Raw genomic sequence first — 230686 nt, 5'->3', positions numbered from 1 at the left:
GTATATTTTGATAAGAAGCTATATGATTTAGCTATCTCTGACTTTAATTCTGCTATTCAAATAAATCCTGAATATGTGACTGCTTATTATAATCTAGGTGTTAATTATGAAGCAAAGGGTGAGCTATATACGGCTATATCGTATTTTGATAAGACTATACAATTAGACACTAAATACACAGATGCTTATCTTAAAAAAGCATTAATATATATGAAACTAAGACGGAGCAAGGCAGAAGTTGTTCAGTTATTCAAACTATTTTTACAATACACTTCTGCTAGTGACCATGACCCTAAAGTACAAGCTAAAGTACAAGCTGTTAATAACTTGTTAAGAAGCTGGGGAAACCGTTAGCGCTTTTAGAAATTACATATTTTAATGAGACTCGACAAGCATATAAAATGTTTTTGCAGATATACTCGATCTACTGACCCTAATATAGAAAAAGTTAAGCGTCATATTCGAGAGGTTGGAGGTGTTATATAGTTTAATTAGATTAGTTTTTTAGAAAATTAATTATTTTAATCGAATTGGAGTGATCTGGGTGATAAAAGAGTATAGAATTATAAAAATTATTTTTATAGGTATAATTTTTTCATTGTTTTTTTTGAACCAAAGTGAACAGGTTTATGCTTTTCCTAACGAACCAGATGGGTTTAGGGAAATTAAATGGGGTACAGATCTTGAAAAAGTTAAGGATATAATGAAATACCAATACACTGATAAAAGTCTCGGCGGAATTCAAGTGTATAAACGAGATCAAGATGATCTTCATTTAGATGATGCAAAGGTTCAGAATATTTTCTATGGCTTTTGGAAAGGAAAACTAATTTCGGTAAATGCTCGTTATAATAAATATGATACTTGGTTAATTTTGCGGGACAATGCTGAGCTAAAATTTGGTACTCCTCAAAATAAGACTTATAATGAATATAGTTATGCTTGGCGTGGTACTAAGAGCAGAATATTACTTTATTATGATGAGAAAAAAGATAGTGGAGAATTACATATGTTTTCTGAAGAATTAGTAGAATTAGTGACTCAAACTCGAAGCCAGCAATAAAATAGTTTGTACTATATTGATTGCAACACTATCTGTAGACGTGATTCGCGACACATGAAGATACCACGTTATAGTTTTTTTATGTCTGTTGTGCGCAGCATGCTTCAATTCGCCCTCACTCACACAAACCAAGGAGGTCATTATTGATGTTATTCAGAAAACTACTGTCGAAAATCTCCCAAAGCCTTTTGGCAGGACTAATGATACTCATTCTGTTCGCACCGTCCGCCTTGGCAGAAACCAGGACCGTAATCGCGACCGGTGAATATACTATGGGAGAAGGAGAAACCATGCTGACTGCCAAGGGACGTGCCCTTGAGCAAGCCCAGCGGTCTGCTGTCGAACAAGCAGGCGTCTACCTAGAAAGCTATACACAGACAAACAAATTAGCCGTAACCAGAGACGAAATCACTGTCCTGGCCAGCGGGATGGTGTCCATAGCGGACAAGCATTATGACGATCCCAAGTTCGTTTCTGCCGGTGGAATTCTATTCCGCGTCACCATTACGGCCAAAGTGGATCCAACAGAAATCACGGACACCCGCATCGCCGAACTGCGCCGCCACAATCAGGAGCAAGCAGTCATTGACGACTACAAAAAACTCCGCCAGGATTATGACCGAATTAATCAGGAAAATGAAAAATTGAAAAGTGAACTAATTGCGGCCAAAAACGATCCAGACAAAAAACGGGTCGTAAGCCAAATCGCCGCCAACGAAAGCCAGTTCACTGCCCGCCAGTGGTTTGAGAAGGCGATGACGATGAAAGAGAATGACTATGACGGCAAAATTGAAGCCTATACCCAGGCTATTGCTTTCGAACCCCAGTATTCAGGAGCCTACGTAGCTCGCGGTATTGCCTACTGGTTTAAAGGACAGATTGACCGTGCTATCGCAGATTATAACCAAGCAATTGCTATTACTCCCCAATATGCTACCACCTATTCTTTTCGTGGGCTTGCTTACGCCTCAAAACGTCAGTTCGATCTGGCTATTCTTGACCTTACTAAAGCTATTACTATAAATCCTCAAGAAATCGATGCATATAATCGCCGTGGAGTTGTATATGAAAACATAGGTAATTTAGACCTTGCCATTAACGATTATAATCAATCACTTTCTATTAAGCCGCAAGGCAGCACTTACTTCAATAGGGGGCAGGCTTATAGAAAAAAAGGCTTACTCAACCTTGCCATAGAGGATTACAATCGCGCCATTTCTATTGATCCTCAACATTACTTTCTATATTATCACCGAGGTACTGCCTACCAAGAACAAACCAAACTAGAACTTGCTGTTACTGACTTTAGCCGTGCTATATTCCTCAACCCGGAGTACGCCGAAGCCTACTATTCACGCGGCACTGCTTATTTAAATCAAAGGCAATTTTATCTCGCCATTGCTGACTTTGACAAGACTTGCGTTCTCATGCCCCAGTTTGCGTATGCTTATTTTGCTAAAGCTTATACTTACGAAAAAGCAGGTTATAAACAAGAAGCTATTAATACTTATCGCCAACTTCTCTCTCTTTCTCCAACTCCCGATATCCAACTAATTCAGGAGGCCAAAAAACGCCTCGCCGCTCTGGGCGGCTGAGAAAGTGAGCACTGTTAAAAAATGTTTTTGTCAACTGAAAAATCCGCCACAATAATAATTAAAAACTCCCCCATTTGAAGGTAAAAAAATATTAGGTATGCATCTAAGCTTCCGTTCGAAGAAATCCAAGACGATAAGCCATTGAACAGTGGTTCAAACAAGGTTATGAATGGGAACCTAAGTTGAGCTATGACGTTCTTTCTTTGCAAAACATGGAATTGCCTAACAGGGGAGACCCCTATGGTAACGGAGTCTTCATCTGCAGGAACGATTTTGCCATTTTCTCTGGGTCCTTAACAAAATCTCCAGTTGTCATATTTGCATACTGTGGTGGCAATTCGTTGATTGCTACAGAAAATTCAGGTTTCTCCACTTTTTCAGAAGGAAAAAAGTGGCAGTCTACATTGCGCCAATTTCTGTTTGCAGAGTATTCTCCCGCACTGTCCAGTTATCAAGATAAGTCAGGGTAAAACTCTGTTTATTATTTTTGTAGGCAGCAGCGTTACGGTCTTGTCTGCCATAACTCCCGTCAGTACCGCCACGCTTATCAGCAAAATAACGGTTTTTTTATGATTGTCATACCTACACCATCCTCGCCTTTATATTCCGTCCTTTATTCTGTTCAACGCTAACCAGCTGTTCCTGCAGCGTTTTTTCTACGACTCTGGCATTTCTGCCAGGGTTTTATTTTTTTATTGCACCCTTGGTTAAGCGCTTACGATCAAGATGCATATCTTTGCCGTTAAATTTACTGGCATCCAACAGAACCTGCTTTGGATTTGATGAAACATATCGATCAAACATGTGAATTGTTTCATAATAAAAGTCTAATCACTTGAGATAGAAATAAACTCTCACCCTCATGAATACCTCCTTAAAAAGACAAAACTGCCAAATTACTATCTCCACCCTACAGTCATAAACTCTTCCGTTAATTAGATCCATGGCTTTGTGCTCCTATCTTTCAAAATTTTTCCTAAGTTATCTTTCCTATTTGCACACTCTGAGAAGAAGCAACAACATATGCAGCTTTAGGCTGTTAATAGTTGAAAAATCACCATTTAGTCATTTTAAAAAACAGTTTGGATTGGATGGAGATAACCCATTTCAAACCTGCCAAGACTAACTTATTACTACTACCCTGGCATAGTCACTGATGACATATAATCAAATTGTAATAGTCCTATAATATTATACCGCCGCGGAATTTTCTATAATGATTTTAGTAACCATAGCGCTACTAAATGTTTCATAGTTTCACCCCAATAATGTTTTGCTGGTGCCTACTTAATGGGCTATGGTTTGTGAAAACATCTCTTAGCAGCAAGGTGGTGGTAGATACTTATTAGAAATTGATTGAACCCTGAAACATTAAAATTTAAGATTATTGGCGTTATTAACTACTCAGATACTTGTGCAAGGAGTGTTTAAGAATGAAAACTCGAACTATTTTGTGCTATTTACTCAGTTTATGTTGTCTTGGATTTACCCAGTCGGGTTGGGCGGCACCAGACGCCTCACCGGATAAAGCAAAAAGTAAGTCTTTTTTGGATAATCCAGCGTGGAAAGACAAACTAACATTTAACTGGGAAAACAACTACTATTACTGGAAAGATGATATGGGTAACAGTGGTTTTCAATTCATACAACCATATACTTTTACCTTTAAGGAGAACAATGTCGAGTACGGTTTGCGGACAGCGTACATAATATCGGAAAACAAGTCAGCAAACGCCAGTGGCAGAGTAGCTGCGTGGAGCGATACTGCATTGAGCATTGCTCATGTAAATAACAATGAGCAATGGCCGGTTCGGTATAATCTGGATATGAATTTGCCAACAGGCAAAGCTACACTGTCTGGCAACCAGAAAAACGCGATTATGGATAATGCCTTAGTTCATCAAACACGTTTTGGCGAAGGTTTTAATATTACGCCCGGTATCAATATAAGCCGTCAAGTCGGGCCAAATGATATTATTGGTTTTGGTACCAGCTATGTAGCGCGTGGTAAGTATGACCCTAATGGAGATATGAAGCATGATGAAATTAAACCAGGTGACGAGTGGATCAACAGTCTGCAATGGCAACACACAGAGCAAAAGTGGCTACTCATGTGCGGCTTGACTCATACTGGTTATGGTATTACTAAACGTGATGGCTCTGACTATTACCAAAAGGGTAAACTCATGGATTACAATCTGACATATCTAACTGAGCTGCCTAAAGACCAGTCGCTGATGCTAAACTACCGTTATTCCAAAGAAAAACCGGATAAATACATGTCGATATTCGGGGGGCTTGCCGAAGAGCCAGGAAACAGCAATGGAGATAGTCAATACGCAAGTATAACTTGGAGTAAGACGTGGGATCAAAAGAGAACCTTGCGACTTATGCTTGATATTCTTAAAACAGATGCCAATAGCTATGACCCGATTGATGACTTTTATAACGCAGGTCGGACAAAGCATGGCGGTGGGATTGGGTATGATGTGAAATTCACGCCTCAGAGTAGGTTGTCTTTTGATGTAAGGAAGTACAATATGTTGGATAAGGCTACTTTGTATACTGGACGTGATACCCGGTATGATGGGTGGATTTTTTATACGAGATATACGTATGATTTTTAACTAAGGAAATGAATCTGAATATAATTCATTGAAGGGGAGTAAGCAATGAGAATATCTATGTTAGTAATAGTCTTATTTCAGTTGTTATTCTTTGGGGGAGGTATATTAGCTGTAAGTGCATCACCAGCTGTTATAGATTGTGCTTATTTATCTTATGCATCATATACAAAACACGACCAAGCTCTAACAGATAGTATGCTAGAGATGTCAAATAAGTGGAAGTTAATTGACTGGGTTGACAACATGTTCAGCGGACTAAATATGGGTGTGTATAAAAATACTACTACAAACGAAATCGTAATCGCTTTTGGCGGTTCAGGAGCTGCTTCTAAATCTAACCTTTTCGATTCGTCGATTGAGATAATAAAGGATTGGCATACTAATTTAGCGCAGACTCCAGATGTGGATGTTCGCCCTCTACAATATACTGATGTTGCATATAAAGTTAAGAATGTAATCAGGCACATAGAAGACGGAAAAGGCGAGTATAAAGGAACGAGTACAAAAAGCATTTCAGTAACAGGCCACTCACTAGGTGGAGGTATAGCCCAATATATTGCTGTTACACAAAATATTCCTGCAGTAACTTTTGATCCAGCCCCGATACCCATGTCTAATTCTATAAGACAAGAAATGAAAGATGGAAACCAGAATGTTCCTATATACAATTACCGAGCATCCAACGATCCTTTGACAGAGCTTATGCTTTCTATGGAAGAAGTTTTGAAAGTATTACATAAAATGGAACAGAACTTGGAGAAAAAAAACAAATCTAGAGATAAAATCGTCGAATCTTTGTACTATGCCTTAGATGTACTTACAAAACCAGGTAAAGAAAAAGTAATGGTTTCAACGATAAAAACAATATATAATGATCGTCCAGATGATTTTCTCAATTTTGTAAAGAATGCACAAAAGTTGTACTGGGGTAGTAGTTTTACTGAGTTAGGTGAAGTCAAAGGGCAATTCGGGCACGACATAAAAGATTTATACAAAAACTTAGAACGTCAAAACGGTTCACTTCTTGTTCAACAAGGTTATATTAATCCTCCTGATAGAGCACCGTCTGGAAGTTTTATACTTATGCAACAGCAATTATCTAATATCACCAACAGCGGTACGTCACATATAGGTACTGCTCAATATTTCATGGGCAATAAAAATGCCAATAAATTTGTAATGGACGCTGGTAAAAAAATAGATCTTCACAATCAAACAGTAGTAGAAAGAAGCCACTATGTTAATAATGGGCAAATCGTTGAAACTCCAGTTGATATTAAATTAGGCTGGACTGCCTATCGCGATATTGACCTTCATTTGACTGGACCTACAGGAAATAGCGAACAACGCTTCAATATTTATTTTGATGCCAAAGGCAGTTTAGAGAGTTCACCGTATGCATATTTATATCATGATAATATTTCCGGTGGTCCCGGAGCCTCGGAGCAAGTTCGAATAAATCAATTGCAAAATGGCATCTATCGGGTATACGTGCATGATTATACCGGCAGGTTGGCTACCGGGGACAACTTTGGACTTAGAGATTCAGGATCAGTCGTAAGCTTCCATATTGCCGGAAGCAATGATCCTCGTGGTGAAGGATATAATCTTGGCAGAGAAATAGGGCGTGTTATAGTGCCTGCGGGTTTGGCTAGAAATACCTGGCTTGCGTTAGAATATGATTCGCGGACAAAGATTTTAAGACTTGCCGACCCTAACAACATTCAAAGTGCCAATATTGCCACGGCCAGTCAAGTGCCTTTTAAGCAGTAGCTTCTTCATGGTTCGTTGTAAAACGTGCATTTTAAACAATATATCGGTCATCATCACCCGTAACAAAACTTTTTGCTATTGATTCTGGCCCGCTACTTAATGAACAACCAAGTATCAAGCTTTCTTCGGTAGCTGCCGCTGTCGCTCGCAACTTCGGTGGTATTAGAGAATATTAATACGACAAAGGACTGAACTCATTATTTTGAGTTCAGTCCTTTGTAATGAAAAATATTATCCAATAACCTTGCTGGCCACTGCTAGCAATTCTCTGTGGAGACGCTCGTCTTCGGCAATAATGCCAGCTACTTTTGCCTGAATATCCTGTTGAATGGGTTGGTCTTTTATACTGCTTAGATTAATTTTGACATTATATAGCGCACCATGTAGTCCGGCATGAGCCATCAGTCCGGCAACAGAGGCGTCGCTGGCGGCATTGCTGTTGCCAATGGCTAATACCCGTACCGCCAGGGACAATACCGTTAAGCAGCTGCCAGCAACGCCCAGCGGCAGTCTGGCGGCAGCTATCATGGCCTGTTGAATGGCTTCACTGCGCACAATTTTTTCACTTTCTGTTGCTTTAGGAAGCTTATAAGCCGCCATTACCTTGTTAAAGGCTTCCGTATCAGCATCAACACAGTCAGCAAGCTCACTGGTTAATTGATCCGCTTGAGACAGAATACCGGCTATCTCACCTTGTACTTCCATATATTTGCTATTGCCGACTGTCAGCCGGCAGACCATGGCCGCCAAAGCTCCGCCAAGCGCCCCAGCCAGCGCCGCAATACTGCCGCCTGGGGCCGGAGAATTTGACCCCAGCTCTTCTAAAAACTCGGTCAGTTTCATTTGCATTAACATAGTATCCGGCCTCCTTTATCCAAGGTTTTCTTCCAGCACCTGTTTACGCTCAAAGCCCTCCAGCCGCAGGTAGAAATCGGCTGTATCAATAATGGCCTGCAATGGTACCATACCAACAATTTCACTGCCAATGATGTTCACACCATACCGCGCTGCTTCGGATTTAACAGTCTCAAACACCCGGTGCAGCGGTGTACCGGTATAATCCACCATATTGATGGTAACCTGAGCCATATTCCGTTCTTCGATCATGCCCCCCATAGCCCGGCAGTACTTAGCGGTGTTGCCAACTTAGCAAGATATACCGGGCAAAGACAATTGTAGTATGGCTTACCAACATATCATAGGAACGTCCTTGAAACTCTTTTTGCAGCCTAAGCAAGGATTTTGTGCATTTGAAAAATGTCTCAATATCCCAACGCATACCATAGATGCGAATGATTTCTTATTCGCTCGCCAACTACTTTATTCGCCAATTTAACAAAGTCTATGGCAAACAAATAACCCAGCTTTCGCCTGATTTAGAAAACAGCCTCCTTAAGCACAAATGGCCTGGTAATGTTCGCGAATTATGCCATAAGCTTTTCCGATAATGAAGCCACCTTAACTTCAGCCTTTCTTCCCGATTATTTTCATCGACAGTCCCTTGCCCCTATGCGCTCCGAAACGCTGGACAGTAACAAAAACCAATCGTTGCCCCATACACTTGACGAATTAGAACGCAAGCTGATTATACATGCGCTCACCGCAAATAACGGCAACATTACCCGAGCCGCTTTGTCTCTTGGCATACACCGGCAAAATTTGCAGGCTCGCATAAAAAAATTAAATATTAGCAAAAATATACATTTTTGTTGATAACAGTAAAAAAACAAAAAGGATTAACTAGATCTTTTTTTGCAGGCAATATGAATTTGTTTTGAATCCGCGAAACTTAACTCAATTGCTGTCATTCACATACGATCTAACATGTATGCTACAACCTACACCAATAAAAAGGGCAGCCTCCGGTTGGAAGCTGCTCTTTTATTAAAATTTCATTTTCATTGAAAGTTCAGTAGTTGCACGATCTTTGCTATCAGTTTTTTGCTCGCCCCATTCATGAGACAATTCGAGGGCAGTATTGCCGGAAAGCTTGTAGCCAACAGATACACCCATTCCTTTAAATCCTTTGCTTGCTTTATAGTTGTCATCCCAATCGGTAAAATCATTGCTGGTAAAGAGGTCGGCGTCCATATCACGATAGGAGATACCGTATTCAAACTCGCCTTCTTTTTTAGCCTTACCAAATTCCGCTTCAATTACATAACCATTTTTCTTATCAGTACTGTTTTTTATCCATTCAGTGCTAATAACAGTTTGGGGAGCAACCTGTGTTTCTGTATATAACCCGTAAAACTTTTTATCAGCTTGTTTACCAGTATAAATACCGGCATCAGTTTTGTCGAACTGATGCTTAAGATCAAAAATTGTGATTTTTTGAACATCGCCAACTAATGTTCCCTCTTCATCATCCAATATCAAATCCTGGCTATCCTGGCCATGGTAGATATTTAATTCAGTTTTACCCTGTTCAAATTCAATGTTAGCTCCAGTAAAGCCATCAATATCCATCCATAGGCCTTTACCGATCTCCAAAGGCTGCGCACCAAGCTTTAAGCCTATTGGTTCGGTAAACTTATGTTTAAGGTATATGTTTTGCACTTCGATTTCATTGACTTCTTGTTTATCAGCATTATTAAGTTCGTTTTTGAATTCAAATGAGGCATAAGCGGTAGATTTGTCATCGACTTTAGTTTTCAGGTGCAATTCCAGGCTAATTTCATGGGATCCTTCAGACTTGTCGCCTTCTTTCTCTACTTCATACTCATATTCCACTTCGCCGGACCAGATAATAGGAGCGGCCAAAGTGGGGGCTGTGGGCAGAGTTAAGGCTACCACTACAGCGGCGGTAAGGGCATGTTTTTTCATAAAATTGTTTCCTCCTTAAAATGTAAAAATTATCGCAGGTAATTACTGCCGGTGTGAGGATTTTTGCTTCTTGAGATTGCGGGGATTATAAGTGCTATCCATTATAAGATTGGGTTTGATAGCCTTAGCAATCTTATCCCAAGAAACAACCTTAAAGTTTTGATTTAACCTGGTTTTGTCATCTGTGTTTGCTCCGTCTTGAGCGACAAATAACCCGTTGGGAAAATCTTTACCCAAACCAAAGCTAATTACATCAATGCCATCTGTATCAAAAGTGCCGTCAATTGTCCCATCCGAAATTAAGAAGCTGCCAAGATACTCGTTTTTACCGACCCGCTCATACACAGCATAGCTATTGTTTCCTTGACTGGAAGCAATCAGATAGCCCTTACCTTTTGCAGCGTAGAAAATTGTTAAACCCTCCACATCAGCTGTTAAATGACCGCTAGTTATATCATCAACCTTTGTACGGATATTTCCGGTTTCCGGTTCTGCTCCGTATTTCCAAATACCAATGTCTTCTTCACCCACATAGAGATAACCCAATTCATCGTCGGCCACCAGTCCTTCCGCCTGAGATCCCACCGCTACCGAGCGCACCAATTTTGCGTCAATTTTGCCAGAACCATTATCAAATAATTCCCATTGCTCCAGTTCACCATTTTTACCTACCACAAAGGCATAGTACTTGTCCGTTACCAAGCTATGATATAAGCAAAAACCGTAAACCTCGGGCATAGCGGATACGATATCACGCGCATGGATTTCCTCCAGCGCACGAGTGACAGGGTCTATTTTATAGAGGATCAAAGAGTTTTTCGTTCTGTCACTGGCACCGGCAATGTCAACTTTTTCACCACCAAGAGGAAAGTTGTACCGAACGTCAATGTTGTTAGGCTTACCTACTTTGTAGGAATACAGCTCCTTACCCTTAAGATCATAAACTAGAATGCCACCGCCTTTATTGGTAGCAATAAAGCTGCTTTTAGAAGGGTCGGTTGGATGTACCCATATGGCCGGGTCGTCTGCCGCATCTTTGCCACTAGGTACAACATCAGTCTCTACGTCAGCATAAACAGCAACAGCGGTATAAGGCTTTCCTCCAGCCTTTGCTGCAAAGCTACTGTCCACACCAGAGACCAGCACCAAAGCCGCCAGTGACAATAAGCATAATGTTTGTTTGTTCTTCATAGCTCGACCTACTTTCCATTTTTCATAAATTTACTAGAATCAGTATACAAGAAGCCTTACCACTCAATTGTTAACCTCCTGTTAAGTTAAGGTAGTTTTTTGTTAAGTTACGGTAAATATTGCAAGCATATATGTATATTACAAGGAGAGTAATAAGGTGGTAGAAAAAAAAATTCACAAATACGAAACTATTTTTTTACAATTTACATAAAATTAACATTTAATCAATATTCACTTTACTTCAACCCGGTATAATGTTGGTAGTAATGACTCATGAATTTATTAAGGGAGGTAAAACGTGAAATTTACAAGAAATGCTTTGTCTGTTGTTCTTTTACTTTTCATGCTGTTTAGCACCGTTGTTATGCAAGGCCATGTGGCTGCCGCTGATAGCAACAACATGATTCTGTCCAAAGACGCCGAGTGGAAATACTTAGATAATGGTGTTGACCTCGGTACTGCTTGGCGTGCGTTGGACTTCAACGATTCTGCTTGGAAGAAAGGGAAAGCCCCGCTTGGATTCGGTGATGATTTCTCTGAAACAGACCCTGCGATTGCCCTTGCTACGCCCGTCAATTTTGGTGATCCTAACAACAAACACCTGACTACCTACTTCCGTACCATCATTAACGCTGATAACCTCAGCAATTATTCAGCTCTAGAAGTTTATGTTCATGTTGATGATGGAGCTGTTGTTTATATTAATGGCACCGAGGCTTTCCGCCGCGGAATCGCCACCGGGATAGCTGTTGACTACAACACAAGCGCTAAATTCAAGTCTAAAGAAGAGACCTTCCAAATTCCCGTAACTGCACTAAAAAAAGGCTTAAATACCATCGCGGCTGAGGTCCATCAGGACAATGGCACAAGCTCTGATCTTTGGTTTGAAATGTCCATAAAAGGAATCACAAACCAATCGCCCGCACAGCCTACCGCAACCAGTTCTATCGTTATTCCTGCTACTGCAGCTCCTAAAGCCACCGTTAGCAAGGTAACGGTCACATTCACCGGAGATTCTACTACTACAAAAGGATTTACCTGGTACACCAGCCTGGCTTCCACTAACAGTGACCTGCAGGTTATTAAAAAGACGGGGTCCACTCCTGATTTCAGCAAAACTGCAAAGTTCACCGGTAAATGTTCTGTTTCCACAAATTCGCCTTCAGAGCTTGTTCATAAAACTGAGGCTATAGGTTTAAAGGCCAACACAGCGTATTTCTTCCGTGTTGGCGATGCGGCACGGGGCATTTGGAGTGACGTTGGTACCTTTCAAACAGCCTCCCCCAAAGGTGCCTTTACCTTTATCGACCTAGCAGATACTCAGGCCAAGAGTGAAGATGAAGCAATTCTTGCATCTCAAACAATCGCGAAGGCCCTCGCTACTGTCAGTAATGCAGAATTTTTGGCAATCAATGGTGACATAGTTGATGTCGGATCAAACGAAAATGAATGGAACTGGCTGCTGGGCCATTCTCAGCAAAGTCTGCTTAACACTACACTTCTTCCTTGTGCCGGCAACCACGAAGAGGAGAAAAATTCTTTCATAGAGCATTTTAACGTCAGACCGGCCGTCAATTCGGCTACCACTACTGGCGCTTACTATTCAGTTAATTTCCGAAATGCTCACTTCATCGTACTTAATAACAACGAAGATTCTCCCGAATATGCCGATTTCACTCCGGCTCAAATCCAATGGCTAAAGGATGACGTGAAAATAGCAAAATCGGCTGGCGCCAAGTGGATCATCGTAAATATGCATAAGGGTCCTTACACCACCTCCAATCACGCAACCGATAACAACATAATGGGATCAAATGGCGTAAGAACTAAAGTTGCTCCTCTACTGGCTGAGTTGGGAATTGACCTTGTACTCCAAGGCCATGATCACATCTATGCACGTACCAAACCGATAAAAGCCGGCACAGCAACCTCTGCCACTAAGATTACAGAAACGCTTAATGGCAAAACAATCGAATATACCGTGAAACCTGATGGCACCATCTATTTAATTCCTAGTACTGCCGGACCCAAAGTTTACTTCAGGAATAAGAAGATCGACCCCCACTACTATGACCTCTTCGAGGTTGCTGATGAACACCATGCTGCTGCTTACGGTCCTGACAAAAAAGATGCCGGCAGGCCAGTACGTGGTCAAATACAGAACTTCGTTGGTATCACGATAGACGGCAGCAAGCTGACCGCTGTATCCTATGAGATAGACCAAAGCAAGAATAATGCCGAGCCATATATCATTGATCAGTTCGGTATTTCAAAGTAGTATTATCCTAACGTCTGTTTCTGTATAAAATTGCATCGCATTCTGACTCAGACTAAAATAGTTCTCAAAATTAAAGAAAACACGGCTTGCACCGAGCCTCTGGCGAGAGCGGAAGTCGATGTTGCCCTTATCCCCAAAAAGTTATACTTTTCTATTTGGAAAATAAAGACTAAAAGACCGGCTATGCTTTGGCTAGTCGGTCTTTTAGTCCGCTAAATTCAGGTTTACCAGAGCCCACAAGTCTTGAACGTTTTCTTTGCCGGAAAACAACGTTGATAATTGCCTGGATTGCTCCACATATTTTGAGATGATATAGGATCAGTCGGTTTCATCAGCATTACCTTCTAGCCCTCAGATGAATACGCAGTCCGGCAACCTAATTACCAGATATCTGGAATGGTTGGAAACAAAAAGTAAATGCAGTATATCGACACGTAATCAACGGCTTGCGGCTATTCGTTCCTTCTTCTGCCGCTCGCCAAATTCAATGGTATTAGATATGTTAAAGGACTGAACTCATTATTTTGAGTTCAGTCCTTTGTAATGAAAAATATTATCCAATAACCTTGCTTGCTACTACTAGCAATTCTCTGTGGAGACGCTCGTCTTCGGCAATAATACCGGCTACTTTTGCCTGCATATCCTGTTGGGTGGTTTGGTCTTTTATACTGCTTAGATTAATTTTGACATTATATAGCGCACCATGTAGTCCGGCATGAGCCATCAGTCCGGCAACAGAGGCGTCGCTGGCGGCATTGCTGTTGCCAATGGCTAATACCCGCACCGCCAGGGACAATACCTGTAAGCAGTTGCCAGCAACGCCCAGCGGCAGCCTGGCGGCTGCTACCATGGCCTGTTGAATGGCTTCACTGCGCGCGCTTTTTTCACTTTCTGTTGCTTTCGGGAGCTTATAAGCCGCCATTACCTTATTAAAGGCTTCCGTATCAGCATCAACACAGCCAGCAAGCTCACTGGCTAATTGATCAGCTTGAGACAGAATCCCGGCTATCTCACTCTGTACTTCCGTATATTTGCTATTGCCGACTGTCAGCCGGCAGACCATGGCCGCCAAAGCGCCGCCAAGTGCCCCAGCCAGCGCCGCAATGCTGCCGCCACCTGGTGCCGGAGAATTTGAACCCAGCTCTTCTAAAAACTCGGTCAGTTTCATTTGCATTAACATAATATCCGGCCTCCTTTATCCAAGGTTTTCTTCCAACACCTGTTTACGCTCAAAGCCCTCCAGCCGCAGGTAGAAATCGGCTGTGTCAATAAGCGCCTGCAATGGTACCATACCAACAATTTCACTGCCAATGATGTTCACACCATACCGCGCTGCTTCAGATTTAACAGTCTCAAATACCCGGTGCAGCGGTGTTCCGGTATAATCCACCATATTGATGGTAACCTGAGCCATATTCCGTTCTTCGATCATGACCCCCATAGCCCGGCAGTACTTATAACCGCCTTTGGCCTCGCGGATGCTGGTGGCAATTTTTTTTGCTATCTCGACATCACTGGTGCTTAAGTTAATGTTATAGGCGATTAAAAACTGTCTGGCACCAACGACTGTAGCACCTGCTGCCGGATGCATACGGGCAGGGCCGTAGTCAGGCTGACGCTCAGGGGTGGTGATTGCTGTTTTTAGCCCTTCATACTCGCCTTTACGGACATCAGGCAGTTTGACACGGGCAGGGGTTTTGGCAGCTGCTTCATACAAATATACCGGGATATTCAGTTTTTCACCAATCTCCTGACCCAGTTCATTGGCAAGCTGGACACATTCTTCCATAGAGATGTCACTTACAGGAATGAAAGGAATAACATCAGTGGCACCAACGCGGGGATGAGCTCCCTGATGCTGTTCCATATCGATAAGCTCGGCTGCTTTCGCACAAGTATTAAAGGCAGCCAGCTTGGCAGCCTGGGGATCACCGACAAAGGTAACCACTGTACGGTTATGGCTGGCATCAGAATTAACATTCAGCAGTGTAACACCTTGTACCTTCTTTACTTCATTAACAATTGCCGCAATAACCTCCGGCCGCCGTCCCTCACTAAAATTTGGTACACATTCTACAAGTTTTCCCACAATATCTTAACTCCCTTTATCTATTTTTTGTCTGTCTTATTCCAAACAAGCTGTCCCTGTTTAATTACTTTATCTACAATATTCATTCCGGCATGATACACCAAAAACAAATGTGACGGATATCCCAAAATAGCAATGTCTGCCTGTTTGCCGATTTCCAGACTGCCTATCCGGTCTGCCCGGTTTACCGCGGCTGCCCCATTAATGGTCAACGCTGTTACAATCTCGGCCGGTTTCAGTTGTAATTGAATCGCAGCAAGCGCCGCTACCAGCGGAATAGAATGACTAAAACAACTGCCGGGATTGTAGTCTGTCGCCAGGGCCACCGCTGCCCCGCTGTCAATCATAGTTCTGGCACGTGCATACGATTCGCGCAGACAAAAGGCCGTCATAGGTAATACCGTAGCGACCGTATGGGCTTTTCCAAGAGCCGCAATACCTGTATCTGAGGCCTGCAGCAGATGGTCAGCTGAACAGGCGTTCAGTTCGGCAGCCAGTTCAGCGCCGCCCAAAGCAACAATCTCATCAGCATGCAGTTTTGCTTTCAGACCCATAGCTTGAGCCGCTTCAAGAAGCCGCCGGGACTGCGCCAGCGAGAATACCCCCTGCTCGCAGAATACATCACAGAATTCAGCAATTCCCTGTTGGACTACGGCAGGCAATACCTCTTTTATTATGTAATCAACATAGTCATCTGTCCGGCCTTTATATTCAGGCGGCACCGCATGCGCCCCCATAAAGGTCGGCACAATTTCAACCGGCTGTTCCCGGTTGAGTTCAGCCATTACGGCCAGTTGCCGCAATTCTGTTTCTTTATCCAAGCCATAGCCGCTTTTACCCTCAACAGTAGTGACACCCATTGCCAGCATACTGTCCAGCCGCCCAAGAGCCATTGCCTTTAGTTCTGCCAGACTAGCTGAGCGGGTTGCCTGAACCGTATTCAGGATGCCGCCGCCGCGCTCTAAGATCTCCAGATAGGGAGTCCCCCCCAGACGCCAGAAAAACTCCTCAGCCCGGTAGCCGCCAAAAACCATATGGGTGTGAGAATCAACAAAGCCTGGCATAACACATTGCCCGACAGCGTCAATGACCTCCCACTCTGTCTCGCTGTGTACCGGCAGTTCTGCGGTAGGTCCTACCCAACAAATTTTCCCATTTTCCGCAAGTAATGCACCATCCGGAATAATGCCGATATCAGCCATTGCCGCCCCCATTTTGGGGGCGACTCCGGCGCAGGTAACCAATTCAGCCGCATGCTTTATAAGCAATTTTTTCCCTGCCATCGTTTCGCTCCTTCCTCTGCGATGCTATCGCTACTTAGCGGCAAATACGTTATCAACAATGCTGTCAATCAGGCTTTCTGACGGAATATAAGGCAGGGTTGCGTGCCCCTTACCGGCGTACTGCTGGTTAAATTCCACAATGGTTTCAATTGAATGTTCGTTTCTGGCCCAGGCCCGGCGGGCCACACCGCCAATAACATCCCACAGCATTGCCTGACGCAAAATGTTATCAACCCGTTCACTGCCGTCAAGCACCATGCCAAAGCCGCCATTGATCGATTTACCAATACCAACACCACCGCCGTTATGCAGCGCAATAAGACTCATACCTCTTGCCGCATTGCCGGCAAAACACTGTACCGCCATGTCAGCCATAACGTTACTGCCATCCTTAATATTAGCCGTCTCTCTAAACGGTGAATCGGTACCGCTAACATCATGATGATCGCGTCCCAGCATAACTGTCCCAATTTCCTTATTGCGAACCATCTCATTAAATTTCAGCGCAATCTTGAGACGACCTTCCGCATCCTGATACAAAATCCGGGCTTGTGTCCCTACAACCAGTTTGTTTTTCTCGGCATCACGAATCCAGATATAGTTATCCCGGTCTTGTCCGCGCCGGTTGGGATCAATGCATTCCATAGCCGCCTTGTCGGTCTTGTGCAAATCTTCAGGCTTGCCGCTCAGGCAGACCCAACGGAACGGGCCATAACCATAATCAAACAACTCCGGTCCCATAATATCCTCAACATAAGACGGGAAAATAAAACCGTCACGCTCGTCATAGCCGTTCCGGGAAACTTCTTTAACCCCTGCGTCATACACCGCTTTCAAGAAAGCATTGCCGTAGTCAAAGAAATAAGTTCCTCGCTCTGTCAGTATTTTAATCAGCTCAAAATGCCGCCGTAAGCTCTTATTCACCAATTCATGGAACTGTGGCCGATCTGTTGCCAGAAGTTTTGTCCGTTCGTCAAAACTCAGACCCTGCGGGCAATAACCGCCATCATAGGCGACATGGCAGGAAGTCTGGTCAGAAAGCAGGGGAATGTGCTTATTATTTTTAACTGCATATTCCAGCAAATCCACCACATTGCCATGATAGGCGATGGAAACTGCTTCTTTTTTCAGGCAATACTCCTCGGCCCAGGCAAATACTTCATCCAAATTCGCCGACACCTTGCTAACCCAGCCTTGGTCATAGCGGGTTTTAATCCGGGAATAGTCCACCTCGGCCACAATTCCCACACCGCCGGCAATCTCAATGGCCTTAGGCTGTGCGCCGCTCATGCCGCCTAAACCGGAAGAAACAAACAAATGACCGCGCAAATCGCCATCAGCCGGTATACCGAGCCGCTGACGGCCTGCGTTCAGCAACGTATTGAAGGTACCATGAACAATTCCCTGCGGTCCAATATACATCCAGCCGCCGGCCGTCATTTGTCCATAATTTGCTACACCCATTTGTTCGGCAATTTCCCAGTCTTCCTGGTTGTCAAACATCCCGATCATCAGCGCATTGGTGATAATGACCCGGGGCGCTTCCGGCCGGGATGGAAATAAACCCAGCGGATGGCCGGATTCCACAACAAGCGTCTGGTGGTCAGTCATAACTTCAAGATACTTTTTAATCAGCTGATACTGTAGCCAGTTTTGACATACACTGCCTGTTTCCCCATAGGTAACCAGCTCATACGGGTAGAGAGCAACCGCCGGGTCTAAGTTGTTGTCAATCATAACCTGAAATGCTTTTCCCTCTACACAGTTGCCTTGATAGTCATCAATTGACTTACCCTGGATTTTTCCCTTCGGCATATACCGGTAGGCGTAAATCCGTCCACGAGTACGCAGCTCTTCCATAAACTCCGGTGCCAATACTTCATGAAGTTCTGCTGGTACATAACGCAACGCATTTTTCAAAGCCACCTTGGTCTGAGCTTGCGTCAAGCGAAATCCCCTGTTGGGCGCACGCCGGATTCCCGCTTGAAATACTGTCACTTCCGGTAACACATTATCCAGTTTAATTGTCATAGCATTTGCAACTTTGCTGTTATTCAAAGACATCATTATCCCTCCAAATTACCTTTTGCAATTACTATAGCATGCTTGCGTCTACGAAACGTCAAAACCATCAATAGCGCAATTTATAGACCTCTTACTGCATATTAGTCAAAAAACCAAAACCATCTCCCCTGGTTTTGGTCATTTGACATATCCTTATTGCTTATTCGCTGCTGCATAAATACTGTCCAGCATGTTTTGTTCAGCTGTATTTCCGGTTTTACCAAAAAGTTCTTTCCCTTGCCGGTAATATTCGTCACAGGATAAGTTTATATAGTCTGCAAATGCTTCTTGTACCCGGGTATCTTGCTGCATCTGGATACTAACCTCCAATTTTGCCCTGATGATAATCCCGGCCTGGTAAGCATCTTGGTATTTCTCCGAAAAATCAGCAGCCTTTTCCAAATAACGACATCCCTGTTGCAGGCAGTTGTCTCTAATGGCTAATAAGGCCAGAATACAATGTAACGTACAATAGCTTCTAAGGCACCAATAACCCTGATACTCACCAAGCTGTCCTTCAATAGCCCGCGCCTCTTCCAAATAAGCAGCCGCCTTGCTATATTCCCGCAAATCGTAGGCTGTATACCCGGCATTAACCAGAAAAATAGCAACCCCGGCATTGCCAATTCCCCGTCCGGCCACCCTTATTGCCTGTTCATAGTAATAGAGCGCTTCAGACAAATTATCTGCCATGCGCCGTAAATCACCAATATAGTTATAACCGGCAGCAATATGCAGGCTAAACTCATCTGGCCGTTCACTTAGACGCTTATACTGAGAAATTGATTGGCGGTAATACTGTTCTGCCAGATCTTTTTCCTGGCGCAAGGCATAGGCTATGCCCATAAACCGCTGCATCACAGCTTTTTTTTCTTCCAGGTTGGCTTCGTTTGCCGTATTGAGCAGTTTATTGGCAAAAAGCTCAATAAGTCTGGGTCTGCGAATCTGAATGGCACAATACACAACTTGCTGACAACCTTTGATAAAGTAATCGGCAAATCCTTTCTTAGCTGCAAGGCGTAGCAGCTGGTGAATCGCTTTTAAACCGCTTAGGTGATCCCCACGCCAAATATGATAGCGTCCCAACATCTCCAGGTAAGCCGCCCGAAATTGGTTCAACCGCTCCCAAGGCATTTGTTCGGCTGCTAAAGCCGCCAGCAAATCCTTGATTTTATCCAGATAGCCCATAATCTGCAATTTGTTTTCAAAAACAAACCCACTATATGTTCTGCTCAAATCAGGAAATAATTCATACTGCGGACAACAGTATTTTTCCGCAAGCTTAATAGTATATTCAAGCACCTTACTCTTTTCGTTGATCTGCGAGTAATGATAAAGAATTTCAGAATACACATCCCGCCCCAAGGAATCCTTATCCATCAGTTCTTCCAAATAACTGCCTGCCCGTTTATGGATCAATGTTTTCCTTGACGATGACAGTTGCTCATAAACATAACTTCTAATGCGAATATGGCTGTATTTATATACCGGCGCTCGTAGTCCCAGGCGTGAATCAGTGATTTCCTGAATCAAGCGCTTGTGCTGCAACTCCTCAATAGCTTCCACAATTTCAAATTCATTCATCCCGCATACAGCTAGCAGCTCATTATAGCCAACATTACTAAAAAAGGCGGAAATGACATCAAGCACCTTTCTGGCGTTGTCTGAAAGTACATTAACCCGTTCCTGCAAAACACTGCGCAGCCGCGGCGATAAACAGTTCACATTTTGCCCCATTTTGATCAGCTTACAGCTTTCTACCAAGAACAAGGCGTTGCCCTCAGTATACTCATATAGTTTTTGCTGCAGTCCTGTCGTAATTTTATCTGCCGGCAGCATTAGCTCAGAAAATCGTATTACTTCCGACCTACTGAAATTTTCAACAGTAAGCTGCTCTACCAAATCATTCTGGCTAAAATACCCGGCTAACAAATCTACCTGGTCCTGATATTCACTCCGGCAGGTTGCGATACACAAAATATCTTGCCTTGCTGTCCGCAATAGCTGCCGCAGTACTGACCGCCCCTGATGATCCAGCCACTGAATATCATCCACAAATAGCAACACTTTTCTCTGAGTGGCAGCCTTTTCCAGGATGCCACATATAACCTCTTCAATTATGCCGGAATGAATAGCATAACCACTCACAGCCTGATTCCGGTCAGCCAGCGCAGGATTCCTAAGAACTGCCGGAAAAACGTACGAAATCACCTGATACCAGATAGCAGGCAGTAGTTCACCGCGCTGAGTAAGCAGCTCCCTAACCTGGCATATAATGGAGTTCCAGGCTTTATAGGGATAATCCAGCTCCGCTTGATAGCACTGAGTCCGTAACACCGTTACATCGTCAGCAACCAGCTCCTGCATTCGCTGAACAATCATGGTTTTCCCCACACCCTGCTCACCGCTCAAAATAACGCACGCACAGGGAGAGCGTTCTGCACAGAAATCGGCTACCCTATTTCGCAGCCAGGTTAGTTCCCGTTCCCGGCCAAAAAAGCTCTCAGCCAACTGCTCTGCAGGTACTACTGCCAACCGGCTGACCATTTTCGACCTTACACGTTCATAGACTTCCTGCGTCTTACCTTGGGGGCTGATTCCCAATTCACTGCTAAGCTTGCCTGCAAAACAATCATAGAACTCGATCGCTTTGGCAAAAGCGCCAGAGCGTTCATACAGCTTCATCAAGGTTCGGCACGCACTCTCATTATACTCATCCAAAAGCAGTAACTGTTTGAGATAACGTTCCGCCGCACTATAATCCTTACTATTTAACCGGCTGACAATAACCTTGGTAAGCCGGGCAATTATATTCTCTTTAAAACTGTCTCGCTCTCTGTTTACCCAGTCTTCGAACGGATCGGCATCCTTGCAAGCAAAACCAGCCAGGAAATCCCCCCTGTATAGCACCAGCGATTCTTCCTGCGAGACCTCACTAAATTCCTGAATATCGGTAGTAATACTGACAGCATCAGTATTTAGCAGCACCTTCGCCCGCGAGGGTGTTACTACCAATTCCTCTGCTGTCAGCTTTCTCAGCAAATAGAGGGTATTGCGCAAATTTTTTCTGGCTGCCGCCTCCTCCTTATCCTGCCATAGCAAAGCTGCCAATTCTTCGCGCGTCGAATGCTTTCTCACCAATAAATAATACAACAAGGCTTCGGCCTTAGAAAAAGGGAAAAACAATCGTTTGCCATTCCAGTAAACTTCGGGACTTCCCAATAAAACCGCATATAACTCGTTCATTTCAGCAATCCTCTTACCCCACAGTGCATTTATCACAGATTTTTTCGACAAACACAGTAATAAATCCTGTTGGACACTAAAAGCGGTAACGGAAATGCAATCTTATCTAGCCAAATTACAGCAAGCTGCCAATCTTTTCTTCAACCAATGCCACAATCTTTTGCGTATGAATCAGGTGTCTTAGGTTATTAATATGGGGATATAAGTAGATATCCTTGCTCATGGCAGGTACAGTACAGGCGATTTCCTTCAAAATAGCCTGAACAGGTGTCGCGGGCGCTTTGTCAGCCTCAATAAATTGGTGTGCCTGATAAACAGACAGCAGCTCAATGGCCAAAATAAACTCCAACTTCTGGGCAACCTGCCTGGCTTTTTTTGCAGCATTATAGCCCATCGCCACGTAGTCTTCCTGATTACCACAGGTAGGTATCCCATCAACAGTTGCCGGATGTGACAATATCTTCATATCATTCAGTAAGCCTGCCTGTGTATATTGCGGTATCATTAGCCCCGAATTAAGCCCAGGGTTTTTAATAAGAAAACTGGGATATCCCGAAAGCTGTCCATCAACCAAGCGATTATTCCGGCGCTCTGACATTTTAGCGAGCGCAGTAGCCGCAATACAGGCAGAGTCCATCTCAATCCCTACATATGAGGAATCAGCGTTGCAGCCGGAAATAGCCTCACCATCGTCACCTTCTGGCCACAAAATCGGGTTGTCACAGCAAGAGTTCATTTCTATTTCAATGGTTTTCATTGCATCCCTCAGTGTTTTCTTGGCAGCACCGTGGAGTTGGGGTATACAGCGAAGTGACAGCGCATCCTGCAAGCGATAATTGCAAAAGTGCGCCGCAATCTCTGAATCGTTTAATATACTTCTTACATTGGCAGCTGTACAGCGTTGCTCTTCATGAGGCCGGACACTCATCAGTCGCTCATCAAAGGCACGCGTAGTCCCTTTTAGCACCTCTAGTGTCATAGCGCCAATAATGTCAGCACACTTTGCCGCATTTAACATATCGTAGAGCGCCAGCGCCCCTAGCGCAGTCACACTGGTAGTTCCGGAAACCAGGATTAGCCCTTCCTTGGCTGCCAGCTCTGTCGGCAAAAGTCCCACTTGCCGCAACGCTTCTCCAGCAGGCAGCAACGCACCATTCACATAGGCTTGTCCCTCACCAATCAACACCAACGCCATATGCGCTTCCGGACTAAGATAGCCCACCGAACCTTCCCTGGGAGCGAACGGTGTAAGGCCGCGATTAAGAAACTGCCGATACAGTTCTACCGTTTCCAGTCGGGCGCCGCAAAAGCCCTGACCCACATTTTGCAGCACCATAAATAGCGTCGCCCGTACTTCTTCAATTGATAAGGGCTCCCCTACAGAAGTAGCGTGTGATAACACGATATTGCGTTGCAGCTGCGCCGTTTCCGCTGGTGAAATTACCTGAGTGCATAGCGAACCAAAGCCAGTAGTAATGCCGTACATCACCCTGCCTTCACCAACCCATTTCTCCACAAGTCTCCGGGATTTGTTCACCCGCTCGCAATATTCCTCAGAAAACTCCACTTGAGCTCCCTGCCGGGCCACTGCCACCAAGTCCTCCATTGTCACTTGTCGATCCAATATCACCGATGGCTTATTGTCTACGTTTTTCTGTTCCATAACAGCTGCCTCCTAGAGAAGGGGAAAACCACTCGCCTTTCCCCTTCATAATGCTAATTCTATTGCTCAATCTTATCAATGAAAAATACTTTAATGGCAGAAAACACTTGCAATACAAAAATAAACAGCACCATAAATCCGCCTGCGGCCGCCAGAAACTTAACCCCGTCAACACCTTGAGCACCACCGGCATAGGCTACCATAAAAAAGGAAATTGCGCCAATGGAGATGCCCCACAGACATTTCTGCCATAGCGGCGGCTCTTCGTCATGTTTGGAATTCTTCATACATATCGACGCGATGGTAGTAGTCATTGCGTCGGCGGCAGTAGCAAAGGAGATAATAAGAGTAATCATAACTACCGGTATAATCACAAAGCTTAATGGTAAATTGGCCAGAAACGACCATAGTCCGGCTACGGCACCACTGGCTTTGATGGTGGCGATCAGATCCACGGCTCCTGTCATCTGCCAGGCAACTGCAGTCGACCCCCAGACGCCGAACCAAACAAGGCCAAAGACAGAGGGAAGTACCCAGTTGATAATCATGAATTCACGAATGGTCCGGCCATAGGAAATCATAGCAAGAAAGATACCCATAAGCGGCGCATAAGCAATCCAAATGGCCCAATCATATAATGTCCACCACATAACTAAGGCTTCACCGCCGATATCAGCGGGATCAAGACCCCATTGCCAAAAATTCTGCAGCCAATAGGCCATACCGGCTACCGAGTTTCGGCAAATATACAAAGTAGGTCCAACAACAAATAGGAATATCAATATGATATAAAATATTTTAGAGTTGAAATCGGCCAGCCACTTAATTCCTTTATCCACGCCTAGTACGGAGGCAATGGTAAAGGTCGCCGTCGTCAGCGCCGCCAACGCCAGCCAAACTACCGGACCCTGTTTAATTCCGTACGAAAGCTCAAAGCCGGAAGCTACTAACGCGATTCCCGCACCGAGGGAGGACGCCAGACCCAACGCTATAGCCAGCAAGGACAGGGTATCAATCACGTTTGGCCAAATTCCTTTAGTCACTTTTTCGCCAAACAAAGGCTCCAAGGTGGCTGTTACCGACAACGGTTTTTTCTTATTAAAGTACATATAGGCAACAAGTAAACCACAGAGAGAATACATCGCGTACGGTATAAAAGTCCAGTTATAAAAACACCGGGCAATCGCATAAATCGCTGCCGTCGACGACCCTGGCGCCACTCCGGTTTGTGCCATTTCTCCGTAGATATTGCCAAAGTAAATGATCGGCTCATTGGCACCGTAGGTAATTACACCGGTAGCAATCCCGCCGGTCAGCGCCATAGCAAACCAGGTCATAAAAGAATACTTCGGCTTCGCCTCTTTCCCGCCCAGGCGAATACCGCCAAATTTGGAAAACGTAACAACAATTACAACAATCAATGCCACAATGGCAATAACCTGGTATAACCAACCGAACGTCCGCAGTGACCAGAGAAACGAATTCGTAGCCACCTCTGTCAGCAGTTTATTATTTACAATGCCTAATAATGCGGCTCCTCCCACGACCAGAAAAGATGGCCAAAAAACGCCCTTACGTATCTTGCTTGTTTCTACCGACATTTACTTTTCCTCCTTTCTTTTCTACACAATCCGTGTAAAACAGTACAGTTCTACTTAGGTTTCACCTCCACTTTGCATTTTTAAGGAATATTCCATTATATTTCTAACGCAAGAATTGTGCCAAGCAAGCCAACGTCTTTATTTAGTAGACACTTTGTTGAAATATACTGAATAAAGCTACTTTTTTTACTATTTTCATAGCTTGCTAAAAAAATATTTGCCATTTGACTAACTGATGCTCTCATTTTCTGTAAGCTCATCATGAATTTTCTATTAATAACGTAAATAAATTATTATTTCTTTGCTTTACTCAAAATACAGTGCCAAATTTTTCTGCACTATTTTTTTAGTTTTCTCCAAATGCTTACGATTACAACTAAAATATGACGCCAAATTATTTGGCGTCACGTTAAGAAAAATTTTGCGTTACGAACCACAAAGCTTGAATTTCTTCATCCGGTACTGCAGGCTCTGTCTACTCATTCCCAGTTGCTGGGCGCTATGAGTAATGTTTCCATCGTTCGCTGTCAGCGTCTGGCAGATTAATTCATATTCAAAACGCTCCATACGTTCACCAAAAGTCCCGGCAGCTTCTGTCGCATACACTTTTGCCACCGATCCCTGCCGGGTAATGCAGCTTTCTTTTTCCAGCGACCGTAAATAACTGGGAAGACAATCAATCGTTAGTATACCTGCATCATCGGCTACGCGATTAAAGGCATATTCAATTACATGGTGAAGTTCTCTTACGTTTCCTGGCCACTCATATTGCTGAAACACAGCAAACACTTCTTCCGCAATCGTTAGCTGCTCCCGATTGTACTGTTTACACAATTCATGCAAAAAATTTCGCGCCAGCAAAAGGCTATCCTGGTTACGCTCCTTCAATGCAGGAATATCAATTTTGATGGTCGATATCCGGTAATAGAAATCCATACGTATTTTTTGCTGCTGCATAAGCGCATTGAGGTCTTCATTTGCTGCCGAAATGATTCGCACATCACATTGTATATATTTGCTGCCACCAATACGTTGAAACCGTTTTTCCTGCAATACCCGCAAAAGCTTAACCTGTATCTCCGGACTAATGGAATTAACCTCGTCCAGAAAAATAGTCCCGCCATTGGCTGTTTCAAAAAGCCCCGGTTTGCTGACGCTGCCTGTAAAAGCTCCTTTTTCCGTGCCAAAAAATATGCTTTCAAACAAATTACCAGGCACTGCACTGCAATTAACATCAATAAAGGGCTTATATCTTCTGGAGCTAAACGAATGTATGCCTTGTGCCACAAGCTCTTTTCCCGTTCCAGTGGCTCCCACAATTAGGACTGCCGAATCAGTAAGCGAGACTTTTTTGGCAAAATGAATAAGTTCTCTCATGTTTTCAGCTTGGTGCACAATATCATCAAAAGTATATCTCGTTGCCATACCACCAGGTTCTGCACTGCCAATATACGCTTCCAGATTGAACGCGCGTTTTTCCAACCCTTTTAATACCGACAAATCACTTTCGAATACAACCGCTCCATATAGATTGTTATCAACAAACAATGGATATCCAAAATTAATAGTTGTCAAGGTTGTGCCATTCTTAGTCTTAAAGCGGTCACACCGGTTGGCAACCGGCTTTCTTGTCCTGAGAATTGTCAAAACTGTACTATATTCTTCATTGACATCGTAAATATCAAGCAGGTGCTTTCCCTGATAGGCCCGGCTGTCATACCCCTCCAGGAGTTCACTGGCGGGATTGGCAAATAAAAAATACCCATTACGATCATATATCTGAACCCCTTCGGACATATGATCAAAAATTTGCTTATAAAAATCAAGAAGTATTCCATCACTAATGATCAGATCAAGCATTTTTCCATTCATCCTCCATCTTTATCGCTTGATACCTGAATGATTCAAGGAATTACGCTGTCTATTCTTGTTTTAGTTAACTGGTTCATAATGAATCTCCCACGTAAGTGTGCCTTTGCGGCTAGCATCCCTAAAAATGGGCCGTTCATGCATACTGTACCCTATTACCAAAATTTTCACAGCTCTCCTCGCTGGTGAAAACTTTTTATTTTTTGTACCAGGATATACTTTTTCGACCTCACCGTTCTCCCACACAATCATAATTACCGATTTATCGGCATGCTCGCCGGTCGCTTGGAAGTTGACAATAGTTATGTCCTGGGCAGCTTGGCCGGCAATGGCTTGCCGTAATTCTATTTTCCCTTCAAAAGGTACCTCTGTTCCCCGGACAATCCGCAATGATGGCAGCGGTGTAATCGTAACTTTATCAGCAAAGTCCTCGGTATCTTCTACGCCTTTTTCAGGAATAGCGGCGCGCTTTTCCGTTCCTGAAAATAGCATATAGGCAACTATTATGATTACCAACATAGCAAGAGCACCTATTGCAAAACTTTTCCACGACTGTACCATAAGCCCCACCCACCTCATAATAAACCTTTTGATTACTGACATCTTGAGTATATCATCAAAATGTCAAAGAAGGAATGTCCCCTTTTAGAGGAGCATTCCTTCTTTTTACCATAACACCTTCGGCGCATCCAATTAAACTAGCACACTACCTATATCCATTGCCTTTATCATGCTTATGCTCATAATGTTCAGCATGATTTCTACCGTTGTCACGGGCATGCTCGTGATAGTAACCAGGATATTGGTCATATTCGTCTATGTAATTTATATCTATCCTATAGAAGTGCGCCTCATCGACAAATAAATTATACCTGTGTTTTAGTTCCTGAACTTTAAGTCCGTGCAATTTAGCGATCTCACCCCAGCCCAAGTGTTTCTTACGGAGAACAACAATATCATCGACAGGTACATCCGCGTAGTCAGCAACGACATACATCATTGATATATCATCAAAACTAAAATCAAAATTAGCTGTTAGTCGAACTATTTCAGACGTTAGAATTGGACGATCATAATAGGACGACAGTGCGTGGGCCAATCTCATGCTATCAGAATAAGTTTCGGACTTAAAAAAACTGGCATCACCAACATAAATGCCTGTTGTTGACGTCGTAACACTGGCCGCAGCGGCACCTGTCGGAACGATAAATGTCAAGGCCGTAGCAACCGCCAAAACAGTAGTATAGCGTTTTAATATCATAACTAATCCCCCTTTTTTATAATTTTATCACTTTGACTGATCAGTCATATATAGGTCTAAAGTCCTATATATCGGTTCATAACAATTCTCCCCTGCAATCGTAATGATTGAGGCAACGCCCAAGCTTCCCGGCTTGGGCGTTGCCAGGTAGCGGCGTGCAGGTCGGTCATGCCCCATGGCAACAGCAAAAACAATGTGCTTTATAAAAACATTCCTTCTTTGCTGCTACAGTGCCTATCATCTCGCAAACCAATGCTACTTATGCTTAGCTTCATTAGTGTCAGCTGGCTTTTGCGCGCGGGGTAATTTAGTCTCAGTACTTAACTCTTCTGCGGTTTCAAACTGCATATCTGCTACGCGCAGCCCCCGGTTGGTCCAACTCTTTTTAGCGGTTTCCCCTGTTATAAATTTCTTACTGACAAAGTAAATTATCGAATATAACGCTACAAAACCCAGCCCTGCGAACAACCCTGCCCCCTGTCCGGGAATTAACGGCATGCTGGCAATGATAGCTCCGATACTTATCAAGGCCACCCAGGAGGTAACAGGAAACCCGGGAAGCTGGCACTTTCCCCGGGGCGGGCACCCTTGTCGCTGCCTGAATTTATAATGTGTTGCCAGAATAACCATATAGGAAAAAAGCAAGGCAAACCCACCAGAACTAACTAAGAAAAGATATACCTGCGCCGGCAGGAAAAGTCCCAGGCCAAGCCCGCCAAGCATTGCCCCACCCGAAAAAATAATACCGCGATAGGGAATATCACCTTTGTCTCTCACCCAGGATGGTGCATGACCTTCATCCGCCAAGGATCGCAGCATTCGTCCTAAACCAAACATAGCAGCCAGCATTGTTGATAGAATGGCCGTCACTAGTACAATACTAATTGCATTGCCAGCCCATTGCAAGTTCCAGGCTGTTAGTGCAGTCACTAAGGGACTTTGATCTGTTGTTAGTGCCGTAGTCGGCACAAGCAGCAATAGCGCTGTGATTGCAGTTACATATAGACCAACCAGGGCAAAAACAGTATAGGTAATTGCTTGAGGTACTGTTTTATCCGGCTTGGCTGTTTCCGAAGCAGCCAACCCAATAATCTCAAAGCCTGCATAAGAAAACATGACAATTAGCATACTCCCGGCAACACCTCCCAGTCCTGCCGGAAATACCGGTTCTGTTGCCAATGCTCCTGCTTGCACTTGCGCTGCCCCTGGCATAAACCCACTAACAATGGCTACACTCAAAACCACAAAGCCGATAATAGCAATCAATTTTACAGCCGCAAGGCCCCCTTCCAGCTTACTTAACTGATCTGCGCCAAACAGATTGAGAATAGTAACAACGATAATAACAGCCGCACCGAGCAAAGGAACAGAAACTCCCTGTAACCACGTCTGCACCAATGCCGACACGGCTATTGCCTCACTCGACATCGCCAGCACCATTCCTGTCCAGTATACCCACCCTACAACAAAACCGATAGCAGGACCGTATGCCTTTTCAGCAAACGTGCGAAAAGATCCTGGCGCCGGATCAGCTACCGTCATTTCTGATAAAGCATACAGAATGGCATATACGAGGGCACCGCCCATTACAAAAGACAGTACAATTGCCGGTCCCGCTGCGCGAATAGCAACAGCCGACCCTAAAAAAAAGGAACCTCCAATTACCGTTCCTAGCGCCATCATGGTTAACTGCCAAGCGGATAAACCTTCACCATGCTTTTTCAACCCAACCCCTCCTTAGTCGACCTACATATCTTCATTTACAAGTATCTACCAAGGAAGGGTATGTTATTACTCTATTTTTTCATCGCGAAAAAAGCTCCCCGAAACGCCAATGAATTTTTAATTAGATTACTACTCAGCCCAATTTCTTTTTTAACCGATTCAACCTAGTCGAGGAACAACTCGGGGGCAGGCTTGCGCTATTATTATGAGCTTAGTTAAATTCCGCAATAACGCAACCCCTAACAAACAGGTGACAAAAAAAGACCGTCCCTACGTGTCTACTTTGGACTATTTACCCCTATGTCGCGGGGATAAGTTATCTATTAACTTAAAATTAATATTTTGTTAACTAAGTGTAAAAAAATGAGGAATATAATATAAATAATAATTTTCGACAGAAATAGAGGAGGATATAATTGAAAGCATTAATTGTCGACGATTCAAGTTTTGCCAGACGAACATTAGAAGGTTTTCTCAAAAAAAATTTTCTTAGTGTGGAAATTACTTCAGCTTGTAATGGTAGGGCAGGTTATGCTGCCTTTGTTCGCGAAAAGCCAGATGTTATATTTACTGATCTCTTAATGCCTGAAATGGTAGGGCAGGAGATGATCAAACAAATACGAGAAGTTGATGGTCAGGTTCCGATTTTTGTTTTAACAGCCGACATACAGAAGGCTACCAAATTTGAGCTGATTCCGTACGTTATTATGGCATTTATTAATAAACCGTTGACCAGCGAAAATGGTGAAATTATTAAGCAAAAGATAGGAGGGCTGATTTGATGCTTGGTGAAATGCAAAAAGACGTACTGACGGAGGTAGTGAATATAGCGATTGGCCAAAGTGCGGCTCTCTTGTCTGAGATGACAGGACGAAAAGTCGAATTATCCGTTCCCTATATTGACTTTCTAACGATTCAGGATGTAGAACCTTCAATTTTTTCGCAAATTGCTGTTGATAAGGGGCATGTTATTTCTTCGTCAATCAAATTTGGAACTGAGTTTAAGGGGAAAGCGTTTTTGCTATTTCCAGCCCGTCAAGCTAAGCTTTTAGTTGGTCTGTGTTTGGGTGATAGTGCTGACGACACTGTTATAAATGACAAGGATTTATTAGATACTGATTTTGATGTTTTAATGGAGATTAGTAATGTTATTCTGAACGCAATTATGGGAGGATTGGGGAATTTTCTCGAATCCAAGCTAATATACTCGTTGCCAGAGATAGAAATGCTGTTCGTTTCTGCAGAAGGGCAAAGGGTATTGCTGCAGGAGCAATTGTATGTGTTAGTATTGCAAGCAAAACTTAGTTTAGCGGATAAGCAGTTTGAAGGCACTATTTTGATTGCCTTAAGCTTGGATTCAGCGGCACAATTAATCCGCCGAATTGATCGATTGGTGGGGAATTTGAATGAATCAGTTTTTTAATCGCATTTTGGATCATCTGAATTTGGGAGTTATGCTTGTTGACAAAAACCATAATGTGATGGTCTGGAATCGTTGGTTGGAAGGAGTCAGTGGTATCCCTAAAGACGAAGCCATTGGTAAAACACTTGCTGATATATGTCCTTGCTTTCAAAAGAATCGCTTTAAAGAAATGCTGGACAATGCTATCGTCAATGGAGAACATCGATTTTGTTCGGGCATGTTACATAGCGCATTTGTTTATCCAAAGGACAGCAGTGATATCACTGAAAGAGGTCGGCAAAACATGCAGATTGAGGCATTTTATCAAGATGGGGAAGCTTTTGTATTGATCCAAATCAGCGATATCACCAGTCAATACCAACGCGTACATTTGTTGCAACACTTGGTCAAAGAACTTGAGGGAGATTATGAATCTGTCAAGGAATCAGAAGAGCATGCCAAACGTAATGCTTTATATGATCCCTTGACAGGGCTCTGTAATCGGAGTTTGTTTTACGACCGCCTCGGCTATACCTTTGATCAAGCACGCAGAAGTGGTCAACTTGTGGCTTTACTGTTTTTAGATTTGGATGGTTTTAAATCAGTGAATGATTTGATGGGACATTTTAGCGGTGATTTATTACTCAAAGAAGTGGCGGTCCGCTTAAATACGGTTGTACGAAAAACTGATACCGTTTGCCGATTAGGTGGCGATGAGTACACAATTATCCTCCCGAATATAAAATCAAAAAAAAACATTGAAACGATAGCTAAAAATATCCTTAGTTTATTATCGGTTGAATTTAATCTGGATGGAAAAAGTATATTTATTACTGCCAGTATTGGAATTAGCCTGTTTCCTGTAGATGGAGATGATTTGGAAACTATGGTAAAGCATGCTGATAGTGCTATGTATTCAGTAAAGGCCACAGGTAAAAATGGGTATCAATTTTATTCAATCACGCGAGAAGCACTCTGATTACCAGGAAACAAGTATACATCACCCTATTCATGGTTTTCTTAGGGTTGCTTTTCAGGCGAAGAACAATAGCCGCTAGTTAACTTATTGCCCAGTATCTATGCCCAAAGTGTGAGTACATGTCATTTATTTGGACCCAGCTTGAAAGATATATCACCAGTAGATTTGTTATATGGATAAATCAGAGGAGGACACGGGGACTGAGGAGGACACGGGGACGGTGGTTGTGTCCAGCATGCAGTATAAAGACAGTTCCACCGTCCCTATGTCTTCTGTCGATCGGCAAGGGAAACTACAGGATCAACGATAGACGTATTCTTGATAGCTTCAGTAAGCTCTTGGATCTTCGTTTCCTGCTGTTTAATTACCGTGCTAAAATCACTATTTTTGCCGGTATCTTCAGGCATGACAAAACCAGGAGACTCGTAATTCCAGGCCCCGTAAGTCTGCATAAACCAAACACCAAGTTTATAGGTAAATTGTTATCAATACCTCGCTAATTTTAGAGTTCTTCCCTGTTTTTATTACCAACTATCATAACTTATTCCCATTAACTTGTGTTTGACACTAAAACTATATTGTATACATTATTTTACCCATTGTGTAAAGCCCAACATTCTTCTATAATGTAATTCAGTGAGTATCAAGTAAAAAAAGGAAAATCTTGATCCACTACTACTTGCAAATGGAGGTCTATACCGATGCTAAAACGTGTACTCATTGCCAACCGCGGCGAAATTGCGGTACGTATCATCCGGGCCTGCCATGAGCTGGGAATTGAAGCAATTGCTGTTTATTCTGACGTAGATGCCGACGCGCTGCATGTTCAATTAGCAGATCGTGCTTATTTGATTGGCTCGGCTGATGCCACCCAAAGTTATCTGAACACAGAAGCAATAATCACTGCGGCAAAAGTATCGCAAGCTGATGCTATCCATCCCGGCTATGGCTTTTTATCAGAAAGTGCCGACTTCGCCGAAAAAGTAACTAATGCTGGTCTTGTATTCGTTGGCCCCCGCGCCGAAACCATTCAGAAAGTAGGCAATAAGGATGCAGCCCGCGAAGCCATGAAACATGCTGGCTTACCCATGGCACTTGGCAGCGATCCCATACACGATGCAACCGATGCCTGCCGTGTTGCCAAAGAAATTGGCTATCCGGTAATTCTGAAACCAGTAGCCGGCGGTGGTGGCAAAAGTATGTTTATTGCCAATAATGCAGCTGAACTATTAAGTGCCGTAAATAAAGTAGATCTTACAACTACCGTTTTTTATTTAGAAAAATATATTGCCGATGCCCGCCATATTGAAGTGCAAATTGTTGCTGATAATTATGGTCATGTCATCCATCTGGGAGAACGCGAATGTTCATTGCAGCGGCGCAATCAAAAGATTTTGGAAGAAGCACCGTCAAGTGCTCTTTCTCCGGAAATGCGCCAAAAAGTCGGTGCCTTAGCCATCCGTGCTGCCAAGAGTGTCCACTATACTAATGTGGGAACAGTAGAATTTCTCATGGACAAAAATACCGGCGATTTTTATTTCATGGAAATCAATCCGCGCATTCAGGTAGAACATGCCATCACCGAAATGATTACAGGGATTGATCTGGTAAGAAAGCAACTGCGTATTGCCTCTGGCGAACCACTCAATATTAATCAAGAAGATGTAACCTTCACTGGGCATGCGATCGAATGCCGCATTAATGCTGAAGATCCAACCCAAAACTTTTTACCTTCTCCAGGGCAAATTACTTACTATTATCAGCCAGGTGGTCCCAAGGTGCGTATTGATAGCGGCGTGTGTGCTGGTTCGATTGTTCAGCCTTACTATGATTCCTTGATTGCCAAAGTAATTGCGCGCGGCCGAACCCGTGGTGAAGCCATCAAGGTTATGCAATGCGCTTTGAGCGAATTCCGCATTGATGGTATCAAAACTATCATTGACTTCCATCTGGATGTACTAAAAGATCCGTATTTCTGTAGCGGGGATATTGATACCCAATTCATTTACAAACGTATGATTTCGTGATGATCTGCTATCGTTCTTCTAATCCCGTAGTAATAGAAAAAATCCGCCGTTATTCCAATCATCGGAATAACGCGCGGATTTTTTTGACCTATGGTCACTTTTTCGTTCAATCCATACCAGGACGAAATCAACTAAAAAGTCAACGATAGGGAGGTCTTGGTCTATTATATTTCTATATTCTCTAACCTAATCCCCAAAGACTTTTTGGTTAACAATGCATGTATTAACGTGTAGTATTCAGGTAAACTATTTTTTGACCATTTTAAATCAATTTGCAGTAACTCGGAGGTAATTGCTGTAAGGTCAAATCCAAAAGAATCCAAAGAATACCGCATTTTTTCAGGCTGCCTGCAAGGCAAATTATCACGCCTTTGACAACGTTCACATAAATAACAACCACCAGACGCTAAACTAATACTATCAGGAATTTCACTTTCTAAGGTGAGCATTTTATCTGAAAGCTTGTTTTTTACTTCACGTAAAGAGCGTGTAGTAATTTCTTTCATTTTTTCAGCTGTATCGGCTAACTTGATGGTTTCCGCATCATAAATCACCTTAACACCTATAATGTAGATATAATTAAAGGTTTGTAGAAACTGAGTAGCATCTATTAAGAGCGGCGGACAAGACCAGAGGTTATTATAATTAGGACACTCTTTGCAAAAAGCCATAAATTTTTCTTGGTTTTGATATTTCTTGATAAACTCAGGTACCTGTAGAGAATTAATTCTTGTGAGAGTATAATACATGTCAATTACCTCATTTCATAGTAATACACGTTATACCTTTTCAGTAAAACTACCCAGCTTAATCGCTGGAAACTTGCCAGTAATGGCTTTGAGAAACCTCCTTACGCCACCGGGCTGGCCGCCTGGGGGCATAGCCGCCAAAAAAGCGTCAGGATCAAAATTAAGGTTCCGAAGCTGAATCATATCTACGCCTGTTTCGCTTAAGAATTCAAGCCAGGCAGCCTGTTCCTCGCTCCGGTCATTGAGCCCGGGAAATAGCAACATATTTAACGAAACATACACCCCTTGCCGTTTGGCATAAGCAATAGAGTGTTTAACGTCATCCAGACTGTACTTAGCTTGGTAATAAGCTTGGTAGGTGGCTGGCATAGCACTGATAATGCTTACCCTCATACTATTTAACCCGGCATCCACGATGGTTTTGATTCCCTGGGTAAACCCGGCATTAGTGTTAATATTGATTTGGCCGCGGACTGTTGACTCACGTATTTTTTTTATGCTGGCAGCAAGGGTCTCGGCAGCCAGTGAGGGCTCACCCTCACAGCCTTGCCCAAAGCTGATGATAGGCTCCGGTGCCTGAGTTAGGTGATATACTCCAATAGCGGCAACTTCTGCCGCTGTAGGGGCAAAGGTTATCCGGCTTTGCGGGGCCGGACAACACTCAGCCGGCTGGAGCGAGATACAGCCCAGACAATTGGCGTTGCAAGCCGGGCTAACCGGAATACCTGCTTCCCAGCGCCGGTAAAATAGATTCTGGGCCGTACAGCAATGCCAGGTAAGTGAGCAGTTTGCCAAATGCTCGACAAGTCGATTATCTGGCAAATCACGTTTTACCCGTGCAACCCGTTTCTTTAAATCCGGCGTATTGTAACGGTAGGGATGCCATTTGGCGTTATCTGCTGTCTTGACTGCTGCCACATAAATTTCATCTCTATATAGAGCAGCCGCAGTATAACCATAAAGCGGCAGCAGAGGCGCATTCTCCTGGCGTTCATAGGCTGGCAGGAGCGTGCGAGTATAGCCTACCGGCAACATGACGGCCACAGCTAAGCGTCCTTTCAGCATTTGAGGCGTATCGTCTTTCATCTGTAATGCATTACGTCCTGGCAGGAACATTAGTTCCGCGCCTTCCGGCAGAGGAATCATATCTTGTGATCGTAAAGGGAGATAGTCTTGTCCCTGGCGGCCGACAGCATGGCAGCCGGGAGCATCAAATATCTCGCCATTTCTATCTGCATAAAGCGTTGTAATCATACTTTTTACCCTTTGTTAAATTTATTCATAGCCTTATTGAAGCCCTCTTTTATAATGCATTCCACTGCATCAGCCGCCTGGCTGATGGCCTGGTTCATAGCAGAGGCTTCCTCCGGCGAAAACCGGCCCAGTACATAGTTGGCTGTTTCCCAGCCCTCAGGCGGCCGGCCAATCCCGATGCGAATCCGGGCAAAATCATCTTTCCCTGATTCAAAAAGCAAGGATTCAATACCGCGATGACCGCCTGAGCCGCCTTTGAGTCTAAGCCGCAGACGCCCTGTCGGCAAATCCAGATCATCATAGATAACAATAATATCTTCATAAGGAACCTTATAGAAAGCCGCCAACGGCACTATCGCCCTGCCGCTTAGATTCATAAAAGTTTGAGGCTTTACCAATAACACGGTTTCCTCACCCCGGTATTCAGCCACCGCAGCATTATAGCGTTCCCGCCAAGCTGTTACTGCCCACCGTCCGGCCAGTTTGTCTATCGCCATAAAGCCGGTATTGTGGCGGGTGGCACTGTATTCCTGCCCGGGATTACCCAGGCCAACTACAATTTTCATTTACTCCTCCGACACTTTGAGAATTTCATCAACAGTAACAAATTTGTAGCCCTGCGCTACCAGCTTGTCAATGATTATGCGCGTAGCAGCCACCGTCTGCTCTCTCGGCAAAGCGGCAGCAATACCATCGCCATCATGGAGCAGAATGACTGAACCATTTTGTACCTTACCCAGTATCCGCTCAGCAATAACCTCGGCTCCAGGGTTCACCCAGTCGCGACTAGCCACTGACCATTCGACCACCTTTAGCTGATACTCGGCCATAGCATCCATAACAACGGCATCACGAAAACCATGCGGCGGTCGCACCACATGGGGTGCATAGCCTACAACATCAGCAATCACTTTATTGGTCTGTGCTATCTCTGTTATAATAGCTTGGCGGTCCAATTTTAGCAAGTCGACGTGATTATAGGTGTGATTGCCCAATTGATGGCCTTCGGCGGCAATCCGCCGGATTATGTCAGGGTATTTGGCGGCATTTTGACCAATGACAAAGAACGTAGCCGGTACTTGCTGCTCTTTTAGAATATCCAGAATTTGGCCGGTATACGGCGGATAGGGGCCATCATCAAAGGTAAGCGCCACCAATTTCAGACTTGTCCTGCTTTCCGAAAATACCGGACCGTAAAAATGATTAGTCGGCAGTACGGCATTTAAGGTTAAAATAAAACCAATAATAATACCCAGAATAGCTACACTAAGTCCAAGTCGTACTGGTCGTCTGAGTATCCGCAGATAGTCCAAAAGCAAGCTAATAATCACTACTATCGTAAGCAATCCCAGCATGCTAATAAGACGGATATTGGCTTCAAACATGGTACAGCAACCCCGTTTCAGGAAATTTCCTTAAACATGATAAGCCAGGGTCCCTGAGAATCATAGGTAGTCCCCCCCGGATAGTAACCTGATTTTTCATAAACCCGGATAGCCGGCTGATTATCTGGCCGCACTTCCAGCCGTACTCTTTGTACTTTATTATCCTTAAAATACTTATCAGCTTCAGCCATCAGCGCACTGGCAATACCTCTGCCCCGGGCAGCTGGCGTGACCGCAATAGATAAAATTCGGGCGTTAGCAACCTTCCCTGGAGTCGCCGCAGAACGAAGAAAAGCCACTTTGTTAAGCACAATGATTTTGACAGGGTACAAACCAAAGCCATACTGACCTGTAAGCCAGCGCCAAGCCCATTTAATTAGGTGCCCGCCGGTAAGAGCCTGCCACCAAAGTTGGCTTAAGCCCACCGGGGCAAAACAATAACCAAGCACCTGTCCTGTTTGCTCTTTAGCAAGTAATGCCGCTGCCGGCTCTGCCTGATAAACCAATGTAAACACATCCTGCATAGCCTGCGGATTAGGCAGGCGGCCACCACAATGATGCAATACACTATCCATAAAGCTTTCGGTAAACAGGCTGGCAATATCCGGCACATCGGTCAGCCGGGCGCGCATAATTACATACTTACTCATATCATAGTTTATTTGCAAATAGGGCGCGATATTCGCGCCCTATTTGCGTACCTCCCATTATAGCCGGTCATTGCTGCCCTATGCTCACAAGGCCGAAGTGGAGTAAATTAATTGTCAAACAGTTTGCTAACCGACAATTCGCCAAAAATTCGAATAATCGCTTCACCAAGAAGCGGAGCTACTGACAACACCTTAATCTTAGGAGAATTCTGCCCTTCTGCCCTCGGAATAGTATTTGTAACAATAAGTTCAGTAATATTAGACTTCTCAATGCGTTCTACCGCAGGGTTGCTTAATACAGCATGGGTACAGCAGGCATATACGGCTTTAGCACCCATTCTAGTCAAAGCATTTGCCCCCTCTGTGAGCGAGCCGGCGGTATCGACAATATCATCGACGATGACAGCGGTTTTTCCCTCAACATTACCAATCAGGTTCATAACTTCGGCTACACCAGGAGCCGGACGCCGTTTTTCAATAATGGCAATAGGCGCATGCATCCGGTCGGCAAACAGCCGTGCTCTCGATACACCGCCAAGGTCAGGTGATACAATAACAAGATCTTCCAACTGCAATGACATAATATATTCAGCCAGGGTAGGAACACCTGGCAAATTATCCACAGGAATATCAAAGAAACCCTGAATCTGTCCGGCGTGCAAATCCATAGTAACAACCCGGGTAGCACCGGCTACTGTCAGGAGGTTGGCCATTAGCTTAGCCGAAATGGGTTCACGGCCGCGCGTTTTTCTGTCCTGGCGGGCGTAAGCATAGTAAGGAATGACTGCGGTGATATTTTTGGCCGAAGCCCGTTTTACAGCATCAATCATAATTAGCAGTTCCATCATATTATCATTGACCGGATAGCTTGTCGGCTGAACAATAAACACATCTGTCCCGCGCACACTTTCGTCGATCATTACCTGAATTTCGCCATTGTTAAACTTACCAACAAAAGCATCGCCTACTGTCAATCCAAGATAGGCAGCAATCTCTTTGGCCAGTACCGGATTAGCGTTGCCGCTAAATATTCGTAATCTCTTTGTATCTTCCATTTATCTTACCTCCGCTGTTTTTCCGCCCAGCCCTCAATATTGTTTTGACGGGCGCGTGCTACTCCCAGAGAACCGGGGGGAACGTTTTTGGTAATGGTCGAACCGGCAGCTACATAAGAGCCGCTGCCAACCGTCACTGGCGCTACCAAATTAGTATTGCAGCCAATAAATGCATCATCTTCAATTGTCGTACGATGTTTATGTTTACCGTCATAGTTCACGGTAATAGTACCTGACCCGATGTTAACGCCAGCACCCATATCAGTATCACCGATATAGCTAAGATGTGGCAGCTTACTTTTCTCGCCAACAACACTATTTTTTACTTCAACAAAATTGCCCACCTTTACCCCGTCTTTAAGCCAGGTGTCAGGCCGCAGGTGTACATATGGACCAAGAATCACATGATTACCTACAGTACAGTCATGGGTATAGCTAAAATGAATAGTAGTCTCATCCCCTACCGTGGTATTGGTTACCCGGGTATTGGGACCGATTAAACAATTAGCACCAATTTTACTTTGGCCCTCAATCCAGGTAAATGGATAAATAATGGTATCAGCGCCGATCTCAACCTGAGTATCAATAAAAGTACTGCCCGGATCCATAATAGTAACACCATTTTCCATCAGGTTATCAAGTTTGCGCCGCCTAATAATGCTTTCGGCTTCTGCCAGCTGCAAGCGGGAATTTATCCCCAGCGTCTCGCGGTAGTCGGCAGCTTGTACAGCTCCTACTTTTTGGCCTTGTTTGTTTAAAATTGCAATCACATCTGTCAGGTAATACTCCTCTTGCGCATTATTGCAGGTTAAACCATCAAGTGCCGCAAGCAATTCCCTCGCCGCAAAACAGTAAATACCGGTATTAATCTCACATACCGAAAGTTCTGACGGACTGGCATCTTTTTGTTCAACAATTTTTTCTACTTGTCCAGCCGAATTACGAATAACCCGTCCATATCCGGCCGGGTCAGGCATGACTGCCGTGAGTACAGTAGCAGCGGCTTGCGCTTGACTATGCTCAGCGTACAGCTTGGTCAACAGTTCTCCGGTCAAAAGCGGCGTATCGCCACATAAGACCATAACTGTGCCATCAAAATCTGTTAGTTCGCGCTTAGCCTGCATGATTGCATGCCCTGTCCCAAGTTGCTCAGTCTGAACAACAAATTCAGCCTGACCAGCTAACGCATCAGCTACACTTTGCGCACCAAAGCCTATAACGACAACATTCTTGTCTGCCCCAGCAAACACAGCTGCATCTAGTACCTGCTGAACCATAGGTTTACCGCCTACCTGGTGGAGAACCTTAGGTAAGGCTGATTTCATCCTGGTGCCTTTACCAGCTGCCAGGATGATAGCCATCAAATTTGACATCGATATACCTCCATTCCTGACTGCGAGCACAGCTCAGGCTCGGTCTATTGAGGAACTATTCTCCTTTCGACACAAAAACGCAAAATCCTCCAGGTGATAAAATTAAAGCCGAAAACGCAGCAAATCTATATCCCTTCGCTAGTCTGAGGTTAACACTGGTCTGATGTCTGTTATTTTAGTATGTTCATCAACATCATGTAAAATAAGCAGCGACAAATAGTCTGCCACTAATTTATGCTCAGGTTCGGCGGTCGCTACCAGTACCCCGATACCAACAACCTTAGCCCCAACCTCATTTGTTAAATCAACCATGCCTCGCGCCGTAGCACCTGCTTTCATAAAATCATCAATAATCAACACCCTGGCTCCGCTTGGCACCGCCCGCTTAGGGAGCGACATGGTTTGAATACGTTTTGAAGAACCGGAAACATAATTTATACTGACAGCTGATCCTTCGGTTACCTTACTGCCATGTCTTACAGTAATAAGTGGCAGATCAAAAGCCCGCGCGGTCATAAAGGCCAGGGGAATACCCTTGGTCTCCACAGTTAAAATGTAATTAGGCTCTAAATGTGCCAGCCGCTGCATAAAAATTTCTCCCACTTTTACCATCAGATGGGGAGTAAATAACAAATCTGACATATATAAAAAACCACCAGGGATAATACGGTTAGGTTCAGCCAGTCTAAAAGCCAGTTCATGCAAGATCTTATCCGTATCTGTGTCCGATACTTTGGGAATAAACCGGACACCTCCTGCAGCTCCGGCTACTGTCTCAATTATCCCTAACCCGAAATGTCCCATGGTTTCTTTTATGGTTGTAATATCTTCACATATGGTTGACTTAGCAGCCCCGAACAGTTCACTAAACTGACTAAGTGAAAATAGATACCGCGGCCGATCTGTCATAATCTTAGTCAATGCAGCTACTCGCTCCATTTTCCGTACTTTATCCATGCTTACTTCCTCCACAATCATGGAAATACCGAATATTATCTCCTAAATATATTTTTTTATTCACATTCTCTACAGAATCGACAATTCCTGCCACTCATAAAAATTTTGCAATATAAGACTTGGCTTGTGCCAAGTCCTTTAGGACGCCGGCAGAAACGGATAAATAAAAAACGCGGAAGATATTCCGCGTTCAATCAGCAGGTTTGAGACAAACAAATTCTTACTAACTCCAAATCACTTGGTTTATCGACATCAATGCCAAGTTCCGCATACGGGGAGCGAATCACCGCACCTTTAATTCTCAGAATATCACTTACCCGGGCTTCTACCTGGGTAAGCTTCAGTGAGCCTAAAATAAATTTCACAACAAAAATCCAGCCTAACAGAAAGCACAGCCTAACAGGATTTTTCCGATTAGCAATAATACGCTCGGCGACTTGTACACATTGCGGAACAATCCGGGGGTTGACAAGAAAGATGTTGCCCCCGGTAAATGTTCCTTCCTTCAAGCGCACATAGGTCCGTTTATTACCTGGAAAACGGCGTTCATGATCACATTGGGCAATAACAGGATAATATACATCAGCATTCACGCTGGCACATTGTCTGAGAAAATCATCAATAGCAGCCGATGTCAGTAGCGGAATATCCGCTGTTACCACCAAAGTCAGGTTTTCATGTCCTAATGCCTTCATTCCCAAGCTGATGGTTTCCATAATTGTCTGACCGCCATTTAGGATGACGGCCTTTTCGGGGAACGAGCATTTGCCCAGTTCTTCGGCTGGACCAGCAACAAAAATGCGGGAAACATGGCTACTGGTCGCAAGCGCCTCGGCCACATACTCCACCATTGGTTTGCCGGCAATATCAATCAGGGCCTCATAGGGCTGCGCTGTATAGCGATTTAAATGCTCATTATTTTCTCCACCAGCCAGGATTATGGCATCATACATTAAGTTACACTCCTTTTGAGATGTTAGGCCTGACGGCGTTCGTTCAAATCCTGCAGCAATGTCTGTTCTGAATTCTCCATATGCTCGCGGGCAATTTGCTGAGCCAGTTCAGTGTTGCGGCAGGCAATAGCCTCAACCAAGTGGCAATGTTCTTCTATAGATACTTTCATCCGCCCCGGATACTGAATGGAGATTGCCCGGAAGCGGGTAAACTGTTCTCTGAGATTGCTAATAATACCAACTAAGCGTTCGTTACGGCTGGCCCTGTATAAAACATCATGAAATTGGCTGTCAACTTCGACTATTCTATCAATATCGTCTCCCTCAATTAATTCACCAATTTCCACCAGCAGTCGTTCCAATTGTTCCAATTCATCTTCAGTAATACGCTCGACCGCAAGGCCGGCAGCCAACACATCAAGTGCGGTACGTATTTCAAAAACCTCATTAATGTCTTTAATTGACAGATCAGCCACATAGGTTCCCCGACGGGGAATCATTACAACAAAGCCTTCCAGTTCCAACTTGCGGATGGCTTCCCGCACCGGCGTACGACTTACACCCAATTCCTCCGCCAGTTGAATTTCCATCAACCGCTCGCCGGGTTTTAATGTTCCACTAACAATAGCTTCTCTTAATGTTTCTGCTACCACTTCTCTGAGTGGTTTATAGCTGTCTAATCGAATCGGTATTAATCGTCTCTCCACAATCACTCCACCTTTGAAACTGTTTCTGCTACAAATATTTCAGGCACGCCCTCAGCCTTTAGCCGGCAGGCAATCGCCTCTGCCTGCTCCTGGCAATGAGCAAGACCAAATACAGTTGGCCCACTACCAGACATCAGCGCCGCCATAGCTCCATATCTAAGCATAGACTCTTTAATTTTGGCAATTTCCGGGTATGCGGGAATCGTTACACTCTCCAGTACATTAACCAAATTTCGGGCCACTCCTGTCAAACTGCCAGCTGCAAGGCAGTTACGCATAACTGCAATATCCGGGCGTCGCGAAACTTTGTCGGCCTTGAATTGTTGGTACACCCAGGAAGTAGGCACTTCAATCGCTGGCTTGGCAAGTACAACATAACAGGATTTGAGCGGCGGCAGCGGTTCCAGCAGTTCTCCCCGCCCTGTTGCCAGCATGGTAGAATTATATAGACAAAATGGCACATCAGAACCAAGCTGGGCAGCAAATTTACTAAGCGCATCCAAGCTCAGATTGAGTTCCCATAGGCTGTTTAATCCCTTAAGCACAGCGGCGGCATCCGCGCTGCCACCGGCTAAACCTGCAGCGAGCGGAATCTGCTTGTCCAATCGGATATGAACCCCCTGCTGCGGGAAGGCGTATGGTTTGAGCAAGGCAGCCGCCCGATAAGCCAAGTTGCTGTCATCTGCCGGTAAACCGGAAATATTAATACTCAGCGCAATATCGTTAGGCTGACTTGTTAACGTAACCGTATCTGCAAGTCGGATAGCTTGCATAACCATAGCTACTTCATGGTAACCATCAGGGCGTTTATAGAGGACATCAAGCGCCAAATTAATCTTTGCATAGGCGTTAAGTATTAGCATATCCTATCCTTGCAAAGTAAGCTGTTTCAAATTAATGGTTTCTTGCGAACTCAAAATTTGATCAATCTCAAGCAAGATAAGTAACCGATCCTCTAGTTTACCTATCCCCTGGATATATTTCGCATCAAGAACAAATGACGGGGGCGGCGGCTCAACACTGACAGCAGCTATCCGAACTACCTCAGCAACGGCATCAACTATAACACCGACCGTTTCGCCACTAACTTCAACAATAATAATTCGGCTCTCTTCCGTGTATTCAGAAACGACAATTCCAAAACGCTTTCTTAGATCTATTACCGGAATAATCCGGCTCCGTAAGTTTATAATGCCTTCCATAAACGGGGGCATTTGTGGTAATTTGGTGATCGACACCAGACGATTTATTTCCTTTACCTTGGTAATGGGTAACCCATACTCTTCCTGAGCCAGTTTAAAAATTACTAGTTGAAGCTCCTGGTCAACAATTATATCATTCTTTTCCATCCATGACACCCCCACAGGCAGTCTATATCATATATATTCTACCTGTTCGGATAGTTGCCTGCAACTACCAACTTACTTTCCATATTTTTTTCATTATCCTTTGATTCGCATTCCGGCGACCACTAATTTTGGGAAATCTGTTCCACACAAGCAGCCGGATTTTTGCCTCTGTTCAAACCCGGTTATCGCCGACATGACAACATCATAATTTTCGTAAAAAATGGCAATTAAGTCGTCTGCTGCGGCCTGGTTCAGAGCAGTAGTCACGGCCTCGTATTCATCAAGGATGGTGGTTACCTGCGCAGCGGCAATCCCGGCTTCCAAAGCACCTTGCAGCAGCAGGGCCGCTGTCTCACCCGGCTGCCGCCCCCGCAAATCACAATCTTCCTTAATATAGATACTGTCAAATCCCTGGCCAGCAGTTCGACCAAGGCTGATGATAACATCATCCCTCCGGTCACCAGGTGCCGCAATGACTCCAATTAATTTTTTTGGCTTGAGGCGCCTTAAAGTACTCGCCAACGCCTGACAACCAGCCGGATTGTGAGCGTAATCAACGCAAACCTGAAAGCCTGCCATCGCCATCAGCATAAGTCTCCCCGGGTTTTGGTTAAAGCTGGTCACGCCTTTATGAATAGCCTCTAAGGATACCTTCTGCGACCAACAAGCCGCAACAGCAATAACTGTGTTTTGAATATTATGACACGCAAACCCCTGCAAGGTAAGAGGGACATCAACAATTGTTATCAGAACTTGCTCTTTTTTTCCCTCTGCCAAATAAATGGCATCATTTTTGACAAAACAGGCCCTGCCCCCTTCACCGAGATGGCGACGAACAATGATATTGTCAGGCTGAGTACTAAAATAAATAATTTCGCTCTTTACCCGTACCTTGAGCTCTGCCACCCGGCTATCATCTGCATTTAAAAGCACAAAGCCATCTGGCCGTACGCGTTCAATAACCAAGGACTTAATATAGGCCAAATCCTCAAGATCCTCAATACCATCCTGCCCAATATGATCTTCAGTAATATTCGTAATTATACCTACATCAGCAAAATCATAGCCCAATCCACCTCGAAGGATACCGCCACGAGCAACTTCCAATACAGCCACTTCTACCGCAGGATCTGACAATATCATGGCCGTACTGGCCGGACCAGTTGTGTCGCCTTGCACAATACACTCCTGATCTACATAGATGCCGCTTGAGGTGGTCATACCTGTTTTATAACCAGCTTGCCGAAAGATATGCCCAATAAGCCTGGTAACCGTGGTTTTGCCATTTGTGCCGGTGACGGCAATTATCGGTATCCGGCCATCGGCCCCATCAGGAAATAGATAATCAACAATTACTGCACCTAAATCACGGGGGATCCCGAAACTTGGATATAAGTGCATTCTTAGACCAGGCGCAGCATTAATTTCGATAATGGCCCCTTGCCCGGCAACCAGCGGTTGGCAAATATCAGGCATAACCAAGTCAACCCCCGCCACATCCAGGCCAGTAAGCCGCACTGCCCGCTCCACCAGTTGGATGATCTCCGGATGAATACTGGCAGTTACATCTTTGGCTGTTGCACCTGCACTTAGATTTGCATTATCACGGATATCTACCACCTGCCCGGCAACAGGAATAGACGCTGTTGATAGATTTTGCCTAGACAGTGTCATGATGGCCGCGGTATCTATATGCAAACAGGTTAGCGGACGACTATGTCCACTGCCACGCGCGGGGTCCAGATTAACCAATTCAACCAGTTCAGCAATTGTGTGGATACCATCACCAACAACATGAGCCGGTATCCTTTCAGCCCCTGCCGCCAGTTTACCATTAACAACGCACAGTCGATACTGGCGTCCTGCTACATATTCTTCTACCAACACCCGCTTATCATACTCAGCAGCCAATTGATAGGCCCGTTCCGCCTCGGCTTTATTCCATATATTTAGAGTAACCCCATTTCCGTGGTTACCATTGACAGGTTTAATAACAACCGGCGCACCGATCCTATCAAGAGCAGCGACAGCCTCTGCCAAGCTTGTAACAATATATCCCTCTGGTACAGGAACAGCATTTTGCCGCAACAACGTATTGGTAAGAAATTTATCTCCCACCAAATCAACAGCCAGGGAACTTGTTTGTCCGGTAATACTGGCCCAAACCCGCTGTTGCTTATTACCATAGCCGAGAATAAGAAAATTAGCTTCATAATCCGGACGCAAAACAGGAATACCCCGCCTTCGCGCCGCTTCAAAAATAGCTGCTGTACTTGGTCCCAACCGGCCCTCTTCTCCAATTCTTTTTAGCTTCGCAACTACCTCCGGCACATTAAAAGCTTGTCCATTAAGCACCGCCACAAGCAAGCGGTAGGCACCGTCAGCGGCGGCTAACCCTACCTGACCTGATTTACAACCAAATACAACCTGATAAACGCCCCGACGCCCCGACCCGCGGGTCTTGCCAAAAGCAGAGGCATATTCGTCACCACTCAGCGACTGTAGTTCAAGCGCTACATGCTCAAAAATGTGTGCCAGATACGTTCCCTCGTGCAAACGTTCTACAAAACCACCAGGATAACCCCGTGAGCAGCTATGTTTGTGTAACCCTGGCAATAGTGCTAATAAGCACGCGACAAAATCAACCATTCCACTGCTGTCTATATCCTCATAGCTGCCAATATCAATAGTCGCTTTAATAACCGGACGATAACTGTAGATGTTAGGTCCGGCAATAAAGCGTGTAGATAATAAATTCATGTTGCAATCCCCTTTAGCTAGTTAGTAGCAAGCTGCAGTGGCAGCCTTAGATTTAAATCAAAACCAAATCCTGCAGGCAAAATGTGTAATAGTACATTAGATATGGCTAGTGGCTGATAGCGATTGGATTCAGAAATGTTGGAATAGATAATACTCTTACCGTCAATAATGGTCACCGTCTGTGAGCCAATTACCTTACAAAGCCGGTCAGGTCCAACAACAAGGGCTGTATCTTCGTCAATGCCGATTCCCAAAACATGCGGATTTTGGGCGACTGCTTCCAGCAAACGGTTAATACGTCCACGTTGGGCAAAATGCTGATCAACTACCCCTTCTGCTAAAAACCCCATACCCTGAGCCATGATTAAGGAAGACTTCTTAGGCGTATCATTAGAGTTACCGGCTACAATCATAGTCTCACTCATAACAGCTGCCCCTGCACTTGTCCCGGCAATGACGGCTCCTTGCCTGAAAGCAGCCCGAATGGCAGCGTCAACTGCTGACCCTCCAAGAATACTGGTAAAACGCAGTTGGTCACCGCCTGTAAAAAATATGCCAGTAGCCTGCTTTATAATCTCAGCCTGTTCCTGTTGGTTTGCCGCCTCCCGGTCGGCAACAGCCATAATGGTGACTGCCGCCACTCCGAGAGAGGAAAATAGTTGTCGGTATTCATTACCCACAAGGCGGGGCTGGCCGGTGGCAGTAGCAATTACTACAATCCGGCTATTTCTGCCGCCAGCCATATCAATAAACTGATGCAATATCAAGCACTCGCCTACTTTATCTTCATGACCACCAATGATAAGTAAACTACCGCACGGTTTGTCTTTATTTGCTGTTGTTGTGTCATTCATCCTAATAAATTCTCCTGTTTACCCTTTGCTCCTATTTTTACCAATATTGTATAAAATTTATTCAATAGGTTTTTATTAACCAAACTGACTGGTATTGAATATAATGAAGCAGAAAAACGGGTGCAAACGGAGGTCGAAACATATTGAACATTAGAAAGATTTATTTGCCCGAATCTTTAAAAAACATTACGCTGGCAGCAGGTGAAAATTATATCTCCTACTGTCAAAACCTGACTGCTACCACTGAGGAAGTAATACCAATCTCCCCTATCAGAACTAGCCACATGCTGCCCAGAGCTAATATTCTCCTGGTTAAATCCCAGCGCCAAATAACCTTATTTGATGGTAATAACCCAGTCCGGCAATACCCAGTTGCCATCGGCAAACCATCAACCCCGACACCTACCGGCAATTTTGCCATTGCCACAAAAATTACCAACCCGGGCGGAGTGCTCGGCACACGCTGGATGGGCCTCAATTATGATGCCTATGGTCTTCATGGTACAAATGCCCCCTGGCTAATTGGTAAAATGGTATCTAACGGCTGTATCCGGATGCATAACGCGCATGCTGAAGAAATATTTGCCTTAATAAATGTCGGTACCCCGATGTATATTCGGGATTAGCCGGCTTAATTGTTCTGCTACCCAGCAGGCTTTGTCACGCCTGCTAACAAGAAACTCAAGCAAAGCCTGCCGCTCCGCCTTATCAGGCAGCCACTCCTCAGGAATACTATCCATAAACTGAGCAAATTTCGCATCCTCAATATTCTTAACAGCTGCAGCATACTTAAATAATTGTGCCGGCCTTAGATAATATTTCAAAAGTACACCATAGGAACGGCGATGATTTACTGTAATCGTATCAGCTAACTCTTCCAGCATACCGGTTGTCCATTTGCCGCGACGAAACAAATGTGAATTATCAATCGCATACAGCTTATAGCCATCCCGTTCTTTGCGGATTAACAGATTTTTTCTATTTTCCGTCCGGTCAGGATTATGGAACAAGTGGTCAAACAGCATAACGCCAGCCATTTGATCTTTATTTACTGCCTGATGCAGATTGTATTTGTTTACATAGCCAACTCCTTGCAAATACTCACACCCAAAGTGCCAACCGGACAGTACGGCAGCAGCCGTCAAGCGCCGGCTACCGGCCAATACCTTTGGAGAAATGTCAATAAGTCCCCCTGGCGGAAAGCAAAGCTTTAGCCAATCGCCAAAATGAGCGGCTAGCAACTCGTTTACGAGAACCTTGGATCCAAGACGATTGGATGATAACTTAACAACACATACCTTTACTTCTCCACAGTCATTTTCGGCGCGAAATAGTTGTGGAGATGTGGCTCCCAGCCCCACCGGACCGATATATTTTAACGCCCGATACATTAGACCATCTCCTCTCACCGCTGATAACGATTTAACCTTTCCATCCGGACCAAAAATCCCGGCTGCTTAGCGCCTCCGGGATTTTGGTGTAAGCAAATGAAAACAATACCCAGGGATGATTACTATCCCTGGGTCGCTACTCTCAACCTTTTGCATTAACCGTAGTGCTATTTACCAGCCAACTAGCTATCCAGCCAGTAGTAGTACCATCAGTAAGCACTACTTTGTACCAACCAAAAGCCTGTTCCTTAACAGTTAATGTCGTGCCTTTGTTAACCTTTGTTACAACAGGGAAATTTGTGCCAGGTCCACTTCTGATATTAACTGTACTGCCAGTTACTGTTACCGTACCGGTAGCACTAGTGGATGTACCGGCGGTCGGTGTCATCGGACCGGTGACGATAACATTTTGTTCGCCAAACCCTGCTATGTTTCCACCACCAGTTTCTGCAGCTGATACATTTTCATCAGTAAACTGACTGGCACTGACTTTATCTGTAGCTGTAGTACTTTCGACAATACCGATTTCATCAATCGGACTTAACGCAAATACATCCATCTCGGTGGTAGTAACTACCCGGGCCCAGACCTTAAGTACAATAGTAATATGCACCTTACGCCTGTCATGATGACAATGGAAATCATAGTCAACAAATTCCACAGTTGCATCGGCAGTTGCCTTCATATCAGGTTCAGCACCATAAATCACAATATCCCGCGTCCAACGAATGTGCCTTTTTTCAAACGCATGTACCGGCTGATCAGGTAAATCAGCAACATACATTACCTTTACCTCTAATTCACCACGCACAATGACCTTGTCTGGAATAACATCAACTTTGTTAATTTCCAGCTCTTTCACATATACGTCAACTACTTGTTCAATATCTGGTTTCTGCGCCGGAACAAACAAATCAAGTTCCACAACCCGTTGGGCCATTTCAGCACCCAGGACTTGTTCTACCTCAATTGTCTCCGGACCTGGTTCCGGGCAGCCGCATTCCAATTCAGCACTATCAACAGTAGTTACACCGGCAACTGTTTTGACAGTCATGCCTGAAGTATTACTTGAACCAGAAGCTGCTCTCGTTTTATCATCCATGGTTTCCCCCCCTCTCCGTTGATACCTAAAAAATCTAACCTTTGGGTGTAGTTGGCAACGTTCCGGTTCCAATAGTAACTTCCCGGTCAGTCATAACTTTGGCGGTAACTTTTAAAATAACTGATACGTCAAATTCCCGGCAGTTGCGGTGGTGATGATGTCCATGGTGGTCGCAATCATGGTCATGATCATGGTCGTGATCATGGTCGTGACAGTCATTGTCATTGTCATGGTCATGGTTATGGTCATCATCATCGTCGTCCTCGTCGTCATCACACTCAATAGGCTCAAAATTTTTGTATTTATAAGCACGATGATGGTCTTCAACATCATAATCCACAAACTCAACAACAACGCTAGCCTCAGCATCCATCCCCCGGCGTGCACCAGGAATATCAATATCAAGAGTCCACCGATAATGCTTAACTTCTACAGCATGAACAGGCTGCTCAGGCAGAGCGGCTACATAAATGGCTTTAATCTCGAACTCACCCCGAACGATAACTTTATCGGTAATTACGTCAACACTATTTACTTCTACTTCTTTAACAAATACATCAACAATTTGCTCAATGGAAGGTTTTCTTTCCGGAACAACTACGTGAATATCCAGTGCTTTTTGTTTTTCCTTTTCTCCCACTATTTGACGCACGATAATAGTTCCGGTTTCAATGCCAAGAGTACACTCTTTATAGGCTCTATCGTTCATGCAGATTCCCCCCTTTGTATATTCTAATTATATATATGCCTGCACTAATTTTTATGTGACAAAAAATGTATTACTGCAGGCAAATCTCTAAGCTATAACTATGACTAATGTCCGGAAAACATACCCCGAAAATTCCACTGTGTAACGACAAAAAAGCATCTGTAGTCAATAGAACTACAGATGCTTTTTCCTGCCTTATGCTTGTTTGGTTTACCACTTAGGGCACAATAATTGTTTTTTCCCCATTTTTCCTTTTTCCTTACTTTCATATATTTCTATCTCAAGGAAAAATCGTTCTACAATTATCTTATTAATCATCTCTTGTACTTGCTTGGCGGTTTCATCAACACCTGTTTCAATGGAAACCCAAAGTGCTTTCCTTTCTTCCAGGGTTAACGTTGATGGTACAACTAAGTTGAACGCAGGCTCAAACCATTTATTGGCATAATTATTGATAAAACTCATCATCCGCGAAGCCACAGTCTCAATGAAATCCTGATCTTCCGACACATTGAACAGCCATTCCCGAATGAGCTTCTCTATTTCCGTTAAGTTGGGTTCAGATTTAGCAGGAAACAAAATCACCTGTGCTGCCAAAGTATATCCCTCCTATAGCCGCTAAAAATTGTCAAAATCGATTATATATGTATTTTTATTATCGCATGTAATTATTTAAAATATATTTGTCTGTAACCCAATTATGTCTTACATTATTTTCTAAAGGAATTCTAAAATTATTTGGTTATACTGATACCTACAATGTGTAGTAAAAAAATCACGGAAGATGTATGGTGCCTTCCTCCACAAGCTTGATCCGTACATCTTCCGTTAATATAAAAAAATACCTTTACTTAACTACTTTTTTTAAAGAGGCTGAAATTCTTGGTTTTATAAAGATTTCAGCTTCTTTTCTTTACTATATATAGCTCATTATACTTTGACTTTACACAACCTGCCTGCGCCTGTAAACTTTTCTACTGCTGATATATAAACTCTCTCCCGGAAAACAACATAACATTTTCTCCATGTTGTTCATAGTATATATCAGATGCTCTTCCCCCTAGGGGAGAAAGTATGTCATCAAAATAATAAGGAGGTAATACAGTTAATGAAGGCTTACAAAAAATATCCCTACTGGAAGTGTGATGATGACTACGACAAATGTAATGACAAATATGACATGAATGATGACTGCCACGATATGGATATGTCTTGCTGCACTCCCAAAATGAAATGCCAGCCTACCAAAGAATGTGTCAAAACCTTTAAATGTTACTATAAGCTTTATAAAATTTGCACCTATCGTTTGTATAAAATATGTCCTTATTGCGGTTGTGAATTCGATTACCACGAGCATCGTGGCAGCTGCCCGAAGTGTATGTAATTGGAATAGTAAATCCGCGCCATTTGGCGCGGATTTACTATTCCAATAAAACTGTTCCTATTTTTTGATAAACTCTTGCACTACATACACAGACCCTGCAGCGTTAGTACGAACGCCAATACCTACCTCCGTATAGTTAGAATTCAAAATATTGGCACGATGACCGGAGCTGTTCATAAAGGCTTTTTCAGCTGCCGTCACACTGCTGTTGATGGCCAGATTTTCACCGGCCGCGCTATAACTAATACCCGCTTGCCGCATACGGTCGAAAGGAGATTGTCCTTCCGGATTGTAGTGTGAAAAATAGTTGCGATTAATCATATCCTGTCCATAGTTTTCCGCTAAACGAACCAAACTCATGTTGAGTTTGAGAGCAGGCAAGCCATTAGCTGCCCTGTCTGCGTTCAATAGTTGAAACGCTTTGGCTTCATCAGCCGTAAGCCCCGAGGTAGTTGTAGTTGTTGCTTGCTGGGATGTTGAACCCGTGGTAGAAGCAGTAGACGTAGTCGGAGTAGTCGGAGTAGTCGGAGTTGCTGAATCACTACTACCACTCTTTTTCCCACTAGCAACCATCGCCAGTAAACCAAGCGCTACTAAACCGGTAATAACAGCCTTGTCGTCCCCATTTTGAACAGATTCTTCTTCTCCTACCTCTGCCGCATAAGCAGTTATCGCCCCTGCACCACCAAATGAGGTAGTAAGTATCGACATTATCACCAACCCGAAAATCGTTTTAGTTACCCATTTTTTAACCTTCATAAACTTTACATAACCAACCTTCTAGTGTCTGTTTTAATGATATAGTGTCATTTTTATTGACATTTAATCGGTTTCAAACTAATTAATCAGTTTGATGTTATGTAAATATTCGACTCATTTTCTTAAATTCCTGTCCCTAAACGCTAGCAATTTATGTATGGTGAAGGAGGACACCACCCGCCCACCTTTCACTGGCGCTTTTTTCGCATCTTTGCCTGCTCACCCTTGCTAATGCTCTGCTCAATATACAGGCTATCGCTTACAGATAACCCATATATCTCATAGACTACTTTATTCAGTTCATTATAGATACCATTATCTTCAATTCCACAGCCACCCTGCCCGGCCAACTGTCTTGCTAACTGAGCTAACGAACCGGCACGCTGCTTGTCAATGATTAGCGGCAGCTTTTCCACCATTTCAATGTCCACTTGCGCCATAGATCGCCCTTTTTCCAAAGTGACAGTCTGGTAATAAAAATTCATTAAACGGGAATTAAGAATAGCCACCAAATATTCTAAACTAAGTTCACCTTTATCTACCACCAGAGAATGAATATTATTTAGATGGTAGTACCCCGATTTGTCTACAGCAGCGATTAGACTATCGCCTGTCTGTCTGAGGAAAATCTTGGGTCCGGCCATGACCTCCCCATCCCAACCGCCTTTATTTAGTTTGGTCGGATCAACGTCCAGCCAGTCACCCTGATAGGAAAGCACAAAAGGCAATACCTGTGCTGAGGATACCAGCCCTGGTCGCCAGGTACTGCCCTGCTTCATCTTACTTTTTATATCTGCCTGCACAGTAAGCGAGCGCATGCCTGTCCTGATTTTTGTTATATCACCAAACCGACAGGGGGCTTGATCCAGCTTATCAACAATATCTTTATCCCTTGCCAAGAAAAACATCCGAAACCGTTTATAGACCTGCTCAGAGAAATACGCCTGCAAGTATTGATAAACAGCAGGCTCGATCTCTGTTTCATTAATTTTCTTGACCGTTACTATGGCCGTTGATTTGGCTTCCTCACTACTTTCTTTTTGCAAAATGGTAATAGCCGGAATTCCCACTACCACGCCGCCAAATACCTTCGTACTGACCAATGCCAGTTCCTGTACCCTACAATTATCAAGAATAAATTCGCGAATTTTGGAATAGTAGCGGCCTAGCAGATAGCTGTCAGGCGTAATATAGCCGAGATAGCCCCCCGGCTTTAGCGCCAAAATACCGCGTTCTAAAAACAGCGCATAATAGCTAAGTTTATACTGTGCCGAATGGGGATAGTTCAGCCGCAAATACTGCGCCTGCCCGGCAGTCACTTTACCTACCCGGTTTAATCCAAAACTGATATAGGGGGGATTACCAATAACATAATCATATTTTCGCGTCCAAAAATCGGCTAGCCGCAAACGGTCATTGTCGGTATAACCGTCCACCTCGATCAGATTATCTTCCCATTTGATTAGACTGTCACAGCTAACCAAATTCATAATATCCGAATCCAGTGACACTGCTGCTTGCTTTTCCGTCAAGCGCATTTGCGCCTGATTTACTGCAGCTTCATCCATATCAGCTCCATATAAACAATAGTGGACAATGTGGTAATGTAAGTTCTCGCTCCGCCAGTAGGATCTGCCATCAAGATAATATTCGGTCATAGCCGTTTGGATCATGTAGCGCTCCTCCGCATACCTGACTTGCAATACAGGTAGTTTCTCAGCAAATTTAGCTAGCAGCAAATCATAAGCCGCCACCAAAAAGTTGCCTGACCCGCAAGCTGGGTCAAGAACTCGCGGTACCGGATTGGCCACTATATCATGATGCGCCAGCGTGCATGCCAGAATATATTTTACAATATGTACTGGCGTATAAAAAACACCGCCAGCCTTACGGACATTCCTAGTGCCTTGCGGCTCTCCTGTTACTACCACCTTAGACCTCCACATATATTTAGTATTTCAACAAGATAATAGTTCGTCGAAATAGTATCTTTCCCTTTAATACTATAGGTCTATATGTTATTTAATTGGCGTTTTCGGCATACCTAACCGGAATTTTCCTCTGGTCTCCAGACCTCCTACGCCATCAACCCCGGTTACTGATGCCGTAATAGCGTCACCTACATCGACGATCCGGTTTATCGGTGTAAAAGCTACCTTTTCCGCAATAAAAACCGGGTCATACGCATGAATAAAAATTCGGTTAGGTGAGCTGGCGAAGTTGGCGCCCACAGATAAAATAGCTTCAAAATGTGATTGGCAAGCCCCAGCAAATATAACCAATTCATCGCGGGAAGGCTCAACCATGCGGGCTTTTTTTACAGCTGCCACAAAGTGTTTCGAGTTGCGGTAGTTATTGATATCATTTATATCCTTTTTACCATTGCCAATTAAGGCATCATGACCTGTAAATACCAGAATATCCGGCCGGATTTCTTCTAATAAGTTGATAATAACGTCCGCTTGTTTACTTTCTTCCACCCAACGGCCCTCTGCCTGAAGATTAAGTTGATTGTAGGTTTTCAAACACATTTTAAGGTATTCTTCATCACCATCAAGATGCAATACCCGGCCAGGCAAATCAAAAAAAGTAAATTTCTTGGTGGCCTCAGACCGCCTTAATTCAATTTGTTCCCGTTCGCGGCTGCGGCGTATCAGAACCTGCCGCAGAGTATTGTTATGCATATTCTCCATGCGAACAATTTCATTGCGTAAATGTTCTGCTTCAATCGGCTCTAAATCATCGATAGGCGAATCAGCCATTAGCCGTAAATGTAGTCCCTTTAGCACGCAGTGTGTTTGTTGGGTATCGTCAACAAATATGTCTGTTACCTTAAAAACAATATCGCCGCCATGAGATTTTCTAATAACCAGGTCGCCTACTTGAATGTCCACCTTAATCCCCCCTTAACCAGTAGCTATAACTATTACATCCTATGTAGCGCCTAACTAAAGTGCCACAAAATTACTGGCTGCACCTGGTGGCAAATGCCTTCTTTCCGCTATATACTATAGCGAGCCCTCATAAGGCTGCTTTCAGCATACATTTTCTACACGCATCCTTACTCCGAGGTGATGGACGTGATTTGCGTGGTCGTTCCGGCCAAAAATGAGGGAGGGCGTATTAGCACTGTATTGCAAAATCTGGGAACATTGCCGATTGACCACATTATCTTAGTGTCCAATGGTTCCAAAGACAGTACAATGCGCGAAGTTTTACAAATGCGTCTTCCAAAACTCCAAATTATCTATTTCCATGAATGTTTAGGCATTGACACGCCCCGCGCAATTGGCGCTAAAGTGGCTTTAGCACTGGGCAGCGACGTTGTCGCTTTTGTTGATGGCGACATGGTAGGTACTTTTAATGAGAATTTGATGGAGCTGATTGATGGCGTATTGTTGAAACACCTGGATATGGCCTTAACCAATTGTTATCCTTCTCCACCACGCCATATCGAACGCTATAACCCTACTTTTCAATGGCGTCTCAATCTTAATAAAGAGTTGGGGCTTGATAAAAAAATTAATTTAGCCAGCCCGGCCCATGGCCCCCACGCCGTCTCCCGCCGCCTCCTGGAAACAGTGCCCTTGCGTGAGCTGGCTATTCCCCCTGTTACCATGGCGCTTGCGCGCATGCACAAGCTGAAAATTGACGTAGCTACTACCATTCCCCACTACCGCCTAGGCTCATCTGTAAAAAATCAAATTCATACCAACAAAATCATTGATACCATTGTCGGCGATTGCCTGGAAGCCATTGCTGCCTTCCATAGCCAAAGTCGCAACCGTCAGTGGCAGAACAAAACCTACCTGGGTTATCATATTGACCGTCGCTTAGATTTGTTAGATATGTTTCTTAACGAAAAGCCCTGCTCAAAATGAGCAGGGCTTTGAGGTTTTTTAATTCACTTAGCTATCACTTACTAATTTTGACCAGGCGTTAGCAATAGCGGCAAACTCGGCCAGCGATAATTGCTCGCCACGACGCCCGCCATCTATTTGGGCCTGCGTCAATACTTGCTCCAGCTCTTCTTTACTAAGGCCGGCCGACTTAAGGCCATTAGCCAGGGTTTTCCGTCGCTGAGCAAAAGCGGCCTTAACAACCCGGAAAAACATTTTTTCACTAACAATCTCAACTGGCGGCACCGTACGCACAGTACAACGGATAACGGCCGATTCTACAGCAGGTTTCGGAATAAAAGCCTGCGGCGGCACAATAAACATGATTTCCGGCTCTGTATAATACTGAACAGCTACTGATAGTGACCCATAATCTTTGCCGCCAGGCTTGGCCACCATACGCTGCGCCACTTCTTTTTGCACCATAGTGACAAGCAGTTCGACAGGCATTCTCTCTTCCAGAAATTTCATGATAATTGGAGTCGTAATATAGTAGGGTAAATTAGCGACAACTTTGTATTTTTCTTTGTTTATTTCCCGGGAAATGTCAATTTTTAAAATATCACCATGAATAACCCTGACATTATTATACCCTTCCAGTGTCTTACCAAGGATCTCCAGCAGGCGACGGTCAAGCTCAACTGCAATAACCTCGGCCCCCGCTTCGGCTAGTCCCTGGGTCAACGTGCCAATCCCCGGTCCAATTTCAAGTACAGGTTCACCTTCACAAACGTTAGCAGCCGACACAATTCCTGCCACGACATTGTTGTCAATCAGGAAATTTTGCCCTAATTTCTTGCTCATATGAATTCCAAAGGTTTTTAATATATGTAAAGTTACCTCTTTTTGTGCAATACACGGCTTAATCGCCATAGTTTGGTTCCTCCACACCGCTGCATAGATTAGCAGCATTATCCAACTTATTTAACGCCCCGGCAAACTCGGCCCGGGTAACGCCATAATGATTGAGCCGATAAAAAAAACCCTTAGCATTAGCATAGCCGATACCCAGACTTTCACCAACCGCCGCCCGGCGGATAGTGGCGTCCGGCACACCAGTCAATCTGTTTATTATAATATCCTGCCAGCTAAATTCACTTGATGGCTGCCACTCATGCAGCCGCACTTTACTAAGCGCATCGCGAATGGCCTCCGACGAGGCCTGTTCAATGCCAATATCATCATTCGCATAGGCTTGTTCTCTTGGTACAAACGCATGCTTGGCTTCGGCAAAGCGCTGGGCTAAGTATTTACGAATACGCTCACCCGCACTGTCCGGATCAGTCAGAATAATAATCCCCCGCCGTTTATAGGCATCCTCAATCCGGCTTATGGTGCGTGGCAATAGGTTAAACCCATCTGTAGCAATACATTCCGCATCCACTGCCCGCTTAACGGCAGCAATGTCCTGCTTGCCCTCAACTACTATTACTTCTTTAATCATTTCGCTCTCCATCTTTTTAACGTAACACACACTATGAATATAGTATCACATTTAACGCTTTTTTATCTATCATGTTATAACGTAAGCATACTCCAACGCCCGGCTCCGTCCAGGGTCAATTTCTTTTTGTGATAGCTGTTTAGAGTCCCCCGGTGACCAACGCTGATCATAGCCGTATTAGGCAGATGTTCACATAGTAGTTTATACAATACGCGCTCTGTGGGTTCATCAAGAGCTGATGTTGCCTCATCCATAAACAGCCAATCAGGCTTATGAATAAGAGCCCGCACAAAAGCAATCCGCTGCTGCTCACCCAGCGACAACACATGCGACCATTCTTCCACCCTATCAAGCTGATCCTTCAGCCCCTCCAGTTTGCACAGCGACATAGCAGTATAAATGTCTTCATCATTAACCGGCTGCCGGGGGCCCGGGTAGAGCAAAACCTCCCGCAACGTACCAAGCGGCAGGTAGGCTTTTTGCGGCAGAAACAGGGAACTTTGGCCTTCAGGCACAGTTATATCTCCCTGTGCATAAGGCCATAAGCCGGCAAGCGTCCGCAATAGCGTACTTTTACCGCTGCCGGAAGGACCAGCCACCAGCAAAGAATCGCCTGCTGTCAATGACAAATTGAGTTCGGACAACAACCGCCGCCCATCCGGCAAATCAATATTCAGGTCAGACACCATCAATGCCGGCGCAGCCGTCTGGTGAATCGCTGCAGCGGTATCAGTTAACGCATTTACTTTCTCCATATTACCAACAAAGCCGGTTAGCCGGTCAACGACTGACCTCCACTCAGCCAGCAAGGGATAGCTTTCAACAAAAAAGGATAGCGCTTCTTGCACCTTGCCAAAGGCCTCTGCCGTCTGGAGCAAGCCGCCAAGCTGAATCTCTTTGGCAAAAAGCCGGGGAGCGGCTACTAGAATCGGAAAAATAAGGGCAATTTGCCCATAGCCTGAGGTAAACCAAGTCAGTTGTTTCTGGCGTTTCATAATCTGCCAGAAATTATCCAAGACGCTGCCGAATCTGCCCATAAACGACTGACCTTCCCGGGCTTCGCCACCGTAAAAGGCAATACTCTCACTATTTTCTCTCAGCCGGACAAGACTAAAACGAAAATCAGCTTCATAACGCTGCTGATCAAAATTGAGCTTGGTTAACGGTTTACCAATTTTGTGAGCCAGCCAAGTTCCGGCAATCGCATACAATATGGCAACCCATACCATATACCCGGAAATCGTCACTTCTGTCCCGCCTACAGGAATTGTAAGTGTACCTGACAACTGCCACAAGATAGCGATAAAGGATACTAGTGTAACTACTGCTTTTAACAGACCTAGCGACAAACGCAGACTGTAATTGGTAAACAGCCGCAGATCCTCACTAATACGCTGATCAGGGTTATCGGTGCTATTCTCGATAAGCTGCAGCCGGTAATAGGTCTGTTTTGCCAGCCAACTGTCCAAATATTGCTGCGTCATCCACCGCCGCCATTTTATCTCCAGCATCTGCTGCAGGTACAGCTGATACACGGCTACAATAATGTAAATAGCAGCCAGCCCACTAAACTCAAGCAAGGCACTGAAAAATTCCTCACTGTCAAGATTTTGCAAAGCGTTATAAAACCGATTATACCATTTATTAAATAATACCAACATATAGACATACGCTAGATTCAGCGTCACAATTACCGCTGTTAGTCCCCAGACCCGCCACTTCTCTTCTGAAAACCAATAGCCGCGGGCCAATTGCCAACAAGCTTTTACAAGACCGGGGTTAATGCCTGTCAATAACACCATTCCTTTCACCACAAATGTAATTGTTTCTATTTCGTTACCAGGGTTAGCTACTCCTTCTAAGAGCTGGAAAAAATATAATTCAAAAGGAAATGGCAGAGTACAAGACTCTGCCATTTCCTTACTCATCTAAGATATAGACCTTCACTGTCCGGCGGCCAAACCGATAGGCTTCACTGGCACTTTCCATACACAAATCAATTTTGTCGCCAACAATGGCCCCGCCAGTATCGGCTGCCAGCCCCATCCCATAGCCTGGAACATAGACCTGGGTACCTAATGGGATCACTTCCGGATCAACAGCAACAATACCATGTCCGGCGGCAATTCCGGTGGCTGTCAATCCCTGGGATGAACCATCTGTGGGTAAATAGGCGCTGGCTTCCATATAGCGGACACCCCTAAACCGCATTGCCCCCCGCGAAGTATCTACCATATCCCGGGTCCCAACCCGGATGATTTGCGGTTTAGCACTTACTGCCACAACCTCGGACAGCACATCGGCAGAAACTTTAACACCATCTTCAAACTTTACACGAACCGTAGCTTTCTTAAGACCATTCTCTCCGGCCTGCACAGTTTCCTCCACCCCTTTTTCCAGGGTAGGATCAGGTTGGCGAATAATCTGGTACAATTCAGGAATTTCCTGCTCTTCAATCTTCTCACTTAATGTAATGGCCCTAATGTTCATACCGGCAACCGGCTTAGTGTCATCTCCCGGCACCAACCTTACCTTTTCTTGCGGTATTCCCACCTGATTGGCAATATCGCGCACCGTAGGCTTAGCTGCAAGTAAATTAATATTTTTCCCTTGATATATAACTGTTACAGGTACGGCACGAAATACCTCAATGACTGTTCCGGTAGTCACACTGGTTGTCGACAACCTGATTTCATCTTCGGGACTAAGTGTAATTCCAGCTTGTTGCAAGATTTTATAAGGACTTGAGTACAAGGTACTGACAGTATAGCTCTGATTATCAGTAACAATATGTACCTGTTTATGTGCCCAAACAAATCCGGTTGCCACCAGTGATGCCAGCAATAGCGCAAGAATCAACACTACTTTTCGCTGACCATACTTTGCTAGTATAGACCTTTCATCACTCATGAAATACCCCCTTTCTGCGAGCCATAAAATTATATCATAACCTGGTTAATAAGTCAATTAATTAACCATAATTATCCAGATGTTGCTCGTATTATTCCCATTTATTTTGAATTATATTCTCCTAACTTATATTCCGCATGTCCAATCAAAATAAAAGAGGACATATGGAATGTGAGTCATAAAAATAAAGAAATTCAGCGATATTCTATTACTGTAAAATATTCGCTGAACTTCCATTTTATTCCTGCCTGTATAATTTTTTTATTTTTCCCTTTGATAACACTGACTTACGCAATGCCAAAAAGCCGCTTAGTATTTATTGTTGCCGCCTCCGCCAGAGCAGCAAACTCCATATTCCTGACGCAAGCCACTTCTTCAGCAGTAAATTTGACATACGCAGGCTCATTGCGCCGGCCCCGATAGGGCTTAGGTGTCAAATAGGGGCAATCTGTCTCTACCAGCAGGCGCTCAAGGGGTACGTTTGCCGCCACCTCTTTGAGCTTGCCATCTTTGGCGAAAGTAACCGGTCCGGCAAAGGAGATGTAAAAACCCAGCTTGATAACTTCCCTGGCCATCTCTAAGCTGCCGGAATAACAATGCAGCACACCTGTTAAACCCTTGGCTTCTTTTTTTATAATCGCCATCAAATCACCATGGGCATCCCGGTCATGGATAATAACCGGCTTATTGCATTGACGCGCCACATCAAGCTGGCGAATAAACACCTGCTGCTGAAGTTCGCGTGGTGATAAGTCATAATAATAATCAAGTCCAATTTCGCCAATGGCCATTACCTTGGGTTTACGGGTCCAATCAGCTAACTGTTCATAATCACTCTCTTTAGCCTCTTTGGCATCATGGGGATGAATACCCACAGCGGCATAAATAAACGCATGTTCTTCTGCTAATGCTATGGAACGGGCCGAGGACTCCATACAGGCACCAGCGTTCAATATCCCCACAAGGCCGGCTTCCCGGGCCCGTGCAATAACTGCAGCCCGATCCTCGTCAAACCGGTTATCATCAATATGGGCATGTGAGTCAAATAGCATCTTACTTCACCCTGCTGCCAGGCGGCATATCGGCAGTCACAAGCTGCAATTTTTCATCACAGGAGGCGGCCAATACCATGCCGCGGGATTCTATGCCCCGAATTTTAGCCGGCTTCAGATTGACTACCATAACAACATTTTGCCCCACGAGTTGCTCAGGTTCATAATGTTTGGCTATCCCTGAAATAATAGTTCGTTGTTCTGTTCCCAGATCTACCGTTAACAGCAATAACTTATCGGCTTTTTTAACCTTCTCGGCTGCCAGCACCCTGACTACCCGCAAATCAATTTTGGCGAATTCTTCAATGGTAATTTCCGGTATACCTGGTGCGGTCGGGATCTCAGTTTGGGGTGCAGGCACAGTTGCCGTTTGCGCCGGTTGTGCTTCAGCCGCACTAGCTGGTTGCTCCTCAATGCGCGGGAAAATCGGCTCAGCTTTCGCCACAACAGTGCCAGCCGGCAAGCGTCCCCAGGCTTGAGCCTCATTAAATTGTACACTGGCAAAGTCAGTTTTTAGACCAAGCTGGCGCCAAATTTTGGGAGATGTTTGCGGCATAAACGGTGAAATCAAGATCGCCACAATTCGTAGAACCTCAGCTAAATTGTACAGTACAGTATTAAGACGGCCTTTTTGGGCAGGGTCTTTAGCCAGCGCCCAAGGTCCGGTCTCATCAATATATTTATTGGTACGCCCAATAAGTGCCCATACTTCTTTAAGAGCAGCATTAATATCCTGCTGCTCCATGAATTGTTCATACCGAACGGTCGTAGTGCGTGCTAACTCAATAAGTCCCTGGTCAATAGCCTCACTCTCACCTGGTGCTTCGATAACGCCGCCATTAAAGCGGCCAATCATACTCAGACTGCGATGCAGCAGATTTCCCAAATCATTAGCTAAGTCGGCATTAATCCGGTTAATGAGTGCCTCACGCGAAAAATTGCCGTCAAGCCCCAGAGTAATTTCCCGCAGCAGAAAATAGCGGATAGCATCGGCACCAAATTCATCAATCAAGGCCAACGGATCAATTACATTGCCCTTAGACTTAGACATCTTGTCACCCTCGACTACCAGCCAACCATGACCATATACCTTTTTCGGCAATTCTATCCCCAGTGCCATCAAAATCACCGGCCAGATAATGCTATGGAAGCGCACAATTTCCTTACCAACCAAGTGGATATCAGCAGGCCAATATTTAGCGAATTTTTCCTTATCATTTAAGTAACCGGCTGCTGTAATATAGTTAGTCAGCGCATCAAACCATACATAAACTACATGCTTGGTATCAAAGGGAACCGGGATTCCCCAGTCAAAGGTTGTCCGGGACACGCATAAGTCTTCCAAACCACCCTTGATAAAATTAAGCATCTCATTACGACGCGATGTCGGCTGGATAAAATCCGGATTTTCATCAATATATTTCAGCAACCGGTCCTGATACTTAGCCATCCGGAAAAAGTAGCTTTCTTCTTTAACAATTTCAACTGGGCGGCCGCAATCCGGGCATTTGCCGTCAGTTAACTGACGTTCCATCCAGAAGGTCTCGCAAGGTGTACAGTACCAGCCCTCATATTCGGCTTTATAAATATCACCTTGATCATAGATTTTTTGAAAGACTGCCTGTACCAACTCGTGGTGCCGCTTTTCAGTCGTACGAATAAAATCATCATTGGATATATCCAATTTTTCCCACAGCTGCTGAAATGACGCCACAATCTTATCCACATATGCCAGCGGCGTAGTATTCGTCTCCTCAGCCTTACGCTGAATCTTTTGTCCATGTTCGTCAGAACCAGTCAAAAAGAATACATCAAAACCAGCTAACCGCTTATAACGGGCAATACTGTCTGCAATGGTCGTACAGTATGCATGTCCAATATGTAATCGGTCACTAGGATAATAAATAGGTGTGGTAATATAAAAGGGTTTCTTTGACATAATGTCCTCCTTCAGTAAACGCACTACTTTTATTTTCCAATTATAGGCATTGGAAATATGGTTGTCAATAGTTGTATTTTTCGACAGAATGTAGTAGTATATGACAATGAATAGAAATATTATTCCTTTCAAATGACACATTTGAAAAAAAATTTTTTATTTTGTAAAAAATTGGGTTGACACGCTTTGTAATATTTGGTATTATTTAGTTGAGCGATTTTTGTCGAATATTGTTATTCGATGTTCCTTAAAAATTAATTGTCGATTGAAGGGAGACAGGAAAATGAAATCAACTGGCATTGTACGTAAAGTAGACGAACTAGGTAGGGTGGTTATTCCTATCGAATTGCGCCGCACTCTTGATATCGCAGAAAAAGATGCTCTCGAGATTTATGTCGATAGCGACCGCATCATTCTCCGCAAATATGAACCAGCCTGTGTGTTCTGTGGTAATGCAGCTGACGTAACCAACTTCAAAGGTAAAAACGTTTGTAAAGATTGCCTCGAATCTATGGGACAAGCAGCTGTTTAATTCGGTTTTTTAGAAAGCAGCCTTTCGGTTAGGTATCTAATGAATCTGCAAGAACAGCTTGGTATACCTGCCGTTTCGGCAGACCATTTTGCGACGCCACCTCACGGATGGCGTCTTTTTTATTTACACCCTGCCGGATTAACACTTGCACAGCTTGCACTATATCAGGTATTGACAATGCCGCCGCAGGCTGATTCTGCGTTTCATTGTCAGGATTACCCTCTACAATAAGAGTAAATTCTCCTCGCGGCTGATTTTGACTAAAATGTTGCCTCAGCGTATACAGACTGCCCCGGACAAATTCCTCAAATTTTTTAGTAAGTTCTCTGGCCGCTACCGCCTGGCGATCACCAAATGAAGTTATCAATTCCTCCAGTGTTGCCCGCACCCGGTGCGGGGCTTCATAAAACACCAATGTATACGGACAGCCAGCTAATTTCTCAAGCAGTTGCCGACGGTGTTTGTTGGTTTTTGGTAAAAAACCAACAAACGTGAATAACGTAGTGTCCATCCCTGATGCAATCAAGGCCGTCAATGCCGCGTTAGGTCCAGGCAACGGTACAACAGGTATATCATTAGCTATCGCCAACCGAACCAAGTCCACACCAGGATCAGAGATCCCAGGCATACCCGCATCACTGACTAACGCAATACTCTCGCCGAGCAGTAACCGGTCAATAATCTCCGGCCCCCGCTCGGCTTTATTATGTTCGTGATAACTAATAAGTTGAACATGAATGTCAAAATGGTTTAGTAAGTTACGTGTGTGTCTGGTATCTTCAGCCGCAATAGCAGCCGCTTCTTTCAAGACCCGTACAGCCCGAAAGGTCATGTCTTCCAGATTTCCCAGGGGAGTTGGACATAAATAGAGCGTGCCCGCTTCGGTCACTCGAGTTCACCTGTCCTGCTCATAGAGCTTCATAATATTCTCAGAATAGTTTCCATCGGTAGTATATACAACTAACGGCGGCAATACGTCTATTCCCGGTTTTGCCCCCCGTATACCCTCAACAAGCACCATGTTAGGCTTCTTATCCACCCGTGGATAAACAAACTGCAGTCGTTTGGGTTCAATACCGGCCTGGCACATTGTTAGCATAATCTCTGCCAGTCGTTCAGGCAAATGTACCATTGCAAACCGGCCGCGGTATTTTACAAGATGCCGGGCAGCAGCTACAATGTCGCTTAAGCTGGCTGTCAATTCATGCCGGGCCATAGCGACCCGGTCATTGGGGCTTATATACCCACCCCCGACCGGACGGTAGGGAGGGTTAGAAACGACCAATTCAAAGTTACCACCTGGCAGCAAATCATGAACAAGACGAAGGTCACTGTTTAGAATCAGCAGTCTGTCCTCCAGCCCGTTAAGCTTGGCACTGCGGCTCGCCATGTCTGCCAGGTCCGGATTGAGCTCAATACCGGTAACCGCTGCCGCTCCACGTGCTAGTAATAATAAACCAATAACACCAGTACCTGCGCCTAGGTCTGCTGCTACGCCATTTTGCCGCATACTGGCAAAGTGAGCCAACAGGACCGCATCAAGCGAAAAACAAAATTCTTCCGGGTGTTGAATAAGCTTTAAGTTGTTAATAATCAGATCATCCACCCGTTCGCCGGGTTTCAGACCTACTTTGGCAGGTGCCATTATTCCTTTTCCACCACTTCGTCCCAGGGAATAATCATGGTTTTCCCTTCAGCTAAACCAATGGTGGCTGTCCGTTTCTGACGATTGAGAGATATGACCTTGCCTTCGCCATCAATAGTAATTACTTCCTTACCAACTGCTGGCGGCATAACCTTTTTCGGGCAGCTACAGCCGCTATAGCAATCATTTTCGTATTTTAAACAACACATCAACCGACCGCAAATCCCTGAAATCTTGGCTGGATTGAGTGATAAATTCTGTTCTTTGGCCATCCGAATAGAGACCGGTTCAAAATCTCCCAAAAAGGTAGCACAACACAGCGACCGGCCACAACAACCAATCCCATTCATCAATTTAGCCTCATCCCGTACGCCAATTTGCCTAAGCTCAATCCGAGTACGAAAGACACTAGCCAAGTCTTTTACCAGTTCACGAAAATCAATCCGGCCTTCGGCAGTAAAGTAAAATATGATCTTATTGACATCAAAAGTATATTCCACATCCACCAGGTTCATAGGCAAACTATGAGCCTCTATTTTTTGCTCGCAAACTTTAAACGCTTCTTTTTCCTTTTTTCGATTATCTTTAACTTTTTCTTCATCCTCAGCAGTCGCCTTACGCAATACAGGTTTTAACGGAGCAACAACCTGTTCTTCGTCCACCTGCCGCGGCCCAATAACAACATCACCAAACTCTAGTCCTCTTGCGGTTTCGACAATTACATAATCGCCTTCATGAATTTCAATGGCGTCTGGGTCAAAATAGTATATTTTACCCGCTTTTTTAAAGCGGACACCCACTACTGTCAGCATGTTACTCTCCTTTTTCTGGCCAATCCTTCAGATTTATTAATAACTCCTCAAGAGCCAAACGGGTGTTGGCGTTGCTCTCGATGGCACGAATGGTATTTTTAACAGCAGTTATAGCTACCATGCTGCGGCATTCAGGCCAAGCAGATACTAAACCGGCAAGTTCCTGCACAAGATCAATATTATATAGCAGTTGCTCGCCATACTGACCTGCCAGCATTAGTAGATCACGCAACAAATACAAAAAAAATCCCAGCACTGTCACTATATCCTTGGTGTCGAGACCAGCAAGCTTGGTCGTTTGCTCCCAAATGGCGGTCATGCCTTCCTGCCCGATACTGGCAAGCAATTGCAGTGCCATATCCCTGGGTACCAAACCATCCGGCACCAGCAAGGTAAGTGCCTTTCCCATCCTGCCACCGCTTAAACGGGCGGCAATAGCCGCAGCAGCCGGTTCATATCCTTTATGTACCAACGCTTGTTCCAGCACAGAGGCAGGCAAAGGGTAAAAAGAAACCTTCCGGCAACGAGATAATATTGTCGACAATAGTGGTTTACTGGTTCCGGCAATGAGAATAAAAACAAGACCAGGAGGCGGCTCTTCTAACAACTTGAGCAAACTGTTAGCAGCTTGTACAGTCATCAACTCCGCATCCTCAATCAGGCAAACCCGCCCTGAACCAACAGCCGGGGTTAACGCAGCAACGTTTTTAAGTAAGCGAATCTGGTCAATTTTGATCGTAGCACCGTCAGGTGCAACCTGAATAAAGTCAGGATGCTCACTACGGCCGAACAACACGCAGGAATGGCAATGTCCACAAGGTTTTTCACGATCAGTGCTACAAAGAATGCCGGCAGCTACCAGTTTAGCCAGTAAGCTTTTACCAATACCTGCCGATCCGGTAAACAATAACGCATGTGGCATTTTTCCGGTAGACAACATGGCTTTAACTATGGTCACTGCATCCTGATGGCCGATTACTTCATTCCAATTCATCGTCATTAGGTAAACAAATCCACCAGCATGCCCCGCACTGCGTCATGTTTGGCCATGATGGATAATTGTCGTTCTTGGCCGACACGCACATCTTCTGTCATTTCGGCAAGTTTTTCGTCAACCTTTTTAATGGTTGTATACAATTTCTGGCGACCATGACGATCCCAACCAGCGCGGGCTTCAAGGCTGTAAGATCGCGAAACAGCCTCACCGATAAACTTACGAACCAGCTCCCGGTATGACTTGAGCTCGCTATAGGTTGGCATCTGCGATAAACGGCGTCCACTTTCATCAATCTGGGTCATAAGTGACTGTAGACGTTCCGTTGACTGTGCTTCCTGCGATTTTAAGAGATCCGCAGCGAAATAGTCCCCTGACTTTTCGGCCTTATTCGCTATCTCGCGGTCAGTCACCTTTGGCTGATTGCTTACCCCAAATGTATTTACTTTCATGCCCATTTGATTTTACCCTCCTGCCCCAAAATACCTGGCAGACCACATTCTTATTATCTTTTAAATTATAAATGTTTTTCGAAAAATAATCAAATATTTGCCAGAAATACACCAAAAATCAAAAGCAGAGCCTTGTATTATGCCCTGCCGATAATTTCATTAACAATTGGATAGATTTCACTATAGATTTGTTTAATTACAATCTGCTTGGCAATCACCGTATCATCCAATTAAAAATGCAAGGACTGTCCCTGCCGTTGAACACCATTTTACAGCTTCTTTTAATGTACCAGAATATAGGGGTCGTAATCAAAGTTTACCACCGTAAATACGTTTTCCCGTACTACGGGATTCAGTCCTTGATCCTCCTGGCAAATAACCGGCGCCCACCGGAATACAACCGCAGGCGGATCCGCTGCGCCCTCCGCCCGGGCGGACCACAGGCCGAGCAGACATAAAAGTATGACCAACATGCGTTTCATCTCAGTTTCCTTCCTCTATATGTCCATCATTTTCGGCGTAATCAGAATAACCAGTTCCGTTTCCTTTCGCTCCCTGTTGGTCGAGCGAAACAACTGCCCAACCAGCGGCATATCGCCCAACAGCGGGACCTTCAACACATCCCTGGTTTCCTCACGCTGAATTAAACCGCCCAGTACAATGGTTTCGCCGTTTTTTACCCGCAGCATTGTTTCGGCCTGGCGTGTGCGGATATTCGGATTTCCATTCGGCGTAGTGTCCGTTTTGTTGCTGACTTCCGATTTGATACGGGTCGTTATAGTACCATCCGCGTGAACGGTGGGTGTTACTTCCAGTTTTATTCCAACGTCAATGTAGTTTACGGTGGTCAGTCTACTGCCATCGACAATTTGCGTACTTTCCACCGCCAGCTTGTCACCGATCATAATTTGGGCGGTTTGTCCATCCAGCGCTGCAATACGCGGACTGGCCAGCAAACGGCCTTTTTTGTTTTCCACCAGATGATTGACGGTAGCCTGGATATTAACACCGTATTCGGACTTGCCAAGGCGGATACGGAAAGCGCTGCCATCTGTCTTCTCCACACTAGGTAGCGCCAACGCCGTATTAGAGTCCACGTCGAGACCCACTTTCTTTAGATCCTCACGGGATATTTCTACGACTTCCGCTTCAAACATTACCTGACGCGGCGGGCTATCAAGCTGTACCAGTATGTCTTTAACCTGTTCTAGATCCTCCTCATTCCCCATGACAATCAGCATGTTGTTCATGGCTTCCACCTTGATTTGGTTACTTGGTATGAGCGCGGCAAACATGGTTTTCGCCTGGTCTGCTTTGATATATTTCAGTTGTATGACCACATGGGAACGAAAAACAACTCCCGTATCGCCAACCGGTTCTGGCGACAACTCGGCGGGCGTCCCTTCCGCAGGGACCGCCTGTGGATTGTTGGTATCCGTAGAAGGAAGATTACTGGAGGGGATTGTAGACGACCCGTCATTCGCCGACTCCGCTAAAGCACTAAATGGCAAAGTAAAAAGCAACAAAAAAAAACAAGTATAACGTAGATTGTCCTGCGATACTGTTGCAAAAACAACTTCCTCACCTGCGGTGTACTAAAATCCGTAGCTTGGAATTTAGCTTTTTTCATGAATACAGAGCGTCCCCCTCTAATGTGCCATACCTTGTAGCACATCAGACTTCCTGCTGCCTGATACCGGAAAAACCGGGGCAGACTAGATCGCCCCGGTATGTACCGGTTTACAGGTTTATTTTATTTCGAGCTTTTTCCCTGCCTTCATTGCTTGTGCAGGAGACATAGCCGGTTCCTGGTAGCCTGTAAGAGTAGCTGTTTGTCCGAGTATAGTGAGAGAGTTGAGGTTAGGATAGGTAGAGCTACCCAGTATAGTATTTTCATACATATTAAGTCTGATAGCACCATAAGTGGTTCCTGTACGAAGATCTATCCGGCCACCTTTAGCGAACCAGAGCCGGTTTGTAGAGTTTTCATAAAGCAACGCCCAGTAATAACCGGGAATATTAGCATAATTTTCTACAACAGTACCGATATTATTCGAGTCAATATTTGCAGCAGTAGTTTTGTACACTTTACCAGTCATTTTCCATTTAGGGATGTCATTTGTATAATTACCAACCAAGATATAAGCAGTGCCTGTGCTGCTTATAGTAATATCCCGGAAATCATACGGAATTGCCGTTCCTGACGTAAAGCGGGTGGTTTTTGTCATCGTGGCAAGATTAACAACATCTAATTTTGATTCCCCGCTGTTGCAAGTTCCGTCATCTTTCTGTTTGCCGCCAATTGAGGCAACATAGAGCTTGTTATTATAGTGCTTGAGGGTGAAAGCGTTTTTACCGACTTGAACAGGAGTACCGACAGCAGTAAGAGTGCTGCTATTCAGTTTAACCACCTTGCTTGTCAAATAATTAGCAGTTCCCCAAGGATCTTGCACTTCTGTAAAGAGACCATAGATGTTATTACCCACTGCAGTGATGGCCACACCATGCTTTTCATAGCCTGTCGTCCCTGGGAAGGTGTATATTGTTCCAGTTTGGCTATAGTTTGTCATGTTGATTTGGACAACCTTTGCGTTGTCATAGTCAATTGCGTAAAGGTAGCTCCCTATTTTAGTAATACCATACAAGTTGGCAATATCGGCCCAATTCGCAGTGGCCACTTGCGTCCACGGGGTTGTATTGGGATTGTAGATTACGGCTTCAGGGTTGGGATTGCCACTATACAAGTACTTATAGACAAGCACCCGGGAGTTCCCATTGGCATCAGTGAAATAATGAACAGCTGGCGCACCTGCCACTACCGACGAGACAGCATTTTGATTAACAGCACCCGCGGCGCTGCCGATAGTCCCCACTTTACCGTTAGCATAGTTGGCATCAGTCACCGTATACGCTGTGTTGGCCAAGGCGGTTGTCGTAAAGGCCATCACGAGCGCTAAGACTAACCCTGCTTTTTTAAATATCTTCATACAAAAAACCTCCCCTATTTTTTAAAAATTTTCCCTGCTACTAGCCTTACGTTTCCATGCATTATCACCCCATTTCCTGTCTGTTACTCAATCTCCCGGTTTCACATCGGCCTCACCCTCCCTTACTACCAAATCTTTGTCCTTCACTCGCCCAAGAAACCTAGATCTATCTCTTGAAGTATGCTGTCTCATAGTGAAAGCCTAAAAATCATAATTGATAGTTGCATAATAGGTCCGCCCCTGCAATGGATAATAGTATCCGGCATATACGCCAGTATCAACGACACTGTACTTATATTCCAGCTCCGGTCCTTTATTAAAGAGATCATTGACACCAAAAACAAGCTGGGAATTTGTATTCAGCTTAACCCGGCAACCTGTACCCACGGTAGTAAATGCTGGCAGAAAAACATCATATAGCTCACTGACATACTGCTTATCTGTATAGTTAACTTCGGCAAATAAGGCGGTTCTATCATTAGGTCGATATGTCAAACGCAGTTTTCCTTCCCATTCCGGTGTATAGGTCATAGGAGGGTAAGTCCAGAAACCAGAGTGCGTGATATCCTTGACAGCTCTTTTGGTGTTTATATAGGTAGCAGCCAAATTTAGATCCCATTTGTCCCAGGTCAAATTGCTTTGTAATTCCACTCCTTTGGCTTGCCCGTTGATCGCGTTGGCATAAGACCAGCAGCCAATACCAGACTGGTAAAGCTGCAGCAAATTATCAGACCGGCGGCTGAAATAGGTCAGTGAAAGGTCGGCATCCTTGGTATTAAGCCATTTTCCCTTCCAGACAGCGCCAGCATCCCATTGCATTCCTTCTTCCGGACGTGGATATACAGAATTAAATTCACCATTGGTGCCGTAAATCGCACGGGGAATGATGCTGGCCCCGTCGCCGGCAATTTCATAGAGATTCAACAGCCGGTAGTAAGACCCATACGAAGAACGCAAGGTCAAACTGTCGTTTACCTTCTTCTTTAAGGCTAACTGCCAGGTTGTCTTGCTGTCTCGCTGCCCATCTGTCGTTTTCACTCCCCGACTATGAGGATCGATATATTTGGCTTGGCCTACTACATCAGACGAGTTGTAGCGGATACTAGGAGTAAACCAGAGATCGCCGGTCGAATTAAGCGTTAGGGTATCTTGCAATTGAATATTATAGAGTGTTTGTTGATATTTGGTTTTAAAGCGATTGCACTGCGAACTATCCAGAACGTCCATTCTCCAGCCATCTACATCCATATCTTCCCGGGATATGTTCACTAAGAAATCCAGCAGGTGGTTGCTGGCTTTATACGTTCCATCCAAAGAGGCGCCGAGCTTTTGGGATTTATAAGCGCTCCAGCGGCTGAGCGGTCTTACATAGGTATAACTACCTGTTCCATACTGTTCATTATTGCGGTAGCTTTTATCCTGATCCAGATAATTGACATTCCAGCCCCATTCCAGGTTGCCGCTGGTATCCCTCCTGCCGAGGAGGATGTCTTTTGCGGTAAGTATCTGTTTTTTTCGGCAATTAGGATACTCAAACGCTGGATTTTCTAACTCACTTGCAGAAAAATAAGGATTAGGAACATCTATATATTCCCACTTACCGGCATTGGGCAAAAACCTGTCAATTTTCTTCCAGCTGGCTTTGACAAGCCAGTGTTCATCCTGCCATTTGAGCAGAGCATCGGTATTTTTATAACTGTTATTCATGCGATAGCGTGTTGCCGAAAGTTGTTTGTAATAAGCCAATCTGTTTTTCTCGGCGATATACGTTTTATTGTCTGCAGACATCGAACCTTGTGCAATATCATTTTCATACCATGCGACGAGTTGTTCCTGCTCAGCAATTCGGGTCGAGATTTTATTCTGGCACTCAGCATTGGTATAGCGGAAATCCCCGGTGCTTTGGTCTCTGTTTAGACCCACCATCAGGGTGCCTGCCCCCAGTGGCTCCTCTACCTGCAGGCTGCCGGTGTAGCCGCCCCAGGAGCGTTGTCCATAGGAAGCCGAAATATTAGCTTTCTCCGGCTTTTTGGTGACAATATTGATTACGCCGCCCATATAGGTACCGCCGAAACGGGCCGGGATATAGCCTCTGTATACCTCAATCCGCGCTACATTTTTGACAGGGATTGTCGATATGTCGACCGCCGCATCGCCTCCGAGGTTTGTCAATACCCCGTCGACAAACACACCTACCTGTGACGCTGTGCTGCCGCGGACAGAGACTGTCGTGTATTGGCCAGGACCGCCGCCCACATACCGGACATGAATACCAGGCACTTCCTTGAGAAGATCGGGCAGTGTTTTTTGTTCGCCTTTGTATTTATCTGGTTCAATGACAGTCACAGTGCCTGGCGAGAGCTTATCTTCCCATGCAGGCCGCGGCGCTTCAACCACTACGGTTTCCAAAACATAGCCCGGATCAACCGTGGTTGTTGTATTTTCCACACTGGAATTGTCTTTAGAGTCGTTGGCTTGTTCTGCCGTTGCTTTTGGGGAGGCTTGTTGTTTTTCCTGGTCATTTAGTCGCAATGCTTGGTTAGCGTCCGGTATTTTCCCGCCGCCTGCCTGGACACTGCCTTCAGACTGCACGTTAGACACAGCCGCCCGTGTTGTTTCGGGTGCAAAAGCGACTGAAGCTACCGTTGTTGGCTGCGAAATATCCGTAATGGCATTGTATCTAGCGGTGCCAAAATGCTCTGCCGCCATTTCTTTATTTGGAGCTTGTTGTTTTTCCTGATCGTTTTGTAGCTGTGTTTGGTCAACGCCTTTCCCGGCTGCTTTCTGAAAACCGGTTTTAGCTTGTACCTTGAGTATAGACCCTTGCCCGATCTCGCCAGACGCTGCTCCAGTCGAAGCAGACAGAATTATAGCTGTTGGCTTGCCAGTCTTGAGCTCTTCTTGTGCTTTTTGGTGCGAACCAAAGCCGTTCCAGCGCCAGTTGACGCCCCCGTTTACCTGCCAGTTGGCCTTTGCATCACCGCCAAAGGTCTGCAGCAGACTCAAATTGAAATTACCGGTTGGCGAGATTTTGCTATCAACGCCTAATACCAGTTCACACCAGGTATCTTTGTTGGCGCCGGTTTTAATGGCCTGTGTTTCGTCATAATAGCTGCCCAGCATGGATCCGCCATCTAAGAAATCATGGTTAACCGTCACCTTAGCGTAGACTTTCCCGTTGTTTTCTGGCAGAGACCGACCCACCAACGCACCTGCCTGTCCTGTTAGCACATTGACCTTGCTTTGTGCTATTTTTAAGCCGTTGCTTGTTGTGTAATCAGCCTTGTCAATCCGGCCAAGAGCCAGTCCGACTTGCGGTTCCCAGAACCAGCCGTTCGCGAGTTCTTTACGCAGGCCATACCGCGCATTAAGCCCGACAGCCCAGACCTGGTTGTTACCGTCAACTTTACCGCTCCTAGTAGTAAAATAGTAATCGCTGGTTTGTTTTGAGCCGCGCAGCATCACATCAAGGTAATGGCCGTTATGGCCCACCCAGGTGGCATAAGTGCCGAAGCCGTTACTCTCTGAGTTGCCGCTGCCACTAGCAAGACCGGTGTCTGCTTTGGTTTGCTGGAAGAACAATCCGGTATACAGCTTACCATCGTAGAAATCGCCGGAGCGTTCTTTATCATAGCCGACCTGTAAACCATGGTAGTGTTCACTGATGCTGCGCCCATAGCTGCCCTGATTGGTAAACTTGCCACCATAAACATTTGCCCAGCTGCCTTCGCGGCGCTTATCCCCCGGGGCGTGCAGTTCATCTTGGTGGTTAAAGGCATTACTATTTTCCACCCGCCACAGATTGCGCTGCGCTAGCTGCATATCGCCGGCTGTTTTGGCTGATTCTGATAAAAGTTTAGTATTATCAAGGGTATAGTCTGTTAAAAAGGAGTTCAGGACAACATACTCACCGTTGACAACAAATTCACCAGTTACCGGATCCTCTACATACGTAGGGACGCTAATTTCTGTAGTACGAACAATCGGTGTCACTTTATAGACAGTCAGGGGAGCATCCAAATACGATGCTTGTCCTACTACCTTGAATTGCCCGGCTTTTTGTTCAAAAATACGTAAAAATTCTTGTCCACCACTTCCGAAGATAATCGAATCCTTACTGACCTTTAGCGGGTTAAAACGGATAATATTTCCAAGCTGCGTATATAACGTGCCACTGCCTGCTACTAGGTTTGTTTCGTTTCCTAGCGTGATTAAATTTGTCGACGGAGTAGATGTCATTACTATATTTGACCAAACGGCAGTTGCCCCGCTGATCCGAAAAATCGTACCATCTGCCAGTGTGGCATTTGTTACTGTCAAATTACGAAAATAATTCTCTCCCCACTCAGACACCACTGGATTCGGCGTTTCCTGCCAGGATAAATCGATAATGCCGCCAGACTTTACGTTTAATTTATCGATATTGATATATTTGTTCCAATCATATGTATCGCTATTAAATGTTATGGCATCCATCGGCCGCCAGCGGCCGCCGTTTTGGATGGTTACACCGGTATAGGTGGTTCCGAAGTAATCATTTGTTAATTGACCTGACGAATCTGCTGTCGTTTCTTTTATGGTATCAGCCTCTACCGTCACCGACGGCCCGACTTCTGCCGCCTGAGCCATCCCCCAAAGCTGCGGCGCAAAACCAAGCGCCAGCGCACAGCAAATTCTTGCCGCCAGGTATTTATTCGTTGCTTTGCGTTGCTTCACTGTCAAAAACTTGTCCCCCTCAACCATATGAAAAATGACAAAATCCCGAACCCCACACCACCTTTCAAGCGTATTTGATATCAACCCTCCCTTTACATTAAAAATAGCCCTCCCTTAGGCTATATAGGGAGGGCTATTTTAAGAAACAATCTAAAATATAAATCCCGGCCATAATTAAATAGCCGGGAAGGTTAGATTACTCCACTAATCCCCTCCCCATACCTCGTGGGTGAAAAACGGTGATTGACAGATAGGCAGTTCTCCTGGCTCTAGATCATCGCTCATCCAAACCTTCCCAAGACTTTCGTCTCAGTGGCATTCCTTGGATTCGCTCCCTATTACAGTGGCGGGACCGCGCCGGCATCACACCGGTCTTCCCTATTAAGCCCTTTCGGGCACCTATCCCAACATTATTTTGTTTTTTAACATTTTCAGTTAGATTATACCATTATTTATATCATTTGTAAATTTTTTCTTTAATAATTTGTAATGTATTTGTTTATTCTGCTTATATTTCGTGCGCCACGATTCAGAATTCTACAAACGGTTAAATGGTTGGGTACATCAGACTGTGCGAAAACAGAAATTACTAAATTTCATTCTCCACTTTAGTATCAAAAATTGCCTAGTTCGAGGCGCTGTATTTACTAGACGTAGCAGAAAAGAATCTATTTGAGCCATAGCTGGAATTAGCAATAATTCCATTATATTTTATAAAATACTAATATTACAGGATATGTACGGAGAAGAAGAACATGATTTATTGCCTTCGGGCATCCTATTGTCATAGGATTAAACTAGATGATTTCTTTTAAAATATCAGTTTTGATACTTACAATACAGGCCTGTAAGTCTTCATTAGTATAACTCACAGTTATCCCAAGAGCCGTAAGTTTTTCAGAGCTAAAGTCAATATTGTCTGCTAAAAACCTCCTACAAAGTTCCTCATAATTAGGATGGGTTTGCTTTTTTTCCCGGTCCAATGCGCGTTGCAATCTTACCCCATCTTCTACATAGACATAAACTGGAATAACATTGGCAGACCCAAAATAATTTTGTAAATTTTCATAAGCTTCCAAGGTTGTAATTATTAAATAATTAGCTTCGTGTAATTTAATTTGACCATCATCAATTGTGCAGTAGGACCAAATACCATTTACAGTGTTATACTTCCGTTGTTCAATAATCTTTCCCTTTGACCTGTAGGATTCTAAAGTGACTTCATCAACAAAATAATACTCCCTACCTTGTTTTTCATTGTGTCGAATAGGTCGAGTAGTATAGGGTATTATTGGATATAGGTTTAGCTCGCAATCATGTAGAATAGATTTTAAAATAGTATCTTTTCCTGAACTACTCTTTCCCATTAAGCAAAATATCTTACCCACTATATTCCGTCCTTTGCTATTTATCATTGAATTCTATCACTTTTTTAGCATCTCTTGCTATTCTTTTTCTAACAACTCTATCTTTTCGATAAGCATTTTATTTTTCTAACCACATCCTAACATCACCTGGACATTTCCACAAGTAATCTTTTGGTTTGATTTTAAGCCAAAAAGATACCTACACCTTCCGGGTAGGTATCTTTTTGGACATATCTCTAAGTAATCATTATCTTTCAATAACTATTAATTTACCGTGCATTTAATCCACTACCTTTATCGTGTTAAGCAAATAATCTTCCGGACCGGAAATATGCAAGCCAGCATTTTGCAAGGTATGACAATAATCAACAATCTCCTGCGTAATCCGTTCACCCGGACAGAGCATCGGAATACCAGGCGGATAGAAAGTAACAATTTCGGCACAAATCATGCCAACCGCATCACCAAAAGGCACCATACAGGTATTGCCAAATAATGCCTCCCTTGGCGATATAACCTGTTCAGGTGCTACCGGATGTTTTCCCTCCCGGGTTATTTCATTAATCGCTGAAAAATCGCGCGTACCATTATGCGTGACTGCCATATCCTTTAACGCTGCCACCATCGCCGCCACCTCAGTCATACTATCGCCTAAGGTAATAAGAAACAAAACATTATATACATCTGATAATTCTACCTGAATTTTATATGTATGCCGCAAAATCCGCTCGGCTTCCGCGCCGGTTAGCCCCAAGCCTTTGACAGTCACTGTCACCTTTGTTGGATCTATACTATAAACACCCGGATTGCCTACTTTCTCATTACCAAAACAGTATAGCCCCGGAATCTTGTTTATCTCTTGTCTAGCCTGATTAGCCAAATCAACGGCGCGTTCAATCAACCCACGCCCCTCTGTTGCCATCTGCATACGGGCAATATCTAAAGATGCCATTAATATATAGTTAGGGCTGGTTGACTGCACTAACTGCAGCATAGCTTTCAGGCGAGGCACCCGGATAAGACCCTGGCGGCAATGAACAATAGAGCATTGGGTCATGGCCCCGATAATTTTGTGCGAGCTTTGGGCCACAATATCAGCACCGGCATCTAGCGCCTGAATCGGTAATCGTGACGAAAATTTAAGATGTGGTCCATGGGCCTCATCAACGACAACCGGAATATTGTAGCCATGGACTATCTCCACAATTTTTTTCAGGTCGGTAGCTACACCATAGTATGTGGGATTAATGATCAGTACCCCTTTGGCGTCAGGATGCTGTCTGAGAGCCTCCAAAACTGTCTCTGGTGTAACTCCCATCGTCAGTCCCAACTCGATATCTACCTCTGGTTGCATAAATACAGGAATAGCTCCACTCAAGATAATGCCCCCAATAATAGAGCGGTGGGCATTACGCGGTATAATGATCTTATCACCAGGCCCCGCAATGGTAAGAATCATGGCATAAATACCGCCGGTTGTCCCATTTACCATAAAATAACTGTAGTCAGCTCCATACAGCTGGGCAGCTAAATCCTGCGCTGCTTTGATTGGTCCGTGTGGTTCGTGCAAATCGTCCAGTTCAGCCATATTTGCCAAATCAAGCTGCAGTGCTTTTCGCTGTACAACCTCGTTAAAGAGGGGATGCATCCCTTTGCCCATTTTATGCCCTGGAGTATGAAAGGGAATTGTTCCGTCGTCTATATAGATGTTCATCGCTTTCAATAATGGTACTTCTGTCTGATCAAGCACGCCGCCACCACCTTCTACTTCATTCCACTATTATACCCTTGCAGTTTGTAAATATTTTAGCACACAGCCTTATATGGTACAAGCTAAAAGCAAGCCAAAACCTGAGTCAATGATCTTTTGCTTCTTGCAATTCCAATTGATCGCCTTTTTGGGTATAGGTAGCCGCAATTGTTCCTGCCGGCAACTCAATGACATAGTCCGCTCCCCACTGACTCGCAAAGCGGCTAGGTTTTAAACCCATCACAACCTTAACTACCCTATCAGAATCATCCACAAATATCACATCAATAGGATATCGCATACCCATGGTATGGACACTGCTGCATGGTTTGATCATAAGACCCGCACCATGTGACAGACTAGGTGTAGCCAAAAGTCCGACCAACCGCAAAAAAAAGGTAGCCGCTACCTTGATATTATTGCCTAATACCTGCTGCTTAGTTACGTTAATAATTCGCATCGTTCCCCCGACTGTTCTTATCTGTTCTCTGTTTAAGTGGATACGGGCAATTACTTGCGGAAGAAAAACTTACTTAATCTAATATTACCTTTACGCCAGATGTAGATTGCCAACAGACAGCCAATGATTGTTGTTAGTAACTGATATTGCTTAATTGTTTCAAACGTTGCTAAGATATAGAGCATTATAACAATCGTGGCCACAGCAACTGTCCCATACACCTTTCTCCAAACCACAGTTCGATCAACCATGTTTTTCCTGGGACCTGCCTCCTGGCGCCTACTAGTCAACATACCTTCATTGATAACCGGCACTGGCATAGTATCATCCAGGCAGCTTCTTAGCATTCGACCGCAATGCCGGCAGTACTTTACATTACCGGCAAGTCGCTTTCCACAGAAATCACAATACATGACTATTCATCTCACCAATTCCTTTTTTCTATAGTGTTCCCAAATATTCACTGCATTTTCTCATCGACAAAGCGTTTCCTATTTTACTAAACATGCTACAATACACTATAATACAATTATAAATTTTTTTATCAGGAGGCTTCGTCATTATGGAACAATTTGAAAAGGTATCTATTGTTAAAAAAGCTAATGTATATTTCAAAGGAAAAGTAACCAGCCGTACGGTGATTTTTGCCGATGGCAGTAGAAAGACTCTAGGAATCATGCTCCCAGGTGAATATGAATTTGGTACAGCGGCAGCCGAGATTATGGAAATTTTAGCAGGTGAACTGCTGGTATTGTTACCAGGACAGAGCGACTGGCTTACATATAAAACCGGAGATAGCTTCCAGGTCCCGGCTGAATCACGCTTCAAACTCAAAGTACTACTAGTAGCAGATTACTGCTGTTCCTATATTGAGAACTAGCAAACTATACCCGGCTTGCATGTTGTTATAAAGTGGGGGCTGTGGAAAACTTATTTCTAAGTTTTCCACAGCCCTATGTTGCTAACTTAAATACAATACGTTAATGAATCAGACTCTGGCAAAATTCCTTTTTGATCTCCGCCAGCAAGCCGGCTTTCGTAATTAGGTCATAACCAGTTAACGCCATAGCTTTAGCTGCGCGCAATAGAGCCTGATGCGCAGCAGGCGTAAAAGTAGCTGCCGCCATTTTCGCAGTATGGCCTACTAAGGTTTCATCGCCAATACCTATATAAGGGTGAATAGCCGGTACAACACTACTCACATTGCCCATATCAATAGAACCAAAGGTCTCTGCCGGCGGATTAATATTGGTTTCTCCCACCGCCCGCAGATTTGAATTAAAAGCTTCAGACAATTTCTGATTCGTATTCATATCATCATAGGAAAGTTGATAGTTGCTGATGATTAATTCCGCACCAGTAGCCAGTGCGGCTGCCTGCGCACAATTTTTCACCTTTTTCACAACTTCATCCAAGGCCTTTCGTCTTCTCGCCCGCACATAAAATTGGGCAATAGCATGGTCTGGCACAACATTAGCCGCTACCCCGCCTTTAGTTATAATCCCGTGAATCCGCACATCAGATGCAACATGCTGGCGCAGAGCATTCGTAGCATTAAAGGTTTGAATAACGGCATCTAAAGCATTAATGCCTTTTTCCGGCGCAGAAGCGGCATGGCTAGTCTGTCCCTTAAACTCAAACTGCAAAGCATCCATTGCCAGTGATACGCCGCTGGCATAAGTTTTATTATGAGGATGAACAAGTATTGCCGCATCAACCTCAGCCAAAACTCCATCGCGGGCCATAGCCACCTTAGCGCCCATTGTTTCCTCTGCCGGTGTTCCCCAAACGGTTACCCGTCCGGCGGCAAGCACCTTACTCAGACCAATTCCGGCGCCGACAGCCATAACGCCTATCATATTATGACCACAACCATGCCCAATCTCCGGCAAGGCATCATATTCGGCAAAAAAAGCAATCGTCGGACCGGTTTTCCCTGAGTCATAGACTGCCTTAAATGCCGTTTCATAACCGCAAATATTCATTTCAACCGTAAAACCATGTTCTCGTAACAATCCGGTGAGTTTGGCAGCAGATTGAAATTCCTGCATGCCTATCTCAGGATTGTGACCGATAGAATCGCTAAGGGAAAACAAGACATCTTGCAGATGATCAATTTCTTGAATGATTTGAGTCTTCATTCATGTCAGCTCCTAGTATATTTTAGAACAGACCCTATTTCATTAATGGTGTTTCTATTATACTAAATAACACGATATATTTCATAACATAAAAATTTTTAAATCCTGCAAAGCTTGCTACTTTGCAGGATTTTTACGGTAACTATAGCTTGACATTATTGCCAAAACCAGTAATTCATTTCGGATAATATTAGTTACAACAAGGCTCACTTTAGCAGACTATTGAACATCAAAATAGCAGCCGGCCCTAAGAGAACCACAAATAAAGAGGGAAAAATAAACAACACCAGTGGCAACAGCATTTTGATCGGCGCCTTCATAGCTTGCTCTTCGGCTCGCTGTCGGCGTTTTTGCCGCATGGATGCTGACTGTACTCTGAGAACATTGCCAATGCTAACCCCTAACTGGTCGGCTTGCACTAACGAAGTGGTAAACAGCGAGAGATCGGGAACTTCACAGCGTGTACCCATAGCAACCAGCGCCTCGCGTCTTGCTATACCCATACGGATTTCCTGTAATACCCGGTTGAACTCATCCACAAGTGCACCTTTCATTTTTTCCGCCAGTTTGGCCAGTGCCCCGTCAAACCCTAACCCCGCTTCCACACTGACTGTTAAGAGGTCTAATACATCTGGCAAATCCTTTTGAATGCTTACTTTGCGTTTGGCAATTTTATAGTTTAAAAGCAAAAACGGCAGTAATTGACTGACCAAGAAAGCCATGAGCATAACGCCAATTACCTTGCTGCCGGCTATGCCGGCAAGTACCCCCAGTGTACCGGCAATGACAGGCAAAGCCAAAGCCAAAAAGCCCATCACCAGGAGAAACTCATCACTGGTCAATTTGGCAAAACCACCGGCCCTAATCAGTTTTTGCTCAATGTTGGCGCGCACTGCCTTGGGTGTAAGCTTTGTCAGGACTGTTGCCATATCGCCGCTTAGCGGGGCCAGAATACGCTGCCTAAATGGTTTTGCCAGTTCGTCATCAATGTCAGTTCGTCCTGATACCATGCTGTCTAGCGCCTTAAGTCGCATCTCAACCGGGCCGGTAAGCGGTATAAAGGTGTGAAGCACCAGATATAGGAATACAAATGCCGTTATGAAGGTTAATGCTATGATTGCAATAAACATAGTTCGTTCCTCCTTTATATGATGCGTTACTATCTTGCGCTACACTATCAACCTGTGCCTGCAGACTACTTTAATACCGCTTCTTTACTTGGGCCAGAAGGTCTCATTCGGCAGCTGGATGCCATTCGCCGCTAGTTTTTCTAAGAATTTTGGCCGAATTCCTGTTGGTTTGAAATGCCCGGTAATTTTCCCCTTCTCATCCCGGCCTGTTTGTTCAAATATAAAAATATCCTGCAACGTAATGACATCACCCTCCATGCCTTGTACTTCGGTCAAATGAGTAATTCGCCGGCTGCCGTCCTGCAGGCGCGACTGTTGAAGAACAAGGTCTACGGCTGACGCAATCTGTTCTCTAATGGCTCTGACCGGCAAATCCATACCGGCCATGAGCACCATAGTTTCCAAGCGGCTGAGCATATCACGCGGTGAATTAGCATGACCGGTAGTTAACGAACCGTCATGACCGGTATTCATAGCCTGCAGCATATCAAGCGCTTCCCCACTCCGGACTTCGCCAACAACAATGCGGTCAGGACGCATCCTGAGACTGTTGCGAACAAGATCGCGCATAGTAATGGCACCTTTTCCCTCGACATTGGCCGGTCGGGTTTCCAGGGTAACGACATGCTCCTGCCGCAGTTGTAGTTCAGCAGCATCCTCAATCGTGACAATCCGTTCATCATGGGGAATAAAGGATGAAAGGATGTTTAGAGTAGTTGTTTTGCCTGAGCCGGTACCGCCTGATACTACAATGTTAAGTTTACCCTCAACACACGCCCGCAGAAATTCGCCCATTTCCTGGTTCAGCGTACCGAAGCCGATAAGGTCATTGATCATTAACGGATTTTTGGCAAACTTTCGGATCGTAAGACATGGCCCCTTTAAGGCCAGTGGCGGAATAATGGCATTAACCCGCGAGCCGTCCGGCAGCCGGGCATCCACCATTGGTGAGCTCTCATCAATGCGGCGGCCGATTGGCGCCACAATTTTTTCGATAATATGCATAACATGAACGTCATCGCGAAACCGTACATCGCTAAGCATTAGTTTTCCTTTGCGTTCAACATAGACTTGGGTAGGACTATTGACCATAACTTCCGAGATTGAATCATCTTTTAGCAGCGGATCGATCGGCCCATAACCTAAAACCTCATCAACAATTTCCGCAATGATCCGCGAGCGCTCGCTTCTGGGTACCGGTACCGTTTCTTCATCCATCGCCACAGTAGCAATACGGGCGACCACCTCTTCAAGCATTTTGCGATCAGCATTTTTATCAACAAGAACCTTACTTTCTTCCTGACTCATTTCCTCAACTATTTTTTGGTGAATCTTGCCTTTTAGGCTTTGATAGGGATCGGTTTTTAGTGGTGCTGCCATTTTGGGCTTTTCCACGCCTTTGGATGGCTGCTCCTGTTTTATCTGAGCTTCTTCCAAGCGTTTTAATAGCGACATCTTGTTCCTCCCTGCCTTATGGCTGATAACGTAATTCGACAACAATATGAGCCATGAATCGTGGTTGCCGCGTCAGTTGGTGCCTTGTTCGCTGCGCCGCTAGTTGGCCGCTACTGACTCATAAGGAACAAGTGCCGCACTATACACGCCGTAATCGGTCGCAGTACCAGACGTTTCACCGGCGATTACAGTCTGCATGAACTTGCCGCTTACAAGATTTTCATTTCCTGATCCAGCTACTCCCTCCAGGAAAAAACCGGCAAAACCAACAATCTTAACATCATGCCGGCCTGTATCGTTGGTAATTGATTCAATCAATGGCACAATTACTATCCGTGGCGAGCCTGCCTCTACCGTATTAAAGGTGGCATAAGGATCAAGACCTATGCGGTAGTTGACGCCTTCACTGGTACCACCTGACATATTACCGGTTTCGGTTGATACCCATTGGCCTATTGACAATTTGGCATCATAGCCAAATTTAATATTATCGGTATAAGTACGTGAACCGGTACCACCCAGAGCCAACGCATCGTAGTTGCCGGCGTAGCCATCACCAGCACCGACTTTCAGAGCATAAGTCGTGCCGTAAACAAACTCCTGCCAAACTACCCCGAATGGCACCACTCCAATAACACCACTGATGGGTCTCAAAACGGCGGCAGATTTGGCCCGGACATCGACTGAGTTCAGACCAATTACTTTGGCAAATGTCATGTTGACTGTCCGTTTGACGGTAACAGCAACCGCCTTGTTTGTAGGAACAGCGACCTCGACCACATCGCTGGATTGACCGTTTTGGACGGCGTATTCTCTGCCACTGGCCTCGGCCTGAGCAGTATCACCCGGCAGATCCTGGACCCCGGCTAAAGCAGCAGCATCAGCCATGTTAACAAGTTCAGCCCTATTTACATATAAAAATCCGACATCCACAACAAGGGCGGCAAAACCAAGCAGGACAGTAATCGCCAAAACAGTCAATACTGTTATCGAGCCTTTTTGATTAGTAACAAATATCCTCATGGCAGCTCCACCCGCATCACCGATCGCCCGGTAAGTACCGGAGCGTCCGGAGCAAAAGCACTAACAATAATGTTCTTAATTACAGGTGTCGTTACTTCAATCGGTTTACTGACAGTCACAGTGACTGATTTACCCTGCTCGCGTTTGTCACCTGGATAGGTAATGTTGACTTGCAGACCAACATTACTAATGCTGGCAACAGCCTCAGCAACGGCAATTCGTGCGGCAGTATCATCACTTACCGCCGCAGTTCGCGCACCTTCCCGGGCGGCTGCCGTCAGTACCAGATACTGATTCAATACCATTCCAAACTCTAAGATGGCAAATAGAATTAGCAAGATAACCGGTAAAATAAGGGCGGTCTCGACCATGGCCTGACCATGGTTTTGTTTTAAATGACGGGCAGTATTCATATTTATCACCCCTGACAAATGTAAAGAATTAACCTCCGACCAAGGAAGTCAGGAGGTTAATGAATCGATAGGCCCTATACTGTATTTACTATAATTATAAAATTCGGCTTGCTAACTACTGGTTAAACAATGTTATTTGTTGAGTTCGGTAGTAGCGTCAGTAAGCTTACCACCAATCGCGGTACCCAGATTAGTAAAGGCCAATATACATCCTACAGCAACCAACGCCAGAATAAGTCCATACTCTACCATACCTTGACCTTTCTCATTCAAGTAACGGGCCGCAAACATTTTCCAATACATTCTCAACATTTTCCATACCTCCTACTTTTTATTTATTTCATTAAAGTAGTCTCTTCGGTTCTGATTTCATTATATCAGTAAGAAGATATGACAACATCGTCCGCTAGTCTCATTTTCATTAGGTATCACGGCTTATTCCGGCTGGGCTTTTGGTAGGCAGTAAGTCCCGGACAAATCAACGTGAAAAGTCCTAGCCCAGGCCGTTATTCCTATTTCGTAAGTGGTACTGTAACAAAAACCAAGGTGCCTTTACCGATCTCCGATTTTATCGTAAGTTCGCCGCCTAATAGATTAATCCGCTCCCGCATCCCCATCAGGCCAAAGCTCTCATTGCCGCTGGCACTGGCCGTGTCAAACCCCTGCCCGTCATCTTCAACTACTGCTGAAACCACACTTGGCCGAAAGTCAATACGTACCCAGACGTTGGTAGCTTTAGAATGCTTTTCGACGTTGTTGAGGGCCTCCTGGATAATGCGGAACAGGCCAATCTCAACATGGGTATCCAAACGCTTCTCCTCACCCAGTACCTTAACTTCAAAAAAAATACCGCAGCGCTCTTTTATTGTTTCCAGTACCCGCCTGATGGTTGGCACTAATCCTAAATCATCAAGTGTCATGGGTCTGAGGTCAAAAATAATGGTCCGGGTCTCCCGCAAAGCCACACGTACTTGCTCGCGTAGATCCTTAAGCTCATTTTTAGCCCGGTCCAGATCCACATCTACCAGACGTTCGCATACTTCTGCCCGAAAAACAATATTGGCCATAGCCTGAGCCGGGCCATCATGGATTTCCCGGGCCACCCGCCGCCGTTCTTCTTCCTGGGCACGAATAATTTTGGCCCCAAAAATCTGACTGGCCTGGAGCGTCTCAATCTGGGTCACAACCGACCCCATTTGATTGCCTAAATATCCCAAAACGGCACCAACCTGAGAAACCAAACTTTCGGCCTTTTCTACTGTATTTTTTAGTGCTTTAAGCCGCAGTTCCAAGTCGTCGCGCTGACGGCGCAAATTTTGCTCCTGCAACTTGGCCATAGCCAGTTCAAGCTGAACATTGCTGGTATCCTCATAGGCTGCTTTGATATCCGCCTCCGCATATTTCCGGAAATTGCGGCTAACCTCCATCAATCTGAGGCGGGAGCGACGTTCTTTTTTTTCAAACTCGTCTACTTTAAAGATAGCATCTGCTGTTTCCGTTTTTATGCGCTCAACATCCCGCCTGACCTTCTCCATTTCAACTTTTGCCGCTTCATATATATCAAATATTTGGGTTTTACTTTTTTCAACAGTTGCAATAGTCGTTTTGACAATCTTGTCGAGAATTTTTACATCAAGGTTTTTCATTCATTCACCACTCTTGCTTTCAAATGCTATAAAGCAAAATTCGCCATAGTAACCGCATATCCTGCTAAAAATAAACACCAACAGAGGGTGGAAATATCCCCCTCTGTTTCAGATATCAATATTGACGATTTTTTGAATGGTCACCATACCCAGCACCTGCCCTAAAACAGCTACCCCAAGCATGACTTGACCGGTCGGGTGAGTAAACAGCAGATCAACATAGCCGGGATTAACCATTTTAAGAGCCACCAGTAAGGCTACCGGCAGCAGACTAACAATAATCCCTGACATCCGCCCCTGAGCTGTCAGCGTCTTAATTTCACCTTTAATACGTATCCGCTCGCGGATAGTACCGGCAATATTATCAAGCACTTCTGCCAAATTTCCACCTACTTGCCGCTGAATTAATATTACGGTAATAACTAAATCAAGGTCATCACTGTTCACCCTTCTCGCCATATTGGTCATTGCTTCTTCCGTAGGTACACCTAAATTCATTTCCTTCAGGGTCCGGCCGAACTCAACCGAAATTGGCGGCAGCATCTCACGGGCTATCATCTCAATAGCCTGCATAAAGCTGTAACCTGTCCGAAGTGCATTGGCAATCAGAATTAGCGCATCACCGAGCTGATCGTTAAAGGCTGTGGCCCGCCGTTTAATTTTTATTTTTAAAAACAGGAACGGCAGGCCATAGCCGCAAATACCACCAAATACCACCCCCGGCAAACCGCCTATCAACATAAACAACAGGGCGCTAGCTACGGCGGTTCCCAGGCAGATAACTAAAAATTCCTGACCCTTTAATGGCAAGCCAGCCTGAACAAGCCGATGTTCCATTCGCCTTGTCCAAGAACCGTCAGATGATGCAAGCTGCTGCCCCACCCCTCTGATGATTGCCCGCCAGCCGCTAAGCTGACATGTGGTGCCCGCCTTATCTTCAACCGTTTTTATCAGAGTAGCCGGCACAAGATATTGTTCCATTCGTTGGCCGATAGCCATCTTATTATGGCTCTGCCAACGAAAAAAAATCAGACAAATAACCAATAGGTTAAGAAACAGCACAAACCCGATTATAAGCAGCATGTCTCTATCCCCTCTCTAGCCAAATAGACGTTTAAAGCGCCCTACAACCCCTGTTGCAGGCTGTTCTTGCCTTTTCTTTTGCCAGTCACCGCCAGTAACCAATTGGGCTAATTCAAAGATGCTCTGCGCTACTGGTATTCCGGGATGACTAACAACAAAAGGGACACCTCTATTTACTGAAGAAACCACTACTTTGCCATCACTGGGAATTAACGCCGAAAACTTATAATGCAAACTGGCTTCCACTTCATCAATGCTAATATCAGCATTCGTATCGGCTCTGTTTAGCACCACCTTGACTTTATCTTGCCCATAGTTCAGGGACTCCATAATTTCTAAACACAACTTAACATTTTTTATTGTGGGTAAGTCCATCGCAGCCACTACTAAAACAATATCTGAGGCATCAAGCACAGCGAGCATACTATCAGAAAAAGTAGGGGCGGTATCAATTATCGTATATTTGAAATTGGAACGCATGGTCTTAAGAATAGGTGACAAGTGACTGCCTGTCACCGTTTCTCCCTGTTCGGGGCGTACCGGTGCCGGCAATAGCTTGACATTGTCGCTATAGTGCGTCAGATAGCCTGATAGCACATGATTATCCAGGTTGTCGATATCACGCACCAAATCAGCAATAGTTGCACAAGGTACAAGATTTAAAAATAATGCCACATCACCAAACTGCAAATCAGCATCAACGATCCCCACATTGGTTTCTGTTATTTCTGCCAGGGCTACCGCCAGGTTTGTCGCAATCGTTGTCTTGCCAATACCACCTTTGGTGCTAAATACTGTGATAATTTTACCCTGAACCTGTGGTTTTGGCTCAAATTTAAGTACGTTGCGGCGTTTTTTTTCATTGACAACCCCCTGCTTAATAGCCTGGAGAAGTTCATCGCCACTAAAGGGCTTAACCAGATAGTCTTTGGCACCAGCCACCATAGCCCGCCGCAGATATTCCTGTTCACCCTGCACACTCATAATTAGAATGCAGGCATTAGGCACCTCAGCGGCAATTTGCTCAGTAGCTGTTATGCCATCCATACCTGGCATATTAATATCCATGAGAATAACATCAGGCTGCATAATCTTTACCTTTTCCACAGCCTCAGCACCAGATTCAGCCTGACCAACAACCACCAGGTCAGGCTCAAACTCTAGCAGTTTGCAAATATTTTCCCTTGTAGCCGCAATATCGTCAGCAATAAAAATTGTTATTTTTTCACTCATCAAACTTACCCCCTAAATGGGTTTTCTTTAGCAAATGCTTGCATTTCCGAAGTTTGTGCCGGGATGTATTCGTCAGGATTCACAATCGTTGGCGTAATAAATATGATTACTTCCGTCTCCCCCCGGCTAAATGAGGTACTCTTAAAAAGATTACCAAGAATCGGAATATCACCCAAGAGCGGCAGCTTATACACATCTTTGGTAACCTCACTGGAAATCAGGCCACCAATAGCCATGGTTTGTCCGGAGGACATGGCAATGGCGGTTTCGGCCTTACGCAGTTTTATCGGCGGAATCTTCATACCTAAACCAAGTTCAATTTTATGTTCGTCCGTCCAGTCAAGCGTGCTCACTTCTGCTTTTATCTTACTTTGTATAAGTTTATCAGCATTTACCTCAGGCGCAATGTCAAGTTTAATACCGTACTCCTTCCACTCTATCGAAATCCGTCCATCATTGAGGCCAATAGGTACGGGGATTTGACCCCCGACCATAATATTGGCCTTATCACCACTCAAGGTGATCATATTAGGCTGAGATAATATCTTGGCCACGCCATTTTTGACAAGAGCGTCTAGCTGAGCATTGACAGGGCTGTAGGTACCTAAGTTACCAAAAGCCTTTGGTGCCAGGGAGTTTATGGAAGACTGTCCAAAGGAAAAGTTGCCTGATGTTCCTGCATCGTTCCCCGACCATTTAATTCCTAAGCTTTTCGCCGATTCCCGGTTAATCTCCACTACCCTGGCCTCAATTCGCACCTGCACCGGATGGGTTATTTCTAAGAGGTTGACTACCTTATCCGCATAGGCTGATGCCACTTTTTCAGCCCGGTTTTTCTGATATTGGTCATTGACTGTTCCCTCAAGAATAATTGTCTTATTCACTTTGCTTACAGTAATATCAGACAACCCCAAAATATTCTTAATGTCATTGGCAATAGTAATATCAGCTGCCCCGACTTCGACCAGATAACTATAACGACCCCCACCAGCCCAAATGTGAAGGGTTGTTAAACCCGGAGCCTTGCCAACAAGTAATACCTCTATCCCAGACACAACCACTACGTCGGCAATCTCAGGGTTGGCAACCGCTACCCGTTCAACGGCATTAAAGCGCAAGACCCGGGACTGGTTAACAGCTACCGGCATTTTCTCCTCGGCAGCTACCATCATGCCATTGGCCAAGATACTAGCAATTACAATAACAACAGCAACAAATAGCTTCAGCTTATTCATCAAAATTCCTGCCTTTCTGCCAGTCCTGCGTTCCCGGTACTTTAACAGCTAATGAATGGCTATAACCTCAGTTTTCGTTCCCCGAATCATTTGAATACCGCCGGCCTGCTTATCTGTTGACGGTGGAGCCGGCGCTTGTGCTGTCGGTTCCTGACGGGGAACTGATAAGTTATTATGTATACCGACAATGTCTTGGGGCGTAACCGGGCCGGTAATACTAACACCGGCATTTTGCATGAATGGCCTAAGCGTCAAGCGCACTTTGCCCTTATCTTCTGACAGAGTAAGTTTTGCTGCCTCGTCAGGCGTTACCGCCAACGTAACAGTAGCTGTTTTGATGACCTCTTTTTTATCCTTGGAAGTAGTATTGTTTGTCTCAACAGTTCCCCCCTCGATTTCGCGGTTAGCAGCTAATACCAGTACATTCTGCAGCATCATGTGGCTGACATTGTCACCAACCGTACTTTTTTCAAAAGTGACAACCACATCCACATAATCGCCTGCTTTAACAAATCCGGCCACACCAGTTACTTCATTAACACCGATAGTTATCGCTCGTTTATCCACGGGAATCAACCCGGTAAACCCAGCTGCCTTACCTTCACCAAGTAGCCGACGTGCTGTTATTTGCTCACCAGCTATAATCGGTTCCCTGGACAACATACCAATGACCTCTTTCGACTCTTGTACAATACCCGGCTGCAAGTAGGCTATAGGAACCTTAGTTACCTGTACCATCTCAGGAGTAATTCTGGTCTTAGCACCAATATCCATCTTAGCTACGACCACGGCTGCGGTATCGGCTGGGAGATTACCACTCGTTTTCTTCAGATAGCTATACACAAGCCCGGTTGTCAGCATACTTAAAACTACTGCAATCACTAAAAGTCCTTTATTAGAATACTTGAGCATATCATCCCTCCTGCCATGTACAATGCTGGAAAATTAAGTACTCATACAAGAGTTACCACCTGCAAATTAGTAATGCAAACTAGCTAGCGTGTTTACTCTGTACTTAAATTTTAAACCCAAATCAACGCAAAAACCAGCGAGGAGATTCTCCTATCTTTTTTTAGGACTTAGGTCAAGCAGCTCTTACCAGCCGGGACTTTTATCCCACTATAACCACTGCTTTTTGCGAAAGTAACGCACCATCAGCAAGCTTATACCCAGCATAATGGATACAATCATTGGATAACCATACTCCCACTCCAGTTCCGGCATATGCGTAAAGTTCATTCCATAAACTCCGGCAATAAAGGTAAGTGGAATAAAAATAGTTGAAATAATTGTCAGCATTTTCATAACCTCACTCATACGGTTGCTGACACTGGATAGGTAAATATCAAGCATACCTGATAGCATATCCCGGTAAATCTCCACTGTTTCGATGACCTGAATCACATGGTCATATATATCGCGCATATAAACAACCGTCGATTCCTTGATATGAGACGTCTCTCCCCGCTCCAGTACACTCACCAACTCTCTAACAGGCCATACCGATTTCCGCAAAAATAGCATGTCATGCTTAAGTTCATGCAGTTCCTGCAATAGTTCGGGACGTGGCTGGTTAGCAATCTGGTTTTCCAGCAACTCGATTTTCTCTCCCAAAAGTTCCAACACTAAAAAATAATGATCTACAATACTATCAAGTAAGGCATAAAACAGATAATCGGCTCCCAGCCGACAAATCTTACCCCGCCCGCCCCTGACACGCTCATAAACACTAGCTAATACATCCTTGTCGTCAAACAGGCTTTCCACAAAGGATATTACATAGTTTGGCCCCAGAATCAGGCTGACCTGTTCGGCCTCATAGTCATCTGTTTCAGCTTTTACTGTCAACGACTTAACAATTACACATAAATAATCTCCATAGTCCGCCACCTTAGGCCGCTGATTCGTGTGCAGTATATCTTCCAATACCAGCGGATGGATAGTAAACTGCTGGCCAATTCCCTCAACAGCTTTAGCAGTAAGCCCCTGCACCTGTATCCAGGTAACGCCCTGCATATCGGCTAACTTCTTCAAATCACCCAGCAAAGCATCCTTTGTTTCGGTAAAACCAATACCATCATAATTCGCCACACTAATATAAGCCTTATCAGCGCGCGTATCACCGACGTGCAGCAATGTACCTGGCGGCAAGCCAACCTTAGAGGACAAATTTCTTGTAAATTTCGGCATAATGCCCACCTCGCAAAAAAATATGTAAGGAAAGACGTTCTCCTTCCTTACATATTTTCCCTTCTTGCTACGATTTCAGCACTTGGAATTGTTTAGTTGTTTTTTTATAACCAAAATGATATAATTTATTTTAGTAAAAAATTAAATTATTACTGTTTAAAAGGCAGCTAAATAGCAAAGGAGCTTATAACCAATAGACTTAGGGGATTATTGGTTATAAGCTCCTTTTGTCCCGCGTCTAACTTACGGGGTATCTTTATTTTATTTTCCAAGGAGTGGTAGCATGTATTATTGGTCTTCCATTGGTTTAATTGTAATCTCAAATATTGTTTATAACATTTGTCAAAAAGAAATTAATCCTGATGTTAATCCGTTTGCCTCCTTATTTATTACTTACGTCATAGCAGGCACAGTAACTCTAGTAAGTATTCCATTTTACGGCGATGACTCTTTCGGGTTCGTCAAAGCCTTCAGTGGCATAAATTGGGCGACAATCGTACTCGCACTAGGGGTGCTCGGCATTGAAATAGGTTACCTCTTGGCCTTTCGCGCCGGGTGGGATATCAGCACCTGTTCTGTAATAGCTAATATTTTGTTAGCTCTAGCCTTAATACCAATAGGTATGGTTATTTATGGCGAACAAATAAATTGGCTGAAAATTTCCGGGTTTATTGTTTGTATTATTGGCTTAGTAATGATTAATAAGAATTAATACTTGCTATAAGTAGATTGAGCTACAGTTTCTTCTGCAAACAGACCAGTTTTGTCTCCAGCCAGCCTAACCGTTGATAAAAATCCAGCGCCCTGTTATTACGCCGGTCGGCCAGCAAATCAACGCGTTTCGCCCCCTGGCGGGCGGCCCACTGCTTAATTGCCATTAGCAGTTGTGTACCCACTCCCTGTCTCCGGCAGCTTTCAGCAACTACTACATCTTCAATTAGTGCTTTTATTCCGCCTTCCGCTGTAGACACAAGCAACTGCGCCGTGCACATGCCCACAACGTGCTGCCCACGTTCCGCCACCACCATACAGCCAGTATTTTCCGCCTGCAGTAAGAGCGTTAACCCTAAACGCTGCCTATCGCTATCAAACGCAAAGTCCGTCTCAATAGCGAATAGTAGTCTGAGTAATTCAAGCATGGCGTCAATATCGGCAGCTACTGCTTTTCTAATTAGTACCTCTGAAGTCATTATCATTTCATCTTCCTTTAGTTTAAAGACATCTCTACCTCAAAGCTCTTGTCCCAATTCATGTAAATCTCTTGTAAGGCTGGCAGCCCCTGGCCTGAAATAATAACTAATTCTGATACAGTCCGAGTTATATCTGTTGGCTTAATATCTATTTGACTACCAACCATATCAACTTGCATCCAGCCATCGTTTAGCAGGAAAAACCCTTTTATTCGCAGCGTCCAAGGCACTAAAGACTGTAAAAAACCCATAAATTTTTCTCTGTCAAAGCTGCCTGCAACACTGAGAATATGCGCAACAGGTCTGTTTGCAGGAGTATTACAACACTGCTCACTGCCGGCACCTGATACATTCTTTAATTTTCGCTGTAAAAAATCTAAACCACCCTCACAATGTTTAGTTTTCAAGAGTTCGGCCTCAGAATTAATACTACGTATTTTTTGCTCTACCTCTGACAAAACCTGGTTATCTATCAAGTCAACTTTGTTGAGCATAATAAAACTACTTGCGGCAATTTGTCTTTCAATCGGCAACAATACATCAACCTGATCTAAAAAATTTAGAGCATCCACCACGCAGATGGCTCCCTGATAGTCATACTTTTGCCCCTTTACTTTACCAATAATGGAATTGAGTATGTGCTCAATACTTGACGGATCAGCCATACCCGAGGCCTCCACAAATAAGTACTCAATTGGCAATTCTGAATAGGTAATTAACGCGTCAATAAAAGCCCCTTTCAAACAACTGCAAAACACAGAACCGTTATTAATCTCCAAAATATCAACCCCGTTTTGTTGGAGCAAAACACCATCAACACTGATTTTGCCAAATTCGTTCATTAAAATGCCAATTTTATTATTGACAAGACTGGCAATAATTTGTTTTAAAAAAGTGGTCTTGCCTGCCCCTAAAAAGCCAGTGAGTAAATAAAGTTTTATCGGTTTCCTGTTCATAACTGCGCCTCCTAATTATATTGCGGTTTTAACACAGTGGCCTAGAGCAAGCTCTAGGCCACTGTAGAAACTATCCAATAATTAGCCAATCCGTTTTTCAATGGCTTCAATTAATTCATTATCTGATGGAATAATATTATCAAACACTACTTCATTATTAATCAGCATTGCAGGCAAATTCTTAACTCCCAAGGTAGCCATGCGTTTGATACCGGCCCGGGTTTTCACAAGCGATTCGCGCCAAGTCAGCCGGCCTTCATAACGAGGCAATACCTTCTTCACCGATTCGCACATGTACTGGCATGGCGGACAGCCTTCCGAATCCAGGGTTACAATCTCAATAAACACCTGGCCGGGCTTTATTTCAACATCTTCAAACACGGCTTCGTCTTCTTCATGGAACTGTTGCTCCGATTCCAGCAATTCCAATGAAGATGGTTTGCCATTTATAAAGTTGGAGATAGCCACCAAGTTGTTTATCGGCGTATCAAACGGAATGTCACAACCCGGGGAGAGAATATAGCCCACGCCCTGGCCAAGCTCTATTTCTTTGCGAGCCTCCTCTACATTTTCCAGTGGCGAACCAAACATCATTACAGTCGTTAAGGGTAGATTACCGCCATACGATACTTTATATTTAGTGGCAATCTCTTTCGCATAGGCCAAACTGACGTTTTCGTCAAAAGCAATGCCATCAGTCTCGGTTTGGCACATAAGTTCAATATTCTTGGTAGCATTACCACAGCAGAAGCTTGTTACCTTAAGGCCCAGCGATTTTACATAGCGGTTTAATTCGATCGTAGAAGACTTGACGAAACGGTCGAATTGCTTGGGCGCAATCTGCGAAGTCATGGGATCAACAACGGCAATGATATCAACGCCGGTTGCAGCATACATCCGAGACAGGTCTTTACATACAGTAGTACAAAACTGCATTACCTCATCGACCTTTTCATGCCGCTTGATCATATCGGAAAAAAGGTCGGTTCCCTTTAAATGCAGCGCCAGGGTAAATGGTCCACAAATAAGTGCATAAAGTGCAACCTTATCACCAAGTTCAGCTACCAGGCGGCGCGAGGCCTCTAACGCAATCGGATAACGGCCATCTTGCTCGGTAGGTAATGTTAGTTCCGACAATTCCTTATGTTCCAACACATGAACATCTACGGCTGGCGGATTATCTTTTGACCATTTCAGTTTACACCCTAAGGCTTCAGCCTCCATTTGCACATCAAATACAATTGGCAACCCATCTGGCTGGTACAATTCATATGCCTTCATGATACCTTTTACAATGTTATCAGCATCCTTTAAATAGGTTTCGGCATCAACGCCTATCAAATTGGCGGTCTGGACACCAGCATAGGGAACCCACGGCGTTCTATCAACAGGTTCAAAACTCAGGGTTTTTAATACTCGCTCTTTGCCATTCATTATTTCATCCTCCAAAAATTAATATTTATCCTATAACATCATGACCTTTGTTTATAGATTAGAGCCCCATTTTTGCGTCATCATGGTGCTTGTGTACTTTTCAATCTTCCAAGTCGGAATCTTGCATTTTTTGCAGGCACAGACACACCATTTATTGCGCAGCCACCTGGCCGCCCTGCTGGTACGCGAATTCCAAACAATAAATTTTTCGTCACAATGGGTAATGATTTCCGCAATCTCCCCGGTAATCTTAATGGATTTAATGCCATGGAGCATACCTGTTCGCGACGGCCATAGCTTGATCTTCTCAATAAGCTTGAAAAATTCGACATTCTTCCGATAGTATTTTTTCTTTTTATTGGCCGTTTCCGGTGAATTATTTTTAACAAGCATAACCCCACTCTTGGCCATAGCTACTCCCTCCTTTTAGCATTACTCTGTTAACGCCGTAAACAGCATAGTCGCTACTCCGATCTCTAAAACATCGTGAACTAAATGTTCAGCCAGCAGCTCGCGGCACTTTGGGTTTAACCCCAGCGGTATCCCCGGCGCGGCAACACGGGTAGCACCAGTAATGTATTGTTGAATAATAGTATCCTCAGCCGGTGAAGCCTCAAGCACTAAATTGCACTCAGCTAATGCCGTGTCCAGTTTGGGAGCTACATGAATACCTGGTATAAGTTCCCTTAGTTGGCTTATCTTTTCAGAATCCGGATCATGTACTACTACTTGAGCCCCCTGCTGTGCCAGATAGAATGCCGCCCCGCTACCCACCGGACCTGCACCAATAACCAGCACCTTGTTACCTTGCACACTACCGGCCATCAAGGCCAGTGCCGCCGCGTATCCCCGCCCGGTGGCCTCACCATTGTCGCTGACCTTACCACTGGCTATATTGAGCGCAACAAATTTATCATCATCTGCCAGAAAAATAATTTTAGCCCCACGACTTATGGCTTCGCCCAAACCACTAATATTGGGTGATTCGGTAACAAAAGCAAAAAATCCCAAAAATTCAATAATATCCTGGAGTGTTTCAGAAAATCCATTGATTATGCCCTGCCCATAGGCAATCGGAACAATCCCTACGGAAATACCCTGTCGCACAGCGGCAAAATCCTCAGGAACTTTTCCCAAAGCATGGGCAGCAATACCTGCCAACCCCTTCCCCGTACGCTGGAATAACTGCAAATCATAATTCTCTAAACGCTGACCAACATAATAAATATCTTCTTCCCGCAGCCTTGTCAAAACCTCACCTCCTGTGGTTACTCCTTATACAGCCTTGTTGATACGCAGCACTTGCCTGACAGGTACCGGCGGTTCCTCGTCATGATACCGGTTCACCCGGGTATGGTTCATAATAGTAGTTATGACCTGGCAACGCTGCGCCCAGGCCTGCTGCCGGTTCTCAGCCGTAATAATCAAGGTCGCCACCCATTCCTGTTTATCAGGACTATAGTTAGATAATGCCTCTGTAGCGCCAAAAAAGTTTTGGTATAATGTTAGCTGACCAGCTGAAGCCATAATATGTTCACCACAGACTTCCAGCCGCTCCGGGGTTACCTTGATATGTTCGTAGATCACGCCTTGGGCTACGCTTGCCAAATTCTTTTGGTTATTCGGATTGAACCCATTCCACAACACTTCCAATACGTTTATCCCCGTCGAATTGTACACTGCTGTCAGCGTCTGGCTAGGCAGTCTGGCGTCAATTTCCAGCACTTTAAACAGCCCGTCGTGGTAGATGGCTTCCACATCCATAATTCCGTTTAGTTGTAACTGTCCGGCAAGGGTTAATGCTATCTCACAAAACTCCTGCTCCTTAACAGCAGACAGTACGGTTGGTGCCAGAACCCGCTTGCAATCATACACTTCGTCCATGGCTAACTCGGTGACTTGAAATGTGTGATACTCTCCGTTACAGCCGGAAACCTCAATGGAGTAAGAAGGCCCCTCCAAAAACTCCTGCACCACCCAGCCTGCAAAACCACCTAACTGTTGCCGCAGTGCTTCCAGCTCCTGACGATTCCTAATCAAATACACATCCTCACTGCCGCTGGCACCTGACGGCTTTACCGTAACTGGAAACTCGCATAAGGGCCAGGGCTTGGGTGCAGGCACGTTCAATTTGGCAAATAATTTGTCAGATGCAAGCTTGGATGCAGAAAGCGCATAGGCCTGCTGATCATAAACCACCTTTACGCCCACCTGTCTGGCACACTGGTAAATGTTATCAAGTACAACCTTGTCTTCCAGAGCTGGTACAACAAATTGTACTGTTGACAACAAATTCATTAATTTACTATTATCCATAAGATCAAAGCAATAAAAATCATCACATAATTTAGTTGCCGGCGCTACCGGATTTTTATCAACAAGCGCTACCTGCCAACCAGCCTTCCGGGCAAGATAGCAGGCCTCGACTCCCTGCAGTTTTCCTCCTAATACAGCTACTCGCATACCATGCCCTCCTTAAGCCCATATCCCAGCCGCCGGTTAAGCCACTGCGCATATTCTTGCTGTGTGGCTGGTTCTAAACCACATTCCCGTAAAATAGGTGTCACTCCCCTGACAGTCCGGTAGCCTTCCGAAATATCCAGTGTACTCTGCGATACCCCGGCTAAACCGGCATCCGGCGGGATGATTGAAGTAATTACATTAGCGCCAGCCTCCAGACGCTGCTTCAATCCCTGAATACCTTCTACATCCAGCGATGCCGGTATTAACCGGTCGGGAAACAACAAACGCATAACCGCAATAACATTGAGTTCATATATCGAATTCACTGCAGTTGTTTTATACAATGGCGTTCCCGGCTGCGGTACAAAACTCATTGTACGAACCTGATCAGCACCAAGCTTGTTCATTTCCCGCAAAGAATGAGCTGCGTCCTGAGCGTTGTCGCCAACACCAACAAGCAGTCCCTCTTCAACCAACATACCAAGCGTTTTGGCAAAGACTTTGATGCCCCACCGTTCCTCGTATTCTTGATTAAGCCGCAATCTACCGTACAACTCACGGTTATGGGTCTCCTGATAGCAGGCATACCACTCAGCTCCAGCCTGCTGCAGCCGGCGCAACACTTCGCGGGGAACGACACCAGGTGAAATCATAATCGGCAGCTTGGTCGCCTGCTTGACCATTTTTACTACTTCAATCAACTGTTGATGCCCAGCCTGATTGTTTGACAAATACTGCGGATCTTCACCCATTGTCAAATCAATCAAATGGACTCCCGACTGCACCAATGCACCGGCAATATCCACAATTTCACGGGATGTTTTGCGATAACGCTGACAGTGACTGTTTGATTTGCGATAATAACAAAAAGTACAGTCATTGCGACAATAAGTTGAAAAATAAACAAAACCGTAAAGGAACACTTTGTTGTCAAAAATAATCTGACGACGTTGTCTGGCGGCCCGGTACAGCTGTTCCCTGTCTGCAGGTTGGGTAAGCTGCAATAAAAACAGCATGTCTTGCGTTGTAATTGCGCTGTGCTGAACAGCTTTATCAAGAATAGTATCTAGTTGTTTCATAGCAATGCATCCTCCCTAGCCGGCAACCAAAGCACCGCCTTCAAATATTTAGTCGCACCCCATCCAGGTAGGACAGGCTTTTCCCCATACTGCGCACATTTTGACCGCCCTCTTTAACCATAGCTAAACGCTCTAAACCAAAACCAAGCCCAACCCAGGTACTGGCGATACCCCATTTGCCGTCAAGAAAATGCGGCCCCATAGCACCCGAAGCTAATTCAATATCGTTATGCATAACATCCAACGTATCGCCATATACCACCGAAGACGTTTGCTCTAGCTGGTAATTAGCAATACCGGCTGCCTGCATTACAAGATTTGCCAGTTCAGCCAGTCGTTGATGCCGGGTTTCCTCCGGCAGGCCCCATTCGACTAAATTGAGCATCGTAAATTCATTCAAATGGTTATTTCCCTGTGACTCTTTACGAAAACAGGAGCCTATCTCGAAAATGCGCACAGGCTTTTCCCATAAGCGCATTAAGTCTTTAGAAATATAGTACAGATTAGGAGCAAGCATCGGGCGCAGACATTTTTTATCATCAAGCCAAAACACTTGAGAAAACAATTCATGCCCTTCATCAATAGTCATTTTAGCAAGCAGACTTTTGGCAAGAATAATGGGTGTAGTCACCTGCACAAACCCGTTATCATTTAGCGCTGTAACCAGCTTGGCCTCCATCAGACTAAGTGCTGGTCGTTTTTTTTCGGTGCGAAGTTGCTCCAGGCGGAGCTTAGCAACACTAATTAAGATAGACTCTAGTTTCTTAAAGCTTGCATTTCTATCTTTTACTGTGGCAAACGACATTTGCCGTTGAGCCTCGGTTGCATTCAATTCCGTTAAGCGTTTTCTTTGAATATCTGTCCAAGTTACCATTACCTTCTGCACCTCCACTTACAACCAACCTACTTTAGTTCAATCTGCCACACTACCGGATTTTTCTGAACAACAGGCGTACTTTTCATACAATTATGTCCTACCAGCCTGACATCCTTATGCTCGGCTACTATATGGCATAAGCTGCCACCATAGGTATGTGCCTCCGGCACTGGCACCGGCTTAGCTGTGCAAAAACCGGCACGTTCCAAACTAAGCGAACTTATACCGCATAGGTGAACCAGCGCCCCAGCCAATCTGTTTTCTAATTTTTTGAGAATATTATAAGAGCTTTTACCACTTAATTCCCTGTACAGCTTGGGACCTACCAACTCTAATGCCCCAGTGGGGTCTGCGTAAGATATAATTGTTGCACCTTGGGCTACACTGGCTTCTATATATTTGACAATACTTTTTTCCAGAACATGTAAGGTTCGGACCAACAACTCGCGGTGTAGGCAAATCCCCTTAAACAGCTCCATCGAGTCTATAAGCAGCCCAAGTATGGTAAATGGGCCTTCTACATTAACGGCAATTACATTACCTCTATCTCGCAAAATGGCAATACAGCTTAGCACCTCATTGATTCTGCCGCAAGTCAAGTCAATCTCATCCAATTCAGCTAATTGCTCCATTGAGGTAAAGCGATAACCCCTTATGGTTGGCCCGGTATTATCCTCTGGTATAACTACTTTAGCACCAAGGGCTTCTGCCTCTACCGTAACACAAAAAGGAATCCTGCAAATCGAGTCACTGTCTACTATACGCTTGCCTTCTGCAACCAATGCCATCGCCTGACGCTCGGTATGTGCCTGATAATAGCCAATACCAGCCGAACGCAGTATTGTGTCAGGCAGCACCTCAGCAGTATCCCACTTACATTGAAATTGAATTGGCTTACTCATGGATTACTGCCTCCTCCAAGACTTTGTCAGTTACCTTTAGCTACGAACGGGGAATCTTATCAATTATCCCGGCAATATGCAAAAACTGGTCGCGGCCATGAGGGAAATACATCGCCTGCAGGAATTCCTCCTGAAAATTAGGTTCGGCGGCGGTTTCCACAAACTGTACAAATCGGGCAACTTCCTGAGCTTCGGAACGTTTTTCATTGTCACACAGAGCCAATTTTGCGCCTTCACCGGCGGCATTTCCTACCGCTACTACACTGGCAGGGTCACAATCGGGAATCATGCCTATGACTAACGCATTTACCTTGTTAATATAGCTGCCAAAAGCACCTGCTAACGCAATACATTCAACTTCCGCTACACCCTTTTTCTGCATAAGAATCTTGGCTCCGGCATAAAGTGCCGCCTTCGCAAGCTGAACCGCGCGTATATCCTTCTGAGTAATGGTGATATCCTGATCAATGGCAGTTTCAGCCGCCCATACCAGCACATATTCGAATTTTCCTGTAACCCCTTTGCGCAAGCGGGAACACTGAATATCTTTATTGAAACTGCCATCCTTTCTGATAATGCCTGCTTTAAATAACTCGGCCACAGCGTCAATTATTCCTGAACCACATATTCCCCTGGCACGAGGCAAACAAGTTTTATTATCTACAACTGACTCAATAACCTCAATCTCAGGTTCTTTGGTTTTAGAGTCGATGCTGATTTTAGCAATAGCTCCCGGTGCCGCCCGCATACCAAATTTGATTTGAGCACCTTCGAGCGCCGGGCCAGTGGCACATGAGGCAGATAACACACCTTCGCTATTACCAAAGTTAATCTCGCCATTTGTCCCAATATCTACAATTAGACTCATCTTACTTTGACGATGTGGCTGCTCAGCGATAAGTACCGCCACATTGTCAGCACCAACAAAACCGGCTTCCAGTGGCAAACAATGAATATATCCGCTTGCGGCAATTTTTATCCCCAATTCGCGGGCTTTAACATTCACGGCCTCCTTAATAACAGCGGCAAAGGGGGCACTGCCAATATATTGGGGATTAATATGTAATGCAATATGATGCATGACCGTATTAAAAACAAGTACAATTTCCAAAATATCTTCCGGGTTAATCGTTGCCTTGTCACTTAAATTGCTGACAAGGGTGTTAATGTCAGCGATAATTAATTGCTGTAGTTTAGCAAGACCATCATCATTAGTTACGCAATAGGAAATTCGCGACAGTACATCATCGCCATAACCAACCTGGCTGTTCATGCACGATGCCTGAGCTATCGTCATGCCTGTAGTAAGCTCACACAAATACGCGGCTATGGTTGTTGTGCCAACATCAACGGCAATGCCATACGCCTTCGCAACCTTTCCTGGCTCAACAGCAACAATCTCACTGTCCTGCCATAACGTAACCGTGACCTTCCAGTCACTTTGCCGCAAGACATCAGGTAAACTGCCAAGAACCTTATAGTCAATTGTTATTTGTTTGTCAATCTGAATAAACCGACTTTCCATGGCCGCTTTCAAACGGGAAAAATCATCCCGGCAATCAGCTAAAGTCGGCTTATTCAGTTCCACATAATACTTTTTTACCGCCGGGTTTATACTAAAGGGCCGTACTGTTCCAGTTTCCAACACCACTTGGTTAAGCAAACTGCTCTCCGGTGGTACAATGACCAAAACATCGCCGTAGATTTGCGTACTGCATGCCAAGCGATAGTTATTTGTCAATTCCTCAGCACTGAGGGTTTTTTTCTCTTTCTCAGTTACGGGCGATACATTTGACATCTCATTAATTATTACTTTACATTTGCCGCAGACCGCGCCGCCACCACAAGGCGCTTCCATAGCTACCCCTAATTCTCTGGCGGCAGTAAGCACACTATTCCCACAAGAAATCATTCCCCGGCAACCGGCCGGTTGAAAAACAACTGTACTTTTCATAATCTCACTCCATAAATGGCGGAGAGTCCGGGAGTCGCACCCGGCTGCATGAATTTAGAGTCCATGCGATCTCTACGATCCACCCTCCAGTTATAAGGGGATTTCCCCCTGAAAGAATTTCTCCGGCACAGGCTGTGAAATTCCCTGCAGGGGGAACCTCCAGCTTTATTTTTCTGTCCAGTAATCCAGACCTAAACCAGTAAGAATCTTAACAGCTTCATCATATACATCCAGATATTCCTGGGTAGGGACAAGTTTGACTACATCGTAGCATTCTTCAAACGATTTACCCTTGGGGGCAGTTTTGTAGTCTTTTTCATAAGTAGCTACCAATTTATCCAAAATTTCATTTACTTTGGCAGTTTCCATTCCCGCTACCGCCCAGGCAGCTTCAGCCATCATTCTGGCTTCTAAACCAGTGGTGAAGTTAGTAGCCACACCCTTGCTGGCAGCTACCCCGGATAATACTTCCCGGCCGCTGGCCGTATCAGTTATAGCTTGCGCCGCTGTTTCCAACAGGCACATAACGGTGCACGGACCTGCCAGTGTATAGTATTGGTTGCCTAACATAAAATTGGTGTTGGCCTCGATTGCCATGGCGCAGTGACCGGCTACAGCAAGAGCCTCTCTGGCTGTAGTAATGCCCCAGCGCACATGAACCGGACCGTCCAAATGCCAGGTCGCCCCTGTCATAACAAAGGCATTAATAGTGGTGGCTACATCGACGATGGTTGTCTCTTCCAGACCACCGGCATAACCTCCATAGATAGGCATCTGCTCGCACATGATAAGATTGCCAGCTAGTTGATAATGAGCAGTGAATACCAATGCACCTACATCGATTTTCAGCTCATTTAGCTGGGACACTTCATGGCTGTCAGAAGGCCTCATACCGCCAGGAAAATCGGCTGCGATTACTCCTGCGGGTGAAAGTGAGGTTTCATTCCCCTAGAGCCCCATACCGGTGCGACCAGCTCTGTCTTGCGCTGCACGTACCATAATAGCTTCTGATTTTACAGCAGCTATTTCATAAGGACTGCCGGGAACCGGGTCATAACCCTTGATCGTCTGAAGAACACCATCAACGATAGTATCAACCAACGGTTCCTGAGCATAGGATTGATGAATGGCTAAGAAATGCTCTTCAGAACAAGGAGCTCCGGTCGGCCCACCCTGAATAATCGGCGCTTTTTTATCCATATAGCTGCGCGGCGTCATAACTACCGCCTGTTTACCCTCGCCATATACCGCCCGGGTTGGCGCAGACTTAATGGCTGTCAGCACCTCGTCTTTGGTATACTTAATTACCCGGTTAGTATCAATACAGTAGATACCGCATTCCACCAGCATTTCCAAACCAGCTTGGAACAACTTATTAATCTGCTCTTTGTCGGTTGGGATAATCTGTTTTTTATCCATTTTAATACCGTATTTTTTCTTTAGCTTTGCAGCCGTTTGTGGAATGATTTTAAAATCCCATTCCTTTTCTTCTACTTTCGGGCCAGTTTTGGCTCTTTCATAAATATCAAATACTGTCAATGCTTTGGCAATTGCCATTTACTTCACCCCCGTATTTCAGCCATTAAGGCTTTCGCTTTTGCAACAGCTTCAGATGCTGTCTCGGCATAGGCATCGCCGCCAATTTTATCAACCCATTCAGGAGATACTGGCGCACCGCCAAACATGCACTTAAACTTATCGCGGATACCTTCCTCTTTTAATATAGAAATGATATCCCGCTGGGCCGGCATAGTGGTTGTCATAAGTGCTGCTCCGGCAATAATGTCAACATTATACTCTTTAGCTTTATTGACAACCTCTTCGGTGTTTGCATCCCTGCCAAGGTCAATGACTTCAAAACCACTGGCCGAAAGCATTGTTTTAACAATGTTTTTACCAATGTCATGAATATCGCCTTGAACAGTAAATAGTAACACCTTCCCTTTGCAAGCACTATCCTGTTGATCTTTGGGAATGGCCTCTTTAAGAATAGCCACCGCCGCATCAAAGGCCTCAGCAGCTACAACCAATTGGGGAACGAAGGCTTCCCCTTCATCAAAAAGGTCACTCATGGTCTGCATCCCTGCCGCCAATCCGTCATTAATGGCAACAAGCGGATCCACTCCAGCTGCAATTGCCTCTTTTGCTGCTGCTTCTGAAAGCTCGCTGTCCATTTCTTCAACTGCAGTTTTCAGCTTTGCTAAAATTTCACTTTGGCTCATTGAGTAAAATTCCCCTCCATTCTTTTGAATTTATCCAATAAATAAATACCGTTTTAAACCATCGACAACTCCATCTACAAATCGAATTCCAACTACCATTTTTATTATTATAACGGTATGTATTTACTTGATATTCTATGTTTCGTATTATATCACCATCATTTTTTAAATGCAATACCCTTTTAAAGTCTTTTTTAATTTTAATAACTATATTTTTGAAACATTACGCTTTAGATTATAACGCCATCAATTTATTTGAAACACCAAATGGGATTACCACATCTTTGTCACCCCTCGCAATGACTTGAAAAACAAAAAGCAATGGTGCTCATTTCAACAAGCGCCATTGCTTTTTAAAAGTTCTCTATATATTGTTGTCTATATGGTTACCGCTAATTTGCGTCAACACTACACTATTTGTTGGCCGACACAGGGGTAGTTTTAATATACATATTATGCTGGTTAGGCGGAACAACCACCGCTTTTCTATCTGCGGATTTCAAAATTTGCCGCACAGTTTCAATAGAAATGGAATGGCCGATTCTTTCTTTTGCCGCCTCTGTCAGATAAGCCAGCGTCCAATTCTTGATCTCTTCCGGCTGACTGCAGGCCAAACGGATAATTTCCAGGCGCTCTTCTTCCGTAAACGTATCCGGCGCACCGCTTCTTTCTAAATCAAAAATACCATCAAGCCGCTTTTCAGCAAACCTGTTTCGCCACTTACGGCAGGTTTTTTCCGAGACGCCCAGCATTTCCGCAATCTCGATACATTCCTTGCCTTCTGCCGCCAAAAGAATAATTCTTGACCGAATATAAAGGCGTTTCTCAACCTTATGACCTTTTACATTCTTATCCAATTCGGCCCTTTCCTCATCTGTTAATTCAATTTTGACCGCTACCCTAGGCATAAACTCAACCTTCCTTTGGGCTGTTCCCGATAAACTGCACGCTGCGAACGCAAAACACAACCGTACCTCTATGCAGGCGTATAATATCAGTTTCTTCTAAATTTGTCAAGTCCCGTCTGGGTAACCGTCAGCCAAACCACCTGCTACCCGAATATCAGCCATTAATAACTTGGCTTTGACTACAGCATCAGTAGCTGTTTCGGCATAGGCGTCACCACCAATTTTCTGTACCCAGTCAGCAGATACCGGCGAACCTCCAAACATACATTTAAACCGTCCACGTATGCCTGCTTCGTCAAGAGCTTGAATAAGCTCACGCTGAGCCGGCATAGTAGTCCGCATAAGCGCCGCCGCCACAATGATGTCTACCTCATACTCTTTAGCTTTGTCGATAGCCTCCTCAATAGCTACATCTCTGCCTAGATCAACAACCTGAAACCCGCTAGCCTGCAGCATAGTCTTAACAATATTCTTACCAATATCGTGAATATCGCCCTGCACAGTAAAAATTAATACCTTACCTTGCACTGCCCGCAATTTGTTCTCTGCAGTCATTGAGTCTGTCAAAATTGCAACTCCTGCTTCAAAGGCTTCAGCAGCAACTAATAAGTGCGGAACAAAGGCCTCTCCTTCATCAAACAAGTCACTTACTGTTCTCATCCCCCTGGCTAAACCCTCATTAATTGCAACAACAGGATCAGTTCCGGCGGCAACAGCTTCCCTAGCAGCCTTCTCCACCAACACTATCTCCATTTCTTCTACCGACTTTTTCAGCTTCTTTATAATTCTATCCGGACGCATGAGATAAAGCCCCCATTCATTAGTTCCCTTCATATCATAGCCAAATGATAATTAAAAAAATATAAAAAACGTTCTGCGAATTAATACTCAGCAGAACGTCTTTGTTCTATAAATTATTAAAATTATTCTCGAATCCAACATCTATAGATTGATAATAACAAATTACAGCCACTACTGTCAATGGCTACAAAGAATAAGAAAATATTTTTCATTTTCAAAAAAATTAGTATCGTTATTTATTGTTAGAAAACTTTTATTCAAGACCTATTGCATTTAGAAAATAAAGATGATATAATTCATTTCATAAAAAACAAGTAATTAATTACCGTTATACCTGTATGATTCGAATAATTCATAAATAATATCCAATATTATCTCATATACCAGATATTAAATAACGGTAAAAATTTAATAGATGTAATTACGTTTTTCAGTAAGCAAAGGCGCTTAATTCAGGTTTCTTGAAACAAAAACCTCCTTAAGCGCCTTTTTATATTGCTATTCTTCATCTGGACAATGGCGTCCTGGAGTTTTTTTCTCCAGGACGTTCTATTTTTACTATTTTATATAGGGAGGTGCTTACCATGATAATAATCCTACATCATGATACATCAGATATCATTTGTGTTTTACAAAAATATTTGATTTAGTCGTAGAAAATCACATAATTAATACTTTTCTACAACAATTAAGGAGGGAGAATTCTATATGAAAAAATTATTCACATTTTTGGGTATACTTCTGGTTTTAACAATGCTCTTCACCCCAATAGTTTTAGCCGCTGAAGGTGACGCTTCGGCAACGCCTGTTGAACCACCAAAAATTGATACCGGCGATACAACTTTTGTATTGATTAGCGCAGCGCTTGTAATGTTAATGACTCCAGCCTTAGCACTCTTCTACGGAGGAATGGTCCGGACAAAGAATGTATTGAGTATTATAATGCAAAGTTTTATTTGCCTTGGTGTAATTTCAGTTCAATGGGTTCTCTGGGGCTATTCGCTCGCCTTTGGTCCGGACATCAATCATCTACTTGGCAGTCTGGATTGGATTGGATTAAGTAGTGTTGGCACCGATCCTAACCCCGACTACGCTGCTACAATTCCACAACTAGCTTTCATGATTTTCCAAGGTGTATTTGCAATCATTACTCCGGCAATTATTTCCGGTTCTGTTGCCGGAAGGGTTAAATTTCCTGCGTTCGTGGCCTTTGTAGTACTTTGGGCTACGCTTGTCTATGATCCTGTAGCTCACTGGGTTTGGGGTGTCGGTGGCTGGTTGCGCGAATATGGTGTACTTGACTTCGCCGGCGGTACTGTAGTACACATTATCTCCGGTGTATCTGGCCTGGTGTTTGCCTTGATGGTTGGTAAACGCAAGGGCTATGGCAGCGAAGTAATGGCTCCCCATCATTTACCTATGACCGTTTTAGGAGCCGCCTTGCTGTGGTTTGGCTGGTTTGGATTTAATGCCGGCAGTGCTCTTGGTGCCAACGGACTGGCAACTGTTGCTTTCGTTACAACTCACGTTGCCGCCTCTGCAGCTACCGTTTCCTGGGTAGTCGCTGAGTGGCTTTATCATGGCAAACCGACCCTGCTCGGTGCAGCTTCCGGTTGTATTGCCGGTCTCGTAGCTATCACTCCGGCAGCTGGCTTTGTTACTGTACCGTCTGCCATTATTATGGGGCTCGGCGGTGGTGTAGTTTGCTTCTTTGCTGTAGCCATAGCCAAAAATAAATTAGGCTATGATGACTCTTTAGATGCGTTTGGAGTGCATGGTGTAGGCGGTACCTTTGGCGCTATTGCTACCGGCTTCTTTGCCTCCTCGGCAGTCAATCCGGCAGGAGCCGATGGCTTATTCTATGGAAATGCCGCCCAGGTTCTCAAACAACTTGCCGGCGTAGGTACAAGCTGGATATTCGCTGCCGTCATGACCTTCCTTATTGTCAAAGCCATCGGCTTAGTCATGCAAATCAAAGCCGACAATGAACAACAAATTCAAGGAATGGATATTACCGAGCACGGCGAACGCGGTTACGCCTATCAAGATCTCATGACAGGTTCTCCGCTCAATATCCCGGTAACCAGTATCTCCAGTAACGAAGTAACTGTTAAAGAAACTACACTGGCGTAACCTTCGTGCCCAGTACAATAGGAGGGAAAATTATGAATCCAATATCCAAAGTTGATATTATCACTCGTCCGGAAAAACTGGACGCACTCAAAGAGGCCATGAACAAAATTAATGTTACCGGCATGACTGTCACGCAAGTATATGGCTGCGGCCTCAGCAAAGGACACAAAGAAGTTTACCGTGGTCAAGAATACACGGTCAATTTGCTGCCAAAGGTTAAAGTTGAAATTGTGGTTTGCGAAGTTCCGGTGGAACGGGTTATCGAAGCGGCAAAAACAGCCTGCCGGACAGGGAAAATGGGCGATGGCAAGATCTTTGTATACCCCGTTACCAATGCAGTACGAATTCGGACAGGCGAAGAAGGAGATATCGCCATTATGGATCCTGCAAATTTCAAATAAACTACAAGGATCCAATGTAACGATATAAAAAGAAATTACCAAATTTTAGGAGGTTAAGTGAGTGGGAAGAGAACAGATTCTCAAAGAGGCTTTTGATGCAATTACAGAGTATGATGAAGACAGAGCTCTGGAAATTGCCAAACGTTCTTTAGTCGAAGGCCTGGATTATGCAGACATTTTAGCAAATGGATTTGGTGCAAGCATGCGGAATTTAGGTGATCTTTTCAGCAGCGGTGAAGTGTCACTACCAGAATTAGTTGTAGCTGCTGAGGTTATGCAAATCGTAGCAAAATACTATGATGAGCAAGCTTTAGCCTCCGGCAAAAAAGCAATGCGACAAGGAAAAATTGTACTAGCAACAGTAGAAGGCGATATTCATGATATTGGCAAAGGAATTGTAGCCTCGCTAATTAAGAGCCAAGGATTTCAAGTAATCGACCTTGGTCGTGATGTGCCGGTAAGTAAACTTATCGATGTTGCGGTTAAGGAAAACGCTGATATTATTGGAACAAGTGCTCTTTTAACAACAACCATTCTTCATCAAAAAGACCTTGAAGAGCAATTAAAAAAGCATGGCTTAAAAGAAAAAATTAAAACAATGGTAGGAGGTGCACCCTGCACACAGCGCTGGGCAAGCCGTATTGGCGCTGATGCGTATGCGGAAGATGCATCAGAAGCGGTGAAAAAGACTTTTGAATTGCTACATTTATAAAATGTTTAAAGATGGGGGTATTAAAAACTATGGGCACCGAAGCTAAAATTTTTACGCGCTATGGCGATGGTTATGGCGCTTACATGACCAAAGAAGAAATTAGGCAGGAAATTAAAGATGGTATCCAAGACGCTGTTTCACGAGGTAAAATTGACCCATTGACCAAGACTGAAGAAGATCATTTATTTGATATTTGCACAATGCCATCCAAAAATGTCTGTGTAGATGCTGGCGATGAAGTTGTCATGACAAATGACGAGGGTACATTAAAGGTTTCTGTACGTTGTGGTTTGTCAATTGACCGTACGACCGGAATAATGATTGATGAAAGAATTCTGTGTATGGATACAGCGGAACTTGCACATATAGATTACAGTTATAAACCAATAAAAACTATTATTCATGATGAACAGTGTGCAATGGAACACGCCCAACTAAATTCAATTATTCCTGTATTTTATGGTGCGATGCCAAATCTAGGTCTTTATACACAACCAGACGGTCCAGTTGGAAACTGGGCAGAACTTTTACCTGCCGGTAAACTCCAAGAAGCTCGAGAAGCACAAGAAAAAGCATGTGAGCTGGCAGTCCGTGATATCGTTACTGTGGCGCATAAGATGTACGAAGCTGGTGCTGATGGGATAAATCTTGATACAGTAGGCGCTTCTGGTGATGCAGATGCTTTAGCCGCATTTACGGCAGTCCAACAAATCAGACAGATGCACCCTGACTTTCCGATTGAAATGGGGATGGCTGGTGAATTCTTTTTAGGCATGCATGGTAAATTAGAATTTGAGGGCCAAAAGCTAGCAGGCATGTATCCTCATAATCAAGTAAAAATTGCAGAAAAAGCCGGTGCAACCATTTTTGGACCGACTGTAAACACCAACAGTAGTAAATCATTTCCATGGAACCTAGCCAGAGTATGTACATTTATCAAAGCTTGCAGTGAAGCTAGTACAATTCCTATTCATCCTAATGTTGGTATGGGTGTCTGCGGAATGCCAATTACAGACTCTGTACCACTTGATGTCGGATCACGCGTGGATAAAGCATTGATAGAAATCGGAAAAGCAGACGGATTGTAGATAGGCGTAGGCGATTGTTTTGGAATGCCGATTAATCATGCCGTATCCGCTGGCATGAGTGGAATTAGAGCAGCTGGCGATCTCGTTGCACGAGTACAAATGGCAAAAAAAATGCGGATTAAAGAAGCAAAAGAGTATGTTGCAAAAAAACTCAATGTAAGCGTACGCGATTTGAGTGATTGCGCAGTTATGCGTGATATTCGCAATGAACTCAATATCGGCGAACCAAATGCACGTCCACATTCCGCATTTGGGTTAATTGCAAAATCAAGAATCGCAAAAATTCTTGATATTGAAATTAATTCTGTAAATCGATTTAAAAACATGATTAATGCAGAGTGATTAATATATCGCAGTAAGAAAGAATAGAAAAAAGCAGGGCCTTCTTTTCTATCCCTTTTTAACGCATTACTTAATCAACTTAAAAGTAAATCAATGCAAAATGGTTAATGAATAGCTGTAAAAAGAATAGAAGAAAGCAGGGTCTTTTCTTCTATTCTTTTTAGCTCATTCTATTGGCTAGGTTGCTCACTTCTAATATAATTTCTTTTTGCAGTGCTGTGCACTCATATGAAATGGATAGGAAAGGAATGGTTATAAAGATGAATACGAAAATACTAGATATAATAATAGCCATAACGATTTTTATGAGCTTTCCCGCAGTTAGTTTTGCAAGTGAAGAAGCGGCAGCTACTATTAATAGTGGTGATACAGCTTTTATGATTATTGCTACTGCGATGGTTTTGATTATGACTCCTGCACTTGGTCTTTTCTATGGTGGGATGGAAAGACCCAAAAATATGATTAATATTTTGATGATGTCTGTTATTTTAATGGGAATAACCTCGGTGCAATGGGTACTATTTGGTTATTCTATCGCTTTTGGGCCTACAGTTGGAGGATTTTTTGGTGATACAACGTTTTGGGGCTTTAATGGCGTAGGTGTTGATCCCAGCCCTGTCTATGCACCCAATCTTCCTCATGTATTGTTTTCGATGTTTCAGATGGTGTTTGTCATGATTACGCCAGCAATTATCAGTGGTGCAGTTGCTGGTAGAATGAGATTTGGCGCTTATGTTTTACTAATGATCGCTTGGATTACCTTAGTCTATGAGCCAATATGCCATATGGTATGGGCAATTGGTGGTTTTATCGGGGCAATGGGTGCACTTGACTTTGCTGGCGGTACGGTTGTCCATATTAGTTCTGGTATTTCCGCATTAGTAGCTGCGCTTATGATTGGTAAACGTCGCGGAATATCTGGCGTTCGTCCGCATAATGTACCGTTTATGTTGTTAGGTGGCGGGTTGTTGTGGTTCGGTTGGCTCGCTTTCTGCGGTGGTTGTGCAACAGTAGCCAACGGATTTAGTGCATTGGTTATTATGAATACCAACACAGCGGCAGGTGCTGGTATGTTGACATGGTTACTAATTGAAAAACTACACCATGGTAAAGTTACTTTGCTTGGCGCAGTTACCGGTGCGGTTGCAGGCTTGGTCGGTATTACACCATCTTGCGGTTTTGTTACCACGTTAAGTTCGATTGCCATAGGAATTTTAACGGCTCCAGTTTGTTATATTGCGATTATATTTGCTAAGAAAAAACTTGGTTATGACGATGCACTTGATGCTTTCGGTTTACACGGTGTTGGCGGCATATGGGGAGCTCTTTTAACCGGTGTATTTTGTACTACTACGGTAAATAAAGCCGGTACTGATGGTTTGTTTTATGGCAATGCAGCACAACTCATCCCACAACTTGGTGGTGTGCTTGTAACGATTGTCTGGGCCGGGGTTGCTACGTTCCTTATTCTAAAAGTCATTAGTTTCTTTACTCCACTTAGAGCAACCGATGAAGAAGAAAAACAAGGTATGGATTTGAATCAGCATGGTGAAACCGCCTATTCAAGTTTGTAATTATTTTTAAAAAATAATATTACCGTTGATACGTAAATATGCATAATACTCACGTCAGTTTGATTAAGGAGGGAAAACTATGCAGCCTATAACCAAAATTGAAATTGTTACCCGCCCGGAGAAGTTAGACACCCTAAAAGAGGCCATGAATAAAATTAATGTAGCCGGCATGACGGTTACCCAAGTATATGGCTGTGGCCTTAGTAAAGGACATAAAGAAATTTATCGCGGTCAAGAATATGACGTTAATTTGGTACCAAAGGTTAAAGTTGAAATCGTGGTCTGCGAAGTTCCGGTAGAGCGGGTTATCGACGCGGCAAAAACAGCTTGCCAAACAGGCAAGATGGGCGATGGTAAAATTTTCGTCTACCCGGTTGCCAACGCAGTACGGATTCGTACAGGCGAAGAGGGCGATATTGCCATTATGGATCCCAAAAACACATAATCACCAAACAAAGAGCCACCTGCAGCAAGAAGCAAGTGGCTCTTTGTTTTACCATTATATTCTTATGATACCTGAAAGCAATGCCTTCTGCTCACTGAAGGTTTTGCCTTCTCTGTACAGCTATCTCATTAACCCGCAGTAGCTAACTCAAGCTTGGCCTGAATTGCTTTATATACTTCTTCCCACACAACAATTTGCGTTTTGGCAAAGCCATTGAATACAGTTGCCGATGCCGATGTATAAGCCCCGCAGTTAGGCACCAGAATCAAGTCGCCAATCTCCATCGGCACAGTATGTTTATCCCGGAACATAATGTCCAGCGAATCGCAGCTTGGACCGGCAAAGGTGGCCGGAATCGTTTTACCAGTTTTAAAGGTCTCCAGTTCAAAATCCCAGTGATCAAAGATAACGCCTGAAAAAGTCCCATACAAACCATCATCCAGGAAGTACCATTGCTGGTTATTGCGCACTTTGGTGCCAATAACCTGGGTAATCAGATTAACCGCCGTACCACAGATATACCGGCCTGGTTCCGCCCAAATCTCAGTATCAGGGAAATATTGTCTAATAACTTTATAAATAGCGGCTGCCATTTGCGCCACATCAGGCTCTTCGGTCAACGTGGGAATAGGAAAACCACCGCCAATGTCAATAATATGAAGATGCATACCTACTCCTTTAGCTGCATCAAAAAGTTTACGGCAACTTTTGAGCGCAGCAAGGTAGGCTTCACTGCTTGTTGACTGGCTGCCCACATGGAAACACAACCCGGCCACATCAAGTCCGGCCACCTTCGCTTTGGTCAAAAGCTCCAGCGCCTCATCCGGATGAACGCCAAATTTTTTATTAAGATCAACCAATGCATGCGGGTTGTCCACCCGGATGCGCAGCAAAACAGTGCCGCCGGGAGTAACTGTTGCCATTTTTTCAATTTCACTTTCACTGTCAAAAGTAAATTTATGCACCCCAACATCATGCGCAACTTTCAAGCCGCTGTTTGTTTTCACCGGATTAGCATACACCATGCGGTCAGAGTCAATCCCTAACTGATTCAACATACGCATCTCCCCGTCAGACGCGACGTCGAAATAACCACCAAGCGTGTCAAGCTTCCGAATAATTCGTTCATCCGGATTGGCCTTGATGGCGTAATATATTTTAACATCTGGCATATTCTCAGCCAGTAGCTTGTAATTTAATTCAATTTGTTCTAAAGACAGCACCAACAAGGGAGTGCTGTAGGTATCAGCCAGTGCCTTGACAGCGTCCTGGGATAACCTAAAATATTTCACTTATCATCGCTCCTTTTTACCTGCTTTTTTTGAAAAGTACTATATGATTGTAACATAATTGACCCAAAGTGCAAGCAAATTTTTTATAAAAACAAAACCCGCGTACCGCTATAGGATACACGGGAAAATCACTTCTTAATCATGAGATATTTTATCCTCATAGCTTGATTCTTTTAGGTCAATATTGGCAAAACTATTGAGGTTCCAATAAATTCAGGATAAAATGTATATATACCTACAAACGAAAGGCAGGTATCAGTATGAAACATGTATCTCTGGCTTATGGGAAAGACACACTCTCTATCATGGTTCCTGACCGGGCAGTAATTATTGAACCCCGGCATCTGGACGGCCTGAACGCTGACAAAGCAGCTGTACAAAAAGCCTTGCGCCAACCATTTGGAACACCACCCCTCAAAGACATAGTTACAGCATCTGATACTATCGCCATTGTCATCTCAGACCTGACCCGCCCCACACCCAATCATAAGCTTGTCCCCTGGCTCTTGGAAGAACTAGCTCATGTTCCCAAAGAAAACTTTGTCATTATTAACGGCTTAGGCAGTCATCGTGCCAATACCGATCAGGAGCTTGTTCAAATGCTTGGCCAGGAAGTTGTCGATACTGTCCGTATTATTAACCACAATGCCTTTGACCCTGAGGAACTCGTGCTGGTGGGAAAAAACAGCTATGGATCTGATGTCTACCTTAATAAAACCTATGTTAACTGTACTTTTAAAATCGTCACAGGCTTTATTGAACCCCATTTTTTTGCCGGTTTCTCCGGTGGCCCCAAGGGTATCTGCCCCGGCATTGCCGGTATATCTACCATTCAGGACTTTCACAACGCACAAATGATTGGACACAGCAATAGTACCTGGGGAATCATCGATGGTAATATTGTCCAGGATGCAGCTACCCAAAACTGTCTGATGGCCAAACCAGACTTTATGCTTAATGTCACACTCAACGGTCAAAAAGAAATCACGGACGTATTCGCCGGCGAACTGCTTAGCGCTCATCGTGCCGGCTGCGCTTTTGTTAAAGACCATGCCATGTTTCCTGTTGACCAGCCTTTTGACATTGTAATTACCACCAACTCTGGCTATCCGCTTGACCAGAACCTCTATCAAACCGTTAAGGGCATGAGCGCTGCCGCTCAAATCGTCAAACAAGGTGGTGCTATCTTAACTTGCTCAGAATGCTCAGACGGTGTACCTGCTCATGGCAACTATGGTAAAATCCTTACAATGAAAGCAACGCCACAGGAACTGTTAGCGATGATTAACACACCTGAATTTAGAGTATTTGACCAGTGGCAGGTTCAGGCGCAGGCTATGATTCAGCAGAAAGCCGACTGTTATCTATACTCCTCGCTTGAGGAACAAATCGTAAAAGCCGCCAAGCTTATTCCGGTTGCTAACCCGTGCGGTGCCATAACCCAACTATTAGCAAAGAAACCTGGAGCCAATATGGCAGTACTGCCACAAGGACCACTATCAATTCCTTATATAAGATAAGGCTATTTATTGCCAACATTATGATATCAACAAGGGGGACCAATTATGACAAACCAACTTACCTATGAACAATTTTCCGCCGAGACCGCTAAACTTATGCCCCAAAATGCCTTTATGACAACTGCCTATGGCGGTAAAACCAACACTATGACAATTGGCTGGGGCAGTGTCGGCATTATGTGGCGTAAACCGGTATTTACCGCTATGGTACGCCAATCACGTTATACTAAAGAACTTGTCGAACAAAGCAACGAGTTCACTATTACCCTGCCACTGGCAGACATGAAAGAAGCGCTGGCACTGTGCGGCTCCAAATCAGGCCGTGACCTGGACAAAATTGCCGCTGCCAAGCTTACCCTCGCTGCCGGCCAGTCTATATCTACCCCGGTTATTGCCGCTCCCGGCCTGCAGCTGGAATGTAAGGTATTATACAAAGAGACCATGACACCAGCGAACCTGGATTCAACCACCAAGAACTCCTGCTATGCCGATGGCGACTACCACACCCTGTATTTTGGTGAAATTGTCGCTGCCTATAAAATTGAGTAAGAAAATTAGGAATAGCTATTAAAAAATTAGCGCTGGCGGTCACTACCGGCAGCGCTTTTATCTGTATTGTGTCCGGTGGCGTTAATCAGCCACCGCTTCTGCCGGTACCTTTTTCCCATCCCGGGTGGCTCTGGCCGCATGCCAGGCATCTCTTGCCAGTTTAAATACCCTCGGTTCCAGCTTGGCTGCCGGATTGCCGACAACCTTACCCAAATATAATAAGGCTTTTTCTATTTGATCAGTCCGCCGTGCCAACTCACCAATTAAATAGCTGACCGCCGCTTCACTCAATGTACCGATAGGCAACCGTTCGCGAAATAACGCTTGTTCATACTGTTCACAGGCAATCGCGAGGGCGGATTTTTCGTCTTCTTCATCTTCTCCTTCCCGGTACAACCAACTGAGCTTAAGATACAAGTCTGCCAGTTTGCTGGCCGGAGTCGCGGTAAGTTCAGCAAAAAAAATAGCTAACTTATACGTCGCTATAGCCTGCTCACGGGTACGGTTGCCGCTGTAATTTACATTTACCGCTCTGTTTGCCAAAAATTTGGCAATCTTATCTTTAGCGGCCACTGATAACTCTGCAAAATAAGTATCAGTAGCCGCATAACCGCAATGAGGACACACCCAAATTGTATAATAGTACGGATTTATATCTCGAAAGTACGAACAAAAATCACTGTCCTGTTTCACTAGGATCTGTCTGCCGCGTGTACGGGTAACGTTAAATTTCTGTTGACACACTGGACACTCTTTTTCCACCGAATAGGTCGGCTCTGTCATAGTATCGCCTCCACTATATACCTTACCATAATAGGGAAGCTACCTCAAGCACTATTTAGTGTATCTTGTTGCAGGGTCCACATCTGATAAAATAAGCCTCTACCAGCCAGCAACTGCTGCCAGGTCCCCTGTTCGACGATTTTGCCATTGTCAATCACAAGGATCTCATCCATGACCTCTAACCCTAACAGCCGGTGCGTTATCAGAAACACCGAACGGCTGCCTGCTGCCTGCAAAATATGCTGCATCACCATCTGCTCGGCTTCAGCATCAAGCCCGGCGGTTGGCTCATCTAAAAGCCATATGGACGCAGTCTTGAGTAACGCCCGGGCTAGGGCAATACGCTGGCGTTCGCCACCAGATAGAGCTAGTCCGTTTTGCCCTGTCCGGGTATCCAGACCGTGAGGCAATAGGGCGATAAAGTCGCTGAGCAAAGCCCCTTCAAGGGCGGACGCAAACTCGTCCGGCGTCGCCTCCGGGTTAGCCAAAAGAATATTATCCCTTATAGTTGCATTAAACAAATAGGTATCCTGACTCACTACGCTAACCAGCCGGCGAACCGCCTCAGAATCATATTCCCTAATATCAGAACCATTTAATAAGAGCGATCCCTGATTATAATCCAAAAACCGCAAAATAAGTCCGGCCAACGTACTTTTCCCGGCCCCACTTGCACCTACCACCGCCAGTCGCTTGCCAGGCGACAGGCTAAAGGCTATGTCTGACAACACCGGCGGCTGCTCCGGCCGGTAAGAAAACGACAGCTTATCTGCCGTCAGCGTCAGCGGCCCGCACGGAGCAATACGGGCGCCTCTAGCAAGAGCAGATGCCCCTTTACAGGTAATATCTTGCAGACGCGCCACAGCTGCCGCACTTTCCTGCAAATAATAGACTACTGCCGGCAAGGGAAAAATAGCCTCAAAGCTGGCTTGCACCGCCAGCGCCACAACAGCCAGATAAACGCCATCAAGTTGCCCGGCCCCGACAAGTGGTGCAGCCAGCATAATTACAATAAGGACAGTTAGATTTACACCCATTCCACCTATAGCCTCAGCCAATGCCATCACCGCATTGGCTTTTTTTTGGCCAGACCGCAAGGTTGCGGCGGCCGCAGCAACCTTGCCTGCCTGTGCTTTGGCCTGCCCCATAGCTGCCAATTCGGTAAGGCCGTCAATACTGTCAGCTAATACCTCGTTAAAGCCGGCTCTGGCGGCAACAACTATTTGACCGGCCTTATACCCCAGCCAATGAAGGAGTATCGGCAAAATAAACCCTGTCAGGACAATCAAACCAAGCACCGCCCACGCCAGCCAGGGTGCCAGCCACGCTACTAACACCATCGTCGCTATAACCACTAACACGACAATCACTACCGGAAACACGCCTCGCAAATAAAAGAACTTCAAGGTCTCCACATCAGCTACCAAGCGGCTAAAAATATCGCCTGTGGCAAATCGGGCCAACCCACTTGGTGCCAGCGGCTCAATCCGGCTATACAGCCAGATCCTGATTTCAGCCAACAAGCGGAAGGTAACCTCATGGCTTACATACCTCTCCCCATAGCGGCAAATAGCCCGCGCCAATCCAAAGAACCGCACCCCTACAATAGCTACCGCTAATTCAGTTACCGACGGATGTAGCGCAGCGGCTGAGATTAACCAGGCCGAAGCCGCTAACAATCCAACATTGGCATAAATCGTAAAACTACCAAGGATACAGGCTGCAGCAGCCATGATGATAGTCTCCCGCTTGCCTGCCAGCAGCTTAGTCATATCGCCACCTCCCTGGATTGAGAAGCTGCCACTAACCGACTGTATATTCCGTTTTTCTCCAGTAACTCTGCATGCGTTCCAGTCTCGGCAATCTGTCCCGCATTCAAGACCATAATCTTATCTGCCTGGCACACAGTGGTTATCCGGTGCGCAATAATAATCGCTGTCCGCCCGGCAAGCAGTCTTGAGAACGCCGTATCCAAAGCGACCTGGGATTTGACATCAAGGCCTTTGGCCGCTTCATCTAAGATAACCAGCGGCGCATTCTGCAAAAAAGCCCTGGCAATCGCCATACGTTGGCGCTCACCACCGCTTATTCCCTGGCCGCCTTCGCCTACCAATGTATCATAACCACTGGGCAAACGCATAATAAAGTCATGCGCCCCTGCCGCTTTGGCAGCTGCTACTACCTCAGCAAGCGATGCGTCCGGTCGTGCCAGCCGAATATTGTCAGCTGCCGAGCCTTGAAATAAATGCGGTCGCTGAGGGACAAAGGCCACCTGCTGCAACCAGTCACTCGCACATAACGTACGCAACACCAGGCCATTTACCAAAATTTCCCCAGCCTTCGGCGCCAGGAAATTTAGCAGCAAGGCTGCCAGCGTACTTTTACCCGCCCCGCTTGGTCCCACGACAGCCAAGTGCTGACCGGCCTTTAGCGTAAAAGAGACCCCCGCCAAAGCAGGCCGCTCCCCTTGTTGATACTCAGCATAAACCTCCCTGAATTCCAGTCCAATCTGTTGCTGCCGCGCCAAAGGTACTGCACCACTTGCCATTACCGGCCCTTGCAGTGCCAGTAACCCGAAAATATCAGCCGCTGCCGCTTTCCCGTCCATGCCGGCGTGAAACTGACTGCCTAGTATGCGCAGCGGCAAATAATATTCAGGCGCTAATAGCAGCACAAACAAAGCTTGCGCAAAGGTAACCTCCCCATATAAGAGGCGGAGACCAACAGTCACCGCTACCAAAGCAGTGCTAATGGTAGCTAATAATTCCAGAGACAAAGCTGATAGAAAAGCTACCTTGAGCACTTCCATGGTAGTATCACGAAACTCATTACTGACCCGGGCAATGATTGCCAGCTGTTCCCGGCTCCGGCCAAACAGCTTTAGTGTAGTTAATCCCGCCAGGACGTCTAAAAAATGTGCACTCAGATTATTGAGCGTCTCCCATTGTCTGCGATTCCGCTTCTCTGCCAGCTTGCCAATCAGAATCATGAAAACTGGAATTAAGGGCGCAGTCACAACCATAATAACAGCGGTAGTACTATCAAGAGGCCCCACCACCATTAGAATAAATACGGGAATAATAACCGCCTTTAACAGCTGTGGTAAATATTTTGAAAAATACGCGTCAAGGTTTTCTACACCCTCACTGATAATATTGATCAATTCGCCTGCAGGCTGCTGCGCCATTGTCACCGGCCCCAACGCCAATACATGACTGACCAGACGCTGCCTGAGAGCTGTTTTTATCTCTGCTGCCAGCAAAAAAGATAATACCCCTTCGCCATACACAACGATTGCCCGCAATAGCGCCAAACCTGCCAGCAACCATAAAACAGGCGCAACAACGCCTAACTCCTGTTTACCTAAAAATATCTGATCAATGACCTGCGTAAGATAATAGGCCTGACTAACCACCAGTACCCCACCGCCGGCGCCAAGAATAGTAACAACAGCCAGCAACCAGCGCTGTTTTACCGCTTCTTGGACTAACTGCTTATCAAGCAATGTTATCACCTGCCTATAAATAAAACCGCCAGCATATGGCGGTTAGCTTGTTACTTAGAATACTACAAATAGAAGCCCAATTCCTGCTCATTAGCAAACTTCTACTGCTACAGCTTCTTTTTAGTGCAATTGTTTTATCGGTCCTGTTTCCTCAAGCTGGTCAATCCCGACATGGATCGTATTATGCTCTTCCAGGTAGGTTACATGCGCCGTATTCCGGCCTTTATCAACATCTTCAATCCAGACATAATTATTACGGTACATCACACCAATAATATCTGATGATTTCATAATTTGTTCGGCACGACTCGCATCCATGAACACCACTCCTTTTTACAAGTAGTATTTCACAAAACGGCCACATAGTATTCCAGCTTTGCCAAGTACGGCTGACGCAGCACCCTTAGCATACATTTAATGCCAACTCATACCTTATAACCGCAGCGGCGGACATTCGTCCGGGAGCAGCCCAAAGAGTTCAAGATCAACATACTTACCTGCGAGAAAAGCCGCCTTACGCAGCGTCCCCTCATAACGGTAACCGCATTTTTCGGCCACCTTGCGGCTGGATTCATTACCAACAACTACCGTAAGTTGTAGCCGGGGAATAGGTTTAGACTCAAATAAAAACGCGGAAAACAACGACAAAGCCTCAGACATATAGCCTTTTCCTCTGTCAGCGCGCCGGAAAATCTGGTACCCAACCTCATAACCAGCCCGGTAATCGGCATTGCGATAATAGATAATTTCGCCGACAACTCTCCCCTCATCTTGATGATCAGTAATAAGCAATCGGCCAAAGTGTTCATGCCAAAAACCTCTATCGGCAAATCCTCGTCGAAATGCCGGTTCGGCCGGAATATCAATTAACCAATATTCACCCTTTTGCGATACATCAGTCATCAATCTATAAATTAACTCAAGATCAGATTCGCGTACTGTCCTAAGACAAACTCTCTTACCTTGAAGCACACAACCACACTCCACACTACCAACGCCCTTCGTTTTCACTTTTCTATCATTGTACAGCAAAGAATACAGCGCTGGGAATTAGCGAGTCCCTACTGGCCTCCTATACTGATAATACCGATAGTCTATAGTATTCCTTATTATCTAATATTATCATAAAAAAGTAAACGCCGGCAGTTAGTAGCGTGTTGATTTAAAAGGAGGTCATACCATTGAAAGTAGTAATCAATAAACGTTTTTTCTTGAACCAAGCTCTTCCTATCATTGATTTTGATCGCATTACTCTTGCTGCCTATGGCGGGGTCTTATCTGTGGCCAGCTTTGGAAACACAGTTAATTTCCGGGTACCGGCTTACGTTGTGGACCCTGGCCAGGCATTTCTTTCGCATGCTGAATGGGGTAACCTTGTTAACAAGATAAACTCCGCGCCAGAAAGTATGGTAGAGATTGAATTGTGAGATATATTCCAATGGTACTCTTAAATCACCTGTCAGATCTAATACTTAATGTAAGTAAACTCCCGCTTAGCTAAAAGGCAGGAATATACTTCCTGACCTATCACCCCAACGCAACATCCAAAATCATCATAACGGCAAATCCCACCATACATCCAATCGTCGCCACATTGGTAGAATTCCCGCCTGCGTTATTTTGTGCTTCAGGAATTAATTCTTCTACAACAACATAAATCATTGCGCCGGCAGCAAAAGCCAATGCATATGGCAAAATTGACCGCATTGAAATAACTGCGAATGCGCCCAAAAAACCGGCAATCGGCTCAACAATACCTGACGCCTGTCCGTATAAAAAGGCTTTTGTCCGGCTAAAGCCCTCTCTTCGCAGTGGAATCGAGACAGCAGCACCTTCCGGAAAATTTTGCAGGCCAATTCCAAGGGCCAGTGCAGTAGCGCCCGCCAGTGAAGCTGAGGGTAAATCAAATGCGGCAGCGCCAAAAGCAACGCCCACGGCCAAACCTTCCGGTATATTATGAAGAGTAATTGCCAGCACCAAAAGTACGCTTCGCTGCCATCCTGTCTTTATCCCTTCTGCCTGATCCCGCTCAAGCCCCATGTGCAAATGCGGTAAAGTCACATCCACAGCCCATAAAAAAGCACCACCCGCTAAAAAACCGACTGCAGCGGTAAGCCAGGCCAATTGTCCCAAATCCTCGGCCATTTCAATAGCAGGAGCCAGCAGAGACCAAAAGCTTGCTGCAATCATAACTCCGGCAGCAAATCCAAGCATGCCATTTAATACTGTTTTGTTAATTGATTTAAAGAAAAAAACCAACCCGGCTCCTAAAGCGGTTACCCCCCACGTAAATAGAGTTGCAAACACAGCCTGAACCACAGGAAAAAATGAAGCTAACCATTCCATCAGTTCATATGCCCCCATCCATAAGTTTATTTTCTTCCTCTACACGCCTTGTTTATATGGCTTGTTCCAGTTTCCTGTCTCAGGCCAACCTCCGAAATTACCTGAGTGTCAAATTTATGATAGCACGATCACTGCCGGGGGAAAATGGGAAAAGGGAACGGATAAACAAAAAATCCGGTTTAAAAACGGATAGAACTAGAGTATGTCCTTTGATATATAGCCAAAAAGCCGTATCTGACAACAAATACGACTTTTTAAACTTATATTTTATCTGGTGGAGACGGCAAGAAAGCTATGATATCACCGTCTGCCTGCAAGCGCTTGACCTTAACCGGCAAATCAGTAAACTCATCGACATAGGCAGGTGCGATAACCAGGATTTTTAATGCCGGTTCGAGTGCCTGCAGTTTTTCAGCAACCCCCAGGCGGAAGCGGCTGTGAAAATCGCCCTGATAATGAATAACCTTCCTGCCCGGATTCTGCCGGCAGTACCTGACGATGCTTTCCACCATGGCATCGTCTTTTAGGCACTGGGCCCGGTAAAAAGCTTCCATCTTTTCCGGCGCCACTTTCATCCCGCTGTTTTTGGCCGGCATCGCCTGCAGCTGGGTAAAAAAGCGTTGCTTGTATTCACCGTCCGGATAAAGGTGAACAGCCGGCAAATATGGCCGCATTGATTCAGAAACGCCGTCCAGCGAACCCTGTCTGGCATACTGTGCGGCCACGCTGCGCGGAATATTGGCGGCAATAACTCCCAACCCCTTCTCTTTCGCCAGTTCAACCAACGGCCGGTAAGCACTTGAATAGTTGTTCCAGGGACGCGCGCTAACCAGAAAAGCAGTTTCAGTAATCTCGCCGGCCAGGTAACGGTCAAGTTCCGGCTGGATATCCTGTTCGAACATCTCCAGGGAAACAGTCATCTGCGGATTCCGGGCGCAAGCCGAAGCCAATACCGCCGCTTCCAGGTGGTGGAGCCGGTTATCATCATGATATTCGCCAAACAGTACAACATCATAGCCGGCAAGACGTTCCCCCAGTTCGGCAAGCGATACCTGACGCCCAGAGACAGTATCATACAAAAGAACAGGCTCCGGCTCGTTGGCCCGCGCTAAGCTGCCTGAAAACAGCAGGAAAAGAATACCCAGCAGACAAAACGATTTAAGTAAAATTTTCATATCATTAGAATGTATAATTCATGCCAAACCGCCACAGACGTCCTTCCAAGACAAGCTCATCAATTTTCTTGTCCAGAATATTATCAACGCCAAAGTAGGTGCTATAGCACTCGTTCCATTTTTTATTGATTGTAAAATTCAATGTATTATAACTATAGTCGACATCGCTGTAGCGGTAATCACGCACCCACTCCTGCCAGAGGATGCTGCTCACCCCGGAATTTTGCGAATCGTCGTAATGCAATTGGACAGAATACCGGTTCTTGGCCCGGCTGTCTAAAAACTCATTGGTTTTTGCATTGCGGGCATCCAAATGTGTATAGGCCGTTTTCAAGGTAAACCGGTCCGAAAGATGCCGTCCGCCTTCCAACTCCCACCCTTTAATCTTCGCCTTATCGACATTTACATACTTGGAGGTGTAGACCATTCCCGCCCGCGTAGTCTGTGTATCAATGAGATCATTAACATCATTGTCAAAATAAGTCACTTTCCCAAAGTTAGCGCCGCTTTCCCCTTCCAGACTAATGTCATAGCTCGTTGATTTTTCCGGTTTTAAATTCGGATTGCCAGAAACAATTACCGTCATCGCCGGGATAGGCCGGTGGGTCATTTTCATATATAACTCGCTGATGCTGGGCGCTTTAAACCCTTTGCCGAAATTTGTCTTCAGCCGGAAATTGCTGGCGACCTTATAGGTCATTCCCAGCTTCGGGCTTAAACTATCCTCAAATTTGTCGCTGTCATCATACCGCAGTGAAGGAATGAGCAGCAGTTTATCGCTCAGCTTCCACTCGTCCTGAACGTAAGCAGCCTGATACTCCACCCTTTTTTCCGATATTGCTTTACTGATGCCGTGCTCGGTTATGACCGAAGCAGCGTCCCCGTTATCTTCCAGCCGGGTGCCCCGATATTCGTTGGAGCGGTATTCACCGCCATAAGTCAGTACATGCTTATCATTTAACCTGGTTGTATTTTTCCCGTCAATAACCCAGGTATTATACTTGGCTCGGTCAAAATCGCTGTAGGTACCGGATGCCAGCACGGTATCATTATTTTTTTCCAGCTCATTATAGTATGTTCGCAATTCATAATTGCCCCGGTCGTTCTGTCCCCGCAGGGTTACCCCGTACGAATTTCTTGTATTGTCGTAATAGTCACGGCTGTTGTCGTCGCTAAAGTCGGATTTCAGATGTTCGCTCATCCGTTCATAAAATACATCCAGCTTCTTGTCTGCGGCCAGATCATAGGTCCCGCTGATATTGTAGAACTGGCGAGGCCCATACATATTAGTACTGTCGGAGCGATTTACTTCTTTAATATCGGTAAAAAGGGTATCCAGGGACCAGGCCCATTTGCCCTGCTTGCCCATATCGAAATGATAGGATGCATTCTGCTGCCGACTGCTGTTCGCAAGGCCGATAATGCTTTGCTGCTTTTCCGGCTTCCGCATAATAATATTGATAACGCCGCCCAACGCATCGGAGCCATAGAGCGAACTGACCGGCCCCCGCACGATCTCAATCCGCTCGACATTATTAATGTTGATACGGTTCAATTCATATACATTGGCCGTCGTGCCGGTATCCTCGCCGGCCAGCCGCCGTCCGTCGATCAAAATCAGTGACTGATTGGTATTCATCCCGCGCAGGCTGACCTGATTGCCGGTCATGCCGGCCTCGCTAAGATTCAGATTCAGGGCCAGCTTTAACGCTGCAACAACACTCTGTGCCCCCATAGTCTCGATATTTTTCCGGGAGATGACTTGCACGCTGGCCGGCGTTTCCTTCACACTCTGCTCGGTACGGGTAGCGGTAACCACGATTTCGTCAAGTTCAAAGACCTCTTCGGCCTGTACCGGCAAACTCAGCGCCGAAATGAGACCGAGGCTTACTAGCGCAACTTTTCTTAATTTCGGATACTTACTTCTTTTCACTTTGACAGTCTCCTCTCAGTCTATTTTAAAACCACTTTAAATTACCTATCATATTGCCCCACTCCTTTGCAGTCTCAACCCTCCTGAACCGTCTCACTCCCGGCTGTCCGGATATAACAATCCGGCCAGCACGGCAACCGCTTCGCCAACCTGCGTACCGGGATTTACCGCAAATAAATGATACGGCAGCTTATACACCCGGTTTTGCCGTACTGCTTCGATGCCTTGCCACGCAGGCTGTCTGGCCAGTTCGCTGCGGAACTTGGTCTCCACCTTTTCGTCAGAGCTGTGCGTAATAAACAGAATGACCTCCGGCCTGGCTTTGACCACAAACTCCAGGCTTAGCGGCGCATACCCGCCCGCCGCAGCGGTATGTTCAGCCGCTTCGGCAACATTGACGCCGCCCAGTCGTTTCACCAAATCACCGGCGAAACTGGATGACAGCCCCATATTAAAACTTTCCGTTGTTCCCCACAAAATGAGCACCCGGGGCGCGGGTTTGCCGTTAGCGCTTACAGTAGCAGCCTTATACCGGTTTTCAATCCGCGCAATCTCGGCAGCCGCTTTGTCCGGCTGCCCGGTAAGTTCTCCGTAAAACGCCAGCGTATCCAAAACCTGTTGGTAACTGTCCAGCGTTTGCAGGAGAATGGGGATGCCTGCCTTTTCCAGAACAGGCACCAGCACATGGTGGAAAGGAATATTGGCCGCCAGCACCAGATCCGGCTTCAAAGCAACCAACTGCTCCAGATTCGGGTTCGGCGGCAAACCGACCGTCGGCACATCTTTTACAGCCGCCCGTACAACGGGTGGTAACGTATTGGTTGCCGCCCGGCCGGTAAGTTTACCGCCGGCCCCAAGATACAAATCAATGTTAGAGGCATTAAGAGCCACGACCCGCTGCGGCTGCTCTGGAACAGCAACCCGGCGTCCGGCGCCGTCGATCACAGTCATATAAGAGCCGGACTTAAGCGCCCCCTTGCTTTCCTGGTTAAATACCAGGAGGCTGCCGACAAGCAAAAAGAATATGATAAAACCGCCGATTAACTTATGAACCATCCGCAACACCTCCTTACTCAGCCTGTTCTTGCAAAAGCGGCTATCCCTAGAAAATACAAAAACCCCGTGCTTCACTTGCTAGCAACGGAGCTCTAGGCTCTCTCTTAATTTGCAATTATCTGGTCGATGCCGTTATCATTACTTAGTATACATGATAATGATAATCATTGTCAATTAAATAATTATTATTCCCTGGCTTTATCCCGGAACCACCCCTTGTTGCATCTCCCAGGACCAGACGCCATGCAAGAGAGCATTGATACATTCCAGTACAGATTGCATCAGATTCACATACCAGAATTGTCCGGCAACCGTCAGGCGGACAATTCCGCTTTCCCGGGTTACCAAACCGTTCTTCTCCCACAAGGCCAGCAGCGCCTCCAGTTCGCCGATGCGGGGATCAAATTCAGCCGCAAGCTGGTTAATATCAAGATAACCGAGTTTAATTTGATTTTTAACCGCATCATGCAAATTGGCCGACGCCGGCGATGCCGTCATCATAATAATGGGTTTTTCCCCGCTGTCGATGCGCTGCATATATCGTTTTACATCCCGTTCCTGCATAATCGAAAAATCGCCGGCTTTCCCTCCCGCCCCGGCGCCAAAGGGAAGCATGGTATGGCCTTGCTGGGCCATGATATTATACATGTTTCGCTCACGGCTGGTTTTTGCCCAGTGACAAACGCTGATTTGAGCAACAGGCCACCCCGACAGTACGTGGTGGGCTGCAGCAAACAGTTCCGCCTTTTCCCGGACGTTGGCTGCGGCGGGCAAGCGCCCGGCATCCATTTCTTTCTTTAGTGCGCTGTTTTCGTAAACATTCAGTTGATACAGATCCCAGCCGTCCACCGCCGCCGTTTTTAAGAGCGCAATGTCGTCCAGCCACACCTGGTGCGTCTGGTACGGCAGCCCGTAAATCAAATCAATGATCACGGTTGCCTGATTATAGCCTGATAAAGCCGCTAACCGCTCCAGTATGTCTTCCCTGTCATCCAGGCGGCCGGCGGCCTGCCGCACTTTGGTATTAAAAGATTGTACACCAATCGATACCCGGTTGACGCCATTTTCCAGCCAGCTCTCCATCTTAGCCGGCACCAGGTCATGGACCCGGCTTTCCCAGGTCAGTTCACAGTCATTAGTTAGCGGCAAATAAGTACGAATGGCTTTTAGCAGCCGACCGGCGTTAGCCGGTGAAAGAGAACTGGGTGTCCCCCCGCCGATAAATACAGCATTAACCGGAACTGCCAGGTAGGAACTGCCGGCACCCAGCTTGAGTTCGGCAATCAGCCGGTCAATATAGGCATTCTCCAGTTCCAGCTGGCTATAATTTTGAAAGAAACCGCAATACAGGCATTTACTTTGGCAAAAAGGGATATGAATATAGGCTGCGCGTTTTTCTTTTAGCCCCGGCTGTTGTAAAACCGACTGCCAGCGGCGGACCCACTCCCCCTTTGCCAGCATGGCGCCCCGGATATCACCGTGGAGAACACGTTTGGCCGGAAACGCCTCGTAGAGCGGCTGATCGGTCTGGCAGCCAACTACCAGCGAATACAACTCCGGTTCCATAACAGCAAGTATGGCCTGTAAACTGCCGCCTCTGCCCTGGCCGGTATAGAGCGCCTTTCTCATAGACCACCTGCGTGCAAATTCTGCCTGAATTCGGCAAATACCCTTTTGGCGTTGACCAGATCGTTTTCATCCGGGTGCTTGGCCGCTTCCTGATGCCGGGCGGCGCGTTCCGGGGTTATCGCGTGCGGGTGACCTTCAGGCAGCTTTTTAAATTGCTCCACCAGCTTCGGGTCAATTTTTCCCTGACAGATAAAACTACCAATAAACTTATTACTGTCATCTATAAGCGCGACGGCATTGGCCATACTCTGCCGGGCATGCTCTGAATCCGGGTACGCTCCCAGGGTTGCGAACAGGGCCACCTTCTGATTGCAGAGGCCGGTTATGTACTCCTGCGCTTTTTTATCTGCCATGCCCCGGTCCACCCAAAAACCTACGGCAACCAAATCGTAGCCGTTTGCTGGCGGCTTCTCCTCTACCGGGAAAATGTCGGCTTCCTCGCCAAAAACCTCTTGTACCGCTTCCGCCACTTTCCGGGTATTGCCCGTCAGACTTGAATAAACAATAAGTGTTTTCATAACAATCTCTCCTTAACGTTTTTTTGAGTATCCGCGTGGATTACTATTCATTATACGCGGCCAGCTTTTTTACCCCCAACCACAGCATCAGGCAGCTAATCACCAATAAAACGGCAGCTTTAACTAACGCCTCCTCCCCCCATGTTGGCAGCCGCAATAACCCGTTCACCAGACTTAACGGCAACACAGCGACAATCTCGCGCACCACGACCGGAAAATGCTGTTCCGGGAAAAAAGAACCACCGAAAAAAATCATGGGCGTCAGTAAAAAATTATTAACCAGCGAAAGTTCATCAGGATCGTTCACCCATAAGCCAACCCACAAACCAAGCGCCGCGAAGAAAAAAGCAGATAAAAGAACGCCACAGACAGCCATTACCGTTAAGCCCGGCGCGGCAAAAAACAACCAGGCAATCCCGTATACCAATCCGCCTAAGAGCAAGCCGCGCGTCGCTCCGGCTAAAACAAGACCGCCCGCCACCTGCGCCAGCGAAATGGGGCATAACAGCAGCGTCTGCAAGGTTTTAAAATAAATACGCCCCACACTTACCGACAGCGCCGTTTGCTGAAACGAATTCAACATAACGGTTATGCCGAGAATCCCCTTGGCCAGAAACGGGATATAGCCCCCGCTCACCTCCAGACGGGACCCCAGCCCCCAACTGAAGGCAAATAAGTAAATAACCGGAAACATAACCGAGGAAAAGACATATCCCAGTTTTCCCATTTTTTTTTGCATCAACAGCAATTCCCGGCAATAGACAACAAGACATCCCATTATTCCGCCCCTCTCCGGATTAAACGTAAAAAGGCATCTTCCAGGGTACCCGGCGAATCGCCTGCCCCTGCCGCCATACTTTTAATGCCCGCCGGCGTTCCCGTCACCAGAATCCGTCCTGCCTTGAGGAGCGCCAGCCGGTCGCAGAGCTGCTCCGCTTCATCCATATAATGCGTAGTTAGGAATATGGTTTTGCCTTTGCCCGCCAAGACACGGATCACCTGCCAGATGTCCTGGCGCACATCCGGATCGAGCCCCACCGACGGTTCATCCAAGAGCAGCAGTTGCGGCTCAGGCAGCACCGCCCGCGCAATCAGCACCCGTCTCGCCATTCCACCCGAGAGCATGCCAATATTCCGCCTGCTGATCTCCTCCAGATTAAATTCCACTATGATCTGTTTTACCCTCAGACGGGCAGACGGAATACCAAACAGCAAAGCATATAAGAGCAGCGCTTCGTGGACCGAGAGTTCCCGCTCCAGATTATTCTCCTGCGGCACCCAGCCGATCCGGTGTTTGACAGTCGCTCTCCCGCCAAGACCGTCCCGGCCGAAGATGGTAATCCGGCCGCTGTCAGGCCGGCTCAGACCGGCAATAATTTTCATTAACGTCGTTTTACCGGCGCCATTCGGCCCCACCAGTCCAAAAACCTCACCAGCCTTAACTGTTACCGACACCCCATCCAAGACCTGTTTTCCCTGATAGTTTTTTGAGATTTTCTCCAGGGTAATCGCTGCATTATGCTCCATAACTGCTGCAAATGTCATGCGGGAGGCAGACAAGATGCTCGGAACCTCCCTGCTCTATCGTTACCACCGAGGCTTCCACGCCGTATAAAGAACGGAGGTTGGGCACCGTCAGCACGTCCCCGGCTTTCCCGTCGGCAAAGATTTCGCCCTTTTTCATTGCGATAATGCGATGACTGAAGCGGGCGGCATGATTCAAATCATGGAGTACCATAACTACCGTTAACTTTCGCTCCCGGTGCAACGTATTGACCAATTTCATAAATTCCAGTTGGTGATGGACATCCAGGTAGGTCGTCGGCTCATCAAGCATCAGTATTTTGGGTTGCTGGGCCAGCGCCATCGCCAGCCACACCCGCTGCCGTTCACCACCCGACAAAGTGTCCAACCGGCGGAATAATAAGTCCGCAATCCCGGTAGCCGTCGCCGCCGACTGAATCGCTGCCTGATCATCCGCCGACGGATGACCAAACAGGCCGATATAGGGGGCACGCCCATTGGCAACAAGGTCACGCACCAGCATATCTCCCGGCGCCTGCACCGACTGGGGTAATACCGCCAGCAGCCGCGCCACTTTTTTGGGCGACAGTTGGTGAATATCCGTGCCATTTAATAATACACTGCCCGCCTCAGGCGGCAACAGCCGGCTGAGCGCTTTAAGAAAGGTGGATTTTCCCGAGCCGTTCGGCCCGATTATGGCCACAATTTCCGGTTCGCCTATGGCTATATCCAGGCAGGCGGAAATTATTTTACCGCTATACCCCAGCGTCAGCTTCCTGGCCTCAATGGTGCAGTTCATCTTTTCATCCCCTTCCGCAGCAAATAGATAAAGAAAGGCGCTCCCAGAAACGCCATGAAAATACCAACCGGAATTTCCACAGGCCTAAAAACCGTACGCGCCGCCAAATCGGCCGCCACCACTGTTACCGCCCCGAGCAGGGCCGAGCTAGGCATCAGATACTCAAAATCAGATCCTATCAGCATCCGCGTAATATGCGGCACAATTAAACCCACAAACCCCAGCAATCCGGCTACGCTCACAGCCGAAGCCGCCAGCAGCGCCGCCAGGATAATCAGTCCAAACCGGACCACCTGTACCCGTGCCCCCAGGCTTTTCGCCACTTCATCGCCAAGCTGCAGCAAATTTAAGTACCGTGAGGAAAAAACAATCCCCATCACACCAAGCAGACTGTATGGCAATATCAGCCGAATATGATCCCAGCTTTTGCCCTGCAGACTGCCGGCCATCCAGTTTACCGTTCCCGGCAGCTTATCCGAATAAAAGATCATTAAAATACTCATCCCGCCGCCTAAGAGTGCGGCCACAGCCACACCGGCCAGCACCATAGGCAAGGGCTGAACGCCCTTGTTCCAGGCCAAGGCAATCACCATAGCCAGCGCGGCCAGCGCGCCAAAAAATGCGGCCATAGGCACAAGCGCTGTCAGTTCTGGCCAAAGAATCATTACCAGCATAGCGGCAAGACCGGCGCCGGCCGACACGCCGATGATACCGGGATCAGCCAGCGGATTGCGCAATACCCCTTGCAGGACGCAGCCTGCCAAAGCCAGGTTCATTCCTACCAAGGCGCCGGTAAAAACGCGCGGCAAACGGATATTATAAATTATTTGATACGCGTCTCCTGAAGTATCGCCAAGCAGCGACTGCGTGATTTCCTGCAGGCTGACCGGAACTGCGCCGAGCAATACCCCGGCAGCAAGAGCCAGCAGTAAAATCACCAAAGCTGCCAGGCCGATCCCATTGCGCAGCATAGCGCGCGGGTCTTGCTCTACATACCTTACCATATTCATAAAACACGACCTTTATAAAGAAAATCAGCCAGAACACCCAACGCATCTCCCAGCTGCGGACCGGGATTGACCGCGAACAAATGGAACGGCAATTGATAGACAGCCTGCTGCCGCACTGCGTTTAGCTGCTGCCAGGCCGGCTGCTCTGCCAGTTCCTGATAAAAACGGGTTCCGGTCACGGACTCAACGCCGTGATTAACCAATAAAATTACATCCGGCTGAAAAGGGGCAAACGCTTCCAGACGGAAAGGGGCATAACTCAAATTTTCATCAATGGCTATAACCATATCCGCCACATTGACGCCGCCCAGACGTTTCACCAAATCCCCGACAAAACTGTGGGAGAGAGCCGTATACAGCCCGTCGGCAATTTCCCATAAAATCAGCACTTTGGGCGATGGTTTCCCCCAATGCTGCCGCACCAGCTCCCTGCGCCTATTTTCGATCTCTTCAATCTTGCCGGCAGCTCGTTCGGGATTGCCGCTCAATTCGCCGTACAGGCGCAGTGTTCTTAAAACATCGGTATAGTGTTCCAAAGCCTGCAGTAAAACCGGAATCCCGGTTTTCTCCAGGACGGCGGCGAGCGAATGATGCATGGGTGCATGCATCCCCAGCACCAAATCCGGTTTCATCGCAATAATCCTTGCCACATCCGGGCAGGGGGGCATTCCGACTGTCGGAATGCTCCTGACCTGTTCCGCCATATCCGGCGGCAGCATGTTGGTTGACGCCCTCCCGACAACATTCCCGCCGCTGGCATAGTAAAGGCCTAAATTCGACGCATTTAATGCGATTACGCGCTCCGGGCGTCCCGGTATCGCCACCATCCGACCGGCACTGTCGGTTACCACTCTCGACACTCCACCGGACATAGCCCCGCCCGGTTTGGACCACCCGCGCTCCCCGCCTTTAAACAACTGCACCACACCGCATTTCGGGCATTTAATTTCAATGGTTTGGGCAACCCCCCGGTAAAGCAGACGGTTGCAGCAGGTGCAACGTATCGCCGGCAAATCTCCCCGCAGTTCTCTTACCTTTTCGTACCCAGCCATCATTTTAATCACTCCTTTGCTTTAGCTTCCTACAATCTTGGCACACAAAAATCCTTACCACTGAAAAAACAAAACTCCGTGCGTATAGATTGCGCAACGGAGCTCTTGGCTCTCTTTCTTCTCATTTTGAAGAAGCAGTTTATGTATGTATGGAGATCATCTCTGATATTTATTTTAATGATAATAATTCTCATTGTCAATATGTTTTTTTAGAAATTTACATTCTGTTAACCGGAAGGTAATAGCAAGAAACCCGGAGCGAGTAGCCGGGGCTTCACTGGATGATTGGTCTAATAATGATATTACTGGCATAAAAATGACCCGAAGTCTTAGTATAAACTTCGGGTCATTTTTTTATTTATTTAGCGTTTTGATATATTTCTCCATTCGCTTTTCCTTCTTCAGTTATCGCTTGTTCCCCTCGTTTGATGGCTTCTCGTACCATCGAACCAACTTCACCTGTCGTAACATCGCTCCAATCATGGTCTTCGACCTTCTCGCCAAAACCAAGATCATGAGCTAATTTATATTTTGTTTCTTCCGACATAACCTTTCCCATATACAGCCACCTCCATCAATGATTTTAGAAGCCTTTGTATATTATGTGCCATTATATCAAAAGCTATTCATTTATAAAAAGGTTATGCCAGTCATATAAACCAATTATTAGAAAAACCATGAACGCACTTATGGTTTCAGCAATTTCGCTGTTACTGTTTATCTATGAGGAGCATCGGTACCCGGGTTTGACCACGAATTATCACCAGGTTGAGCAGGTGCCGGGCCTGGTGTTTTGCCACCCGCTACAGCTCCGCTGGTTCCGTCAGGAGCAGCGGAAGCGTTACCCGGGTTTCCCATCTGCTCCTGACCAGCTATACCAGCTACCGGCATCGTAATACCTGGCGCAACCTCAGATATGCCACCTGCTACAGCTCCGATGGTTACGCCTGACCCCGCTATTGTCTGCGGCTGTAGCTGTGAGATTGCCGACCCTTGCAATAATGGGCTTGCCGCCCCTTGCAAGGGGCTTGCCGACCACCATAGCAATGGGCTTGCCGATGATACCGGTAAGATAGTATAGGTAACCGTTTGGTTAGCCTGAACTACCGGCTGTTCATCTGCCTGCCCTGTAGGAATCGATGTTGTGGAAGGCGTTTTGGTTTGTCCGGAGATGCGGACAGTACTTCCTGACCCGGTTGCCGTTACCGTGGGCTGATAACCGGGGGTCACCGTATAGGTAGTCGACCTGGTATTAACTGACAGCACACCCTTCTCCGGGCTTGCTGTCACATCGCTGCTTTTAGCGGCAACTGCATCACCTGATAATACCAGATAAGAAGGAGCGGTTACTGTCCCCTGTTCTTTGACTTCACCCCAGGCGACCAGCTCAGCTTCGCTGGTGCTCACTATACCAGTGCCGCTATTGGCGATCGTACCGCCAGACGTTAAGAAAACTCCATCTGTGCCGCTGATGGTTCCGGCGTTGGCAATGCTATTGTCATAGTTGCCGGTAGCGGTAAAACTGGTTGCCTTGTGAGTGGTTGCATCTAACGTCTGCGTCAGGCTGTTTAAAGCAAGGACCGTTGCATCAGTTGCTGCGTTGAGGACCGACTGCGCATCAACTGTAACTGCACCACCCAGAACGGTGACATCAGTTGGTGCCAGAGTACTCCCGCTCAGGGTGACCGTATTGTCTTTGGTTGCGGCATAGTTCTTGATATTAGCGTCGGTTAGTTCGTGCAGCCGATGCTCATATTCCACCGTGTTGCCGGCGGCAATCAAAACATCGGTCGTATTGTTAGTGGTTTGCACCGTATTCGCCAGCGAAACCGCACCACCGATAAGCTGGATGTCTGTCTGGATATTTTCGTAAGAAGTTGCTTTGGCTGAGTCAATTTTCAACGCACTGTTATTAATATTCAGCGTATTCGCCGCCATGGCGGTAAACTGGAGCGATTCTATGTCCGCATCTGTGGTTATCTGGGGTGTTTCAGTTTCCGTACTATTCATTGTGTTGGCAGCGTACAGGCCGATATAGTCACTGGCTGTAACCTGAACATTGTCCAGTTTTATGGTATTGCCGTAAATGCCGACATCCGGACTTGTAATAGTACTGTTGCCAACACTGACACTATTACCGGCTGCCGTAGCCAGGCTCGTCGTATTGGTTGCCAATTCAGACGTCTCTATCCAGTTAGAACTAGCACTCTTTACCGCGTTGATGGTAACCGACGTAGGATTTTGTTGTCCCGGAATAGTAGTACCTGCTGTATCCAGCGCCGCATGATTAATGTCCACCTTGCCGCCAAGGAGCATAATCCCATTGTCGCTGTCACCGCTTGAGTTAACCGTCAGGTTTGCGTAACTGACTGTCAGGACATTGTCGGGAGTAGCTGCCACCGTTGTCGTGAAGTTGCTATCGCTCTTCGAGAGTGAGTTAACGGCATATACATTGATATCGCTGCCAGCCGTTATCGTTGATTTATTACCGTCACCGCCGGTAATACTCACTGCACCGCCGACGATATTCACGTCCTTGCCGGCGGTAATGGTTACCGGTGCCGAAGCTGAGCCGAGAATAACGGCATTATCTTTGGTTGCTGTAATACTAAGTGTTTCGTTATCGTTATCAAAGGTGCCGGTGATCGACCCGGCAGCATACAGACTGACATTGTCTTCCGCATCGTTTTTCTGAAGCGTTGAACCGGTTGCCGTGATGGTATTGCCGATAAGGGCTACATCCCCTGTTAACTTACTGTTTGTGATGGTAATAGCATTGCCGCTGCCTGTCGTTGCGTTGATGGTGCCTTTGTCCAGTTCAGTGGTAAGGGGGACATAGGCGTTTGTATCATCATTATGAGCCGTAATCTTGGATATGGCATACAATTCCAAACCGGAAGGAGTGGTTAAAGTAGAGGCATCAATAGTGATGCTGCCGCCGGTGATTACGATATCGCTACCGGTATCATCTATCGTGGTAGTGACAATCGCGGTGTCTTTTAGACTGACCTTGTTGTCAACCGTCGCCTGCGCACCGGTGTCGGTGGTGTTGGATAGCGTGTTCACAGCCAGAATGTCTACATTGCCAGTGCCTGTAGTTGTCTCCGTTGCCTTGATCATCGGCTGCGCGTTTGCAGCTTTGCCGGTTAAATTGACTGCACCACCAATAATCGACACATCCTGGCCGGTAATAATTGCATCCGAATTGTATGTGGCCGCCGGGGCAGCTGATATGTCGAAGGTCACCGTATTTGCCGCCGTGCCGCTATAGCCGGTGAGAGAAGTCACATCAAGGTCATGACCGGTATAGGTGTACTGTACGTCTTTGCCGGCGGCGACTAAAATATCGGTATTCTTGCTGACATCATAAATCATGCCCGGAGTATGGATGGTTCCATCTGTATTTGTGGCCGTTTTGTACCCGGTCAGTGACACCTTGCCGCCGACCAGTTGAATATCCTTGCGGGTGTCGCTAAAGGCAGTGGTATCATAGGAATCATTGTAGCTGGAGTTGTCATCATTCCAAAGACGGGTGAAACTATTCATTTTAATGCTGCTGTCCGTCAGGCTGAGCGTGTTGGCCGCCGTGGCCGTAACCGCTTCGGTCCGCAGGTTGCCGCCTGCTTGAACCGTTTTGGTGCGAACCAGCTTATCGGCGGCAAGTATGCGCACAAAATCGCTGGCAGCCAAAAAGCTATTGCTGACACCGACCGTCGAACCGGTGACTGTGATTTCGGGAGTAATGATCGTACTATTGGCAATGCTGACAGTATTTGATTGGTCAGCGGCCATCGTGAGCGTAGTTGTACTGCCGCCATCAGCAGTCGCCGTTTTATCAAAAGACGTATACGCATTCATACTGACGCCATCCCATTGATCGCCGTCGGCCTCCAGCCGGGTGTTGGCAATGCTGATTTTGCCGCCTTGCAAATTAATTTCCCTTGTTTTTCCCGTATTCGTCTCCCTGCCGGCGATAATTTTGGCATTGCTTAGGGAAATGCTGTTATCGGCACTGGCTGACAAATTGGTAGTGCCGGCTGACGTGGTGTCGTTGCTCGTAAGTGTTGCCGCATTGATCGCCCGGATGCTCACGCCGCGGTTAATGTTGGTAATGACTACCTTATGGTCATCATCAATGCCGGTTAAACTGACCTTGCCGCCGACAATCGTTACCTTGTTGCCGCTAACCGCGTTCCCGCTGCTATCTTTATCATTAATCTTTACATTGCCGCTGATGGCAACCGTGTTGTCGCTGCCGGCACTATAAACAGAGGTATAGGTTGTCACATTGTCCGTAGTGGCAGTGCTTTCCTGCTTGGTATTCAACGCATAAATATCCAGTTCGCCACTGGCATTAATCCGAGCATTTCTGGTTGTATCAGTAGAACCACTGTAAGTTGCCGTTGCCGGTCCGGCAATCGTGACCGCACCGCCGGCCAATGTAATGTTATCGGCAGTAATATTCAGCCCTTTAGCGCTTGTTCCGTCGCCTATCGTGACAGTATTAGCAGCAGCGGCTGTATAAGATAACCCATCATTGTTATTCTGCGGATTATAAGTCAATGATTTCGCGGCAAGCAGTAACAAATCACCGCTGGTAACAGTAAAGGTTACACCTGGGGCCACGTTTACCGTGCCGCCGATAAGGGTAATATCGCCAGTAACGTTGATGGAACCAGATAAAGCTGTGCCATCTACTTTTGTTGTTTGTATTTTGACATCACCGCTATTGCCGCTATTGACTGTGGCCAGATTATTTGTTTTATCAAAGACCAGTTTGCCACCATTGGCATAGGTAGTAAAGTCATTATCCGTAACATTAAGCGTCGAGGAAATGAACGCCCCCGTATTAATAACAGCGCCGCTGCCGATGACTATACCGTTCTGATTGACCAAGAAGACCTTGCCGCTATTATTGGCGGTAAGCGTTCCGTATATTTCGGAAAGATTACTGCCTGTAACCCGGTTCAAAACGGCGAATGCTTCACTGCCGGCAAAAGAAGTTGTCTCGCCGGCGGCAATGGAAAATGAGTTCCAGTTAATTACGGTTCCATTTTGAACGCCGGTAATATTCAGCACATTATTCGCGCCGTTGCCGATAGTGGCACCGCCTTGGACAACGTTGCCGTCGCTGGGATTGGCATATGCCAAGTTGCAGCTTAACAGACCGGTGGCCAAATAGAGGGCAATCCGCTTGCTCAGAAATCGGTTATTCTCGCTTGACATCGAGTTCACTCCTTTCTCAAAAAACCTTGGAAGCACTAAAATGTAATTTTTTGCTGTGCGCATCCGTATTGACCGTACCGTTCAAGACATAGCCGAAGTCGGCTGAAACGCTGTAGCCGCCGCCAAAAGACGCCCGCCAGCCGATGCCGCAGGCGGCCGCCGAGTCGCTGTCCAAATCGCCGCTAACCGGCTTCACATTGCTGAAATGGCCGGCGTCGATAAACGCCAGCAGCCGCTGTCCCTTGGCAATTTCGGGTGTATACAGTTCGAGGCTGGCCTGCAGACCACGGTCGCCGCTGACATCGCGTTCATCAAGTCCGCGTACTGAACGGGCGCCGCCAAGACCAAGCTGCTCTGGATAAATCAGCCGCTCATTGGTATATTGTCCGGTCAGTACCACATTGACCAGCCATTTGCTGGAAAACATATGCTGATAGTTGTAGCTGCCGCGCCAGAGTTGATAATTGGCGTCCGTATTCGACCGGTACTTTTCATATTGTGATGTGCTGTTTTTGCCGCCGCCAGGCAGATTGCGCACATATCCCAGCGAATAAGCAGTAAAGCTGCTGCCATACCGCTGACTTCCCTGATAGGTAACGCTCAGCGGCATTGAGTCAACATCGACGCCGATCTCGATCGGCGTTGCGCCCACTGTCAGCGTCGTATCATTTTTGTACTGCCGGAAATCAAGGCCAAAATCAATGCCTCGTTTTGCCGTCGGAGTGCGCAACAGGTTATGGACATAATGCAGACCCACGCTACTACCTTTGCCGGAGGCGTCGATACTGAAAGCACTGTCGCTGATAATAGTGCCTGAATTCGCGTCCGAATAGCTGGCCGTGAGGTATAGATTATCCTTGGCCTTTGGCAGCGGGAAGTTGTAATATAAGCCAAACTGTTTAACGTCACTAAGATGATTAGGTGAAGTAGTGTAACTGATAATGCCGGTTTGTCCTGAACCGTTGACATTGCCATTGACATAGGACAGGCGGGTGCGCCAGTCACCAGTATAGTTATTGCCTGTATTATCAGCAGCCAGAACAAACTTGACAGCGTCAGTTTCCCGCACTGTCACATAAGCGTCCAGCATATTGTCTGCTGCCGGCCGCAAATCAACCGTCAATTGCCGAAAGCCATTTTCATTTGCCAGCATAATTTCATCAGACAATGTTTTGACATTCAATACCTTGCCTTCGCACAGTTCCGGCAACACAGCCCGTATTTGTATATCCGTTGAAGTCGTATTGCCCTGTACAACTATCGTATGTATTACTTTATTAGCAACATTTTCTCCAACTTGTACCTGAGCATTGACCAGAGGCTGCTCCGCTGCCATTACATTCAAAACAGGACTGCCAATGTAAATTGATAAACCTGTTATCAACGCCGCTACAATCTTACCGCTTTTACGCCTCTCTCTACGGGATTGTGCTTTTCTCACTCGCACTGCTCCTCTCCTGCAGATAACAACTTAACATAAATAATTAATACCCCTCTCCTTGTTAAAATCTTTATTGGATCTATATATAATAATGAAAGCCACCCAGTCCCCATACATGCAAGACCAAAGCTGGATGAAAGCAACCTTTGGGGAACAGAGTGATGTAATATTTTTTTACTATACCATCAGAAAACAATCTATGCCCCACCCATTTTGGGTGGTTTTTGGGGAAATTGGCAATTTTTTTGTTAAAAAGGTTAATTCTATGTATTTGCAGAACTAAAAACAGTGTTACGCCATTTGAGAGGGGTTCTATTGCCGCATGTATATACATAGTATCGGTTTTGGTCTAGCGATAAGCTGGCTATGGCTGTTTTATTTGCAAGGGCCACTGCTTACTCCCATTGCGAACTTGTGGAAGAAAGATTCCGGGGAGTTGTTCAGTTGGTTTATAGGTGCCTGTTGGCTGATGTTTTTGCTCCTGTCAATGGGATTTCGCTTGCGCTCCATGTTGGACAAAAGATTGGCGTTGGCAGGCAGTGCCATGTTGCTGTCCTTGTGTCCACTACTGAGTGCACTTATACCGTGTGTTGCCGTCGGCACTATCCTTGCCAACCCACTGGTCGTTGATTTTCTCGCCTTCTTATCTGGAGTGTCTTTTTCCTGCCTAATCACCGCCTGGATGCAAACATTTCTGTTATATGATCTGCCAAAACTCGGATTGTATTTTTCCGCTGCAATTGTTATGGCCAGCAGCCTTACCATGCTGGCAAATAATCTTGACAGTTGGTTCTTTCTGGATATCCTTACCGTTATGCCGCCGGTATCGGTATTTTTACTGCTGCTGCGGCCAAACAGGCCCACTACCCCTATTGTGGCCGAAACTTCAGCGGTCGATATAGTCAATCTGTTTCCGGGCAGATTTATCTTGCTGATCGTTTTATTGTACAATGTCGGCGGGACGGTCTTCTCGATCGTCAATATCGAACGCCCCTTTTCCGCCATGTTCTGGCTTTCCAATATGTCTTACTTCGCCATCAGCCTGACTGCTGGAATTGTTCTTTATCGTTATCCCAACTTGGACCTCCGCTTCGTCTATCGGCCCATAGCTCCGCTTCTGGCCAGTGGTTTCCTGCTGTTTTCTTTTCACCAGCACCAATTTGCAATAATATCGTTTGTCTTAATACAGGCTGGCCTGGCCTTATTCGATATGTACACCTGGTTGCTATTTCCCTACCTTGCCCGGTTCTCTACCCGCCCGGCTGCCGTATGCGCTTTTGGTCTTTTTTTAACAACTCTTTCTATATTTTGTGGCAATCAAGTTGTAAGTGCATTGACCACGACGATAACCGGCATCCTGGACGTGGATAGCCTGGCCCTGGCGGCCGGATTTTTCTCAGTAACAGCTACTTTTCTATTCCATGATCATAAGGAAACTTTTGCCGGCTGGCAGGCTACTCTGCTGCCTGCTACCAATACGCGACAGCAGGCAGAGGATCACCTGCCGTCTAATACCCCAGCCAATGATACTGGACAAAATCAGGTTGCACTTGCGGAATTGACTGAAAGGGAACAGGAAGTGCTTACCTTGTTATTGAAGGGCCGTAGCGGCAGATTTATCAGTGAGACATTAAATATTTCAGCGAATACGGTGAAATTCCATACTCGTAACATTTATAATAAATTATCGGTTAATAATCGGCAGCAACTACTTTCCCTATTTGAAAATGCGAATTAATAAAAAAAATCACCCCAAAAGGTGATTTTTACAAAAACGCATAGTCTGTCACATTATCTGATTAAAAATTTTACACTATATTAATTGATCCCGTAGTTAAATAATGTCGCGGTAATTCTAATGATCAAAGTGGAATTTCATGTAACAGTTATCATTGTTGCTGTCAGACTTAAGCCAATCAACATGCTGATTAATTAGAAAACCAGACAATTTTAAAAATGCTGTGTCATCCTGTAGCAGTTCATCTTGTGTTGGTCTTGTGTCTGGAAATTGTATCAATGTACCCTTATAGTGAAGCTCCACATCCAAATTAAATTCATCGAAGCTGGCAGCTACTTTGACCGCTTCTTGTGTTAACCCTAGAATAGCTGCAGACTCCATAAACTCGTTGATTACTGCCGACGCACGATTAATAATTTCTGTTCGCGCCCCCCACGCAGCTCCATTAGCTTCCATGAAACCGGCAATTTCTTCCGAAGTGGTAACTCCGGGAGTCATTTTAGTCACTTGCTGTTTGGCAACACCGATACGGAACAGCAAATTAAGAGCAATAGCTGTTACCAACGAAGCCGCCAACGAGGATTTGAAAAAGGGCTGGATTAAAACAGGTAAGGACGATTCAAAACCGGGGAACATCTCAACAGCCAAACCAGTGACAAAGGCCAGACCCAAAACAAACGATTTTCGTGCGTCCAGCATACGCGAAGTACAAATCTGCATTCCCGCCGGAACTACAAATACTATTGACATCATTAGAATCGCCCCCATGACCGGTTCCGGCATGATGGCAAATACAGCGGCAATTTTAGGAAAAAAGGCCAATAGTATGAATGCAGCGCCCACACAATACCCAATATAGCGGCTGAGGGCTCCGGTTGCGATGGATAGCCCCATACTGCTGGAACTGGTTGTTTGCCCCATTGTTCCACATAAGCCGCTCAACATTGTCCCGAGGCCTTCAGCCAGTAAACCGCCGCCGATTGTATTCATGTCCGGTCTGGTCCAATTAGCATCATTCACCTTCTGACAAGCTGTTATATTACCCACCGTTTTTATGCTGGAGCAAAAAGCCACAAGCAAAAACGGCACTAGCAAATCAATGTTCAAAGACCACCCAACATGGCTAATACTGGGCAAAGCCATAATAGGTACTGCGGTTATTTTCTGTAAATGTTCGTCAGTAAGAACACCGGTAAAATAGGAGATCATAAACCCAACTGCAATGCCGGCTAACACCGAATATTGCCGCAAACTTTCTTTTCCCCACACATGCATAATCATAATAACGCCTAAGGTGGCAAACGCAATTATTGCATCCAACCCGTCAGAACCCTTTCCGTCTCCGACAAAGCTAAAAAAGGAGTATTTGATCAGCGAAACTGACAGCATCATAATAATTAAGCCCGTTATTTCCACTGGGAACAGTACCCGCAGTTTGTGTACTACTCTGCTAAACAATGCCTGAGCTATTCCCGCCATGACTGTCATTCCCAGCATCAGGTGCAAGCCGCCAGTCTTAATTGCCAAAACGGAAACAGGAAAAAATAACGCGTTGGTCTCCTGAGCACAAAAATACCCGGATCCCACCGGGCCTTTATTGCAGGACTGTAATATCGTCCCAACTCCCATAGTAATCATCATCAGACTCACCAAACTCTGCGCCAGTTCTGTTGAACCGCCAATTGCGGCAACAATAAGCACCGGGAACATTAGATCAACAGAGAGTGTGATAATTTGTTGTAACACCAAAGGTATTACTGCTCTAAACGGCGGTGTATCATCTACATCATAAATGATACCGATTGGTTTCTTGCGCTTCACTAGCCAGCCCCCTTTTGCAAAAAAGAATCATTGCAAGATTATTCTTCGCGGTCCCTTATCTGTACCCTCCCAGCAAATATTGATAAAAAGGCTTATCCACCCAAACTGTTTGTTGGGCAACTTGCATGTCAGGCCTAATAGCCAGTAATCCTGACAGTACAGCAGCCGACTTTTCCTTCAGAGAAAATGTATGGATTTCGTAATGACCGTCAGTAATAATATGATCTGTAACTGTTTGATAACCGCTAATGGGTGTTACTGATGTATACAGAGGCTGCCACCAGGCGTCATAAAGTAAGCCCTGCTGATTTTCACGGTCTTTCTTGGCGTACTTAAAAATAATGGTTTGAAAAGCCTGTTTCTGTTCGAGCGTCTGAAACTCAAACGAGATATCATATTCTTTAGCATAAGCAACGTAAATGCCGTTAGCATACTCTGCAACTGTAAAATCAGGCGTAATGCTTGGTTTACCCCATTCTTTCAAATAGATATAGGCTGAAGTTTTTGGTTCGAACTGTACTTTGGCATTTAATCCTTCACTCTTTAACAGCGCAATCAACTGCAATGCATGCTTAATACTGCTATGACCATAGCGGATAGTACGACGCTCATCAAATCGATGGGCATTATCCTTATCCCGAAGGTTGTAACCGTTTATCAGCCCTTGCGTCACACCCCGGTCTACAACCTCCAGCAGCTTCTTATCCTCAATCAACTTTGCATTTTCCCATGTCGTATACACTTTGCCGTATATGTCCTCATCTGCGATATACCCAAGATAGTTTGCCGGTAAATATTCACCATGAAAAGCCAATACCTTAGTTAACAGCACAGCAGCTAATTCTGGTGTAACCGCTTCATTAAGCTGAATATTTTTGTAATAAGACTGTGGCAGCAACTCGCTATCAATCGCAACTGCTAACTCGTTCAGCAAAGATGGTTGCAGCTTACTGCCCGACAACCCCAGTTTGCTAATCGCCACATCAGCCTTATGGCGATTATAAGTAGCAGCAACTTCTTTTAAGCCAGCTGCCCGTACGGCCAAAGTCACTGCATTAATACTAGTCAGACGACTATCCGCATCCAGTTTGCTCTCTGTCAGTACACCGCCATTATACAAAGCATTTGCCGCTTTGAAATACTTTGAGCTTGGCGCAATGCCGTCAATCCGTCCGGACTGCTCAGTATAGTCTAATTTTAGCACTTTTGCCAATGCAGAAATAAACTCGCCGTTATTAATCACACTCCCAAAGCAAATGGAGTATTTTTCTTCTAAGAACTGTACTTCCGGACCGCGATACCTATTCTCTGTCTGTCCGGTCGCTTGACCAGGTATCGTTATCATCCAAGCTACTAACACCGATACGATTAAAAACCAGGTAATCTTTTTATTCTCAAACTTACTCGTCATCGGAAACTCCATTCCTTTCGCAAGTAAACCTAAATTACTATTCCATTCCTTACAAATAGAGAGAACTCCTGCCAAATCTTCACACTTGACAGAAATTCTCTCTATTTTTCGCTGTTACCAATGGTACGGTTATTATTTATTGTTTTTTTCACAAAATGCAGAACGCTACTCTAGGGGCCTATTTTTATCATACAGGGTATAAGTAACCAGGACTAATAAAATAATGAAAACATAGCTATCCCTGGATTTACGTTGTTTTTTAGTTTGAAGGAGCTACAGTTATTTCTTTTTCGTTCTGTATATCCCAGCCGGCAGCAATCAACAGCGGCATAGGGTCAATACAACCGTTCTTATACGGATCATTGGTTTCAGAATAACCTACATGTAAATGTGGCGTGGTTGAATTCCCTTCATTTCCAGAAAAGGCAATCGTATCTCCTTTATTAAATGCATCGCCAAGATTGTGAAGACTAAAGCTGCTTTGCAAAATATGACCATAGATTGTCTGTTTACCGGCGCCGTGATCTAGCACAATATAGTATCCATAACCATCCGGATCAGTTTCCATGGCGATAACGGTTCCCGGTAGTGGTGCGGGAATAGGAGTGCCAACAGGTATAATTAAATTACTCCCGTTATTAAACCATGTATGTCCGTCAGGATCTGTATTCCAGCCAAACGGCTGGAGAACGTTCCAGCTAGTACTTGCACTGCAAACTGGAATTGCTAAACAGAAAATCAGCAGTAGACAAAGAACAAATCGTTTTTTCAATTGGATTCTCTCCCTTGGTAATATATTTTTTATTAGTCCTTTAAACTAACGGTAAAATATAGGCATGTCTATCATACTACTCTTACTTCATTTTTTAAAGGTAAATTTAAGCAATTACCCCCGGGCATATTATCTGACGACAAGTTTGCTATATGTTTCATCCAATCGGCGAATTCTTAAGTTCGTACAGATCAAATTCCAAAACTGCGTATTGCTAACATAGCAACCATCCCGCCTCCCATGGTCACCAGGGGCGGTTGACGAAAGTAGGCTAAAAGTGTCGCTATTGTGCCGGCAATAAGATAGCTATTCCCTGTTGAAATTTCAATGTAGCCTTGTGGCGCAAAAAGTGTTGGGGCAATTAAAGCAGTAAGCATCGCCGTTGGTACATACTTCAAAAATCGTTTAAGACGCGGGGAGATGCCCGCACTTCCAAAAATCGCAAAGCTACCAAACCGCGTAAAGAAAGTAGCAATAGCCATAGCAACAATGGTGATAACAACTTCAGTTCTCATCATTTCCAGCCCCCTCCAAAATTCCACCAGCCACAACCGCGGCCAAGCAGGCAATAATGATATACCATTTTCCAGGGATGGTAACCGCCGCCATTATGCTAACCCCAGCGGCAACCAAACATACCAATACGTTAAGTTTGTCAGTAAGGCGCGGAATTAATAAAGCCAAAAATGTTGCCGGCATAGCAAAATCCAGTCCCCAAGAGAGTGGGTCACTAATGCGGCTGCCAAGAAGTATTCCTCCAGCGGTTGCTACGGCCCAGGTAACATAGCCAGTCACATTACTTCCTAGTTGGAAAGCGGCACTATAACCAGTTGCTTGTGCACGACTAATCGTTACAGCATAAGTCTCGTCAGCCATACCAAATGAGAGGAGAGCTTTCTGGGGCAATGATAATTCAGTCATATAAGGGGCAAGAGACATCCCCATTAACAGATGGCGGAGATTTATCAGCAAAGCGGTTAGAGCGATCATTGCCATCCCAGCTCCTTCCGCAAACATGGGGAGGCTGATAAACTGGGCTGCCCCAGCAAATACCAACAGCGACATTAGTACCGCCTCGCCTGGAGTAAGTCCGATGGATTGAGCAACGATACCATAAGCAAGCCCAAACGGAAACATCCCCACCATGATGGGAAGGGTGTCTTTAATTCCTTTGAAGAATTCTTTTGTTTTCATTGATGTCTCCTCCGCCCAGATTACTTTAAACTATTGATAATTTGTAGTGTTTTAATTATCATAGTCGGCAGGAATAAAATTGTAAATATCCAATATATCAATAAAAGAATACCAATTACTCTTTTTTAAGGAGAATAAGGTAAATGGATATTACCAAAATGCTAAGTGGGGTTCGGATTGACCCAAAAGCATCCGCACCCATATATTTGCAAATCGCTAATAGCTTAGCAGCCAAAATTAAAGAGTGCACACTTCCCGTTGGCACCAAGTTACTGCCAGAACGCGAACTCGCCAGCTTGCTTGAGGTAAGTCGCACAACGATAATCAATGCCTATCGGTTACTGGAAGAACGCGGGTTAGTATCAACACGGATCGGTAGCGGAACCTATGTGGCAAATTCGAACGTTGCTGATCAACAAACCAACGATATGCCATGGGGACAGTTGTTTAGCCCCCACTACAAATCGCCATTATCTTCGTTACTTCGCTCGTTAGTCGCTACACCAACAGCTGATGAAACTATTTCTTTTGCCGCAGGCATGCCAGACCCAGCCCTTTATGACCTTAAAATTATTGAAAAAGCCCTCATTAATGGCAATCCCGGCTTAGAAGCAGTGGACTACGGCCACATACCGACTGAAGGATACCCACCCTTTAGACGCGCCTTGGCAACCTGGCAAACCTCCCAAGGCATACGCGCCACCCCTGATAATATTCTTATTGTGTCCGGCTCACAGCAAGGACTCTATCTCATTGTTAAAGCCCTCATAGAGCCGAGAGATTATGTTATCGTGGAGTCACCTACATATCTTGGAGCCATCCAGGTGCTGGAAGCTGCCGGAGCCCGCATTTTATGCTTGCCCCAAGCTAGCTCTCTCGATTTAGGAATGCTTGAGGACTTTCTAATACGCTATCGCCCTAAGCTTTTCTATACGATCCCTACCTTCCAAAATCCCACAGGGCAGGTCATGTCTCTTCACCATCGTCAGGAGTTAATTCGTATTGCCGCGCCCTACCGCCTCGTCATTGTGGAAGATGACCCATATAGTCAGCTATATTACGGACAACAGCCCCCACCTTCTCTCAAGAGTCTTGACACCTATGGCGGAGTAATTTATCTGGGGACATTCTCCAAGATCCTTTTCCCCGGGCTGCGAACCGGCTGGGTAAACGCCACTCCTCAAGTCATTAATCGACTGGCTCAGGAAAAACAATATGTCGATCTCCACAGCAATAATCTTTCCCAAATAATTCTTCACAATTGCCTAGAACAAAATCACCTGGCAGATCATCTATCATTTGTCCGAGGAGAATATAAAAAACGTCGCGATACACTTGCGGGAGCTATCAGGCAATACTGTAGTACCAATTTAGATTTTGAACTGCCAGAGGGCGGGTTTTATCTTTGGTGCAACGTCCGCTCCCCTGCGTCTTTGCCTGAACTTCTTCGCCGCTCTGCTGCTGCAGGCGTCACCTTTGTACCTGGCGAAGCGTTCTATCTTAACAATACCGAAATTCGCCAGATCCGACTCTGCTTCGTGACGCACCGCGAGGATCGATTAAAAGAAGGTATTCGACGACTGGCGAAACTGCTCACGTCGGGTGCTGCCAATACTGTATTTCCCTCAAGAACAGCCGGTCGCCCCTTCATTTAAAAGTGTCAATTTAGTAAATATCTTGAAGCTAGATCCCTTTGCTACCGTATAAATCTTTTAATATCCATTAAAACTAACTCATAGTTAAAATTTTTGCTTCACATCCGGCAATTGGCGTTGAAAAAGGACTTCACCCTCTCACTAAGAGTGGTAGCGTTGAATAACAAAAAAGAATTTTCGCCATACCCAAAACTTCCATGTGGGCAAAATGAGCATTATCCATTGACAACATACTTATAGCAAAGGGAGACGATGTAATGAAACAAGAATCAGAAAACCATCTTACCGCCCCTGAGGTTGGCGTACTTTGGGCCCAATATGTGAATGCGACTTTGACAAATTGCATGTTTAAATATTTTCTAGTGCAAAATGAAGATACAGATATTCGCCAGGTCATTGACTCTATCCAACAAGTAACCCAGGATAAAATCCAAAGAAACAGTAAGCTTCTTCAAAGTGACAATTACCCAATGCCTATAGGATTTACAGACAGCGATGTCAATACTGACGCACCCAGACTCTATTCTGACCCGTTTTTTCTATCTTATATACACAACATTTCCCGTCTTGGCTTAACTGCATATGCTCTGGCGCTTACTACATCTGTCCGACAGGATGTAAGGATGCATTTTAATCAGTGTATCACTGATCTAATTCAAATTGATGAAAAGGCAATTCAGGTGGAACAAGCTAAAGGCTTCCATGGAAGGTCACCCTATATATCACCCCCAGAGAAAACGGAATATATTCAGGACACCAACTTTTTTGGCAGTTTTTTTGGGAGCCAGAGGCCTTTGATTGCGATAGAAATTGCAAATATTTACTTATGCAGCCAAAAGAACATGATGAGTAAAACACTATTAATGGGGTTCGCCCAGGTAGCAGAATCGCGAGAGCTACGGAAATTTTTCCTGAGGGGCAAGGAAATAGTTGATAAACATATCAAAATACATGCCTCCCTACTCAGCAATAGCGACGTGCCTACCCCTGCAAGCCTAGACTCTGAGGTTACCAACTCCACTTCAGCACCGTTCTCCGACAAACTGATGCTGCATCATACTATTCTCGCTTTTCAGGCTGCACTCACATACTACGGTACGACGCTGGCCTTTATCCAGAGGGTAGATATATCTGGCAGCTACGTTCGGCTGATGACAGAAACATCGCAGTATCTAGAAGATGCTTGTATGCTAATGATTAAACATAAGTGGATGGAACAGCCACCTATGTCCGCCGACAGGAGAGCGCTCGTGCTGAGATAATACGCACAAATTTGAGTGCTAAATAAGTAACGTTCCACGGAAAAGAGAAGACAGGGGAATGCCTCTTTTTCGCTCGATAAAGTTGCTAAAAGAGAAGCGTCCCTACTGTCCACCTAAGGTTAGGGTTAACTTTAACTAGCGGGGCTTTGCCCCCTGCTGCCTGAATAACATAAATTCTTCCAATACCTCCCCAAATCGCTGGCTAATGTCTGTTGTATCTTTTCCCTCTTTATCCAGCCGGTCAAGTTCTTCAGATAGTTGCCAAATTTCATTATATAGCTCAGTCTCTTGTTTCTTATAATCCAGGTCTCTGCTATTCATAAGTCAGTTAAACCCACCCCTCCTTATTTTATCTGGCGGCTTCTATGCCCTCCTGTAAGTAATCACCCATAAAGGGGAATTTTACAGGAGGAAATTAAAAAGGATCACATCTGCAGGATTATTTCTACCCTACACATGCGATCCAAATCGATCTTTGCAACAGCATCAAGCTACAGGAAGCAACCCAAATAACAGAACCCGTCAGCGTGTCCTGGCAAACCTGTATCAAGATATGATACCATCGAATATTGCATGCAGTCGCACAGCCATCTGTCTTTCGCGCCAATCATTACACCCTAATTGTCAAAACTTGTAATTCAGCCAGCAACCGGGTATAATAAGATTGTCGTCGTGGACAGTTCGCTGTTACGTGTAGGTGTCTTGTCACCTGCTCGTGCCTATAGGTGTTGCAGCACCTGTGGGACACGGCGACTTTACTTTTTAATTTCCACCTATTACTAATAGTAGTATCTTTTTACACAAATTACAAGTGTATGAAGGAAAAAAATTGGTTTTCTATTAAGAAACTTACACCAGCACTTGTAAGTTAAAACGGGTTGCTCACAACCATCGCCTTCGTGACGCACGACAGGTTATTTGTCCCACTAGTGATTAAAGTGGAAATGGATGTACATTTTATAATCATATTTATGTAATTCTATTTATTTACTTTTCACACAGGAGGAACGGTGCAGGAAAGGGCAATGAGGTCTGCCCTCATTGCCCCCAAGACTTAGATATTACATTTACAACAGTACCTCTTTGTATACTTTCTCTATCGAAACAAAGTTACATTTCAAAAATTTTCGTTGCAATATTTTTACAAAATCCACTGTCATGCTCGACGAATAGAATAGTCGGTGAATGCTCAAGCAGTAATTCTTCTATTTGCATGCGAGAGATAACATCTACAAAATTAAGCGGTTCATCCCAGATATAGAGATGCGCTTTCTCACAAAGGCTCCTTGCAATCAGCACCTTTTTCTTTTGTCCACCGCTAAAATTATACATATCCTTTTCAAATTGAATTCTTGAAAAATCCAATTGTCGTAAAATAGCTTTAAAAATACTTTCATCGATACCGTTATCTATAGCGTAGTCAGTTAAATTGCCCCGCAGGTAAGAAGTATCCTGTGATACATAGGAGATTTTAAGTTGACTGGCTTTTCGAAAACTGCCTGTATAGCTTATATCTTCTCCACCGATAAGCCTAATAACGCTAGACTTGCCAGAGCCATTTTTACCGCAAAGCGCTACCCTGTCACCCTGTTCAATGGTGAAGTTTATGTTCGCACTTGCCATCTTACTGCCATAGAATATCGATACTTTATCAAGTTCTACAAGGCGGTCAGCATGAAAGTTAATCTGAGAAATCTTTAATTTAGCAGAGCTTTCGATATTCTTGAGAAGCTTAGACTTTTCATCAATAACTGCTTGTTGTCTTGCCTCAATTCCCTTAGAACGTTTCATCATCTTTTCAGACTTGTGACCTATATAACCCCTATCTACTGAATTCTTTGTACCCACCTTGGTTTTTTCTACTTTGTCTGACCAATCAGCTGTACGTTTTGCAGCGGATTGTAAGCGGTTGATGTCTTTTCGTAGTTTTTCGTTTTCTGCAAGTTCAAAGTTATCTTGTCTTTGTTTATTATCCCACCAAGTCGAAAAATTCCCTTTCTGAATTTCAATATTTGTTTTGTTTATAGAAAGGATGTGGTCAACACAATTATCAAGAAAAGCTCTGTCGTGAGACACCAAAATAAAACCACGTTTAGAGCGGAGATAGTCACTGACAACTTCTCTCGCCTTCATATCAAGGTGGTTCGTGGGTTCATCAATCAGCAAGTAGCTATTTTCTTTAAGGAATAGAGTAGCAAGCAATACTTTTGTTTGCTCTCCGTTTGAAAGTGTATCATATGGGCGATATAAGACGTCTTCCGATACTTGTAGTAGTGAAAGCTCACGCATAACCTGCCAATGAAGGCAGTCTGGATAGATGTTCTCAATTACTTCAATAGTATTGCTTTCGGAGTTAGTTACCTCGAAAGGGAAATATTCAAGATTTACATCTACTGAGATAGTACCGCTGTATTCATATTTACCAAGTAGCAAGTTGAGGAAAGTAGTTTTTCCTCTGCCGTTTCTTCCAGTGAAGCCCAATTTCCAATCTGTATCTATCTGAAAACTAACGTTATCAAATATGTTATCATAATTGCCGTCATAGGCAAAGCTCAGATTTGTGACGTTTATTATAGACATGAATTATCCTCCTGTAAAATAATAAAGCTGCAAGAAAGAACATTCTTGCAGCTCATAAATACAGCAAAGCCAAACCCAAACTGGGCATGACGAGGATATACTATGGAGCAAAAAGAATTGTATCTTTCTTGCATAAGCATAACAATACAAGAGGCATTTTTCGCCCCAAAATTATTATGCTTGTAAAATTAGCAAGAAAGAATAATCATCTTTTCAACTCCAATCCATTTAGTTATAACTACTGTATCATAATTATGTGCGAAATTCAACAAACAAAACCTGGGAGATTTCAGAAAGGCAAGACCTCACCCACGTATCAATATTCTCCCAGGGTTATTTTACTGCGCCCTTATTTTCTTTGTTGTCTTCAATATCAACGATTGGTTGTTTGATCAAACCTTTTATCATTTGTTCAAGATCAAACCCTGACACATTTTTCAACATTTCGGGTGCTGTTGCCATCAAGGAAGTAACATATTTACTAAGCTTCACAGCACCGTCACCATCGCCCCCTCCTGCATCGACAATAGTGAGTTTATCAATGGATTTGAGTGGTTCTGCTATTCTTCCGGCCAGTTCGGGCAGCATTTTTGTAACAATATCTAAAACTGCCGCATAGCCAAATTTATCGAATGCTTCAGCAATCTTTTCTTTTGCTTCCGCCTCCGCCAGCCCCTTTAATCGTATAACATCAGCTTCTGCAGTACCTTTAGCTCGCTCGGCATCAGCAATTGCCAAACCCTCTAGACGCTTTTGTTCTGCATTTCCTTTTGCTTCAGCCTCAATGCGGTATTGGAGCGCATCAGCTTCCCGCAGCTGCCTTGCTTTGGCAGCTTCTGCCGCTTGTTCAACTGCATAGCGATCTGCATCTGCCTTCTTTTTCACTTCAGCATCAAATTGTTTTTCACGACGCAAGATTTCTTTGGCCTGTACATCAATTTCCCGCTCCTTGCGTACAATTTCGATCTTCATCTGTTCTTGTATGACCATCTGCTCTGAACGGGCTTTCTGTATACCATACGCTTGATCGGCTTCGGCTTTCGCCGTATCCTGCTCTCGTTTAAATGCGGCAACTTTAAGTTCTTTTTCCTTTGTTGCCTCCGCAACATTTGTATCGCGTAGCAACTCTGACTTTTGTCCTTCTTCTTCGGCTTGAGCCTTCTTGATGCGGGAGTCTCTTATTGCTTCTGCCTCGGCAATATCAGCATCCCGCTTGACTGCAGCGATACGGGGTTTACCAAGGGCTTCGAGATATCCATGTTTATCACGTACGTCCTTTATGGTGAAAGATACAATCTGGAGTCCCATCTTTTTTAAATCTCTGGCTGCCACGCCCTGTACTTCCTGAGCAAACTTATCCCGGTTACGATACACTTCTTCTACTGTCATCGTGCCCAATATAGATCGCAAATGACCCTCCAGAACTTCCCGCGCTTCTGCTTCTAACGCTTCAGTGGGTTTACCGATAAATTGTTCAGCCGCTATGGCCACATCTTCAATCGCACTCCCTACTTTAATAATGGCCACCCCATCAGCTAGAACCGGAACCCCTTGCCCGGTATAAACCTCTGGTGTAGAAACATCAAGTTTATGGGATAGCAAGGAGATTTTTACTGATTGTTGAAAAATGGGTAAAATGAATGCACCGCCACCTCTGACAATCTTAGTTCTACGTTGTGAGTCGTCAGTTACTACATCTGCACCCATTAAAAAAGAACCGGTTACAATCATCGCTTCGTCTGGTCCGACAGTATTGTATCGCGCCCAAAAAGCTACTCCTAAAACAAGAATTACTACTAAAACAATGACAGGTATGACTAAAAAAGTAACGGTCATGATACTCCTCCTTTATTATGTTCCGTACAATTAGACACATATAAAACATTTTCCCTAACATCAATAACGATAACCTGAGTGCCAACAAAAAGTTCTGCGTTATCATAATTTGCAGCAATTTGATTAGTGTTTCCTGCACCAATTTTAATCAAGATCTCACCATATCCACTAACAGGTATAGGTACTGTTACCTCTCCCGTTCTCCCAATAAGATCCCTTATAAAAAAGCCCACTGAGTTTTCACAATTTCTCATTGGTTTAATATAAAGGAAATAGATGAACATAGACAACAGGATCGCTGTAAACAACGAGAATAGTATTACCCACGAAAACGCTAGTTCCGTATACCTTGTCAGCGTCAAGCCCATGCCGCCAAAGATAGTGATTCCCCCTATGATAACCATAGGTTGTAACCACTCTAAATGATCTAAAGGAAATACATGAAAGAAACCATTTAAATGGCTGTCTAAAAGATCTCCAAATAAAATTGTTACGGTCGCAAAAATAACGCCAAAGATCAAACAGCCCCAATATAACTCCAGCATATACTCCTTCCTTTCAATGCTAAATCCATAGTTTTAATCCTCTACACAAGCTAATTATTTGATTTATATATATATTCTTCCATAAAATATAAAATTCCTGCCGAATTAATACAAAATTTGGCAGGAATTTTATAGCTATTATACTTCTTGCGGTACCTCCGACTATCTTTAGATGGGTTTTTCTAGTGTCTTAATTATTTTCCTGCCAGTCCTGAACCGCCGATAACAAAGCATCCTGTTGGAGCAATGACAGTATCGCATAAAATACATAATGCCATTAAAATTCATTTTCAAAGAGTGCCACGGGAGAGTGCCACGGGGACGGGGTTGCTGACAAACTTAGAAACTTCTGCCAAGTCGGTGCAAATTTGGCAGAAGTTTTTGCCATTACCAATAATATCGTTCTCCGTATCATCTATAACGGTGAAAAGTTCTGATTGAATTCTACTGTAAATATAGTGCCTTTTTGGGGCTCACTTTCAACGGTAATTGCTGCTCCATGACGCTGTGCAATTCGATAGCAAACAGCAAGCCCCAGACCAGTCCCATTATCTTTGGTGGTAAAAAAAGGCTTCCACAGATTTCCTTTATTTTCTGGCAGAATACCTATACCGCAATCCTTTACTACTAATAGCACCTTTGGGCCGCTTGCCCAGGTTTTAATGTCAATTAAACCACCCCTGGGCATAGCATCCAGTCCGTTCCTTACAATATTGAAAATAATCTGACGAATACCATTCCGATCTAATATCAGATCAGGAATATTTTCTAAAGTAATTACTATCTCACTATTATTACGTAAAGCATCTGCCTGCAGTAATGGATAGATATCGCGTATAATGTCATTTAGATTACTTTTTGTAAAATCCATAACCTTGTTTTTAGCTAAAGATAAAAATTCCGTAATAATACTGTTGGCACGATCTATCTCGTTTATCATAAGTTCAAATTTATCTCTATGCCCGGTTAGCTCTTGTTTGTTTTCCAAAAACTGCAGTAGACCTCTTACAGTTGTCATAGGATTTCGCACTTCATGAGCAATACCAGCTGCCATTTCGCCAATTATATTCAATCTGTCCAGATGAGTCATTTTTTCCGTTTGTTTACTTATGTACTTTAGAATAGGAGTAAGTTCGGCTATTTCACTGTTAAATTCAAGGGCACGCCCGTCATACATAGCTTGAGCAAATGAGTTCAGGTCCATTTTTAATTGATCGAGAAACGCGGCAAGCGCCGCTTCTTTTTGCTCTAGAGTCTTGTAAAGCAACGCATTCTCAAGCGAAATAGCTGCTTGAGCGGATAATAGCTCTATAACTTTTACTCTATCAGGTGAAAATACATTCTCCGCTAGATTATTTTCTAAATAAAGAACTCCTTTCAACTCATTTTTAAGTATAATTGCCGTCGAAAAAAAAGATTTTGGTTTATTAGCAATAATATAAGGATCATTATCAATTGAAAGTTTTTGCAAATTTCCAGGAAATACAACGTTTTCCCCAGTTCTAGCTGTAAACCGAATAACTGTTTTAGGGATACTTTCACATTTATCAAGAGGCATCGCTATTAATAACTTTTCTTTTTCCCATTCTTTATCTACATATGCTTCAATCAGTAATTCATCTTCTTGCTTTAGGATTAGAAATCCCCGCTGTGCTCCCATATTTTCAAGCATCACGGTCATCAAGCGATTAAGCAATGTCTCTAGATTGATTTCACTTGAAATCGCCTGTGATGCTTTGATAATAGTCAATAAATCAATGTTCTTTGATATGTCCTGCAAATTCCTACTTTTTATAAAAAATTTTGGATATTTATCTTCCATGTCATTTACTTTCGCCTTTGCTCCCCAGAGCTGATATCGATAACAAGCTTCACGGAAATATGCTTTAGCACTATTTTTTCGACCATCACTTAAGTAGAAATTTCCTGCTAATTCATAGGCCAACGCCTCTTCATTTAAGTATTCGTTTTCCTTAGCCAAACCAATGGCCTTGTCATAATGTTTTCTTGCTTCAAGAAATTTTCCCGTTACTCGACAGATTTCCGCCTCAACCAAATAAAATTTATGGAGAAAATTAAACGGAGAAAATTCAGACCAAATACTCATCATTTTTTGATTTTTATTAACCTTTTCTAAAATCTCCTTCTTTTCATCATCTGACCTAATTGAATATACTGCAAGTCTTGTAAGAGAATCGTAGAAATAATAAATGGCTATATCTATCGTTGCCGAAGCTCCTGCCAAATTTGCTTTTACTTTTTCCCCAAATCGTAAAGCGGCAGAGTAATTCTGGAAGTGATAATTTAGAATCATTTTGCTCAAAAATAAAAACACCATTCCCAGCAAATCACCAACGTTCTGCATTGTTGAAAGCATTTTATCTTCATCACATAAATCTCCGGTAAGTTTAAGCGGATCTTTTGTTTTACCTTGCATATTATGAGCAAACTGACCAAAGATAGATTCCCAGTTTAAACTAAAACCCTGTTTTATTCTTTGTAGTCGTTTTATATTTGTTTTAATTTCTTTTTCCATTTCTTCAAGTGGTTGACCGGTATATAATGAATGCTTAGTATAATTCATCAAGCAGTAACCACCATACTCAAAGCTACCATTTTCTAGTCCAACCCAATAACCTTCCATGAGCGGTTTAAAGGTTGTTTTGAGGTGCTCTTTCCATGGTATTACACAACAATGATCCACATCCAATACAGTAGCCTTACACAGCTTCATATTCTGTTTTTTGATAAGCTCAGCATTAATTTTTGCTATCTTATGCGCACATTCAATATACTTTTTCAGTTTATCTCCTAATTCTATATTAGTTATTAAAGAACAAAGCGTAAGTCCATAAAGTGAATACACTGCAGGCGAAAAAGCAGCATTACCAAATTTTATGGATAATTCTATCATTTTACAGGTAATAATAGGCATTAATATAGGCGCTGCCTTATAGGTGACTGATACACTATTCAGCAAAATTTGCATAGCTGCCAATTTTTCGGGATCTTTCATTGGCGGTAATTTTGCCAGATTCTCTACTTTGACTTCTGCTATTGCCCTCCATGCACTTTCAAAAATTTCTTTAACCTCTAAACGGGTTGGTTCAACAGGAATCTCAATTCCTAGCAAATTAAGTACCGAGATACAAGTATTTAGAGCTTCTTTCAAATTAAGCTGCGCCTGCAAGGCTTCTATTATTATTTTATAAACAATAATTTTATCTATTAGTGTTTTCGCATTTTGCAACACTATATCTGCAAATTTATTCATTTTTGTAAATTCACTTATCAGATAAGCCGTTTCTGTTATTTGCGAATATAGCTGCAAACATAACTCATAATGTTCTTGCCAAGCATTTTTGTCTAATAATTCAATACCTATTTCAAAATAAATAAATGCCGAATTATAGGCAGCAGAACTTTTTGCCATTGATCCGGCCTTCAAATTCATTTCTACCAATCTTATTTTTTCTGTTTTATCAATAATCATCGTCCTGCCAGTATTAAATTGCCAGACCATTTCAAATAGTTGTTCGGTTTTGATAGTATTTGAATAGCTTTTTAGAAATGATCGTCCAAGCTGTAAATGAATAGCATATTTATTATTATCGGCTAGCATTGAATAAACAGCCTGCTGCACTCTATCATGGACAAATTTGAATTTGCTATTAGCCTGGGCTACATGTATGTCTTCATTTTGATCAACAACAACTACTAATCCTTCATTAACGGCTACCTGTAATTTTGCTTGAATAGATTCAAACGATTCGCCATCAATTAAAGCTATTGAATGCAAATCAAATTGATTACCGATACAGGCGCCGTATTTAAGTATTTGAATAGTCTTTATATCTAGTTTTCCAATTCTACTTATCAGCAAATCTACTACATTTTCTGTAATATTTAGTTTTTTTATTTTTTCTATATCCCAGCACCAATACAAATAATCATAGTCAAACCATATATATTCTTTATCATATAAAGACTTTAAAAATTGTTTAATAAAAAACGGATTTCCTTGTGTTTTATCATATATAAAACCTGCCAACTCCTGAATGTCATTCAGGGAACTTATTAAAGTATCTTCCAACATGGCTTGAATATCTTTCACGTGAAGCTCTTTTAACTTTATCTTGTTCAAAGTAGTGTTATTTTTTAGCAATTCATCTATTAATGTCAGTTGAAACAGCTCATCTTTGTTATCGCGATATGCTCCGATAACTAACAAATATTTACTGGATTTATTAATCATCAGCATTTTTATAAAATTCAAGCTCGCAGAATCTGCCCATTGCCAGTCATCAATAAACATAACAAGAGGATGCTCTTTATTAGCAATTGTTTGCATAAAGTTTTCAAAAACAAGATTAAATCTGTTTTGGGTTTCAGTTGCTCCTAATTCAGGAACTGAAGCCTGTTCTCCGATGATTAATTCTAAAGACGGAAGAACATCAACGATTACTTGTCCATTATTTCCTACCGCCTCTACTATTCTTTGCCGCCATACTTTCAGTTGGGCAGAAGAGTCCATAAGTAATATCTTTATGAAATTTTCTAAGGCTTTAATTATAGCACTGTATGGAGTATTACTTTCTAATAGCTCAAACTTACCGATAATAAAATGCCCTTGTTTCTGTATGACTGTTTTATAAATTTCCTTTATCAATGCCGATTTCCCTATTCCTGGCGAACCGGCTACTACTAATAATTCTGATCCTCCGTCTGAAACTCTCTCAAATGATTTTAATAATATTTTGATTTGATCTTCACGACCGTACAGCTTTGTGGAAATAGACAATTGTGAGCTAAACTCTCCCGGTTTAAAGTTAAAATTAGAACTACTTCGGATATTCTTCAAGCATCTTTTTAGATCTATTTTCAAATCAATTGCCGATTGATAGCGTTTTTCTGGGTTCTTTTCTATTAATTTCATGACAACATCAGATATTATCTTTGGAATTGTTGGATTTATTTCATTAACAGGTTTTGGATGTTTAGCAATATGACAGTAAACTAATTCAGATAAATCTTTTGATTCAAAAGGCAAATGACCTGTTAGCATCAAATAATACACTATACCCAACGAATATAAATCGCTCCGATAATCGACAGTTCGATTGATTCTACCGGTTTGTTCCGGCGAAATATAGTAATACGAGTCTTCTGAAATGTTTTGTACACTTCTTTTAAATAATGAGTTTTCAGCACTCCCAAGATCAATTATTTTCACTTGATTATCAAACTTACTAAAAAGAATATTTGATGGATTGATATCCTTATGAATTATGTTGCCCGCATGGATTTTCTCTAATCCCTCACAAATACTAATTGCTGCCGATAAAAACTCTTCGACTGAAAACAAACACGCTTCTATCAATTTTGCCAAAGGTTCCCCTTTAAAATATTCTTCAATGATTACGACCTTGTTATCATATTTTATTATTTCAAGATATTTAATAACAGCATTGCTGTTAATACTGTTTCCTAATAAGAACTCGTGCTGTAGACACTTACTATCTTCATTAGTGGGATATTTCTCATTTTTCAATTTAAGTATCACAGGCTGATTATCGGCAATTCTCTCAGCCTTATAAATAATAGATTTTTTTCCACGATGAATTTGAGACACTACTTCATAGTCTTTTAAGCTAAGGTATATCATTTACTCACCCCATATGATACTTGTTATTAGAAAGTATGAACAACTCATAGTCCGCCGTATATTTTCCCGTAGACCAAATATATAATATTAATTCGATATTCCCCTTTATTTTCCTGTAAACCATTAACATTTTACTCATTTATTGTAATAATATGACCTGAACCCTAGTTTAAACAAGGATTCAGGCCATTTTTTTGCCATTATCAATGATACGGTTCTTCCAGCTAATCATAAACTTCCATTGTTACAGTTAACATGTTATTTTTACCATCTGTTAAAAATTCCTTTAACTACTTTTGCAGTCTGCAGGCGACTGATTTAAAGTTAGATACAAGCCCAATACTATCACCGCAGCCCCGGCCAATTGGAGAATCCCAAGGGTTTCACCTAAATAGACCCATGCAAAAGCAATTGATACAACCGGACACAAATACTGGGATAGTGATGCTTTCGTACTTCCTAACCTGCCCACTACCCAGATCCATACCGTATTCGCCAAGACTAACGCAAACATAGAGGAAAAAAAGATGCTGTACAAAGCCGCTTCTGGTATAGTACTCCAGTCAGTACTTGTTAGCTCTGGCAGTGCAATAATAAGAAATAGTACGGCATTAAAAACCATTATATAAGCAAAAATTTGGTAAGTGGAGTATCTATCATTTAACTCTTTAATAAACACTGTATAGTAACCGTAGCAAAACTGACCGACTAAAAGAAGCAAGGCTCCTATTAAATGAAGACCAAACAGACTCAACTCCTTATTAGAGCCCACTACAACAAAGAGTACTCCTAGCAGCCCTGTTATAACGCCTGCCGCCATACGCCGTGAGATGGCTTCTATCTTAAATATACTGTTTATCACCGCGACTTCAACCGGAAGAGTGGCAAGTACTAATGACGAATTCCCCGCGGTAGTCTGGGACATTCCAAATGTAATAAGCACCTGGTTAACAAAAAGACCCAACCCACCAATTATGGCTATTTTTTTGAGGTCGCCTGCTGGCATGGGCTTATATGATTTTGTTATGAGCAGGACTGCTACAGATAAAATTGCTGCGATTATAAGCCTGCATGCATTGTAAACCAGCGGAGACAAAGACATTAGGCCAATTTTCATTACCGGTATATTAAGTCCCCATATTACTGTAATGATAAGCAAAAGAATTTTAACATGTCTATCTCTGTTGCAACTAGTACCCAATTATTTCTACCTCGTTTCTGTATACGTTTACATTTGTTACCCTATTTCATAGCAATAAATTAAGCCAAAGCACAGTTCCCTCTTAACCAGGCGTATAGCATATAACTTTCATATTCTTCCCTGTTTAACAAACCCCTTGTGGATAATTACTACTTCTTCTAAAAGAAGTAAGGCACTTTAGTAGGCGAAGCCTTTTCAAAACATAAAAAAACAACCTCGATAGCTGACCTATACAGCTAACAAGGTTATTTCAAAATACCTGTTCCTAATCTCCCATACCATCCGTCAATCCAGGCCTACTCTATCGTTCTTGTACCGCATTCAGCGCAAAACTTCGCTCCAGCTGCAAGTTTGCCTCCACATTTTGAACAGTGAGTTTTCTTTTTCAGTTGGGCCCCACACTCTGGGCAGAACATATTATATAATATATTTGCAAATACCAGAATACAAGTAAAGATTCAAAATTTTATGGAGAGACCCACAAGGACAGGGGAAGGAAGACCGCCCGCTTAGGCAAGAAAAAAATCAAATGCCACCTCCATTAAAAATGAGCGACAACACATAGCATCAAGTGACCAAAGAGGGATAAAAATCACTGGCTAAGGTCTCTTGACCAGGATTGAGTATAATGAATTCAGGACCCCAGGGTCCTGTTAGCAGAATATGCAATAAACGTAATGAACCTGGAGTAATGTCATAGTGCATATTGAATTTTTCACAAGAATCTCTGATTTTAGGCATTATGCCTTCTATGTCATAGGCACCAGTATCAATGATCATAAATCGGGTATAATGCGCAAGCATTTTTTGTGTTAACCGCAAAGCTTTCCGCTCGCCATAGCGTTCTACCCAAGACTGATATGACCACATTACATTGCCTTCTGGATCTAGCCAGCCTTTAGTTATAAAGTAGGTACTAATCTCGTTAGGGATGCTTCTTCGGTTTTCAGTTGAACCTAAAAGCAAGGTAATGCAATCATCAATCCGGGGAATTACAAGCTTAGCTTTCGTCGATTTTATTCCTACGAGACCCTTTCCACAACAGCCAAACACCAAGAGAATAACATCGGCGTCTATTGTATCAACTTGTTCTTGAACTTTCTCGCGCAGATTTTCCGGTGAGTTGTGCAAGCCTGATTCCAAGTATACTACAGGATAATTAATGCCTGATTGCTGCATAGCAAGTGTAAGCTCGTCTTTCATAGTTTGGCACGCCAAAATTACTGTTAGCATTAATGTCACTTCCAATCAGGTTCTTTGTTAATTTGAAGTAACGCGACTGAGCTCGCTTCCTTTAGCGTCAGACCTTTTGTTTCCGGAGCCCAAACTACGCATACCATTAACCCAAGGAAGGTTATTATAGTGCTAATAAACATAGTATTGTTTATGCCTATAGTTTGTAAGGAATAAGGTAATGCGAAAGTGCCCATAGCTGCGCCAATGCGACTGATCGCTGTTACCACTCCTACAGCAGAAGCACGAATGTTTGTCGGGAATAATTCGTTGGGATAAATCCAGTCAAGAGCGCTGGGCGGACCAGAGAAGAATGCGTAAACTGCGAAACATATGAACACTAAGCCAGCGGGTGCGTTGGGAACGATACCTAAAAATAACATGGCCAGTGTCATGAAAATAAAGCTCCAGATAATTAGTGGACGTCTTCCCATTTTATTTACGAAGAACATCGATGCAATCGTACCGACTAGAAAAAAGATATTAATGACGGCATAGCCAATAATCCAATCATTGCCACTTCCTAAATGAAACGCGTCTAAAATCTGTGGGGCAAATGTGTATATGGCGAAGCAAGGCGCTACCTGGAAGGTCCAGAACAGTCCAATAAACATGGTTTTCTTGAAGTATTCTGGTTCCAACAGTTTACTTATTTTAGTTTTTTCTGTTGTTGGTTCGTTCAAATCAGCAAGTGTAGCATGCGAACCATAGACTTGTTTGACTATCTTAAGAGCTTCTTCGCTACGGCCTTTGCCCACAAGCCAGCGTGGGGATTCTGGTGTTCCCCAGCGACCAAGTACCAGTATCAATGCCGGAACGGCGGAACTTCCCAGCATCCATCTCCAAGAATCAGGGCCTGCAGCAAGTAACAAATATCCTACAATGCCCGCTACAACGGCACCAGCATACCACGTACTGGCCAATAAAGCCATCATGGCACCGCGATATTTACGGGGTGAAAATTCAGTTAATAGAGCTGTTGCTATGGGATAGTCTGCCCCGATGGCCATTCCAAGGAAAAATCGCAGTATGGCTAATTCAATCGGAGATTTTACAAATATTTGGAGAATTGAGAAGATTATAATAGCGATAAGATCGATTTGGTACATGAATTGACGACCCGTCAAATCGGTAACATAACCAAAGATTGTCCCTCCCACTAACAGGCCGACAAGAGCTGCAGCGCCGATAAGCCCCGTCCAGAATGTATCTAGATGGAGCTGGGGTTCTAGCTGTAGTAAAGCCATGCCGATAATTGTCAGAATGTAACCGTCTAAAAAAGGTCCGCCACTGGTATAGACCGTAAGCTTTTTTAAAAAAGGGGTTAACGGGGAATCCTCAACAACAAGCGATTGAGCGTTTTTCATCTTTCAGCCTCCTTAATTTATGCTGCATACATTTCACTAAATTAATATTATATTGCAAATATCATGCCAAGCAGTCATGCTGTTGAGGCTGTATATAGAAAGAAGACCTTGCAGAGCTATAATTTATAGGTAGTTGATTTTATTCCCAGTTTACGCAGACGGTAGTGCAAATCTTGTCTGGAGATACCCATATGTTTGGCGCTGTCGCTTACATTGCCGTTTTTCATCTTTAAAATTCTTTGAATATAAGATTGTTCACAGTGGCGTAGATAGTCGGATAATGCTTCTCCAGAAGAAATATCCCCTTCTGGCGTTTCTAAAGGCTTAGCCGATATGAGCATTCGCTTTATTAGAAAAGAGGGCAAATCATCAATACTTAACTCTGAAGCTGTATGTTCAACAATACTCATAGCGCTTTCAATTACATGTTCCAGCTCGCGGACATTGCCTGGCCAGTTGTATGAGGATAGTAAATCCAGCAGTTCCGGCGTTATTTGCTTAATGTTTAAGTTCAATTGCTGATTAAACCGGGAAACAAACTCCAGGACGAGTACCGGTATGTCTTCCGGACGCTCTCTTAGTGGCGCGATGTGTAAAATTACCGGTGTTAAACGATACAGGAGGTCTTCACGAAATAAGCTCTTACTTGCCATTTCGTAGAGACTTTGGTTGGTTGCACTGATTATTCGGCAGTTAATTTTACGCTCTTTTTTGTCGCCGAGACGTCGCACCACCTTATCTTGTAGTAATCTGAGCAGCTTGGCCTGCAAGGGTAGGCTTAATGAATTAATTTCATCCAGAAACAGAGTACCGTTTTCAGCCTGTTCAAACAAACCGGGAGAATCTATGGCACCAGAGAAAGCTCCTTTTACTGTTCCCATAAGCAAGCTTTCCATCAAGTTTTCAGGTAATGCAGCGCAGTTGACAGCGATAAACGGACGTGAGCTATAACAGCTTGCGTTATGAATTCCCTGGGCAAAGAGCTCTTTACCGGTACCGGTTTCCCCATAAATCATAACAGTTGACGGCATTGGTGCAATTTTCCTGGCTTGTTTGAGTGCCTGTTTAATGAGCGGACTGCTGCCAATAATGTCATCAAGGCTAAAGATTGTGCCGTTTAGCCGGTTTTTCGATTTATTACGTCCAAAACATTTTAATACATTGGTCAGTAACTCATTTATAGTGGGGATATCCCTGTTAATAGAATATACTGCAGTTAGTTCCCCATTCTCGAAAAACGGGTACGAATTGTAAACAATATCAACCTTTTTTCCGGTGTATAGTTGGTATGTCATATATTGTTCTAATAGCGGCATTTTACTTTGCAGCACTGCTATGCGCTGGAGGTTTGACAGAGGAGGCAAGGTATACACATCTGTATCCTTTTTTCCAAGCATAGTATGACGATCAGTAGCCTCAATTCTTTCAAATGCCCGGTTATAAATTAGAATGGTTCCATCCTTATCTGCGGCATAAACACCCTCTGATATAGCATCGATAATTTCATGTAATAACTGATTTTCCCTAGTCAAGTCTTCCAGACTTTTTGCTGTCTTTTCAATCATCTAATGTTCCATCCTTTGCATATCGTACTTAAAGAAAAGAATTTTTTCACTGAAAAAATTCTTTTCTTTTGTCTGTGAGTCCAGTGTATACAACACTTTTGGCCAGCAGATGAAAAATAGTTTTTCACTGACGGATAATTTGGCTTCAAAACTCATAATAAGACTTTTGCTAATAAACGTGCGATTTTTCGCAAAAATCTTATTATTTTGCTCCTTTTAGAAACGATGTTGTGATGATGGCACAGAAATTGCAAATATTAGAGTCGTACCGATTGGTAAATATGAAAGGAGGGCATTAACGCTAAAATTAGGTATCTGTCAAAAAAGTATAGTTAGGAGGGTCGTGCAATGAGTAAAGAGGAGAAAAAAATTGATCAAATGTTATTTTGGCCTCCGTTATTGTTGGTTGCTATTATGTGCAGTGCAATTATTTTGAATCCAGAGGCTGGAACTAACTACGTAAACAAAGTATTTTCTTTTTTAACTGGTAAAATGGGCTGGACATACGAAGTTTTTGTTCTGGCAAATTTGGGAGCTGTGCTATATTTCACATTTGGTAAATTTGCTAATAAGAGATTTGGCGGAGAAAAACCAGAATTTAGCACCCTGAGTTGGTTAGGGATGCTTTTTTCCGCAGGAACCTCTGCCGCTATCGTATATTGGAGCCCTATAGAATTCTACTTTTATCTTACAGCTCCTCCTTTTGGTTTAGAGCCTATGTCACCGCAAGCTACAGCGATGGCTACAGCGTATCCATTGTTCCACTGGGGGCCAAGTAGCTATGCACTCTATGTTGGTGTCGGTGTGGTGTTTGGATACCTGTTTTTTGTTCAGGGAAAAGAAGTTTTCCGACCAAGCACAGCCTGTGAATCCTTGCTCGGTAAGCACGCCAGCGGCTATCTAGGTAAAGCCATTGATATCTTCTACATGGTCGGAATTATTGCTGGGATCAGTACTTCGGTTGGTTTGGGAACTCCGCTGCTTAGTGAGGTGATTACCAAAATAACTGGCATTCCGCACACGTTAGGATTAGATGCAACAATTCTTATTATTTGGACAGTAATTATAGGAATTAGTGTGTACGGGGGCTTGGATAAAGGGATCAGACGGTTAAGTGATTTCAGAAATTGGTTGGGTTTTGCTCTACTAGCCTATGTTTTAGCAGTAGGACCAACCGCGTTTATGTTCAACAACTTTATTGATAGCCTGGGAGTCATGTTCAATAACTATTTTAGAATGAGCTTATATACTGACCCTGTCCTAAAGTCTGGATTCCCTCAAGACTGGACAATATTCTATTTTGCCTGGTTTATCGCTTTCGCTCTTAGCACAGGAATCTATCTGGCGAGAATTTCCAGAGGAAGAACGGTTCGGGAATTCACATTAGGAGCTATGTTCTCAGGTGTTATCTGCGTCTATACGTACTTTATGGTCTTTGGCAACTACACGATGGATTTACAAGCCAGAGGAGTAATAAACCTCGCAGAAATTATTAAAGCGCACGGAGTACCATATGCGATTGTAGAAATATTTTCTACACTTCCCTTCGCCTTTATCATATTACCCATAATTTTAGTGTTGCTATTTATTTCTACGGCAACCGTTATTAATAGTATAGCATATACACTGGCGATGGTAACTACTGCACAACTAAAAACAGGCGAAGAACCTGCTAAATGGAACCGGTTATTCTGGGCTGTGGTTTTAGGAGGCATTTCGCTGACGCTTATATTCTTGGGCGGTATGAAGCCACTGCAGGCCGCATCAGTTGCGGGGTCTTTCCCGACCATGTTTATCATGGCTATTATACTGATCGGTTTCATCAAAAAGGCAGGAAAAGAATGGGATGTATCGGATGAAACCAAGCCTAGCGACTCAACAGATACAAAGGATAAGTAAAGACCCTAATGGCCTAGTTAATCCGTTCGAAACTTAAATTATAATTGATGTAGGAGTGTGAAACAAATGTTCAGATTTACAGCAGAGCAGCATGTGTATGACATTAATGGCGTAAAGGTCGGTGGACAACCGGGAGAATTTCCCACAGTGTTGATTGGTAGCATGTTCTACCGAGGACACAAGATTGTCCTTGATTCGACAAAAGGGATTTTCAAGGAGGATGAGGCCAAGGAACTGCTTGATCAAGAGGCTGAAATGAGCGCAGAGACTGGCAACCCCAGAATCATAGATGTTTTGGGAGATACCCCGGAGGCGTTAGCGCACCATGTCGAGTTTATCCTTAAACATACTTCATCGCCGTTTTTGCTTGATAGTGTGAGTCCGGAAATTCGGACAGGCGCCTTAAAATTACTAGGCAAAGACCCGGCTATTACCAACCGACTCATCTACAACTCCATAGAAGAAAATTACACGGAAGATGAACTGAGCATTATTAAGGATTTTGGTATCAAAACTGCGGTAATCCTGGCTTTTAGTAAAAAGCATCTTAAGCCTAGCAGCCGTTTAAAGTTGCTGTCGGGAGACGAAAAAACCGAAGGACTAATTGCTGCCGCGAAACGCGCCGGTATTGAGCAGTTTTTGGTTGATCCTGGTGTACTTGATGTTGCCAGCAATAGTTGGACTACGAAGGCCATCTATGATGTAAAAGAACAGCTGGGGTATCCCGGAGGCTGCGCTCCTTCCAATGCTTTATATCTATGGAAAAAGATGCGTTCCAAAGGGTCCCCGTACTTTGAAGCTGCAGGTACTGCTGTCTTTACCTATCCTGTGACGCAAGGAGCTGACTTCCTGCTTTATGGCCCGATAATGAACGCTCCCTGGGTATATAGAGGAATTGCTACTACGGATGCAATGATGGGCTACACAACAAAACTTACTGGTACTAAACTAGGAACGACTGAGCATCCGCTGCTAAAATTATTCTAGCCCCAAGCTTGTAACAAAAAGACTTGTAGTGGCTAGAGAAGAATGTAACTGTGGAGCATGTCTCCCAGTAAACATAAAACAATAGTAAGGGAGAGGTGTTGACAATGATACCCAAATTTAATGTATTAACACCTGATCAAGTACAGCAAGTCAATGATCAGAGTATGAGGATTTTGGAAGAAATCGGAGTGGAGTTTTCCTATCAACCTGCTCTTGATGTTCTGAAAGCTAAAGGCCAGAGAGTAGAAGGACAGCGAGTTTACTTCCAGAGAAAATTTGTGGAAGAGCAAGTAGCTAAGGCTCCTGCCGAGTTTACTCTCCATGCGCGTAACCCGGAAAACAACCTGGTAGTCGGTGGTGAGAATATCATCTTTATGCCTGGCTATGGCTCACCATTTATCCATGAAGCAGACGGAACGCGGCGTAACTCAAATATGGCAGACTATGAAAACTTCGTAAAGTTAGCCCATATGAGCACCAACCTGCATATGACTGGTGGTAATGCAGCCGAGCCAAACGATGTTCCCGACTCAATTAGACATCTGAAAATGACTTACAGTTCCATAACTCTTTCCGATAAATGCTTTATGGGCAGTGCGTCTGGCTATGACAAAGCACAGGACAATATTGAAATGGCAGCCATTTTGTTTGGCGGCAAGGATGTAATCAAAGAAAAGCCAGCCTTGATTTGCCTCATTAACTCGGTTACTCCGCTAAAATTTGATGACCGCATGTTAGGCGCTTTGATGGCCTATGCGCAATCAGGTCAGGCCATGGTAATCGCCTCCCTGGTAATGGCCGGTTCAACAGGCCCGGCAACAATGGCTGGCGCGTTGGCTCTCCAGAATGCAGAAGTATTAGCCGGTATTGCATTAGCTCAAAGTATTAATCCGGGTACCCCTGTAGTGTATGGTTCAACCTCAGCTATTACCGATATGCAGACCGGATCACTATCTATCGGTAACCCCGAAGGATCTTTCTTCACTTCTGCCAGTGCTCAACTGGCAAGATTCTACCGCGTTCCCAGCCGCGGGGGCGGTGGTTTGACCGATGCGAAGATTGTCGATGCCCAGGCCGGTTATGAATCAATGATGACATTGATGGCTGCCAGTGTAACCGGGATCAATTTTGTTCTGCACACTGCCGGTATTTTGCAGTATTTCATGGCAATGTCTTATGAAAAGTTCATCGTAGATGATGAAATTGCCGGTATGATTCTGCGGTATCTCAAAGGTATTGATTTCTCTGAAGATAAGTTTGCCTATGATGTTATCAAAAAGGTCGGTCCGGGAGGACATTTCCTCACGCAGAAACATACCAAACAAAATCACGCTAAAGAGTTTAGACGTGTCCAGCTTAGCGACCGGTTATCTTATGACGGCTGGGGAAAAGAAGGGCTGGATACCAACAAGCGGGCCGAGCGCAAATGGAAAGCAATGCTGGCCGAATTCCAAGCACCTGCACTTGATAGCAATGTTGGACAAGCTTTGCAAGCTTTTGTGGAAAAGAAGACTGCCGAATACATTAAAGGTTAGTGTTTAGTTTAATCATTAAAATAAATGGAGGTATATTTCTATGAGCGATATTTTCGAAAAATTAAAAGAGGCTATTCTTGATGGCGATGATGATTTGGTAGTTGAATATGTACAGCAAGTTATTGATCAAAAGATTGATCCTGTTGCAGCCATTCAAAACGGCCTAATCAAGGGTATTGAAGAACTTGGTGCAAGATGGAAAGCCGGGGAGGCATTTTTGCCTGATGTTATGATGGGAGCAGACGCCCTGAAAACTGGACTTACTATGCTAGATCCGATTGTTGCTGCATCAGGTGCCACTGGTAGCGAAGCTAAAGGCAAGATTGTTATCGGCCAAGTAGCCGGCGACATTCACGATATCGGTAAAAACATTGTTGGTGCTTTGATGACGGCTGCTGGCTATAAAGTCTATGATATAGGTATTGACCAACCGGCAGAAAGCTTCCTGGCCAAAGCCGAAGAGGTTGGAGCTGATATCATTGCCGCAGGGGCCTTACTGACCACTACCATGGCCGCCCAGAAAGCGATCGTTGATTATCTTAAAAGTCAGGAAATGCGTAAAAAATACAAAGTCATGATTGGTGGCGGTCCTACCAGTCAGGCTTTCGCTGATGAAATTGGTGCTGATGCCTGGGCTGAAACCGCCGACGAGGCCGTTGCTCTTTGTGATAAGCTTGTTACCAAGTAATTAAAACAGCCCCGACTAAGTACACTTGTCCCCTTTCGGATTCTTGTAGGCAGGCTGCTGGCTATAAGAACTGAAAGGGGACATTTGTATAAGTTCAGTATGAAGGACTTCCATTGTTACAGTTTCAGTAAGAAATACCAGTTGCTGATTAGCAGAACCTACGAGATAGTCTTGAGCAGGCAAATCCTGCTGCCGGAAAGACAGGGGGAGGAAGTTTCCACAATTATCTGTAAAATACCCCCGTCTTGGATCTGCAAATCAGCAAGAACAGTAATCTCATCCTTTGAGGACAATGCTGGCAGTATCCTGGCAGAACTGATTATTCCGCACGATTCGTACCGCGAATCGCAATTATAGATACTGTCTGTCCATGCTAAGCGTACTGGTAGTCCGCTGGTCAGTACCGCTCCGAAGAGCGGTACCCAACACAGCTTTTTTGTTACTCGTTAACCTTTACCTTGCGCATATTCAGATCGCCGGAATAAATCCGAATGGAATTATTCACAATGCGGTCAATGATCGCATCCGCATGGATTCCACCACCAAGGCGTGTGTGCCAATCCTCAATTCGATACTGCGTACAGAATACGGTGCTTCTGTCAGTATAACGACGCTCAATCAGTTCGAACAGGAAATGTTCCTGCTGGCGTGACAGATCATCGATAAGCCATTCATCCAGAATCAGGAGTGTGTAACTCTCAAACTTCTTGAGGAGTTTTGATACGCCAGTGACAGTGGTAGCGGCTTCATCATGCAGCTGTAACAGATCCGGCATCCGGATGTATCTAGTTCTGTATCCCAACCTGCAGGCAGCTTTGCCAAATGCGCAGGCTAAATAGCTCTTGCCTGATCCCGTGAAACCGTCAATAATGATATTCGTATTGGAATTCAGGAACTGACAGCTAGCAACGCCAAGTACCTTGTCCCGGTCAAGATGACGGTCTGTGTAGTAGATATCATCGACATTGGCCTGTGGGAAGCGGAACTTTGCAAGTTTCGTCAGACGTTTCACTTTGTTTGTATATTTTTCCTGGTATATATAATCAACCAGGAGCTGCATGCGTTCCTCAAAAGTGAGGGTCTGGCAGCTCTGTTGACCGGATTGGAGCTCCAGTCCACGCATCATTTCGCTCAGATTGAGTTCTTCCAGTTTGCGGCGGGTTTCCTCATTTATCATCATCGTATCCTCCATAATAAGCGGCACCGCGGACATATCCGCGCACCTCACTATTCTTTTGACGGATTTCGCTTTCTTCTTTCTGGGCAAGATAGATTTTATCTTGATTGCCGGAAAGAACGGCTTTAAGATGATGGTAACGGGGCACCCGTATACTGGACAGGACGATTTCACATGCGGTTTCCAGACGCTCTTCGGAATACGTCTTTGCCAGATGTAACACCGACAGGGCCGAATTATAGCCCTGCTCTTTTATAGTTACGCTACGGAAAATACGGTCAATGACTTCCGCCGTACTTTCTCCTATGGACGCAGCCCAGCGTTTGATGCGGTTTTCATCCATTTCAGGCTGATTGTATGCATCCGGCATATCCTCCTTGTGCGTGCTCCATCCGTTGCTCCGGTAATCGGGGAACTTTGGATGGGTGGCAATGCGCTCGTGATTGTAATAGATTTCGAGAAGCGTATCCGTGATCCGTACACTTACTTCCTTGCCGCGATAATGAAACGGGCAGGAATAATGATTTTTCCAGAACACGATATGGCAGTCAGGATAAACCTTTACCCCATGCTTCCACTCGCAGATCTCATAAGGAACTGCCGGCAGTTCATGCAGATAGGGTTTTTCCTCCACATACACGAGGTAGCGGCTGCCTTCCCGCTTCTGAAACGGCGCTTCATTCAATTCAGCCAATGCTTTGCTCACTGCAATCCTGAGTTCACCGAAGGAATGGAATTCTTCATTCCTGAGCTTTGCGATGACCGCAGTGGCAATTTTACCGACCGTCCCTTCTACAGAGGCTTTCTGCTTGGGTTTGCGGACGCCGGTAGGCATGATAGCGGTGCAGTAGTGATTGCCAAGTTCCTCATATGCGCTGTTAAGGAGGATGTCTCCTTCTTTTGGGTGTTTGATAACGCCCGTCTTGAGGTTATCGCATACAGTTCTCACAGGCACACCGCCAAAGAATTTATACATGTTGATATGGCATCTGAGCCAGGTATTCAGTTTCATATCAAGGCAGGGCTCAACATAAGAATACTGGCTGTAAGGAAGAGTCGCTACAAACAGGTAAACCTTTATGAGCTCACCAGTGTCCGGATCCATAAATTTCATGGTAGGTCCGCTCCAGTCCACTTCGCACCGGATTCCCGGCTTATGGATAAGATGATTGGTAAGCGCCTTCTCTGCAACGTATTGGCCGTAATCTTCGCAATACTTGGAGTATCCGACTGGTATTCTTCCGTTTGCTTCGCACTCGGCTTTGTATTCTTTCCAGAGAAGTTTTAAGGTAACACCTACCTTTTTGAGTTCGTCATGAACCTGATCATACGACGGTAATTCATAGAGCTGGCTTAGATCCGAGTATTTGTTGGGGAAGAACATCTGATAGACTTCATCTTCAGCCAATTCTTTAACATCGTCATAGCGGATCTGTTTCTCATCAGCGATGTGGCATACTTCGCTGACGGAGGATTTTGACATGTTTCGAGTGGCAGCAATGCTGTTCTGAGACATGTGTGCATCCCGCAGTTCCAAAATCAGTTTGACTTTGATTTTGTTTGCCATAGTGATGGTCTCCTTTATCTTAGATTTGAACCAAATGGTTCTTACTAGTAAGATAAAGGAAACCGGTATCATTGTCATGGACTGATGGTACGATTGCGGTAGATTAGGGAATCGACGTGGTGGTATCATTGCCATGGAGTGCCGGTATCATTGTGCGGATTAGCGGTACGCCACGCACGGAATATTCATTTGTTTACTTATGTACTTTAGAATAGGAGTAAGTTCGGCTATTTCACTATTAAATTCAAGGGCCCGCCCGTCATATATTGCTTGGGCAAATGAGTTCAGGTCCATTTTTAATTGATCAAGCAACGTGGCAAGCGACGCTTCTTTTTGTTCTAGAGTATTGTAAAGCAACGCATTTTCAAGCGAAATAGCCGCTTGAGCTGATAATAGCTCTATAACTTTTACTCTATCAGGTGAAAATACATTCTCCGCTAGATTATTTTCTAAATAAAGAACTCCTTTCAACTCATTTTTAAGTATAATTGCCGTCGAAAAAAAAGATTTGGGTTTATTAGCAATAATATAAGGATCTTTATCAATTGAAAGTTTATGCAACTTTCCAGGAAATACAACGTTTTCCCCGGTTCTAGCTGTAAACCGAATAACTGTTTTAGGGATACTTTCACATTTATCAAGAGGCATCGATATTAATAGTTTTTCTTTTTCCCATTCTTTATCTACATATGCTTCAATCAGTAATTCTTCTTCTTGCTTTAGGATTAGGAATCCCCGCTGTACTCCCATATTTTCAAGCATCACTGTCATCAAGCGGTTAAGCAATGTCTCTAGATTGATTTCACTTGAAATCGCCTGTGATGCTTTGATAATAGTCAATAAATCAATATTCCTCGATATGTCCTGCAAATTCCAACTTTTCAGAAAAAATTTTGGATATTTATCTTCCAAGTCATTTACTTTCGCCTTTGCTCCCCAGAGCTGATATCGATAACGAGCTTCTTGAAAATATGCTTTGGCACTATTTTTCCGACCGTCACTTAGGTAGAAATTCCCTGCTAATTCATAGGCCAACGCCTCTTCATTTAAATATTCGTTTTCCTTAGCCAAACCAATTGCCTTGTCATAATGTTTTCTTGCTTCAGAAACTTTTCCCGTTACTCGACAAAGTTCCGCCTCACCAAATAAAATTTAAAGAGTGCCACGGGGACGGGGTTGCTGACATCTTCATTTTTCTTGCGTGCTCCCCCCATCGGTCAATCGACACTTCGCAATAAAGAACATAAAAATCATCACCAAAGCGTTACATGATAGTCCTGACTCATTATAAATTAGCTATATAATTTTTAAGTCATTTTTATTTTGAATATTAAAGGTGTCTTTAATTTCTTTAAAATAGCTTTTTATAGACTCCTTTTCGATAATACGGTTGCATATCTCGTCCGCTTTGCATCCTTCACGTGTCTCTATCCAAGGATGTTCTCTATGTGTTAATTCCTCTAGATATTTTGCATCATATCGACCATAAGCAAATTTAACCATTTCTAAAATACTTAATTGGTCTTCATCAAAAATACTATCATCAAAGTTCTCAACTTTTGGTATATAATTATAACCATGTTTTTTATATTGATAATATAGATTAGGAATAACCGGGCCAGGTAGCTATGCTTGAAATCTTCTTGAAAAAAGGTTCTATCCTTCAGAGCTAAAAACCAAGCTTGAGCATAATAAATAATTTTTTGAAGTTTAAGCGGGGTAATAACCTCTTCAGCTCAGAATGCCAAGGGGACGAGGTTGCTGACAAACTTAGAAACTTCTGCCAAGTCGGTGCAAATTTGGCAGAAGTTTTTGCCGTTACCAATAATATTGTTCTCCGTATCATCTATAACGGTGAAAAGTTCTGATTGAATTCTACTGTAAATATAGTGCCTTTTTGGGGCTCACTTTCAACAGTAATTGTTGCTCCATGACGCTGTGCAATTCGATAACAAACAGCAAGCCCCAGACCAGTCCCATTATCTTTGGTGGTAAAAAAAGGCTTCCACAGATTTCCTTTATTTTCTGGCAGAATACCTATACCGCAATCCTTTACTACTAATAGCACCTTTGGGCCGCTTGCCCAGGTTTTAATGTCAATTAAACCACCCCTGGGCATAGCATCCAGTCCGTTCCTTACAATATTGAAAATAATCTGACGAATACCATTCCGATCTAATATCAGATCAGGAATATTTTCTAAAGTAATTACTATCTCACTATTATTACGTAAAGCATCTGCCTGCAGTAATGGATAGATATCGCGTATAATGTCATTTAGATTACTTTTTGTAAAATCCATAACCTTGTTTTTAGCTAAAGATAAAAATTCCGTAATAATACTGTTGGCACGATCTATCTCGTTTATCATAAGTTCAAATTTATCTCTATGCCCGGTTAGCTCTTGTTTGTTTTCCAAAAACTGCAGTAGACCTCTTACAGTTGTCATAGGATTTCGCACTTCATGAGCAATACCAGCTGCCATTTCGCCAATTATATTCAATCTGTCCAGATGAGTCATTTTTTCCGTTTGTTTACTTATGTACTTTAGAATAGGAGTAAGTTCGGCTATTTCACTGTTAAATTCAAGGGCACGCCCGTCATACATAGCTTGAGCAAATGAGTTCAGGTCCATTTTTAATTGATCGAGAAACGCGGCAAGCGCCGCTTCTTTTTGCTCTAGAGTCTTGTAAAGCAACGCATTCTCAAGCGAAATAGCTGCTTGAGCGGATAATAGCTCTATAACTTTTACTCTATTAGGTGAAAATACATTCTCCGCTAGATTATTTTCTAAATAAAGAACTCCTTTCAACTCATTTTTAAGTATAATTGCCGTCGAAAAAAAAGATTTTGGTTTATTAGCAATAATATAAGGATCATTATCAATTGAAAGTTTTTGCAAATTTCCAGGAAATACAACGTTTTCCCCAGTTCTAGCTGTAAACCGAATAACTGTTTTAGGGATACTTTCACATTTATCAAGAGGCATCGCTATTAATAGCTTTTCTTTTTCCCATTCTTTATCTACATATGCTTCAATCAGTAATTCGTCTTCTTGCTTTAGGATTAGGAATCCCCGCTGTGCTCCCATATTTTCAAGCATCACGGTCATCAAGCGGTTAAGCAATGTCTCTAGATTGATTTCACTTGAAATCGCCTGTGATGCTTTGATAATAGTCAATAAATCAATATTTTTCGATATGTCCTGCAAATTCCTACTTTTTATAAAAAATTTTGGATATTTATCTTCCATGTCATTTACTTTCGCCTTTGCTCCCCAGAGCTGATATCGATAACAAGCTTCACGGAAATATGCTTTAGCACTATTTTTTCGACCATCACTTAAGTAGAAATTTCCTGCTAATTCATAGGCCAACGCCTCTTCATTTAAGTATTCGTTTTCCTTAGCCAAACCAATGGCCTTGTCATAATGTTTTCTTGCTTCAAGAAATTTTCCCGTTACTCGACAGATTTCCGCCTCAACCAAATAAAATTTATGGAGAAAATTAAACGGAGAAAATTCAGACCAAATACTCATCATTTTTTGATTTTTATTAACCTTTTCTAAAATCTCCTTCTTTTCATCATCTGACCTAATTGAATATACTGCAAGTCTTGTAAGAGAATCGTAGAAATAATAAATGGCTATATCTATCGTTGCCGAAGCTCCTGCCAAATTTGCTTTTACTTTTTCCCCAAATCGTAAAGCGGCAGAGTAATTCTGGAAGTGATAATTTAGAATCATTTTGCTCAAAAATAAAAACACCATTCCCAGCAAATCACCAACGTTCTGCATTGTTGAAAGCATTTTATCTTCATCACATAAATCTCCGGTAAGTTTAAGCGGATCTTTTGTTTTACCTTGCATATTATGAGCAAACTGACCAAAGATAGATTCCCAGTTTAAACTAAAACCCTGTTTTATTCTTTGTAGTCGTTTTATATTTGTTTTAATTTCTTTTTCCATTTCTTCAAGTGGTTGACCGGTATATAATGAATGCTTAGTATAATTCATCAAGCAGTAACCACCATACTCAAAGCTACCATTTTCTAGTCCAACCCAATAACCTTCCATGAGCGGTTTAAAGGTTGTTTTGAGGTGCTCTTTCCATGGTATTACACAACAATGATCCACATCCAATACAGTAGCCTTACACAGCTTCATATTCTGTTTTTTGATAAGCTCAGCATTAATTTTTGCTATCTTATGCGCACATTCAATATACTTTTTCAGTTTATCTCCTAATTCTATATTAGTTATTAAAGAACAAAGCGTAAGTCCATAAAGTGAATACACTGCAGGCGAAAAAGCAGCATTACCAAATTTTATGGATAATTCTATCATTTTACAGGTAATAATAGGCATTAATATAGGCGCTGCCTTATAGGTGACTGATACACTATTCAGCAAAATTTGCATAGCTGCCAATTTTTCGGGATCTTTCATTGGCGGTAATTTTGCCAGATTCTCTACTTTGACTTCTGCTATTGCCCTCCATGCACTTTCAAAAATTTCTTTAACCTCTAAACGGGTTGGTTCAACAGGAATCTCAATTCCTAGCAAATTAAGTACCGAGATACAAGTATTCAGAGCTTCTTTCAAATTAAGCTGCGCCTGCAAGGCTTCTATTATTATTTTATAAACAATAATTTTATCTATTAGTGTTTTCGCATTTTGCAACACTATATCTGCAAATTTATTCATTTTTGTAAATTCACTTATCAGATAAGCCGTTTCTGTTATTTGCGAATATAGCTGCAAACATAACTCATAATGTTCTTGCCAAGCATTTTTGTCTAATAATTCAATACCTATTTCAAAATAAATAAATGCCGAATTATAGGCAGCAGAACTTTTTGCCATTGATCCGGCCTTCAAATTCATTTCTACCAATCTTATTTTTTCTGTTTTATCAATAATCATCGTCCTGCCAGTATTAAATTGCCAGACCATTTCAAATAGTTGTTCGGTTTTGATAGTATTTGAATAGCTTTTTAGAAATGATCGTCCAAGCTGTAAATGAATAGCATATTTATTATTATCGGCTAGCATTGAATAAACAGCCTGCTGCACTCTATCATGGACAAATTTGAATTTGCTATTAGCATGGGCTACATGTATGTCTTCATTTTGATCAACAACAACTACTAATCCTTCATTAACGGCTACCTGTAATTTTGCTTGAATAGATTCAAACGATTCGCCATCAATTAAAGCTATTGAATGCAAATCAAATTGATTACCGATACAGGCGCCGTATTTAAGTATTTGAATAGTCTTTATATCTAGTTTTCCAATTCTACTTATCAGCAAATCTACTACATTTTCTGTAATATTTAGTTTTTTTATTTTTTCTATATCCCAGCACCAATACAAATAATCATAGTCAAACCATATATATTCTTTATCATATAAAGACTTTAAAAATTGTTTAATAAAAAACGGATTTCCTTGTGTTTTATCATATATAAAACCTGCCAACTCCTGAATGTCATTCAGGGAACTTATTAAAGTATCTTCCAACATGGCTTGAATATCTTTCACGTGAAGCTCTTTTAACTTTATCTTGTTCAAAGTAGTGTTATTTTTTAGCAATTCATCTATTAATGTCAGTTGAAACAGCTCATCTTAGTTATCGCGATATGCTCCGATAACTAACAAATATTTACTGGATTTATTAATCATCAGCATTTTTATAAAATTCAAGCTCGCAGAATCTGCCCATTGCCAGTCATCAATAAACATAACAAGAGGATGCTCTTTATTAGCAATTGTTTGCATAAAGTTTTCAAAAACAAGATTAAATCTGTTTTGGGTTTCAGTTGCTCCTAATTCAGGAACTGAAGCCTGTTCTCCGATGATTAATTCTAAAGACGGAAGAACATCAACGATTACTTGTCCATTATTTCCTACCGCCTCTACTATTCTTTGCCGCCATACTTTCAGTTGGGCAGAAGAGTCCATAAGTAATATCTTTATGAAATTTTCTAAGGCTTTAATTATAGCACTGTATGGAGTATTACTTTCTAATAGCTCAAACTTACCGATAATAAAATGCCCTTGTTTCTGTATGACTGTTTTATAAATTTCCTTTATCAATGCCGATTTCCCTATTCCTGGCGAACCGGCTACTACTAATAATTCTGATCCTCCGTCTGAAACTCTCTCAAATGATTTTAATAATATTTTGATTTGATCTTCACGACCGTACAGCTTTGTGGAAATAGACAATTGTGAGCTAAACTCTCCCGGTTTAAAGTTAAAATTAGAACTACTTCGGATATTCTTCAAGCATCTTTTTAGATCTATTTTCAAATCAATTGCCGATTGATAGCGTTTTTCTGGGTTCTTTTCTATTAATTTCATGACAACATCAGATATTATCTTTGGAATTGTTGGATTTATTTCATTAACAGGTTTTGGATGTTTAGCAATATGACAGTAAACTAATTCAGATAAATCTTTTGATTCAAAAGGCAAATGACCTGTTAGCATCAAATAATACACTATACCCAACGAATATAAATCGCTCCGATAATCGACAGTTCGATTGATTCTACCGGTTTGTTCCGGCGAAATATAGTAATACGAGTCTTCTGAAATGTTTTGTACACTTCTTTTAAATAATGAGTTTTCAGCACTCCCAAAATCAATTATTTTCACTTGATTATCAAACTTACTAAAAAGAATATTTGATGGATTGATATCCTTATGAATTATGTTGCCCGCATGGATTTTCTCTAATCCCTCACAAATACTAATTGCTGCCGATAAAAACTCTTCGACTGAAAACAAACACGCTTCTATCAATTTTGCCAAAGGTTCCCCTTTAAAATATTCTTCAATGATTACGACCTTGTTATCATATTTTATTATTTCAAGATATTTAATAACAGCATTGCTGTTAATACTGTTTCCTAATAAGAACTCGTGCTGTAGACACTTACTATCTTCATTAGTGGGATATTTCTCATTTTTCAATTTAAGTATCACAGGCTGATTATCGGCAATTCTCTCAGCCTTATAAATAATAGATTTTTTTCCACGATGAATTTGAGACACTACTTCATAGTCTTTTAAGCTAAGGTATATCATTTACTCACCCCATATGATACTTGTTATTAGAAAGTATGAACAACTCATAGTCCGCCGTATATTTTCCCGTAGACCAAATATATAATATTAATTCGATATTCCCCTTTATTTTCCTGTAAACCATTAACATTTTACTTATTTATTGTAATAATATGACCTGAACCCTAGTTTAAACAAGGATTCAGGCCATTTTTTTGCCATTACCAATGATACGGTTCTTCCAGCTAATCATAAACTTCCATTGTTACAGTTAACATGTTATTTTTACCATCTGTTAAAAATTCCTTTAACTACTTTTGCAGTCTGCAGGCGACTGATTTAAAGTTAGATACAAGCCCAATACTATCACCGCAGCCCCGGCCAATTGGAAAATCCCAAGGGTTTCACCTAAATAGACCCATGCAAAAGCAATCGATACAACCGGACACAAATACTGGGATAGTGATGCTTTCGTACTTCCTAACCTGCCCACTACCCAGATCCATACCGTATTCGCCAAGACTAACGCAAACATAGAGGAAAAAAAGATGCTGTACAAAGCCGCTTCTGGTATAGTACTCCAGTCAGTACTTGTTAGCTCTGGCAGTGCAATAATAAGAAATAGTACGGCATTAAAAACCATTATATAAGCAAAAATTTGGTAAGTGGAGTATCTATCATTTAACTCTTTAATAAACACTGTATAGTAACCGTAGCAAAACTGACCGACTAAAAGAAGCAAGGCTCCTATTAAATGAGGACCAAACAGACTCAACTCCTTATTAGAGCCCACTACAACAAAGAGTACTCCTAGCAGCCCTGTTATAACGCCTGCCGCCATACGCCGTGAGATGGCTTCTATCTTAAATATACTGTTTATCACCGCGACTTCAACCGGAAGAGTGGCAAGTACTAATGACGAATTCCCCGCGGTAGTCTGGGACATTCCAAATGTAATAAGCACCTGGTTAACAAAAAGACCCAACCCACCAATTATGGCTATTTTTTTGAGGTCGCCTACCGGCATGGGCTTGTATGCTTTTGTTATAAGCAGGACTGCTACAGATAAAATTGCTGCGATTATAAGCCTGCACGCATTGTAAACCAGCGGAGACAAAGACATTAGACCAATTTTCATTACCGGAATATTAAGTCCCCATATTATTGTAATAATAAGCAAAACTATTTTAGCATGTCTATCTCTGTTGCCGCGACTAGTATCCAATTATTTCTACCTCGTTTCTGTATTCGTTGTATCTATGGCTAAGGGCTGATATGCCTATTTCATAGCAATAAATTAAGCCACAGCACAGTTTTCTTTTAACTAGGCGTAGCGGATACAAAGGTGACGGTTCTTGAAGGTATCAATCGGAAGTTTTGCGCGCAAAAAGGCTCAATTAACAGCTCCCGGCTGCCAGTTGAGCCACAAAACTATCTACGCGCAAAATTTTTGATTGCCTCAGAAGAATGAAGTCGCGGGCTGCCCAGCTATGGAATTTCAATCTTTTTCTCTTGGTTTTTGATCGTTAATTTTTTCTGTTTTCGTACATTTTTTTGTGCTTTACTTTGCTGATTTGTAATAAATTGGGCTTCATTTGTCTTGATTGGACATACCTTCCCCCTCCCCACAAACGGGTCTTGGCAGTATCTATTCAATTTTTGCAACTATTAAGGCGATGCCTCTTTGGGTAACGAATAGCTTGCCTGTAATTTACCTTTTCCACATACAGGACACCTCGTTACATCCCGGCCTACAAGAATGCATAGAATCTCAACAGTTGTAAGACCTTCAAATTTTGGTTTGTAGGTTGGACTTAACGTTAGTTTTCTGCTTAGTTCCAGCTTGGTCTTTTTGTTTCGGTTGGCAAGGAGTCCATAATGCCTGATTTTGACAAAACCTTTGGGAAGTACATGCAGTAAAAATCGCCGGATGAATTCAACGCCACTGAGCGTTAGCGTTTTTGTCTGGTTGTTGTCGTTAGAGTCTCTTACGGTAATTGTCACCGTATGTTCATCCATGGCGACAATGCGCGTATTGGATAAGGCTATCCGGTGCGTGTACCTCCCCAAATATCGGACAACAGCGAGTGGTCCGGAAAAAGTCTTTTTAGAGTAAATGTACCAGTTTTTGGCATAACACTGTTTGAGTAAATCCCGGAAACATTTTGGCTGTTGATATTTCTGGGCATCTCCATAAAACATCAGCAAGTTTTGGCGGTAGTATTGCTTGATGTGGTGAAGAAATTTACCTCGAAACTTTTTAGCTAACACCTTTACTGGAATGAAGAACTTCTTGCTGCTGTTTCGCCATTGATTGTTTTTGGTTAGTCCACCTGCCAATACCACAGTATGGATGTGCGGATGATAGTGCAAATCTTGTCCCCAGGTATGCAGCAAGGAAAAAAAGCCGATCTGTGCACCAAGATATTTGGTATCTTGGGAAAGTTCCGCCAAGGTTTGGGCTACCGCTTTATACAACAAGCCATAAAGCAATTCCTGGTTTTGATAAACCAATGGCTGAAGCTGTGATGGTAAGGTAAACACAACATGGAAGTAAGGGGCAGTGAGGATATCTTTGCTTCTTGCGTCTACCCAAACTGCCTTATTAATACCCTGACACAAAGGGCAGTGCCGATTCCGGCATGAATTGTAACGAACAACTATATGGCCACATTCTTCGCATTCAAACGTATGACCACCTAAAGCTGCTGTCCTGCAGCGCATGATGTCACTAACGGCTTTGGCTTGTTGTATATATGGAGCATAGCTTTGTTCATACTGGGGATAAAACTTAAGGAAAACATCCTGTACAGTAGTCATTTGGGGTTGCTGTTTCCAGTATCAAGAGGACTCTTAATGCCCATAAGGCTTTTCGATGTCATATGCAGGTACGTCATTGTAGTCTGAAGATTTTTATGCCCCAGCATTTGCTGGATAAACACGGGATCGACCCCATCTTCTAATGTATGTGTAGCAAAACAGTGCCGAAGCGTATGGGCAGAAATATTCTGGTCCATTTGCAACTGGTTGCGCAGCTTAATGATGGTATTTTTGATGGACTTAACGTTAATGTGCTCACCTTTGTGTTGTCCTGGAAACAACCAATCGTCCATTTGGTAGCTTGAAAAATATGCCCGGAAGTATTTTCGCAATACATCAAGGGCCAGTTCTGATAAGATGGTGTATCGATTTGTATTATGTTTGGCGTTTTCTACCCGTACGCGCATACTTTTACTACAAATATCACAAATCTTCAATTTAGCTACTTCGCTGACCCTGAGGCCACTACCGTATAGTAATGCTAAAATAGCTTTATGCTTTAGATTCGCAGCTTTATTTAATATTGCCAGTACATCTTGTTTAGGTGGGATGACTGGAAATTTACGTATTCTTTTCATCCGGGGAATTTTTAAGGGGTTCCACTCTTTACCTATGATGCAGGTATGAAAGAATTTGACAGCAGAAATGTAACAATTGATGGTTCCCGCTGACAGACCCTTTTCCTTTTTGAGATAGAGGATATATTGTTGGATATCACTATCTGTAACGTTTTCCATGCATTTGTGTTGATTTTGCATATAATTGATGAAGGCAAAGATTCTTCGCAAATAGGATTCTCGTGAAGATTCCGGAGTTCCTTTAAGTTCAAAGTATAGCTCAATCTCTTGTTTATATTGTTGCATAGACATACTACCTCCTGATTTTTTGGGTTTTGTGAAGCCAATTCATGGCATCAGGAGGAGCTCTAGCTGTGTTAAAAAACGTATGTATTTCAATCTTAAGACATGGTATAATCATAAAGTAAAAAGTACGTTCCTCCTTTCTGGTTTGTTTGGTTTGGCGATTAAACAATACCACAAAAGGGCGTACTTTTTACATTTTTCATGAAATTTTTATTTACGGGAGACTACCAAGGCCATCGCGTGAGCGATTTCGTTCTTCTTTTGTATCCCTAACCCATTTCCATATACCATTTTTATTTACTACAAAAATACAAAATCCTGCAAACTTATATAAATTTACAGGATTAGTACCCAGCATTTCATCTTTTATTCTGGAAGTGCCGCGGGTGGAAGTGCCGCGGGGACGGGGTTGCTGACATCTTTGATTTTCCTTGCATGCTCCCACCCATCAGTCGCGCTTACTCAAAGCGTAACTTGTGTCAATAACCCCATCACGCCTTGCTTAACTTTGCTAATACTGTTCAGGGGCTTCTCCACGCGTTTCTAAAATAATCGGCTTTAAAACAGGATCATCCGTTTCTAAAATCTTTTCAACTTGTATCAAAAATGTCCATTCATCTCCAAAGTCATACAGGTACAAAAACTTCTGCTTTATTTCCAAATTCAAATTCCCTAATTTAATTTTATCAGCATACGGCCCCTCATCGTTGTTGGGACTCCAATAAGCTTCTCCCCGCCACGGCTGACCATTCATAAAAAAAGCATATAAATGGTCATCAAAAAAATCATAAGCTTCCAGTATTGTTTTATGCAAATCATGCAACGTATGCCGGAAAGATAACTGAATGCGCCGCCAAACTCCCCTCCGTAAAAGTACTTTTACAATAAATAGATTATCAATCATGTTTGCATCCTCCAAAATATTACTCCAAACTTAGATACATCTGTATGTTTCCCTAACTTTATCATGCTCCTCGGCAAATGCGGGCGGCTATGGTATAATTAATAGGCTTTTTGAATAAAAGACGAATTAAGAGGCGATGGCATGAAAGAAATGAGTTTAGAAGAATTGTGGCAACTTTATCCTATTATTCTTAAAGACCATAACCCAAATTATCAATCGTGGTACGCCGAGGAAAAGCAGCGGCTACTTCACATCCTGCATGACTACGATATTTGTCGTATCAATCATATAGGAAGTACGTCTGTTGAAGGACTTATTGCGAAACCAACCATTGATATTCTATTGGAATTACCTAAAGACTATGCTGTAAATGACATTGCTCATCTGTTGCAAAACGATGATTGGATTCTAATGCAAAAAGATGATAAACAAAGAACGCTTGATCTGGGAAAAGGATATACGCCCAATGGCTTTGCAGAAAAAGTATACCATCTTCATGTGAAACCGTTGGGAGATTGGAACGAACTTTATTTTAGAGACTATCTGCGGCAATACCCTAATGTTGCACGGCAATACGAGGCGTTGAAGCTGGGTCTTAAAGAGCGGTTCGAACATGACCGTGATGCCTATACCTATGCAAAGTCGAATTTTGTCATGGAACAATCTCAAAAGGCTAAATTGGAGTTTGCAGGACGTTATTTGCCTCCTGAACACTAATTCGCCTTTCAAGCAGTAGACGCCCTAATCCTGTTCTTTGGAGGAAGTCGGGGGCGCGTAGCCCCGCCTTGACTTTATAGCCTCCGCAATTTGTATATTCCTCATGATAAACTAAAAGAAGTAAGGCACTTTAGTAGGTTTTCCTTGCATGCTTCCACCCATCAGTCGCGCTTACTCAAAACATAATTTGTGTCAATAACCCTGCCACGCCTTGCTTTACTTTACTAATACTGTTCCGGTGCTTCTCCACGCGTTTCGAGAATAATCGGCTTCAAAACAGGAACATCCGTTTCTAAAATCTTTTCAACTTGTATCGAAAGTGTCCATTCATCTCCAAAGTCATACAGGTACAAAAACTTCTGCTTAATTTCTAAATTCAAATTCCCCAATTTAATTTTATCAGCATACGGCCCCTCATCATTGTTGGGACTCCAATAAGCTTCTCCCCGCCACGGCTGACCATTCATAAAAAAAGCATATAAATGGTCATCAAAAAAATCATAAGCTTCCAGTATTGCTTTATGCAAATCATGCAACGTATGCCTGGAAGATAACTGAATGCGCCGCCAAACTCCCCTCCGTAAAAGTACTTTAACAATAAATAGATTATCAATCATGTTTGCATCCTCCAAAATATTACTCCAAACTAAGAAACATCTGTATGTTTCCCTAAAAACCTGAAAACTCCTGCCAAATCCATGCAATTTGGCAGGAGTTTTTCGCCATTACCAATGATACGGTTCTCCGTATCATACCTAACGGCGAAATGGAATAGGTGCCTATGATTGGGGCTCTCAGGGTCAGGGCTCTCAGGGTCAGGCTTGCGGTATTAAATAAATTGCGTTATTGGTAAATGCTCCATCAGGAATCTTAAGGCTGCAACAATAATAAAAACTTAGGGGCAACTACCTTATCGCTTAAAAACGCAAACCTGACCCTATAGATGTATTTTTGTTTCAAATATCCATTCACAGTATGGATCACCTTTATGCATCTGCTTTCCGTGTCTCATTGTAACATTTGGGTTGAGGATTTTCACAAATTGATTCCAAAAGGCGCTATCAGCTGCACTCAAAAGGTCGTTGGCTATTCCTATTTCATTCATTCTATTTTTCCATGGGCACTCGGTAATCTTCATAACAGTTCTATTTTCACTTGCTTTAACCTCCTCAATTTTGTATTCCGGGCCCATGACACACTTACAAATTGTTACACCGGCTTCGCCAACCGACTTAGCATTATCCGGTTTTATATTCATAGCTGGAATTACTTCCGCAGCACCCTGACCAATTTGTGTCCAAATTTGATAAATTATCTTGATACAGTTCTCTTTTCCGACGGCATTATATAATGCATCAAGATGGGCGCTTAATGCACCCGTTAAAGCCTGCGTCGCCATGATCCACTTTTTTTCTAAAGGTATTGGATTAGTTTCATTCATCGAATCTTCTCCTTTTTCTTTTTATATGCATTTTTCATTACCAATCACTCCGCAAAAACATTGATATCCGATTGGGATTAAACTAAGAATACATTATAAAATATTTTGCGTCAAACGATGTATTTTGATAGACTCAATCGAAAAAATTGATAAATGCATTATAAAATATCTTGCACCAAACGATGCATTTTGCTAAAATTAATCAGATAAATTAAACGGAGAAAGCTTAATGGAACTACAACAACTCAAAACCTTTCAAGTGGTTGCCAAGTTAATGAGTTTTAATCGCGCTGCTGAAACCCTAAATTATGCTCAATCTACAGTTTCAACTCAGATCAAGCTCCTTGAAAAAGAATTCGGTGTGCCGCTTTTTAATCGTTTGGGCCAGCGTATATGTCTTACCGAAGCGGGCCAGATGTTAATACGTTATTCTCAGAAAATGCTTGATTTTGAAAAAGAAACCCTGGCAAGGGTATCGGGCTGTGAAGAACCTCAAGGCTCAATATCGATCCGAATCCCGCAAAGTATTGGCACTTATCTTTTGCCATCTGTTTTGAGTAAATTCTACTCCAAATTTCCAAAAATAGGTTTTGATATTAATACCTGCGCCTATGGCACTTTAGTATACGAACTGAAAGCCGGAATTACAGATGTAGCATTTTTACTGGCAAATTCTATTCCTTATCCAGAACTAGAAGTGGAAGTATTAAAAACTGAACCTCTTGTTATCATCTCAAGCCCAGGTCATGCTTTGGCCCAAAAGTCTTCGATGGATTTAGGAGACTTAATTGGCCAGTCAATCCTTTTACCGAAACACGATTGTAGTTATAAAATGGTATTTGAACGTATATTAAAAAAAGTTGATCCTGTAGTGTTCCTAGAACTAAATAGCATCGAAGCCATTAAACAATGCGTTATAAAAGGAATTGGCGTAGCAATGATTCCCATGATGGCGATCAATCAAGAAATAACAGAAAAAAAGTTGGTAATCCTGCCATGGCCGAAAAAGAAACTGGAAACTGCCATATTGATGATTTGGCATAAGGATAAATGGCTTTCCCCGCCTTTGCAATCTTTTATGGATATAGTTCGTGCAGAATTTAAATAAACTGCGTGAATATTGGTCTTTTGTTACAAAATATTATTCTCACTTAAGGAGGTGTTTGCTATGGCCAAAAACAAAGCTGTTATCAAATGCGGTACTATTAACCCCAATCGGCTGAAAATCGCCGGCAAGCCCAACCGGACCATGACCCCAGAAGTGAAGCTTGCGCCTATCTGGACTGATCATAAAAACGATTATCGCCGTCATAAGGAAAAACAAAAAATCCGCCAGTATTCCGATAATTACGGAAACTGCGGATTTTTTTGTCTTTGGTTACATCTCCATAATAATCGGCAAGATCATCGGGAGCCAACCTGTTTTTTCAAACAGATATTTCCCCAAAATGGGACAATGGGGACAAACGTCCCCAAATGGCCCTCCTAAAAACCTGAAAACTCCTGCCAAATCCATGCAATTTGGCAGGAGTTTTCGCCATCACCAATAATACGCTTCTCCCGGCTAATCATAAACTTCCATTGTTACAGTTTTCCGGCAAACCCTGTTATTGTCACTTTGCCTGCAGCATCAACAATAACCTCCAGGGTTTGCCCCTGACTAGTAACAACATCCGGGTGCTGCTTCAGTTTATCAGTAAGAAATACCAGTTGCTGATTGGCAGAACCTATGAGATAGTCTTGCGCAGGCAATTCCTGCTCATAGGGTCCGGCAATCAGCAAATCGGCCGCTGCCAGCAATCGCTGCCAGGCTGGGTCAGTTGCTGCCGTAAGTTCAGCAATTGTATAACCCGTAAAAATCGCGATATTCAAGCCCCTGGCCTTCAGTTGCTCTGCTAGTTCTGCCAAAGCCTGCGCCTGAGCAAACGGCTCACCACCTGAGAAAGTAACACCCTCAATATCTTCGCTAGCTAAAATGCGCTCTACCAACTCCGGAACCGCAATCTTCTGATTTTCCCGGAAATCCTGCATGTCCTGATTAAAGCAACCAGGACAGTTGCGGAAGCAGCCCTGCACCCAGAGAACAGCCCGCCGGCCAGGACCATTACTGCGCGAGACAGGTAAAAAGGCGGCCATATTAATCAGGCCGCCTTTGGAATTTGTTTGCGCTATCATCGCTGGTTATCCCGCACCTTGGCAGCATCAGCCGGCTGCTCGTAATATTCAGGCGACATCTGACGGACCTTAACTTCTCCGAGCGCTTCTTCTATTGGTTTAGTGATATCCAGACATTTGCCGCCTTTGGCTCCAGCCACCTTGATACTAACCTGCCCATTGGCGTCAATGGTGATTTCCAACTCTTCTTTATCCATGGTTTACCGTCCTTTCTCCTTAGTCTTGGTCCTCAATTTCCAGCAGCACCTGCCCAGAGCCTGTTTCTCCGGCAACCTCGCCTGGATAGGAGGCAGACTGGGCCCGGCCTTCCTGAAGCCACTGTCTGAGGTACTGAATATTTTCCCGTTGGGAGACCGACAGTGGCACCTGGCGTTTTAAGGATATTACAATATCTTCGGTCGTAATCTCGCGCATATGATCGCTGAAGGCTAGGTACATTGCGTCAATAATAGCCTGTTCAATTTCCGCGCCAACATAGCCGTCCGATTCCTTCACCAGCCGTTTGAGATCAAAATCACGCGGATTGCGGTTGCGGCGTTTAAGATGGGTGGTAAAAATCTCGCGCCGCTCGGACATATGCGGCAAGTCTAAGAAGAAGATTTCATCAAAACGGCCCTTACGCATAAGTTCCGGCGGCAATGCAGCAATATTGTTGGCAGTAGCAACAACAAAGCAAGGTGCTTTTTTATCCTGCATCCAGGTCAGCAAGGTGGCAAAAACCCGTTGGCTGGTTCCACCATCGCCGGTACCAAACGCAAAAGCCTTTTCAATTTCATCCACCCACAAAATGCAAGGAGCAATGGTCTCGGCAATATGCAATGCCCGGCGGCAGCGGTCTTCAGACTCGCCAACATAGGAGCCAAACAAAGCGCCTACATCAAGCCGCAGGAGCGGCAACTGCCACAAACCGCTAATCATTTTGGCAGTTAAACTCTTGCCTGTACCAGGAATACCGACCATGGCTATGCCTTTAGGTGCAGGCAAACCATAGTCGCGGGCATCTTTTGTAAAGGCTTGTTCCCGCAAACCCAGCCAGTCTTTCAAAACTCCCAGACCACCGACACTTTCCGAAGTTTCGGTAGTGCTCAGGAATTCAAGTGCTTCACTCTGACGCACCAACTGGGCTTTTTCCTCGGTAATCATGGTAATGCTGCGGTCATCTAAACAGCCGCAGGTAACAATGGCCTTGGAGAATACCCGGCGAGCCTGACCGGCCGTCATTCCCATGGCGGCTTGAACCACCTTTTCCCGACCGGTTTCGGTAAGATTCATTTTGACATTAGCCCCTTTTAGCAGACCCTCCAGCACACCGTCCAATTCCTCGCCGTTAGGGCGCCGGAGGTGGATAACCACGGCTTCATCCTGCAATTCATCCGGAATCTGCCCGGTAGGGGTGGTAATAACAATTGAGGTTCTTGTCTGCGTCAGGCGTTGTACAACACTTCTCAGTTTACGCCTGACCGGCGGATTAGACCAAAAGTCGTGAAAATCCTTGCAGACAAAAATATCCCCGTTATTATCCATACCGGTCTTTTCTATTAGATCCAGCGCTACCAGCGGGTCCCGGCACTTTAGATCAAGCGCCGTCTTGCCTGTTAGCACCACAAAGCCATCAGCTACATCCCAGGACAGACAGGTACGGTTTTTTTGCTCACAAACAGTTTTAACGTGCTCAATAGCCCGTTCTTCTTCCGGGGTTACGATAACAATGAGTGTAACCCGCGCTCTAATATAAGTATCAAATTGCTCAGCAAAGTTGTCCATACGCTTACCTCCCCCTATACCCATCTGCGCACTACTAATCTGATTTCGCCGCTACTTTCCTGCTGTTGTTCCACCACATTAAAACCCTGACGGCTAATCTTGTCCATTACAGTGGTTAAGGCATACTGCTGTTGGACCTTGGTAGTAAACTGCTGTTCATTAACGCCCTGCACCCCAAACCAATCGGCCACAAAGCTATAGGTGCCGTCATTTCCCAGTACAAAACCAATATCATAGCCTTGCTTCATCCGCACAGCAATATCGACAGGTGTTTCCTGGCCGCGATAGCCTTTTATACCCGTTTTCTCCTCCACATCATAACCTAACTCTTTCAAGCAAGCTATCAGCATCTCTTTATTCGTAATTTTGGTTGTCACCTGAGTAAAATGCGACATCCTTATTCCTCCCTTCACTACACAAGCTTAGCTGCTGCAATATTGTGAGCGATAACAGCCCCACTCACCAGCTCATAAGCTGTTACAACCAATTGTCCTGCCCCATCAAGACTGCCCTTTACAGTAATGACAGCTTGCCCCTTACTGGCCGGTTTTCTGGTCCTGAGTAACAACGGGCTGTCTTCATTCATACACTGTTCTCCCATACGGTATATCAATAATGCGAATTCTTGCTGTCCATCATAGCTGGCTTTGATCGTAAACTCAGCCACAAATCCGTCACTCGGATAAAACAGCCCCTGGGGCACCACTTCGTGGTATTGATAGCCATCTGCCGTCAAATAACGTAAGCCATAACTATGTCGCAGATAACCGCTGCCATCCACACCGGCGGTTAGCACCGCAGCACCGCAAGCAGTTGCCGCCAACGGCTGCTTATCATAGATGGGAATGCCGGCAAACAGCTCATACACTACAGCCAGCATATCGCTTTTTACAGCACTGCCAGTTACTACTATCCCGGCAAGACTAGCGGCCGTATACCCGAGTGGCCCCGCCTGCCGCAGTACCTGTCGGATCAGTGCAGCCAATTCTTGCGGTGGCTGAAAACCCGATTCTTCCTCATTAGCCAGCCAGCCAGAGCTATAGCTTACTACCCGGATATGACGCTCATTACTACCATCCCCGCTTTGGCTCGCGGCCAATACCATAGCTGCTTCCATAAATTCAGCACTTAACCTGACAACAATATATTTGTCTCCCGGTTTTACCTTCATACCAGCACCCCAGGCAGCAGCCCACGGCTCTTCAACAAGCTCCAGACGGTTAAAACCAGCCTGCCTGACCGCCCCGGTAAGCCAACGCTGGTATCGTCGCCACGCCGGCAGCGAATTACAGGCCGCCAGCGGTACCGTTAAGGCAAGTACGGCCTCGCCGCTTAAACCAAGCGTTTGTCCGGCCTGACTGATAATAGCAGCTACATAGTCTTTGGCCATATCCTGATTACTGAGCCACCGACCGCCTGCCAAACTGTATACTAGTTTACCTGTGACAACAGCAAACTGCAGATCCTGAAATACACCTTCTGTCTGACCACTTTCAATAACCTTTTGCCCAACCAAACAATCTTCAGCGGCAGTGCCATAGGCAATACGCGATGGTGCCGCATACACATCCTTAGTACTTCCCGGCATAGGCCGCGTTATGCCAGGGACATAAAGTGTCTCTGCCTGGCGGGACGCTTGCCGCCAATAGGCAGCTACTGTATAGCTATTACCAAAATCTATAGCCAGCTGTCCAGCCATTGCCACCACCTCATAGCTTATATGATGATATCATAACGAAATTTAGCCGTAAGCAAGCTGTGTAAGAAAGAACCGGCCTGCCTGGCTGGCGTTTCAAGCTCGGGCGAGGCTAGCATGTCCGCCATATAATGCCAGTCGCCATGTGTAGCCAATGCCAATGGCTTCTTCATCCGCAATTGCCTAATTGTCACCATACCTTGCGCCGATTTAAGAATTATGAACGCACCACTTTGGCTAACTGCTAATAGCTTGCCTTGCTCTTTGATACTCCATAATTGCCTGCCATTGTCTGTTTGCCACACCTTTATTGTTCCGTCCATCCCGTTACTGACCAGCAACTGGCCATCACCGCTATACAGCAGGCCTTGAACCGGTCCGGTATGGGCGGCCCATAGCTTATTTCCGCCTGACCCGCCCGCTAACGTATAGATGCGAATCCGACCATCCCGTCCGCCGCCGGCGACAGCACGTTTTTCCAGCGCAACCGTGGCTGCAGAAAACAAACTGCCTGGATACTGCGCCTTAGTGGTCATATAAGAGCCATCCCACCACCAAGCCCTTGCCGGCAATACTCCCCCCGGGCAGGCTAATGCCAGCATTTCACCACCCTGGCCTGCTGCCAGCGCCATCACAAACCCTGGCTGGCCCTTAATACTGTCAACCCATTTAACAGCAGGCAGCTGCCAAATATGAACCAGAGCATCCCGCCCGGCTGTCACCAAATACCGTCCATCCGGGGTAAAGGCTACAGCTGTGATACCCTCATCATGCAAGTTAACTGTCCGCCACAATTTGCCACTGGTTATCTGCCATAACCGCACCCGGCCATCAGCACAGCCACCGGCTACAATTCGCCCGTTAGGATGAAAAGCAGCACATTCCACATTGACCTCTGCTTGATTCGCCTCCAGAACAGCCAACAACCGCCCGTCCGGCACAAACATATTTCGGCCTGTTTGCGGGCAGCATGCTAAGCTGTTCTCCCAGTCAGTACATTCCCAGGCTTTTGGTTTCCAGTTTGTATTACCCAGTGCCAATACAAACTCAGCTGCCCAGTTGGCCGGCGCACACATAGCTAGCCGGTATAACTCTGACCACCGTTCCTGACTTGTGAGCATATCTAACATAGCGGCCCAGTCTTCGTCCGTTATTTCCTCATATTCTTCCTGCTGACCACCTTCCAATAGTAAACCTACTAACAGTAAGCTGTGACCGCTTTGGCGAGCTGCGGTTAAAAATTGCTGCCTTTGTTCTGGCACGGCCTGACTGTAGCCCTTTTTTAATAACGGTCTTGTTTCCTGCCAATCTAATGCAAAATACTTATCCCACTGTCCAGTAATGCAATAATACAGCGCAGCTTTACTGTCAATTATAGGCGCATACCGGGCAATGACCGCCCAGTTCGTAAGTTGTTTCTCTCCTGTGGCAAGTACGGTTTCACATAGCGCATCAATCGCCTGCCTGTTAGTCAAGGTCAACAGCAAGCGTCTTGCGCGCCCGGCAATACTCCGGTCAGCGTCATTCACCACCTGCAAAAGCTCGGGGATAAGTGCCGGTCCCTCATTCAACATCACCCGGTCTGCCCCGGTTTTAAGCACCGTCAACAGCCTCAGCCCTAGCGGCCGGGAGGCCAAATAACCGGCTGCAACCAGAATGTGTTCCAGTTCCGGGCGGCGGGTATTTGCCCATTGCCGGCATAGTGCATCAATAGCCCCGCCATCGGTTAAGCAGCGTAAAGCCTGCCGTGCATTTTCCGCAACAATTGGTTCCCCGTGATCAAGAAAGCCTACAAGCGCTGCTACAGCCTCAGGTCCCATCCCGGCCGGAATATCGGGCTGACCGGCATGTAGTGCTGCCAGCACCTTTTGCCGCACCGCGTCCTCGGCCGCCGCTTGTGCTGCCGCAGCGTCAGCATCAGCCTCAGTCTCAATAGTACCCTCAGCCTCAAGCTGGAGCCTGGTCATGATGGTCCCAACTATTTCACGGATATTCTGGCGCTCACCAATAGCCAGCTGCTGGTCTACTAAGGCCTCCGCCAACTGCCTTACCTTAACCATATAGTCAGCTGGATAAAGCCAAGCCAGATGCCGCAAATATTCTTTATCCTCATCACCAAGCCCCATATTTTCACCACCTGTTTACGCTAAAACCTTTTAATATTCTAAATTCTTGGCATTGACCCGTTTACGAAATACCCAATAGACCCAGCCTTGATACACCAGTACTAGCGGCACCAGTGCCAGCGCTGCCATTGTCATAATCGACAAGGTATAGGACGAAGAAGCGGCATTAGTAATCGTCAGACTCCAGGCCGGATTGATACTTGACACCATCAACCGGGGGAACAAGCCCCAGAAAAAGGCTATGGTTGTAAGCGCCACCGTCAGGCTGCTTAGAATAAAGCCAAGCCCATATCGCCTGCCATATACACAGCCATAGGCTCCGACAAACAGGGCAACGGCTCCCCAAAGAGCAATCCCCGCGCCAGTACTAGCAAATAAATCAGTATGGGTATAGGTCAGTCCAACAAGCACCAGGCAAAATACTGCCGTCAAAACTCCCACTTTTACCGCAGCACTACGGGCACGTTCCATCAGTTCCCCTTCGGTCTTAAGCGTCAGATACAGCGCCCCGTGGAAAGTAAACACCAGCAAAAAGGCAATGCCCCCAACGAGTGTATACGGACTAAGTAAATCAAAGAAAGTTCCAACATACTGCATCTTGGCATTAATGGGCACCCCTTGAATTAAGTTGGTCACAGCCACACCCCAGAGCACTGCCGGGATAGCACTGCCAACAAAGATCAGCCAATCCCATGTGCTGCGCCAAGCTGGATTTTCATCTTTACTCCGGAATTCAAAGGCTACGCCGCGAACAATCAGCGCCATCAGCATCAAAAACAGTGCCAGATAAAAACCGCTGAACAATGTGGCATATAAATGCGGGAAAGCCGCAAACATCGCACCACCGGCGGTAATCATCCAGACCTCATTGCCATCCCATACCGGACCAATGGTATTGATAATCACCCGCCGTTCGGTGTCACTCTTCCCCAGGAAGGGAAGCAAAATACCTACACCATAGTCAAATCCCTCGAGAAAAAAGAAGCCAATAAAGAGAACTGTCAGCAAAATAAACCACAATATACTTAACTCCACAATGACGCCCCCTTTGCTACCGGTTTATTGATTTTAGCCGGAGTATCTACAGGACCCTGCCGGACAAACTTCTGTACAAGATACACTGCGGCTATTGCCAGCAACGCATATACCAAGGTAAAACCAATCAGCGAAATCCAGATGCTGATAGATCCCACCGATGGTGATACGGCCTCGCCTACCTTCTGCAGACCAAAAACAATCCAGGGCTGCCTGCCACCCTCAGTGACAAACCAGCCGGTCGAATTGGCGATATACGGTAACGGTAAACTCCACAATACAGCTTTCAGTACCCAAGGTTTAGCTTCCAGTTGGCCACGCCACCAGAGAAACCCTGCGGCCAGTACAATAACCATCATGGCACTGCCGGCAGCCACCATTATTCGGAAGCTCCAGAATACCGGTGTTACTGCAGGTACATAATTGCCCGGCCCATATTGGGCAATATACTCTTTTTCAATATCTTTTATCCCTTTAACTGGTGTATTGGGATTATTGTTAGCCAATATAGAAAGCATTGCTGGAATTTTTACTTCCACCAGATTGGTCTTATTCTGCTCGTCAACGATGGCTGCAAGCGCGAAGGGCGCAGGACTAGCCGTCTCCCACAGGGCTTCGGCTGCTGCCAACTTCATTGGCTGCGCTTTGGCAATAAACTGTGTTTGAGCATGACCACTGCCCATCAGGAGAAATAAGCTTACTGCCGTCCAGATTAGTCCCAGCTTGAATGAAGCCCGAAAAAAATCAACATGTGTTTTCCGTATAAGATGAAAAGCACTAATAGATAATACAAAGAAACCAGCTGTTACCAGACCTGACAATACAGTATGCGGAAACTGATTGAACACATAAGGATTAGTAATAAGTGCAACAAAATCTGTCATTTCGGCCCGGCCGTTATTAATTACATAACCCACAGGCGACTGCATAAAAGAGTTAGCTGTCAAAATCCAGAAAGCCGACAAATTTGTAGCTAACGCTACAACCCACATACTGGCAGCATGTAGCTTCTTTGACAGCCGATCCCAGCCGAAAATCCAGAGACCCAGAAAGACCGACTCCAGATAAAAAGCCGTGAGTGCCTCTAAAGCCAGTGGTGCACCAAAAATGTCCCCCATAAACCGGGCGTACTCTGACCAGTTCATCCCAAAATGGAATTCTTGAACAATACCTGTGACTACACCCATAGCAAAGTTGATAAGGAATAGTTTCCCCCAGAATTTAGTCTGTTGTTTGTACATCTCATTACCAGTGCGGACATACATAGTTTCAAGAATGGCTACAATGAGCGACAACCCCAATGTTAGTGGCACAAAAAGGAAGTGATAGACTGTTGTTATCCCGAATTGCCACCGGGATAATAGTAATTCTTCCATGCTCTTACCCCCTACTAGATTTATTTGTTTTAGCAGCCAATGCTGCAAAGGTAACCTTGGCTAAGTCGGCAGCTAACCGGTCTTGCGTTGCGGCCAGCGCCTGATGTACCGGACATTCCTCACCACAATGGCGATTGCATGCGCTGCGGTCGGCCAGGCAGCGATGAATACCGAGCGATCCTTCCATGGCAATAATTACATCATAGAGTGTGATTTCTTCAGCCCGCTTTGCCAGCGCAAATCCACCTACAGCACCGCGGTGTGATTTTACCAATCCACCTGCGGCCAGCATCCGCATAATTTTTTGTAAAAACCGACGCGGAATGGTTTGACTTTCAGCAATAGTTATCCCGCTTGCCACCTCCCCAAACGGCAGCCCAGACAAATATAATACGACTCGAAATGCATAATCTGTAGCCTGATTAAGCTGCACAATGCCACCACCTTCTAGCGCAATAGCGAATGTATACTGAACTAGTATACTATCAATTTCATTTTACTGCTTCCGACCAGAGATTGTCAATATCTATTTGTTAGAAAATCGTATTAATGGAAAATAATTAGCGAAGCTATTAACAGGCTTTATTATAACTATTATATACAAGTTTACCGCATTCCCTGCAGGTAGTGTGTTGGGTAAAAAAATAACCACAACACTTGCGGTTATCCGATTATGCCATGTCTGGCATTAAAAATTCCAGAACCAAAACCAGCATTTCTTTACTAGATTTTATATTTCTTAGCCCTGCATATTTTCAAAAATACATCTACAATCTCCGGGTCAAATTGTGTCCCCTTATTTCGCTCTAATTCCTCCATCGCTACTACTTGTGACATTCCCTTCCGGTAGGGTCTATCGGAAATCATGGCCTGAAAGCTATCGGCCACCGCGATAATTCTTGACCCAAGGAAAATATCCTGACCAGCCAGCCCCGATGGATACCCTCCTCCATCATAGCGTTCATGATGATGTTTTACTATCTGTTGAATCTGATTTAGCGAAGGGATCCCTTCCAGAATTTTCGCACCAATAACAGTATGCTGCTTGATAATATCAAACTCGGCTTCAGTAAGCTTGCCTGTTTTATTGAGAACAGTATCTTTAATGCCAATTTTACCAATATCATGTAACAGCGCCGCAAAATTTATCATAAATTTCTCTTCAGTATCCATATTCATTTTATCCATAATATCTGTTGCCATCATAGCAACTTCTGTTGAATGCCCATGTGTATATTGATCTCTTACCTCTAAGGTATTAACCAATGTCATTATTATAGAAATAAGTATTTGCTCTTTCTCTACCGTAAACTTCTGAATCAATTTGTTAACCCGGGAGGCAAGTAAATTGACCTCATCCTTCTCCGTGTAAAATTGAGTGGTATGGCGTTCATCCTCCAGGATAATATCAACAGCCCGCTTTACTCTGTTTAGGCGGGCAATTATGCTTTTGGCCAATATCAGACTAATGAATAGCATGATAACCATACTCACCAACGAGTACAACAGTATCTGCTTTTGTCTCAGCCCAATCCCGTCCTGGATACTACGGGCATCATAATCTATACCTATAATGGCAACCGTTTCTCCGCGAGAGTTTTTTACTGGCGCATATCCGGAAAGCGTCATGCCCCATTTATCGGTGGTAAACTCAGCATCTACCGCCGGCCGATTAAAGCCGCTAATCATTTCAGGCGCAACTTCAGCATCATATAGCTCATCGAATTCAGCCGGGTCCGGGTCAGCATCTACTAAAAAAACCAGTTCCTTATTTGTTGCACCTTTACGCATAATATAGATATCATTTATTTTCTGATTGGCTTCCATAAGTTGCGCGAAAAATCCTTTAATAGCAATATACTGCTCGGTTTTCTGCTGCTCAGGTGCACGCAAATCATCCACAAAATCTCCGTTAATAGAAACTGCGGTAATAGCGGCGATAGACTTTAGTTCATCTTTGACCAGTTCAATATGACTGTCTGCTATATTTTTTTCTAACTGATAGGTCAAAGCCAAAACAGTAACCGTAAACACCAGAAACAAAATAATAACCAGCTTGGAATAAAGTGATGCATGTGCCAGAGGGTTCCAGTTGCTATTACCAAATCTATAGTAATTTATTTTTCGTTTGAGAATGCGCCTCATGCTCCTTACCCCTTTACTATGCAAGCAGCCGGCTAGAGCCGCTCTCAAATTGGACTTCGGTTGTCTTTTATTCATGCAAATATCATGCCAAAAATCAGTTAATCCTTGTTGACTAACTAAGAAGCCTCTTAAAAACAGCCACCGCGCTACCTAAATTAATAAAACAAGGTCTCACCGCTATCGGTACTTTGCCGGCAAACTTACCTTTATTAATACCAATAATTGCATATCCACCAATAGTTGCTATGCAATTATTGGCGGATATGCAAAAAAATGATACCTTTACTCTTCTTTTCTTCCAGCATTTCGATTGCGCATTTGTTCCAGGCGATAACATAAAGCCCGAAGTGACATATCCAAATACTTGGCGGTTGCCGTCTGATTACCTTTATGTGCGTCAAGAACTGCCTGAATAATAAGGTCATTATATTCCTTTATTGACAGCCCTCCGTCAGGCAAAGGCAATATCACTTGTTTTTCCGTGGTGGCGCCTGCAGATTTCCCACCTTGAGAAGATATTGCACTACCTTGAACCACTTTTTCCAGGTGACAGGGTTGCAGCTCAGTATCGTCATACATAAAGACCACCCAATCCATGGCATTGCGCAATTCCCGTACATTGCCAGGCCAATCACATTGTTCCAGGAGCTCCCCAGCCTGAGAACTAATGCCGGCAAAGCCTTTTCTTTTGGTTTGGGCAAACTCCCGCAGGAACATTTTCGCGAGCGGTACAATCTCTTCCCGCCGGTCTCTTAGGGGGGGAATAACAATGTGCCCAATTTTCAGACGATAATAAAGATCGCGCCGGAACAACCCCTCTTCCATTTTTTTTTCAAGATCAACATTAGTAGCGCAGATAATGCGGACATCGGCCTTGATTTTTTTCAAACCGCCGACACGGTAATACTCCTTAGTTTCAAGAACTCTAAGCAGCTTGGCCTGCATTTCCGGCAACATCTCGGCTATTTCATCCAAAAATAACGTCCCGCCTGCCGCGGCATCCAGCTTACCTTTTTGCCCACGACTTGAACTACCACTAAACGAACCGCCCTCGTAACCGAAGAGTTCGGTTTCAAACAAATTATGTGGAATGGCCGCACAATTGAGCTCAACAAGCGGCCCTGACGGCGATTTTAGGTTAGAGCCATAATGAATGATCCGCGCGACTACTTCTTTACCTGTACCTGTTTCTCCCTGAATCAGCACAGTCAGTGCCCTATCGGTGTGAAAACGCTGGGCAAGATCAGCCACCTGCTGCATACTTACAGAAAAAACACCCACATTGCCGATAACCGTCTCGGCGACCATCTTGCGCATGCGGGTTAACTCTTGCTCCGTATTCTTAGTCGCAGATTGGAGCTGAGCGTCAAAATTCTCGGTCAGTGCTTTATTCTCCCTCAATAACGCCTGATGTTCTGACACACGTTGCACAATGGCCGCTAACTCCTGGGCGTCAACAGGTTTCAGTAAATAATCATAAGCCCCGGCTCGCAAGGCTGCCACCGCTGTTTTCATATCTCCATAGCCGGTAAAAAGTACAACATCTGTCCGCCAGCTATCCGGCTGTTCAGTAATAACCTGGGCCAGTTCAATCCCGGACATGCCTGGCATTTGAATATCAGATAACACCAACGGATAATCAGCCAGCTTCCACTTAGCCAACGCCTCTGCAGCGTTCTCACACTCCATTACCATATGCTCTTGTTCGCGCAAAAACCAGGCCACTGCCGCCCGACTATGTTGATCGTCATCTACCAACAATATTTCCATAATTTAACCCCCTAATCGGCCTCTTCCCTAATAGCAGGAAAGGTAATCAAAAATGCGGCTCCTTCATTCTCACCCGAAACAATGCTAATTGCTCCCTTGCAGGAGGTAACAACAGAATGCACTATTGATAACCCCAAACCAAGATTATCGCTGCCAGGTTTGGTAGAATAAAATGGCTCAAACACTTTGGTTTTGTGATCAGCCTGTATGCCGGGACCATTATCAGAAATTTTAATATACACACTATTCTTGTCTGACCATGTCCGGATCGTAAGCTGTTTATCCTGGCATTTAGCCGACTCCATCGCTTGCATGGCGTTAGCTGCCAAATTAACTGCAATCTCTTCCAGCGCAGTAGGCATAGCATAAATAAGGGGCAATTGTTCAGCCAACTCCCTGTGTACCCTAACGCCGTGCACCGTTAATTGACTGCCAATAATTTTCAGTGCTTGCTCTATGGCTTCATTAACATGGCAAACAGTGACTTGGCTTTCTTCCCGTCGGATAAAGCTCCGCATGTGCATAATTATGTTATTTATGCGATCCGCTTGATTGGAAATCTCAGCTATATTCCGCATAATATCTTCTACCGGCCGCTCTTTGCCATTATAGTACGCATAAACCATTCCACTAGCGATCATTTTGATCGAGTTAAGCGGCTGATTAATCTCATGGGACAGACCAGCCGCCATGGTTCCCAGTGAAGACAATTTTTCAGCCTGAGCTCTTACCTCGTTGGCTTTAGCCATGGCTGCTGCCGCCATTTTTTGTTCCGTAATATCTTCTTTTATCGCAATAAAGTTCACTATTTCCCCGTAATTATTCCGAACAGGTGTAATGCTCATAACCTCTTCATATAAACTGCCATCCTTCCGGTAGTGGGCGAACTCACCCCGCCATGCCTCAGCCGAAGAATTTAGCTGTTGCCAAAAGCGCTGACAAAAGCCTTCATCCTGATAGCCTGACAGCAACATCAGGTTTTGCCCGCGAGACTCGTTCTCTGTATAACCAGTCAACACAGCAAAGGCCGGATTAATCCATTCTACATTACCTTCCTTATCAGTAATAACGATGGCGTTGGCGGCTGCCTCCAGCCCGACCGTCAGCAGCCTGCGACGTTGACGGTCTCTGGCGGCATTAATGGCAATAGACAACTGATCAGAAAAACTCTGCAACCGGGTCACAATCCGCTCATCCCAATAATATGGTCTCATACTTATTAGGTAGAATGCCCCTGTCGAACCGCCTGACAGCTTGAGCGGCAACGCAATCTCGGACTGAATTACATTCTTGTCCAGCTGTAATTCAGCCAGAAGTTTTTCTTGCCAACATGATAATTTATCAATACATTGAGTTACCTGGATGGCGCCGGACCGAATGGCTAATCCACTCAGCCAGCCTGTGGCAGTACAGTCTAGTCGGCTGCTCCCGTCTGCTACAGCCAGCTTCCCGGCTGCAGCACTTATTTTACTGGTATCATCAGCCTCTTTTAAAATAACCCGCGCCAGAGATACTTCAAAAACAGCGGCCAATTGCTCACAGACATAATTGAGGATTTCCTCAATGCTGGCCTCTCCCAGCACTTTGTCCGCAGATTGCATCAATATCCGTTCACAGACTTGATCCTGCTTTTTTTCGGTAATATTGCGAATGATAATTGCTATTTCATCCATCGTGCTCACTATCAAACGGGCTTCAAAATCTTTCCTGATACCATCAATTGTCAATTGATACTCTGCTGTTGCCATTTCACCTGCAAGCATGCTTTGTCTTAGCTCTACGAACTTGTCGTATATATCAGCCAATAAAAGCCGAGCTGGTAAAACTTCAGCCAGGCTTCTATTCAATAGCTCCTCACGCGACAAATACAAATCATCCTGTTTATTGGCTTCAACATCCAGAATAATTCCTTCCCGGCTAACCCTGAGCAGTATATCCGGAACAGCGGCTAGCAGTGCGGCCAGCCGGCGTTCGCTTGTAAGCAAAGCCCGCTCGGTCTCTTCATGCTCCAAAATTTCCAATTCCAGCTGTTGGTTTTTTTGCTGAAATTCATTGGTTTTTGCAATAACTGCCTGTGTAAGCCACTCTTGCCTGCGGAACATACTGTTGAGAAAAATTAGCAATAGGATAAGTGTGCTACCGCCTACTCCCCAGATAAGTCTGCGCATATAAGGACTGGGCTGCGGCAAAGTGCTCCAGCCAACCTTTACCTGCCAGCATGTATCCGCAACCGGTAAGGTAAATTCCCGGACAGATGACTGCGGCGCCAACTGATTAAGGCTGTATATCGCTTCTCCCTCTTCCGCACGTATCTCAACATAATAGTTGCCGGCATAATTCGTAAGCACTGAGTCGACCTTAGCAAAAGCCTCCTTCTCCGGAAGATTTTCTCTCATTGGCAGAAATATTTTCACATCTTCTACCATATGCAAGCCCTGGTCTACTTCAGCTTGCAATGACTGCTCCAACCGTTCGGTAAATCTATTTAAAACCCAGGCGTAGCGTTCTGTTTCCTGCTGGCAGTAAAGCTTATCAACACTAATTATACAAAACAACCCGACACATAAAACAATTGCAAAAGTCCAGCATTTTACCACTATTTCGCACCAGCCTCATACTTACAGTATTATCACTTAGTATTTTTCATATTTTCGCTAGTCTTTGCATAATTCCCTGTCCGCCGCGATAAAAACTTAACATAAAATCGTGCAAACCATCCTGAAATATACTATAAAACACAATTATCGCGTCTGCAAATAAAATAAGCGGGTACGCCCGCCTATTTTATTTGTTCTTAAAATTGGTCACAATACCGCTACATCGATTATTTTTGATGTTCCTTCATTCATGCACAATATTGCTCTAATTTTACACTATGAATTGCCGAACAGCCTGTTGTAATTCTTCTGCCATTTTCGCCAAGGATTGGCTTGATGCAGCAATTTCCTGCATCGATGCCGCTTGTTCTTCCGTTGCTGCCGACACTGTCTGCGCTTCACCTGCTTCCATTTTGCTCAGATCATCTATCACCTTCACGGAAGATACGATCTGCTGGCTGCCAATTTCCATCTGTTGCATGGCTGTGGATATTTCGGCTATCTGATTTGACACTTGCACGACCATTTCCTCAATCTCCTGAAACGCAATGCCGGCAACGTTTATAACCACTGCTCCCCGGCTAACCTCACGCGTCCCATTGTCCATGGCTGAAACCGCTTTAGCTGTTTCCCGCTGAATTTCACCGATTAGATCAGCAATTTTTTTTGCTGCATCCTGGGACTGCTCTGCCAATTTGCGAACTTCTTCGGCCACTACCGCAAAACCGCGACCTTGTTCCCCTGCCCGTGCAGCCTCTATTGCCGCATTAAGTGCCAATAAATTTGTCTGGCCAGCTATTCCTGCGATTGTGTCCACTATCTGCCCTATTTCTTTGGACCGTTCTCCTAAATCGGCAACTACTTCAGCCGATGTATTAACTGTCTTTTCAATCAGCCCCATCTGGGTAACTGCCTTGCCAATGGAAGTACCGCTTTCTTTAGCCTTTTCTGCAGCTTGTAAGGATGTCGCCGCAGCTTGTTTGGCCCCGTCACCCACCTGTTGAATACTTGCTGTCATCTTTTCCACGACACTTGCAGTCTGTCCTACCGCAGCCAATTGCTTTTCCGCACCCGCAGCTATCTCGGTTACCGAGCCTGCCACTTGATTGGACGCCTGCGCCGATTCCTGGGCACTTGCAGTAAATTCTTCCGACGAGGCCGCTACCTGTTCAGCATTAGTACTCACTTGTACAATCAAATTTCGCAAATTATGCACCATTTTATTAAAACCAGTCGCAAGCTTACCAATTTCATCTTGACCGTCAATTTGTGATTGTACAGTAAGGTCGCCGCCGGCTACTAAATCCACCTGACCAGCCAAAACCTCTATTGGATTGACAATACGCTTAACTGTCACAAAAGTAACTGCAACTACTAGGATAACAGCGATCATGGCTATCATCAGCAACAACCATTGCAAATGTTCCAACGGTTTAAAAACAATCTTCTCTGGTACATTGATTGCCAAAGTCCAGCCTGTTGACGGCACTTTCTGATAAACCACCAGCATAACTTCACCATTTTCACTGTACTTGGTAAAGCCCTGATCTTTACCTATCATCTCTTTGAAATAGGCTGACATATCTTTCAGTTTGTCCTCATCAAAGATATTCTTAGATACTATCTCCTTGTCCGGGTGAGCCAGAATGAAGCCTTTGGCGTCAAATAAATAGGCATAGCCCTGGCCCTTTAAGTTGATACTCTGTATATTGTCAACAAGTGTTTGCAGTTGGATATCCTGAGCCATAATTCCGCGTAACTGGCCTGTCGATCCTTTGTAGGGCATTACCGCTGGTACCACCATTTGTTTAGTTGCTCCATCCAAATAAGGCTCACCAAAAACAAGTTTCTCCTGCGCGATGCCTGACTTGTACCAACTCCGGGTACGCGGGTCATAACCAGCAGGGGGAATCCAGCCACTTCCATCCACAAGCTGGCCTGCTACCGAAGCAAAATATACATCAGATATCTCTTTATCCACAGTTTTATAGCCGGCCAACATGGGCACGCTTATTTCGTTGTCACCAACTGAACTTTGCAGCGTACTAGCTGTTATTTCCAACATTTTTGCTTTCCCAATAAGCCAACCGTCTAATTTGTTTACATGAGCATTTACACTTGACGTCATTTCTGCCTGAATTCCTGAAAGCACTTGCTCTTTAGTAAACATATAACCCGCGATTGACGACACTAAAAGAATTACTATAGATAATACCGAAAAGATTAACGTAAGTTTCTTTTTTAAACTCATTCTATCCACCCCTTTTTTTGCAAAAATTTATATCACTCTACATTTTCCCGCAAAGAAAGCATAGTTCCTGCCTGCATACTGCTTATCTCGATCTCTTTTAACGCCTGAAAAAAGTCGTCTCCCAACGGCTTCTTTAATAAAATATAGGGCTGACCTTCAGTCTCAGCCTTGATATTGATACATCCAGATATAATAATGGCTTTTAGCGCAGGATTCTTGATTCGCATTTTTTGCAATACCTCAAAACCATTTAAACCAGGCATCTGGTAATCAATTACTGCGACATCATGACGTTCAGGAAAATACTTCTCAATGGCTTCCAGCGGCGATAAACAATCATCACAGGTATAACCCATCATCTCAATTGCAAATTTCATGCCTAACAAAGAGCCAGCATCATCATCAACCAGCAATATATTCATGAATATCACGCTCTCCATTTCTATATATTCCACATTAAACAAGTTTGCAGGTGCAGGTAAATGTATTGACAACGCACCACCTGCTGCAAAAAGCTTTAACACGTTATATATAACAATACTGCTCAATTATTATGCAATAATCATGCCAGGGAAAATTAACCCTAAACAGCACTATTACCCGAAAATACGCTATTTTCAGGTAATACGTGTTTACAAAAATTGCATACCTATGCAATTTTTGTTGGTATTATTTGCATATCCACCATGCTGTTACCTTACCCACGACCACCAAGCCTTGTCCAGTTGAGCAGGCGAGCTGAGGCCTCAGCTGTAAGCAGCCCCTGCTCCACCCGCCAGTTCCAGTTACACCCCACCGTACCAGGGGTATTCATCCGTGCGGATGTGCCCAAGCCAAGCACATCCTGCAGCGGCAAAATAACTGTATCTGCCTGACTCTGATAGGTTAGGCGAATAAGCTGCCAACACACACCGGTGTCACTTTTATCGCCGTCTGCATGCAGCCTGGCAAGATGCCCCAGAATAATGCGCTGCAGCTTAGGCTGAGTACTAACCAGTTTTTGATACCAGCCTAAGAGAGTATCATTATCATGGGTACCCGTATATGCAATAGTATTAAAGCCAGTATTGTGGGGAAACTCCGGTGCTGAATGACCATCACCAAAGCTAAACTGCAGCACCTTCATGCCTGGATAGTTAAATTTATGTTTTAGTCGGTTAACAGCAGGCGTAATACTGCCCAAATCCTCTGCCACTAATGGTAGTTTCCCCAGATACCGTTCCAGTACGGCAAAAAAAGCAGAACCTGGCCCGGGTACCCAGCGGCCCTTGACAGCCGTAGGCTCACCAGCAGGAATTTCCCAGTAAGCTTCAAAGCCCCGAAAGTGGTCAATACGAATACTGTCAACCAGCGTAAGCAGCCACGCCAGGCGCCGCCGCCACCAGAGGTAGTCATCTTTAGCCTGCTGTCTCCAGTCATAGAGCGGATTACCCCACAATTGTCCATCAGCACTGAAGTAGTCAGGTGGTACACCGGCTACCTTTTCCGGGTTTCCCATACCATCCAATTGAAACAGCTCCGGATTGACCCAAACATCAGCACTGTCATGGGCCACAAATAGCGGCATATCGCCCAACAGCCGGATTCCCTGGCGGCCGGCATAGCTTCTTACCTCTTGCCATTGCTGCCAAAAGACAAATTGCAAAAAGCACTGATAGGCTATTTCCTCTGCCAGTTCCTGCCGGTAATAGTCCATAGCCGCAGCTTCCCGCTGCCTGATATCACTGTCCCATTGGTTCCAGGGCAAGCTCCTGAACCGCCCTTTGAGGGCTGCAAACAGCGTATAATCCGGCAACCAGTCACCGGACGCCCGGATAAAGCTTTGATAGGCCGTTGTCTCTTCCTGCTGTCTAAAACGTTCAAAAGCTAAACGAAAAACTGTTTCTTTGCCATGTTTAACCTGGGAAAAATCAATACTTGCGGAATCCCTCATGCTAACGTCTATTAGCATCAGTTCTTGTTCGCTCAGCCAGCCGGCTGTCAGCAATTTTTCCGGCGAAATCAGCCATTGATTGCCCGCAAATGCCGACAAACACTGATAGGGCGACTCACCAAAACCGACTGGATTTAGCGGTAAAATTTGCCATATATGTTGTTTTGCGTTTGCTAAAAAATCAATAAATTTGTACGCCGTCGGACCCAAATCCCCAATGCCAAATGGTGAAGGCAAGGACGTCGGGTGTAGTAATACACCACTTACCCGCTGCCGCTCTGCTGATCGATCAGGATTGGCGATTAGCAATCTGCCGCTCAGCGGCGGCAACACCAATTCCAACTCCCGGTTATCTGGCAATGGTATTTTTTCATCAGTCAACAGATCCACAATCTGATCCTGATCGGCAAACCACGCCATGGTGTCAAGCCGGACACTGGCTGACTGGTGTCGGCTGCGATTAAACACAATAACAGCCGTATTATCTGCTGCCAACTCGCCAAAAACATCCTGCCCGCCCCGGATGCGGCGCACATAGCCGAACACATCACACTCTGTTAGCAGCGGCAGCCATTCGCCTGTCCGCAATACCATATATTGACGGCGAAGCCCTATTACCAGCTTATACCAGGATACCAGGTCCGCCTGCTCCTGTCCCCAGGGATAGGTTCGACGGTTTAACGGATCGCTATATCCCTCAAGTCCGGCTTCATCCCCATAATAGACGCAGGGCGCTCCCGGAAAGGTCATTTGCCACAATACGACAAGTTTGAGCCTGGCAATCCCCAGTTCACGCTCTGCAGGTGAAAGCTTATGTTTAAAGGTGCCAAGCTTGCTCTGACTGCCCTCAGGCGGTGCCTCGGCCAGCAGTGTCAGGATACGCGGCACATCATGACTGCCGATAATATTCATAGTGGCATAAAAATTTTCTTTCGGGTAATTTTCATACAAGCTAAATAGCTCACGCTGCACAGCCTGGCCTTCTTTCTTCCCCAGCATAAAATCCAGTACAAGCTGGCGGAAGGGATAATTCATCACACTGTCCAGTTCAGTGCCATTAAAGTACTGCCGTAGCTGACCGTAAGCCACCTTGCGGGAAGCATCCTCCCACACCTCGCCAATTAGCACGGCTTCCGGGTCGGTTTGCTTGAGTGTTTTATAAAATTTTTTCAAAAAACCTTCTGGCAGCTCGTCGGCTACATCCAGTCGCCAGCCTTTTACCCCCATCGTAAGCCATTGTTTAAGCACACTATTAGGAGCCCCAATGATAAACTGTTGGTAGGATTCATCTTCCTCGTTAACATTGGGCAGATTATCTACTCCCCACCAGGACTCATATTTATCCGGGTATTCACTGAATTTGTACCAGGAGTAGTACGGAGACTCCGGAGACTGGTATGCGCCAACTGCACCATAAGTGCCTTCCTTGTTAAAGTAGATACTGTCACTGCCAGTGTGACTGAATACACCGTCTAAAATAATAGCAATGCCCTGCTCCCTGGCTTTAGCACACAACTGGGTAAATACGTCATTATCGCCAAACATGGGATCAATACTGTGATAATCGCCTGTATCATATTTGTGGTTCGAGGGCGCCGCAAATACCGGGTTAAAATAAATGGCCGTTACGCCCAATTCAGCCAGATAAGGCAGCTTGGAGATAACCCCGGCCAGATTGCCGCCAAAAAAATCATAGGCCAGGATAGCACCAGTATCCATATCGCGGGTATATATTGGCGTATCCTGCCAATTGGCATGAATGAGACTACCCGGACGAGGGTTTAGAACTTCACCCAGCCCATTATAAAATCTGTCAACAAAAATCTGATAGACGATCGCATGCTTAAACCAGCCAGGCGTAGCTGTTCCCTGAAGGTATATGCTAATCTGGTAGGAAGGAGGCGGACTAGCGGCAATGTGCCCCACACCGCCTGTTTCTTCAGCATTATTGCCATAGTAAGAAATTTGTCCGCCCTGCCTGACAATAAAGTAGTACCAAAGAACGCCGGGTACAGCCGGAACAAGAAAAACAGCCTCATATAAGCACCGGTCCTGCTGTTTTTTGCTAACCCGCATGTCAATGATAGTTTCTCCAAGACCGTCCTGCCACAGCCGCAGTTGCACAGCATCTACAAGTATCGAAGCAGGCTGCTGCGGCCCGGCAATAAGCAGTCTTAACGTGATCTCTGTATGACAAGAAACAGCCCCAAAGGGGCTGCGAAAATCCGTGTTGTGGGAGTCATGCAGTATCCAGTACTCATTCATTCCCGGTCTACCTCCAGATTTAATTTTCTCTAATAACTACCGGCTTAATCTTCCAAATACCAATAGCATATTCCGATACCGTACGATCACTGGCAAACCGGCCGGAAAAAGCAATATTGTTAATGGCCATCGCCTGCCAACAGCGTTGCTTGCTATACAGGCTATTAATCCGTTCCTGCGCAGCCGCATAATCTGCAAAATCCTTCAATACAAAATATTCATCATTGGTACGCATGAGTGAGTGATGAATACTGTCAAACTCATCCGGGCTAACTGGCAGAAAACCATTAATTAATTGATCCACTGCCAATTTAAGCCGGGGATTGTTATTATATACATCAAGGACATTATAACCGCCAAATTTATAATAGTTCATCACTTGCTCTGCGGTCAGACCAAAAATAACAATATTGTCATCACCAACCTCATCTTTAATCTCAATATTCGCACCGTCAAGCGTACCAATCGTAATAGCTCCGTTCATCATCAGCTTCATATTACCGGTGCCTGAGGCCTCTTTACTGGCTGTTGATATCTGCTCGCTGACATCGGCCGCCGGAATAATAAGCTCAGCCAGGGAAACACTGTAGTTTTCCAAAAAAACCACCTTGATTTTGCCATCAATAGCCGGATCATTATTAATAACCTGAGCCAATGTATTGATAAACTTAATAATCCGTTTGGCCAGATAATAGCCTGTAGCCGACTTACCCGCAAAAATAAACGTACGCGGTTCAATGTCAAGCCCGGGGTCGGCTTTAAGGCGGTTGTACAAATCAAGAATATGGAGGGCATTCAGGGTCTGCCGCTTATAGGCATGAATACGCTTTACCTGCACGTCAAAAATAGAATCTACGTCAATAGTTATGCCCATTTTCGCCTGGATATAGTTAGCCAGCCGTTCTTTATTAGCCTGCTTAACAGCCTTTATCTCCTTTTGTAAAGCACAGTCATACGCAAAGCGATGCAAATTTGCCAGTTCGTCAGGATGGGCCATCCAGCCCGGACCAATGGTCGCGGTAATCAGTGCCGCAAGCTGAGGATTGGCCTTGGCCAACCAGCGGCGATGGGTAACGCCATTCGTTTTATTCGTAAAGCGATGAGGGAAATAAGCATGAAAGGGTGCCATAACTTCATTTTTGAGGATATTACTATGTACTTCGGCCACACCGTTAACACTGTAACTGCCAACAACCGCCAAATGCGCCATATGTACATAGCCGTCACCGATAAGTGCCATTCCCCGGATTCGCTCCCAATCGCCAGGATATTTTTGCCAAAGAGCTGCACAAAAGCGTTCATTCAACTCGTTAATTATCATATACATTCGCGGCAATAATGTCTTAACAAGTTCAATCGGCCATTTTTCCAGCGCTTCCGGCAAAATAGTATGATTGGTATAAGATATCGTATTTCGAGTCACGTGCCAAGCCTGATCCCATCCCAAGCCCTCTTCATCCATGAAGATGCGCATTAACTCCGGAACTGCCAGTGCCGGATGAGTATCATTAATATGAATAGCTATTTTTTTATGAAAATTGGCCAAATCAGCCGGAGACCCGCCATGGGTCCGTTTGTAGCGCCGAACAATGCTTTGCAAACCGGCGGAAACAAAAAAGTACTGTTGCTTTAGCCTGAGCGTTTTGCCCTCAGGGTAATTATCATCAGGATAGAGAATCTGCGAGGTGGCCTCCAATGAATATTTTTCTTCCACCGCTTTTAAAAAATCGCCTTTACTAAACGAGGAAAAGTCAAAATTATTGGTTTCCGCGCTCCATAGACGCAAGGTATTGACAGTATTACAATTGGCACCAACAATTGGCACATCATACGGTACGGCCAGCACTCGCTCATAGTTTTCATGAATAGCAATAAGCCGCCCGCCTTGTTCCTCCATATGAACATTGCCGCCAAACTTAACGGTTACTGCACGGTCAACCTTGCGCGTTTCCCAAACATAGCCGTCCCGTAGCCAGTTATCAGGCAGTTCTACCTGATAGCCGTCGACAATTTTTTGTTCAAACATCCCATGGCGAAAACGGATACCAGTGCCATGCCCAGGCAAATGCAATGATGCCATCGAGTCCAAAAAGCAGGCAGCCAGGCGACCTAACCCACCATTACCAAGCCCCGCATCATGCTCTACTGCTTCCAACTCGGTTAACTCAATACCTAATTCTTGGAGTCCCTGACAGCAGACTTCAGTTATCCCCAAATTAAACAAATTACTGCCCAGCAGTCGTCCGAGCAAAAATTCCATGGAGAAATAATACACTTGCTTCTCTTTACTAATGCTGTATTGTTGATTGGACTGATACCAACGTTTGCTAATAATCTCGCGAATCAGCGTGCTCAAGGCTTCATACTTAGCAGCAGTTGACGATTCCTCCAGACTTTGCCCAAACAGAGTCTGGATTTTCTCAATAAACGCTTGTTTAAACTGCTCTTTCGATTCAAACATTGATCCATCCCCCTCGTAAATCAACTCCAGTCCCCATCTCCAACGCATAAAAAGCACCTGAAAATTCTTTACCAGCTCACGTTACAGTACAGCCTTGTTCCCTGTTAACTTCTCATAAAGCTGACAATACTGGCTAGCTGATTGTTGCCAGCTATGCTCAGCCCGCATGGCATTTTTTATTAACTTATGCCACTGTGTTTTATCCTGGTACAATTCTACCGCCTGCTCAACTACCCAGAGCATTTCATGCGCATTATAGTTGGTAAAGACAAAACCATTACCCTGCCCTGTTTCTAAATTAAAAGGAATAACAGTATCCCTAAGGCCGCCCACCTCACGCACAATGGGTATACTTCCATACCTAAGAGCAATCATTTGACCAATGCCACATGGTTCAAACCGCGAAGGCATCAAAAACAAATCTGAGCCGGCATAAATCCTGTGGGCTAACGTATCCGAAAAATAAATATTTGCCGCTACCTTAGCCGGATGACGCCAAGCTGCATCACGAAACAATTTCTCATAACGCTCTTCCCCTGTTCCCAGTACAACCACCTGTACATCAAGAGCTAACAATTCTTCCATGACATGTGCAATCAAATCCAAACCCTTCGATGCTACCAGACGGGAGACAATGCCAATAAGCGGAATATGCTTGTCTACAGGCAATCCTAACTCTCTTTGCAGCTTAAGCTTGTTGTCAAGCCGTTTACTACTGTCCGACCAAGTATAGTTGCTATAAATATCTGGATCGCCAGCCGGATTATATACTTCATAATCAATGCCATTAATAATACCATAAATGTCAGCTTGCCGTTTAATCAGGAACCCATCCAGATTTTCGCCAAAATACGGCTGCCGTATCTCTTCGGCATACGACTTACTGACAGTGGTAACAACATCGCTGAAGGCCAGCCCGGCTTTTAAATAATTCACCTGTCCGTAAAATTCCAGGCCATCGGCTGTAAAGGCACTGTTTGGTAAACTAAGCAAATCATTCAGTATATCACCCGAAAAAATCCCCTGGTACATTAAGTTATGGATGGTAAATACTGTTTTGATTGCTGCATATTCGGCTCTTGCAAGATACTGCAGCTTGAGCATGGCTGCCAGCGGCCCTGTCTGCCAATCATGACAATGAATAATATCAGGTATAAAATTCAACTGAGGCAATGCTTCTAGTACTGCCCTGCAAAAGTAGGCGAAACGCTCGGCCTCGTCGTAATGACCATACAGGCTGTCACGCTTAAAATAATACTCATTATCGACAAAATACCAGGTAACCCCCTGATGCGCAAGTTCAAACAGCCCGGTATATTGTTGGCGCCAGCCCACAGGTACGGTAAGGATTGCCTTTTGTACCATCTGCTCCGCAAACCCGGCAGGGATAGCACTGTATTTAGGCATAATGACCCGAACATCAATCTCCTGGTTACTCAGTTCCTTGGGCAAAGAACCAATTACATCACCCAAGCCACCCGTTTTAGCAAATGGCGCTGCTTCAGATGCCACAAATAGTACATTTAGCATATTAAATCACTGTCCCCTTTTCAATCACAATCGGGTGATTTAATTCTCCTTTGAGTTTTTTGCCTGCTGTAATTTTAACATCTTTATCACAGATTACATTCTCAATAACTGCACCTGGGCCAATTTCCCCCTTTTGCATGACAATACTGTTTGTGACCCGGGCATCTTTATGCACCTTGACACCCCGAAACAAAACACTATTTTCAACCTTACCCGCTATAACTGAACCATTGGCTACCAGCGACGATTTAACCATCGCATCCCGTTGGTATTTTGCCGGCGCTTCATCTTTTACCTTAGTATAAATAGAGCCATGGGCAAAAAAGATCTCCTGCCATATTTTCGGGGTCAAGAGTTTCATACTATGGTCAAAATAATTTTGCATAGAGTCAATACGGGCCAAATAACCAGTAAAGGGAAATCCATAAATTTTGAGGTTTTCCATATCTCTCATAATACAATCGCGGGTGAAATTAGTCCCGCCCCTTGACACGCTGGCATCAATCAGATCCACCAGCAGCTGCCGTTCCAAAATAACCATCTCCAGTGACAATTTATTGCTGCGGGGATTCACCGGACATACCTCCATATCAACAACCCTGCCATCACTGTCAGTCTCAAGCATAGTAGCCTCAGATAAGCCTTTGGCCTCAGCACTACTATATTCTTTGTATAATACTGTTATATCAGCCGCTTTCGTAAGATGGTAATTATAGGCAGCCTCGTAGTTAATATTACAAACCGCCCGACTGCCTGAGAGCAGGGCAAAACGCTGACGGCTGCTTTTGATATAGTCAAGATTACTGAAAAAGTCAGCTAAATCATTGGGAAATGCCCCTTGCACATTGCCAGTCTGCCAGGAAGGCAATAAAAATAAACCATCCCGCTTACGGGCCAAGTCCCACTCCTTACCAGAGCGGATATGGTCGAAAAGTGCGCGGGAATTGCCGGCAGATAAAATGCCAACATTCGTTATCCCGGAATTAATGAAATTAGATAGCACAAAGTCTATTAACCGATAACGCCCGGCAAAAGGAATGGCCGCAAGCGGACGATGCTTGGTTATCTCCCGGAATGACTCATGACTTTCGTGTAAATTGATAATACCCATCGTATTCTTTAACAAGCTTACCCCCCCTAACGCTATCTGCTTTCTAGGAATTACGACCGGCAAGCAGCACATTACGCCGAATCTTGGTCTCTCTGCTAATTGTCAGGTTGTCGCCGATCAATGTTATGCCGGAAAACCAGTTACTGGCATCCTGTTCCAGCTGATTTACCCCCAGCTGCGCATTGGCTTCAACCCTTGATTTTCGTCCAATAATAGCTTTAGTAACTATGGTGTTTGCACCAATTGACGCATAAGGCATAATAATGGAATCTTTAACTATTGCACCTTCTCCAATAAACACCCCAGGAAATAATACTGAGTTCTCCACCTGCCCCAGAACTTGGCAGCCTTCACTAATCAACGAACAAACTACGCTTGCCGTATCGGCAATCACATGGGGGGGTTGGGCCGGGCTTACCGAATAAATCCGCCAATCCGGGTCATATAAGTCCAAGGCAGGCTCATCGCTGAGAAGATCCATATTGGCCTCCCAGAAACTTTCCACTGTACCAACATCTTTCCAATAACCGCCAAAATGATAGGCGCATAACCGCTCATTACCGGCAAGCATTTGTGGGATAACATCCTTGCCGAAATCATGGCTGGATTTAGTATCAATAGCATCGGCAGTCAAATAGGAGCGCAACGCTGCCCAGCTAAATACATATATACCCATCGAAGCTAGATTACTCTTAGGTTTCTTTGGTTTTTCCTCAAATTCAACAATCCGGTCATCTGTAGCCGTATTCATAATACCAAACCGGCCGGCTTCCTCCCAAGGCACTGCAATAACGGCAATCGTAACATCAGCCTGCTTGGCTTTGTGGTAATCAATCATATGCGAATAATCCATTTTATAGATATGGTCACCTGACAATATTAGTACATACTCAGGATTAAACATCTCAATAAAATTAATGTTTTGGAATATGGCATCAGCGGTCCCTTTATACCATTCACCCCCCTTTTCCCGCACATAAGGCGGCAATACGTAGACACCGCCATCCCGCCGGTCAAGGTCCCAGGCACTACCAATTCCGATATAGGAATGAAGCGCGAGCGGCTGATACTGGGTAAGCACGCCGACCGTATTAATCCCGGAGTTATAACAATTACTTAGAGGAAAATCAATAATTCGATACTTACCGCCAAATGGTACTGCGGGTTTGGCCAGTTTTTTGGTCAAAGTTCCGAGGCGACTTCCCTGACCGCCAGCCAAAATCATGGCAACACATTCTTTACTGCGCAAAGTGCTTCACTCCCCATGGCATACTGTTTCCGGCAGCCTATCGGCTTAAAATATATCGTCGCCAACGGCGGCAACGTAATAACCAACGAATTCGACTGGTTATGGCAAGCCACTGCAACCGGCACCCTTTTGCCGGTATTACCTTGACCAGAACCGCCGTAAATCAAGCTATCGCTATTAAGTACCTCAAGATAATACTCGGCCTCGGGCACACCAATCCGGTATTCTAGCCGAACAACTGGTGTAAAGTTTACTACCGCAATAATAAAATCATCTGCCTGCAGTCCTTGCCGTTTAAATACCAGGACACTCTGCTGCCAATCCTGACAGTCAATCCAGGAAAATCCCCGCCAATCCCGGTCATTTTGCCACATTGCCGGGTTTTCTAAATAAAAATGATTCAGATCCCGGACATAGTTATGCAGCTTACCATGCATTTCATAGTCTAACAAATGCCAATCCAGGCTATCCTGGTAATTCCATTCAATAAACTGGCCAAATTCTCCACCCATAAATAACAGCTTTTTACCCGGGTGAGCCATCATGTAGGCATAAAAAGCCCGCAAATTAGCGAACTTCTGCCAATAATCACCCGGCATTTTATCAAGCAGCGACCGCTTGCCATGAACCACCTCATCATGCGATAAAGGCAATACAAAATTTTCTGAAAACGCATACATAAAAGAGAAAGTTATTAAATTATGATGGTACTGGCGCTGCAGCGGATCTAGCTCCATATAACGCAGCATATCGTTCATCCAGCCCATATTCCATTTAAAGTTGAAGCCAAGCCCACCCAGATGAGTGGGATGAGTAACCAGCGGCCAGGCTGTTGAATCCTCCGCAATTACCAAGGCCGCCGGGAAGCTGGCAAAAACTGTTTCATTGAGTCGTCGTAAAAAGTTGATAGCCTCCAGGTTTTCTGTGCCGCCATGACAATTCGGTGTCCATTCTCCGTCTTCTTTCCCATAATTCAAATATAGCATGTTGGCAACAGCATCAATTCTAATACCATCAATATGGTATAGTTCCATCCAAAACAGCACATTAGAAATAAGAAAACTCATAACCTCAGGCCGGCCAAGATCAAAATTCAGCGTACCCCAGCCGCGATTTTCCTTCCGGTTCGAATCAGCATATTCATAGAGTGTTGTACCATCAAAAGCTGCCAGGCCATGGGCATCTTTACAAAAATGCCCGGGGACCCAGTCCAGAATAACCCCAATTCCCCGCCTGTGACAGCAGTCTACCAGATACATAAAATCTTCTGGCGGACCGTAGCGGCTGGTAACCGCATAGTAGCCTGTAGCCTGATAGCCCCATGACCCGTCAAAAGGATGCTCTGCCACAGGCAACAGTTCAATATGGGTATAACCCATATTAGCGGCATAGTCGGCTAGTTCCGGCGCTAGCTCCCTGTAGGACAGCCGCAGGCGATCACTGTCCCGTTTCCATGAACCCAAATCCACTTCATAAATATTCATAGGTTGTTCGTAAAGAGACTGCTTGGACTTATTTTCCCGCCAGGCCGCATCCTGCCAGGTATAACCAGCCAGGCAGACCACCTTTGAAGCTGTCTTAGGTCTGATTTCGGCAGCAAATGCATAGGGATCTGCCTTATGCAATATCTCGCCCTCAGCAGTAATAATCTCATATTTATAGATATCGCCGACTTTAACTTCAGGAATAACCAGGCCCCAAACACCGCAGGTGCTGATTCTTTCCATTCCATGTCTACTGCCATCCCAATTGTTAAAATCACCAATAACCCAAACGGCCTGCGCATTAGGCGCCCATACGGCAAAGCGTACCCCATGTCCATCCGCTGCCACATGTGCCCCCAACAGGCGGTAACTGCGTTGCAGAGTACCTTCATGAAACAAGTACAACTCTTGATCACTAAAACAAGCAGCAGTCATTGTTTATCATCCTTTATCATCTATAGTAACTGTTATTTCCTTTATACGTTTCTCTATTAATATACATATTTCCTGTTAATTATTTGCATTTCTATTGTATTACTATATTTTATACCGCCAGACTAACCTGTACCACAGCCTCTTGGGTTGTTGACTGGGCGACAACCTGAATAATACCGCTATTCTCCTCGCCACTCATCCTGGCAGTAACTACAGTATTGGGAATAACTATAGCACCGTCAACACTCGCGTTTTGCTCCATCCTGGCACCAGGCATAATAACACTATTTTTTACCTTAACTCCATCCCCAATATAAGCTCCGGGAAAAATAACCGAGTTTTCTACCTCTCCCAGAATAGTGACTCCTCCGGCAATTAAAGAACTGCTTACTCTGGCCATAGCACCATGAAAATGAGGCGGCAGACTCCGCCGCGGTGAGTACACCGGCCAGGCCGCATCGTCAAGTTTTACTTTCGGCGAATCCCCCAACAAATCCATATTAGCTTCCCAATAACTAGCTAGTGTCCCAACATCTTTCCAGTAGCCATTAAAATGGTAAGCATACATGCGCTGACCAGCGGCTAACATGGCCGGAATAATGTTTTTGCCAAAATCATGACTGGAACTCACCTGGGCCGCATCCTTAATCAAATATTGTTTTAACACCTTCCAGGTAAAAATATACACACCCATAGATGCCTGATTTCCCTTGGGATAATAGGGTTTTTCGACAAAATCAATAATGCGGCCACTAGCCGTTGTCTCCATAATTCCGAATCGGTTAGCTTCCCGCCAGGGCACTTCCAATACGCCAACCGTAACATCTGCTTGCCTCAGCTTATGCTGTTCAAGCATGACACTATAATCCATCTTATAGATATGGTCACCTGATAACACCACTACATATTGTGGCTCAAAATGATCAATAAACTCTCTGTTTTTATACACCGCATCAGCGGTGCCTGTATACCACTCACCGCCCGTTGCGCCGGCATATGGCGGCAACATATGTACTCCGCCCCCTCCTTTGCAGTCAAGATCCCAGCCGGCACCATTTCCAATGTATGCATGCAGGGTAAGCGGCTGATACTGAGTTAAGATGCCTACAGTATCTATTCCGGAATTTTTACAATTGCTTAAAGTAAAATCAATAATGCGGTATTGACCGCCAAATGGGACGGCGGGTTTGGCTACTGCCTTTGTCAACACGCCCAACCGTGTGCCCCGCCCTCCAGCCAACACCATTGCAATCCATTCTTTATTCCTCAAAATGTCCCCTCCTTAATAATTGACCCTATGGCGGATACAACCAGTTTATGCAGAAGAGGCCAAATATAGAACATATATAAAAAAGCGCCTGCCTCGCATAATGCAGACAGACGCTTTTAGACCTTATTGGGATATTCTTACTGATTGGGATTTCAGCCGGTTTATTAACTATGTTATATTTTCACACTTTTTCCCTCGGGGTCATCATCATGGTGTTTTTTGCTCTCTTTGGTCATCTTTTTTACCAAAACCTGGCCATTGTCATAATCAAGCTCAATTTCGTCCCCAACAATGTTGGCCCATTGATATTTGTCATATTTTTCATCCCACCATTGTTCACAAGCTGTCGATACTTCGCCCATTTCCTGAATAATCATATCATACAGAGTGCAGTACAATTCTTCCTTGTCCATATCAATAAGTCTCTTTAGCTTTAATTTGAGCTCGGCTTTGCGGTCAGTCAAATATTTGATGGCTGCCACCTCTTCCTCAGTAACCACCCCGATGACGAGTTGGTCCGGCACCCTGGCAGCCTGCCCATAAGACTCTCTTTCCGCAAGTTGCTGTTCATCCTTTTTTGAAGGAAGCTGCAGTGCATCTTTGACCTTTTCCGGCAATATGGTTTGTAACTCCTGCGGCTTTAGTGGCTTAATGAGGTAATCATAGGCTCCCAGTTCCAGCGCCTGTTTGATACTGGCCGTATCCGACACGGCCGAATAAACAATTATGGGAATATGCTTATAAAGCACACTTGCCTTAATTTCTCGCAATACGTCAAAGCCTGCTACTTCACCTGGCATAATAAGATCCAGAATAATCAAGTTGATCGTTTCACTGTGAATAACCTTCAGCGCATTGACACCATCAGCTGCTTCCAGAAAGGTAACGTCCGGCAAGCCGCTTAATGCAACTTTGACCACTTTACGATTTAAAAGCACATCATCAACCAGTAATATCTGGTACGCCATATTTTCACCTTACCTTTATATTATAATAAGCGAGCAGCATTTTTAAGGGCTAGCCCCACCTGTTTGCATTCCATATCAATTTTACTCATCAGCATTCTTGCTTCCGCATGATTATCACAGCTATCCCTGATAGCAAATTGCTCCATGCTGCTGAATAATTCACTCAGACGTTTAGCCCCAATCGTTCCACTCATTGACTTTAAGCTATGGGCTACCATACTGACTTGGACGCTATTACAGGTAAGCAGGGCTTGTCTGAGCTTGTCAGTAAGCAACGGCAGTTCCTCCAGATAAGCATCAATAAATATATCCAGCTCTACTTGGCCACTATCAGCTAATTGTTTTAACTCCCTAAGCACAGTTTTATCAATGCTATCAGTGGGCTCCTGTGGCAGCCATCGCTCCACCATTTGTTTGATATCCTGGATGGAAACGGGCTTCACCAGGCAATCATCCATCCCCGCAGCCAAACACAGTTGCTGTTCGTCAGGCATGGATTTGCCTGATAAAGCTATAATCGGAGTATGCCGGTCAATGGCTGCTTCCCTATCCCGAATAAGACGGGTAGCAGCAATACCATCCAGCAGTGGCAAGCCACAATCCATGAAAATCAATTTATAGCCTTTTTTTAGTGCCTTTTGTACAGCTTCCTGACCATTTCCAGCCACATCAGCGGTTAGACCAAGATGTCCAAGCTGGGAGACAACTACCTGCTGAATTACCGGATTATCCTCAACAATAAGGACATTGCCGGCCTCCTTTGTCAAGGTCACCGGCTGAGTTAACCAAACAGGTACATCTTCGATTGGCTGCGTAGTGATAGCTGATTCACTAACCACTGATTCACTAGCTGAGTTGACTACTGCCAAAGGAATGCTACACCAAAACGAAGAACCTTCACCTTTGCTACTGAAAACTCCAATCTCACCACCCATTAGTTTTATTAGACTGCCTGATATGGACAGACCCAGTCCTGAGCCCATATATTTACGGGCATTGGCACCGTCGGCCTGAGCAAAGGGTTGAAACAGCTTCTTAATTTCATTGGGGTCTAGACCAATCCCCGTATCAGTAACTGAAATTTTTACCTGTACCGTACTGGTATCTTGCCGTAGGCATACGGCCGCGATTTCGACCTTCCCCTTTTCGGTAAATTTTATCGCATTACCAACAAGATTCAGCAGGACTTGCCGCAGCCTAGTCGAATCACCGCCCACCAGTTGCGGAATGCTTTGATCAATCGTTACGCTAAGCTCAAGTCCTTTGTTATGAGCAGTTGCCTGCAGCATTGCAGCCACACCCTCCACCAGGGGACGAAAGGCAAAATCAATGTTATCCACTGTCATTTTGTTGGCCTCAATTTTAGAAAAATCCAATACCTCGTTAAGCACAGTTAATAAGGAACGGGCTGAGTAAGTAATTGTACTGACATAGTCCCGCTGGCATTTATCCAGCAAGGTGGTTTCCAACAGCTCACACACACCCAAAATGCCACTAACCGGCGTGCGGATTTCATGGCTTAAATAGGCCAGGAACTGACTTTTTGCCTGACTAACAGCCTCCACTGCCTCTTTAGCCTGTTTCTCCACCTGGTATACTCTGGTAGCCGCTCTTGCTGAGGTATGTAGTGCATAAAACAAGGCATATATCATAAACAGTACGGCTAGTGTAACACCCATGACGGTAAGCCGCGTATTAGCTATAGCGGCCTGCCAGTCCCTAGCCGCTATATCCATGCCCAAAGCGGCAATCACCCGCCCGTCTGCCGGATCGCGCACGGCAGCAATCCCGGATACCCATATTCCCCATTCATCGCCTAGTGGTCCCTCGACAAAAGCCTGGCCATCTGAAAATATTTGGTACAACTCATCAGATGCCTGCTTATATTCGTAACCAGGCGGGGCGTAGTCTTCAGAAGTCGTCGGCTCTGAGTCCAGAAGAAACACCATCCGGTTATCAACTTTTTTTAACAAGTACACAAATCGGCAGTCAGTGTTAAGCGCACGTGTAGCTATCAACTGCTCCCGCAAATATTCGTAATCAGAAGAACCACTGTCAGCCGCCATTGCTGTCAGCCGCGCTATCCGGTCGTGACTAATCATAGTTGCTGCCGTCACAGTCCTTAGCAAAAGCTTGCTCTGCAGCTCCTCTTCGGTTAGCTTTACCGCCAAACTCATTCCCAGCCAGCCAGCTGTAAATACTATTATGGTTATTATTATCAGCCAGCGCCGGTAATTGTCCAAGCCTTCTCCCCCTCATAACCCGAATGTTAACTATATCTTAACTGAAAATTCGCCATGCTTCGATCTTTTCCTGTTAAAGTTCAATTTTTTCCCAACAATTATAGTCACCCGTTTTTCCGGATACACTAGGAATGGAGGGATGACACATGAATGAAATTGTATGTATGAACTGCCATAACTATTTGCCGGCAGATTTAACTGCTTGTCCTGGCTGTGGCAGCGAGCTTATCCTTGACGGTGACAAGAAAAATGTTATTGACCATTTGCAGCCCAATTGCCTGATTCACCGCTATGAAGGCTCTGACCTGCTGGAGCCAGCTGTTCTTATCAAAGAAACTAAGGTCAATTGCAAGGTAGCCACCAAGCTTAAAGAGTATTCCAAGCCACTTACCTTACCTAAAGCAAAGGTATATACCTTTGATCAAAAAATCCTGGGGGCCATTCAGGCCCTGAGAAATGAACGAACTGCCACGATGTACCGTTATGACCAGTTAATCCAAGCCCACTGGCAGAGTTTAAAGCCCTATAAGCTTTAATGCTTATTGCCTTTCTTCGTAATACTGCATAAGCTCACTCATCGTTACCAACTGGTAGCCCTGGCTTTGCAGTTTATCAATAATAATAGCGGCTGCCTGTGCGGTAGGAAGCGGATACTGCCCGTCATGCATCAGGATAATGCCACCAGGCTTAACATTGTCTACCACCGCCTGGACTACTTGCTGAACCGGCGGTCGCCGCCAGTCCCCGGCATCAATTGACCATAGTACTGTGGTATAACCACGTTCACGAGCCAACGCGACTATATCATCATTATAAGCACCGTCAGGCGGCCTAAAGAAGCTTGGTTTAGGCGCAAACGGTTGAGTAATGGTTTCAAAACGCTCAAATTCTTCGATTACCTCGGCTTTCGTCAGCTTATTTAGCCGCTTATGACTATAGGCGTGAGATGCTATCTCATGCCCATCGGCAACTGTTTGCATAACGATTTCCGGGTGAGCTTCTACATTTGCTCCCAATAAAAAAAAAGTTGCTTTTACCTGTTTTTCTCTTAATACAGCTAATAACTCGGGCGTTGTTTTGTAATGCGGCCCGTCATCAATCGTAAGCGCTACTACCTTGTGCATGGTAGGAACGCTTTTGATTACTTGGATTTTATCATCAAATACCATAGTTGCCTCATACACCAGACTACACACTAAACTGATACCAAACACAGTAAAACAAAAAAAATTACGCCGCAGCAAACTATGCAAAACCAACCCCCCCACACATAGTACTATTCATTGATACTACGCTGACCGGGAGTAAAATATGACTGCAAATAGATGATGTGCTGCAATTTAGAGGAGGTATTCCATGTCCCGCAGGTTACTACGCTCTGCCACCTTACTGGTATTTTTTTTGTGGCTAACCACCAGTATGGTTTATTCCGCACCACCGGTAATGTCCGCTCAAGGGGCTATTTTGATGGATGCAAAAACCGGTCAAGTGCTTTATGACCGCAACATGAATAAAAAACTGGCACCGGCCAGCACGACCAAAATCATGACTGCCATCATTGCCATCGAGAGTGGTCGCTTGGATGAAACCGCCCGTGTAAGTGCCCACGCTGCCGCCACCGGTGGCTCGTCACTAAATCTTTATCCAGGACAAGCTATTACACTGCGGGAGCTGGTTACCGGCCTTCTGCTTCGCTCCGGTAATGATGCTGCTGTTGCTATTGCCGAGCACCTGGCCGGCTCGGTTGACGCTTTTGTCGAAATTATGAATAAAAAGGCCCTCAGCATTGGCGCCATACATACCCAATTTCGCAATCCCCACGGGTTAAGCGCCCCCAATCATCTGTCAACAGCTTATGATTTGGCCTCAATAGCCCGGTACGCCTTACTGAATCCCACGTTTTCCCAAATTGTCAGTACAAAGGAAACCAGCATTGAATGGTTTGACCGCAAAGGCAAAAACCATAACCGTAATCTTCGCAATACCAATAAACTACTCTGGATGCTGGCAGATGCTGACGGTGTAAAAACAGGTACAACCAATATCGCCGGCCCCTGTTTAGTTTCGAGCGCTACTCGCGATAATCAGAGGCTCATTGCCGTTGTCCTGCATGATCACTCCCGCTGGTATGACTCAATGCAACTATTAAAATATGGGTTTGATCACTATGATTTGTACGAATACGCCGAAGACGGCGCTGTTTTCGCCGCATTACCGATAGAAAATGGTTTGACAGACATGGTCGATGCCCTGGTAGCCGGACCCGGCTCACTGGTAGTTACTGCCACCGACTACCCAGCTATAACTGTAGAAGTGGACTTACCCGAAAAAATTAAGGCCCCGGTATACCAGGGCCAAAAAATCGGCGAAATCGTATTTTACGTTCAGGATAAAGCCGTAAAAACAGTTGATCTTGTTGCCGGCAGCACGGTAGAAGAATACACCATAAATAAAATCCTGCTCCGGCATTGGCTTAGTACCATACAACGGTTATCTGGCTGGGGACTGCTATAGAGGTTTCCTGTAGAAAAAGGGCAGATAATGATTAAATCCAATTTCCCGGAAGTTCAGGATGGCCTCTGTACCACCGACAAACAAAACTCCTCCCGGCTTAAGCGCAGCAAAAAACCGGCGGTAAAGTCCCTCTTTCGCTTCCTCCGTAAAGTAAATTACTACATTACGGCACAAAATCAGGTCAAACCCAGTCTCAAACTTGTCCACCAAAAGATTGTGACGCTGAAAATCAATCCGGGCTTTAATATCATTACTAATGGTGGCTAAACCGTCTGCCTGCGCAAAATATTTTTTGAGCCTGGCAGGCGGTATATTTTTCAACTCATTTGCAGTATAGCTCCCTTGTTTCGCCTTTGCCAACATCTCGACATCCAGATCTGTGGCCAAAATCCGGTGCTTAATATGAGGCGTAAGCTCATTAAGCATGATGGCCAACGAATACGGTTCTGCCCCAATCGAACATCCGGCACTCCAAATAGAAAGTTTAGTACTCTGTTTTAACAAATCAGGGACAACCTTTTTTTCCAATTCATCAAACTTTTCCGGTGTCCGAAAAAACTCGGTAACATTAATAGTCAAAAAATCAATAAAATCTTTATATAACTTAGGGTTAGCCTCCAGCTTACTGAAAAAATCAAGATACCCACTCGCCCCATGGCGACTCATCATATTACCAATACGCCGCTGCATTTGCGCCGGTTTATAGTCATTAAGGTTAATTCCTGACTTAGTATGAAGTTTTTGCTTGAACAGCGCCCAATCTTTATCGCTCATGACAACCCCCTGTTGTTATTAGTTATATCTCATACTGTATTATGATAAATTTCGACACATGTCAATTGTTTTCCTGCTATAAAACTAAGAGGCAGTCGCTGCTGTGACTGCCTCTTAGTCTTATAGCAAATGACTAAGCCAGAACTTCCTCCACCGGCGTAAACGCCAGCTTATGAGCTTCGGCAACCCCTTTGAAGGTAATCTTACCAGCATAGGTATTAAGGCCTTTAGCTAAACCGGAGTCAGCCCTGAGTGCATTCTTCCAGCCATTATTGGCAATTTGCAGGGCATAGTCAAGCGTTGCATTGGTCAGAGCAAACGTAGAGGTGCGAGCGACAGCGCCTGGCATGTTAGCCACCGAATAATGAACAACACCATGTTTTACATAGGTAGGATTGCTGTGCGTAGTAACACGGTCAATAGTCTCGACTGAGCCGCCCTGATCAATTGCCACGTCAACAATAACCGAACCGGGTTCCATGGATGTAACCATTTCCTCGCTAACCAGCTTGGGCGCTTTTTCTCCAGGCAGCAATACAGCCCCAATAAGGAGGTCGGCTTTTTTCACCCAACCGGCAATATTGTAGCTGTTGGACATAACGGTTGTTACTCTCCCGCCAAAGATATCATCAAGATAAACCAGACGGTCTGCTGATGTATCAAGCACGGTAACCCGCGCGCCCATGCCCACAGCCA

The 230686-nt window shown here is 44.5% G+C and carries 192 protein-coding genes, 3 pseudogenes and 1 riboswitch (2 of these 196 cut by a window edge); of the genes and pseudogenes, 40 read left to right on the top strand and 155 right to left on the bottom strand.

Going from position 1 to position 230686, the window contains the following annotated elements; genetic code table 11:
- The 6 genes from AC1ECB_RS25235 to AC1ECB_RS25210 all read left to right on the top strand — a co-directional run.
- On the top strand, positions 1-354 hold the final stretch of the coding sequence (locus tag AC1ECB_RS25235) for a tetratricopeptide repeat protein (RefSeq protein WP_485666370.1). The gene continues 1101 nt to the left of window position 1, outside the view; the window shows 354 of its 1455 coding nt (coding positions 1102-1455); its start codon lies beyond the left edge, outside the window; the stop codon is at positions 352-354.
- A gap of 190 nt (positions 355-544) precedes the next feature.
- The gene (locus AC1ECB_RS25230; RefSeq protein WP_485666369.1) at positions 545-1063 is read left to right on the top strand and encodes a hypothetical protein; all 519 of its coding nucleotides are present in this window, start codon (positions 545-547) and stop codon (positions 1061-1063) included.
- 146 nt (positions 1064-1209) lie between these two features.
- The gene (locus AC1ECB_RS25225; protein ID WP_485666368.1) at positions 1210-2658 is read left to right on the top strand and encodes a tetratricopeptide repeat protein; all 1449 of its coding nucleotides are present in this window, start codon (positions 1210-1212) and stop codon (positions 2656-2658) included.
- A 341-nt stretch (positions 2659-2999) separates the two neighbouring features.
- Positions 3000-3128 carry a hypothetical protein gene (locus AC1ECB_RS25220; protein WP_485666367.1) on the top strand — a complete coding sequence of 43 codons (129 nt, stop codon included), beginning with the start codon at positions 3000-3002 and terminating at the stop codon, positions 3126-3128.
- A gap of 963 nt (positions 3129-4091) precedes the next feature.
- Positions 4092-5285: a hypothetical protein gene (locus AC1ECB_RS25215; protein WP_485666366.1), complete on the top strand. Its 1194-nt coding sequence runs from the start codon at positions 4092-4094 to the stop codon at positions 5283-5285.
- 45 nt (positions 5286-5330) lie between these two features.
- Positions 5331-7058: a Tle-like phospholipase domain-containing protein gene (locus AC1ECB_RS25210; protein ID WP_485666365.1), complete on the top strand. Its 1728-nt coding sequence runs from the start codon at positions 5331-5333 to the stop codon at positions 7056-7058.
- Between the two features lie 231 nt (positions 7059-7289).
- Here AC1ECB_RS25210 and AC1ECB_RS25205 read toward each other — a convergent pair whose 3' ends face one another.
- The 3 genes and pseudogenes from AC1ECB_RS25205 to AC1ECB_RS25195 form a co-directional block, all read right to left on the bottom strand.
- A complete protein-coding gene (locus AC1ECB_RS25205; protein WP_485666364.1) occupies positions 7290-7913 on the bottom strand; it encodes a cyclodeaminase/cyclohydrolase family protein in 624 nt (207 codons plus the stop codon).
- Between the two features lie 15 nt (positions 7914-7928).
- The gene (locus AC1ECB_RS25200) at positions 7929-8165 is read right to left on the bottom strand and encodes a hypothetical protein (RefSeq protein ID WP_485666363.1); all 237 of its coding nucleotides are present in this window, start codon (positions 8163-8165) and stop codon (positions 7929-7931) included.
- Positions 8166-8190: 25 nt separating this feature from the next.
- Positions 8191-8358, bottom strand: a pseudogene (locus AC1ECB_RS25195) (IS4 family transposase); the annotation flags it as partial.
- Here AC1ECB_RS25195 and AC1ECB_RS25190 point away from each other — a divergent pair.
- Both AC1ECB_RS25190 and AC1ECB_RS25185 read left to right on the top strand, forming a co-directional pair.
- Positions 8345-8506 (top strand): AAA-type ATPase lid domain-containing protein, encoded by a 162-nt coding sequence (locus tag AC1ECB_RS25190; protein ID WP_485666362.1) that lies wholly within the window; start codon positions 8345-8347, stop codon positions 8504-8506. The pseudogene AC1ECB_RS25195 and the gene AC1ECB_RS25190 overlap by 14 nt on opposite strands.
- Positions 8472-8771: a helix-turn-helix domain-containing protein gene (locus tag AC1ECB_RS25185; RefSeq protein WP_485666361.1), complete on the top strand. Its 300-nt coding sequence runs from the start codon at positions 8472-8474 to the stop codon at positions 8769-8771. Before AC1ECB_RS25190 ends, AC1ECB_RS25185 begins: the two co-directional genes overlap by 35 nt.
- Before the next feature lie 171 nt (positions 8772-8942).
- On the opposite strand, the gene AC1ECB_RS25180 is transcribed toward AC1ECB_RS25185, so the two are convergent.
- A complete protein-coding gene (locus tag AC1ECB_RS25180; RefSeq protein WP_485666360.1) occupies positions 8943-9884 on the bottom strand; it encodes a hypothetical protein in 942 nt (313 codons plus the stop codon).
- Between the two features lie 42 nt (positions 9885-9926).
- Positions 9927-11075 carry a phytase gene (locus AC1ECB_RS25175; protein WP_485666359.1) on the bottom strand — a complete coding sequence of 383 codons (1149 nt, stop codon included), beginning with the start codon at positions 11073-11075 and terminating at the stop codon, positions 9927-9929.
- A 298-nt stretch (positions 11076-11373) separates the two neighbouring features.
- Here AC1ECB_RS25175 and AC1ECB_RS25170 point away from each other — a divergent pair, with 298 nt between their 5' ends.
- Positions 11374-13353, top strand: a complete 1980-nt coding sequence (locus AC1ECB_RS25170; protein ID WP_485666358.1) for a purple acid phosphatase family protein — start codon at positions 11374-11376, stop codon at positions 13351-13353.
- A 553-nt stretch (positions 13354-13906) separates the two neighbouring features.
- Here the strand turns inward: AC1ECB_RS25170 and AC1ECB_RS25165 are convergent.
- The 11 genes from AC1ECB_RS25165 to AC1ECB_RS25115 all read right to left on the bottom strand — a co-directional run bounded on the left by AC1ECB_RS25165 (position 13907) and on the right by AC1ECB_RS25115 (position 30154).
- Entirely contained in the window at positions 13907-14533 is a 627-nt protein-coding gene (locus tag AC1ECB_RS25165; protein WP_485666357.1) for a cyclodeaminase/cyclohydrolase family protein, read from the bottom strand.
- Between the two features lie 15 nt (positions 14534-14548).
- Positions 14549-15442, bottom strand: a complete 894-nt coding sequence (ftcD, locus tag AC1ECB_RS25160; RefSeq protein ID WP_485666356.1) for a glutamate formimidoyltransferase — start codon at positions 15440-15442, stop codon at positions 14549-14551.
- A 20-nt stretch (positions 15443-15462) separates the two neighbouring features.
- Complete coding sequence (gene hutI / locus AC1ECB_RS25155; RefSeq protein WP_485666355.1) at positions 15463-16725, bottom strand: imidazolonepropionase; 1263 nt, start codon at positions 16723-16725, stop codon at positions 15463-15465.
- Positions 16726-16755: 30 nt separating this feature from the next.
- Positions 16756-18792 (bottom strand): urocanate hydratase, encoded by a 2037-nt coding sequence (locus AC1ECB_RS25150; protein ID WP_485666354.1) that lies wholly within the window; start codon positions 18790-18792, stop codon positions 16756-16758.
- A 150-nt stretch (positions 18793-18942) separates the two neighbouring features.
- Positions 18943-22035 carry an ATP-binding protein gene (locus AC1ECB_RS25145; protein ID WP_485666353.1) on the bottom strand — a complete coding sequence of 1031 codons (3093 nt, stop codon included), beginning with the start codon at positions 22033-22035 and terminating at the stop codon, positions 18943-18945.
- Between the two features lie 115 nt (positions 22036-22150).
- Positions 22151-23698 carry an HAL/PAL/TAL family ammonia-lyase gene (locus tag AC1ECB_RS25140; protein WP_485666352.1) on the bottom strand — a complete coding sequence of 516 codons (1548 nt, stop codon included), beginning with the start codon at positions 23696-23698 and terminating at the stop codon, positions 22151-22153.
- 59 nt (positions 23699-23757) lie between these two features.
- The gene (locus tag AC1ECB_RS25135; RefSeq protein ID WP_485666351.1) at positions 23758-25299 is read right to left on the bottom strand and encodes a BCCT family transporter; all 1542 of its coding nucleotides are present in this window, start codon (positions 25297-25299) and stop codon (positions 23758-23760) included.
- Positions 25300-25725: 426 nt separating this feature from the next.
- Positions 25726-27159 carry a sigma-54 interaction domain-containing protein gene (locus tag AC1ECB_RS25130; protein ID WP_485666350.1) on the bottom strand — a complete coding sequence of 478 codons (1434 nt, stop codon included), beginning with the start codon at positions 27157-27159 and terminating at the stop codon, positions 25726-25728.
- Between the two features lie 72 nt (positions 27160-27231).
- Positions 27232-27729 carry a hypothetical protein gene (locus tag AC1ECB_RS25125; protein WP_485666349.1) on the bottom strand — a complete coding sequence of 166 codons (498 nt, stop codon included), beginning with the start codon at positions 27727-27729 and terminating at the stop codon, positions 27232-27234.
- Between the two features lie 145 nt (positions 27730-27874).
- Positions 27875-28429 (bottom strand): hypothetical protein, encoded by a 555-nt coding sequence (locus AC1ECB_RS25120; protein WP_485666348.1) that lies wholly within the window; start codon positions 28427-28429, stop codon positions 27875-27877.
- Between the two features lie 255 nt (positions 28430-28684).
- Positions 28685-30154: an amino acid permease gene (locus AC1ECB_RS25115; protein WP_485666347.1), complete on the bottom strand. Its 1470-nt coding sequence runs from the start codon at positions 30152-30154 to the stop codon at positions 28685-28687.
- A 416-nt stretch (positions 30155-30570) separates the two neighbouring features.
- On the opposite strand from AC1ECB_RS25115, the gene AC1ECB_RS25110 reads away from it, so the two are divergent.
- Genes AC1ECB_RS25110 through AC1ECB_RS25100 form a run of 3 tightly spaced genes read left to right on the top strand, consistent with a single transcriptional unit; the run spans position 30571 to position 32535 of the window.
- Positions 30571-30936, top strand: coding sequence for a response regulator transcription factor (locus AC1ECB_RS25110; RefSeq protein WP_485666346.1), 366 nt, complete (start codon positions 30571-30573; stop codon positions 30934-30936).
- The gene (locus AC1ECB_RS25105; protein WP_485666345.1) at positions 30936-31577 is read left to right on the top strand and encodes a chemotaxis protein CheC; all 642 of its coding nucleotides are present in this window, start codon (positions 30936-30938) and stop codon (positions 31575-31577) included. The genes AC1ECB_RS25110 and AC1ECB_RS25105 overlap by 1 nt, the downstream gene beginning before the upstream one ends.
- The gene (locus tag AC1ECB_RS25100; RefSeq protein ID WP_485666344.1) at positions 31561-32535 is read left to right on the top strand and encodes a diguanylate cyclase domain-containing protein; all 975 of its coding nucleotides are present in this window, start codon (positions 31561-31563) and stop codon (positions 32533-32535) included. Before AC1ECB_RS25105 ends, AC1ECB_RS25100 begins: the two co-directional genes overlap by 17 nt.
- A gap of 263 nt (positions 32536-32798) precedes the next feature.
- Here the strand turns inward: AC1ECB_RS25100 and AC1ECB_RS25095 are convergent, their stop codons facing one another.
- Positions 32799-32987 carry a hypothetical protein gene (locus AC1ECB_RS25095; protein ID WP_485666343.1) on the bottom strand — a complete coding sequence of 63 codons (189 nt, stop codon included), beginning with the start codon at positions 32985-32987 and terminating at the stop codon, positions 32799-32801.
- A 249-nt stretch (positions 32988-33236) separates the two neighbouring features.
- On the opposite strand from AC1ECB_RS25095, the gene AC1ECB_RS25090 reads away from it, so the two are divergent.
- On the top strand, positions 33237-34562 hold the full coding sequence (locus AC1ECB_RS25090; RefSeq protein ID WP_485666342.1) for an acetyl-CoA carboxylase biotin carboxylase subunit: 1326 nt from the start codon (positions 33237-33239) through the stop codon (positions 34560-34562).
- A gap of 164 nt (positions 34563-34726) precedes the next feature.
- On the opposite strand, the gene AC1ECB_RS25085 is transcribed toward AC1ECB_RS25090, so the two are convergent.
- The 14 genes from AC1ECB_RS25085 to AC1ECB_RS25020 all read right to left on the bottom strand — a co-directional run bounded on the left by AC1ECB_RS25085 (position 34727) and on the right by AC1ECB_RS25020 (position 48608).
- Positions 34727-35311 (bottom strand): DUF2284 domain-containing protein, encoded by a 585-nt coding sequence (locus tag AC1ECB_RS25085; protein WP_485666341.1) that lies wholly within the window; start codon positions 35309-35311, stop codon positions 34727-34729.
- A gap of 30 nt (positions 35312-35341) precedes the next feature.
- Entirely contained in the window at positions 35342-36565 is a 1224-nt protein-coding gene (locus AC1ECB_RS25080; protein ID WP_485666340.1) for a radical SAM family protein, read from the bottom strand.
- A 5-nt stretch (positions 36566-36570) separates the two neighbouring features.
- Complete coding sequence (pth, locus tag AC1ECB_RS25075) at positions 36571-37131, bottom strand: aminoacyl-tRNA hydrolase (protein WP_485666339.1); 561 nt, start codon at positions 37129-37131, stop codon at positions 36571-36573.
- Complete coding sequence (locus AC1ECB_RS25070) at positions 37132-37950, bottom strand: polysaccharide deacetylase family protein (RefSeq protein WP_485666338.1); 819 nt, start codon at positions 37948-37950, stop codon at positions 37132-37134.
- Between the two features lie 17 nt (positions 37951-37967).
- A complete protein-coding gene (locus AC1ECB_RS25065) occupies positions 37968-38600 on the bottom strand; it encodes a GNAT family N-acetyltransferase (RefSeq protein WP_485666337.1) in 633 nt (210 codons plus the stop codon).
- Positions 38601-38707: 107 nt separating this feature from the next.
- Positions 38708-39655: a ribose-phosphate diphosphokinase gene (locus AC1ECB_RS25060; RefSeq protein WP_485666336.1), complete on the bottom strand. Its 948-nt coding sequence runs from the start codon at positions 39653-39655 to the stop codon at positions 38708-38710.
- 5 nt (positions 39656-39660) lie between these two features.
- Positions 39661-41028 carry a bifunctional UDP-N-acetylglucosamine diphosphorylase/glucosamine-1-phosphate N-acetyltransferase GlmU gene (gene glmU / locus AC1ECB_RS25055; protein WP_485666335.1) on the bottom strand — a complete coding sequence of 456 codons (1368 nt, stop codon included), beginning with the start codon at positions 41026-41028 and terminating at the stop codon, positions 39661-39663.
- A gap of 138 nt (positions 41029-41166) precedes the next feature.
- Positions 41167-41985, bottom strand: a complete 819-nt coding sequence (gene purR, locus AC1ECB_RS25050) for a pur operon repressor (RefSeq protein ID WP_485666334.1) — start codon at positions 41983-41985, stop codon at positions 41167-41169.
- A 194-nt stretch (positions 41986-42179) separates the two neighbouring features.
- A complete protein-coding gene (locus AC1ECB_RS25045; RefSeq protein ID WP_485666333.1) occupies positions 42180-42938 on the bottom strand; it encodes a nucleotidyltransferase family protein in 759 nt (252 codons plus the stop codon).
- Positions 42939-42961: 23 nt separating this feature from the next.
- Positions 42962-43645 (bottom strand): GntR family transcriptional regulator, encoded by a 684-nt coding sequence (locus tag AC1ECB_RS25040; RefSeq protein ID WP_021168520.1) that lies wholly within the window; start codon positions 43643-43645, stop codon positions 42962-42964.
- Positions 43646-43647: 2 nt separating this feature from the next.
- Positions 43648-44508 carry a 4-(cytidine 5'-diphospho)-2-C-methyl-D-erythritol kinase gene (gene ispE / locus AC1ECB_RS25035; protein WP_485666332.1) on the bottom strand — a complete coding sequence of 287 codons (861 nt, stop codon included), beginning with the start codon at positions 44506-44508 and terminating at the stop codon, positions 43648-43650.
- A gap of 3 nt (positions 44509-44511) precedes the next feature.
- A complete protein-coding gene (locus AC1ECB_RS25030) occupies positions 44512-44994 on the bottom strand; it encodes a chemotaxis protein CheW (protein ID WP_485666331.1) in 483 nt (160 codons plus the stop codon).
- Between the two features lie 93 nt (positions 44995-45087).
- On the bottom strand, positions 45088-47754 hold the full coding sequence (cphA, locus tag AC1ECB_RS25025) for a cyanophycin synthetase (protein WP_485666330.1): 2667 nt from the start codon (positions 47752-47754) through the stop codon (positions 45088-45090).
- A gap of 17 nt (positions 47755-47771) precedes the next feature.
- Positions 47772-48608, bottom strand: a complete 837-nt coding sequence (locus AC1ECB_RS25020; protein ID WP_485666329.1) for a cyanophycinase — start codon at positions 48606-48608, stop codon at positions 47772-47774.
- 143 nt (positions 48609-48751) lie between these two features.
- On the opposite strand from AC1ECB_RS25020, the gene AC1ECB_RS25015 reads away from it, so the two are divergent.
- Positions 48752-49234: a L,D-transpeptidase gene (locus AC1ECB_RS25015; protein WP_485666328.1), complete on the top strand. Its 483-nt coding sequence runs from the start codon at positions 48752-48754 to the stop codon at positions 49232-49234.
- Here the strand turns inward: AC1ECB_RS25015 and AC1ECB_RS25010 are convergent.
- The 4 genes from AC1ECB_RS25010 to AC1ECB_RS24995 form a co-directional block, all read right to left on the bottom strand.
- Entirely contained in the window at positions 49196-49999 is an 804-nt protein-coding gene (locus tag AC1ECB_RS25010; protein WP_485666327.1) for a HipA family kinase, read from the bottom strand. The two genes, AC1ECB_RS25015 and AC1ECB_RS25010, sit on opposite strands and share 39 nt — an antisense overlap.
- A gap of 142 nt (positions 50000-50141) precedes the next feature.
- Positions 50142-51101, bottom strand: a complete 960-nt coding sequence (locus AC1ECB_RS25005; RefSeq protein WP_485666326.1) for an SPOCS domain-containing protein — start codon at positions 51099-51101, stop codon at positions 50142-50144.
- 34 nt (positions 51102-51135) lie between these two features.
- Positions 51136-51810: a DUF3794 domain-containing protein gene (locus AC1ECB_RS25000; RefSeq protein WP_485666325.1), complete on the bottom strand. Its 675-nt coding sequence runs from the start codon at positions 51808-51810 to the stop codon at positions 51136-51138.
- A gap of 210 nt (positions 51811-52020) precedes the next feature.
- The gene (locus AC1ECB_RS24995) at positions 52021-52407 is read right to left on the bottom strand and encodes a hypothetical protein (protein ID WP_485666324.1); all 387 of its coding nucleotides are present in this window, start codon (positions 52405-52407) and stop codon (positions 52021-52023) included.
- Between the two features lie 511 nt (positions 52408-52918).
- Between AC1ECB_RS24995 and AC1ECB_RS24990 the strand changes: the two genes are divergently transcribed.
- Positions 52919-53194, top strand: a complete 276-nt coding sequence (locus AC1ECB_RS24990; RefSeq protein WP_485666323.1) for a hypothetical protein — start codon at positions 52919-52921, stop codon at positions 53192-53194.
- Between the two features lie 57 nt (positions 53195-53251).
- Here AC1ECB_RS24990 and AC1ECB_RS24985 read toward each other — a convergent pair whose 3' ends face one another.
- The 3 genes from AC1ECB_RS24985 to yabG all read right to left on the bottom strand — a co-directional run bounded on the left by AC1ECB_RS24985 (position 53252) and on the right by yabG (position 56847).
- Positions 53252-53905 carry a CAP domain-containing protein gene (locus AC1ECB_RS24985; RefSeq protein WP_485666322.1) on the bottom strand — a complete coding sequence of 218 codons (654 nt, stop codon included), beginning with the start codon at positions 53903-53905 and terminating at the stop codon, positions 53252-53254.
- Positions 53906-54141: 236 nt separating this feature from the next.
- Positions 54142-55884 carry an N-6 DNA methylase family protein gene (locus AC1ECB_RS24980; protein ID WP_485666321.1) on the bottom strand — a complete coding sequence of 581 codons (1743 nt, stop codon included), beginning with the start codon at positions 55882-55884 and terminating at the stop codon, positions 54142-54144.
- Positions 55885-55971: 87 nt separating this feature from the next.
- On the bottom strand, positions 55972-56847 hold the full coding sequence (yabG, locus tag AC1ECB_RS24975; RefSeq protein WP_485666320.1) for a sporulation peptidase YabG: 876 nt from the start codon (positions 56845-56847) through the stop codon (positions 55972-55974).
- A gap of 186 nt (positions 56848-57033) precedes the next feature.
- On the opposite strand from yabG, the gene AC1ECB_RS24970 reads away from it, so the two are divergent.
- Positions 57034-57834, top strand: a complete 801-nt coding sequence (locus tag AC1ECB_RS24970; protein WP_485666319.1) for a glycosyltransferase family 2 protein — start codon at positions 57034-57036, stop codon at positions 57832-57834.
- A 27-nt stretch (positions 57835-57861) separates the two neighbouring features.
- On the opposite strand, the gene rsmA is transcribed toward AC1ECB_RS24970, so the two are convergent.
- The 6 genes from rsmA to metG all read right to left on the bottom strand — a co-directional run bounded on the left by rsmA (position 57862) and on the right by metG (position 65197).
- Entirely contained in the window at positions 57862-58725 is an 864-nt protein-coding gene (gene rsmA / locus AC1ECB_RS24965) for a 16S rRNA (adenine(1518)-N(6)/adenine(1519)-N(6))-dimethyltransferase RsmA (protein ID WP_485666318.1), read from the bottom strand.
- Complete coding sequence (rnmV, locus tag AC1ECB_RS24960) at positions 58715-59296, bottom strand: ribonuclease M5 (RefSeq protein WP_485666317.1); 582 nt, start codon at positions 59294-59296, stop codon at positions 58715-58717. The genes rsmA and rnmV overlap by 11 nt, the downstream gene beginning before the upstream one ends.
- A 74-nt stretch (positions 59297-59370) precedes the next feature.
- Positions 59371-61098 carry an ABC transporter ATP-binding protein/permease gene (locus AC1ECB_RS24955; RefSeq protein WP_485669403.1) on the bottom strand — a complete coding sequence of 576 codons (1728 nt, stop codon included), beginning with the start codon at positions 61096-61098 and terminating at the stop codon, positions 59371-59373.
- 118 nt (positions 61099-61216) lie between these two features.
- A complete protein-coding gene (locus AC1ECB_RS24950) occupies positions 61217-62206 on the bottom strand; it encodes a resuscitation-promoting factor (RefSeq protein ID WP_485666316.1) in 990 nt (329 codons plus the stop codon).
- A 287-nt stretch (positions 62207-62493) separates the two neighbouring features.
- Positions 62494-63258 (bottom strand): TatD family hydrolase, encoded by a 765-nt coding sequence (locus tag AC1ECB_RS24945; protein ID WP_485666315.1) that lies wholly within the window; start codon positions 63256-63258, stop codon positions 62494-62496.
- A 1-nt stretch (position 63259) separates the two neighbouring features.
- A complete protein-coding gene (gene metG / locus AC1ECB_RS24940) occupies positions 63260-65197 on the bottom strand; it encodes a methionine--tRNA ligase (protein ID WP_485666314.1) in 1938 nt (645 codons plus the stop codon).
- Between the two features lie 283 nt (positions 65198-65480).
- Between metG and AC1ECB_RS24935 the strand changes: the two genes are divergently transcribed.
- Entirely contained in the window at positions 65481-65729 is a 249-nt protein-coding gene (locus AC1ECB_RS24935) for an AbrB/MazE/SpoVT family DNA-binding domain-containing protein (RefSeq protein WP_021168499.1), read from the top strand.
- A gap of 28 nt (positions 65730-65757) precedes the next feature.
- Here AC1ECB_RS24935 and rsmI read toward each other — a convergent pair whose 3' ends face one another.
- The 12 genes from rsmI to AC1ECB_RS24875 all read right to left on the bottom strand — a co-directional run bounded on the left by rsmI (position 65758) and on the right by AC1ECB_RS24875 (position 81325).
- A complete protein-coding gene (rsmI, locus tag AC1ECB_RS24930; protein WP_485669402.1) occupies positions 65758-66561 on the bottom strand; it encodes a 16S rRNA (cytidine(1402)-2'-O)-methyltransferase in 804 nt (267 codons plus the stop codon).
- Between the two features lie 63 nt (positions 66562-66624).
- Positions 66625-67374 (bottom strand): tRNA1(Val) (adenine(37)-N6)-methyltransferase, encoded by a 750-nt coding sequence (locus AC1ECB_RS24925; protein WP_485666313.1) that lies wholly within the window; start codon positions 67372-67374, stop codon positions 66625-66627.
- Positions 67374-68186: a PSP1 domain-containing protein gene (locus tag AC1ECB_RS24920; protein ID WP_485666312.1), complete on the bottom strand. Its 813-nt coding sequence runs from the start codon at positions 68184-68186 to the stop codon at positions 67374-67376. Before AC1ECB_RS24920 ends, AC1ECB_RS24925 begins: the two co-directional genes overlap by 1 nt.
- A gap of 1 nt (position 68187) precedes the next feature.
- Positions 68188-69186 (bottom strand): DNA polymerase III subunit delta', encoded by a 999-nt coding sequence (gene holB / locus AC1ECB_RS24915; RefSeq protein ID WP_485666311.1) that lies wholly within the window; start codon positions 69184-69186, stop codon positions 68188-68190.
- Positions 69186-69632, bottom strand: a complete 447-nt coding sequence (locus AC1ECB_RS24910; RefSeq protein WP_028971575.1) for a YaaR family protein — start codon at positions 69630-69632, stop codon at positions 69186-69188. Before AC1ECB_RS24910 ends, holB begins: the two co-directional genes overlap by 1 nt.
- 497 nt (positions 69633-70129) lie before the next feature.
- A complete protein-coding gene (locus AC1ECB_RS24905) occupies positions 70130-71020 on the bottom strand; it encodes a type II secretion system protein GspD (protein ID WP_485666310.1) in 891 nt (296 codons plus the stop codon).
- A 360-nt stretch (positions 71021-71380) separates the two neighbouring features.
- Positions 71381-72619 carry a YncE family protein gene (locus AC1ECB_RS24900; protein WP_485666309.1) on the bottom strand — a complete coding sequence of 413 codons (1239 nt, stop codon included), beginning with the start codon at positions 72617-72619 and terminating at the stop codon, positions 71381-71383.
- Between the two features lie 201 nt (positions 72620-72820).
- The gene (locus tag AC1ECB_RS24895) at positions 72821-77335 is read right to left on the bottom strand and encodes an autotransporter outer membrane beta-barrel domain-containing protein (RefSeq protein WP_485669401.1); all 4515 of its coding nucleotides are present in this window, start codon (positions 77333-77335) and stop codon (positions 72821-72823) included.
- A 236-nt stretch (positions 77336-77571) separates the two neighbouring features.
- A riboswitch (cobalamin riboswitch) is annotated at positions 77572-77753 on the bottom strand.
- Between the two features lie 379 nt (positions 77754-78132).
- Positions 78133-78723 carry a nucleoside/nucleotide kinase family protein gene (locus AC1ECB_RS24890; RefSeq protein ID WP_485666308.1) on the bottom strand — a complete coding sequence of 197 codons (591 nt, stop codon included), beginning with the start codon at positions 78721-78723 and terminating at the stop codon, positions 78133-78135.
- 259 nt (positions 78724-78982) lie between these two features.
- The gene (locus AC1ECB_RS24885; RefSeq protein WP_485666307.1) at positions 78983-80452 is read right to left on the bottom strand and encodes an aminotransferase class I/II-fold pyridoxal phosphate-dependent enzyme; all 1470 of its coding nucleotides are present in this window, start codon (positions 80450-80452) and stop codon (positions 78983-78985) included.
- A 106-nt stretch (positions 80453-80558) separates the two neighbouring features.
- Positions 80559-80912, bottom strand: a complete 354-nt coding sequence (locus AC1ECB_RS24880; RefSeq protein ID WP_485666306.1) for a DUF192 domain-containing protein — start codon at positions 80910-80912, stop codon at positions 80559-80561.
- Between the two features lie 50 nt (positions 80913-80962).
- A complete protein-coding gene (locus tag AC1ECB_RS24875; protein WP_485666305.1) occupies positions 80963-81325 on the bottom strand; it encodes a hypothetical protein in 363 nt (120 codons plus the stop codon).
- Between the two features lie 149 nt (positions 81326-81474).
- On the opposite strand from AC1ECB_RS24875, the gene ppnP reads away from it, so the two are divergent.
- Positions 81475-81792, top strand: a complete 318-nt coding sequence (gene ppnP, locus AC1ECB_RS24870; RefSeq protein WP_485666304.1) for a pyrimidine/purine nucleoside phosphorylase — start codon at positions 81475-81477, stop codon at positions 81790-81792.
- Positions 81793-81892: 100 nt separating this feature from the next.
- Here the strand turns inward: ppnP and AC1ECB_RS24865 are convergent, their stop codons facing one another.
- The 12 genes from AC1ECB_RS24865 to corA all read right to left on the bottom strand — a co-directional run bounded on the left by AC1ECB_RS24865 (position 81893) and on the right by corA (position 94461).
- The gene (locus tag AC1ECB_RS24865; protein ID WP_485666303.1) at positions 81893-83053 is read right to left on the bottom strand and encodes a M20 family metallopeptidase; all 1161 of its coding nucleotides are present in this window, start codon (positions 83051-83053) and stop codon (positions 81893-81895) included.
- A gap of 206 nt (positions 83054-83259) precedes the next feature.
- A complete protein-coding gene (locus tag AC1ECB_RS24860) occupies positions 83260-84183 on the bottom strand; it encodes a type II secretion system F family protein (RefSeq protein WP_485666302.1) in 924 nt (307 codons plus the stop codon).
- A gap of 84 nt (positions 84184-84267) precedes the next feature.
- Positions 84268-85638, bottom strand: a complete 1371-nt coding sequence (locus AC1ECB_RS24855; RefSeq protein ID WP_485666301.1) for a TadA family conjugal transfer-associated ATPase — start codon at positions 85636-85638, stop codon at positions 84268-84270.
- Positions 85639-85737: 99 nt separating this feature from the next.
- A complete protein-coding gene (locus AC1ECB_RS24850; protein ID WP_485666300.1) occupies positions 85738-86661 on the bottom strand; it encodes a pilus assembly protein TadG-related protein in 924 nt (307 codons plus the stop codon).
- Positions 86658-87074 carry a TadE/TadG family type IV pilus assembly protein gene (locus AC1ECB_RS24845; RefSeq protein ID WP_485666299.1) on the bottom strand — a complete coding sequence of 139 codons (417 nt, stop codon included), beginning with the start codon at positions 87072-87074 and terminating at the stop codon, positions 86658-86660. The genes AC1ECB_RS24850 and AC1ECB_RS24845 overlap by 4 nt, the downstream gene beginning before the upstream one ends.
- Positions 87075-87206: 132 nt before the next feature.
- Positions 87207-87386, bottom strand: a complete 180-nt coding sequence (locus AC1ECB_RS24840) for a Flp family type IVb pilin (RefSeq protein WP_021168483.1) — start codon at positions 87384-87386, stop codon at positions 87207-87209.
- Positions 87387-87586: 200 nt separating this feature from the next.
- Entirely contained in the window at positions 87587-88720 is a 1134-nt protein-coding gene (locus AC1ECB_RS24835; RefSeq protein WP_485666298.1) for a sensor histidine kinase, read from the bottom strand.
- A 108-nt stretch (positions 88721-88828) separates the two neighbouring features.
- On the bottom strand, positions 88829-89803 hold the full coding sequence (locus AC1ECB_RS24830; RefSeq protein ID WP_485666297.1) for a type II secretion system F family protein: 975 nt from the start codon (positions 89801-89803) through the stop codon (positions 88829-88831).
- A gap of 15 nt (positions 89804-89818) precedes the next feature.
- The gene (locus AC1ECB_RS24825) at positions 89819-91036 is read right to left on the bottom strand and encodes a CpaE/TadZ family protein (RefSeq protein ID WP_485666296.1); all 1218 of its coding nucleotides are present in this window, start codon (positions 91034-91036) and stop codon (positions 89819-89821) included.
- Positions 91037-91041: 5 nt separating this feature from the next.
- Positions 91042-92271, bottom strand: a complete 1230-nt coding sequence (locus AC1ECB_RS24820) for a type II and III secretion system protein family protein (RefSeq protein WP_485666295.1) — start codon at positions 92269-92271, stop codon at positions 91042-91044.
- 48 nt (positions 92272-92319) lie between these two features.
- Positions 92320-93183 (bottom strand): Flp pilus assembly protein CpaB, encoded by an 864-nt coding sequence (gene cpaB, locus AC1ECB_RS24815; RefSeq protein ID WP_485666294.1) that lies wholly within the window; start codon positions 93181-93183, stop codon positions 92320-92322.
- A gap of 207 nt (positions 93184-93390) precedes the next feature.
- Positions 93391-94461, bottom strand: coding sequence for a magnesium/cobalt transporter CorA (gene corA / locus AC1ECB_RS24810; RefSeq protein ID WP_485666293.1), 1071 nt, complete (start codon positions 94459-94461; stop codon positions 93391-93393).
- A gap of 283 nt (positions 94462-94744) precedes the next feature.
- Here corA and AC1ECB_RS24805 point away from each other — a divergent pair, with 283 nt between their 5' ends.
- The gene (locus AC1ECB_RS24805) at positions 94745-95173 is read left to right on the top strand and encodes an EamA family transporter (RefSeq protein WP_485666292.1); all 429 of its coding nucleotides are present in this window, start codon (positions 94745-94747) and stop codon (positions 95171-95173) included.
- Positions 95174-95195: 22 nt separating this feature from the next.
- On the opposite strand, the gene AC1ECB_RS24800 is transcribed toward AC1ECB_RS24805, so the two are convergent.
- The 14 genes and pseudogenes from AC1ECB_RS24800 to AC1ECB_RS24735 all read right to left on the bottom strand — a co-directional run bounded on the left by AC1ECB_RS24800 (position 95196) and on the right by AC1ECB_RS24735 (position 109247).
- Positions 95196-95657 carry a GNAT family N-acetyltransferase gene (locus AC1ECB_RS24800; RefSeq protein ID WP_485666291.1) on the bottom strand — a complete coding sequence of 154 codons (462 nt, stop codon included), beginning with the start codon at positions 95655-95657 and terminating at the stop codon, positions 95196-95198.
- An 11-nt stretch (positions 95658-95668) separates the two neighbouring features.
- Positions 95669-96607 carry a CobW family GTP-binding protein gene (locus AC1ECB_RS24795; protein ID WP_485666290.1) on the bottom strand — a complete coding sequence of 313 codons (939 nt, stop codon included), beginning with the start codon at positions 96605-96607 and terminating at the stop codon, positions 95669-95671.
- Between the two features lie 81 nt (positions 96608-96688).
- Positions 96689-98041 (bottom strand): uroporphyrinogen decarboxylase family protein, encoded by a 1353-nt coding sequence (locus tag AC1ECB_RS24790; protein WP_485666289.1) that lies wholly within the window; start codon positions 98039-98041, stop codon positions 96689-96691.
- 51 nt (positions 98042-98092) lie between these two features.
- Positions 98093-98452: a pyrrolysine--tRNA(Pyl) ligase small subunit gene (gene pylSn, locus AC1ECB_RS24785; protein ID WP_021168472.1), complete on the bottom strand. Its 360-nt coding sequence runs from the start codon at positions 98450-98452 to the stop codon at positions 98093-98095.
- 21 nt (positions 98453-98473) lie between these two features.
- Positions 98474-99292, bottom strand: a complete 819-nt coding sequence (gene pylD, locus AC1ECB_RS24780) for a 3-methylornithyl-N6-L-lysine dehydrogenase PylD (RefSeq protein WP_485666288.1) — start codon at positions 99290-99292, stop codon at positions 98474-98476.
- A 24-nt stretch (positions 99293-99316) separates the two neighbouring features.
- A complete protein-coding gene (gene pylC, locus AC1ECB_RS24775) occupies positions 99317-100504 on the bottom strand; it encodes a 3-methylornithine--L-lysine ligase PylC (RefSeq protein ID WP_485666287.1) in 1188 nt (395 codons plus the stop codon).
- Positions 100495-101583 (bottom strand): methylornithine synthase PylB, encoded by a 1089-nt coding sequence (pylB, locus tag AC1ECB_RS24770; protein WP_485666286.1) that lies wholly within the window; start codon positions 101581-101583, stop codon positions 100495-100497. Before pylB ends, pylC begins: the two co-directional genes overlap by 10 nt.
- A 40-nt stretch (positions 101584-101623) precedes the next feature.
- Positions 101624-102457, bottom strand: coding sequence for a pyrrolysine--tRNA(Pyl) ligase large subunit (gene pylSc / locus AC1ECB_RS24765; protein ID WP_485666285.1), 834 nt, complete (start codon positions 102455-102457; stop codon positions 101624-101626).
- Between the two features lie 29 nt (positions 102458-102486).
- Complete coding sequence (locus tag AC1ECB_RS24760) at positions 102487-103362, bottom strand: uroporphyrinogen decarboxylase family protein (RefSeq protein ID WP_485666284.1); 876 nt, start codon at positions 103360-103362, stop codon at positions 102487-102489.
- A gap of 40 nt (positions 103363-103402) precedes the next feature.
- Positions 103403-105316, bottom strand: coding sequence for an ASKHA domain-containing protein (locus AC1ECB_RS24755; protein WP_485666283.1), 1914 nt, complete (start codon positions 105314-105316; stop codon positions 103403-103405).
- Between the two features lie 165 nt (positions 105317-105481).
- Positions 105482-106873, bottom strand: a pseudogene (locus AC1ECB_RS24750) (monomethylamine:corrinoid methyltransferase).
- Between the two features lie 5 nt (positions 106874-106878).
- The gene (locus AC1ECB_RS24745) at positions 106879-107538 is read right to left on the bottom strand and encodes a corrinoid protein (RefSeq protein ID WP_485666282.1); all 660 of its coding nucleotides are present in this window, start codon (positions 107536-107538) and stop codon (positions 106879-106881) included.
- Between the two features lie 413 nt (positions 107539-107951).
- Positions 107952-108446, bottom strand: coding sequence for a helix-turn-helix domain-containing protein (locus tag AC1ECB_RS24740; protein WP_485666281.1), 495 nt, complete (start codon positions 108444-108446; stop codon positions 107952-107954).
- Positions 108447-108551: 105 nt separating this feature from the next.
- A complete protein-coding gene (locus AC1ECB_RS24735; RefSeq protein WP_485666280.1) occupies positions 108552-109247 on the bottom strand; it encodes a corrinoid protein in 696 nt (231 codons plus the stop codon).
- 708 nt (positions 109248-109955) lie between these two features.
- Here AC1ECB_RS24735 and AC1ECB_RS24730 point away from each other — a divergent pair.
- The 6 genes and pseudogenes from AC1ECB_RS24730 to AC1ECB_RS24705 all read left to right on the top strand — a co-directional run bounded on the left by AC1ECB_RS24730 (position 109956) and on the right by AC1ECB_RS24705 (position 115942).
- The gene (locus tag AC1ECB_RS24730) at positions 109956-111380 is read left to right on the top strand and encodes an ammonium transporter (RefSeq protein ID WP_485666279.1); all 1425 of its coding nucleotides are present in this window, start codon (positions 109956-109958) and stop codon (positions 111378-111380) included.
- 32 nt (positions 111381-111412) lie between these two features.
- On the top strand, positions 111413-111781 hold the full coding sequence (locus tag AC1ECB_RS24725) for a P-II family nitrogen regulator (protein ID WP_485666278.1): 369 nt from the start codon (positions 111413-111415) through the stop codon (positions 111779-111781).
- Between the two features lie 61 nt (positions 111782-111842).
- Positions 111843-112493: a cobalamin B12-binding domain-containing protein gene (locus AC1ECB_RS24720; RefSeq protein WP_485666277.1), complete on the top strand. Its 651-nt coding sequence runs from the start codon at positions 111843-111845 to the stop codon at positions 112491-112493.
- A gap of 11 nt (positions 112494-112504) precedes the next feature.
- Positions 112505-113923: pseudogene (mtbB, locus tag AC1ECB_RS24715) on the top strand ([dimethylamine--corrinoid protein] Co-methyltransferase).
- A gap of 260 nt (positions 113924-114183) precedes the next feature.
- The gene (locus tag AC1ECB_RS24710) at positions 114184-115497 is read left to right on the top strand and encodes an ammonium transporter (protein ID WP_485666276.1); all 1314 of its coding nucleotides are present in this window, start codon (positions 114184-114186) and stop codon (positions 115495-115497) included.
- Between the two features lie 79 nt (positions 115498-115576).
- The gene (locus tag AC1ECB_RS24705) at positions 115577-115942 is read left to right on the top strand and encodes a P-II family nitrogen regulator (protein ID WP_485666275.1); all 366 of its coding nucleotides are present in this window, start codon (positions 115577-115579) and stop codon (positions 115940-115942) included.
- A gap of 128 nt (positions 115943-116070) precedes the next feature.
- Here AC1ECB_RS24705 and AC1ECB_RS24700 read toward each other — a convergent pair whose 3' ends face one another.
- The gene (locus AC1ECB_RS24700; RefSeq protein WP_485666274.1) at positions 116071-117234 is read right to left on the bottom strand and encodes a type III PLP-dependent enzyme; all 1164 of its coding nucleotides are present in this window, start codon (positions 117232-117234) and stop codon (positions 116071-116073) included.
- 260 nt (positions 117235-117494) lie between these two features.
- Here AC1ECB_RS24700 and larA point away from each other — a divergent pair, with 260 nt between their 5' ends.
- Both larA and AC1ECB_RS24690 read left to right on the top strand, forming a co-directional pair.
- Positions 117495-118754 carry a nickel-dependent lactate racemase gene (gene larA, locus AC1ECB_RS24695; RefSeq protein WP_485666273.1) on the top strand — a complete coding sequence of 420 codons (1260 nt, stop codon included), beginning with the start codon at positions 117495-117497 and terminating at the stop codon, positions 118752-118754.
- 45 nt (positions 118755-118799) lie between these two features.
- Positions 118800-119303 carry a flavin reductase family protein gene (locus AC1ECB_RS24690; RefSeq protein ID WP_485666272.1) on the top strand — a complete coding sequence of 168 codons (504 nt, stop codon included), beginning with the start codon at positions 118800-118802 and terminating at the stop codon, positions 119301-119303.
- An 81-nt stretch (positions 119304-119384) separates the two neighbouring features.
- Here the strand turns inward: AC1ECB_RS24690 and AC1ECB_RS24685 are convergent, their stop codons facing one another.
- From AC1ECB_RS24685 to AC1ECB_RS24665, 5 genes are all read right to left on the bottom strand, one after another.
- Entirely contained in the window at positions 119385-120086 is a 702-nt protein-coding gene (locus AC1ECB_RS24685) for a DUF2225 domain-containing protein (RefSeq protein ID WP_485666271.1), read from the bottom strand.
- A 44-nt stretch (positions 120087-120130) separates the two neighbouring features.
- Positions 120131-121858 (bottom strand): thiol reductant ABC exporter subunit CydC, encoded by a 1728-nt coding sequence (cydC, locus tag AC1ECB_RS24680; RefSeq protein ID WP_485666270.1) that lies wholly within the window; start codon positions 121856-121858, stop codon positions 120131-120133.
- Positions 121855-123591, bottom strand: a complete 1737-nt coding sequence (gene cydD / locus AC1ECB_RS24675) for a thiol reductant ABC exporter subunit CydD (protein ID WP_485666269.1) — start codon at positions 123589-123591, stop codon at positions 121855-121857. Before cydD ends, cydC begins: the two co-directional genes overlap by 4 nt.
- A 120-nt stretch (positions 123592-123711) precedes the next feature.
- Positions 123712-123909 (bottom strand): H-type small acid-soluble spore protein, encoded by a 198-nt coding sequence (locus tag AC1ECB_RS24670; protein WP_485666268.1) that lies wholly within the window; start codon positions 123907-123909, stop codon positions 123712-123714.
- Positions 123910-124023: 114 nt separating this feature from the next.
- A complete protein-coding gene (locus AC1ECB_RS24665) occupies positions 124024-124563 on the bottom strand; it encodes a GNAT family N-acetyltransferase (RefSeq protein WP_485666267.1) in 540 nt (179 codons plus the stop codon).
- 209 nt (positions 124564-124772) lie between these two features.
- On the opposite strand from AC1ECB_RS24665, the gene AC1ECB_RS24660 reads away from it, so the two are divergent.
- A complete protein-coding gene (locus tag AC1ECB_RS24660; protein WP_485666266.1) occupies positions 124773-125018 on the top strand; it encodes a hypothetical protein in 246 nt (81 codons plus the stop codon).
- A gap of 100 nt (positions 125019-125118) precedes the next feature.
- Here AC1ECB_RS24660 and AC1ECB_RS24655 read toward each other — a convergent pair whose 3' ends face one another.
- From AC1ECB_RS24655 to AC1ECB_RS24590, 14 genes are all read right to left on the bottom strand, one after another.
- The gene (locus AC1ECB_RS24655) at positions 125119-125937 is read right to left on the bottom strand and encodes a ZIP family metal transporter (protein ID WP_485666265.1); all 819 of its coding nucleotides are present in this window, start codon (positions 125935-125937) and stop codon (positions 125119-125121) included.
- A gap of 260 nt (positions 125938-126197) precedes the next feature.
- Entirely contained in the window at positions 126198-127112 is a 915-nt protein-coding gene (locus AC1ECB_RS24650; protein WP_485666264.1) for a ChaN family lipoprotein, read from the bottom strand.
- A 4-nt stretch (positions 127113-127116) separates the two neighbouring features.
- A complete protein-coding gene (locus AC1ECB_RS24645) occupies positions 127117-129045 on the bottom strand; it encodes a TonB-dependent receptor plug domain-containing protein (protein ID WP_485666263.1) in 1929 nt (642 codons plus the stop codon).
- Positions 129046-129138: 93 nt separating this feature from the next.
- The gene (locus AC1ECB_RS24640; protein WP_485666262.1) at positions 129139-130101 is read right to left on the bottom strand and encodes an ABC transporter substrate-binding protein; all 963 of its coding nucleotides are present in this window, start codon (positions 130099-130101) and stop codon (positions 129139-129141) included.
- 198 nt (positions 130102-130299) lie between these two features.
- A complete protein-coding gene (hutW, locus tag AC1ECB_RS24635; protein WP_485666261.1) occupies positions 130300-131730 on the bottom strand; it encodes a heme anaerobic degradation radical SAM methyltransferase ChuW/HutW in 1431 nt (476 codons plus the stop codon).
- Entirely contained in the window at positions 131727-132248 is a 522-nt protein-coding gene (locus tag AC1ECB_RS24630; RefSeq protein WP_485666260.1) for a flavodoxin family protein, read from the bottom strand. Before AC1ECB_RS24630 ends, hutW begins: the two co-directional genes overlap by 4 nt.
- 43 nt (positions 132249-132291) lie before the next feature.
- The gene (locus AC1ECB_RS24625; RefSeq protein ID WP_485666259.1) at positions 132292-133026 is read right to left on the bottom strand and encodes an ABC transporter permease; all 735 of its coding nucleotides are present in this window, start codon (positions 133024-133026) and stop codon (positions 132292-132294) included.
- The gene (locus AC1ECB_RS24620) at positions 133026-133775 is read right to left on the bottom strand and encodes an ABC transporter ATP-binding protein (RefSeq protein WP_485666258.1); all 750 of its coding nucleotides are present in this window, start codon (positions 133773-133775) and stop codon (positions 133026-133028) included. Before AC1ECB_RS24620 ends, AC1ECB_RS24625 begins: the two co-directional genes overlap by 1 nt.
- Positions 133765-134571, bottom strand: coding sequence for an ABC transporter ATP-binding protein (locus tag AC1ECB_RS24615; protein WP_485666257.1), 807 nt, complete (start codon positions 134569-134571; stop codon positions 133765-133767). Before AC1ECB_RS24615 ends, AC1ECB_RS24620 begins: the two co-directional genes overlap by 11 nt.
- The gene (locus AC1ECB_RS24610) at positions 134568-135581 is read right to left on the bottom strand and encodes a FecCD family ABC transporter permease (RefSeq protein WP_485666256.1); all 1014 of its coding nucleotides are present in this window, start codon (positions 135579-135581) and stop codon (positions 134568-134570) included. Before AC1ECB_RS24610 ends, AC1ECB_RS24615 begins: the two co-directional genes overlap by 4 nt.
- A complete protein-coding gene (locus AC1ECB_RS24605; protein ID WP_485666255.1) occupies positions 135578-136636 on the bottom strand; it encodes an ABC transporter substrate-binding protein in 1059 nt (352 codons plus the stop codon). Before AC1ECB_RS24605 ends, AC1ECB_RS24610 begins: the two co-directional genes overlap by 4 nt.
- A 355-nt stretch (positions 136637-136991) precedes the next feature.
- On the bottom strand, positions 136992-137192 hold the full coding sequence (locus tag AC1ECB_RS24600) for a small, acid-soluble spore protein, alpha/beta type (RefSeq protein ID WP_485666254.1): 201 nt from the start codon (positions 137190-137192) through the stop codon (positions 136992-136994).
- A gap of 158 nt (positions 137193-137350) precedes the next feature.
- Positions 137351-141859 (bottom strand): beta strand repeat-containing protein, encoded by a 4509-nt coding sequence (locus AC1ECB_RS24595; protein WP_485666253.1) that lies wholly within the window; start codon positions 141857-141859, stop codon positions 137351-137353.
- Positions 141860-141875: 16 nt separating this feature from the next.
- Positions 141876-143300: a ShlB/FhaC/HecB family hemolysin secretion/activation protein gene (locus AC1ECB_RS24590; RefSeq protein ID WP_485666252.1), complete on the bottom strand. Its 1425-nt coding sequence runs from the start codon at positions 143298-143300 to the stop codon at positions 141876-141878.
- Positions 143301-143622: 322 nt separating this feature from the next.
- Here AC1ECB_RS24590 and AC1ECB_RS24585 point away from each other — a divergent pair, with 322 nt between their 5' ends.
- Positions 143623-145038 carry a LuxR C-terminal-related transcriptional regulator gene (locus AC1ECB_RS24585; protein WP_485666251.1) on the top strand — a complete coding sequence of 472 codons (1416 nt, stop codon included), beginning with the start codon at positions 143623-143625 and terminating at the stop codon, positions 145036-145038.
- 117 nt (positions 145039-145155) lie between these two features.
- On the opposite strand, the gene AC1ECB_RS24580 is transcribed toward AC1ECB_RS24585, so the two are convergent.
- The 5 genes from AC1ECB_RS24580 to AC1ECB_RS24560 all read right to left on the bottom strand — a co-directional run bounded on the left by AC1ECB_RS24580 (position 145156) and on the right by AC1ECB_RS24560 (position 150236).
- Positions 145156-146859: a uracil-xanthine permease family protein gene (locus tag AC1ECB_RS24580; protein ID WP_485666250.1), complete on the bottom strand. Its 1704-nt coding sequence runs from the start codon at positions 146857-146859 to the stop codon at positions 145156-145158.
- A 55-nt stretch (positions 146860-146914) separates the two neighbouring features.
- Entirely contained in the window at positions 146915-148270 is a 1356-nt protein-coding gene (locus AC1ECB_RS24575) for a hypothetical protein (RefSeq protein WP_485666249.1), read from the bottom strand.
- Positions 148271-148529: 259 nt separating this feature from the next.
- Positions 148530-149042, bottom strand: a complete 513-nt coding sequence (locus tag AC1ECB_RS24570) for a M23 family metallopeptidase (protein ID WP_485666248.1) — start codon at positions 149040-149042, stop codon at positions 148530-148532.
- A gap of 191 nt (positions 149043-149233) precedes the next feature.
- On the bottom strand, positions 149234-149560 hold the full coding sequence (locus AC1ECB_RS24565) for an AzlD domain-containing protein (protein ID WP_485666247.1): 327 nt from the start codon (positions 149558-149560) through the stop codon (positions 149234-149236).
- A complete protein-coding gene (locus tag AC1ECB_RS24560; protein ID WP_485666246.1) occupies positions 149547-150236 on the bottom strand; it encodes an AzlC family ABC transporter permease in 690 nt (229 codons plus the stop codon). Before AC1ECB_RS24560 ends, AC1ECB_RS24565 begins: the two co-directional genes overlap by 14 nt.
- A gap of 143 nt (positions 150237-150379) precedes the next feature.
- On the opposite strand from AC1ECB_RS24560, the gene AC1ECB_RS24555 reads away from it, so the two are divergent.
- Together AC1ECB_RS24555 and AC1ECB_RS24550 are read left to right on the top strand one after the other, a co-directional pair.
- Positions 150380-151891 carry an aminotransferase-like domain-containing protein gene (locus AC1ECB_RS24555; protein WP_485666245.1) on the top strand — a complete coding sequence of 504 codons (1512 nt, stop codon included), beginning with the start codon at positions 150380-150382 and terminating at the stop codon, positions 151889-151891.
- Between the two features lie 257 nt (positions 151892-152148).
- Positions 152149-153153, top strand: a complete 1005-nt coding sequence (locus AC1ECB_RS24550) for a DUF3231 family protein (RefSeq protein ID WP_485666244.1) — start codon at positions 152149-152151, stop codon at positions 153151-153153.
- 135 nt (positions 153154-153288) lie between these two features.
- On the opposite strand, the gene AC1ECB_RS24545 is transcribed toward AC1ECB_RS24550, so the two are convergent.
- The 10 genes from AC1ECB_RS24545 to AC1ECB_RS24500 form a co-directional block, all read right to left on the bottom strand.
- A complete protein-coding gene (locus AC1ECB_RS24545) occupies positions 153289-153474 on the bottom strand; it encodes a hypothetical protein (RefSeq protein ID WP_485666243.1) in 186 nt (61 codons plus the stop codon).
- Positions 153475-154263: 789 nt separating this feature from the next.
- Positions 154264-155733, bottom strand: coding sequence for a ribosomal protection-like ABC-F family protein (abc-f, locus tag AC1ECB_RS24540; RefSeq protein ID WP_485666242.1), 1470 nt, complete (start codon positions 155731-155733; stop codon positions 154264-154266).
- Between the two features lie 333 nt (positions 155734-156066).
- Entirely contained in the window at positions 156067-157569 is a 1503-nt protein-coding gene (gene floT, locus AC1ECB_RS24535; protein WP_485666241.1) for a flotillin lipid rafts scaffold protein FloT, read from the bottom strand.
- A complete protein-coding gene (locus AC1ECB_RS24530) occupies positions 157566-158114 on the bottom strand; it encodes an NfeD family protein (RefSeq protein WP_485666240.1) in 549 nt (182 codons plus the stop codon). Before AC1ECB_RS24530 ends, floT begins: the two co-directional genes overlap by 4 nt.
- A gap of 415 nt (positions 158115-158529) precedes the next feature.
- Positions 158530-163779, bottom strand: coding sequence for an AAA family ATPase (locus AC1ECB_RS24525; RefSeq protein ID WP_485666239.1), 5250 nt, complete (start codon positions 163777-163779; stop codon positions 158530-158532).
- A gap of 286 nt (positions 163780-164065) precedes the next feature.
- Positions 164066-164980: a DMT family transporter gene (locus AC1ECB_RS24520; RefSeq protein ID WP_485666238.1), complete on the bottom strand. Its 915-nt coding sequence runs from the start codon at positions 164978-164980 to the stop codon at positions 164066-164068.
- 296 nt (positions 164981-165276) lie between these two features.
- Positions 165277-165396 carry a zinc-ribbon domain-containing protein gene (locus tag AC1ECB_RS24515; RefSeq protein WP_485666237.1) on the bottom strand — a complete coding sequence of 40 codons (120 nt, stop codon included), beginning with the start codon at positions 165394-165396 and terminating at the stop codon, positions 165277-165279.
- 151 nt (positions 165397-165547) lie between these two features.
- Positions 165548-166213 (bottom strand): DUF1638 domain-containing protein, encoded by a 666-nt coding sequence (locus tag AC1ECB_RS24510; protein ID WP_485666236.1) that lies wholly within the window; start codon positions 166211-166213, stop codon positions 165548-165550.
- 5 nt (positions 166214-166218) lie between these two features.
- Entirely contained in the window at positions 166219-167580 is a 1362-nt protein-coding gene (locus AC1ECB_RS24505) for an MFS transporter (RefSeq protein WP_485666235.1), read from the bottom strand.
- Positions 167581-167696: 116 nt separating this feature from the next.
- Complete coding sequence (locus tag AC1ECB_RS24500; protein WP_485666234.1) at positions 167697-169145, bottom strand: sigma-54 interaction domain-containing protein; 1449 nt, start codon at positions 169143-169145, stop codon at positions 167697-167699.
- A gap of 348 nt (positions 169146-169493) precedes the next feature.
- Here AC1ECB_RS24500 and caiT point away from each other — a divergent pair, with 348 nt between their 5' ends.
- The 4 genes from caiT to mtgC all read left to right on the top strand — a co-directional run bounded on the left by caiT (position 169494) and on the right by mtgC (position 174254).
- Positions 169494-171044: an L-carnitine/gamma-butyrobetaine antiporter gene (gene caiT, locus AC1ECB_RS24495; protein WP_485666233.1), complete on the top strand. Its 1551-nt coding sequence runs from the start codon at positions 169494-169496 to the stop codon at positions 171042-171044.
- A 66-nt stretch (positions 171045-171110) separates the two neighbouring features.
- The gene (mtgA, locus tag AC1ECB_RS24490) at positions 171111-172031 is read left to right on the top strand and encodes a [methyl-Co(III) glycine betaine-specific corrinoid protein]--tetrahydrofolate methyltransferase MtgA (protein ID WP_485666232.1); all 921 of its coding nucleotides are present in this window, start codon (positions 171111-171113) and stop codon (positions 172029-172031) included.
- Positions 172032-172135: 104 nt separating this feature from the next.
- The gene (mtgB, locus tag AC1ECB_RS24485) at positions 172136-173566 is read left to right on the top strand and encodes a glycine betaine--corrinoid protein methyltransferase (RefSeq protein ID WP_485666231.1); all 1431 of its coding nucleotides are present in this window, start codon (positions 172136-172138) and stop codon (positions 173564-173566) included.
- A gap of 40 nt (positions 173567-173606) precedes the next feature.
- Complete coding sequence (gene mtgC / locus AC1ECB_RS24480; RefSeq protein ID WP_485666230.1) at positions 173607-174254, top strand: glycine betaine-specific corrinoid protein MtgC; 648 nt, start codon at positions 173607-173609, stop codon at positions 174252-174254.
- 439 nt (positions 174255-174693) lie between these two features.
- On the opposite strand, the gene AC1ECB_RS24475 is transcribed toward mtgC, so the two are convergent.
- The 10 genes from AC1ECB_RS24475 to AC1ECB_RS24430 form a co-directional block, all read right to left on the bottom strand.
- Complete coding sequence (locus AC1ECB_RS24475) at positions 174694-175434, bottom strand: ATP-binding protein (RefSeq protein WP_485666229.1); 741 nt, start codon at positions 175432-175434, stop codon at positions 174694-174696.
- Positions 175421-176998 carry an IS21 family transposase gene (istA, locus tag AC1ECB_RS24470; RefSeq protein ID WP_485666228.1) on the bottom strand — a complete coding sequence of 526 codons (1578 nt, stop codon included), beginning with the start codon at positions 176996-176998 and terminating at the stop codon, positions 175421-175423. The genes AC1ECB_RS24475 and istA overlap by 14 nt, the downstream gene beginning before the upstream one ends.
- 159 nt (positions 176999-177157) lie before the next feature.
- Complete coding sequence (locus AC1ECB_RS24465; RefSeq protein ID WP_485666227.1) at positions 177158-178069, bottom strand: GAF domain-containing protein; 912 nt, start codon at positions 178067-178069, stop codon at positions 177158-177160.
- A gap of 225 nt (positions 178070-178294) precedes the next feature.
- Complete coding sequence (locus tag AC1ECB_RS24460) at positions 178295-178609, bottom strand: Panacea domain-containing protein (protein WP_485669400.1); 315 nt, start codon at positions 178607-178609, stop codon at positions 178295-178297.
- Positions 178610-178844: 235 nt separating this feature from the next.
- Complete coding sequence (locus AC1ECB_RS24455) at positions 178845-182543, bottom strand: ATP-binding protein (protein WP_485666226.1); 3699 nt, start codon at positions 182541-182543, stop codon at positions 178845-178847.
- Positions 182544-182627: 84 nt separating this feature from the next.
- Positions 182628-184094, bottom strand: a complete 1467-nt coding sequence (locus tag AC1ECB_RS24450; RefSeq protein WP_485666225.1) for an AAA family ATPase — start codon at positions 184092-184094, stop codon at positions 182628-182630.
- A 286-nt stretch (positions 184095-184380) separates the two neighbouring features.
- Positions 184381-185298: a DMT family transporter gene (locus AC1ECB_RS24445; protein WP_485666224.1), complete on the bottom strand. Its 918-nt coding sequence runs from the start codon at positions 185296-185298 to the stop codon at positions 184381-184383.
- Between the two features lie 443 nt (positions 185299-185741).
- Positions 185742-186893, bottom strand: a complete 1152-nt coding sequence (locus AC1ECB_RS24440; RefSeq protein WP_485665747.1) for an IS91 family transposase — start codon at positions 186891-186893, stop codon at positions 185742-185744.
- Positions 186890-187762, bottom strand: a complete 873-nt coding sequence (locus tag AC1ECB_RS24435; protein WP_485665399.1) for a tyrosine-type recombinase/integrase — start codon at positions 187760-187762, stop codon at positions 186890-186892. The genes AC1ECB_RS24440 and AC1ECB_RS24435 overlap by 4 nt, the downstream gene beginning before the upstream one ends.
- A gap of 505 nt (positions 187763-188267) precedes the next feature.
- Positions 188268-188660, bottom strand: a complete 393-nt coding sequence (locus tag AC1ECB_RS24430) for a plasmid pRiA4b ORF-3 family protein (RefSeq protein WP_485666223.1) — start codon at positions 188658-188660, stop codon at positions 188268-188270.
- Between the two features lie 141 nt (positions 188661-188801).
- Between AC1ECB_RS24430 and AC1ECB_RS24425 the strand changes: the two genes are divergently transcribed.
- Positions 188802-189377 (top strand): GrpB family protein, encoded by a 576-nt coding sequence (locus AC1ECB_RS24425; protein ID WP_485666222.1) that lies wholly within the window; start codon positions 188802-188804, stop codon positions 189375-189377.
- A 224-nt stretch (positions 189378-189601) separates the two neighbouring features.
- Here the strand turns inward: AC1ECB_RS24425 and AC1ECB_RS24420 are convergent, their stop codons facing one another.
- The gene (locus AC1ECB_RS24420) at positions 189602-189994 is read right to left on the bottom strand and encodes a plasmid pRiA4b ORF-3 family protein (RefSeq protein WP_485666221.1); all 393 of its coding nucleotides are present in this window, start codon (positions 189992-189994) and stop codon (positions 189602-189604) included.
- A 320-nt stretch (positions 189995-190314) separates the two neighbouring features.
- Complete coding sequence (locus tag AC1ECB_RS24415) at positions 190315-190818, bottom strand: L-2-amino-thiazoline-4-carboxylic acid hydrolase (protein ID WP_485666220.1); 504 nt, start codon at positions 190816-190818, stop codon at positions 190315-190317.
- A 229-nt stretch (positions 190819-191047) separates the two neighbouring features.
- Here AC1ECB_RS24415 and AC1ECB_RS24410 point away from each other — a divergent pair, with 229 nt between their 5' ends.
- Complete coding sequence (locus AC1ECB_RS24410) at positions 191048-191926, top strand: LysR family transcriptional regulator (protein WP_485666219.1); 879 nt, start codon at positions 191048-191050, stop codon at positions 191924-191926.
- Between the two features lie 60 nt (positions 191927-191986).
- Positions 191987-192307, top strand: coding sequence for a hypothetical protein (locus tag AC1ECB_RS24405; protein ID WP_485666218.1), 321 nt, complete (start codon positions 191987-191989; stop codon positions 192305-192307).
- A 95-nt stretch (positions 192308-192402) separates the two neighbouring features.
- Here the strand turns inward: AC1ECB_RS24405 and AC1ECB_RS24400 are convergent, their stop codons facing one another.
- The 23 genes from AC1ECB_RS24400 to AC1ECB_RS24290 form a co-directional block, all read right to left on the bottom strand.
- Positions 192403-192993 (bottom strand): 4Fe-4S single cluster domain-containing protein, encoded by a 591-nt coding sequence (locus tag AC1ECB_RS24400; RefSeq protein ID WP_485666217.1) that lies wholly within the window; start codon positions 192991-192993, stop codon positions 192403-192405.
- Positions 192990-193190, bottom strand: a complete 201-nt coding sequence (locus AC1ECB_RS24395; RefSeq protein ID WP_485666216.1) for a DUF2997 domain-containing protein — start codon at positions 193188-193190, stop codon at positions 192990-192992. The genes AC1ECB_RS24400 and AC1ECB_RS24395 overlap by 4 nt, the downstream gene beginning before the upstream one ends.
- 19 nt (positions 193191-193209) lie before the next feature.
- Positions 193210-194757 carry an AAA family ATPase gene (locus tag AC1ECB_RS24390; RefSeq protein ID WP_485666215.1) on the bottom strand — a complete coding sequence of 516 codons (1548 nt, stop codon included), beginning with the start codon at positions 194755-194757 and terminating at the stop codon, positions 193210-193212.
- A gap of 14 nt (positions 194758-194771) precedes the next feature.
- Positions 194772-195152: a DUF1257 domain-containing protein gene (locus AC1ECB_RS24385; RefSeq protein WP_021168400.1), complete on the bottom strand. Its 381-nt coding sequence runs from the start codon at positions 195150-195152 to the stop codon at positions 194772-194774.
- 17 nt (positions 195153-195169) lie between these two features.
- Positions 195170-196456, bottom strand: a complete 1287-nt coding sequence (locus AC1ECB_RS24380) for an Hsp70 family protein (protein ID WP_485666214.1) — start codon at positions 196454-196456, stop codon at positions 195170-195172.
- Positions 196457-196473: 17 nt separating this feature from the next.
- Positions 196474-198579: a WD40 repeat domain-containing protein gene (locus AC1ECB_RS24375; RefSeq protein ID WP_485666213.1), complete on the bottom strand. Its 2106-nt coding sequence runs from the start codon at positions 198577-198579 to the stop codon at positions 196474-196476.
- Between the two features lie 30 nt (positions 198580-198609).
- Positions 198610-199614 carry a cytochrome d ubiquinol oxidase subunit II gene (cydB, locus tag AC1ECB_RS24370; protein ID WP_485666212.1) on the bottom strand — a complete coding sequence of 335 codons (1005 nt, stop codon included), beginning with the start codon at positions 199612-199614 and terminating at the stop codon, positions 198610-198612.
- Positions 199605-200990 (bottom strand): cytochrome ubiquinol oxidase subunit I, encoded by a 1386-nt coding sequence (locus AC1ECB_RS24365; protein WP_485666211.1) that lies wholly within the window; start codon positions 200988-200990, stop codon positions 199605-199607. Before AC1ECB_RS24365 ends, cydB begins: the two co-directional genes overlap by 10 nt.
- A 4-nt stretch (positions 200991-200994) precedes the next feature.
- Positions 200995-201423 carry an RrF2 family transcriptional regulator gene (locus AC1ECB_RS24360; protein WP_485666210.1) on the bottom strand — a complete coding sequence of 143 codons (429 nt, stop codon included), beginning with the start codon at positions 201421-201423 and terminating at the stop codon, positions 200995-200997.
- 290 nt (positions 201424-201713) lie between these two features.
- Positions 201714-203135 carry an HD-GYP domain-containing protein gene (locus AC1ECB_RS24355; protein WP_485666209.1) on the bottom strand — a complete coding sequence of 474 codons (1422 nt, stop codon included), beginning with the start codon at positions 203133-203135 and terminating at the stop codon, positions 201714-201716.
- Positions 203136-203417: 282 nt separating this feature from the next.
- Entirely contained in the window at positions 203418-204905 is a 1488-nt protein-coding gene (locus tag AC1ECB_RS24350) for a sigma-54-dependent transcriptional regulator (RefSeq protein ID WP_485666208.1), read from the bottom strand.
- 11 nt (positions 204906-204916) lie between these two features.
- A complete protein-coding gene (locus tag AC1ECB_RS24345) occupies positions 204917-207502 on the bottom strand; it encodes a PAS domain S-box protein (RefSeq protein WP_485666207.1) in 2586 nt (861 codons plus the stop codon).
- 271 nt (positions 207503-207773) lie between these two features.
- Positions 207774-209753 (bottom strand): methyl-accepting chemotaxis protein, encoded by a 1980-nt coding sequence (locus tag AC1ECB_RS24340; protein ID WP_485666206.1) that lies wholly within the window; start codon positions 209751-209753, stop codon positions 207774-207776.
- 32 nt (positions 209754-209785) lie between these two features.
- Entirely contained in the window at positions 209786-210175 is a 390-nt protein-coding gene (locus AC1ECB_RS24335) for a response regulator (protein ID WP_485666205.1), read from the bottom strand.
- A gap of 275 nt (positions 210176-210450) precedes the next feature.
- The gene (locus tag AC1ECB_RS24330; protein ID WP_485666204.1) at positions 210451-213951 is read right to left on the bottom strand and encodes a bifunctional glycogen debranching protein GlgX/4-alpha-glucanotransferase; all 3501 of its coding nucleotides are present in this window, start codon (positions 213949-213951) and stop codon (positions 210451-210453) included.
- Positions 213952-213970: 19 nt separating this feature from the next.
- The gene (locus AC1ECB_RS24325) at positions 213971-216412 is read right to left on the bottom strand and encodes a glycogen/starch/alpha-glucan phosphorylase (protein WP_485666203.1); all 2442 of its coding nucleotides are present in this window, start codon (positions 216410-216412) and stop codon (positions 213971-213973) included.
- Positions 216413-216493: 81 nt separating this feature from the next.
- A complete protein-coding gene (gene glgA / locus AC1ECB_RS24320; RefSeq protein ID WP_485666202.1) occupies positions 216494-217942 on the bottom strand; it encodes a glycogen synthase GlgA in 1449 nt (482 codons plus the stop codon).
- 1 nt (position 217943) lies between these two features.
- Complete coding sequence (gene glgD / locus AC1ECB_RS24315; RefSeq protein WP_485666201.1) at positions 217944-219068, bottom strand: glucose-1-phosphate adenylyltransferase subunit GlgD; 1125 nt, start codon at positions 219066-219068, stop codon at positions 217944-217946.
- Positions 219069-219096: 28 nt separating this feature from the next.
- On the bottom strand, positions 219097-220302 hold the full coding sequence (locus AC1ECB_RS24310) for a glucose-1-phosphate adenylyltransferase (protein ID WP_485666200.1): 1206 nt from the start codon (positions 220300-220302) through the stop codon (positions 219097-219099).
- The gene (gene glgB / locus AC1ECB_RS24305; protein WP_485666199.1) at positions 220275-222221 is read right to left on the bottom strand and encodes a 1,4-alpha-glucan branching protein GlgB; all 1947 of its coding nucleotides are present in this window, start codon (positions 222219-222221) and stop codon (positions 220275-220277) included. Before glgB ends, AC1ECB_RS24310 begins: the two co-directional genes overlap by 28 nt.
- Positions 222222-222330: 109 nt before the next feature.
- The gene (locus AC1ECB_RS24300; protein ID WP_485666198.1) at positions 222331-223491 is read right to left on the bottom strand and encodes a glucose-1-phosphate adenylyltransferase; all 1161 of its coding nucleotides are present in this window, start codon (positions 223489-223491) and stop codon (positions 222331-222333) included.
- 173 nt (positions 223492-223664) lie between these two features.
- Complete coding sequence (locus AC1ECB_RS24295; RefSeq protein WP_485666197.1) at positions 223665-224459, bottom strand: CXXX repeat peptide modification system protein; 795 nt, start codon at positions 224457-224459, stop codon at positions 223665-223667.
- A gap of 20 nt (positions 224460-224479) precedes the next feature.
- Entirely contained in the window at positions 224480-226702 is a 2223-nt protein-coding gene (locus AC1ECB_RS24290; RefSeq protein WP_485666196.1) for an ATP-binding protein, read from the bottom strand.
- 146 nt (positions 226703-226848) lie between these two features.
- Between AC1ECB_RS24290 and AC1ECB_RS24285 the strand changes: the two genes are divergently transcribed.
- Positions 226849-227238 (top strand): hypothetical protein, encoded by a 390-nt coding sequence (locus tag AC1ECB_RS24285; RefSeq protein ID WP_485666195.1) that lies wholly within the window; start codon positions 226849-226851, stop codon positions 227236-227238.
- A gap of 3 nt (positions 227239-227241) precedes the next feature.
- Here AC1ECB_RS24285 and AC1ECB_RS24280 read toward each other — a convergent pair whose 3' ends face one another.
- Entirely contained in the window at positions 227242-227955 is a 714-nt protein-coding gene (locus AC1ECB_RS24280; RefSeq protein WP_485666194.1) for a polysaccharide deacetylase family protein, read from the bottom strand.
- 103 nt (positions 227956-228058) lie between these two features.
- On the opposite strand from AC1ECB_RS24280, the gene AC1ECB_RS24275 reads away from it, so the two are divergent.
- Positions 228059-229216: a D-alanyl-D-alanine carboxypeptidase family protein gene (locus AC1ECB_RS24275; RefSeq protein ID WP_485666193.1), complete on the top strand. Its 1158-nt coding sequence runs from the start codon at positions 228059-228061 to the stop codon at positions 229214-229216.
- Here the strand turns inward: AC1ECB_RS24275 and AC1ECB_RS24270 are convergent.
- Complete coding sequence (locus AC1ECB_RS24270; RefSeq protein WP_485666192.1) at positions 229211-229990, bottom strand: CheR family methyltransferase; 780 nt, start codon at positions 229988-229990, stop codon at positions 229211-229213. The genes AC1ECB_RS24275 and AC1ECB_RS24270 overlap by 6 nt on opposite strands.
- 133 nt (positions 229991-230123) lie before the next feature.
- On the bottom strand, positions 230124-230686 hold the 3' portion of the coding sequence (gene ald / locus AC1ECB_RS24265) for an alanine dehydrogenase (RefSeq protein ID WP_485666191.1). The gene runs 553 nt beyond the window's last position; 563 of the gene's 1116 nt are visible here — the last part of the coding sequence; its start codon lies off the right edge, out of view; it ends in the stop codon at positions 230124-230126.

Source organism: Sporomusa sp. 246TCP1, assembly GCF_057319775.1.
This window is presented reverse-complemented; position numbering and strand designations above follow the sequence as displayed.

What these genes read in the sequence shown, in the direction of transcription:
- AC1ECB_RS24425 (WP_485666222.1), top strand. Translation starts at nt 188,802, where the DNA reads ATGAAAGAAATGAGTTTAGAAGAATTGTGGCAACTTTATCCTATTATT.
- AC1ECB_RS25120 (WP_485666348.1), bottom strand. Translation starts at nt 28,429, where the DNA reads ATGATATTAAAACGCTATACTACTGTTTTGGCGGTTGCTACGGCCTTG.
- AC1ECB_RS24530 (WP_485666240.1), bottom strand. Translation starts at nt 158,114, where the DNA reads ATGCTGGAGTTATATTGGGGCTGTTTGATCTTTGGCGTTATTTTTGCG.
- AC1ECB_RS25205 (WP_485666364.1), bottom strand. Translation starts at nt 7,913, where the DNA reads ATGTTAATGCAAATGAAACTGACCGAGTTTTTAGAAGAGCTGGGGTCA.
- AC1ECB_RS24545 (WP_485666243.1), bottom strand. Translation starts at nt 153,474, where the DNA reads ATGAATAGCAGAGACCTGGATTATAAGAAACAAGAGACTGAGCTATAT.
- AC1ECB_RS25175 (WP_485666359.1), bottom strand. Translation starts at nt 11,075, where the DNA reads ATGAAGAACAAACAAACATTATGCTTATTGTCACTGGCGGCTTTGGTG.
- AC1ECB_RS25145 (WP_485666353.1), bottom strand. Translation starts at nt 22,035, where the DNA reads ATGAACGAGTTATATGCGGTTTTATTGGGAAGTCCCGAAGTTTACTGG.
- AC1ECB_RS24955 (WP_485669403.1), bottom strand. Translation starts at nt 61,098, where the DNA reads ATGGTGTTATTGACAGGCATTAACCCCGGTCTTGTAAAAGCTTGTTGG.
- AC1ECB_RS24525 (WP_485666239.1), bottom strand. Translation starts at nt 163,779, where the DNA reads ATGATATACCTTAGCTTAAAAGACTATGAAGTAGTGTCTCAAATTCAT.
- AC1ECB_RS24900 (WP_485666309.1), bottom strand. Translation starts at nt 72,619, where the DNA reads ATGAAGATATTTAAAAAAGCAGGGTTAGTCTTAGCGCTCGTGATGGCC.
- AC1ECB_RS25210 (WP_485666365.1), top strand. Translation starts at nt 5,331, where the DNA reads ATGAGAATATCTATGTTAGTAATAGTCTTATTTCAGTTGTTATTCTTT.
- AC1ECB_RS24515 (WP_485666237.1), bottom strand. Translation starts at nt 165,396, where the DNA reads ATGTTCTGCCCAGAGTGTGGGGCCCAACTGAAAAAGAAAACTCACTGT.
- AC1ECB_RS24760 (WP_485666284.1), bottom strand. Translation starts at nt 103,362, where the DNA reads ATGAGTAAGCCAATTCAATTTCAATGTAAGTGGGATACTGCTGAGGTG.
- cphA (WP_485666330.1), bottom strand. Translation starts at nt 47,754, where the DNA reads ATGAATTTATTATCTACACGCTTTATTGCCGGACCTAACATCTACAGT.
- AC1ECB_RS24560 (WP_485666246.1), bottom strand. Translation starts at nt 150,236, where the DNA reads ATGAAAACAAAAGAATTCTTCAAAGGAATTAAAGACACCCTTCCCATC.
- AC1ECB_RS24820 (WP_485666295.1), bottom strand. Translation starts at nt 92,271, where the DNA reads ATGAATAAGCTGAAGCTATTTGTTGCTGTTGTTATTGTAATTGCTAGT.
- AC1ECB_RS24805 (WP_485666292.1), top strand. Translation starts at nt 94,745, where the DNA reads ATGTATTATTGGTCTTCCATTGGTTTAATTGTAATCTCAAATATTGTT.
- AC1ECB_RS25140 (WP_485666352.1), bottom strand. Translation starts at nt 23,698, where the DNA reads ATGGAACAGAAAAACGTAGACAATAAGCCATCGGTGATATTGGATCGA.
- AC1ECB_RS24415 (WP_485666220.1), bottom strand. Translation starts at nt 190,818, where the DNA reads ATGAATGAAACTAATCCAATACCTTTAGAAAAAAAGTGGATCATGGCG.
- ppnP (WP_485666304.1), top strand. Translation starts at nt 81,475, where the DNA reads ATGGAACAATTTGAAAAGGTATCTATTGTTAAAAAAGCTAATGTATAT.
- AC1ECB_RS25010 (WP_485666327.1), bottom strand. Translation starts at nt 49,999, where the DNA reads ATGTATCGGGCGTTAAAATATATCGGTCCGGTGGGGCTGGGAGCCACA.
- AC1ECB_RS24380 (WP_485666214.1), bottom strand. Translation starts at nt 196,456, where the DNA reads ATGGCTGGACAGCTGGCTATAGATTTTGGTAATAGCTATACAGTAGCT.
- AC1ECB_RS24860 (WP_485666302.1), bottom strand. Translation starts at nt 84,183, where the DNA reads ATGTTTATTGCAATCATAGCATTAACCTTCATAACGGCATTTGTATTC.
- AC1ECB_RS24610 (WP_485666256.1), bottom strand. Translation starts at nt 135,581, where the DNA reads ATGAATATGGTAAGGTATGTAGAGCAAGACCCGCGCGCTATGCTGCGC.
- AC1ECB_RS24835 (WP_485666298.1), bottom strand. Translation starts at nt 88,720, where the DNA reads ATGAAAAACCTTGATGTAAAAATTCTCGACAAGATTGTCAAAACGACT.
- AC1ECB_RS24410 (WP_485666219.1), top strand. Translation starts at nt 191,048, where the DNA reads ATGGAACTACAACAACTCAAAACCTTTCAAGTGGTTGCCAAGTTAATG.
- AC1ECB_RS25215 (WP_485666366.1), top strand. Translation starts at nt 4,092, where the DNA reads ATGAAAACTCGAACTATTTTGTGCTATTTACTCAGTTTATGTTGTCTT.
- AC1ECB_RS24825 (WP_485666296.1), bottom strand. Translation starts at nt 91,036, where the DNA reads ATGAGTGAAAAAATAACAATTTTTATTGCTGACGATATTGCGGCTACA.
- AC1ECB_RS25020 (WP_485666329.1), bottom strand. Translation starts at nt 48,608, where the DNA reads ATGAATGACACAACAACAGCAAATAAAGACAAACCGTGCGGTAGTTTA.
- AC1ECB_RS25070 (WP_485666338.1), bottom strand. Translation starts at nt 37,950, where the DNA reads ATGTTTGAAGCCAATATCCGTCTTATTAGCATGCTGGGATTGCTTACG.
- glmU (WP_485666335.1), bottom strand. Translation starts at nt 41,028, where the DNA reads ATGTCAAATTTGATGGCTATCATCCTGGCAGCTGGTAAAGGCACCAGG.
- AC1ECB_RS24725 (WP_485666278.1), top strand. Translation starts at nt 111,413, where the DNA reads ATGAATCCAATATCCAAAGTTGATATTATCACTCGTCCGGAAAAACTG.
- rnmV (WP_485666317.1), bottom strand. Translation starts at nt 59,296, where the DNA reads ATGATTAAAGAAGTAATAGTAGTTGAGGGCAAGCAGGACATTGCTGCC.
- AC1ECB_RS24745 (WP_485666282.1), bottom strand. Translation starts at nt 107,538, where the DNA reads ATGAGCCAAAGTGAAATTTTAGCAAAGCTGAAAACTGCAGTTGAAGAA.
- AC1ECB_RS24330 (WP_485666204.1), bottom strand. Translation starts at nt 213,951, where the DNA reads ATGAATGAGTACTGGATACTGCATGACTCCCACAACACGGATTTTCGC.
- AC1ECB_RS24420 (WP_485666221.1), bottom strand. Translation starts at nt 189,994, where the DNA reads ATGATTGATAATCTATTTATTGTTAAAGTACTTTTACGGAGGGGAGTT.
- AC1ECB_RS25105 (WP_485666345.1), top strand. Translation starts at nt 30,936, where the DNA reads ATGCTTGGTGAAATGCAAAAAGACGTACTGACGGAGGTAGTGAATATA.
- AC1ECB_RS24950 (WP_485666316.1), bottom strand. Translation starts at nt 62,206, where the DNA reads ATGAGTGATGAAAGGTCTATACTAGCAAAGTATGGTCAGCGAAAAGTA.
- abc-f (WP_485666242.1), bottom strand. Translation starts at nt 155,733, where the DNA reads ATGTCTATAATAAACGTCACAAATCTGAGCTTTGCCTATGACGGCAAT.
- AC1ECB_RS24625 (WP_485666259.1), bottom strand. Translation starts at nt 133,026, where the DNA reads ATGGGATGTCTTGTTGTCTATTGCCGGGAATTGCTGTTGATGCAAAAA.
- AC1ECB_RS24800 (WP_485666291.1), bottom strand. Translation starts at nt 95,657, where the DNA reads ATGATAATGACTTCAGAGGTACTAATTAGAAAAGCAGTAGCTGCCGAT.
- AC1ECB_RS24595 (WP_485666253.1), bottom strand. Translation starts at nt 141,859, where the DNA reads ATGTCAAGCGAGAATAACCGATTTCTGAGCAAGCGGATTGCCCTCTAT.
- AC1ECB_RS24450 (WP_485666225.1), bottom strand. Translation starts at nt 184,094, where the DNA reads ATGATATACCTTAGCTTAAAAGACTATGAAGTAGTGTCTCAAATTCAT.
- AC1ECB_RS24365 (WP_485666211.1), bottom strand. Translation starts at nt 200,990, where the DNA reads ATGGAAGAATTACTATTATCCCGGTGGCAATTCGGGATAACAACAGTC.
- AC1ECB_RS24640 (WP_485666262.1), bottom strand. Translation starts at nt 130,101, where the DNA reads ATGGTTCATAAGTTAATCGGCGGTTTTATCATATTCTTTTTGCTTGTC.
- AC1ECB_RS24335 (WP_485666205.1), bottom strand. Translation starts at nt 210,175, where the DNA reads ATGAATATATTGCTGGTTGATGATGATGCTGGCTCTTTGTTAGGCATG.
- corA (WP_485666293.1), bottom strand. Translation starts at nt 94,461, where the DNA reads ATGCCGAAATTTACAAGAAATTTGTCCTCTAAGGTTGGCTTGCCGCCA.
- AC1ECB_RS25080 (WP_485666340.1), bottom strand. Translation starts at nt 36,565, where the DNA reads ATGATTACAACGCTTTATGCAGATAGAAATGGCGAGATATTTGATGCT.
- glgB (WP_485666199.1), bottom strand. Translation starts at nt 222,221, where the DNA reads ATGACTGCTGCTTGTTTTAGTGATCAAGAGTTGTACTTGTTTCATGAA.
- AC1ECB_RS25065 (WP_485666337.1), bottom strand. Translation starts at nt 38,600, where the DNA reads ATGAGTAAGTATGTAATTATGCGCGCCCGGCTGACCGATGTGCCGGAT.
- mtgA (WP_485666232.1), top strand. Translation starts at nt 171,111, where the DNA reads ATGTTCAGATTTACAGCAGAGCAGCATGTGTATGACATTAATGGCGTA.
- AC1ECB_RS25045 (WP_485666333.1), bottom strand. Translation starts at nt 42,938, where the DNA reads ATGTATGATGCCATAATCCTGGCTGGTGGAGAAAATAATGAGCATTTA.
- AC1ECB_RS24855 (WP_485666301.1), bottom strand. Translation starts at nt 85,638, where the DNA reads ATGTCGCTATTAAAACGCTTGGAAGAAGCTCAGATAAAACAGGAGCAG.
- AC1ECB_RS24325 (WP_485666203.1), bottom strand. Translation starts at nt 216,412, where the DNA reads ATGTTTGAATCGAAAGAGCAGTTTAAACAAGCGTTTATTGAGAAAATC.
- AC1ECB_RS24985 (WP_485666322.1), bottom strand. Translation starts at nt 53,905, where the DNA reads ATGTCGATACTTACTACCTCATTTGGTGGTGCAGGGGCGATAACTGCT.
- AC1ECB_RS25190 (WP_485666362.1), top strand. Translation starts at nt 8,345, where the DNA reads ATGCGAATGATTTCTTATTCGCTCGCCAACTACTTTATTCGCCAATTT.
- rsmI (WP_485669402.1), bottom strand. Translation starts at nt 66,561, where the DNA reads ATGACCTTTCGGGCTGTACGGGTCTTGAAAGAAGCGGCTGCTATTGCG.
- AC1ECB_RS24880 (WP_485666306.1), bottom strand. Translation starts at nt 80,912, where the DNA reads ATGCGAATTATTAACGTAACTAAGCAGCAGGTATTAGGCAATAATATC.
- AC1ECB_RS24350 (WP_485666208.1), bottom strand. Translation starts at nt 204,905, where the DNA reads ATGGAAATATTGTTGGTAGATGACGATCAACATAGTCGGGCGGCAGTG.
- pylSc (WP_485666285.1), bottom strand. Translation starts at nt 102,457, where the DNA reads ATGGTAACTTGGACAGATATTCAAAGAAAACGCTTAACGGAATTGAAT.
- AC1ECB_RS25185 (WP_485666361.1), top strand. Translation starts at nt 8,472, where the DNA reads ATGTTCGCGAATTATGCCATAAGCTTTTCCGATAATGAAGCCACCTTA.
- AC1ECB_RS24670 (WP_485666268.1), bottom strand. Translation starts at nt 123,909, where the DNA reads ATGGATGCGAGTCGTGCCGAACAAATTATGAAATCATCAGATATTATT.
- AC1ECB_RS24390 (WP_485666215.1), bottom strand. Translation starts at nt 194,757, where the DNA reads ATGGACAACTTTGCTGAGCAATTTGATACTTATATTAGAGCGCGGGTT.
- AC1ECB_RS25200 (WP_485666363.1), bottom strand. Translation starts at nt 8,165, where the DNA reads ATGATCGAAGAACGGAATATGGCTCAGGTTACCATCAATATGGTGGAT.
- AC1ECB_RS24385 (WP_021168400.1), bottom strand. Translation starts at nt 195,152, where the DNA reads ATGTCGCATTTTACTCAGGTGACAACCAAAATTACGAATAAAGAGATG.
- glgA (WP_485666202.1), bottom strand. Translation starts at nt 217,942, where the DNA reads ATGCTAAATGTACTATTTGTGGCATCTGAAGCAGCGCCATTTGCTAAA.
- AC1ECB_RS24395 (WP_485666216.1), bottom strand. Translation starts at nt 193,190, where the DNA reads ATGGATAAAGAAGAGTTGGAAATCACCATTGACGCCAATGGGCAGGTT.
- AC1ECB_RS24620 (WP_485666258.1), bottom strand. Translation starts at nt 133,775, where the DNA reads ATGGAGCATAATGCAGCGATTACCCTGGAGAAAATCTCAAAAAACTAT.
- cydC (WP_485666270.1), bottom strand. Translation starts at nt 121,858, where the DNA reads ATGACTAAGCTGCTGGCAGGCAAGCGGGAGACTATCATCATGGCTGCT.
- AC1ECB_RS24615 (WP_485666257.1), bottom strand. Translation starts at nt 134,571, where the DNA reads ATGAACTGCACCATTGAGGCCAGGAAGCTGACGCTGGGGTATAGCGGT.
- AC1ECB_RS25225 (WP_485666368.1), top strand. Translation starts at nt 1,210, where the DNA reads ATGTTATTCAGAAAACTACTGTCGAAAATCTCCCAAAGCCTTTTGGCA.
- AC1ECB_RS24830 (WP_485666297.1), bottom strand. Translation starts at nt 89,803, where the DNA reads ATGCTGCTTATAATCGGGTTTGTGCTGTTTCTTAACCTATTGGTTATT.
- AC1ECB_RS24405 (WP_485666218.1), top strand. Translation starts at nt 191,987, where the DNA reads ATGGCCAAAAACAAAGCTGTTATCAAATGCGGTACTATTAACCCCAAT.
- AC1ECB_RS24710 (WP_485666276.1), top strand. Translation starts at nt 114,184, where the DNA reads ATGAATACGAAAATACTAGATATAATAATAGCCATAACGATTTTTATG.
- hutI (WP_485666355.1), bottom strand. Translation starts at nt 16,725, where the DNA reads ATGGCAGGGAAAAAATTGCTTATAAAGCATGCGGCTGAATTGGTTACC.
- AC1ECB_RS24945 (WP_485666315.1), bottom strand. Translation starts at nt 63,258, where the DNA reads ATGCTATTTGACTCACATGCCCATATTGATGATAACCGGTTTGACGAG.
- AC1ECB_RS24270 (WP_485666192.1), bottom strand. Translation starts at nt 229,990, where the DNA reads ATGAGCGATAAAGATTGGGCGCTGTTCAAGCAAAAACTTCATACTAAG.
- AC1ECB_RS24925 (WP_485666313.1), bottom strand. Translation starts at nt 67,374, where the DNA reads ATGGCACCTGCCAAAGTAGGTCTGAAACCCGGCGAACGGGTGGATGAT.
- AC1ECB_RS24790 (WP_485666289.1), bottom strand. Translation starts at nt 98,041, where the DNA reads ATGAATGGCAAAGAGCGAGTATTAAAAACCCTGAGTTTTGAACCTGTT.
- AC1ECB_RS24655 (WP_485666265.1), bottom strand. Translation starts at nt 125,937, where the DNA reads ATGGAATGGTTAGCTTCATTTTTTCCTGTGGTTCAGGCTGTGTTTGCA.
- AC1ECB_RS24355 (WP_485666209.1), bottom strand. Translation starts at nt 203,135, where the DNA reads ATGAGGCGCATTCTCAAACGAAAAATAAATTACTATAGATTTGGTAAT.
- AC1ECB_RS24850 (WP_485666300.1), bottom strand. Translation starts at nt 86,661, where the DNA reads ATGAGGATATTTGTTACTAATCAAAAAGGCTCGATAACAGTATTGACT.
- AC1ECB_RS25000 (WP_485666325.1), bottom strand. Translation starts at nt 51,810, where the DNA reads ATGAACGATAGAGCCTATAAAGAGTGTACTCTTGGCATTGAAACCGGA.
- AC1ECB_RS24705 (WP_485666275.1), top strand. Translation starts at nt 115,577, where the DNA reads ATGCAGCCTATAACCAAAATTGAAATTGTTACCCGCCCGGAGAAGTTA.
- AC1ECB_RS24605 (WP_485666255.1), bottom strand. Translation starts at nt 136,636, where the DNA reads ATGATGGCTGGGTACGAAAAGGTAAGAGAACTGCGGGGAGATTTGCCG.
- AC1ECB_RS25005 (WP_485666326.1), bottom strand. Translation starts at nt 51,101, where the DNA reads ATGGATGATAAAACGAGAGCAGCTTCTGGTTCAAGTAATACTTCAGGC.
- AC1ECB_RS25100 (WP_485666344.1), top strand. Translation starts at nt 31,561, where the DNA reads ATGAATCAGTTTTTTAATCGCATTTTGGATCATCTGAATTTGGGAGTT.
- AC1ECB_RS24650 (WP_485666264.1), bottom strand. Translation starts at nt 127,112, where the DNA reads ATGAAAATTTTACTTAAATCGTTTTGTCTGCTGGGTATTCTTTTCCTG.
- AC1ECB_RS24565 (WP_485666247.1), bottom strand. Translation starts at nt 149,560, where the DNA reads ATGATGAGAACTGAAGTTGTTATCACCATTGTTGCTATGGCTATTGCT.
- AC1ECB_RS24630 (WP_485666260.1), bottom strand. Translation starts at nt 132,248, where the DNA reads ATGAAAACACTTATTGTTTATTCAAGTCTGACGGGCAATACCCGGAAA.
- mtgB (WP_485666231.1), top strand. Translation starts at nt 172,136, where the DNA reads ATGATACCCAAATTTAATGTATTAACACCTGATCAAGTACAGCAAGTC.
- AC1ECB_RS24440 (WP_485665747.1), bottom strand. Translation starts at nt 186,893, where the DNA reads ATGACTACTGTACAGGATGTTTTCCTTAAGTTTTATCCCCAGTATGAA.
- AC1ECB_RS25150 (WP_485666354.1), bottom strand. Translation starts at nt 18,792, where the DNA reads ATGATGTCTTTGAATAACAGCAAAGTTGCAAATGCTATGACAATTAAA.
- AC1ECB_RS24795 (WP_485666290.1), bottom strand. Translation starts at nt 96,607, where the DNA reads ATGAACAGGAAACCGATAAAACTTTATTTACTCACTGGCTTTTTAGGG.
- AC1ECB_RS25060 (WP_485666336.1), bottom strand. Translation starts at nt 39,655, where the DNA reads ATGGAAGATACAAAGAGATTACGAATATTTAGCGGCAACGCTAATCCG.
- metG (WP_485666314.1), bottom strand. Translation starts at nt 65,197, where the DNA reads ATGTCAAAGAAACCCTTTTATATTACCACACCTATTTATTATCCTAGT.
- AC1ECB_RS24430 (WP_485666223.1), bottom strand. Translation starts at nt 188,660, where the DNA reads ATGATTGATAATCTATTTATTGTAAAAGTACTTTTACGGAGGGGAGTT.
- AC1ECB_RS25180 (WP_485666360.1), bottom strand. Translation starts at nt 9,884, where the DNA reads ATGAAAAAACATGCCCTTACCGCCGCTGTAGTGGTAGCCTTAACTCTG.
- ispE (WP_485666332.1), bottom strand. Translation starts at nt 44,508, where the DNA reads ATGCTAATACTTAACGCCTATGCAAAGATTAATTTGGCGCTTGATGTC.
- AC1ECB_RS24555 (WP_485666245.1), top strand. Translation starts at nt 150,380, where the DNA reads ATGGATATTACCAAAATGCTAAGTGGGGTTCGGATTGACCCAAAAGCA.
- AC1ECB_RS24400 (WP_485666217.1), bottom strand. Translation starts at nt 192,993, where the DNA reads ATGATAGCGCAAACAAATTCCAAAGGCGGCCTGATTAATATGGCCGCC.
- AC1ECB_RS24730 (WP_485666279.1), top strand. Translation starts at nt 109,956, where the DNA reads ATGAAAAAATTATTCACATTTTTGGGTATACTTCTGGTTTTAACAATG.
- AC1ECB_RS24475 (WP_485666229.1), bottom strand. Translation starts at nt 175,434, where the DNA reads ATGATGATAAATGAGGAAACCCGCCGCAAACTGGAAGAACTCAATCTG.
- rsmA (WP_485666318.1), bottom strand. Translation starts at nt 58,725, where the DNA reads ATGGCGATTAAGCCGTGTATTGCACAAAAAGAGGTAACTTTACATATA.
- pylB (WP_485666286.1), bottom strand. Translation starts at nt 101,583, where the DNA reads ATGAAACAACTAGATACTATTCTTGATAAAGCTGTTCAGCACAGCGCA.
- AC1ECB_RS24755 (WP_485666283.1), bottom strand. Translation starts at nt 105,316, where the DNA reads ATGAAAAGTACAGTTGTTTTTCAACCGGCCGGTTGCCGGGGAATGATT.
- AC1ECB_RS24435 (WP_485665399.1), bottom strand. Translation starts at nt 187,762, where the DNA reads ATGTCTATGCAACAATATAAACAAGAGATTGAGCTATACTTTGAACTT.
- AC1ECB_RS24865 (WP_485666303.1), bottom strand. Translation starts at nt 83,053, where the DNA reads ATGAAGACTCAAATCATTCAAGAAATTGATCATCTGCAAGATGTCTTG.
- AC1ECB_RS24275 (WP_485666193.1), top strand. Translation starts at nt 228,059, where the DNA reads ATGTCCCGCAGGTTACTACGCTCTGCCACCTTACTGGTATTTTTTTTG.
- AC1ECB_RS25130 (WP_485666350.1), bottom strand. Translation starts at nt 27,159, where the DNA reads ATGCTTGATCTGATCATTAGTGATGGAATACTTCTTGATTTTTATAAG.
- AC1ECB_RS25085 (WP_485666341.1), bottom strand. Translation starts at nt 35,311, where the DNA reads ATGTATTATACTCTCACAAGAATTAATTCTCTACAGGTACCTGAGTTT.
- AC1ECB_RS24920 (WP_485666312.1), bottom strand. Translation starts at nt 68,186, where the DNA reads ATGCTGACAGTAGTGGGTGTCCGCTTTAAAAAAGCGGGTAAAATATAC.
- AC1ECB_RS24690 (WP_485666272.1), top strand. Translation starts at nt 118,800, where the DNA reads ATGACAAACCAACTTACCTATGAACAATTTTCCGCCGAGACCGCTAAA.
- AC1ECB_RS25125 (WP_485666349.1), bottom strand. Translation starts at nt 27,729, where the DNA reads ATGGTACAGTCGTGGAAAAGTTTTGCAATAGGTGCTCTTGCTATGTTG.
- AC1ECB_RS24910 (WP_028971575.1), bottom strand. Translation starts at nt 69,632, where the DNA reads ATGAAAGTAAATACATTTGGGGTAAGCAATCAGCCAAAGGTGACTGAC.
- AC1ECB_RS24340 (WP_485666206.1), bottom strand. Translation starts at nt 209,753, where the DNA reads ATGAGTTTAAAAAAGAAACTTACGTTAATCTTTTCGGTATTATCTATA.
- AC1ECB_RS24585 (WP_485666251.1), top strand. Translation starts at nt 143,623, where the DNA reads ATGTATATACATAGTATCGGTTTTGGTCTAGCGATAAGCTGGCTATGG.
- AC1ECB_RS24510 (WP_485666236.1), bottom strand. Translation starts at nt 166,213, where the DNA reads ATGCTAACAGTAATTTTGGCGTGCCAAACTATGAAAGACGAGCTTACA.
- AC1ECB_RS25165 (WP_485666357.1), bottom strand. Translation starts at nt 14,533, where the DNA reads ATGTTAATGCAAATGAAACTGACCGAGTTTTTAGAAGAGCTGGGTTCA.
- AC1ECB_RS24735 (WP_485666280.1), bottom strand. Translation starts at nt 109,247, where the DNA reads ATGCGTCCGGATAGAATTATAAAGAAGCTGAAAAAGTCGGTAGAAGAA.
- larA (WP_485666273.1), top strand. Translation starts at nt 117,495, where the DNA reads ATGAAACATGTATCTCTGGCTTATGGGAAAGACACACTCTCTATCATG.
- AC1ECB_RS24505 (WP_485666235.1), bottom strand. Translation starts at nt 167,580, where the DNA reads ATGAAAAACGCTCAATCGCTTGTTGTTGAGGATTCCCCGTTAACCCCT.
- AC1ECB_RS24935 (WP_021168499.1), top strand. Translation starts at nt 65,481, where the DNA reads ATGAAATCAACTGGCATTGTACGTAAAGTAGACGAACTAGGTAGGGTG.
- AC1ECB_RS25090 (WP_485666342.1), top strand. Translation starts at nt 33,237, where the DNA reads ATGCTAAAACGTGTACTCATTGCCAACCGCGGCGAAATTGCGGTACGT.
- pylC (WP_485666287.1), bottom strand. Translation starts at nt 100,504, where the DNA reads ATGCGAGTAGCTGTATTAGGAGGAAAACTGCAGGGAGTCGAGGCCTGC.
- caiT (WP_485666233.1), top strand. Translation starts at nt 169,494, where the DNA reads ATGAGTAAAGAGGAGAAAAAAATTGATCAAATGTTATTTTGGCCTCCG.
- AC1ECB_RS25135 (WP_485666351.1), bottom strand. Translation starts at nt 25,299, where the DNA reads ATGTCGGTAGAAACAAGCAAGATACGTAAGGGCGTTTTTTGGCCATCT.
- pth (WP_485666339.1), bottom strand. Translation starts at nt 37,131, where the DNA reads ATGAAAATTGTAGTTGGCCTGGGTAATCCCGGGCAGGAATACAGTGCC.
- pylSn (WP_021168472.1), bottom strand. Translation starts at nt 98,452, where the DNA reads ATGGCCAAGAGTGGGGTTATGCTTGTTAAAAATAATTCACCGGAAACG.
- AC1ECB_RS24600 (WP_485666254.1), bottom strand. Translation starts at nt 137,192, where the DNA reads ATGGGAAAGGTTATGTCGGAAGAAACAAAATATAAATTAGCTCATGAT.
- AC1ECB_RS24845 (WP_485666299.1), bottom strand. Translation starts at nt 87,074, where the DNA reads ATGAATACTGCCCGTCATTTAAAACAAAACCATGGTCAGGCCATGGTC.
- hutW (WP_485666261.1), bottom strand. Translation starts at nt 131,730, where the DNA reads ATGAGAAAGGCGCTCTATACCGGCCAGGGCAGAGGCGGCAGTTTACAG.
- AC1ECB_RS24990 (WP_485666323.1), top strand. Translation starts at nt 52,919, where the DNA reads ATGAAGGCTTACAAAAAATATCCCTACTGGAAGTGTGATGATGACTAC.
- AC1ECB_RS24575 (WP_485666249.1), bottom strand. Translation starts at nt 148,270, where the DNA reads ATGACGAGTAAGTTTGAGAATAAAAAGATTACCTGGTTTTTAATCGTA.
- AC1ECB_RS24295 (WP_485666197.1), bottom strand. Translation starts at nt 224,459, where the DNA reads ATGGCGTACCAGATATTACTGGTTGATGATGTGCTTTTAAATCGTAAA.
- cpaB (WP_485666294.1), bottom strand. Translation starts at nt 93,183, where the DNA reads ATGCTCAAGTATTCTAATAAAGGACTTTTAGTGATTGCAGTAGTTTTA.
- mtgC (WP_485666230.1), top strand. Translation starts at nt 173,607, where the DNA reads ATGAGCGATATTTTCGAAAAATTAAAAGAGGCTATTCTTGATGGCGAT.
- AC1ECB_RS25030 (WP_485666331.1), bottom strand. Translation starts at nt 44,994, where the DNA reads ATGGAAAAGAATGATATAATTGTTGACCAGGAGCTTCAACTAGTAATT.
- AC1ECB_RS25095 (WP_485666343.1), bottom strand. Translation starts at nt 32,987, where the DNA reads ATGCAGACTTACGGGGCCTGGAATTACGAGTCTCCTGGTTTTGTCATG.
- AC1ECB_RS24875 (WP_485666305.1), bottom strand. Translation starts at nt 81,325, where the DNA reads ATGTATTGTGATTTCTGTGGAAAGCGACTTGCCGGTAATGTAAAGTAC.
- AC1ECB_RS24550 (WP_485666244.1), top strand. Translation starts at nt 152,149, where the DNA reads ATGAAACAAGAATCAGAAAACCATCTTACCGCCCCTGAGGTTGGCGTA.
- holB (WP_485666311.1), bottom strand. Translation starts at nt 69,186, where the DNA reads ATGACGATGAATTGGAATGAAGTAATCGGCCATCAGGATGCAGTGACC.
- AC1ECB_RS24500 (WP_485666234.1), bottom strand. Translation starts at nt 169,145, where the DNA reads ATGATTGAAAAGACAGCAAAAAGTCTGGAAGACTTGACTAGGGAAAAT.
- AC1ECB_RS24285 (WP_485666195.1), top strand. Translation starts at nt 226,849, where the DNA reads ATGAATGAAATTGTATGTATGAACTGCCATAACTATTTGCCGGCAGAT.
- AC1ECB_RS24840 (WP_021168483.1), bottom strand. Translation starts at nt 87,386, where the DNA reads ATGTTGAGAATGTATTGGAAAATGTTTGCGGCCCGTTACTTGAATGAG.
- AC1ECB_RS24375 (WP_485666213.1), bottom strand. Translation starts at nt 198,579, where the DNA reads ATGGGGCTTGGTGATGAGGATAAAGAATATTTGCGGCATCTGGCTTGG.
- AC1ECB_RS24685 (WP_485666271.1), bottom strand. Translation starts at nt 120,086, where the DNA reads ATGACAGAGCCGACCTATTCGGTGGAAAAAGAGTGTCCAGTGTGTCAA.
- purR (WP_485666334.1), bottom strand. Translation starts at nt 41,985, where the DNA reads ATGGATAAAGTACGGAAAATGGAGCGAGTAGCTGCATTGACTAAGATT.
- floT (WP_485666241.1), bottom strand. Translation starts at nt 157,569, where the DNA reads ATGACCGTTACTTTTTTAGTCATACCTGTCATTGTTTTAGTAGTAATT.
- AC1ECB_RS24740 (WP_485666281.1), bottom strand. Translation starts at nt 108,446, where the DNA reads ATGCCTAGGGTAGCGGTCAAAATTGAATTAACAGATGAGGAAAGGGCC.
- istA (WP_485666228.1), bottom strand. Translation starts at nt 176,998, where the DNA reads ATGGCAAACAAAATCAAAGTCAAACTGATTTTGGAACTGCGGGATGCA.